Origin of the sequence: Amycolatopsis sp. NPDC088138, from assembly GCF_044741685.1 — a bacterium.
Lineage (GTDB): Bacteria > Actinomycetota > Actinomycetes > Mycobacteriales > Pseudonocardiaceae > Amycolatopsis.
In genome coordinates, this window is the sequence record NZ_JBIUTB010000006.1 from 57037 (window position 1) to 281669 (window position 224633).

The following is a 224633-nucleotide window of genomic DNA, read 5'->3' on the forward strand; positions in this document are numbered from 1 at the left end:
AACCGCATGGTGGAGGGCGTGGGCCTGCGCGCCGACGAGGCCTACGCGACCGAGTCCGGCCAGCGGCTGCACGACGGCGGGTACACGGGCCTGGCCAAGTTCCTCACCGACGAGGGCTGACCCTCCGGCCCTGCGCAACCGCGAGGACGCAGGGGCTCGCCGCGCTGCCGGATGCTCGGTACCGAGGGCCGCCGACGGTGGCGGCCGCAGCCGGGGAGAAGGTGCCGAACTCATGGTCATCGTCATGGCGACCGATGCCGCGGCCGGAGACGTCGATGCCGTCGTCGACCGGGTGACGGCGGCGGGCGGGGAGGCCTTCGTCAGCCGCGGGGTGAGCCGGGTGATCATCGGGCTGGTCGGCGACGTCGACGGGTTCGAGGCGCTCAACCTCAGCGCGCTGCCGGGGGTGCACAGCGTCACCCGCATCTCCGCCAAGTACAAGCTGGTGAGCCTGGAGCACCACAAGGAACGCTCCACGGTGCACGTCCGCGGCGTGCCGATCGGCCCGGACACCATCACCCTGATCGCCGGGCCGTGCGCGGTGGAGACGCCGGAGCAGACCCTGGAGGCCGCGCGGATGGCGCAGGCCGCGGGCGCGACCCTGCTGCGCGGGGGCGCGTTCAAGCCCCGCACCTCGCCCTACGCCTTCCAGGGCCTCGGCGAGCTCGGCCTGCGGATCCTCGCGGATGTGCGGGCCGAAACCGGCCTGCCGGTGGTGACCGAGGTGGTCGCGGCGCACGACGTCGAAATGGTCGCCCAGTACGCGGACATGCTCCAGATCGGCACCCGGAACATGCAGAACTTCGCGCTGCTGCAGGCGGCGGGCGAGGCCGGCAAGCCGGTGCTGCTCAAGCGCGGGATGAACTCGACCATCGAAGAGTGGCTGATGGCCGCCGAGTACATCGCCCAGCGCGGCAACCTCGACATCGTGCTGTGCGAGCGGGGGATCCGCACGTTCGAGACGGCCACCCGCAACACGCTCGACATCTCCGCGGTGCCGGTCGTCCAGCGGCTTTCGCACCTGCCGGTGATGATCGACCCGTCGCACTCCGGCGGACGGCGCGACCTCGTGCTGCCGCTTTCGCGCGCGGCGGTCGCGGTCGGCGCGGACGGCGTGCTCGTCGACGTCCACCCCCATCCCGAACAGGCGCTGTGCGACGGCCCGCAGGCGTTGCTCGCCGACGACCTGCGCGTGCTGCAGCAGTCCATCGAGGAGCTCGCCGAGGTGCTCGGCCGCCGTCCGCCGACGTGGTGGAACCGCCGGCTCCTGGCCGGCTGAATTCCGCACCCGTGCGCCGGATCGCGGGTGCGCACGCTCGAATGTTCCGCCGTGGCAGGGGTTCTGGCTACCGTGCGGTGACGGTTCCCCTCAACTCCGTGGAGATGTCGTGATTCTCAAGCCGAAGCACACGATGTACCAGACGACCGTGCTGGACGCCGATCCGGACGCGGTCTGGTCCGAGGTCCGCGACGTCCTGAAGCTGGTGAAGATCCTCTTCGGGGACACCGTCGGCGGCGTGGAGTGGGTCGAGGGCGGCTCGCCGGAGCGGGTGCCGTCGCGCTACGAGTTCACCATGCTGGCCAACCAGGGGCTGGTGCAGCAGGAGGTCGCCGGGCGCAACGACGTGGCCCGCTCGCTCACCTACCGGACGCTCGCGCCCGTGCTGTGCCTCTACGACTACGTCGCCACCTACCGCGTCTTCCCGGTGACCAACGACCCCGGCCGCAGCTTCCTGGAGTACTCGCGGGAGTTCATGGTCACCGACGACGCCGAGCCGGGCATCGTCGAGGCGCTCATGACCATGATGGACAACCAGATCAGCGTCGTGCGCGACTACTTCGCCCCGCCGGCCCAGTAGCCACAATGGACCGCACGGACGTCGCCTTCCTGGACGTCACCGCGCCCGGGTTCGGTTTCGGGACCCCGGAAGTGGCCGAGGCGCAGGCGAAGAACTGGTACGCGGACAGCCCGGTCGGCCTCCTCGTGCTGCGCTACGCCGAGGCGCGCGCGTTGCTGCGCGACCAGCGGCTCGACCACAACGGCAAGCGCTTCATGGAGATGAACGGCGTCTTCGGCGGGCCGATCCACGACTGGTTCGTCCCGATGATCATGAACCACGACGGCGCGCACCACCGCCGCCTGCGCGGCCTGGTCGGCAAGGCCTTCACCCCGCGGATGATCGACGGGCTGCGGCCGTTCGTCCGGGAGCGGGCGCGGCGGCTGGCCGAACACGTGGCGTCGGCGGCGGAGTGCGACTTCATCGAGGAGTTCGCCAACCCGCTGCCGCTGGCCGTGATGAGCGAGATGCTCGGCGTGCCGCCCGAGGACCACGAGCTCTTCCACACCTGGACGACGGACATCGGCCTGGTGTTCAGCATCGCGCTCGGCGGTGACGTCGTGACCCGCGTCGAGACCGCGCTCGTCGGGCTCAACAAGTACATCGACGAGCTGGTCGAGGCCAAGAAGGCCGCGCCGGGTGACGATCTCGTCTCCGCGCTCGTCGCCGCCCAGCGGGAGGATCCGCTGATCAGCGCGGCGGAGCTGCGCAACCTGATCGTCACCACGGTGTTCGCGGCGCACGACACGACCCGCCACCAGCTCGCCAACGCGATGGTCGCCTTCGCCGGGCACCCGGACCAGTGGCGGCTGCTGGGCCGCCGTCCCGAGCTCGCCGGCCAGGCGGTCGACGAGGTCATGCGCTGGCTGCCGTCCTCCCCGACGATCTACCGGTTCGCCGCGCAGGACTTCGACTTCGAGGGCCTGCACATCGCCGAGGGCACCTTCCTCACCATGGTGGTGACCGCCGCCCAGCGCGACCCCCGCGTCTTCCGCGACGGCGCGGGGTTCGACATCACGACCACCTGCGACGCACCGCTGCTCCAGTTCGGCGCGGGACCGCACCACTGCCTCGGCATCGCCCTGGCCAAGCTGGAGCTGGGCGAGGCGCTGCCGGCGCTGGCGGCCCGGCTGGGGGCGCCGGAGTTCGCGGGTCCGTTCACCTGGCGGCCGCCGATCGGCATCCACGGGCCGAACAGTCTCCCCCTGCGCTTCGGCGATCGCTGACACCGGACGCGTCGTCGCAGGCCCGGGCCGTGGCCACCGTACAATGAGGACCGAGATCCGTACGGTGGACTGGGGGCACGGTGAGCGGTATCAGGGTTCTGGTGGCGGGGGCGAGCATCGCGGGGCCGGCGCTGGCCCACTGGCTGGTCCGGCGGGGGGCCGAGGTGACCGTGGTCGAGCGGGCGCCCGGCCTGCGTCCCGGCGGGCAGGCGGTGGACGCGCGCGGGGTGACCAAGGACGTCATCGTGCGGATGGGGCTGGACGCGCCGGTGCGCGCGGCCCGCACCGAGACCGCCGGCGCGCACACCGTGGACGCGGACGGCGCCGTGCTGGAGACCTTCAGCGCGGAGGACGACGGCGGCGACGGGTACATCTCGGAGATCGAGATCCTGCGCGGCGACCTGTCCCAGGTGCTCCACGACGACACCCGCGACGACGCCGAGTACGTCTTCGGCGACCGGATCGCCGAGCTCACCCAGGACGCCGACGGCGTCGACGTGACCTTCGCGGGCGGCGACCGGCGGCGCTTCGACCTGGTGATCGGGGCGGACGGGCTGCACTCGTCGCTGCGGGGGATGGTCTTCGGGCCGCGCGAGCGGTTCGTCCGCCACCTCGGGCTCGTGCTCGCCTTCTACAGCGTGCCCAACGAGTTCGGCCTGGACCGCTGGCTGCTCGACCACCAGGACAAGGCGTCCGGGCGCTCGGTGAGCCTGCGGCCCATCCGGGACGCCACCCGGGCGATGGCGATGTTCTCGTTCCCCGCGGCCGACTTCGACGTCGACTACCGCGACATCGAGGCCCAGAAAACCCTGCTGCGCGAGCGGACGGCCGGCCTGGGCTGGCTGACCCCGAAAATCCTCGCGCACCTGGACGACACCCCGGACTTCTACCTCGACCAGGTCGCCCAGGTGGTGCTCGACCGCTGGTCGAGCGGCCGGGTGGGGCTGCTCGGGGACGCGGCGTTCTGCGCGTCGCCGATGTCCGGGCAGGGCACCGGCCTCGCCCTGGTCGGCGCCTACCTGCTGGCCGGGGAGCTGGCCGCCGCCGGCTGGGACCCGGCGGCCGGGTTCGCCGCCTACGAGGCGCGGATGCGCTCGTTCGTCGAGGCCAACCAGGAGATCGGCCGGCTGCACGTGGACAGTCTCGCCGCGGCGGAGCCTGGCGCCGAGCCGGCCCCGGAGCCCGACATGGAGGCACTCACCGCGCTGGTGGAGCGCGCGCTCAACGGCGTCGAGCTGCCCGATTACGCCGGGGTGCCGGACTCCCGGGCCGCCACCACGTGACGGCCCGGTAGCCGGTCAGGCCGGGTACGGGCCGACCGTGACGGGCACGCCGTTGAAGACCGCGTTGCCGGACGGGACGTCCACGACCAGCTCGTCGGTCAGCGTGTTCGCGTTGACCCCGGGGTGCTGCGCGGCGACGCGCTGCGAGCTGCCCGCGTGCCCCCAGCCGTGCGGGAGGCTCACCACGCCCGGCATGATCGAGTCGGTCGGCTCGACCTCGACGACCAGCTCGCCGGCCGACGACCGCACGACCGCCCGCTCGCCCAGGCCGTACCGGGTGACGTCGGCCGGGTTGACGTGCAGCGTGCACCGGTTGCTGCCGCCGACGAGCGACGGGACGTTGTGCAGCCAGCTGTTGTTGGACCGCAGCTGACGGCGTCCGATCAGCAGCACCTCCGGCGCCGGCTCGGCCAGCCGGGCGCGCAGCCGCGCGAAGTCGGCGACGATCGGCTCCGGCGTCAGCTCGACCTTGCCCGACGGGTTGCACACCAGCTCCTTCAGCCGCGGCTCGAGCGGGCCGAGGTCGATGCCGTGCGGCTTCTCCTTGAGCTTGGCCAGGGAAAGACCGTACGGGCCGAACTTCAGCAGGGTGTCCAGGATCTGCTCCGGGCCGTCGTCGCCCTCGATCGTGGCGCGCAGCACCTCGACGTCCATGCCCTCCACCGGGGAGCCGGGCATCTGCGTCGCCCCGGTGAGCAGCTGGCCGATGAAGCCCTCGTCGACGGCGCCCGCCGGCACCTGCAGCGGGGCACCGCCCGCGATCAGCGTCAGCCGCGCCAGGATCTCCGCCTCCGACCGCTGGTCGTCGTCGAGCGGCAGGGCCGCGGGGGAGTAGCGGGTGTAGTTGCGCACCATCACGATCTGCATCAGGAAGTCGTAGTGCGCCATCTGCAGGATGCGCGGCGGCGGCAGGATCACGTGCGCGCGCTTGGTGGTCTCGGTGAGGTACGGGTCGACGCAGACCATGAAGTCCAGCTCGTCGAACGCCCGCCCGAACCGCGGCCCGTTGGGGGCCGCGACCACCTGGTTGGCCGCGATGTTGATCAGCGCCCGGACCTGACCCTCGCCGGGTGTCTCGATCTCGTCGGGCAGCGTCGCGGTCGGCAGCTCGCCGAGCACCTCGGGGAAACCCTTCACGCGGCTGCGCCAGCGGTCCCACTCGAACGGCTGGCCGGTGCGGAACACCTCGAGCGCGGCGGTCCGGGTGAACATCGTCCCGCCGGGGTTGTCGAGGTTGCCGGTCAGGATGTTGATCACGTCGACGAGCCACTGCGTGATCGTCCCGAACTCGACGACCGACCCGCCCATGCGCGAGTACACCGCCGCCGACGGCGCCGCGGCCAGCTCGCGGGCGAGCCGCGCGATGTCCTCGGCCGGCACGCCGCAGACCAGCTCGGCCACCGCCGGCGAGAACTCCTCGGTCAGCGCCTTGAGCTCGTCGAGCCCGGCGACGTCGAGGGTGACCGTGGCGAGGTTCTCCTGCAGCAGCGTGTGGACGATGCCCAGCAGCAGCACCGAATCCGTGCCCGGCCGGACGAAGAAGTGCTCGTCGCAGGCCTTCGCGGTGCGGGTGCGGCGGGGGTCGACCACGACCAGCTTGCCGCCGCGCTTGCGCAGCGCCCGCAGCCGCGCCGGCATGTCCGGGGCGCAGAACAGGGAACCGTGCGACTCCATCGGGTTCGCGCCGAGCACGAGCAGGTAGTCGGTCCGGTCGATGTCCGGCACGGCGATGGCGAACGGGTCGCCGTAGAGGTGGGCGCAGGCCACGTGCTTGGGCATGTGGTCGATCGTGCCGGAGGAGTAGACGTTCTTCGTCGCCAGCGACTGGATCAGCGGGATGCGGTACAGGAACCCGGCCATCGTGTGGTAGGTCGGGTTGCCGAAGTAGACGGCGACCGCGTCCCGGCCGTACTTCTCGATGACACCGGTGATCCCGCGCTCGACGGCCGCGAACGCCTCGTCCCACGAGGCCTCCCGCCACTCGTCGCCTTCGCGGATCATGGGGTGGCGCAAGCGGTCCGGGTCCTCGTCGAGGTTGCCGAGGCTCGCGCCCTTCGGGCAGATGTAGCCCTTGGTGAACGGATCCTGCTCGTCACCGCGCACCTTCGTGACGCGGCCGGCGGGGTCGAGGTCGATCTTCAGTCCGCAGACGGCGTCGCAGATGGGACAGGTCCGGTGCGCGGTGGTCATCGGCACTCCAGTGGTCGGATCGCCCCTACGGGCACGGCCACGGGAGTCCCGGCGGGACTCCCGTGGCCGATGTGAACGGTCGGTGCGGTCATGCCGCCTTCGGCAGCTCGGCTGCCTCGCCGCCGAACGCCGGTTCGACGCCTTCGGCGACCGGGAACTCGAACTGCACCCGGCTTTCCTTCGACGGGCCGAACAGCGACTTCCACAGCACCTTGAGCGCGAAGCCCGGGCGCATCAGGGCCTCCGGCTTCTGGACGAGGCCGGCGGTCTTGAAATACTCGGCGGTGATGGCGCCGTCGTGGGTCGCGGCGATCTGCACCCGGCGCAGGAACCAGTTGCCCATCTTCACCTTGAAGGTGCGCTCGCCCTCGACGCCCGGCAGGCTCAGGTCGATCTGGTTGGTCATCTCCCACGCCTGGTCGATGGCGTCGGTGGCCAGGTCCCGGAAGTAGTCCTGCGGCACCGGCGCGGCCCCGCTGTGCAGGTGCTGGCGCAGCACCAGCGCGCAGAGCGCGGCGACGCTCATGCCCTGGGCGTACACCGGGTTGAACGTGGTGACGGCGTCGCCGGTGACGAGCAAGCCCTCGGGGAAGCGGCGCAGCTTCTGGTAGTGGCGGCGCAGCGTCGTCGGGAACTTGAACGGCATCGCCTTGTCGACCGGGTCCGCGTACCGCAGGGTGTTGTAGACGTCCTTGACGGGCAACGCCTTCAGCCACCCCATGAGCGCGTTGTACTCGGTGGGCGGGTGGTCGCCGAGGATGCCGTAGGTGGTCAGCTCGACCTTGCCGTCCTCCACCAGGAAGAAGACGTTGCCGCGGGGCGCGACGTCGTGCGCGATCTGGTTGATCGCGACGTCGTTGACGAACCCGTTGGCGCCCTCGCGCAGGCGGAAGTGCTGGGTCACGTAGCCGAGGTCGATCTTCTTGCGCTCCTCGAACGGCTTTTCGTAACCGAGCTGCTCCAGCCAGACCGGGGTCCGCGAGCCGCGGCCGGTGGCGTCGACCACCAGGTCGGCGTCGATGACCTCGTCGGTGTCGGTGCCGCGCTTCTGCACCCGGGCGCCGGTGACCTGGCTCTTGTCCGCCGACGTGGTGAGGCCGAGGATGTCGTGCTCTTCGATGAACTTCACGTTGGGGATCTGCTGCACGCGCTCGCGGATGAAGTACTCGAACATCGGCCGCACCACCCCGAGGGTGGTCAGGCCCGCGTGCTGCTGCTTGAGGCGGTTGCCCCGGGCGTACCACCGGCAGCTGCCGGACAGGTCGCCGGTCGGCACGCCGTTGTCGATCATCTCCTGCGTGAGCCCCGGGAAGAGCTCTTCCATCACCTGCACGCCGCGGGCGAGCAGGCCGTTGGCCTGGTGGCTCTGCGGGCAGAACCGCCGGACGCCCTTGACGCCGACGAGCTTGTCCCGGTCGACGATCTGGACCTCGTCGTAGGCGTCCGCGAGCACCTTGGCTGCGAACAGGCCGGCAATGCTGCCTCCGAGCACCACCGCGCGGGTCCCAGCTTCCTGGCCCATCGCGGTCACCTCCCTGATTTCGTGATTGACATATCTGAGGGGCCCTCACATCGTGTCGCCGGCGGATTCGGCCGTCCTGCAAGCATCACACCGCCCGCGGTGCCAGGCTTCTCTGCCGTTGCGGGGTCGAGGCCGGGCTTCACCGCGGCCCTGGCCGGGCACCACCCGGAAGCGGGAACCACGCAATGAAGAAGACGCCGTGTGCCTGCCGCCGGTGTGAACTTGTCGCATGTCCGAATTCGCAGGAAAGACGGTTCTCATTACCGGCGGTGGGAGCGGCATCGGTCTTGCCACCGCGAAGCAACTGGTCGAGGCGGGGGCGAACGCAGTGATCGCCGGGCGCCGCATCGAGCGTCTCGAAGTCGCGGCGAAAGAGCTGGATCCCACTGGTGATCGGGTTCTCGCCGTGGCCACGGACGTGGCCCGCACCGACGAGCTCGACGAGCTGGTCAGCCGGATCAAGAATCGTTTCGGCCGGCTGGACGGTGTTTTCGCCAACGCCGGGCTGGCTTACGGCGGCCCGGCCGCGGTGGTCACCGAGGCCGATTTCGACCAGGTCTCCACCGTCAATTTCAAGGGTACTTTCTTCACGATCCAGAAGGCGGTGACGCTGTTCGACGACGGCGGCGCCGTCGTGATCAACGGTACCTTCCTCGCGCACCGCGGCGTGGGTCCCGCCTCGTTGTACGCCGCGACGAAGGCCGCCGCGACCAACCTGGCCCGCTCGCTCGCCTCCGACCTGGCCGGCCGGGGAATCCGGGTCAACGCGGTCAGCCCTGGTTACATCGATACGGAGATGCTCGACGGCCTCGCTCCGAACGAACAGGCGCGCACCGCGTTCCGCACGCAGATCCCGCTCGGCCGGTTCGGCCGGGCCGAGGACATCGCCGAAGCGGTGACCTTCCTGCTGTCGCCGCGGGCGGCTTTCATCACCGGCCAGGACCTCGGGGTGGACGGCGGGCTGGCGAACTCGGTTCCGCTCGAGGCGCCCAGGTGAAAGCGGCCGGGTGACGGTGCGGAACGGATCGCGCACGGAAAGACAGAATGGGCTCGGCCACGCGGCCGGGCCCATTCTCTTTGCGTGATTGACCGGTATCACCCCCGGTGCCGGGTCCGTCACTGCTCGGGTGACGGTGCGGAACGGCTCGTGCACGGAAAGGCAGAATGGCCGCGGCTGTCCGCCCGCGGCCATTCGTTGTGCATTGCGTGTCGGCTTCGTTGGCTTCTACCGCATCCATAGAGATGCCCGCGCCCGGCGGACCGCAGAGGATCGCGGTGGGGAGCGCACTGGAATGCGGTGCCAAGAAGAAACAATGAGCTCCGAGGAGCGGACAATGTTGAACCGAAGAAAACTTCTGGGGTGGATGACGGCGGGTGGCGTCGTGGGGGGCGTGGCCCTGATGCCTTCGGCCATGAGCGCGGGGGCGGCCACGGGCGCACCGGACCACACCGGGCACGAGGCGGCGGCCGGCGGCCCGCCGGCGGCGGCCGGTACCCGCGTGGCCGCACAGTTCTCGCAGTGCATGCCGGTGCCGCAGCAGCTGTCGCCCACGCGCCGCGGCGGCACCGACGTCTACCAGATTCCCATCAAGACGGCGCAGTTCGCGTTCACGCCCGGCAAGCCGACGCCGGTGCGGACCTTCGGCGGCCAGTTCATCGGGCCGACCATCCGCGCCAAGACGGGCACCCCGGTGGAGGTCACGTTCACCAACCAGCTGAACGTGACGTCCAACGTGCACCTGCACGGCGGCCACAACGCCTCGGCCGACGACGGCTACCCGATGGACCTGATCGCGCCGGGTGCGAGCCGCACGTACCACTACCCGAACAAGCAGCAGGGCGCGACGCTCTGGTACCACGACCACTCGCACGGTGCCGAAGCGGAGAACGTCTACAAGGGGCTGCACGGCTTCTACATCATCGACGACCCCGCGGAAGCCGCGCTGAACCTGCCCAGCGGGCAGTACGACGTGCCGATCATGATCCGCGACGCCCAGATCGACGCCAACGGCACCCTGGTCTGGCCGAGCTCCGTGCCGGACCGCACCACGGTGCTCGTCAACGGCGTGGCGGCGCCGTACTTCCAGGTGGCCGCGCGCAAGTACCGGTTCCGCCTGCTCAACACGGGCAACGAGCGCGGGTTCCGGCTCACCCTCGGTGGTCTCCCGATGGTGCAGATCGGCTCCGACGGCGGTCTGCTGCCGGCGCCGGTGACGCGGACGGACATCACGTTCACCTCCGGGGAACGCGTGGACATCGTGGTCGACTTCTCCGGTCAGCCGATCGGGTCCAAGTTCGTGCTCTCCGACGTGTCGGGACCGGTGCTCCGGTTCGACGTGACGCGCACCGCGGCCGACACCAGCCGGGTGCCCGCCACGCTGCGGGCGCTGCCCGCGCTGGGCACCCCGACCGTCGAGCGGAACGTCACGATGCGGTTCGACGACTCGGGCAACGTCGGCCTCGTCAACGACCTGCCCTACGACCCGAACCGGGTGGACTTCCAGGTCAAGCGCGGCGCGACGGAGATCTGGAACGTCACCAACACCGACACGGTGTGGGGTGCCCCGCACACGTTCCACCTGCACCTCGAGCAGTTCCGGGTGCTCTCCCGCGACGGCGCGGCGCCGACACCGGACGACGTGGGCCGCAAGGACACGGTGCTGGTCATGCCCGGTGAGACGGTCCGGGTCCAGGCGACGTTCACCGACTACCTGGGCAAGTACCCGTTCCACTGCCACTTCCTGGACCATTCCTCGATCGGGATGATGGCGCAGATGGAGATCGTGCCGTAGCGAAGGTCCACATCGGACAGGCGGGTCCGCCCGCCTGTCCGATGTCCCCGGAGGCTCGGGGAAGAGGAAGCGATGAGCGGCGGAGTACCGCCGGGTGTGGTCGCCCTCAGGCCGAGCCGCGCTCGGCGAGCAGGTACAGGCCGTAGGCGGCGACCGTCGAGTTGTCCTTGATCTCGCCGTCGCGGATCATGCGCTCGAACTCGCGCCGGGTGACCCAGCGGTGCCGCATGTCCTGTTCGGACGGTTCGCGGTCGGGCGGGCCCGGGGTCAGGTCCGTGGCCACGAAGACGTCGCAGGCCTGCGGGCTCGCGCCGTGCCAGGCGAGCATGTGGCCCAGGTGGCGCAGCGCGCCGGCGCGCAGGCCCGTCTCCTCGGCGAGCTCGGCGCGGGCCAGCTCCTCCTGCGTCCCGACGCCCCAGTCCGGGAAGCACCCCTGCGGGAACTCCCAGTAGCGCCCGCGCACCGGGTAGCGGTACTGGTCGACCAGGTGGAACCCGTCGTTCTCGGTCGCCATGACCAGGGCGAAGTCGGGCCGCTCGATGACGGAGTAGATCCCCTCGGAGCCGTCCTGGCGTTCGATGCGGTCCTCGTGCACCGCGAGCCATTCGTTGCGGTACACCAGGCGCGTCGACAGCCGGCGGATCGGCGGATCGTCGACTTCGCTCACGACGCCCGCCTACGCGGCCTGGTCGAGGGTCCGTGCCGTGACGCACTCGCGCACGGCGTCGACGACGCGGCGCACGTCGTCGTCGCTCAGACCCTGGTGCATGGGCAGCAGCAGGGTGCCGGCCGCGGCCGCCTCGGTGTTCGGCAGCGGGGTCGTCCAGCCGTAGGAGGGCACCTCGTGCAGCGGCGGGTACCGGAACGTCGTGTAGACGCCGCGGGCGTAGAGGTCGCGGGCGACGACGTCGCGCAGTTCCGGGTCGAGCTGCACCCAGTACATGTAGTGGGACGTCCGGTGCCCCGCGGGCAGCGTGGGCGGGCGGCGCAGCCCGGCCAGGCCGGCGAAGCCCTCGTCGTAGCTCGCCGCGACCTCGGCCCGGCGGGCGATGAACTCGGGCAGCCGCTCGAGCTGGACGATGCCGATCGCGCTGAGCACGTCGTTGGTGGTCGAGCGGCGGGAGAACGACGTGACGTCGAAGTCCCACCAGCGGGTGCTGGCGCGCATGGCCTGGTCGAAGCCGCTGCGCTGCTCCATGCCCAGGTAGGCCACCTTGGGCGCGCGCGCCGCCAGCTCGGGGTCGCGGACGTAGAGCATGCCGCCGTCGACGGTCACCACGATCTTGCCGTGGTCGAAGCTCCACATGGCGATGTCGCCGAACGTGCCGCACGCCTGGCCGTCGACCTGCGAGTCGACGGCGATGGCGGCGTCCTCGATGAGCTTGACGCCCCGGTCGCGGCACAGCGCGGCGATCGCGACGACGTCACCGGGGTGGCCGCCGTAGTGCAGGACGATGACCGCCTTGGTGCGCGGGGTCAGCGCGGCCTCGATGTCGGCCACCCGCGGGTTGAGCGTGTGCGCGTCCACGTCGCAGAACACCGGCCGCGCGCCGCGCGAGGCGATCGCGTTGGCGGCGCCGACGAAGCTGATGGAGGGCAGGACGACCTCGTCGCCGGGGCCGACGCCGAGAAGGTCCATCGCGATGAATGTGGCCTCGGTGCACGAGTTGACCGACACGACGTGGTCCCGGCCGACACCGATGTGCTCGGCGAAGCGCGCCTCGAACTCGGCGGTGCGCTTGCCGCGGCCGATCCAGTTGCTCTCGAAGACTTCCCGCACCGCGGCGAGTTCGCGTTCGCCGAGACAGGGTTGCATCACGTTGATGAGGTCGTTCATGGGCTCCCCTACCGACCGGACACTGGTCTTCGACACTCCCACCGCGCCCGCCCGGATGGCCTCTTCTCCAGTGCGGGTGTGGGCGCCCCCCTCCCGGCGTGCTCTGTTCCGCTCGGGGCAAGGGAGAAGTGGTCCGCCGCCGTGGCCGTCGGTGACCCTGGGACACAGGCGGCCGGCGGCGCCGACCGCGACATCGATTGGAGACGCGGATGCGATTCCTGTCCGAGAACGAGCCGATCACGGTGGCCGTGATCGGCTTCGGCTACGTCGGCTCGTGCGTTGCCGCGACGCTCGCGGACCGCGGGTTCGACGTCGTCGCGATCGACAGCGACCCCCAGCTGATCGAGGAACTCTCCTGGGGCTACTTCCGGATCGAGGAAGCGGGCCTGCCCGACATGGTCTTCCGCACCATGGAGGCGGGGAAGCTGCGGGTCACCACCGACTTCGCCGAGACCGCCGCGGCGGACGTGATCCTGATCTGCGTCGGCACGCCGGTCCGCGACGACGGCTCGCTGTCCTCGGAGCAGCTGATCGGCGCCTGCCGTGAGCTGCGCAAGCACCTGCGGCGCGGGCAGCTCGTTGTCCTCAAGAGCACCGTCCCGCCCGGCACGACGCGGGAGGTCGTGCTCCCCGAGCTGGAGAAGAGCGGCCTGCGCGGCGGCGCCGACTTCAGCCTCGCGTTCACCCCGGAGCGGCTGGCCGAGGGCACCGCGCTCGCCGAGCTGCGCGCGTTCCCGATCGTCGCGGGCGGCTACAGCGAGGCCTGCGTGCGCGACGCCGTCGAGTTCTGGCGGCGCGGGCTGGGCGTCGAGGTGATCCGGCGCGACTCGCTGGAGGCGGCGGAGATCATCAAGCTGGCGAGCAACTGGTGGATCGACCTGAACATCGCGCTGGCCAACGAGCTCGCCAAGTTCTGCGCGATCTACGGCGTCGACGTCCTCGACGTCGTGTCCGCGGCCAACACCATCCCCAAGGGCACCGGGAACGTCAACATCCTGCTGCCGAGCGTCGGGGTCGGCGGCTCGTGCCTGACCAAGGACCCGTGGATGGTGTGGAAGTCCGCCCAGGAGCACGGGGTCGACATCCGGACCGCGGCCACCGGCCGTGAGGTCAACGCCGGGATGCCGGAGTACACCGCCCAGCTGGCGATCGACGAGCTGGTCCGCCAGGGCAAGGACCCGGCGCGCTCCGTCGTCGGCGTGCTCGGCCTGGCGTTCAAGAACAACACCGGCGACCTGCGGGCGACCCCGACGGCGGCGACGGTGAAGGCGCTGCGGAAGGCGGGCGCGACCGTGCGCGTGTACGACCCGCTCGTCGAGGCGAAGCAGGTCGAGCCGATCTTCGGGATCGCCCCGTCGGCGACGGTCGAGGAGACCGTCCGCGACGCGGACTGCATCGCGGTGCTCGCCCTGCACCGCGACTTCGAGAGCATCGACTTCGCGGCCCTGCCGGTGGCGAAGCCGTGCGTGCTGCTCGACGGGCGCGCCTACTACTCGAAGGAGCGGATCGCCGAGCTGACCGCCGCCGGCTACGCCTACCGGGGCGTCGGCCGCGGCAGTGCGCTGCGGAAACCCGAAGGTGGCGTCGAGTGGGCGGAGGCGAGCTGATGGCGGGTCGTGTGTCGCGACGGGTCCTGGTCACCGGCGGTGCCGGGTTCATCGGCCACCACCTCGTCGAGCGCCTGCTGGACCGCGGTGACGAGGTCACCGTCTTCGACGCGGTCGCGCCGCGCGAGGCGGCCGGTGACCGGGTCCGGGTCGTCGAAGGCGACCTCCGGGACGTCACCGCGCTCGGCCGGGCCGCGGCCGGCGCCGACGTCGTGTTCCACCTCGCCGCCGTGGTGGGGGTGGACCAGTACCTCTCGCGTCCCCTCGACGTCGTCGACATCAACTTCACCGGCACCCGCAACGTGCTCGAGGTCGCCGACCGCGCCGGCGCCAAGGTCGTGCTCAGCTCGACGAGCGAGGTGTTCGGCAAGAACCCGGCGGTGCCGTGGCCCGAGGACGGCGACCGGGTGCTCGGCTCGACCGCGTCCGACCGGTGGTCCTACTCCTCGAGCAAGGCCCTGGCCGAGCACCTGACGTTCGCCTTCGCGCGCCAGCACGGGCTCGAAGCGACGATCGTGCGCTACTTCAACGTCTACGGCCCCCGCCAGCGCCCGGCCTACGTCGTCAGCCGGTCGGTCCACCGCGCGCTGAACGGGAAGCCGCTCGTGGTCTACGACAAGGGCCTCCAGACCCGCTGCTTCACCTTCATCGACGACGCGGTGGAAGGCACGCTGCGCGCCGCGGAGCACCCGGGCGCGGTCGGCGAGGCGTTCAACATCGGCAGCATGGTCGAGACCACCGTGGGCGAGGTCGTGCGGCTCATCGGCGAGCTGACCGGCGTTCAGTCCATTGTGGACGTCGACACCGCGGAGAAGCTCGGGGCGTCCTACGAGGACCTGCTGCGGCGCGTGCCGGACAACGCCAAGGCGGGCCGGATCCTCGACTGGCGGCCGGAAACGTCGTTGCGGGACGGATTGATCAAGACCATCGAGTGGGCACGGGCGAGCGACTGGTGGCTCAACCTGTCCGACAACGGAGCCGTGTGACGGCCGCCGGGCGGTCGCGACAGGACAGTGAGGGAGTTATGGAAACTACCACTTGCCGGGTGTGCGACGGCGCGGTGAGCGAATTCGTCGACCTGGGCGACCAGCCGACGGCCAACGGCTTCCTGCTGCCCGAGGAGGTGTCCGCGGAGTTCCGGTTCCGGCTCGCGGTCGGCGCCTGCGAGGGCTGCGGCCTGGTGCAGCTGGTCACCGTGGTGCCGCAGGAGTTCCGCTACCACGCGGGCTACCGCTACCACGCGTCCGGCTCGGTGAGCCACCGCGAGCACTTCGCGGCCGACGCGCGGCACTTCCTCGAGGCGGAGCTGACCGGCCCGGACCCGTTCATCGTCGAGATCGGCTGCAACGACGGCGTCATGCTCGGCACCATCGCCGCCGCCGGTGTCCGCCACCTCGGCGTGGAGCCGTCCGGCAACGTCGCGGACATCGCGCGGGAGAAGGGCATCCAGGTGCTGTCCGCCTTCTTCGACGAGGACTGCGCGGCCCGGGTGCACGCCGAGCACGGCCCGGCCGACGTCGTCTTCGGCGCCAACACGATCTGCCACATCGCGCACATCGACTCGGTGTTCCGCGGCCTGGAGACGCTGCTCACCCCGGGCGGGGTGTTCGTGTTCGAGGAGCCCTACCTCGCCACGATCGTCAACGGCATGGCGTTCGACCAGATCTACGACGAGCACGTCTACTACTTCAGCGCCGCCTCGGTGCAGGCGATGGCGAAGACGTTCGGGTTCGAGCTGGTCGACGCGGAGCGCATCGCCATGCACGGCGGCGAAGTGCGCTACACGATCGCCCGCCCGGGTGCGCGGGTGCCGTCCGCGCGGCTGGCGGAGCTGCTGGCCGAGGAGGAGTCGAGCAAGCTCAACGAGCCGGCCACCCTCGCGGAGTTCGGCCGCAACGTCGCGCGCATCCGCGACGACCTGGTCACGCTGCTGCGGCAGCTGCGCGCGGACGGCAAGACGATCGTCGGCTACGGCGCCCCCGGCAAGAGCTCGACGGTCACCACCTACTGCGGGATCGGCACCGACCTGGTGCCGTTTGTCTGCGACTCGACACCCGGCAAGCAGGGCCGCCTGCTGCCCGGCTCGCACCTGCCGGTCCGGCCGCCCGCCGACTTCGCCGGCCCGTACCCGGACTACGCGCTGCTGTTCGCCTGGAACCACGCCGAGGAGATCATGGCGAAGGAGCAGGCGTTCCGCGACGGCGGCGGGAAGTGGATCCGCTACGTGCCCGAGGTCGAGGTGATCTGAGGCACGAAAGCACGCGGGGCCGTCACCGGAGGAATCCGGTGGCGGCCCTTTTTTGCGGCCAGGTCAGGCCGCTGACCAGGCATTTTGTCCCGCTGGGCGGATCTTTCGAGGTTTCCGGGGCGATCACCGATGATTTTTTCCCATCCCGGCCGTCGTACTGGGTAGAGGCTGGCGAACACGCCGGACGACGGAGACGAGGAGACCACGATGACCGAACAGAAGCTCGCCACGCGCCGGGCCCCGGCCGAGACGGCCCAGCGTCCGGGCAAGGTGTGGAACATCGTGCTGTGGGTGCTGCAGATCGCCGTGGCGGCGGAGTTCGTCCTGGCCGGCATCGCCAAGGTCACCGGCAACCCGCAGATGGTCGACATGTTCGCCGAGATCGGCGCCGGCCAGTGGTTCCGGGTGGTGACCGGCCTGCTGGAGCTGGCGGGCGCGGTGGGCCTGCTGATCCCGGCGCTGAGCGGCCTGGCCGGGCTCGGCCTGGCGGCGCTGTCGATCGGCGCGACGATCACGAACGTCTTCGTCCTGCACACCGACACCACGATCACCGTCGTGCTGTTCGTGGTCGCGGCCGTGATCGCCTGGGGCCGCCGCGGGCGCACCGCGGACCTGGTGAACCGGTTCAAGCGCTGAGGGCACCGGGGCGGTCGTCCCGTCGCCGCCGCCGTCGGCGGGACGACCGCCCGGAGGCCGGTTCTCCGAACGTGCTCAGTCGGCGCGGAAACCGCTCCGCACGGGGGATGACGGCCGAATTGCGGTCCCGGGCGCCGTATCGTCGTGCAGGCGCCGCCCAAGTCGTTCACCTGGTTCGAGCACGGAGGATTTCATGAGCACACCGGGAACTCGGCTGGACGAGGAGGACCACACCCTGGTCGCCGCCGCCCTGGCGGGCGACCGTGAGGCCTTCGGCGGGTTCGTCGAACGCTACCGGGCGGCCCTGCAGGTGCACTGCTACCGGATGCTCGGCTCGTTCGACGACGCCGAGGACATGGTGCAGGAGACGTTCCTCCGGGCGTGGAACAAGCGGACCACGTTCGAGCGCCGCTCGGCGTTCCGCTCCTGGCTGTACCGCATCGCGACCAACGCGTGCCTCGACCACCTCGACCGGCGCGCGCGCCAGCCGGTGCCGCACGACCTCGGTCCCGGCGCCGAGGCGGCGACGTCGCCGAGCGAGCTGCCGTGGCTCCAGCCGGTGCCCGACCGGCTGCTGGACGCGGTGAGCTCGAGCGAGGGCGACCCGCAGGCGGCCGTGGTCGACAAGGAGACGATCGAGCTCGCGTTCCTCACCGCCATCCAGTACCTGCCGCCGCGGCAGCGCGCCGTGCTGGTGATGCGCGACGTGCTGGGCTGGCCGGCCAAGGACACGGCCGAGCTGCTGGGGATGTCCGTCCCGTCGGCCAACAGCGGGCTGCAGCGGGCCCGCGCCGCGCTCAAGGAGCACCTGCCGGCGCGGCGCATGGAGTGGGCGCCGGACACCGACCCGACCGAGGCGGAACGCGCGCTGCTGCAGCAGTACATGGCCGCCCACGAAAAGGTCGACCTGGACGCGATCACCGAGCTGCTCTGCGCCGACGCGCGGCTGACGATGCCGCCGCTCCCGGTGCTCTACGACGGCCGGGAGACCATCGTGGCCTTCGCCGGTGAGACGCTCGGCGAAGGCCGGTACGGCGCGTTCCGGCTGGTGCCGACCCGGGCCAACCGGCAGCCCGCGTGCGCGAAGTACGTGTGCCGGCCCGGGGACGACGAGTTCCGCGCGCACTCGCTCGACGTGCTGGGCGTCGCGGACGGGAGGGTCGCGGAGATCACCACGTTCCAGCCGGACGTGTTCCCCGCCTTCGGCCTGCCGCCGTTGTTGTCAGTGGGCGCAAGAGATGCCGGACGATGAGCACGGCCCGCTTCCCCTGCTCGACGGGGCGCTGTCGGCGAGCTTCCACCGCGAGGAGGTCGTCGTCCCGCCGGACCCGCCGCGCGTCCTCGACGGTGCGGAGTGGCCCGGCGGGCTGATCGTGGTCGAGCGCGGGGTCATCGAGGTGACGGCCCCGGACGGCGCCACCGCCCGGTTCGGCCCGGGTTCGGTGCTGGCCTTCGCCCGGACGGGGGCGGCGGCGATCCGCGGCTGCGACGGGGAAGCGGCGGTGCTGGTGGTGGTGACCCGGTGGTGGCCGGTGCAGCGGGTCACCGACGTCCCCTGACCGTCCGAAGTGGACACGCCGGACTGGGCTCACGAGGAGATGCGGCGCGCGGCGCCCGCCGGGGACACTCGTGGGGACCACCGGATCATCCACGATGGGGGCGACGGTTGAGTGCGACGTGTGACCGGTTGCGCGTGCCGGGCGCGAGCCTGTACTTCGAGGTGCGCGGCACCGGCCCGGCGCTGCTGCTGATCCCGACCGGCAACGGTGACGGCGGCCCGTACACCCCGCTGGCGGAGGCCCTGGCCGACCGGCACACCGTGATCACCTACGACAAGCGGGCCTATTCGCGCAGCCCGCTCGACGCCCCCGACGACGGCACGGACCGGGTGGGGGCCGACGTCGAGGACGCGCGTGCGCTCATCGAGCACGCGGCGGGCGGCCGGGCGGACGTGCTGGGCGGCAGCTCGGGCGCGATCGTGGCCCTGGAGCTGCTCGCGCGGCACCCCCGGTGCGTCGCCACGTCGGTCGTGCACGAGCCGCCGCTGGCCTCGGTGCTGCCGGACGCCGAGGAGTGGCTGGCGTTCTACGCGAACCTCTACGCGACCTACCAGGACGCCGGCCCGGTGGTCGCGATGGGGATCTTCCGCGAGCGGATGGGCATGCGGGGCACGACGAAACCCCCGGACGACGCGCAGCTCCCGCCGGACGAGCTGGCCGACATGCTGGCGCGCATCCGTTCGAACCACACGCAGTGGTTCGAACGGGAGGTGCGCGACTACCCGGCGGTCGTCCCGGACGTCGAGGCGCTGCGGGCGGTCGCCGGCCAGCTCGTCCTGGGCGGCGGCGACACCTCCCGCGACGACTTCCCGTACCAGCCGAACCGGGTGCTCTCGGCCCGCATCGGTGTCCCGATCACCCACTTCCCCGGCGGGCACGTCGGGTTCGTGACCCAGCCGGGGGAGTTCGCCGATGCCCTGTCCGCCCTGCTCACCGTCCGCCGTTGAAGTGAACCCGCACTAGCGGAGATGCGTCGCGTCGCGGGCGGGCGCTGAGATGGAGCCTGCCCCCGGCGAGCCGGGCAAACCCGCCACCAGAAGGAGATTCCCATGCGCGTCCTGTTTGCCTGCTACCCGGCGCACGCGCACCTGTTACCGCTCGTCACCACCGCGTGGGGGCTGCAGAGCGCGGGTCACGACGTGCGCGTCGCGTCCTTCCACGGCCTCTCGAGCACGATCTCGGCCGCCGGCCTGATCCCGGTGCCGCTCGGTGACCCGGACGCGATCGAGGCCCGCTTCCTGCCGGACGCCGGGCTGCCGAGCGGCACCGACGAGATCGACCGCTACGCGAAGGCGCTCGCCATCGAGCCGCACGAGCGGGACGCGTGGGACGTGTTCTTCCAGTACATGCTGCTGCCGTGCGGCGACTACCTGCGCGACGACCGGCCGGAGGCCGCCCACCTCGTGGAGTTCGCCCGCACGTGGCAGCCGGACCTGGTGATCTACGACCCGACGTTCCCGATCGCCGCCATCGCGGCGAAGGCGTGCGGCGCGGCGCAGGCCCGGTTCCTGCTCGGCCCGGACATCTACGCGTGGAGCCTCGACCGGCTCGCCGCCTACCGGCAGCAGGTGCTCGACGCCGGCCTCGAGGAGAACCCGCTCGGGGCGATGATCGCGCCGGTGGCCGAGCGCCTGGGCGTCGAGATGGGCGACGACCTGCTGTACGGGCACTTCTCGCTGGACGCGGTGTCACCCGGCCTGCGGATGCCGACGAGCGCCAAGACGGTCCCGGTCCGCTACGTGCCCTTCGCCGGCTCGGCCGAGCTGCCCGCCTGGGCCTACACCGCGCCGGAGCGGCCCCGGGTCGCGGTCTCGCTCGGGGTGTCCACCCGGCAGGCGTTCACCGGCTCGCACGTGCGGGACGAGGCCGATCGGCTCGAGAACGCGCTCACCTTCGACATGAACCCCGAGGTGAGCCGGCTGACCATGCTGATGGAGGCGGTGGCGGACCTGGACATCGAGGTGGTCGCGACGCTGAGCGAAGGCCAGCTGGCCGGCCTCCCGCCGCTGCCCGCCAACGTGCGTGCGGTGCACTACATCGCGTTGCCGCAGCTGCTGGCGACCTGCTCCGCGGTGATCCACCACGGCGGTGTCGGCACCCTCGCCGCGGCGACCGGGGCCGAGGTGCCGCAGCTGATCTTCGACACCGGTGAGGCGGCCCGCGTCGTGGTCACCGTCGGGGAAGACGGCAGTGTCGAGTACGCGATGCCGGACAAGAAGGTCGAGGCCACCTGGGTGTCCTCGTTCGTCATCGACCGGGGCGCGGGAGAGCGGCTGAACCACAAGACCCAGACGGTCGAGGAGATCCGCAAGCTGGTACAGCAGGTCGTGGAGAACCCGTCCTACCGCGAGGGCGCCCGAGCCCTGCACGACGAGTGGCTGGCCACCCCGGGCCCGAACGACATCGTCCCGACGCTGGAGGTCCTCGCGGCCCACCACCGCACCCGCTGACGTCCGAACCCACCGCGGCGCACCGGCTTCGGCCGGGGCGCCGCTGTCGTTGCGCGGCGTTGTCCGTGAAGGCCACCTTGAGGGACTCAGAGTCCCTCAAGGTGGCCTTCACGGAGGTGGGGCACGGAAGCCTGCTCGCCGTGCCGCACCACGAAAACGGGCCCGGCGCTGCAGCGCCGGGCCCGTATCTCCCTGCTCTCACACCATTGTGCGCAGGACCTTCTTGTCCGCCTTGCCGACCGCCGTGTGCGGGAAGGCGTCCAGCACCACCAAGCGCTCCGGTAGCTTGAACGCCGCCAAGCCGCGGGCGGTGAGCGTGGCGCACAGTTCCTCGAGAGTCAGCGTGTGGCCCGCGTGCAGGCGGGCGAACAGGCAGACCCGCTCGCCCAGCGCCGGGTCGGGCATGGCCACCGCGGCGGCCTCCGCCACCGCGGGCAGCTCCTGGGCCAGGGTTTCGACCTCGGCGGCGGAGATCTTCTCGCCGCCGCGGTTGATCAGGTCCTTCACGCGGCCGCACACGACCACGTTGCCCGCCGGCGTGAGGCGCACCAGGTCGCCCGTGCGGAACCAGCCGTCCGGGGTGAACGACTGCCGGTTGACCTCCGGCACGCCGAAGTAGCCGCGCGGGGTGTACGGGCCGCGGGTGAGCAGTTCGCCCACCTCGCCGGGGGCCACCGGCTCGCCGTCCGGGTCGACCAGGAGCAGCTCGTCGAACGGGCTGATCGGCCGGCCCTGCGTGCCGTGCGCCTCCTCGTCGGCGGCGTCCGGGGCGGTGTAGCAGACCAGGCCCTCCGCCATCCCGTACACCTGCTGCACCCGGCAGCCCAGCGCCGGCCCGATGCGGGCGGCGACCTCCGGCGCGAGCACCGACCCGCCGACGTGCACGTGCCGCAGGCTGCCGAGGTCCCGGGTGCTCGCCGCCGCCGCTTCCATCCACTTGAGCACGACCGCCGGGACGGCCGACGTCACGGTGACGCCCTCCGCCTCGATCGCCTCGAACACCGGCTCCGGGCGCGGGGACGGCAGCAGGACGGCCCGGCCGCCGGCGTGCAGCGCGCCCAGGATGCCCGGGTTGGCGAGCGGGAAGTTGTGCCCGGCCGGGAGCACCGTCAGGTACACGGTGTCCGGGTCGAACCCGCACGCGGACGCGCACCGGCGGATGTTGTACTCGTAGTCGTCGTGGGTGCGGCCGATCACCTTGGGCACGCCCGTCGTCCCGCCGGAGAGCAGGAACACCGCGACGTCGGAGGCGGCCGGCGCGTGCTCGTCCAGCCACTGCCGGCGTGCCTCCGGATCGCCGGACTGCTTGATCAGGCCCCGGACGTCGACGTTGCCCGCCCGCACCTCGTCGCCGACCACCAGCACCCGCGCCGGCCCGGGCAGCGTCGCCGCGACCCGCTCCGCGAGGTCCTGGTGGTCGTAGCCCTTCAGGGTGTCCGGCACGATCAGGGCCTTCGCCCGCACGTGCGCGCCGATGGAGGCCAGCTCGTGCTCGCGGTGCGGCGGCAGCATCATCACCGGCGCCACCCCCAGCCGGAAGCAGGCGAGCGTGACGACCACGAACTCCCACTGGTTCGGCAGCTGCACGAGGACCGTGTCGCCGCGGCCCAGCCCGCTTTCCGCGAGCCCGGCGGCCAGGCCGTCGGCCCGCTCGGCCAGTTCGCGGTAGGTGAGCCGGACCGCACCGTCCACAATGGCCACCCGGTCCGGACGGCGCCGCGCCCAGTCCCAAAGGTACGACCCGAGCGGGCGGCCGCGCCAGCAGCCGGCCGCGCGGTAGGCGTACCCCAGGTCCGCGGGCCACGGCACCACCCGCTCGAGGATGTCGTCGCCGGATCCGCTCACGCCGCCTGCTCCAGTTCCGCCGGGGTGAGCCGCTCGGCGAGCAGCTCGACCACCGCCTCGACGGTCGGCCGGTCCCAGAAGAGGGTCGACGGGAGCTGCAGGCCGAACCGCCGCTCGAGGCCGCGCCGGATCCGCACGGTCATCACCGAGTCCAGGCCCATCTCGACCAGCGGACGGCGCGGGTCGACCTCGGCGGCCGGCAGCTGCGTCTCCGCCGAAACCTGGGCGCGGATCTCGCCGGTCAGCACGGCCACCAGCTCCGGACCGGTCAGCCCGGCCCACGGCTCGTCCTGCTCCGGCTCGCCGCCGGAGTCCGGCGTCGTGTCCTCGGGCAGCGCCGAGAGCACGGGCAGCCGGAGGTCACCCGGCCCCAGCGGGACCGTGCGCAGCACGGCCGCGTACCCGAGGTCGTGCTGCTCGACCACCTCCCACGCGGCGAACGCGTCGGCGAGGGCGATGTCCGCGGTGCCGCGGGCGGCCAGCTCGACGTCGATGATCGCCGACGAGGTGGACATGCCGAGGCCACGCCACGACGTCCAGCCGAAGCTGGTCGCCCCGCGGTCACCGGCGGCGCGCCGGTGCGCGGCGAGCGCGTCGAGGAACGCGTTGGCCGCCGCGTAGCTGGCCTGGCCCGGCAGCCCGAGCAGGTAGCCGCTGGAGGAGAACAGCGCGAAGAAGTCCACGCTGCCCGGCGGGAACAGCTTGTGCAGGGTCAGCCCGCCGTCCACCTTGGGACGCAGCACCGTGCGCAGCGACTCCTCGTCGAGGGTGCGCAGCGCGCGGTTGTCCAGCACCCCGGCCGCGTGCACGACACCGCGGAACGGCGGCAGCCCGAGCGCGGCCGGCGAGAGCAGGCGCGCGGCCTCGTCGTGGTCGGCGATGTCCACCGCGACCGCGACGACGGTGACCCCGAGCCGCTCCAGCGAGCGCACGGCCTCGAGCCGCGCCACCGTCTCCGGGTCGGTCTCGGTGTCCCAGGTGTCCCGCGGCGGCAGCCCGTGGCGGCCGGCGAGCACGATGCGCCGCGCTCCCCGGTCGGCCAGCCACTGCGCGACCCGCAGGCCGAGCACGCCGAGCCCGCCGGTGACCAGGTAGGTGCCGTCCGGCTGGCAGCCGCGCAGGCGTCCCGACGGCTCGCCGTCGAGGGCCAGCAGGCGGGGGACCAGCGGCTCGCCGTCGTGGATCGCGACGACGTCCTCGCCGCGGACGGTCCGCAGCACGTCGAGTAGCGCCGGGACGTCCTCGGGCGAGTCGCCGACGTCGACGACGCCGCCCCAGATCTCGGGGTGCTCGCCGCCGATGATCCGCCCGACGCCCCACGCGGAGGCGTGCGCCAGCGCGGCTTCGTCCACGCCGTGCCGCACGCCCTGCGTGACGCACCACAACCGGGACTGGCCCGAGGCCAGCCGCTGGGCGGTGGCGGCGAGCAGCCACGACGTCCCGGTGGCCGCCGCACCCGCCGTCCCCGGCCGGGCCCGGCCGGGCACGACGAGGACGTCGTGCCCGCCGGACAGTTCGTCTTCGGTCAGCTCGTCCGGGTCGGCGACGACCCGGAACGGCACCGCCGCGCCGGCGAGCCGCTCGGTGAGCCGGCCGATCAGCGCGCTGTCCGGCCCGACCAGCACGGCCGCCCGGCGTTCCGCCGGTTCGGTCCGGTCCGCGGGCTGCCAGCCGAGCGGGTGGACCAGCTCGCGCGGGTTGACGCCGGTGCCCGAGTCGGCGGACGGCGCGCCGTCCAGCACGCCGTAGCGCAGCCCGGCCAGCCGGCCGGCCAGGACGCCGTCCGGGCCGGTGATCTCGACGTCGACGGTGAGGTCGCCGGTCTGCCGCACGGTGATCGTGGCCCGCGCGGGCGGGGTGTCGCCGAGCGAGACCCGCTGGATGTGCGCGGGCATGCGCAGGATCGGCGGCCCGGTGAACACGACCGACGCGGTCGAGAGGGCCGCGTCGAGCACCGAGGCCCAGGTGTTGCGCAGGGTCCCGGGTTCGGGCTCGGCCTGGACGGTGGCCACGAGCGTGCCCTCGCCGCGGTGGATCTCTTCGACGACCCACGGGAAGCCCATGGCGGCGACGCCGAGGGAGGCCAGCCGGTCGATGACGAACCCGGCCGGGAGCCGTTCGGCGGCCTCCGCGGGTGCCTCGGCGGCCGAGTCGGTGCGCGGCTCGATCGTGGCCGTGGTGTGGGTGGCCCAGCCGCTGTCGGCACCGCCGGCGCTCTCCTCCGCGGACGCGCCCTTGCGGGTCAGCCTGCTGGACAGCCGGATCGCCCCGTCCTGCAGCACCACCTGCAGGTCACGCGAGCTGGAGACACTCACCGGGACGCGCAGGGACACCTCGGCCAGGTCCGACCACGGGCCGACGGAGGCCGCCGCCGTGGCGAAGGTGTTCAGCAGGACGGCCGCGGGGATGATCTCCACGTTCCGCACCGGGTGGCTGCCGGGGTAGGGCCGCGAATCGCGGTCGAGCCGGGTCGCCCAGACGTGCGCGGGGGTCGTGCCGCGCACGACGGTCCGCCCGCCGAGCAGCGTGTGACCGGCGACGTCGTGGTGCTCGGACACCGACGTCGGCGCCTCGGGCTCCTCGGCCCAGTGCGGCTTGTGCTGCCACGCGTACGTCGGCAGGTCGGCGACGCCGCCGCCGGGCCACAGGGCCCGCCAGTCGACCTCCGCGCCGTTGCCGTAGAGCTGGCCGAGGTTGGTCAGCATCGTTTCGCGTTCCGGCTTGGCCCGCCGCAGGGTGTGGGTGACGAACCCGTCGGTGATGCCGAGCCCGTCGAACGTCTCGTTGATCGAGTGCTCGACCACCGGGTGCGGCGACACCTCGAGGAACAGCCGGTAGCCGTCCTGCAGCGCGGCGGTCAGCGCCTGGACGAACCGCACCTGGTTGCGCAGGTTGGCGGCCCAGTACGCGCCGTCGCGCGTGGTCTCCGCACGCGGGTCGGTCAGCGCGGTGCTGTAGAGCGGGAGCACGGCCGGCCGGGGTTCGAGGTCGCCCGCGGCCGCGGCCAGCTCGTCGAGCAGCGGGTCCATGTGCGCGCTGTGGAAGGCGACGTCCGAGTCGACCAGCCGCCCGCCCGTGCCTTCGGCCCGCAGCTGGTCGGCGAACTCCTGGATCGCCGTGACGTCACCGGAAACCACGGTCGACGTCGTCGCCGCGGCGACCGCGACGGCGAGGTCGGTGCGCCCGGCGAGCCGGGTTTCGGCGTCCTCGGGCGGCAGCGCCACCATGACCATGCCGCCCTGGCCCGCGACCCGGCGCAGCAGCACCGAGCGGCGGCAGGCCAGCCTGGCACCGTCCTCCAGCGAGAACACGCCGGCGGTGACCGCGGCGGCGATCTCGCCGACCGAGTGCCCGATCACCGCGGCCGGGCGCAGGCCCCGCGCGCGCCAGGTCTCGGCCAGGGCCACCTGCATCGCGAAGATCATCGGCTGGATCACGTCGACCGGCTGCCGCGCGTCGGAGCGCACGGTGGCCCGCGGGGACACGCCCAGCTCGTCCACGAAGATCGGTTCCAGCCGGTCGAACACCTCGGTGAAGACGGGATCGGTGTCCAGCAGCTCCCGGCCCATCCCGATCCACTGCGAGCCGTGGCCGGAGAACACCCAGACGACACCGGCGGCCGCGGCCGGGCCGGCGACCGAGTCCGGACCCGAGACGGCGACCTCGCCGAGCCGGTTGACCAGGTCGGTGCGGTCCGCGGCGAACACCGTGGCCCGGTGCGGCAGGTGCGGCCGGCGCACGGCGAGGGTGTGCCCGACGTCGGTCAGGTCGACGTCGCGGTGCCCGGTCAGCCAGCCGACGAGCCGGCCCGCGTTCTTCCGCAGCGCTTCGGGACTGGCGCCGGACAACGGGAACAGGGCGGGCCCGCAGTCCTCTGTGGACGGCAGAGCGTCCTGGGTGCCCGCCTCCTCCAGGATGACGTGCGCGATCGTGCCGCCGTAGCCGTACCCGGACACTCCGGCCCGGCGCGGTCCGGCCGACTCCGGGAACGGGGTCTTGCCGGTCACGACGCGCAGGCGCGCTTCTTCCCAGGGGATGGCCGGGTTGGGCTCGGTGCAGTTCAGGCTGGGCGGGATCTCGGCGTGCTGCAGGGCCAGCACGGCCTTGATGACGCCGGCGACACCGGCCCCCGCCTCGAGGTGGCCGATGTTGGGCTTGACCGAGCCGATCAGGCAGGGCTCGTCGACGGGACGGCCCTTGCCGAACACCGACGCCATCGCCGCGGCCTCGAGCGGGTCGCCCGCGCGGGTCCCGGTGCCGTGCGCCTCGACGTAGCCGACGGTCGCCGGGTCGATCCCCGCGGCCTCGTACGCGCGGCGCATCAGGTGCGCCTGCGCGTCACCGCTCGGGGCCATGATGCCGTTCGTCCGGCCGTCCTGGTGCACGGCGCTGCCGCGCAGCACCGCGAGCACCTGGTCACCGTCGCGCTCGGCGTCGGAAAGCCGCTTGAGCACGACGATGCCGCCGCCCTCGCCGCGGCCGTACCCGTCGGCGGTGGCGTCGAACGACTTGCAGCGCCCGTCGGGGGAGGTGGCCCCGGCCGCGTCCAGGACGAGCGAGAGTCCGGGCGCGGCCATGATCAGCACGCCGCCGGCCAGCGCCACCGGGCACTCCCCGGCGCGCAGGGCCTGGGCCGCCAGGTGGATCGACACCAGCGAAGACGAGCACGCCGTGTCCACCACGGCACTCGGCCCGCGCAGGTCCAGCGCGTAGGAGACCCGGTTGGCCACCGCGCAGAACGAGCTGCCGATGCCGGTCCACGCCTCGATCCGCGGCAGGTCCTCCAGGAGCCGGCGGCCGTAGTCGTCGGCGCCGACGCCCATGAAGACACCGGTGTCGGTGCCGGCGAGCGAGCGCGGCGGGATGCCCGCGTGCTCCAGCGCCTCCCAGGCCAGTTCCAGCACGATGCGCTGCTGCGGGTCCATCAGCGCGGCTTCACGCGGGGTCAGGTCGAAGAAGTCCGCGTCGAAACCCTTGATGTCGTCCAGGAAGGCGCCGGACTTGGTGACGTCGCGCAGAGCGGCCGCGTGCCCGCCGCTCTGCCGCGCGTACCACGCCCAGCGCTCTTCCGGGACCTCGCCGATCGCGTCCCGGCCGTCGCGGAGCAGGCGCCAGAACTTCTCCGGAGAGTCGACGCCGCCGGCGAAGCGGCAGGCCATCCCGACGATGGCGATCGGCTCCGGGGTGTCCCGGGACTGCTCGAGCCGCTCGGTCATCGACCCACCTGGCCTGGCGCGTCCTTGTGGGCGACGACGAGCGCGTGGCTGAAGCCCATGTCCTGGTGCAGGTCGACGCGGGAGAAACCGGCGTCGAGCGCGGCGCGCTCCATGTCACCGGGGGTGTAGGTCATGCCCTCGCCGGAGGCGAGCGTGAGGAAGTAGGGCGAGACCAGCCCGGCGGCCATCGACCCGGTGCCCTCCTCGTTGCTGACCCAGTTGTAGACCAGGCACGTCCCGCCCTCGGGCAGCGCGTCGTAGCACCGGCGCAGCAGCGCGGTGTTGCGCTCCAGGGACCAGATTTCGAAGATGTGGAACACGAAGATCGCGTCCGCGCCCTCGGGGTAGCGGTCGTGGAGGATGTCGCCCGGGTGGAAGTGCACGCGCTTGCGGACGTCCGGGTCCTCGATCCGGTCGGCGGCCAGGCGCGTCACGCTCTCCTGGTCCATCACCGTCACCTCGAGCTCGGGGTAGCGCTTGGCCAGCTCCACGGAGTTGGCGCCGTCGCCGCCGGCGATGTCGATGGCGTGGCGGATGTGGGAGAAGTCGTACTTCTCGAGGATCTGCTCGAACGCCCGCCGCGAGGCGTCACCCATGTTGTCGTAGAACACCTTCTGCAGGTCCGGGGTCGCGGTGAGACGCTCGTAGAGCGTGTCGCCCGGGCCCTCGAGCCGGCGCAGGCCGACGTTCGTGTTCTGCCGCAGGGCTTCCGCGAAGTCGACCATCGTGGCGTTGATGATCTTCGCCTGGATGTCGACGAGCGGGCCGAGGAACCGCTCGCCCTCGCGCAGGAGCTTGCGCTCGACCATCTTGCTGTTGACGTACTTGTCACCGCTCTTCTCGAGCAGCAGCAACGAGGCGAGCCCGAGCAGGAGGATCCGCGCCGGCTGCCGCTCGATGCCGAGTGCCGCCGCCGTCTCGTCCACGTCCAGGCCACCCGCGGTGTCGAGCTTCTCGAACAGCTCGAACTCCAGCGCGGTGCGCAGCAACTCGAACGCGGTGGTGCCGTGGACCAGGATCCGCAAGTAGTCGGCTTCAGAGATCGTGACCTTGCGACTGTCCGCCATGATTCCTCCGCTGGGTTCACCGAAGTCGCATCCGGATGCGACACACCTGCCGTCCATCGTGTACCGCCGGCATGTGCCCGCTCGCCTCCTTTCATGCGATCCACCGACGGGAAAGCGCTTCCGGCAAGGCGGAAAACGAGCCCGGCGACGAGCCGGAAACGACGAGTGGCCCCACCGAACGGTGGGGCCACTCGTCGTTGTGCGGTGGTGCCGGGATCAGACCGCGGGGCTCGACACCTGGTCGCCCTGCTCGCCCGCGGGCACCTCTTCCGGCGGCGCCTCGCCGCCGCCGTGCCCGCCCAGCGGCGCGATCGACCGCAGCGTGGCGTACGTCAGCACGGCCAGTGCGAGGAACGCGACCGCGCAGACCGTCGCCGTCAGCGAGACCGACGAGTTGAACACGTCCCGGGCGCTGGTCAGCAGGGTGTTCGCCACATCGCCGGGAACCTTCGCGGACGCGACGAACGCGCCCGCGATGCTCTCGTGCGCCTGGCCTGCCACATCCGCCGGGACGTTCGCCGGCACGGTGACCTTGGACTGGTACACGGCCGCGGCGAGGCTGCCGAGCGTCGCGATGCCCAGTGCCACACCGAGCTCACCGCCGGTGGAGGCCAGCGAGGCCGCCGAGCCCGCCCGCTCCGGCGGTGACGCCCGCATCACCAGCTGGCTGATCAGCGGGCCGGCCGGGCTCACCCCGAAGAACACGATGCTCAGCCCGATGATCAGGGTGCCGATCCCGCCGACGCTGAGCTGCGTGAGCACCACCATGCCGATGGCGGCGATGATCGTGCCACCCATCAGGATGAAGGCCGGCCGGATCTTCGCCGACAGGTTCGTCACGATCTGGATGCCGACCACCAGCGCGAACGACGGCACCAGCATCCACAACCCGGCCGCCAGCGGGGACAGGCTGTCGACCAGCTGCATGTGCTGGGTGAGCAGGAAGGCCGAGCCGCCCTGGACCGACGAGACCAGCAGGCTCAGGATCAGCGCGCCGCTCACCGCGGGGATCGCGAACAGCCGGATGTCGAGCAGCGGGCTGGCGAGCCCGCGCTGGCGCAGGACGAACACGACGCCGAAGACCACGCCGGCGACCACCGCGACGACCGGCCAGACGCCGAAGCCGGACCGGGCCAGCTCCTTCAGGCCGTAGATGAACGGCAGGATCGCCGCCAGCGACAGCGCGACGCTGAAGAGGTCCACGCGTCCCGCGTGCGGGTTCTTGGATTCCGGCAGCAGCCCCGGACCGGCCACCAGCAACAGGATCATGACCGGCACGCCGATCAGGAACACCGAGCCCCACCAGAAGGAGTTGAGCAGGGCGCCACCGATCACCGGGCCCAGCGCCAGGCCGGCCATCATCGAGGTGGACCACACCCCGATCGCCGCCATCATCTGCTTGGGGTTCGGGAACATGTTCATGATCAGCGCCAGTGTCGATGGCATGATCGTCGCTCCCGCGACGCCCATCAGAGCCCGGGCGATGATGAGCATCTCGGTGTTCTGCGAGTAGGCCGCGACGATGGACAGGATCCCGAACGCCGCGGCACCGATGAGCAGCAACCGGCGCCTGCCGATCCGGTCACCCAGTGTCCCCATGGTGACGAGGAAGCCCGCGATCAGGAAGCCGTAGATGTCCGTGATCCACAGCTGTTCCATACCGCTCGCGTGGAGGTCTTCGCTCAGCTTGGGTACGGCCAGGTACAGCACACCATTGTCGAGCATCGTCAACATGGTGGGCAGCGCGAGCACCGCAAGCCCAATCCATTCCCGCCGTCCAGCCAGCGGCGGAGCCTGTGCGCCAGTCACGTTTCTTGTCCTCTCGTCAACGACCACTGCGTTGGTTCAGTGCTCTGCCGGATGCCCGCTTCGGATGCCGCTTGTGCGACGGAGCGCGTCCATTCTCGTGGAGAGCTCCGGTTCGCGCCATCTTCTGGAATGCGCTGTTCGGCCGATCGGAAGGATCGGGTGCGCGGCTTCGAAGATGTCCGCGGCAGGCGGCGCGCCGGCATTCACGCCGGAATTCGCGTCGTGCGGGCGTCGGTCACCATGTCCTCCTGTCAAGAGGGGGTTTCCTGCACGTCACCCGACCATCCCGCCGCGGCGGGACGGCCGCATCTCCGGCGTTGCGAGAACGCAGCAGCCGCGGAGAGGTGCCGGCACGCGGCCGGACGCTAGGGTCCGACGCGGGACAATGGCTTCGTGCCGGCACCGGACGGGGGAGACACGGATGCGGATACTGTTCACGTCGGTGGCCCTGTGCGGGCATTTCTACCCGCTCGTCCCGCTGGCGTGGACCTTCCGCGGGCTCGGCCACGAGGTGCTGGTGGCGGTCGCGGACGACTTCGTCCCCGAGGTGCTGCGCGCCGGGCTCCCGTCCGTCTCATGTGGACCCGCGGCGGACTTCGCGGGGTTCGCGGCCGAGGGCGCGACGGAGGAACTGGCGGCGCGGCGGTACGGCAACGGACGGGTGTTCGGCCGCAACGCGGCACGCAACCTGCCCGGCCTGCTGTCCATCGTGGAGTCGTGGCGGCCGGACCTGGTGCTCAGCGAGCGGGCGGAGGCGGCCGGTCCGGTGGCCGCCTCGGTGTCCGGGGTGCCTTCGGTCGAGCTGCAGTGGGGGATTCCGCTGCTGGGTGAGTACCGCGCCGCGGCGGAGGACGAGCTCGGGCCGCACCTCGCCCGGCTCGGCATGCCGGCGGTGCCGCGGCCCGCCACGGTGCTCAATCCGTGGCCGCCCAGCATGCGCCAGGCACACGCCGTCACCCAGCGCAGGATGCGCAACGTGCCCTACGACGGCCAGGCCCGGGTGCCCGGCTGGGTGTGGCAGCCGAGGAGCCGGCCGCGGATCTGCCTCACGCTCGGCACCGTGCTGCCCCGGCTCGGCCTCGACGGGATGTCGGAGATCGTCATCCCGATGCTGCACGCGCTCGCCCGGCTCGACGTGGACGTGGTGGTGGCGGTCGAGGACGCGGTCGCCGCCGGCTGGCCCCCGTTGCCTGCCGTGGCCACCCACGTCGGCCGGATGCCCCTTTCGCACGTGCTCCGCGCCTGCGACGTCGCCATCCACCACGGTGGCCAGGGCACCGCGCTGACGGCACTCGGTGCGGGAAAGCCGCAGCTGGTGCTGCCGGTGTTCGACGACCAGCTGGACAACGCCGCGGCGGTGGTGGCGGCGGGTGCCGGCCTGCGCCTGCCACCGGGTGAGGTCGACCCGGGTACGGTGGCGGACCGGTGCGCGGAACTGCTCGGGCAGCAGGCGTTCCGGCAGGCCGCGGCGGGAATCGCCGCCGAGATCGAAACCCAGCCGTCCCTGGCCGACGTGGCCGGCGACCTGACGGCACTGGCCGAGGCCGCCCGCAGGCCGAACGCCGCTTGAGCGGCCGCCGGAATACGGTTGTTTTCCTTCGGAACGGCATCCTCGAAGGTGTGGCGTGCCGGTTTCCCATTACCCTCTGAGCGAACGCGATCAGTGCGGTATTCGATGCGAAAGGACGCGGAGTCTTGGGAGACGTTGTTGTCGATATCACGGTGTCCTTGGACGGTTTCATCGCCACGCCGGATGATGATGTGACGCGCCTTCACCGGTGGGCGCTCGCGGACGAGAGCTCCGAGGACGGGTACACCGACGAGGCACGGGAACTGTTCAAAGCCGACGAGTTCGGCGCGGTCGTCGCCGGCCGGCGCACGTTCGACCTGTCGAAGGGATGGGATGGAAATCCGCCGATCCCGGCTCCTTACGTCATCCTTTCGCACGACGTTCCGGAAAAGGTCGAGACCGGCGAGTGGTCGAGGTTCGTGTTCGTTTCCGAGGGCATCGAAGCCGCGATGGCCAAGGCGCAGGAGATCGCCGACGGCCGCGCGGTGGCGGTGATGGGTGGCGCCGACGTCATCCAGCAGAGTCTCAAGGCGGGTCTGGTCGACGTCGTGTCGTTGCACGTCGTGCCGGTCCTGCTCGGCTCGGGAATCCGGTTGTTCGACCACCTCGACGGCCAGCAGGAGCTCGAGCTCGTCAGCACGTCGAAGGGCCCTGAGACCTTCCGGATGCACTACCGGGTCGCGAAGTAGCCGTAGCCGGCGGGTGGCGGCGCCTCAGGCGTTCTCGGTGACGAGCCGGGCCAGCCGCCGCACGCCTTCCGCGATCTGCTCCGCTTCGAGGTAGCTGCAGGACAGCCGGATCGCGCGGTGGCCGCCATCGGAGTAGAAGAAGCTCATCGGGGTCCACAGGACCCCGAACTGCTCCGCCGAGAGTTCGAGCAGCTTCTCGTCGGCCTGGAACGGCACGTCCACGACCGCGAAGAAACCACCGCTCGGCACGTTCCACCGGATGCCCCGCGCGTCGCGGTCCGGCTGCGGGAAGTGCGTCTCCAGCGCGGAAAGCAGGGTGCGCAGGTTGTTCCGGTAGAACTCGATCTTGTCACGGTTCGCGGTGCGCAGGCTGCAGTCCGACTCGACGAGCACACCGCCGATGACGGCCTGCGAGATCGGCGAGGTGTTCACCGTCAGCATGCTCTTGACCGCCGACATCTCGTCGGCGAGCAGGGTGCGCCGGCCTTCCTCGTCGACCACGGTCTGGTCGGCGACGAGGAAGCCGACGCGGGCGCCGGGGAAGCACGACTTCGCGAACGAGCCGAGGTAGATCACGCGGCCTTCGGTGTCCAGCGACTTCAGCGTCGGGCGCGGCTCGTCGTCCAGGCCGAACAGGCCGTACGGGTCGTCCTCGAGCAGCAGCAGGTCCTGCTCGGCCGCGACCTCGAGCAGCCGGTGACGCGTCGCCAGCGGCAGCGAAACACCCGACGGGTTCGAGAAGTTCGGCACGACGTAGAGCGCGCGCGGCCGCTTGCCCGCCGCCCGGACCCGCCGCGCGACCTCGGCGACGGTCTCCGGGTCGACCCCGCCGGCCGCCTCGGGCACGGGCACCGCCTCCACACCGAGGATCCGGGCCGCGCCGGTCAGCCCCACGTAGCAGGGCTCGACGGTGAGGACGACGTCGTCCGGACCCGGGCACAGCGCGCGCAGGGTGATGACCATGGCCTCCTGGCAGCCCGAGGTGACCATCACCGCGTCCGCCGGCACGGTGATGCCCTCGTCGACCTCGAGCATCCGGGCGATGAGTTCGCCGAGCTGGCCGTTGGTGCGCCCGTACTGCAGCAGCAGCCCGCGTACCTGCTCCTCGCCCAGCCCGCGGCTGCGCAGGTGGTCCACATAGGACTGCTGGTACCGGCCGACGTCGCCGGCCGAGTAGAAGCCGTCGTAGGGCCTGCCCGCGGCCAGCGAGATCGCGCCGGGGTAGCGGCCGGCGACCTCGTTGAGGAAGTTCATCGACGTCGCCACCGGGTCGGAGACCGAGACGTGCAGGTCGGCGCGGGGCAGTTCAAGCATGGTTCTCCGATCCGGTGGCGGCCAGCGTGGTCAGCTCGACGAGGCGGCTGCCGACGTCGAAGACGGGCAGGTCGCAGGCGGCGGTGACGAACGGCAGGACGGTCGTGAAGTGCGTGCAGGCGAGGACGACGGCGTCGAGCCCGAGTCGTTCGGCGAGGCGCAGCGTGGTCGGCAGGTGTGAGGCGGCGAAGGCCGCTTCGGGGTCACCGGCCTCGATCCCGCGCACCAGCGCGGGATCCGACACACCGAGCATCCGGTGACCGGGCGCGGTCCGCCACGCGGTGCGCTCGACCCCGAGGACGGCCTGCGCGTTCCCGGTGACGACCAGCGACGAGCCCAGCTTCGGCAGCAGCTCGCGGTACACGGTGACCGGCGAGATCACCGGCAGGGCCGCGTCGTCGTGGTCGACCACCGCGGACAGCGAGTTGCAGAACAGCATCGCCAGGTCGGTGCCGCCGGCGCGCAGCTCGGCCAGGCACCGGTGGAACGCGGCCGCCAGCCCGGCGGGATCCTGGTACTGCAACGCGTCCTGCTCGTCCGGCGACACCGCCATGGCGTGCGGCCGCGCGGGCAGCCCCGCCCCGCGCAACAGCTCGGCGCCGAGCCCGGAGTCGTACGGCGTCCCGGCGATGACGGCCACCGCGGGACTTCGGCCATCCACCAGCATCGCGTCTCCGTCCGCGTGAGCGTTCTCGCTCCCGATGCTCCCAAGCGCGGCGGGCGGCGCCGTCTCCTCGTGTGCGGTCAGTCCGGCGCGATCACCTTGCCGGGGTTGAGGATCCCGGCCGGGTCGAGCGCGGTCTTGAGCGCCCGGTGCACCCGCAGGCCGACCGGGCCGAGCTCGCGGGCCAGCCAGTCCCGCTTGAGCAGGCCGACGCCGTGCTCGCCGGTGCAGGTGCCGCCGAGGTCCAGGCCCAGCCGCATGATCTCGTCGAACACCAGCCGCCCACGCTCCACACTGGACGGATCGGCGCGGTCCACCACGATGACCGGGTGGAGGTTGCCGTCACCGGCGTGCCCGACCACGCCGACGAGGACGCCGTGGCGGGCGGCGATCTCCTCGACGCCGGTCACGAGGTCGACGATCCGCGACCGCGGCACCGCGACGTCGTCCACGATGAGACTGCCGCGCCCCTCCGGGAACGCCTGCACCGCAAGCTGTTCCATCGCCGGGTGGGCGAGCCGGCGGGCGGCGGTCAGTGCCTCGGCCTCGACCGCGTCGCCCGCGACGTACAGCTCGCTCGCGCCGGCCTCGCGGCAGCACTCGGCGATCCGGTCGAGGTCGGCGCCGGCGCGATCGCCGGTGTCGGTGGCGATCAGCAGCATCGCCGCGGCCCCGGTGTCCAGGCCCATCGGCCGGTACGCCTCGATCGCCCGCAAGTGCGTGCGGTCGAGCAGCTCCAGCATGCTCGGCACGTGGCCGGCGGCCGTCACCGAGGACACGGCCTGCCCGGCGGCCGCCACCGTCGGGTACACCGCCACCAGGGTCCGGGTCTCGTGGGGCGCGGGCCGGAGCCGGACGGTGATCTCGGTGATGATCCCGAGGGTGCCCTCCGCGCCGACGAACAGCCGCGTCAGGTCGTAGCCGGCGACGCCCTTCACGGTCCGCCGGCCGCAGCGCAGGATCTCGCCGTCGGCGAGCACGACCTCCATGCCGAGCACGTACTCGCCGGTGACGCCGTACTTGACGCAGCACATCCCGCCCGCGTCGGTCGAGACGTTGCCGCCGATCGTCGAGGTCTCCCAGGAGCCCGGGTCCGGCGGGTAGGCGAGGCCCTCCTTGGCGGCGGCCCGGCGCAGCTCGGCGTTGACCACGCCCGGCTGCACGACGGCGATCCGCTCCGCCGGGTCGATCTCGAGGATGCGGTTCAACCCGGTCAGCGACACGACCAGGGCACCGTCGACCGCGTTGGCCGCGCCGGCGAGCCCGGTCCGCGCCCCCTGGGGGACGACGGGCACCCCGTGCGCGGCGGCCACCCGGACGGCGGCGGCGACCTCCGCGGTGTCCCGCGGGCGCAGCACGGCGAGCGGCGTGCCGGCGTCGCAGAGGTCGGCCTCGTCACGGCGGTGGGCGGTGAGCAGGTCCGGGTCGGTGAGCACCCGGTCGGCGGGCAGAACCGCCCGCAGGTCGTCGACTGGTGATCCCATGGGTCAACGCTAACGAACGACCTCGGCGCGCCTCCACCTCTCGGCGCAACTCCGCAGGGAACGTGCCGCCGGGAACAGCGACGGCCGGGTGCGCGGAACGCACCCGGCCATGTCGGAGAAGTCCTTGGTGCGCAAGGGGTTGTCGCGCATCTCGTTGCCATCCGCCGTGCTCGCGCGGGGTACTACTTCTTCCTGGCGCAGAGGATCAGGTAGCTCACGTCCTCCGGGCCCAGGTGGAACCCGTTCTGCATGCCCTGCCGGATGTCGGCGGTCAGCTCCGCGCCGAACTCCTCGCTGAGGCGGCCGCTCATCTCGTCGTGGTGCTCGAGGTAACGCCTGCCGCTGTTCACGTAGACGCGGCGGCCGCACTGGACCTGCTCCTCGACCACGAAACCCGCGGTCTCGAACTCCTGCACCCAGGCCTCGGCCGTCATGGGCTCGCGGGCCTGGGGGAACGGCTTCTTCGCCTGGGAGGCCGTCGACGTCTTGATCATCTCGGAGAAGGCGACGCACCCGCCGGGCCGGAGCACGCGGTGGAACTCCAGCAGCGCCTTCCCGAGGTCGAAGGCGTTGAAGAGCGACTCGATCGCGACGATGGCGTCGAAGTGGTTCTCCGGGTGGGACAGGCCGTGGTAGTCGCCGACCTCGAACCGCACCAGGTCGGACACGCCGCTCTCGTCGGCCCGCGCCTGGGCGCGAGCGGCTTCGACCGGGCTGATCGTGATGCCGGTGACCCGGGCGCCGTACTCGCCCGCGATGTGGATCGCCGGTGCGCCGAGGCCGCACCCGGCGTCGAGCAGGTGCTCGCCGCGACGCAGGCCGAGGGTGTCGACGATCTTGCGGGTGAGGCGCTGGGAGGCCTCTTCAAGCGTGGCTTCGTCGCGGTCGTCGTACCAGTAGCCCAGGTGCTGATAGCCGGAGTAGTACTTGTCGGCCATCGGGCTCGAGCCGTCGTAGAACTCGGCGACCTCGGGCGGTGTCCAGCTCAATTCGCTCACGGAATTCTCCCGTCAGGCATTGGGGTCTGCCACAGCATTTCAGCGTGCCGTGGACGCCGCGTCTTCTTCGGTGCTCGCTACTCGGCAATCGGCAAGATGTGCGTGCGTGCGCCGGATGTCAACGTCAGTGGGGAGTGTCGTAGGTCAATGTCGGTGGCAGCGCCTGGAGGTTGGATGATGATAGCGCGAGCGCAGGTATCCGAAAACATGACCGTTGATTATGTCGAGTTCTATGTTGCGGACATCGAGACAAGCGTCAAGTGGCTTGTGGACGGTTACGGCTGCGCGGTGCGTGCGACCTCCGGGGACGCGCCGGGCCAGGTTCGGTCGGTCGTGGTCGGGCAGGGGGACGTCGATCTGGTGCTGACCGAGCCGGTCGAGCAGGATCACCCGGTGGCCGCGTACGTCGAGCGGCACGGTGACGGGGTCGCCAACATCGGCCTGCGGGTGCCGGACGCCGCCGGCGCGTTCGAAAAGGCGGTGCGCGGTGGGGCGCGCCCGGTCGCGGCGCCCGCCGAGCGGAACGGCGTGGTGACCGCGTCGATCATCGGGTTCGGCGACGTGACGCACACGTTCGTGCAGCGGCCTGCCGGCTCGGCCGCGTACGAGTCGCACGACCTGGTCGCGGCACCCGGGCCGGGCGCCGGTGCCGGCACCGGACTGCTCAACGTCGATCACTTCGCGGTCGTCGTCGAGGCCGGCCAGATCGACGACACCGTCCGGTTCTACCAGCAGGCCCTCGACTTCGATCTCACGCTCGCCGAGCGCATCGTGACCGGTGACCAGGCCATGTTCATCAAGGTCGTGCAGAGCAAGTCGCGGGCGGTCACGCTGACCCTGATCGAGGCCGACGCCTCGATGGAGGCCGGTCAGGTGGACGGCTTCCGGAAGGACCACGGCGGCCCGGGCGTGCAGCACATGGCGCTGCGCACCGACGACATCCTCGCCACGGTGGGGCAGCTCGGGGAGCGCGGCATCGAGCTGCTGTCCACTCCGGACGCCTACTACACCCGGCTGGCCGAGCGCGTGCAGCCGGACCGGCACAGCGTCGAGGACCTTCGCGCGCAGAACATCCTGCTCGACGAGGACCACGACGGTCAGCTCTACCAGATCTTCGCGAAGTCGGTGCACCCGCGGAACACGATCTTCCTGGAGATCATCGAGCGGGCGGGCGCGAGCACGTTCGGCAGTTCGAACATCAGGTCGTTGTACGAGGCGGTCGAGACCCAGCGGCACCGTGACGGAAATTGAGCCTGCGCCCGCGAAAGACCGACTTCGCCCGGATGCCGTCCGGGGTGCCGGAAACGCCGGCGGGATAGGGATGGGGACCACGGAAATGGAATCATTCGTCATCTCCGAGCGGTTCGCCGGGCAGGTCGCGCGGACACCGGACGCGATCGCGGTGTCCGCCGGCGCGACCGCGCTGACCTACCGGGAGCTGGACGAGCGGGCCAACCGGCTCGCGCACCGGCTCATCGGGCTCGGCGTCCGCCAGGACGACCGGGTGGCGGTGCTGCTGGAGCGGTCGATCGACCTGGTGGTGGCGATCCTCGCGACCGTCAAGGCCGGCGGCGTCTACGTGCCGGTGCACGAGGACTACCCGGCCGACCGGCGGCAGTGGGTCGTCGACCACGCGGACGTGACGGTGCTGCTGGCCGACACGGCGATGCGCGGGGGTGGCCTGCCGACCGGCGTGCCGGTGCTGGTCGTCGACGACGACCCGGCCACCGCGGAGCAGCCGGCCACCGACCCCTCGGTGCCGATCCACCCGGACCAGCTGGCCTACGTGATCCACACGTCCGGTTCCACCGGCCACCCCAAGGGTGTCGCGGTGACGCAGCGGGACGTGGTCCGGCTCATCTTCAACCCCCAGTGGACGGTGGAGCGGCACGCGCGGGTCCTGATGGTGGCGCCGTACGCGTTCAACGTGTCCACCTACGAGACCTGGATGCCCCTGCTGCACGGCGGCCGGATCGTCATCGCCCCGCCCGGGCGCCTGGAGCCCGCCACGCTGCGCGAGCTGATCACGCGGGAGCGGATCACCGGGATCCACCTGACCGCCGGCCTGTTCCGGGTGCTCGCGGAGGAGTCCCTCGACACGTTCACCGGCCTTGCCGAGATCCTCACCGGCGGCGACGTGATCGCGCCGAACGCGGTGCGCCGGGTGCTGGACGCCTGCCCGGACATCGTGATCCGGGCGATGTACGGCGTCACGGAGTGTTCCCTGTTCTCCGCGCACAACCCGCTGACCGCGTCCTTCCGGCCCGGCAAGCTGGTGCCGCTCGGGAACGCGTTCGACGACGTCACGATCCACCTCCTCGACGACCGTCTTGCGCCGGTGCCCGACGGCGTCGAGGGGGAGATCTACATCGCCGGCCGCGGTGTCTCCCGTGGTTACTTCGGCCGCACGGACCTGACCGCGGAGGTGTTCGTCGCGGACCCGTTCGGCGAGCCGGGCACCCGGATGTACCGCACCGGCGACCTGGCCCGCCGCAACGACGACGGGCTGATCGAGCTGGTCGGCCGGGCGAGCACCCAGGTGAAGATCCTCGGCTTCCGGGTCGAGCTGGCCGAGGTGGAGGCGGCACTGGCCGGCTACCCCGGTCTCGCGCAGGTCGTCGTCGTGGTGCGCGAGCTCGAGTCGGGGGAGAAGCGGCTGGTCGGCTACGTCGTGCCGGAGGCGGGCGACGTCGACCTGGGGGCACTGCGCGCGCACGTCAGGGAGTTGCTGCCCGACTACATGATCCCGGCCGCGTTCGTCCAGCTGGCGTCGCTCCCGTTGACACCCAACGGAAAGCTGGACCGCAAGGCGATGCCGGAGCCCGACTTCGAGGCCGCCTCGGCCTACCGGGCTCCGGAGACGCCGCTGCAGGAAACGCTGTGCGCGATCTTCGGCGCGGTGCTCGAGGTGCCCAAGGTCGGCATCGACGACAGTTTCTTCGACCTCGGCGGCCAGTCGCTGCAGGCGATGCGGCTGCTCAACCGGGTGAAGGCCGACCTCGGCGTCGACCTGCTGATCAACGTGCTGTTCGACAAACCGACCGTGGCCGAGCTGGCCGAACACATCGAGGGCGCCGCTGCCGCGGCGGCCTGACGCGGAGGAGTGGAACGGATGGCGAACCCATTCGAGGACCAGGACGCCACCTACACCGTCCTGCGCAACGACGAGGACCAGCACTCGCTGTGGCCGGCGTTCGCGCCCGTGCCGGCCGGATGGACGGCCGTGCACGGGCCGGACGGCCGCGCGGAGTGCCTGGCCTACATCGGGGAGCACTGGGTCGACCTGCGCCCGCGGCGCGTCGCCGAGTTCGTCGCGACGCACTCCGCCACGAGCTGACGCGGGCGGCGCACCCACGACGTTCCCCGTAATCCCGTTCGCATTTGGAGGGTGTTGTGTCGAACGCTGCCGACCCGGCCGACTCGACAACGATCGACGTCTGGCTCACCGACCATCCCATCCCGGACTTCAACGCCCCGGTCAAGGCCGCCGCGGAGACGTTCAGCCGGGCGCACCCGGGATTCCGGATCCGGATTCGCGAGATCAACTACAGCGACCTGCCGCGAGCGGTCGCCGAGGCGGCGGCGCAGGGGACCACGCCGGACATCGCCGAGTACTACTTTTCGGCGACCCAGGTGGCGCTCGACACGCGCGGGGCCGGCGGCGGCCCGCTGTTCGTGCCGATCCAGCGCCTGCTCGGGGACCGCACCAAGATCCTCGGGGAGCCGGTGGTCGTCGACGACATCCTGCCGGTCGTGCGCGACTACTACAGCAGGGGCGGCGAGCTGGTCTCCATGCCGACGATGGTGTCGACCGCCATCCTGTTCGCCAACCAGGACATCCTGAGGCGGGCCGGGGTCGACCGGCTGCCGGCGACGTGGCGGGAGCTCACGGCCGCGTGCGCCGCGGTCGCCGGCCTGCCCGGCGGACCGGCGCACGGCATCGCCTGGCCCAACCACGGCTGGCTCATCCAGATGGAGCTCGCCGCGCAGGGCCGGTTGCTGAGCGACCGGGACAACGGGCGGAGCGGCCGGTCCACCCGCGTCACCCTCGACTCGCCCGAGATGCTCGCCTACGCGCGGTGGTGGCAGGACCTGCACCGGCGCGGCGACTACCGGTACACCGGCGAGCCGGGTGACTACTTCGGGGCCATGGAGGCGTTCACGAGCCAGGACACCGCGTTCGTGATCACGTCGTCGGCGACCTCCCAGTACCTGACGCACCTGGCCGCCGAGGCCGGGTTCGAGCTCGCGATGGGCGAGGTGCCGCACAACGAGGAGGCGCCGTACGCCGGCCGGAGCCTCGGCGGCCAGTCGATGTTCGTGGCGGCGGGCCTGCCGAAGGAGAAGGAAGACGCGGCGCTCGCCTTCACCCAGCACCTGCTCAACCCGGACCACGCGGTCCGGCGCCTGCACGCCGGTTCGCTCCCGGTGATGCGGCCGGCGTACGAGCAGGTCGTCGCGGACGGCTGGGCGGATCGGGAGCCCGGCTTCCGCGTCGCGGCGGAGCAGGTCCTCTCGTCGGACCGGACGCCGGCGGCGACCGGCGCGCTGCTCGGCGACCTCAACGGGATCAACGACGAGCTGACCTCGGCGATGCACGACGTCCTGGTCTCGGGTGCGGAGCCGGCCGCCCGGTTCCGGGTGGCGACCGAGCAGGCGCAGGCACGGCTCGACCGGTACAACGACGCCTGCCTCGCCTACCCGCCGGTGACGCCGGAGGCGCTCGAGGCGGGCTGATCCCGGACCCGCGCAAAAAAGGATCCCGCCCGGCGAATTCGCCGGGCGGGATCCTTTGTCTTCGGGTCACTGCGTGGCGAGCACGGTCTCGAGGGGCGCGTCGACGTTGGCGAGGGCGATGCGCAGCAGCCGGGCGTACTCGGTGGCCAGGCCCTCCAGCGTTGCCGCGTCGAAGTCGTTGCTGTTGAAGCGGATGCTGCCGATGATCTCGCCGTCGGGGTGGACGTCGAGGGCCCACAGCACGCCGTCGGGGATGTCGGCGGTGTCCGCCTCGGGCAGCAGCCGGCGGCGCATGTCCGAAACCTTGATGTCACCGACGGGGTTGCCGTCGGCGCCGACCGGGAACTGGAAGATCTCGAACGCCTGCACCGCGCAGGTCGGGTCGGCGAACGGGGCGATGACCGACGGCGCCACGCCGACGATCTCGCCGAACGGGATCTCCTGGGAGTACATCCCGAGGCAGGTGTTGCGCGTGCTCGTGAGCAGGTCGCGGAACGTCCGGCAGGCCGAAAGGTCCGTGCGCAGCGGCAGGAAGTTGAAGAACGCGCCGACCGTCTCGTTGAAGGCGGGGTTGTTGCGGCCCGAGGTGATGGTCGGCAGCGTCAGGTCGGTCGCCCCGGTGATCTTGTGCGTCAGCAGGGTGAACACGGCGAAGCAGACCATGAACGGCGAGCTGCGCAGCTGCTTCGCGACCTGGTGCGCCGCCGACGTCACCTCGCGGTCGATCAGGAACCGGTGCACCGAGTACACGCCGGTGGCGTCGGTGCGCGTCCGGTCGGTCGGGAGGGCCGCGAACGAGCTGTCGCCGATGTTGTTCGCCCAGTACTCACGAGCCGACGCGACGGTGTCGCCGGCCAGGTACTCCTCCTGCCACGTCGCGTATTCGCCGTACTGCGCCAATTCCGGCAGCTCCGGCTCGCCGAAGCCGCGGCGCGCCGCGTAGAACTGCAGCAGGTCGCGGATGATGATCTGCATCGACCAGCCGTCGCTCACCGTGTGGTGGGTGTTCACGACCAGCACGGAGTCCTGGTCGTCGAACCGGCCGAGCGCGGCCCGGATCAGGGGCTGCTCGGTGGCGGGGCACCGGCCGGCCTCGATCCGGTTGAGGAAGTCGTGCGCGACGGTGTCGCGGGCGCCCGGGCCGGGGTCGGTGAGCTCGTACTCCTCGAGCACCGGCGTCTCGGGCGGGTGCACCAGCTGGTACGGCGCTTCGGCGTCCCGGCCGATCGTCGTGCGCAGCACCTCGTGCCGGACGACGAGGTCGTGCAGCGCCCCGCGCAGGGCCTCGGTGTCGACGGTGCCCTCGATCCGCCAGCCGCAGGCGACGATGTGCCGGGGACCGAACACGCCCTGGTCCGGCCCCTTGTCGAACATCAGGAGGAACTGCTGGTTGGTCGTCAGTGGGGCGCCGCGGGGGGTTGTCTCCGAGCCACTCATTGTCGCCATTCCTTCCAAGCTCGCCCGTTTGGTGGTCGTTCGTGTTCAGCTGAGGAGATCGCGGCCCATCGCGCCGAGCTGCCCGAACGAAGCGAGGTCGGGCACCTTCCAGCCGTCCAGGTCGTATTCGGCGAGGCAGCGGTCGACGAGTTCCTTGTGGCTGTCGAGCTGCCCGTCGCCCATCTGCCCGAACAGCAGCTCCAGCCGGGTGTTCTCGTGGTTGCCGCCGTAGTTGCGCTCGTAGAGGTCGTGCCGGCCGCCGAACTCGGTGCCGACCGCGTCCCACAGGAGCTTCATGACCTTCACCCGCTCGACGGAGTCGACGCCGTGTGAACCGCGCAGGTACTTGTCGAGGTAGGGCCGGACGTCCGGGTTCTGGAAGTCCTTCGCGCTGGAGTTCAGGTAGATCAGCCCGCTCGCGACGTCCTGCATGACGATCTCGCGCATCCGCGCGTAGCCGAGCTGGGAGAACCAGCGGTAGGCCATGCCGTAGTTCGGGTTGGGCAGCACCGAGCCGTTGCGCCAGGGCACCGGGTTGCGCGCCGCCGCGTCGGACAGGCCCCAGAACAGGTTGCGCCAGGCGAGCACCTCGCCCAGCCGGGACTGCACCCCGCGGAAGTCGCCGACCCCGGTGATGTCCAGCGCCTTGGCCAGCAGGCCGGCGAGGAACTCGAACTTCACCGCGAGCCGGGTGCAGCCGTGGAAGGTGAACCGCTCGACGAACCCGGAGTGCCCGGTGAACATGCCGACCTTGGCCACGTCACCGTAGATGAACACGTTCTCCCACGGGATGAGCACCTTGTCGAGCACGAGGATCGTGTCGTTCTCGTCGAGGCGGGAGGAGAGCGGGTAGTCGAACGGGCTGCCGGTCAGCGCGGACGCGGCCGTGTAGGACTGGCGGCAGATCAGCTTCATCCCGCGCGCGTCCATCGGCACGGTGGCGACCAGGGCGAACTTGCGGTCCTTGATCGGCAGCCCGTAGTGGGCGATGAAGTTGTAGTGCGTCAGCGCGGACCCGGTCGCCACGACCTTGGCACCGGACACGATCAGCCCGTTGTCGGTCTCGCGCTCGACGTGGACGAACACGTCGGAGACCTCGTCCGGCGGCCGGTCGCGGTCCACCGGCGGGTGCACGATCGCGTGGTTCCAGTACAGGACCTTCTCCTGCGACTCCTTGTACCAGCGCCGCGCGTTGGCCGCGAACGGGCTGTAGAAGTCGGCGTTCGCGCCGAGCGTGCCGAGGAACGACGCCTTGTAGTCCGGGCTGCGTCCCATCCAGCCGTAGCTCATCCGCGCCCACGCGGCGATCGCCTGCTGGTCGGCGACGAGGTCCTCCGCGCTGTGCGGGGTGGTGTAGAAGCGGTGGGTGTACCCGCCGGGCCCGCCGGCGTCGGTCGCCGTGGTGAGCACGTCGCGCTGCTCGGGGTCGTGCAGCGCGTCGTAGAGCCGCGCGGTCATCCGCACCGGGTTGCGGAACGCCGGGTGCTCGGTGACGTCCTTGACGCGCTCGCCGTAGAGGTAGATTTCCCGGTCGTCGCGCAGGCTTTCGATGTATTCGGCCCCGGTCAGCGGCCGTGTGGTCTCACCCGTCGGCTCGCTCATGGGTGCGCCACGCCCAAGACGTGGGCGGCCAGCTCGCGGCCGGCGAGCTTGGCCAGGAAGACGCTCACCCCGCCGTGACTGTGCAAAGTGGACATGTCGCGCCAGATCCGCTCGATGCGCTCACCGCTGCGCACCGCGCTCGACCCGGCGGTCGGGAACAGGTGGTCGGCCACGGCGCTCCAGGCCAGCCGGAGGGCCTCGCTGCTGATCAACGACAGCTTCAGGTCGACCTCACGGGTGAAGGCCGCCGAGCCGCGGTCGGCCGTCTCGTGCCACTGCCGCACGGCGTCCGTCAAAGCGGCGCGCGCGGTGGCGATGCGCCCGGCGGCTTCGCCGTAGTGGAGCTGGAAGTCCGGGTCCTCGGCGCGCGGGACGATCGGCGGGTAGATCGTCGTGCGGTCGTGCATCAGCCGGCCGTAGGCCTCGAGCGCGCCGGTGGCCATGCCGACCGCCAGCGCACCGACCTGGAACTGGATCATGCTGAGCACGCCGCCGCCGTAGAGCGTGTTGCCGTGCAGCTCGAACCCGGGCGTGCCCTCGACGACGGACGTCACGCCCATGTGCGTGCCCGGCAGAGCGAGGTGGGCGGGGACGTGCGCCCTGTCGATCTTGACGCTGTGCGAGCCACTGCCCTTCAGGCCGAGTTGCCCACCCCAGTCGTCGAGCCGTTCCCACTGCTCACGCGGCACGGCGAACAGCATCGGCGCGGGCGGTTCGCCTTCCGCGCCGGCCACGAGGGTGTGGCCGATGAAGTGGGTGGCGTACGGCGAGCCGGAGCTGTACCGGTGGACGCCGTCGACGATCCAGCCGCCGTCCTCGGCCGGCTCGGCGAACCCGACCGGCCCGACCGTGGCCGGGCAGATGAAGTCACCCCCGGCGAACAGCTCGTCCTGCGCGGCCTCGCCGAACAGCGTGGCGGCCGTGTGGGCGTGCGAGGCGCCGAAGGTGTACATCCACGCGGTGGACGGACATCCGGCGGCGAGCGCGGTCACGACCCGCAGGTAGGTGTCGAGGCCGAACTCGTAACCGCCGTACCGCCGCGGCACGAGCAGCCGGTAGAGGCCCGCGTTGAGGAGCTCGTTGTGCGTCTCCAGGCCGTAGTACCCGCGCTCTTCGGTTTCCTGTTGCCGGTCGACGAGCCCGGCGGCGATGCGCTCCGCGCGGGCCACGACCTCGTCCGCCGTCAACCCGGGTTCGGGCGGGGACGGGTGGCCGTCTGCTGGCAGACTCCTGGCGGCAGTCATGTCCTGTCATCCCTTCGGCGACGTGGCTCGACCTCGAGGATCACACCGGCGCCCGAGCGCTGACATCCTTGGGAATGCTGAGTGCCGATCGCAAGCCAGGAGACGCGATGTCCGGCCGGCCGGGGCATTCTCGAACCGGAATATCCGTGGACGCCGGCCCAGCCTTGCGCGACTAGGTGTTCGTTTTTCGCCCCTTCTCTTTGGAGGATATCTTGGCCACCACGATCCCGACGCGCGAAGAACTCGTGCGCAAGGCGACGGACCTGATCCCGCTGCTGCGCAAGCACGCGCCGTGGGCCGCGCAGAACCGCAGGCTGCACGACGAGGCGATCGAGGCCCTGACCGACGCCGGCGTGTTCAAGTTGCGGCGCCCCAAGCACTTCGGCGGGTACGAGGCGGACACCCGCACGCTCACCGAGGTCGGCGCGGCGCTGGGCCAGGGCTGTGGCTCCACCTCCTGGGTCGCGTCCGTGTACTGGATCCCGACCTGGATGGCGTGCCAGTTCCCGGACGAGGTGCAGGAAGAGGTCTTCGCCACCCCGGACACGCGGATCTGCGGCACGCTGAGCCCGTCCGCGATGGCCACCCCGGTCGACGGCGGCATCGTCGTGAACGGCAAGTGGGGCTTCATCAGCGGCGCGCTCCACGCGCAGTGGCAGGAGATCATCGCGATCCTGATCCCGCCGGACGGCGAGCCGTACCCGGTGATGGCCCTGGTGCCGTTGTCGGACCTGCTCGTCATCGACGACTGGGACACCACGGGCCTGCGCGGCACCGGCAGCGTCAGCACCGTGGCGAAGGAGCTGTTCATCCCGCAGGAGCGCGTGCTGCCCCTGCCGGTGGTGCTGTCGGGCCAGACCGCGTCCAAGCGCAACGCGAACTCCGCGATCTACCGCGCGCCGCTGCTGCCGGTCGCCGCCGCGTCGTCGACGGGCACCATCGTGGGCATGGCCAAGGGCGCCAAGGACGTCTTCCTGGACCGCCTCCCCGGCCGCAAGATCACCTACACGAACTACGAAAGCCAGCGCGAAGCGCCGATCACCCACTTCCAGGTGGCCGAGGCCGCGATGAAGATCGACGAAGCCGAGTTCCACGCCTGGCGCGCGTCGAACCTGGTGGACCGCAAGTGCGAAGAGGGCACCGAGTGGAAGCTCGAGGAGCGCGCCCAGACCCGCGCCGACGTCGGCTCCGTCATCCGGCTCGCCAAGGACGCGATCGACATCCTCGCCTCCGCCAGCGGCGGCACCTCGATCTACAACGGGATCCCGATCCAGCGCATCAACCGGGACATCCAGGCGGTCAACCAGCACGCGCTGATGCACCCGAACACGAACTTCGAGCTCTACGGCCGTGTCCTGTGCGGCCTCGAGCCCAACACGCTCTACATCTAGTCCCGCAACACGTCGCGCTACGACCAGAAAGCCGTCCGAGACGGCCTGACCCGTGAGCGGAGACGAGGGGGCCGTTGTCCGTGCCACGGGCAGCGGCCCCTTTCCCGTACCTGGAGGATCGATGTTGGTCAGTGTCACCGGTGGCACCGGGTTCGTCGGCGCGCACTCGGTCGCCGCCGTGCTCCGGGCCGGCCACCGCGTCCGGCTGCTCGTCCGCGACGAGTCCACTGTGGAGCGTGCACTCGCGCCGCTGGGTGTCGACACCGGCGCGGTGGACGTCGTCACGGGCAACGTGCTCGACCGGTTCAGCGTCGACCGCCTGGTGCGCGGCGCCGACGCGATCCTGCACGCGGCCTCGGTCTACTCCTTCGACAGCCGCGCCCACCGCGAGATGGCCCGCACGAACGTCGCCGGCACCGCCCGGGTGCTGGACGCCGCACGCCGGACCGGCACCGGGCGGGTCGTGTACGTGTCCAGCTTCGGCGCGTTGCTGCCCGCCCCGGGCCGGGCGCTCGGCCCGGGCTCGCCGGTCGGCCGCCCCCGCGAGACGTACCTCGCGGCGAAGGCCGAAGCCGAGACCCTCGCCCGCTCCCACCAGGCCGCGGGGATGCCCGTGACGATCACCTACCCGCCCGCCCTCCTCGGCCCGCACGACCCCAAGATGGGCGACCAGGTCACGCGCCTGCGCAACACGTTGCGCGGCCTGATGCCGGTGTGGCCCTCGGGCGGTCTCCCGATCGGCGACGTCCGCGACACCGCGGCCCTGCACGCGACCCTGATCGGCGGCGCGGGCCCGGCGGGCAACCGCCACTTCGGCCCCGGCCACCACCTGAGCACCCGCGAGTTCGTGGCGACGCTGCGCGAGGTCACCGGCCGCGCCCTGCCGGCGCTCTACCTGCCCGCGCGGGCGATGCTGCCGCTCGGCGCGGTCATGGGCCTGGTGCAGCGGGCCTGGCCGTGGCACATCCCGGCCGAGTACGGCGCGATCTACACGTGCGCGTGCGAGGCGCGGGTGGACGAGAAGGCGAGCGGGCGCCCGAGCCGTCCGGTGGCGGAGACGTTCGCCGACACGGTTCGCTGGTTGCACGACAAGGGACTCCTCTCGGATCGGGCGGTGGGGACCGCGACGGACGCCGGCCTGCGCGCGGCCTGACCCGACGGTCCATCGTGGAGCGTCGCGTCACCCGGCGGTGTTTCGTCCATTGAGGAACGCCGGTCACGCGGCCTCCGGCTCTTCGGCCTCCGGCGGACCGCCCGGCGACCGGAGCGCGTCGCCGGGCCACCTCCGCGACTGCGCGGCGAGGTGGTGCAGCTTCAGCAGGTGCCGCTGCACCAGTCCGGCCGCGCGAGCCTCGTCCAGGGCGGCGCGCACCGCGCTGTTGCTCCGCCGGCGCCGGTGCCGCGGTGCGGGTTCGTGGTGTTCCATCGTGATGTCCTTCACGGTGCATCGCCGGATCGGGTCGGCGTGTCGGCGGGCGGGCGGCCTCGGACGTCGCTCGACGTGATCGAGCGATCGCAGGCGCGACAAGATAACGAGCTTGTCTCAAGGGGAACTCGGAATCACCGGTTGGGCCGGTCGGCCGCTGCCCCCAGCCGCCGTCCGGACTCTTCGCCGGTTTTCGGGAACGGGCACCCGGAGTCCACAGTGGGCGCGCGGGAGCGGCGACGAGCAGTTGGCCAGGGTGGCGCCGTGCGCAGCCCGCGCACGGCGTCGTCCCTGGTGGCGCCCCCGGCAGGACTCGAACCTGCGACCTAGAGAGTCGCGGGAAACCCTCGGGAACAGTCCGGAACAGTCGCCTGACCAGGCGCGACGGGGACAAACCGTGGGATCTAAACCGGTACGATCCGATACGTTTGTGGTCCATAAGTGGACCATCGTTCCGATCATGGCTCGCCCAACAGCGACTCCAACGCCGCCGCTGTCTTCGGGTTCGTCGCCCGCGGCCGCCGGTAGTGCCGCTGCACCACCTGCGGCGTGTTCCCCAGCTGATCCGCCGCGTCCTCGTTCGTCCCACCCTCATCGACGATGTGCGTCCCGACCGTGTGACGCAGCATCCGCGCCGCCACCCACTCGTACCCGATCTCGTCGCACGCCTCCCGCAACCGCTTCTGCACGTTGCTCGGATCCGTCCACTGCCCGTTCCACGTCGGGAACAACGGACCCTCGCCCGCCGCCAGCTTCAGACGGGCGAACATCGGCGCCGCCCACGACGGATACATCGGGTTGATCCCCGCCTTCCCGCCCTTCCGTCGATGCTTCCGGACCAACCCCTGCCCCTCGATCCGCACCAGGTGGTGATCGAGTAGCACCGTCCGCGCCGGCGGCTCGACTCCGGGACCGATCGCCGCGAGGATCTCCCCCGGCCGTGACCCGGTGGCCAACATCGCCTCGACGATGTCCGGCAGGTCCCGCCACGCCTGGACCCGCACACCGCCCCGCTTGCTCGACTCCGCCTTCGCGGTGCACCACGCCTGCAGCTTCGTCAGGAAGTCACGGCGCTCGTCCGGCTCCAGGGCGCGGACGTCCTGCTTGTCGCCGCCCTGCTCGATCGCCTCGGCAGACTTCGCCGGGTTGACCTTCATCGCTCCGTGGCGGACGGCGTACCCGCAGATCCCCGTCAGTACCGTCTTCGCGCGCTTCGCGGCCGCGTACCCGCCGCCGCGCTTCGAGCGGTTGCTCTTCGCCGCGGCGTCCCGGATCGCCTTCAGCGTCTCGTCGCAGAGCCCCGCGTTCTCCGCCTCGCCGCACGTCAGCTCGCCCATGTGCTTGCGGATCTGCTCGGCGCTGTCCTCGTAGTCGTACAGCGACTTGTGGGCCCGTTCTCCGCGCTCGACCTTGGTCTTGAAGTCGGCGATCCATAGGTCGATGACGTGCCCGAACCGAGTGTCGCCGTTGACCTTCTTCCCGGAGACCTCATCGGCCATCCTCGCCATGGCCTGCTTCAGCGCCCGCGTCGCGGCAGTTACGCTGGACGCGCGGCGCTTGACGGGCTTCAGTCGGCCGTTGCGGAGCCGGAACCGGGCTCGGGCTTCATGGACCCCAGGGCGGACCTCGGTGACGTTGATGTTCCCGTAGGTGCCGATGTCTGTGCGTGGTCTAGCCATGGACACTCCTTCAGGCGGTCAGCGGGGCCGCCCGGGGGTCACTCGGCTTCGCGGTCCCGGATGGCGTCCGCTACTCGGTCAACGGCGCGGAGGCGCCGGTCGGCTTGCAGCACGGCGGAGATCCCCAGGAGCAGCGTCACGCCGAGGTGCAGGTTGAACAGGTGGGTGGGCCAGTGGTGCGTGAACCCGAGCACCGCGTGGATGAGCAGCAGTGCGGTGGCCCCGGTCGCGTATCTCGCCAGCTTGGTTCTGGTGGCGGCGACGGTCGCGGTGTGCGCGGCTTCCTGGATGATCACGGTTATCCCCTCCGATGGCCCCTTTGATGAAGGATGTTAGGCCGTTTGGCAGGGGTATCTTCGTGCATCCGTGGCTGACCGTTATCGAACATCAGGTCGGTCCACGCGGAAGTACTAAGATCAACCTACTGATTAGGTAAATTCTGTGGTCTGACGTGTTGCGTCAAGGTGTCACTCCACTACGATCCCGCGCTGTCGTTCGACGTGTTCGCGTCGGATCCGTAGAGCGTCCTCGGCGTAACTGATCGCAGCCTGCGGGCTGGCCTCCGCGATGTCCACAATCCGCTCCGCCAGTTCACGCTCCGACATCGCGATGATCTTCTGGTGAGCTTCGGAGATCTCCGCCGAGTCGCCGCCGGCGACGGCCCCCGGAAGTGCGGGCTGGCGCCCCTCGATGTAGTCCATGATCGAGTTGTGAGGCCACCCAAGCCCGCCTTCGATCGCCTGGTATACGGCCTCGCCGACTCTGCTGCTGCCAGTCTCGGCGTTCGCGACGCTGGTCTCATGGACGCCGACGTGGTCGGCGAGAGCCTTCTGGCTGCGCATCTTCTTGGTGCGTCGGGTCGCCTTGATGAGCTGGCCAACCTCTTTGCGCCGGTTCTCCACGGAACCAGAATATCCAAGAGATGTGCAGGGAACTAGCCGCCTACCAGGTGGCCCTTGACGCAGCGTCAGCGTGTGCATGCAAGAAGATTACAGATATTGCCAGACTTTGCGATCGGCCAACCAGGTAACAACTGGGAATCTCTGGTTGTAACTCGCCGTAAAGTCTGGCAATGTCTGGCTTATGCCAGCCACGAACCACCAGTTCCTCCGCAGCCGACGAGACGAGCTTGACCTGTCCAACGGGGAGCTCGCGGCGCGCATCGGACGTTCCACCAAGTACCTCTCGAACATCATCAGCGGCGTGGACGAACCGTCCATGCGAGTCATCCACCGCATCGCGGTCGCTCTCGACGTCGACGTCAGCGATGTCCTCGCCAAGCCGAAGGGCGACCCCTCGGAACCGCCGAAGCAGCCGGGCCGACCTTCTGGTCCAGGGAAGCGGCAGACGAAGGAGCCGACCAGAGGCCCGCGCCGGGCAACCGAGGACGCGGCGTGACCGTCCTCGCCGCCATCGAGCGGCTCACCGACCGCATCACCCGCCTGGAGAAGGCCGTCAAGGCGCCGCCGCGGAAGTCGTGGAAGCCCCGCGAGATCGCCGCGATGACCGGCCTCGGCTACGACACCGTCCTCGAACTCATCCACGACGGCACACTGCGCGCCAAGAAGGTTGGCCAGCTGTACGTCGTCGCCGACGAAGAGATCGACCGCTTCCTCGGAACCAAGGAGGCGGCGTGATGAACGACCTCGTTCCCTTCGATTTCCGCGGCACCGCGGTCCGCGTGGTCCCCGTCGACGGCGAACCGTGGTTCGTCGCTGGCGACGTCTGCTACATCCTCGGCTACAGCAACAGCCGCGACGCCACGTCGAAGCACGTCCGCGACCACCAGAAGAGGGTGTCGCGAATCGCGACACCCTCCGGTGAGCAGTCCGCGACGGTGGTCTCCGAGGGCGGCTTGTACCGACTCCTCATGCGGGCTCGGACCGTCTTGGCCGACGAGTTCCAAGACTGGGTCACCGACGAGGTCCTGCCCGCGATCCGGAAGACGGGCCGCTACGAGGTCGACGTACCCAAGTCGTTCGCTGACGCTCTCGAGCTCGCCGCGCGGCAGGCCCGGGAGATCGAGGCGAAGGACGAACTGATCGGCGAGCTAGAGCCTGCCGCGGCGTCGTGGTCTCAGCTCGCTGAAGCCGTAGGGGACTACTCGCTGCGTGAGACCGCGCAGATCTTGGACCGCGACCCTGCCATCTCCACCGGACAGAACCGACTGTCGAAGTACCTGAAGGAGATCGGCTGGACCGACCGGGTCGGGTTGCCGTATCAGCGGCAGGTCGATGCGGGGCGGTTGTCGGTTCGGACGCGGGACTTCTTCAACGAGGGCGTCGGTGAGCAGCAGGTGTCGAAGCAGCTGCGGATCACCGTGAAGGGCCTGCATGAGTTGCATCGCCGGCTGGGCGGCGGGGGTCCACTGCTGTTGTCGGCCTGATTCTTCCGGTGGTCTGGCTGGTTTCCCTCCACCTCACCCCTGCTGGTCAGACCACCGGGACCACACCTGAAATCCACTGAGACTGGAGATTCGCATGGACCGCCGTAGTAGTCGTCAGGAGAACCGGTACTGGGCTGGGGGAGTCGTCGCGGTCGTGTGCTTCTTCGCTCTGCTGTACCTCGCGGCTCAGCTGTACAGGAGCCTCTGATGGTCCCAGACGAACCGACAGTCAAGGACGCAGCAGAGACGCTTCGGCTGTGGCTGCCCACGCTCCACAAGGCCAATGAGTCCGAGTACGACCACGGCTACCGCTCCGCCTACGAGCGGATCGCGGACTGGCTGGAGCACGAGTTCCCGGCCACCTGGGCCGCTGGCAACGCGCCGCAGCAGCAGCGCTTGAACCCGCCCGCCGGTCCCTGATCTTTCCATCCACATGAGAGCGGCCCCCGCTGCACACGGGGGCCGCCTGACCAAGAGGAGAACGCCCTCATGGACGAACAGATCGTACCGAAGAGCCTCGCCGCCCGCGTCCGCGCCGGTGTCGAGTTTCTGGACGAGAAGACGCCTGGCTGGTCGGACTGCGTCCAGGTAATCGACCTGGACATGAGGTCCACGTGCCGGTGCGTGCTCGGCCAGGTCTACGGGAACTTCGACCGAGCCGACTTGTACTTCTTCGGTGCCGACGAGCACTCGGCGATCGCCCTCGGCTTCGATGCCAACTACAACGCCGGACGTGCCGAGTATCCGACCTTGCAGCGTCTGTGGTCGTTCGTGATCCGTCAGCGTCAGGTGGTGTCCCAGTGACCGCCCAGGAAGATCCGCGCGGCGCTGAGCACATTGTGCGCCGCGCCGAACACATCGCCCGCCTCGCCGAGTACGGCAGCAACTACGCGCTCGGCTACCTCAACGCGCTGGTGCAGAGCTACCTCGACGGAGAGACCGACAAGGCGTTCCTGCGTAAGGCGCACGCCGAACTGATGGCCGACATGAAGGCGGCGGAGCAGTGACCGCGCCGGCCCGTCACCGCTTGGCTGAGGTTGAGCCGTACGTGGGGAAGCACCGCGCCCCGGACTGGGACGACACGGACTTCATCCCGTCTCCGGTGCCGCGTCTTCAGGGGTGCGCCCCGGCGTGGCCGGAGGGTGACGTGGACGCGGAGGCGCCGACGGTGGAGTTCCGTCCGGTCTCGCGGTGGTCGCGGTTCAAGGCGCGGATGTCGTGGCAGCGTCAGGTTGCGGGGGGCATGTCCGGTCTGGTGCTGCTGGCCACCCCTGCTCGGGTGGGTGAACCAGTGAGCGAGGAGCTGCAAAACGGAGAACGCGTCAGCGCTCACCGCTTGGACCGCATGGGAACGGTTGTCGTCGGAGAGCTGATGCCCTACGACGACAACCAAGGCGAGCGCGTCCGTGACGACAACGGCGCGGTCTGGTGTGTCGTCGCAGACTCGGTCCGCGTGTGCTCAGGCGGTGTGTCGTGAGTGCCCGCCAGACCTTCACCTTCCCGCCCGTGCACCCCGAGTACGTCCGCCCCGAGATCGAAACATCCGCGTCGATGCGCGCCGAGTACGCCGCAGCGATGCCGCACCTGGACCCATGCCTGGAGTGCAGCCAGGAAGGCCACGTCGTGTCGTGGCGGATACACCCCCGTCCGGGTCCGTTTCCGCCGGCGGGGATTCGTACGGAGTTGGTGTCGTGCTGTACGTGCTGTGCCTGGTCGTGCGGAGACGGGTCGTTTGTGGCTCGTTTGGAGCGGGAGAAGTTCGACGATCACGACGTGCAGATTGAGCAGTTGGTTGGTGGCCGGTGGGTCACGTTCGGGAAGCGATTCGAGGGAGCGGCGTAATGGCTCAGTTGCCGAGTGAACAGTTCCTGATGCAGCAGATCGGTCCGGATGTGGTGCTGTTCGACCGCTACACGGAAGACGAGATCGTCCGCTACCCGGTCGCGGATCAGGATGCCACGGCGAAGGCGCAGCACAAGATCGCGACGTCCTCGCTGGGCGAGGAAGACCGGTGCTTTGCCCACTTCTGGGCTGGCTACTTCTGGGCTCACGGGGGCGTGGCATGAGCAAGTGGAGCAAGGCCAAGGACAAGGTCGACCAGATCATCAAGGAAGAGATCACCGACAAGCGCAAGTCCGGGAAGGACGGCAAGAACTGATGACCGACACCAAGGCGGAGACGGCGGCTGCATTCGGTGCGCCGAGCGTCGGCCAGCAGTTCCACGAGATGTACTCGTTCTGGGTCGTCGTGGTGGCCGTCGAAGATTCGAAGATCACTGTCCTCGAAGGCGGGATGCACCCGACCGACCTGCCGGAGCACGGCAAGCTCCGCACGTTCACCAGCCCTGACCGGTTCCGGGCTGCGTACCAGTACACGACGAACGCGGGCTACTGGGTCAGGTACGGCGGTACGCGCGACGTGAGCGGCTGGGAGATCCCGTGGCCGAAGAAGGAAACGACGGTGCTGTGGTGAAGCGCTTCCAGGGATGGGTTCTGTTTCAGGGTGTTCGGGTGTTCACGGTGGGGTCCGCCCTGTACGGAAGGTACACACGATGAGCGGCTCCGAGAAGCGCAAGAAGGACCAGCTGATCTGCATCCGCTGCACCGTCTGGGAGAAGCAGCTGATCGAGAAGGTCGCCGCGATCTCGCGTGTCAGCGTCGCCGAGTTCGTTCGGGGCGCCGCACTGAAGCGAGCGCAGGACGTTGTCGACGCGGTCGCGGATCGCGCAGCCAACGGCGGTGACGCGGCATGAGTGACCTCTCCGAAGAGCGGCTCCGCGACGACCTCGCCAGCGCCTGCAACGACATCTCCGAAGCCCGCGCCGAGTACTACGGACGTGGCCGTGCGCACCTCGGGTCGGACTACGTCAAGGGCGTCGCGATGGGCTACACCCTCGCCCTCAACATCATCTGGCTGCGGACCCGAAACCAGTTCGGCGAGTCCGCCGCCATCGCTCTCGGAGGCACGTCGTGACCGCCCGCAGCATCGTCCTCTCAGCCGACACCCTCACCATCCCCCGCGTCGGAACTATCCTCGCCGGGTACGGCATCCAACTCGGACCAGTCCTTGAACAGACAGGTGCACTGCGGTGCTTCGCCATCGACGGCGAACCCCGCCTGCCGATCCCCATCGGAGGGCTTTCAGATCGGGACCGCGCGATCCTTCGAGGCTTCGCTGACGGACTCGGCTACCGCGAGGTAGCGGAACTGATCGACCTTGCCGAGAACTCGACAAAGACGTACTGCACACGGCATCTGTTCCGCCGGCTCGGCGCACGCGATCGGGCGTCCGCGGTAGCGATGGCGTACCGCATGGGCGTTCTGGACCAGTGGGAGGTGGCAGCATGAGCGACGACAACCTGCTCCGCCTCGCCACCCTCGCCGTGGTCTCTGGCGCCACCAAAGAGCTGTACGACGACGCCCGCAAGAACACCGCCCTCGAAGCCGGTGCCCGCGTCTCCGTTCGGTCCCCGCTCGACGGGGAGAAGATCGGGACAGTGTCCATGTCGGACCCCGACCCGAAGCCCCGCATCTCCGACGAACGCGCCTTCGCCGACTGGGCAGAGAAAACCTACCCCGACGACGTCGAATGGGACTTCGCGATCCTCGGCTCTCACGAGCAGGTCGCCGCGGTCCTCTACGAGCACGCCCCTGAACTGGTGAAGCGGATCGCGAAGGTCTCCCCGCATTTCCGGGCGCGGGTCCTGGAGGACTCCACGGACGCGGGGATGCCGGTCGGTCCGGGCGGGGAGGCGGATGTGCCGGGGGTGTCGATGTCGTCTGGTGTGCCGTCGCTGCGGGTGGTCCCGGCGAAGGGCGCGCTGCCGGTGGTGATCGAGTTGATGCGGGAGCGGATGCCGCTGGAGCTGCTCGCCGGCGGGGATGATGCCGCGTGAACGACGAGACGCTCGTGAAGCTCCGCGCACCGTTCACCGGGGACCAGGTCGGGCACTTGCCGAAGGTGGTGTGCAAGCCCTGCTCGGACCGGTCCTGTGCCGAGCACAAGCGGAAGACGTGCGGTGTCTGCAAGGCCTACCTCGGCAAGCACATCCACATCGACTACGTGGGCCACGCACACGTCACTGAACGTCTCCTGTTGGTCGACCCGACGTGGAACTGGGAGCCGCTCGCCCTCGATGGGCAAGGCCTGCCTGCGCGGGATGAGAACGGCGGGATGTGGATCCGGCTGGAGATCGGCGGGGTCCAGCGTCTGGGCTACGGCCATGCGGGGGCGAAGCGCGGCGGCGACGCCATCAAGGAAGTCATCGGTGACGCCATCCGCAACGCTGCGATGCGGTTCGGGGTGGCACTGGACCTGTGGAAGAAGGAACCCGCCGGGCCCGCCGCGGAGGCTGCGGACGCGCCGGTGCTGACCCCGGACCAGCGTGCGATCGAGATGCGGAACGTGATCATGGCGGAGGCGAAGCGCCCTCCGCGTCGGTGGGGGATTGCGGCGATCGACGGGGACTTCCACACGTGGTCGCGTGGGGAGAAGGAGTTCCGGACCGCTGACGTGGAGACGCTGGAGCAGTACCGGGCGTACCTCAAGGCCGGAGCGCAGTCGTGAACCCGCATCAGTGGCGGCAGAAGAGCAAGACGGTGGTGGAGTGCGCTACGTGCGAGCGGACCATCACTGAACGGCAGTGCCGCGACACCACGTTCGCCCGCGCTGACGGGGCCTGCGAGGTCCGCGTGGAGGGCTGGTGTCAGGACCGGGCACGGGAGTGGCAGCACCGCCTTCCCTCCGGGCGTGGCGGCCTGTACGTCCCGTCCAACGGGCTCGCGGTGTGCGGGCATGGGAATGCGGACGGGTGTCACGGGTTCATCCACCGGAACCCGAACGTGGCGGTGGAGAACGGCTGGACCATCCCGACCGGACTGGACCCGGCTGAGACTCCGGCGCTGGTGTGGATGTGGGGCAGCTACCAGGCCCGCGCAGTGCTCGACGATGACGGGGCCTTTCACCTCGCGGAGCGGTCGGAGGTGATCCCCGATGACGCAGCCTGAACCCATTCCGCTGCACGTGGTCCGCTGGCGCTGCACCTTCTGCCCCCGGAGCCGGTCCAGCAAGACGGCCACGGTCAAGCACATCGGACGGTGCTGGCTCAACCCAGCTGTGCGTGGCTGCAAGACGTGCGTGCACTACTCGCTGCCGTCCGGCTGCCCCGGCGGCTACGACTGCAACTGCCCGCCGGAGACCGAGGACTGCGCCGCCGGGCTCGACCTCACCGAGGGGCTGCGGACCAGCTGCCCGAAGTGGGAGGCGGCTTGATGGCGATCTCTCACGCCGACTGGGTTCGGTGGGGTGATGTGGCTGAGTCCGTCAAGGACTGGGCCTACACCGCACTCGCGATCATCGGCTTGTTGGTGGTCCTCGCCCCGCTCTGTGTCATCACCCTCCTCCTACTCCTCTCCAAGATCGGAAACCTATGACCACCACATGCACCGCGCAGACCGGATGGGTAGCCATCGCTGGCCAGGTCGTCGGCACGCCTGCGGACTGGAAGATGAGCTACTCCTGGGACGGTGAACTCTGCGGTACCCGCGCGGCCGCAATCGCTCACGGCATGAACTGGGTGGGCAGCGACGACTTCAACGTCGCCCACGTCGAGCACGGCGTTCTCACTTGGTTCGGCTGGATGGACGAGGTTCACCCCCAACAGGACTGGGCTGAGCCCGCCGCGGCCTTCGACTGGGCCGTCCCAGCTTCGTGTGCCCTTGCGGCTGCCCAGGCGGCACAGGCGGAGGTGTCTCAGTGACTTCCCGAACCGAAGAAGACGACCGCGTGGCCGACCTGACACGCCTGTCGGAGGCCATGGCCAGCGCCCTGGAGAAGGCCGCCTCGCGGATTCGCATGGAGGCCAAGAGCTTCGTGAAGGACGGCCTGCGAAGCGGAGCTGTTGGGGTCGCAGCTGACGTCATCCAGGAGTTCGTCAACGCCCCTCGGTCGGCCTCGGTCTACCTCTGGGACCTCGCAACGGAGGCGGCCAAGCTCGACGCTCACCGCCGCGACCTGAAGGCGGAGGTGTCGGCGTGACTTCCCGAAGCGCTGTCGAGAAAGCCATCGACACCCACTACACCCCCGGACTCCACGCCTGGGGCCGCGCCACCCAAGGCCACATCGGCGCCGTCATCCAAAACGCATTGGGTGCCGTCGAATACTGGTGCACCCCCAACAACGGCGACCACGGCGAACTCATCATCCACGCCCCCCAACCCGTCACCGGATGGGCCGACAACCCCATCTTCCACTGCCCCATCGCCGGCGGCTTGTGCTTCGAAGGCCACTCCGCCACCGCCTACACCGAACTCGTGTTCCCGCTGCTGCTGGCCGGCGACGGCAGGGGTGTGCTGCGGCTGCTCCGCGACACCCACGATCACTATTTCCGGGTGGCGTCATGAGGGACGTCATCGTCGACGGGTACGCCTGCGCCGGCGGGGCCGCCCGCGGCTACTGGGACGCCGGCTACGACGTCATCGGAGTCGAGCTCCACCCTCGAGACAACTACCCGTACCCCTGCTACCGCGGCGACGCCCTCGAGACCATCCCCTGGCTCGTCACGAAGCTCACTCGTGGAGGGCGCCGTGTCGCCGCGGTGCACACGTCCCCGCCGTGCCAGGACGCCATCGCGATCACCGCCGGCAACCGCTGCCGGGACGGCTGGGAAGACAACCACGTCGACCTCATTCCCGACACCCGGGAGATGCTCGCTCGAGTCCGCGCCGAACACGGTGTCCCGACAATCATCGAGAACGGCGTGTCGAAGCGGCTTCGCAAGGACCTGATGCTGTGCGGTCTGATGTTCCGACTGCCTACGTTCCGGCACCGCTACTTCGAGCTCGACGGCTTCACCGTCTCTCCGCCTCGAGCGCACGAAGGACTGCACAAGGGGCACCGGACCATCGGGTGGCGTCACGGCCATATCGCCACGCCTGAGCCAAGCGCCTGCCCAGGGTGTGGGGAGTGGCACCGCGGGACCGTCTACGGCGTCTACGGCGACGGCGGAGGCAAGCCCTCCATCCTCGAGTCCCAGCTGGCGTTGGGGCTGCACCACACCGACGACCGGCTCGAACTCAACGAGGCGATCCCACCGGCCTACACGCGCCACATCGGGCTGAGCCTCAGGGATCTCGAGCAGAGGGCCGCAGCGTGACGCCGGCTGCGGCCCGGGACCGCCGAGACCAGTCCCAGGCGTATCCCGTCATCACCTACCCGGAAGGACAGAACAGATGAGCGAAGCAGCAGTGAAGATCTGGCCGGACTCGGCGTTCCCCGAGCAGATCATCGCCGACACGACCGTGCGGGCCGGCCTCCGCACCGTCCAGCTCGGCGAGGAAGGCGAGACCTGGGTGTTCCTAGGTCATGCCTACCGCCGCGACGTGCTCGCCGCGATCGAGACGATCAACCGCGAGGACAAGATCGGCCTCGGGGTGGACGAACTGCCCGTCGCCGACCAGCTGCGGTACACCTACGCGCGAGTGTTCACCGCCTGCCCTGACCACGGAGAAAGCCGTGACGACGAGTGCGGCTACTGCGACCAGTTCCACAGCCTGGAGCCGATCAGCTCTTGGCTCGAATGGTCCGGCGGCGGGACGGACGGCAAGGCGAACCGCGGCAAGCCGGGCTACTTCCCAGTCGTCCTGTGGGATGTCGAGGGCTGATGACCGGCCCCGAGCACTTCGAAGAGGCGGAGCGGCTGCTCCAGTCCTGTCAGGCGCCGGGCCACCGGCAGCCGGGTGAGGCTGAGGAGTACCCCGCGCTGGAAGACGGCGTCAACTCGATCGGCAATGCGCTCGCTGCGGCTCAGGTACACGCCACGTTGGCGGTCGCCCACGCGATCGCGTGGGCGCTGGTGGCCAAGTCCTGATCTTTCCTGTTCCTACTTCTCTACCCCGACAAGGGAGGTGCCCCGATGCCCGACACGCATCGCGAACGGCTCGACAACATCGCCGCCTGCCCCACTCTCCAAGGCGACGCCGGCCGCCGCTCCTATCAGGGCAACCTCGACGCCCTCAGCATCGCCGTCGACGTCCGCGAACTCGACCCCCACGAAGTGTGGGGCCGCATCAACCGCTGGGGCCACAACGACCCCCAACGCCTGCTGGCCGCGCTCATCTCGCTCGCCGCGATGGTCGACCCCGACGAACAGCAACTCCACCAAGGGCCCGCGTGGTGCGAGCCGATCGGCGGTGTTGCCGCGTTGCACCCGGACCACGGGAAGCTCAGTCACAACCAGCAGCGCAGCCTCGAGGCACACAAGCACGACGACGCGATCATCAAACTCGCCGAGTTCGGGAACCTCACTGACCGAGAGATCGCGATGCGGCTGGGGATCTCCACCCACCGGGTGTTCCAGACCCGCATCGCTCACGGCCTACGCCGCAACGTTGTCGACGCCCAGTCCCGGATCGAACGTGACCAGAAGATCGCTGAACTCGAGGCTCAGGGAGCCGACGACGAGGCGATCGCGCGGACGCTGGGGTGCTCGGTCCGGACTGTGGAGCGGTCCCGCCGGCGCGCACAAGAGGGAGCTGCCTGATGGTGATCCGGTTCCAGGTCGACCCTGACTTCTACGACCACCCCAAGACCACGGGGATGTCCGACGCCGCGTTCTCCCTATGGGTGCGGGCTGGTTCGTTCTCCGCGGCGAAGCTGCAAGACGGCTTCATCTCCGAGGACGTACTCGTTCACACCTTGCGGTCGAGCGTTGAGGTGGCGGAAGAACTCGTGGTTCGCGGGCTGTGGAGGCGGAGAAGGGGCGGCTTTCAGTTCCACCAGTACGCCGATCGGAACCTCACAAAGGAACGTGTGGAGTCCGACCGTGCGACGGATCGGGATCGGAAGCGAAAGACCCGCGGATCGGTGAAACCGCAGGAAGAGACACTGTTTGTCCGTCCGGAATCCGAGCGGAATCCAGACGGAAACCAGGCGGAGTCCGAGGGGATTCCGGAGCGTTCTGTGTCTGTGTCTTTGTCTGTGTCGGAGTCTGTGTCGGAGTCGGGACGACCGGTCGACCGATGCACACGCCACACCAACGATCCGTCCCCGCCTCCGTGCCGAGGCTGCGCCTCCGCCCGCGAAGCCCAAGAGAAGTGGGACCACGAGACGAGCACTCGCCGTCAAAACGCGATCCGCGTCTGCCGCCTCTGTGACGCGGATGGCCGACGGTGGGATCCGGCCGGCAAGCACCGCGGCACCGTCGGTCCCTGCAATCACCGGCCTTTGGTGGCGGTGTCATGACTGATTGGGTGCGGAGGCTTCACCTGGAGGACGCGGAGTGGCGGATGGAACGGGACCTCGCTGAGACGGTCCGCTGCCGGGAGCCGCGGTGTGAGGCGGGGGTGGGGGTGACGTGCCGGAACTTGTCTTCCGGTGAAGTTTTGGAGAAGCAGCCGGCGCATGCGCGTCGGATTCGGGATGCGCGAGACGCAGCTGACGCAGGGAGAGAGCAATGACCAACGAACAGACCACGCGCCGAGACGACTCGCTGTACCACGAGATGCGGGCCGCGATCTGCCAGTCGATGGCGCACTACGCGCCCGGCATTCCGGTCGACGAGACCACGGCGATCGACCGCGCCGCCGAGGTGGCCGCTAGCGAGGTCGAGAAGCTGAAGCGGCACCTGCTGCAGCTGCGGGCCTACTCGCTCGGGTTCGTCTTCACGGACGACGAGGCGAAGGCGAAGGCCATGCCGACCAGTCAGCGGTTCGCGGCGATCGGGGGCCTCCTGTCCCGACTTGCCACGACTGGCGTGCTGAACGACGCCGAGCTGCGGGAGGTGTCGGAGTGATCGACGAACAGGCGGGGCAGTCAACACCCGCACCGAACCCGCGCGTGTTCCTCGGATGGACCGTGCCCGAGCACGTGAACTTCGAGCCCGTCGACTCGGGAGTCCAGGAGTTCGCCTGCGGCCGGGACAAGCGATGGATCGAGATCTACGGCGAGTCGGAACGGGCGCGGGAGTCGTTGGGGGTGTGGCTTCAGCGGCACTCGCACGGGGCCTCTTTGTCTCTCTCAGGGGGGAACATCACCCCAGTGGGATCAGAGGGTCAAGACGACAGTTCAACGGCTCAGGGAGCCTCTGAGGGCTGGGAGCTGAGCGACCCGAAGGTCGAGCTGACGAAGGCGATCGCGGAGACCGCGGCGATCCCGCAGTGGCGGGCCGCGCTGGCTGCGACGTTCCTGCTCGACGAGGAGGGCTGGCGGTCGCCGCTGCCCGCGCACGACCCGAAGAAGCCGCTGAACACCGATCCTGGGGCTGTCACCCGATTGACGGTCAACATCGGCCCCCGCACCGCTGAGGCCCTGAACGCGGTCATCGCCGAGCGCAGCGTGACGTTGACGGAGGCGCTGCGAGTGCTCGTCGCAACGGGCTACGCCGCCGCTCAGCGCTCCTCTCCGCTGCCCGACAGCGAGACCGAATGGCGGTGTGTCCGGTGCGGCGCGGACCGGTGGGTCGGCTGGCGCGCGGGACCCGAGCACGAAGGCTTCCCACGCCGCGCGCAGTGCGTCCCGTGCGGACACGTGCAGGACCTGGGGGTGACCTCGTGACCGAGGACAACCGCATCCCCGAAATCCGCGCCGTGCTCGACGAGTTGCCCGGCATCGAGCCGCACGAGCAGGACGCGACGTGGCGGATCGCCGACAGTCGATCGAAGGCTCTCCAGCGCATCCGGGCGATCCTCGACAGTGCCCCGCCCGCTCCCCGGGTGTTCTTCCCGGGCGACACCGTGCCCGCCGGAGTGGAAGGCCGTGCGCGGGACGGCGACATTTACCGCTGGCGTGACGACCGAGTCTTGCCGCCGTACTTCAGTCCACTCGTAGAAGTGCCGCAGATGACGGACCAGGAATGGCAGCACGCCGTTGACAGTTCCGGAAGAACGGAGTCAGCGTGACCGAGATCATCGCACCTGATCGGATGACCGAGCGCGACGTCCTAGATCTGCTCAACCTCCGCTACGGGAAGCTCGCCGGAAACGGTGCCCGCTACGTGGGTGCGGAGCACGTCCGCTCCGCCGCCGGGTTTGACGCGCTCCGCACCGCCGACTACATCGCAATGGACCTCTGGCCTTCCAAAGGGCTGGCGCTTCACGGCCACGAGGTCAAGGTGTCGCGGTCGGACTGGCTGGCTGAGCTGAAGCAGCCGGAGAAATCCGCCGAGTTCACCCCGTACATGACGTTTTGGTGGCTGGTCGTCAGCGACCGATCCGTCGTCCGCGACGGTGAGCTGCCCGATGGTTGGGGACTGTTGGAGCCGGGCTATCCGGACCTCCGGATCGTCAAGCCCGCGCGGAAGAACCCTGCACCGGAGCCGCTGCCGAGGACGATGCTCGCCGCGCTGCTTCGCGCGACCGCGAGAACCGCCCGGGCCTCTGAGGGGCGCGCCATCCCCGAACCCACCGAAGGGCAGAACCCGTGAGCGAGATCCACTTGAGCCCAGCCGAAGAACGCGCAGTGCGCGTGGCCCTGACCGACCTGCCGAAGGTGTGCCGCTTCCACGGAGCCGACCTCGAACGCTCCGGTATGCGCAACGGCCAGCCGCGCTGTGAGTCCTGCAAGGTCCCGTGGCGCGCGAGGCAGGCCTGGGCCGCGTTCACCACCGCCGCCGACCGTCGAGACCGGGCCGACAACTGGCGTCGCGCCGAACTCGACGCGCTGGAGGCCGAGCACGGCAGCGTGGTGCATGCCTGCCCGCCCGGCGACGAGTCAGACACGCCGTGCTGCCGCCGCCTCATACTGGAGCTGCCGCGCTTCCACCGCTTGACCGAGGACGCCTCGCTGGTGACCTGCAAGGGCCGCGAGGTGTCCGATGGCGAGTGAGCCGGCAGAGCCAACCACCCGACAGGCCTTGATCGAGAAGACGGCGAGCGTGCTCTATGACGTGACCGGGCTGCGTGGTGCTGCCTGGGCCACCGTCTCCGATGTGGTCGACGAACACGCGCTGGCCCGTGCACTGGCTGAGGCGGGTTTGCTCGCCGACCCCGAGCAGCACACCGAACTGGAGAGGGCCCGCGCGCAGCGCAACGAAGCGATGGAGACGGCTGGGCAGCTCCGAGACGAGGTCCACCAGCACCAGGTCGCGGCTGCGAACCTCTACGGCCGCGTCTTCGTCGCCTTGGGACTGTCCATCACGACCCCGTGGGCTGGCCTCGCTGATGCTGCCGCGAAGGTCCGTGCCGAGCGGGATGAGGCGGTCGTGGCGTTCCACAACCTCCGCTCCCGAGTCCGAGAGCTGAAGTCCGAGCGGGACGAGGCGGTCGCCTTGTGCGCGAACCTCCAGACCGCGCTCCTGGGCCGACTCGCTGACCTGACCGATGCGGCTGGGAAGGAACGCTCGACGGAGTGGCTGCGCACCTGCGCGACCCTGCCAGTCGAGGAGTGGCCGCCGGCCCCGGCGTACAAGGGCCCGATGGTGCCCGCCACTGAGCGGGATGAGCGGCAGGCCCGCATCGAGGCGGCGCTCGCCGAGTGCAACCGCGAGTACCCGCTCGGGCGTGTCCCGATCGCCGAACTGCCGTCGCCTGCGCAGATCTGCGACCGCATCCGTGCCGCCCTGGCGGGTGACCAGCCGCCCGCCGAGGAGCCGAAGCGATCCGAGGCCACGCAGATGGTCACCGATTTCCATCGCGCGTTCAGTGTCGCGATCGCCGAGCGGCCCTCGGTGCCGCTGAAGCTGCTCCGGGCCGCCCTGATCGGCGAAGAAGCGCAGGAGGCGTCGACGTCCCTTGTGGACGGCAGCAGCCTGGAGGCGATCGCGAAGGAGCTCGCCGACCTGGTCTACGTCGCCCACGGCACCGCCGTGTCGCTCGGGATCGACCTCGACGAAGCACTCCGCCGGGTGCACGCCTCGAACATGTCCAAGCGGAACCCGGATGGCACCGTCTCGACGAGGTCAGACGGGAAGATCCTCAAGCCGGCCACCTATCGCGCACCCGACCTGTCCGGTGTTGCTCTTCGTGATGTCGAGGAAGCCCCCAAGGGCCCGAAGCACTCGCATGGCCGCGACTGCTGCTGGGAATGCTTCCACGGGCCTGACTCGCACCCGAAGGAGCCGAACGACGCCGCTTGCGAGTACGAGAACTGTCCGCCTGCGCAGGCCTTGATCGAGGAAGCCGACGACGCCTCCGAACCCACCTCCGAGGAGGACCAGTGACCACCCCTGAACCAGCCCACATCCATGTCCTTCCCCGGTTGGGTCGTGGCGTCTGCTGGGCCGACATCACCGCAGAGATCGCCGAAGACGAAGCGAAACGCGTGGACATCCCCAACCCCTGGACCCCGACCGACCCGAAGGAGGCAGCGTGAAGCACCGGATCCTCGGCGAGAACCGAGACTGGCGGCCTGGAGATGGTCTCAACTGCGGTCATGCCGCGAAGGCCCCCGCTGAACTGCCCTGCGGGCGCCCGGTTAAGGCAAACGTCCGCGAGCAGTCCAGCCGCCCCGGCGGTCCGAAACGCACGGTGGTGACGCCGCTGTGCCAGAACCACGCCATGGAAGGCATCACCCCCTCTGCCCTGCTGATCAAGGCTCGCCGTGAGGCGTTCGAGGAGCTAGCCGCAGCGCACTGGGACGAGTTCCAGAAGTACCTGAAGGCCGCGATCGAGCGTCTCGCCGAGGAGTCGACATGAGGCGCCATACGCGACGGCAGCGCCTGGGGATGGCCCTCTTCGCCGCCGGGTTCCTCGCCACCCAGGTCTACTTCGTGGTCGTCAGCGGCTGGGTTACGACCGTGCTGTCCCTCGCTGTCGTAACGGCCCTCGTCGGCGGCTACCACCTGATGGGAGGCAAGTCGTGACCATCGACAACGAGCATGAGCGAGGCAGAGCCTCCACCCGCCAACGAACCAGCACCACCCCGGAACGCCGGCGGGCTGCCCTCTACGTCGCCTCCCGAGCCAACGGCGTTGAGGACGCTAGGGAGCTCCTTCTCGCTTTGGGCCTGTTGGAGCCTGGGTTCACGTGGGCTTCCCGGCCTCACGGACCCCGACGAAAGGTGGAGGGATGACGTGCATCGTCGGCGTTCAGACGCCCACTGGAGTGGTCATCGGCGGTGACAGCGGCGGCCTCTCCGGGTACGTGCTGATGCACCGCGCGGACCCGAAGGTCTTCATCAACGGCGACTACCTGATCGGGTTCACGTCGTCGTTCCGGATGGGGCAGCTGCTGCGGTTCGCGGACTTGCCGAAGGTCCTCGACCGGACAGGTGAGGACCTGGACCGGTTCATGACGACGGAGTTCGTCGACGCCGTCCGGAAGGTCCTCAAGGACGGCGGGTTCGCGAAGAAGGAGTCCGAGCAGGAGGCGGGCGGGGTGTTCCTGATCGGCGTGTCGGGGCGCCTGTTCCGGCTGGAGTCGGACTACCAGATCGGTTGGACTACCGACGGGTATGACGCGTGCGGGTCCGGCCAGGAGGTCGCGTTCGGCGTGCTCCACGCGACCCGGCGCCTCAACCCGGCGCGGCGGGTGCGTCGGGCGCTAGAGGCGGCCGAGCACCACAACGCGGGTGTCCACGCCCCGTTCACCATCCTGGAGGCCAAGTGAGCACCTGCACTACCCCTGGGCATGAGGACCGTCACCGACCGGAGCACCAGTTCATCTGCGGCGGATGCGTCAACACCCTGAAATCCGACCTCGACGACGCCACGACCTTGTGGGACGAGCTGACGATCACCCTCACCCGGCAGGACGTCATCGGCGGGGACGGTGGCCGCCGGTCCGCGGAGACGAGTCTCGCGTTCAAGGCGAACGCTTCGGAGGCGATGTGGGTGTTGGCGTCGTCGTTCGGGAACGTCGCGGGGGACCTCGCCGATGTGCTTGGGATGCAGTTCCCGCTTCACCCCGTCCGGTGGCTGGGAGCCAACCTCGACAAGCTCGCGGGGACGGCGGAGGCAGGCCGGCTGGTGGACGAGATCCGGTCGGCGGTGAGGTTGGCGTGGGCGACGATCGACCGTCCTCCGGAGTTGCTGTTCGCTGGGCCGTGTCGTGTTGAGGGGTGTGAGGCGACGATGAAGGCGAAGCCGGGTGATGTGCTTGTGGAGTGCCCGGAGTGTGGTGCTGGGTATGAGGTGGCGGAGCGGCGGCAGTGGATGATTGATGCGGCTGCGGTGCGGCGGGTGACGAAGCGGCAGGCCCTGTCGTGGGTCAGCCTGTTGATGGATCGGTCGATTCCGGATGGGACGTGGCGGCAGTGGAGGTCTCGGGGGAGGCTTCGTGTGCATGCGTTGTCGGCGGAGGGGTCGGAGTTGTTCCGGTTTGGTGATGTGAGGGATTTGGCGATCAACTGGATGTCCCGAAAGAAGGCGGCGTGAGCGCGCCGCGTTGAGTTCCGACTGTTTCGGAAGTCGTTGTGAGACAATGAACTGAGCAATCCGATCAGAACATCTGGAGTGACGATGGCCGCATTCGAGCGGAAGAACCCAGCGGGTGAGGTCGAAGTGATCGTCCGCGAGAACCTGATCAAGTTGCGCAAGGCGGCTGGGTGGACGCTGGCTGAACTCGCTGACCGTTCTGGTCTCCCGGTCGTGTCGGTCAGTCGGATCGAGGCCGGAAATCGCCGGATCACGGTAGACGATCTGGTTGTCATGGCCAGCCTGTTCGAGATCGATCCGGCGAACCTCCTTGTCCCGCTCAAGATCGAGCACAAGATCCATGTCGAAGTGGACAGGACATTCCTGTCCGCGGCGGAGTCGATAGACCGCATGGTCACGAAACTTGACCGGCTGGACTCAAGCGGCAAGGGGGCATGATGGCCACCTTGGCAATGACGCTGTACCTCATGGAATGCGATGGGTGTCAGAAGACACTGGGACTACCGAATGGCTACTCCAGCGCGACGGAAGCCCGCCTCGCCGCCTACACCGATGGTTGGCGGTACCCGCCGCAGCCAACGAAGTCGGGAAGACCGGGGAGAAGGACCTTCGACGTGTGCCCGTCGTGCATCTCAACGTGGAAGCCAGAGGAACGCGAGGGAAACCGCACCCGGGCGATCCTCATGTCCGACGTCGAGTCCTTGCGGAAGGCGGCCCGATGACGCTCCCTGATCGGAAAGCTCTCGAAAAGGCGCGCGCGTATCGCATCACCGCCGCTCTGCTCGAAGGGAAGTATGTCGAGTCTGGGGAGCCTGACTACGCCGCCCAGTTGGCCGAAGTGGGTACAGGGTTCGCCGCGTGCACCACCTCAGGGATAGTTGATGACTGGGATTGGCAGCGGGTCATCGCCCTTCCCAATGTGGATGGAACATGGCTGATCGAGACGTACCAGCCGACAGGCGCTGTGCTGGCAGCGGGCTACTACGGTCCACCCTGCTACTGGGGAGAGTCTCTGGCCACTCGTCATGTCCAGGACAATCCGCCCGCATGGTGGCGGGACTAGCGATGCCTCCTGATCGTGACCCGTTCAACCCTGACCTCTCCCGAGCCCTCCTCGCCTCGGAAACACTCCATGTCCAAGCCCAAGACGGCCTGACCCACTACCTGGACAACCGGGCCGGCCGAACGGTGGCCCGCTGCGGCGCTCTCAACGGGACTCGGTTGTCGTTGAGGTGGGAGTTGGTGTCGTGTGCTGCTTGCCGTACCCCGGAGGTGTTGAAGCCGTCTGGGGGTTTGTATCCGGTGGGGTACAGGTTCAGGTCGGGTGGGAGGACGCACACGGTGACCGGGCATCGTGAGGTGGGGTTTGGGCAGGTGGGGCATGAGGTGGATTGTGAGGGTGTGTCGTGTTGGCAGGCGTTCGAGTACATCCGGGACTGCGGACAGGCCGTGCAGTAGGCGGGTTCTGTCGGTGTTGCGTGAGAGAATGGGAAGACCCCCGCGAACGCTGCGAACGTCCCGGGGGCATGGCCGACCAAACAGGAGATCGACATGGCTGATGGTAACGAACAGACCGACAAGGTGTATGTGGTTCTCGCCGACTACGGGCTGAACGGCAGCGGCGTCCTGGGCGTCTACTACGAGCCGCCGACTACGGATCTGCTTCGGCAGCTTGAGTCCACTCCGCCTTCGGGGCTTCCGTACCACGCCCCGAATCGAGTGACCGGGTTCAACGGTCTGGAGGTTGTCGAACAGCTGGTGTCCCGTGGATGACCTGATCACCTTCCTGCGAGCCCGACTCGACGAGCGGGAAGCGCTGGCTAAGGCCACCACCCCGGTTCCCGTCCCTGGCAGGTGGATCGCCACGCGGGACAAGCATGCCGCGGACGATGCGCCGCTCGCGCTCGTGCAAGGGCGAGACGAGCTAGCGACCGACACCATTTTCGAGGGCGACTACGTCTCGGGCAGTGAGGTCATTGTCTTCAGCGCCGAATGGCAGGACGAGGCCGAGGCGAACTTGCGCTTCATCGCCGACAACGACCCGGCGTTCGTGCTGGCCGACGTCGCCGCCAAGCGGCAGCTCGTCGAAGAGCACTCGGGGCGCGAGGTGGCCAGCCTGGACCGGGATACCTGGGGCCGCCCGTTCGTCGTGTGCCGCCGCTGCACCGAGGGCACGGTCCGTCAGGTGGTCGCGCCCTGCCCAACACTGAAGCTGCTAGCCCTGCCCTATGTGGACCACCCCGAGTACCGCGAGGAGTGGCGGCCATGACCCAAGATCCACCGGGTGAGCCGATCATCGGTCAGTCTCCTCGCCGTAAGGTCGGTGACCACTGGTACGTGACCGTCCCCGGCCCCATCCCGATGATCCGAGCCGCAAGATCAATAAAGCGCACCCGCACGCCCTGCGTCGAAACGCCAGAAAGTGGCCCTGACGTGCGATAATAGACCTCGAATCGGAGGTGTCGCGTGGCTACTTTGGTGACCAAGGAGCAGGCATCGGCTGCGGTCGAGCTGTGCTTCGGCGAGCCACTTCCGGACGGGACCTTCAGGCAGTGGAAGAGCCGCGGTCGGATCCATCCAGCGACCCCGGGTGGCAGCCTGTACTTCCTCTCGGACGTGCTGGCGCTGGCGGCAGTGCGAGCCCGGCACAAGCTGGAGGTGGCCTCGAAGCCCAAGCCGCCACCGAAGCCGCGAGCCAGCCCGTCCAGACCGCCCAAGGGCGCGGATAACGCGCACTGGAAGGGCGACGAGGCCGGCTACCACGCGGTCCACTACAGGCTTCGCCGGATGATCGGTCGTCCGAACGAGTGCAGTTGCTGTGGGACGCGCGATGAGGGCTCACGGTACGACTGGGCCTTGAACTGGGAAGGCAATCCGACCGTCCAGGACGGACCCCACGGGCAGTACTCGACCAACCTCGACGACTACGTCCGGATGTGCAGACCCTGCCACCGGCAGATGGATGCCCGACACGCCCGTGACATCGAGTTTGGTCGATGCGGTTGACTTCCAGTCGACGATGGAACACGATTCCGATCAGACTGACTACTCGTGTCGGAACTGGTCAGTTCCCCTAGGGGCGAAACAGGCGCCTAACGTCCACGCCCCGGACGCCACCTCGGGTCGCGCCACCCTCGCGTACACGCTCCCTATTCATCCCGGCGGTCGGTCATATGCAGGACAGGCCGCCCCTCAGTCGTGACGGCGCGCGGTCGTCACTTGCCCGGCCTGGCCCCTGCCCAATGCGGCTGGGTCAGCGCGGTCGGCCGGGCACCAATCTCCCAGCTCTGGAGTGCACTCCACCTGGAAGCGACCCGATAGCGCCGCTGGAAGCTCGGGCTACGTAATGGCAGCGGAACTCAGTGCAGGACGCGTGGGCCTGCTCTAACGGCGTGCAGGCTGGCTTCGGCTAGCCTGCACGCCGCTCCACCCCTCCGCACGATCGGGGTGCGTCATGGACGGACTGACACCACTCGAAGATCTCGAAGCCGAACTCGCCGCCGACGAACGCCAAGTCAACCGCGACCTCTCCATCCGCCGGCTCCGCGCCCGCATCGACCGCGCCTTGGACGTCGGCAACGAGGCCCAGTTCGTTGAGCTGTGTGGGCTGTTGGAGCACTACGTGGGCTCTAGGGCGCCGGATACGCCCTGAGGCTGCCGACAGAGCCGGTAGAGCCCCGCGGTCACAGCCCGTCCACAGGCACGACGCGGCGGGGCACTAGACGATCATCTGAATCGAACACATGCTGCGCATCTGCGGCACCTAGGGGATGACATGGCCAACGGACTGCGCGACTCGATCCGCAAGGTCGAGACTTACGTGCCCATCTCGTCGGCGTTGCTCGCCATGTACACGACCACACCGGACCCTGCCGACGTCGCCCGAAGGCGCGCCGAGCGTGAAGCCAAAGAAGCCCACGAGGACGCCCGGCACGCTGAGCTGCTCGCCGCTGGCGGCCTCGCGCAGGCAGTAGCTGAGCTTCACTCACCTGACGATCGCCGCGAGTGTGGCGGCTGCGACTTCGACGGCTACGAGGCGGAGCGTCCCGAGTGGCCTTGTCGCACGTGGACGCTGCTCGACGAGCAGGCCGACCGGTGAGCGACTACGCCAGCGACTGGCAGCACCCGGCCTACGACGAGGGTGGCATCCTGCCGCTCGGGTACACCCTGGTCCGGAACACGACCAGCGCCATCGAACCGATCATGCTTGACCCGTGCCAGGTGGACACCGTCCTCGACGACAAGGGCCACATCATCGGCTATCGCTACCACCCTCAGCGTGGCGACGAGTGTCCCGACAGCCCGGCCAGCCCGGACGCGTAGGCGCTCGTTGGCGGGCAGCCCAGAAGCCCGTCTTCGACCAGGAAACCCACTGCTGGCTCTGCGGCGGCTACGTCGACACCCGCCTTCACCCGCGTCACCCGCGGGCCCGCAGCGTCGACCACCTCATCCAGCTCCAGCACGGCGGCGACCCGTACTCCCGAGCGAACACCCGCCTCGCCTGCATCGGCTGCAACTCCGCACGCTCCAACCGCCTGCGGAACCTCCCGAAGGAAGCCTGCGCCTGCTCCATGGGCCGCCCGTGTGAACCCCTCATCCCGTCGCAGCCGAGGGGCTACGTCGAACTCGACCCCAGCGAGGTGTGACCCCGTGACCAAGAAGCCGCTCGCACCGATCCCCGACAAGCCAGAGAGCGCGTGGCCCTGCCACTGCTGCTCCTGCCACATGCCCGTCGAAGAGTTCGACCCCAAGTGCCACGTCCACGGAGAAGGCCACGGCCGCCGAGGCTGCATCAAGCACGGCGTGAAACCCCAACGCTGCACCCAAGCATCCTGCGGTTGCGTCACCGACCAGGACGTCGAGAACGCCCGCCACTCGGAGATGGAAGCCCGCGGCCAACGCCACCTCCGGCAGCGGGAACACGACCAGGCCGTCGTCGAGATCAACACCGAAGACGACCCCGAGGAACTCGCCGCGTTCCACGCAGCCAAGCGACAGCTGGCTCTCGAACTCCAGGAGAGCCAGCAGCGGCAGTTCCGGGACGCTGTCGACGCCGCTGTCCAACGAGCCCTGAAGGCCAACGATGTGTGACTGCAACAAGTCAGGCGAGGTACTCGGCGAGAAGGACGAGACGTCTCCGCCGACCAAGAGCGGACCGGTCGACTGATGGACGCCCTGCTGGTTACCTGCCTGCTCTCAGCCTGCATCGTCGCCCTCGGAGCGGCCATGCTCATCGGCCACCCGCTGACCGCCCGCATCCTCACCATCGCAGCCACCATCACCGCCGGCGCCGTCCTCCTCTTCACCCTGCTGGCCTGACCGTGAGCCACGTCCACCCCAGCGGCCGCGTCTGCTACCTCTACGGCTGCACCGAGGGTGAGACGGTCCCGATCGTCTGCCCGTGCTGCGTGGAGGTCATTGGGCAAGCCCCGAAGGGCGGCATGGCTCAGGCATCCGCCACCGCGGACCGGACCGCTGCCCACCTACCGCACTGTCCTGGGCCGACCTGATGGGTGTCCACGAGGCTGGCTCCGACGGCATGCGACGCGAACCGCCAGCCGACACCAGCTGGGTCGAGATGGAGTCCATCGGCACCTCACCGTGGACAGTCCTCGGGTTCGCTGCTGCCGCGCTGGTTCTGGTGGCTGCCATCGTGGGCCTGGGTGTCGTAGCCGTACTGGTAGCCAGCTAGCCATGCACGTCGTGGTACTGGCTGGCCCACCCTGCTCGGGAAAGACCACCCTCGCCCACCACCTAGCCCAACCCGACGACGTGGTCCTCGACTACGACCACGTGGCACGCAGCATGGGCTCACCTGTCCAGTGGCTACACCCCGAGCCCTACCGCACAGGCGCAGAGCAAGAGCTCCAAGCCCAGCTAGCCAGAGCCCACGCTCACCCCTCAGACGCCACCTGCTGGCTCCTCCGAACAGCACCACACCCCACCACCCGCATGGCTCTAGCCCAGGCATGGCAGGCCCAGGTGTACGTCCTCAGCCCAGGTGAGCGGGAGTGCAGACGCAGAGCCAAGGCGGATGGCCGGCCACCAGGTACAGGCCAACGGATCGGTGAGTGGTACCACCGGTATAGGTGGTGGATGGGTGACCTTGATGCATCGGTGCTGGTCAGAGGCATGATCGACTGAGGTTCAAGATCGATCTGAAAGTGGATCACCTAAGATCCAAATGATCTACGTTGGTTGATCACCAACCAGATGTTGGAGATCAACAACGGAGGGTGAAGATGATCTTTTAAGATCGACTTAGGTGACCCGCTCCCACGGCTCCGCTCTTTTCTACATCGGACGGCGATTTAAGCCCCTGACCTGCGGATACGCCGACACCAAGATCACCGTGTGATCATCATGTCGCGAATAACCGCAGGTAGGTCGCGAAAAACGCCGCACCGAGAAAGGCGCCCGGCACTTAACCAGGGGGTGGCTTGGCGTGAAAAAGGTCTGCGAAACCCCTGGTTGCGGCGAGGTCATCCCACCCCAGCAGGGGTCGGCCCGTCCCCGGAAGTATTGCACCACCTGCCGGCCCCCGCGGGATCGGAAGAACCCGCGGGTCGTCGAGATGCCGAAGCAGGGCGACGAACGGTCAACTGCCCCTCAGGGTCCGGTGCCGGCGCTGGTGGAGTCTTACCGGAAGCAGCTCGAGGAAGCGGAGCGACTGGACACCCCTGAGGGTGCGTTGGTGCTACATCTGGCGACGTTGTTCACCTCCGACGGCCACACGGCCTCCGGTGCGGCGGCGCTCTCGAGGGAACTGCGAGCAGCGATGGAAGTCGCGCTCAAGGGCGCAGCGAAGCAGGGCGACTCGATCGACGAGCTCACCGCGCGCCGGCGCGCCAAGGCCGCGTCAGCGTGATCGACCCGGCGTACCTGTCGATCCCCCCTCGAGTGGGCTCGTATGGGGACGAAGCGATCGACCTTGCGGAGCGCGCCGGCCGGGTGCTGGACGAGGAGCAGCAGCTCGGTGTTGACGCGTTGCTGTCCTACGGGCCAGGGGGCCGGTGGGCAGCGATGGAGTCGGCGATCATCGAGTCCCGCCAGAACGGCAAGACCGCGGGCATCCTGCTGCCAGTGACACTGTTCGACCTGTTCTTGATGCCGCCGGACCGGATCGTGTGGACCGCGCACCTGTTCAAGACCTCGAGGGACGCGTTCGAGGACTTCGAGGCGTGCATCGCGACTTCTCCGGATCTGTCGCGCCGGGTGAAGCAGGTCCACCACGGGCGCGGCGAGGAAGCGATCGAACTCCACAACGGAGCGAAGCTCGAGTTCCTCGCCCGCTCGAAGGGCGGTGGCCGTGGTCTGGGCGGTAAGCGGGTCGTGATGGACGAGGCCCTGTTCCTTGCGTCGTCCGCGATGGGTGCACTGATGCCTACCCTGTCCGCCCGACCCGACCCGCAGATCAACTACGGGTCGTCGGGGGCACTGGACACCTCCGACCATCTCCACCGGTTGAAGGACCGAGGTCGGACGGGCAAGGATCCGTCGCTGATCTGGGTCGAGTGGTGTGCTCCTGGGGGTTGGGAGGATCCGCCGTGTGAGGCGGGGAAGAAGTGTTCCCACATGCCCGGCACGCCAGGGTGTGCGCTGGACGACGAGGCGCAGTGGGCGAAGGCCAACCACACCCTAGGTAAGCGGATCACCGTCTCCTACGTGCGTGCGGAGCGGCTGGCGCTGCCGGCGCTCGAGTTCGGCCGGGAACGACTCGGCTGGCACCAGCCACCGGCAGCTGGTGGCGCGGCGATCGACCTCGGTCAGTGGGCGAAGCTCCTGGATTCGGAGTCGCAGCGTCAGGGTGATGTGGCGATCGCGGTGGACATCTCCCCGACCCGGGACTACGCGGCGATCGCGTTGTGGGGCCGACGTGAGGATGGGTTGGGTCACGGGGTGATCGTGGCGTACAAGCCGGGTACGGACTGGGTGATCCCGGAGCTCGAGCGGTGGCGGGACGCGCTGAACCCCGTGGGGATCGGCGCCGGCCGGCAAGTCGCGGCGTCGCTCGAGGGTGAGACGTTCGACGCCACGGGGATTCGCATCCCTGACCGTGCTGACGAGCCGATGTACGGGGACTTGGTGGTCCTGAACTCAACGGACATGACGGCAGCGACCAGTCAGTTCCTGGACGCCGTGAAGCAAGGCACGTTCAAGCACACCGGGCAACGCGAGCTCGATGCCTCCGTGGCGGGGGCGAAGACGAAAGTCACCGAATTCGCGGAGATCTGGACCCGAAAAAGTCTGGAATCCGACACGTCACCCCTGGTCGCTCTGACCTTCGCGCGATGGGTGTTCGAGTCCCGTGCCCACCTGGTCGGCAAGACCGACCGGGAACTAGTGATGAACGTCTGGTGAGAGGAGGCGGCGGTGGCTAACTGGTTCACCAAGATGTTCAAGAACGAGAAGCGGTCGATCTCCTATCAGGACTTCTGGGGCTCCGGCGGCGATGTGGCGGATATCCACTCGGAATCCATCGGAACTGCTCTCCGACTGGCCCCGGTGTATGCCGCGACCCGTCTCCTGGCGGACACGATCGGCTCGCTGCCGTTGCAGGCCTACCAGCGTGCCGGCGGGGCGAAGCAGAAGATCACGACGCCGGGCGTGTTCGCTGACCCGACGACGTTCGGCACCGAGGTCGAGTGGGTCCAGCGGATCATGACGTCGCTGACGCTCCGCGGAAACGCATGGGGTTACGTCACCGAGTTCGACGACATGGGGTATCCAGCTCGGATTGAGTGGTTGCACCCCGACGACGTGTCGTTGTACGGCCAGAATCGGTCTCTTGAGCGCCCCCGGTGGTACTGGCTGGGGCGGCCGCTCGAGCCGGAGCGTGTCATCCACATTCCCGGCTACGTGCTGCCTGGCGAGATCCTTGGGGTGTCGCCGATCACGGCGTACGCGCTGACGACGGAGACGGGGATCCTGTCGCAGGAGTTCGGGCGGGACTGGTTCCGCAACGGCTCGGTTCCCTCGGCGGTCCTGGAAAGTGACCAGGCAGTCACCCAGGACAGCGCGCAAATCATCAAATCACGGTTCATGGCCGCTGCGAGCGGCCGTGAACCGGTGGTTCTGGGTGCCGGCACGAAGTACAAGCCGATCGCGGTCAACCCCGCAGAGTCGCAGTACCTCGAGACCATCAAGGCAACCGCCAACCAGATCGCAGCCATCTACGGTGTCCCTCCCGAGCGGATCGGCGGCGTCCCGGGTGGGACGCTGACGTACGCGACGCGGGAGCAAAGCGCGATCGATCTGGTCACTTACTCGCTGCGGCCGTACATGGTGAAGCTCGAGGCGACGTTCAACCGCCTCACGCCGCCAGATCAGTACGTCAAGTTCAACGTGGACGCACTCACTCGAGCGGACCTGCAGGCCCGCTACCAAGCTCACCATCTCGCCCTCACCGACGGGTGGATGAGCAAAGACGAGGTTCGCGAGATCGAGGATCTGCCGCCGCTCCCGAACGGCTTGGGTGCCGGCTATGCGCCGCTGCTCGGTGGTGAAACCCCCCAAATCGGGGGCGATCAGCCACCGAAACGGGTCCCGTCGCAGCGTTTACGCGCTGTCGGCGACGAGGACGACTGAAACCAGGGCGCTGGGGACTGTCCCAGTGCAATTCAACATCACGCACAGGGCGTGGAGTACCAGTCCCTGGCATCCAGAAGGAGGACTGCCGTGACCGAGCTGGAGCGGCGTTACACGCGCGTCACCGTCGAGGTTCGCGCGAAGGACGGCGAGCGGCGCAGCATCGGAGGCTACGCGGCCGTTTTCAACAGCCTGTCGAGGAATCTCGGCGGTTTTGTCGAGATCGTCGACCCCGGAGCGTTCAACAAGTCCCGTGGGGACGGCTGGCCGGACGTGATCGCCCGCTACAACCACGACGACAACATGCTCCTCGGCACCACCGCCGCGGGGACGCTGCGATGCCAGATCGACAACTACGGCCTCGCCTACGACGTGGACCCGCCGAACTCTCGGCAGGACATCTACGAACTCGTGGAGCGCGGCGACGTCACCAAGTCGTCGTTCGCGTTCCGGGTCATGCCTGAAGGCGACGAGTGGGGCCTCACCGATCAGGGTTTCCCGCAGCGTCGTCTGCTGCACGTCCAGCTCGCAGACGTGGCGCCCGTGAATCAGCCGGCCTACCCGGATGCGTCCGTGGGCCTCCGGTCCCTCGCGGAGCACGTCCACGCCCCGCTCGAGGAGGTGCGGAAGCTCGCGGAGGAGAACGAGCTGAAGCGGTTCTTCGTCCGCACCGACAAGGGTGGCAAGCCCTCGTCGCCGAAGACGTACGGCCCGGCCGCGCGCATGGCCATCCTCGGCAAGCAGCGCGACCCCTGGGCGTAAGCCCGCAACCTCAACCATCCACGCGGGGCAGAGCGCCACTCACCCCCCTGATCCCTGCGAAAACCCCCGAACCTCGGGGGTTTTCGCATGTGTACGGCCTTTTGCGGGGCAGAGCGCCACTCACCTCGCGCATCCACCGAAGTACTTCCGCTTTCACTGAAAGGACACCTCATGAGTGAGGTCGTGAAGCGGCTGCGCGAGCGCCGGGCGAATGTCTGGGAGCAGGCCAAGGGCCTTGCCGATCGTGCCGCCGAAGAGAACCGTCAGTTCACCGGCGAAGAGGAAGGCCAGTGGACGGCTCTCAACGCCGAACTGGACGCCCTCGACGTGCGCATCAAGAACGTCATCGACGGTGAGCAGCGCGCCAAGGACACCGAAGACGCGTTCGCGAAGCTCGAAGGTAAGCCGCAGGAGCGCAAGAGCGGCCAGCCGGAGGGGCAGGACACCGAGCTGCGAAAGTTCCTGCGCGGCCAGGGGCCTCGCTCCTACGAGGTCCAGCCGACGCCGAACCTCGACTTCCGGTCGCTGACCAAGGGCACCGCCACTGCCGGCGGCAACACGGTCCCGACGTCGTTCTACGACCGGCTGATCGCACACCTCATCGAGACCGCGGCGATCATGCAGGCCGGCGTGACCGTCCTCAACACCGCCTCGGGTGAGACGATCCAGGTCCCGAAGACCACCGCGCACTCGAGCGCGGCGATCGTCACGGAAGGTTCTGCGATCAGTGCGTCGGACCCGACGTTCGGTCAGGTCCCGCTGGGTGCCTACAAGTACGGCACCCTGATCCAGGTCTCGCGTGAACTGCTCAACGACACCGGTGTCGACCTCGAGGGCTACCTCGCGATGCAGGCCGGCCGCGCCCTCGGCAACGCGTTCGGCGCCCACGCCATCACCGGGACCGGCACGAGCCAGCCTCGAGGTGTCGTCACCGACGCCACGGTTGGCGTCACCGGCGGTACGGGTGTTGTCGGTGCGTTCACCGCGGACAACCTGATCGACCTGCACTACTCGGTGATCGCGCCGTACCGCCAGTCGAGTTCCTGCTACTGGCTGATGCGTGACGCCACCGTCGGTGCTGCGCGGAAGCTGAAGGACACCACGGGCCAGTACCTGTGGCAGCCGTCGCTGCAGGCGGGTGCGCCGGACATGTTCCTCGGCAAGCCGGTCCTGACCGACCCGAACGTTGCTGCCACGGCCGTGTCGGCGAAGTCGGTGCTGTTCGGTGACTTCAGCCAGTACTTCGTGCGCCTCGCGGGCGGGGTTCGGTTCGAGCGGTCCGACGACTTCGCGTTCAACACCGACCTGGTGACGTTCCGGGCGCTGCTGCGCGCGGACGCTTCCCTGGTCGACCTCACTGGCGCGGTCAAGTACTTCGCCGGCGCAGCCACCTGATTCACCTTCTGGTGGGGCTGGGGTGACCCCAGCCCCACCAGAGCACGACCTGAAAGGGCTCAGGCATGCCTGGACCGAACCAGATGGACGAGGACACGTTCGCGCAGACCTACAGCGCCGCGATCGCGAACGTGGCAGGCACCGCGGGGGCGTCGTACACCTCTGCGGAGCAGGCGATCATCAACAACCTGGTGACCGCCGTGAACGCCTTGAACGCGGCACTGAAGCAGGCCGGGATCACCCAGCAGGACTGAAGGAGCTCTCTCCCATGCGCGTCACCATGAAGGCCTCCGTGTCCGGCTCCCGAGATGGGCAGTCGTGGCCGGCGATCGGCGAAACCGTGGACCTGCCCGACGAGGAAGCCGTGCACCTGTGCGGGGCGGGGATCGCAGCGCCGGCCGGGGACGAGGACGAGGCCGCTGTCGTCGAGGACGACACCGAGAAGGCCACGACGCAGAAGAAGCCGCAGGGCCGCCCGGCGACCCCGCCGAAGCAGCAAACCAAGGACTGATCTCTACGGTTCGGGGGAATCATGCAGGTCTTGGCGTGTTCGTTCGACGAGTCCGGCGACACCGTTCTCGACATGACCGGGAACGGAAACAACTTCCCGCTCACGTCCGACGCGACGAGGGTTGCGGGGAAGACGAACGGCGGGATCCGGCCGGCCACGACAACGGCTGTTCCGCTCCCTGATGTCGGGCAGTCGGATGACCGCACGGTCTGCATGTGGATCAAAGGCGCTATTCCGGATGGGTGGCCGGTCCAGTGGTTCGACCCGCTCGCTGATTCAGGTGCGGGTGCCGGCGTGTGGGGGATCCTCTTCGTCGGCGGAGATCCGATCATCCGGGCACGGAACACGGTGGACGCGTTCACGGATGCGACGGCTGCGTGGCCGGACACCACCGACTGGCACCACGTGGCTGGGGTGTTCGGCGGGGGTTCGGTGAAGCTGTACCTCGACGGGGTGCTGGCGGATCAGCAGTCCCTGTTGGGGCCGATCCGCCAGTCGGATCCGCCGACGTTGTTCGGTGGGTGGTCGGGGTCGGGGAGCTTCGATGACCTGCGGGTGTACGACTCCGCGTTGGGGTTGTCGTCTGTGGTGGCGGCGATGTCTCCGGTGGCGTCGGCCGACCTGGCGTCGGCGGCTGCTCTGGCGGTGGATGAGGCGTTTCTGGCGCGGGTGACTGCTGCGGTGCAGCAGTACGCCGTGGCGCTGGCGAAGTCCATCCGGTTGAACGTGGATCAGTCCCGTAAGGACGAGTACGTGTTCGCGCAGAAGTGCCTTGCCTCTCCGGAGATGTACGGGGCGCAGTTCGGGTGGGCGCTGGGGTCTGATCTGACGGTGGATCCGACGATCGACGACGACACGATCCGTTCCCTGGTGCAGGCCGCGTGGCCGGTGCTGGCCAAGTCCCTGTAGCCCGATGCCTCATAAGGCAAAGCTCCACGTCCACATCCCCGGCCCGATGATGCACGACGACCACATGTGCCTACACGTGCTGTGCGCGATCTGCCAAACACCCGGCCTGCTGATCAACGGGCTGTGGGCCGACCTCACTTCGATCTTGAACACGCAGAAGGAGTCCTGATGGCCCAGTGGTACCGGCAGGCTGTTTCGAAGGGCCTGAACAAGGAGTGGGACTGGGACTCGGACACCATCGTCCTGAGCCTGCACAACTCGACGTACACCCCGAACCTGGACACGCACGCCTACGTGTCGGACCTGACGAACGAACTCTCCACGGCGTCGGGTTACACCGCGGGTGGGTTGACGCTCACCTCGTGCACCCGCACGTACACGGCGGCGAACTCGTGGGCGACGCAGCGCGCGAACTCCACCGCCTACGTCGTCGGCGACGTGATCCGCCCCGCCTCCGGCAACGGCTTCCTGTACCTGTGCGTCGTCGCAGGGACCTCCGCGGGAACCACAACCACGCTCGGGACCGTGGTGGGCCGGGAAACCACGGACGGGACCGCGGTGTTCGAGAACATCGGCGCCGGCATCACCACCCTGTCCGCCGCGACCGCGACCTGGAGCTCGTTCTCCGCCGGTCCGTTCCGGTACGGCGTGATCTCCGACCGCACCCCCGGCACCGCCGCGACGCAACCGCTCCTGGGATTGATCGACTTCGGGTCGAACCAGACCGGCGGCGGCGCGAGCTACAACGTGGCCTTCACCAACAACGGCCCCTTGCACGTCTTCGCGAAGTAGATGTCCAACCGGTTCGACGCGGCCAACGACCGCGTCACGAGAACCGGTGGCGCACCGGACCCACAGTCGGGGTTCACGGTGTGTGGCTGGTTCTACCTGTCGGTCAACCGGTCCGACTTCTCCACCCTGACGCGCCTCCACGCGTCCTCCGGATCCACGACCCGCCTGACTCTGGCCACTGACACGGGCGGACTCCGACCCTCCGTGTTCACCCCCGGAAACACTGGTGGCGTGGCCGGAGTGGACGCTTTCACGGTCGGGAACTGGCTGTGGGTCGCGGTCACCCAGACGGGCACGACCGCGACGATCTACACCTGCACCTCCGCCGGCGGGACCCTGCACTCCGCTTCGGGGACCTCGTCCGGTGGTTCAGCGCCTGATGGGTACACGATCGGTGGCCGGTCCGCTTCGGACGCGTCGGAGTGGTTCAACGGCCGCGCCGCCTACGTCCGTTACTGGTCGGTCGTCCTGAACTCGACCGAGCTTGGCGCGGAGCGGGACTCGGCGACGCCGGTGAAGACGGCGTCCCTGTACGCGGACTACCCGCTGACGGTGTTCACCGACCTCACCGACCACTCGGGTAACAGCCGGAACCTCACTGCTGGATCCTCCGCGACCACAACGGAGGCAGACCCGCCGCTCGGGACGTTCGTCACGGACGCCCCGGGTGCGGTGAGGCTCGGAAACCCCGCGGACTCGGCGACGATCGGGTACAGCGTCACCGACGTACCGGGAGCAGCCAGACTTAGCGCGCCGACGCAGACGGTCACGGTCGGCGGCGCGTTCATAGATCTGCCGGGCGCTGTGCGTCTCGGTGCGCCGACGGACAACGTCACGTCCGGCGTGGGCGTCTCCGACACCCCCGGAGCTGTCCGGCTGGGATCTCCGCGAGAGACAGTGACGTTCGGGGTATCCGTCGTCGACGGTCCCACGGGCGTACGTCTCGGATCCCCGCAAGACGTGGCCTCCAGCGGCGCGACATTCCAGGATGCTCCCGGGAATGTCCGACTGGGAGCGCCCGCCGAAACCGTCACGGTTGGGCTCACGGTCACCGACTCGCCGGGAGGTGCCCGAGCCGGCGGGCCGGTCGAGACGCCCACGTTCGGGGTTGCCGTCGTGGACGGTCCGGGCGGCGTGCGGACGGGAAGCCCGACGGAGTCGGCGTCGTCGGGGCTCACAGTTTTCGACGTGGTGCACGGTGTGCGCCTCGGCTCCCCACGAGAACTCGTCACTTACTCCACCTCGGTCGCTGACCCTCCCGGGTCGCTCCGGCTGGGGTTCCCGGCGGATCTGGCGAGCATCAGCCTCTCCGTGTCCGACGTCGCGGGCGGACTCCGCCTAGGGCAGCCGCGGGACGTCGGGTCCGCGGGAGTCGGTGTCGCCGACCAGCCCGGGGCGCTCCGTGCCGGCGGCCCCAGGGAGACGGTCACCTACGCGGTGCTCGTACTCGAGCCACCAGCTGCCGTGCGGCTCGGACGACCCGCAGACGTGGGGATGCAGGTGATCCCCACCGTGCGGGGCCACATGACCTCTGTGGACCGACCGACCACCGAGATGACCCCCGCTGACCGGAAGACCGCGTCGATGACGCCTACGGCCCGCGCAACGGCCACGATGACAGGGGGATAGATGGCGTTCGACTTGGGCGACCCAGTTCCCCTCACCGTCACCATCACCGACGCAGACGACCAGCCCACCAACGCCACCTCGGTCACGCTGACGATCACACTGCCCGACGGCACCACAGACACCCCCACCCCGACCAACCCGAGCACGGGCGTGTACGCAGTCGACTACCTGCCCACGCAAGTCGGCCTACACCAGGTGAAGTGGGTATCCGAAGGGCCGGGGTCGGCGTTCTCGGACGTGTTCGATGTCCGGGCCGGCGGGATGACGATCGTGTCGCTCGCGGATGTGAAGCGGCAACTGTCGTTCACTGGGAGCGTCCGGGACGACGAAGCCCGCTGGTACGCGGAAGCCGTCACCGGTGTCATCGAACGCCATCTGGGACAAGCCGTTGTTCGGCGGACCAGGGTCGAGGAGCACTGCGTCCGCAGTGGACTGGTCCTGAACTGGACCCCAGTCGTGTCCTTGACGTCCATGGCTCTTGTGGACGGCACGTACACGTGGGATGTGGGTTCGCTGCACTGCTCCCCCGCGGGGGTGGTGACGTCTCCTCTGGGGGTGGCGCCGTACGGGACCCTGCGGGTCACATACCTGGCGGGAATGGCGTCGATCCCCGCGGAGTACGGGTTGGCGGCGGAGATCATCGTCCAGCACCTGTGGCAGACGAAACGCCCCGAAAAGGGCGCCGGCAACCGCGGCGCGCTCGCTGACTCGATGGGCTACCAGCAGGCAGGGTTCGCGATCCCCAACCGCGCCGTCGAACTGCTTGGCTCCGGCCTTCCTGGGATCGCCTGATGGTCTCCACCGAGTACTACAACGTCGTCGACGCACTCGTCGCGTTGCTGCTCGACGGCAGCGACACGGGCACGGTCACGCTCGCCGAACTCGACGGTGACGGCAATCCGATCGAGTACGCGGTGTACGACGGGGTTCCGGTCAGCGAGAAGTACCCGCTGTACGCGGTGTTCGTCGGATGGGACGCCAGCCCGGACGGCGAGTTTCAGTCCGCCGACATTCAGCAGCAGTGGGCCGGGTCGCTGGGTGCTAAGCGTCGCGACGAGACCATCGACGTCGTCTGCGCTCTCGTCGCCGGGTACGGCAACGGCGACCGGTGGAAGCCCGCTCGGGACCTCGGTTTGGCTATCCAGCGGGACGTCGAGACGAAGCTCCGGCAGAACGTCAGCCTCGGCCTCGAACCCACCCCGACCCGCCAGTACCTGAACGCGGAGTTCAAGCCGGCAGGCGCGTTCCAGGAGCCCTACTCCGAGACGGGGTTCTGGTTCCGGCTTTCCTTCACCGTCTCCGTCCAGACCCGCACCTAAGGAGCAAATCGATGCCCAAGTTTCGACTCGACGGGGTCGAGGCTCCGCGTGACGGAGTCACGATCCTCGGCAAGGTCGGCAGCCCCGACGCGTTCGACGTCGCCCACGACAGCGTCATCGAAGTCGCCGGCGAGGTCGACACGAAGGACGCCCCCGAGGACGCGGTGATCGTCGTCAACGGTGACACCCGGGCGGCATGGCCGACGGCGATCTGGTCGCTGGTCGAGGAAAAGCCAGCCAAGACTCCCGTGGCTGACAAGTCCGTGAAGGAGAACTGACATGCCCTTCGGCACGGGCTTGGACGCCCAGATCATGTTCGGCCAGGAGACGACCTACGGCACCGCGGTCACCCCGACCCGGTCGCTGGAGTTCAACTCCGAGGGCCTGACGCAGGACATCACGTACCTCGACTCCAGTGGCATCCGGAAGGGCAACGCGTTCAAGCGGACCTCCCGGACCATCCAGTCACGGTTCTCCGTGGACGGTGACGTGGAGATGGAGATCGGCACCCTCGGTATGGGGCTTCTGGTCAAGCACATGCTCGGATCCACCGTCACCACCACCACCCAGATCGCCGCGACCACCGCGTACAAGCAGATCCACGTTCCCGGCGGCTCTCAGGGCCTCGCGCTGACCACGCAGGTCGGCAAGCCGGAACCCGGCACCGGAACCGTGGTCCCGTTCACCTACGCGGGATGCAAGGTCTCCAAGTGGGAGATCAGCCTCAAGGACAACGCGATCCCGACGCTGAAGCTCACCCTGACGGGTCGAGCGGAGACCACCGCGACCGCGCTCGCCACCACGGCGTTCCTGACGGGCACGAAGGTCTTCAGCTTCAAGGACGCGACGCTGAAGCTTGGCGGCACCGCGGCGACGGCGTCCGGTGAGACCACCATCACCAGCGGCACCGCGGTCGCGGCGTTGGTGAAGGGCATCACCATCTCCGGCGACAACTCCCTGGCCACGGACCGGTTCGGCATCGGCAACGCGGGCCTGAAGAAGGAGCCGCTGCAGAACAACATGAACACCATCACGGGCTCCCTCGACGCGGAGTTCGCGAAGACCGAGCTGTACGACGTGTACACCGCGGGCACGCCGACGCCCCTGCAGTTCGACATGACCGGGTCGCTGATCGCGAGCGGCAACAACTTCCTGTTCTCGATCATCCTCCCGTCGACGATCTTCAAGAAGGCCGCGCCGAACGTGAACGGCCCGGACATCGTCCAGATGAAGACCGACTTCGAGGCGGAGTGGGACGAGGTCAACCCGCCGATCCAGATCAAGATCGTGTCCACGGAGAGCACCAACATCTGATGCCGGACCTGCTGCGCATCGCGACGAACGTGCAACAGGTCCAGCAGTTCCGCGACCTCTCCAAGCGGCTCAAGGACAAGGGCCGCGGGGATCTACGGAAGCAACTGAACAAGGCGATCAAGGACGCTGGCCAGCCGATCGTTCAGGACGTGCGGAACGCAGTGCAGGGACTGCGTACCACCTCGTCCCACGGTGGTGGCGCGAAGCAGCGTCAGCGGTACTCCGCGGCCCGTGCGCGGAGCGAACGTGCCGCGGCGAATGCGATGCGTCGGTCGGGGAGTCTCCGCCGGCGGGTCGCGGGCGCGACAGCGCTGGAGGCGACCCAGCGGGGTGTGCGGTTCGTGGTCCGGTCCGCGCAACTCCCGGAGGATCAGCGTTCGCTGCCGCGGCACATGAACTCCGAGAAAGGCTGGCGTCACCCGACGTTCGGCAACACGGAGAAATGGGTCTCGCAGAAGGCCACACCCGCCGGGTATTTCAGCAAAACCATCTCGCAGAAATCTCACGACTTCCGCCGGTACATCGGCACGCAGATGGAAAAGGTCAAGAAGGAAATCGAACAGTAGGGGATGACAGTGGCACCGAAACTCAGGTTCAAGTTCGACGGCGAAGAGTACGACTTCATGACCTCGCTGAAGGTCAAGGACGCGATCTTCCTGAAGGAGAAAAGCGGCGCAACCACCGCGACGGTGGTGTCCTACCTGGACCGCCGCGACCCCGAGACCATCATCGCGGTCGCGTTCCTCCACCGAAGGGCCGCCGGCAAAGCGGAGCGGTACGAAGACCTCCTGGAGAAGGACGTCATGTCCTTCGACTGGCTCGCCTCGAACATCGAGACCTGCAGCCACTGCGGCGGCCGCGGCATCACCTTCACCGACACCGGTGACACGACGGAGGAAAAGGCCGGGGACCCTACGCAGCCTGGGAAGACCCGGAAGGGCGGTACCTCCAAAACCGCATGACGCTGACCATGCGGTGGTCCTGGACACCGGACCAGATCCTCGAGCTTTCCCTCGCTGACTTCGACGTCTACGTGACTCTCGCCGAGAAGATCTCCGAAGCGGAAAGGGGGGATTCGTGAGCGACCTCTCGTTCAACGTCATAGCCCTGGACAGGGCATCGAAGACGTTCCTGTCTGCGGCGGAGTCGATAGACCGGATGGTCGCGAAGCTCGACAAGCTCGACGGGAAGACCGCCACCGCCACGGTCAACATCAAGACCGACGAGTCGCAGAAGGCCCTCGACTCGTTCACCAACCGGTTCGCCCTGATGACCGCGGGAATCGCCGCGGCTTCCCCGATCGCGGGCGCGGCGATCGTCGGCGGCATCGGCGCAGGATTCATCGGCCTCACCGTCCTGGCACAGAAGTCGAACGAGCAGGTCCAGCAGACCTACAAGACCCTGTGGTCCAATGTGGTCAGCCAAACCCAGGCGGCCACCAGCCAGCTCGTTCCGCAGCTGGTGGCGTCCGGGAACCAGATCGGGCACACGTTCGAGTCGCTCGAACCGCAGATGCGGAGAGCCTTCTCCGCTGCCGGCCCAGACCTGCAGGCTCTGACGAACGGCGTGACACAGTTCGCGACAAACGCCATGCCCGGCGTGACCTCGGCGATGACGAACAGCCTCCCGATCTTCGAAGGCATCGAGCACGCCGCGTCGGATCTGGGTACGTCGTTCGGGACGTCGGTCGCGAGCATCGGCCAGAACTCGTCTGCCTACGGCGCGACGATTCAGTCCTTCGGGCAGATCACCGGGACCGTCCTCGGTCTCGCGGTGACGTTGGTCAACGACCTTGCGCAGGTGTGGGCCGCCAGTGGGCAAGACATCACGGCAGCGATTTCCGGCGTGGCCCAGGTGGCGGCGGGGCTGGCCGGCGGGGCGTTACCGATCCTCACTGCCGGGCTCACCGCTGCAGCTCAGATCCTCACTGTGGTCGCGAACGTTCTCGACCCGTTGTCGCCGTTGCTCGGCACGGTTGGCGTGGCCGCATTGGCGACGTGGGCTGCGTTCAAGCTCGCTTCCGCGGTTTCTGTTGGGGTGAAGGCGCTCGCTACGTCGGTTCTTGACCTCGGCGTGAAGATGGAGACGGGGACGGCCCGCGCCGCCGCGGCCGGGATCGCGATCCAGGGGGTTGGCGCGCGGGCAGCCACGACCGCGGTGGGGACTGCGGCGATGGCGGAGTCGCTGGCCGGTCCGGTCGGGATCGCGCTCGCTGTCGCCACCGTCGGATTCGGGTTGCTGTCGGGCGTCATGAGCAACTCCTCGACGTCGGCAGAAGACCTCGCCGGGTCAATGGGTGGCGTCACGGCCGCCCTGCAGGCATCCAACGGCGAGATCAACACCTCCGTCGTCAACTCGATCCAGTCCGGCGAAGAGTTCAAGAAGGCCGCGGACGCTGCGAAGCAGTTCGGGATCAGCCAAAGTGCTCTCGTTCCTGCGATCACGGGGCAGGGGAACGCTTACGAGAACCTGGTCAAGCAACTGCAGGGTGTCGTTGACGCGAACCATGAGGTTGAGTCGTCGGAATCCGGCGACACCCGTATCTCTTCCGACAAGCTGAACGCCACCGGCACTCAGGCGCAGATGCTGATCGACCGCCTGAAGACCCTTTCGGGGGACTTCAAGGACAGTGCGGCATCCGCGAACCAGCAGAACGTCGCCCTGCAGAACAACGCCTCCACCCTCACTCGCTCCGCCGCAGGCATGGCCGCGGCCTCGAACTTCGCTCAGTCGTTCGGCACGAACGTCTACGACGGTGTCGAGGCTCTGCGGGCGATGGCCCTCGCGTCGGGGGACTCCGCCGCCACGGTCGATCAGCTGACCCGTGCGATGGGCCGGGCGCAGTTGTCCACGGCGAACGCCGGCGCCGCCATCACGACGGCCTTCTCGCAGGCCGACGCTCAGGTGACGCAAGCTCGCCAGTCCGTAGCCCAGGCTGCGCACGGAGTGGAGCAGGCTTCCCGGTCTGTCGCGGACGCGCAGCACGGCGAGGCCACGGCCGCCCGCGGACTCGCCGAGGCGCAGCGCGGCGTGGTGGACGCCCAGCGAGGTGTGGTGACCGCTCAGCGCGCGGTGACAGACGCTCAACGACAGGAGCGGGACGCGCAGGTTTCGTTGAACGAAGCCCGCCAGCAGGCCGTCCGTGACCTCAAGGCCATGCACCAGCAGCTGGACGACCAGTTCACCTCCGAGGCTTCGGCGCGGGTGCGGCTGTTCGACGCGCAGGCCGCCGGCCTGAACGCCGGAGTGGACTCCTCGAACGCCCGCCAGATCGCTTCCGGTCCGGTGACGGCGGAGAACGAGGACAAGGTCAAGGCAGCGATCGACCTTCTGTCGGCGCAGAACGCCCTCAACTCCGCGACCCAGAACGGTGTCTACCTGAAGCAGGACGTCGCCGCTGCGGATGCCCGCGGGGTGGAGGGTTCGAAGGGTGTTGTGTCGGCGCAGCAGCAAGTGGCGTCGGCGCAGCAGCAGGTGCAGGACGCCTCGTATGGGGTGGAGCAGGCCCAGAGGGCTGTTCAGCGTGCCCAGCAGGGCGTGGCGGACGCGGCGTACGCGCAGCAACGTGCCCACCAGGCTGTCAGGGATGCGCAGTACCAGCAGAAGCAGGCTTCTGACCAGCTCACCACCGCGAACCAGGTTCTTGCTGGCGCGGTGGACGCGACGTCGCGTTCGTTCGACTGGAACACCGACGCTGGCAGGCGGAACATCGGGCTGTTGCAGACGTTGTCGGACGCGATCATCAAGGAGTACGGGCCCACTGCGGCGGGGTACAACAAGCTGATCCAGGAGACCGCGGACAAGTTCGGCATCACCACCGGCGCCGCGCAGGACCTCTTGGGCAAGCTAGGGGAGATCCCGAAGGACTTCAAGTTCGGGATGACCGCTGTGGCTGGCGTCGATACGGCCGCTCTGAGCGCGGTGTTCAAGGGTACCTCGGCGGGTGGGTACTTCAACGACTCGATGAACCAGCGCAAAACCATCGGCGGTACGGGGCTGGCGAGCGGCGGGCAGGTCTTCGGGCCCGGCGGCCCGAAGGACGACTTGGTGAACGCTCGGCTCTCGCCGGGTGAGTTCGTGCACCAGGCGGAGGCTGTCGACTACTACGGCGTCGGGTTCATGAAGGCCCTTAACGAACGGCGCGTGCCGAAGTTCGCCGACGGCGGCCTGATGGACGTGATCCAAGCCAACGCTTTCGGCGCCGGGGCTGGATCGTCCTACGCCACGAACATCAACGCGTTCGAGACGATGGGCTTCAAGCACCCGGCGCAGCTCCCGAAGTACGTCCCGCCGGCATACGGCGAGTACACCGGCGGCGGGATCCCCAACTACAAGCCTGGATCAGGCGTCGCACGGTGGTCCGGCGAGGCTATGGCAGCCATGGGCGAGCTCAGCATCCCAGCAAGCTTCCTGCCGGCGGTGCTTCGGCGCATGGCGCAGGAGTCTGGCGGCAACCCGACCATCGTCAACGACTGGGACTCCAACTGGCAGAAGGGCACCCCCAGCGTCGGCCTGATGCAGGTGATCGGCCCGACGTTCCGCGCCAACGCCGGGCCGCATGTCGGGACCTCTCCGTTCATCTACGGCGTCTCCGTGGATCCGGTGTCGAACATCTACGCCGGCCTGAACTACGCCGGCCGCCGGTACTCCGCAGGACATGGCGGCTACCTCGGTGGCGTCCTGTACGCGATGAACAAGCCAGGCGGGTACGCCGCCGGCGGGTTGGTCATGCCGCGGCCTCGTGCGTACGACAACGGCGGCGCGCTCCCGCCGGGGATGAGCACGGTGTGGAACGGCACCGGGAAACCAGAGAACGTCCGCACCTCCAGTCAAGAGGATGCGATCGTCCAATCCCTGAGGGACCTCCGCGCCGCAGTAGACCGAGCATTCACCCGGCCCATGGAAGGCACCCTCCGCACCGAACGAGGGGCATTGCTGGGCGAGTTCGAGGCCGCGTTCCGTCAGCTTGAGCATGAGGGTGGGATGAGGTGACCGCGGAGATCTCCACGTGGGTTGACCCCGCAGGGACACCCACCGTCCTAGACGTGGACTGGGACGCTTCGGGCCGGTTCATGCCGGAACCGAGGTACGCCTCCACCGGCGTGCCGGGCGAGTCAGGTGAGCGGTTCCGGGAGGTCACCCATGCGCTCCGGGACTTCACTGTCCGGCTGGTGATCACTGCCGCCAACGAAGGGGCGTTGCGGACTGCTCTGCGGAACCTGACGACCGCTATGAACCCGCTCCGCGGCGAGGGGACGTTCCGCGTCCAATCCCCGCTGGGGGATGTCCGGGAGATCCCGTGCCGATACCTGACCGGCTTGGGGTTCGCGGAGAAACCCGGCGAGTCGGGGCCGACGATGCAGATGGCGGACGTGACGTTCCGGGCGTTCGATCCTTATTGGAGGGACGCCAACGACAACTCCGTGTCGTACGGGATCGGGCTCACCCCCACGTTCTTCCCGATCTTCCCCCTGAGGCTGACATCCAGCCAGATCGCAGTGGATGCCACCATCACCAACGATGGGGACGTCGAGGTGTGGCCCGTCATCCAGATCACCGGACCGGGCACGTCGATCACCCTGCGGAACCTGACCACCGGCAAGTACATGCAGTTCACCTTCCTCGCCTTGGGCTCAGGGGAGTCGGTCACGATCGATACCCGTCCCGGCTACAAGACCATCATCAAGTCCGACGGCACGTCGATCTTCTTCGACCTCACAGCCACGTCCTCGATGTGGTCCCTTCCTGTTGGGGGGAACGCGATCCGATTGGAGATGGGCGGCGCTCTCGCGGGGGCCTCTTCGATGCAGGTCTCCTATCGCAGGAAGTTCCTGACGCCGTGACCTTCGAATGGAAGGTCTACGCCCGCGACCCGAACTACCAACGCCAGGGCGAGATCGACGACTACAGCGACCTCGAGTGCACCCCCACCTACAACGGCGTCGGGACCTGGAAACTCACTCTGGACAGCCGTGCCCCCACGGCTCGCTTCATGACCAAACCCGGCTGGGGGATCATTCTCACCCGCAACGACTCGACGATCTTCTCCGGAATCCGGACCGACACCCGCCGAACCCGTGATGCCAGAGGCGACCAGATCGAGATCAGCGGCTTCTCCGACGACATCTGGCTGCAGGACCGGTTGGTGTCTCCGTCGCCGACGGAAAGCTCCCCCCCGTACGCACTGCAGGCTTCAGACGTCCGGGCCGGCCTGGCGTCCACGGTGATCGTCGGGTACGTCAACGCCAACCTCGGACCCGGGGCCGTAGCGACACGCAGGAAAGCGAACTTCACCCTGGCCGCCGATCCCGCCATCGGATACGGGGTGAGAGGTGAGGCGCGCTGGGACGCCGACCTGCTGGCCTTTATCCAGCCTCTTGCTCAGACCGGAGCCGTGGGATTCCGTGTGGTTCAAGTCGGGGCAGGGTTGGAGTTTCAGGTGTACGCCCCAACTGACCGAAGCGCGACAGTGAAGTTCTCCGTCGAGATCGGGAACCTCGCCGGATTCGAGTACGCCAGCTCCCGCCCGAAAGCCAACTACGTGTACGTCGGGGCGTCGGGGACAGGGACATCCCGGATTGTGAAGGAGTTCTCCGACGGGGACGCGATCGCATCGTGGGAACGCATCGAAGGAACCCTGGTGAATCAGTCCGCCACGTCGGACTCAACCCAGATCGCTCAGGCCGGCGCGGACGCTTTGGCACAGAACAGCGAGCAGACTTCGCTGTCGTTCACGCCGATCGAGCGAAACGACTTGATGTTCGGGGTGCACTACAACGTCGGTGACTACGTGACGGTTCAGCTGGAACCCACAGTGCCCACCCCGTACGCGAACCAAGGGCAAGTAGTGGACCTCGTTCGCCAAGCGACAATCAACCTGGTTAAGGACGGCCCCCAGACGGTGGTCCCCACGATGGGCACCCCAGCGCGCGGAACGGTAGCGAAACTCATTCGCGCGTTCCAGGATCACGCGCTGCGCCTCAACATGATCGAGAGGCAGTGACATGGCCACCGCTTTGGACTCCTACATGCCCTACGACGCGGGCCCCGGGTCGAACGTCACCGAAGACGGGTGGAGGCAGTTCGCCAGGCACTTCCGCGGCGACGGCGTGATCCGCGGCGTCGGCTCGGAACTCCGTCCCCTGGGTGACAGCACCGGCATGCAGGTGAAAGTCCCCGCTGGGGAGTGCTGGGTACGCGGCCAGTGGGGGGCGAGTACCGCCACGAAAACCCTTCCGATCGCGGCCGCGCACGCCACGCTGCAGCGCCTGGACCTGGTGATCCTCCGCAACGACTTTCTCACCAACCGCATCGAAATCGACGTCCTCACCAACGCCACCCCCGGATCCGGTTCCTATCCGACGCTGACGCAGAACTCCGTGAAGTGGGAGATCCAGCTCGCGCAGGTCACCGTGCCGGCAGCGGCGGTGACGGTGACCTCGGGGAACGTCCGGGCGATCCCGGACTACACCGACGGCTCCTGCTCGTACACGGTGGACAGTTCGTTCCAGAGTGTCGCCAGCGGTGGTTCTGGGAGCCGTATCGACTTCGACGTGGAACAGTTCCCCAGCAGCGTCGTCGGGCGGCCGTCCATCCGCGAGTGGCAGTTCAACCGGGCGGGGTTTTGGCAGATCGTTTTCAACCTCTACTGGAACAACTCCAGCGTCGCCGGTACCAGAACGGCGTGGATTCAGCGCAGCAACGGGGGCAGCGTCAACCCGTCCAGGCTTGCCTTCGACAACCGTCCTGCCGTGTCGGACGCTGGGACCGGACTGAACCTCGTTGGGGAGGATCGCTTCGCGGCAGGGGAGATCGTGGAGTGCTGGGGGTTCCAGACGTCAGGGTCGAGCTTGACGATCCTCGGCACCAGCTCGTTCAACGAGGGCACCCGGGTGGCCCTGAACTGGCTGGGCCCATGACATCGCGTGGAGCACATCCAATGACGGGAGGGGAATGAGCGTGTACATCCGTCGGGGGAAACATCCACACGAAGTCGTCCTGCTCGCAGCTGCCTTCCTGCTCGGGCTGAGCGGCAGCCTCGCATTCAACGCCACGGCAACCTCCACCGCCCGAACCCTGCCCTTCCCGTTCGGGCATCTCCTGTACGCAGGGATGGCGTTCGGCGCCGCGATCGCACTCGTCGGCGTGTTCTGGCCCGGCATCACCGGAGCCCTCATCGAACGCGCCGGCCTGATTCTCGTATCCACGTGGAGCCTCGTCTACGGAGTCGTGGTGCTGTTCAACTCCGGGGCCCGCGGGATCATGTTCGGCGGGTTCATGGCCGCGTTCGCCGCCGCGTCTCTGTGGCGGGTGTGGCAGATCGCGAAGGAGGCCCGGGAGGTGGCCGCTGCACGCGCTTACCTCAAGAGGGCAGGTGGTGAACCGTGAACCCGATCGCGAACGTCCTCGTCGCCGTGTTCGGTGCCCTAGGTGGCTTGGCTGGTCTCGGTGCGCTGCTCACGGTCCGGGGGCAGCGGCGGAAGTTGCTGTCCGAGTCCCACAACATCGACGCTGACGCCGCGACGAAGCTGTCGGCGGCGTCGCTGACGCTCCTGAGGCCCGCGCAGGAGGAGATCGACCGGTTGAGCCGGAAGCTTTCTGACGCGGTGTCGCAGATCGACGCGCTCCAGGCTGAGGTCAACAGTCTGCGAGGTCAGGTGTCGACCATGACCAAGGACCTCGCAGACTCGCACGACGAGATCCGACGACTCACAGGGGATGACTGATGGCTTCTGGCCTTGGGGTGGACGTCCACCCCTACTACCAGCGCGGCGCCCGGTTCGACGGCGTCGAGTACGCGTGGCTGAAGATGACCGACGGCGCCGCTGTCTACGCGAAGAAGGTCGACGGCGTCTGGTACACCACCGACGAGCACGCCCGGTTGTTGCGCCTGCAGCGCACCCCGTTCGGTGGCTACGTGTACGCGCAGCCCGGCGACGGCGCTGCGGAAGCCCGCGTGCTGTGGGGCGAATGCCAGCGTCTCGGCGGAACCGGCGTCGCACCGGCATGCGACATCGAGAGCAACAAGGACATCCACGTCTGGTCGCCGGGTGAGGCCGCCGACCACGGCCGGGCGTTCTGCTCGTGGTTCCGGGCCCGCGGGATCCGGCCGGCGATCTACATGGGTGCCGCGTTCGCGAACACGGTGCGCCCGGACCTCTGGCCGGAGAACCCCGTGGTCTGGATTGCCCGCTACGGCGCGAAGCCCGAAGCCGCGGGGGCGGGACACTACGGCGGCCGCTACGACGTCCACCAGTACAGCTCGAGCGGCACCCTGCCCGGTTCCGCGGGGGCAGTCGACTGGAACCAGTCCTACAACAACAACCACCTCACCAGCCCTACTGGAGGGTTCATGTCCGGATTCAACGGTGATGACTTCGCGTCCCTGATGTGGGGCAACGTCTTCGACGCCACTGGCAGCCGCAACTTCGCCCAGTTCGTCAAGGACATGGACGCGAAACTCACCGGCCTCGGCACGTCTCTGGGTGCGGTGACGAAGCTCCTCACCGACAGCGCCGCGCACCCCGTCGACGCGCAGCAGCTCGCGGACGCGCTCGAGGGGAAGCTCGTCGCCGACCTCGTCCCCGCGGTCACTCAGGCCGTGGCGCAGGCCGCCGGCGAGGAAGCCGCCGACGAAGTCCGCAAGATGCTCGTCGCCAAGCTGGGAGGCTGACCATGAACTACCTCAAGGACCTCGCCGAGCGAGTCGGCTCCACCTTCATCGCTGGGTTCCTGGCTGCGCTGGTCGCGAACTGGACGGGTGTCATCCCGTCCGACTGGAAGGCGTGGCTGCTCACCGGCGCTGTCGCCGGGGTGGCGTCGGTAGTGAAGGGTCTCGTCGCGAAGGGCGTCGGGAACCCGGACAGCGCGAGCCTCACCAAGCGGTAACTCCCATCTGCTCCAAGTTCCTCCAAGACTTGGAGCAGACCGAAGTCGGCCGTCCAACCTCATCCCCTGGACGGTCAGCGGCCCCACACTCCCCCTGCGGAGTGTGGGGCCGTTTTCGTCGTTCCTGGACTACGGCTGCCGCGGCGGACCAGACCGCAACACCATCACCCCGTCGGTCACGCGGACCTTCGCCTGCGTACCGACCTGCACCCAGACTGGCTCATCTGGACTCGACACCGAGAACGCGAACTGGCAGGCCGTCCCGCTCTGACCCTCGAGAACGAGCTTCGAGCTCGCCAGCGGATGTCCCGGCTCGTCGAACACCCACACAGGGGCGCCGTCGTAGACGTCCGCGTAGTCACCCGCTCCGACGCAGTACCCGCCGGTCGCGTAGCCCGCGTCCAGGTCGTACGTCCCGTTCACCGTCTTGCTGGCCGAGGGGCTCGAGAGCGTCACGATGAGGATGAGGGCCACCGCTAGCGCGGCCGCGGCTCCCGCTATGTAGACGATCGGTTTCCGGGCGACTGTGGCTGCGGACATGGCGCGGCCCTCCTCTGGTCCGCTGCTATGTCGTCTGGATCTAGATGGGCGTTGCCTGTGTGACCGGACTGTGACCTTAGGGTTCGATGCCGTGTGCGCGGGCGACGCGGCGAACGTGCTCTCGTGTGCGGCCGATGTCGGTGGCGATGTCTCCTTGCTTCACGCCGGCGGCGAGCGCGTCGAGGATCGCTTTTGGCTCGGCTTCGGTGAGTTGGTCTCGTTCGCGGGCGATCTTGCGGAGTTGGGTGCGGGCTTCGTCTGGGGTCACTGCCAAAGTATGCCACACAGTGTGGCCAACTGGGGTTGCTATGCCAACTGATGTGGCCTACAGTTGTGGCATACCGCAGGCCGCCACGGAGGACCAGATGACCGACCAGCCCTACGCCCCCCAGATCGCCGACAAAGCCACCCTCGCCATCAGTGCCGTCCGCGCCCACATCACCGTCGCCCTCCGCAACGTCGCCGACCGCGGTACCGCCGTCACTCTCCCCGACAACAACAACGGCCCCATCACCGTCACCGCCTACGGCCGCACCATCCAGATCACCACCCAGGACATCACCGACCAGCAGTAGCCACCGCTGAGCCGAAACGCCCTTCGGGCGTCCCCGGAATTGAGACCGGGCTGACGAGGCTCCTCGCTCAGAAACAGCCGACGGCCGTCGCTGCTGAACCATGCCCATCTACAGGAAGCAGAGCACTGCCGTGACCATTCAGGACGACGCCGAACGCTTGCGCGCCCTCGCCTCCTCCGACACGCTCCCGATCGGGATCATGTCCCAGGCGGAAAACCAGCTGCTGGACCTCAACGCGCAGGTGATGGCCATCCTCAACCCGAACACCCAGCACGCGACGAACATCCTCGGGCTGGCCAACGCTGCCGCCGAATCCATCTCCGCCGCGAGGGCGGCGCTGCAGGCGGTCGAGTCCGCGATCCACGACGCCGCCGACCACTACAGCAGCTGATCCAAGACGGTGGTCCCTCCCAGCTCTCGACTGGGAGGGACCACCAGTCGGAGACGATACGCAGACCGGGGCCCCGAGGTGTCTCGGGGCCCGGTTCCTTGCCGGCCCCGTAAGCGAGTCGGCAGGGTGTGAAGTCCGCCCGCCACGGTCGGGGGTACGTGGCGGGCGGACGTTGGGGCCCGGTCGACGCGGCGCGGTGTTCTGATACGTCGCGGCGACCGGGGGATCAGGGGTTGCGATCCGGCGGGAGCGGCTCGGGTTGAGGTGAGCGACTGGGGTCGAGGGCCAGCAGTTGCTCGTCGGTCAGGTCCGACAGGCGTGTCCCTGCAGGGGTGAAGCGGAACTGGTCCTCGTAGTAGCGCGCTACGGTTCGCTCGGTCATCAGAGGCCCTCGTGGAAGTGCTCGCATACGCTCGCTGCGCCCGCGTTGGCATAGACGGTGCCGCAGTGCTGGCAGGTCCGAATGAGGCGGTCGTGCTCGGGCCAGTTGGACCACACGTCTGGCGCTACGCGGAGCTTCGCACGTCCAGGAGCGGGGGTGGCGTGCGTCTTCAGTGCGGTCATCGTCCGCGCCTCTCGTACCACTCCTGGAGCATCTTGCGGATGGCTGCGAGGAGGTCTCCGCCGACGGCTTCGAGGGGGATGAGGGCGATGGGGCCGTCGTCGATGCGGATGGCTGGTTCGCTGTTGAGCATTCCGACGTAGATGTTGATCGGTTTGCCGTCGGCGTTGGTGGTGGGGATGGCTTTGACCATCCACCAGCCGTCGTCTGTCATATCTCGCCCCGGTTACGTTCTGTCACACGTCAGTACGTCTTGGACGACGGTACGCCTGGGATCACAACTGGTCAAGACAAGCTGACCAGTGCGACAATGGTGACATGGTGGATCGCAGAAACGGCATCCCGGCGTTCCGGCAGGTCGCAGCCGATATCCGGCAGAAGATTGCCGCTGGCGACTACGCCGCGGGAGAGCAGCTTCCGAGTGAACGGGAGCTGGTCGAGACCTACGAGGTGTCCCGGCCGACGGTGCGGGACGCGATCACCATGCTCCGCACCGAGGGTCTGGTGACGTCCGAGCATGGCCGTGGCGTGTTCGTGCGCCCGCCGGCGAGCATCCACCGGATCGCGCGGTCTCGGCTGTCGCGGGAGGCGCGGTCACGGAACCGTGGTGCGTTCCTCGCGGACGCTGCGGCGCGCGGGTTCACGCCGTCGACGAGCGTGAAGATCCGGTTTGAGGAAGCTGATGTGCGAGCTGCCGCTCATCTCGATGTGCCAGTGGGCACGGAGTTGACGGTGAGGGACCGGGTGATGCGGGCCGATGGGCTGGTGGTTCAACTCGCGGTGTCCCGGCTCCCGAGGGAGTTGACTCGGGGCACCGCGATCGAGGAGGTCAACACCGGGCCGGGTGGTGCCTATGCACGGCTGGAGGAGGCGGGGCACACGCTCGGCTCGTACGTGGAGCACGTGGGTGCGCGGATGCCGCGGCCGGATGAGGCGACGCTGCTTCAGTTGGCGGACGGGGTCCCGATCATCACGGTGACGCGGGTGGCGTTCACGACTGACGGGCGCCCGGTGGAGATGAACGACATGGTGTTGGCGGCGGATCGGTACGAGCTGTCCTACGAGTGGCCTGCGGACTGATCATGAGCGCAAGATGCCCCCGGCCTAGTGGCCGGGGGCATCGTCATGTCAGGGGGCAGAGGGGATGCTCTCGAAGAGGCACTGAGAGTCGTAGACGTCGGTGAAGGTGATGTTCACGGCGAGGTCGCGGAGCACTCTGTCGTTGCTTGCACGGGTGTCGTCGATCTCGACGCCGTTGACCCTGCTCGCCCGGATCGGGTTGTGGTTGGTCTCGATGTCGTAGACCTCGACGTCCTCGACGATCAGCGGCAGCAGCCGGGTGCGCACGAGGTGGCGGAGGATCGCATGCCAGTTCGCCGGGTGCGGGAGGCTCTGCTCGTCGAGCCAGTCGAGGTAGGCGTCCGGCTCGTCGCCGTCGCCGAAGCCCCACTTCGATAGCAGCCCGTCAGCGTGCAGGATCACGCCGCTCGCGGGGCAGAGGTCATCCACGGGGCACCTCCAGTTGGGCTTCCTGCCAGGCCAGCTGCTCCTCAGCGGCAGCGTCGTCCTCGTGCTCCCGGATGTGGGCGCGGTAGCAGTCGCGGCACATCACGCGAGGGCTGCACGCCATGCACGAGTCCATGTCGTTGAGCTCGAACCAACCACCGCACTTCACGCAGTCGGCGGGCATCTCCGGCATCAGGCCGCTCAGGTCATCCACGGGACACCTCCTTGTCATCGACGATTGAGACGCCGTCCCAGCCGTCGACAGGCGGGTAACACCCCGGCCCCGGGGAGGGCGATGCCCCATCCAGGATGGCGCACGCGCGACGCATGGCACCCTTGTCCGTCAGTCCAGCGTTGCGCCACTCGCTCGCGATGGCGCGGATCTTCTCCAGTTGATCGGTTAGCACCGTGTTCGCCGCGCACGCCTGCACGTACAAACGGTCGCCCTCGGCCCCCTTGCCGGGGTCCAACCAACCAGCTATCCGCAGGGCCTGCGCCACATCCGCGACCTTGACGCGTGGCTCCCAGCCACATCGGTCTTCGTGCACATCCGGGTCGCATTCCAGTCCGCAGGTGCAGCGCTCTACTCGCTCGGACAGCCACTCGCCGTCGATGACGTATTCTGCGGCGATCGACTCGCGGCCCTGCGTGGTGGGCGCCTGTTGCTGGGTAGGATCACTCACGTCGACTTCTCCTCTGGGTTGTCGGCCATGCCCCGGGGGTGTTCGCGCACTCGCCGGGGTCCTGACTGTCCAGTGTGACACGACCCACCGACAGAAACTGGCGAGCTCAGCTCTCCAAACGACGCGCGCCGATCTTCTCGTTGCAGTCGGGGCAGAGGATGCCACCCGGGCCGGCGGGCTGCTGGTCGCACTTGGAGCACATCTTCTCGTCCATGCCGCTGATCAAACCACCCCGCTCCGTCGATGAGCGAGCGGAGTCGAATGTGGTCCGTAAATGGACCATCGCCCGTCGTGGAGTTCGACGGGCGATGGTCAACATGTGCCTTGAGCAGGCATTAGGCGCCCCCGGCAGGACTCGAACCTGCGACCTAGAGATTAGAAGGCTCTTGCTCTATCCAGCTGAGCTACGAGGGCCCGCGCCGACGGCTGCTGCCGGTCGATGCCGGTCTCCCGGCACCGGCAGCTTAGTCGTCGCCATCCTCTCGATCGTTCGACACCGGCGAATCGTTTCAGGTCTCGTTCGACGGAATTCCGAAGCCAGGTCACGAAGCCGTTGCGCCCAGGTGCGGCGCGGGTGGGTGAACCCGCGCGGGTGAGGTGGTGCAGACCTTTCGGTGCTGTGGGTGGTCACTCGGGCGCTATCCGTGGTGCCTTCGCGGTGGGTGAACGGCTCCGGCTGGGCATGCGCGGGGTCCTTTCGGTGCGGTGATTGGGCGGATCGTTGCTGATCAAGGTCCGTCGACCGGGTGGTTTCGCGGCCCGGCGTGCCTGAGGCGGTGACGTTCCGCGGACGGGTGCTTGATGCCGCTGGCGATGGCATGCCCGTGGCGCGAGGTCCGTGAACGGCGTCAGGCGGGTGCCTGGGCCGCCGAACGACGGGCTTTCCGCGCCACCAGGCCAACGAGGGGCGCCGGCGTGGCTACGGTGCCGTAGCCACTGCCTGCGCCGCTCGTGGTGGCCCCGTGGGCGCGCCACGCCGCAGAGGCGCGCCCACGGGGTGGGGCCGCTTCGGGGGTGAGCGGCCCCGGTCGGGCCCGGCTGCCGCCGTGCGAGCCGGCTCGTTCCTGGGAGCAGGCGGCCGGCCGGGCCCGGATCAGGGGGTCACTCCCAGATCTGGATCGCGCGGACCACGAACGGGCCCTTCGGCACGAAGGTGCCACCACCCGGGTAGGTGATGAAATCTCCCTCGGTCGCGCATTCCTCACTCTGGTAGACCGTGACGTCGCGGCTCATCAGATTCGCGAACGACGATCCGTCGAATCCTTCGGGCAGCGGAATGCACTCCCCGGGATTCGAGTTCCGCAGGTCGAAGTGCTGGGTTTCGCCGCCGTAGTCGTCCGCCGACCACAGGCAGAATTCGCCCTTCTGGCAGGCCGGATCCGCCTGCGCGGGTGCGGCCTGGGCGACTCCGGCGCTGGTCAGCAGGCCGAACACGGCCAGGACGAGCAGGTGCGGCAGACGGGCACGGATACGGCGTGCGGACATGGTGATTTCCCCTCCGGAAGTCGCGGCTTTCGCGGGCCGCGGTGAATGTGTGATTCCAGATTGGCGGGTGGCGAGGGAGTTGTCAGCCCGCAATTTCGATTCTGTGGACAACTGCCGGGGCGGGGAATGGTTGTCCACAGATCCGCGAACGGCCTTGTCCGCGGGGCGTGGTGGTGCTAGGCGCGGGCGGTGCCGGCGCGCACCACCAGCTCCACCGGCACCTCGCCGGGCGAGGCCGGGGAAGGTCGCGAGGCTTCGCGCGCCCGGGTGGCCCGGTTCCTTCGCTCGCCCGCAGCACCTGTTCCGACAGCAGGGCGGCCACCTGGTCGGGCCGGTGGCAGGCGTTCGGCACCGTGGCCCGGGAGACCCCGACGGCCAGGCGCGGTCCGGCCGGAATCCGGTGGGCTTTCCGGAGCGCTTGAGTCAGGCTGGGAGCCATGCGGGATCGGGTCGCGGTGTTCACCGTGTTCGCGCTCAACGGGCTGGCCCTGGGCTCCTGGGCGTCGCGCACGCCCGCGCTGTCCGCCCACGTGCACGCCTCACCAGGGGTTTTCGGGCTCGCGTTGCTCGGCGCCAGCGTCGGCATGCTCGCCGCCGCGTCGGTCGCCGGCCGGCTCATCGAACGGGCCGGTGCCCGGGCTGTCGTCGCCGGGAGCACCACCCTCGCGGCCGTCTCCCTGGTGCTGATCGGGTTCGCGCCGAACGTGCCGTTGCTGGCCGGCGCGCTGTTCGTGATCGGGGTCAGCGTCGGGTTGCTCGACGTCGCGATGAACGTCGCCGCGGTCGCCGTCGAACGCCGCGTGGGCCAGCCGATCATGCCGGTGTTCCACGCCGGGTTCAGTTTCGGCGCGCTCGCCGGTTCGCTGGCCGCGGGCCTCGCCGCGGGTCATGACTGGTCCCCGGCGCGCCACCTGACGGTGGCCGCGGTCGTCGCCGTCCTCGTGCTGCTGGCCGTGGTCCGCGCGGTTCCCGGCAGCCGTCCCGAGCACGTCACCGAAGCGGTACCGGCCCGGGCGCCGATCCGCCGCCCGGTGCTGTGGCTGCTGGCCGCGGTCGCGTTGTGCTCGGCCATCGCCGAGGGCGCGTCGTCCGACTGGTCCGCGTTGCTGATGACGGCCGAACGCGGGGTCGGCCCGGGTGCCGCGGCGCTGGCGTTCGCCGGGTTCCAGCTGGTCATGGCCCTGTCCCGGCTCGCGGGGACGTGGGCGCAACGCCGGTTCGGCCCGACGCGCTGCCTCGTCGCGGGCTCCTCGCTCGCCGCGGCCGGCCTGCTCGCGACGGCCGTCGTCCCGGTCGCCGCCGTCGGTTACCTCGGGTTCGCGCTCGCCGGGGCCGGTCTCGCCGCGTCGTTCCCGCTCGCGCTGAGCCTGGCCGGGGACGCCGGGAAGCGCGATGACGGCACCGGCGGCGAGCGTGAGATCGGCTTCGTCACGGCCATCGCCTACACCGGGTTCCTCGGCGGCCCGCCGGTCATCGGCGGCATCGCGCAGGTGAGCGACTACGGCGTGGCCTTCGTTTTCGTCGCGCTCGTCGCGGCGCTGGTCCTGCCCGCCGCGCTGGCCGCCCGCCGGTCGCGACGGCGGGAGGACGCTGCCGCGATGGTCGGCCGGTAGCCGTCCCCGGCACGAAATCCGTACCGCCGACCGGGTTTCCGCCACGGCCGGGGCGTTGACAGGCTCGTCGCGGGAGGGGAAGCTGGGCCCGTCGTTAAACTGAGATGAATACGGCGACGTTTTCATTTCAGGTCGGCTGATCGGGGTGGGGCCTCGGTCGCGGGGAGGACGTCGTGAGGGTTGTACTGCTCGGCGGCGCGGGGGCGCTCGCCGGCGGAAGCGGGCGGTTCGCGCCCGGCCTTTCGCTGGTCCAGGGCGCCGTGCCGCGGCTCGTGCTGGTCCCGGTCGTGTTCCGGCTGGCGCTGTTCCTGCAGGCGCTGTGGGCCGCGGACACGGTCGCCACGCCGGTGCTGTGGTTCGGCCTGGTGGTCTACGTGCTGCCGAACCTCCTCGAGCTCGCCTGGGTCTTCCGCCGCACCACCGGCATCCGGCGGGTGCTGGCCGCCGACACCACGTACACGCTCGTCACGAGCCTGGCCGCGGCGCTGTTCGCGGCGCACCCGGCCTTCGCCGACCTGCTGGCGCTGACCTGGCCGAACATCATGGGCACGGTCATGATCTGGACGCTGCTGCGCGGCGCGCTCGCCGGTGGGGCGGCGGTCGCCGGGGCGGTGCTCCTGCGGTACGTGATGGCCGCGGTGTCGGGCACGTCGGCGCCCGCGACCTGGATCCTGCTCGCGCTGGTCGCCGCCGCGGGGACGTCGCTGGCCATCGTGGTGCTGGTCGCCGGGTCGATGCGGTTCGCGCTCGGGCTGGGCGAGCAGCGCGGCCGGGCCGCCGAACGCGAACGGCACCGCCGCGACGTCCACGACACCGTGCTGCAGGTGATGGAGGCGCTCGCCCTGCCCTCGCCCGGCGACCTGCGCGATCCGGGCGCCAGCCTCGACCAGGTCCGCCGCGCCGCCCGCGCGCACGCCCTGCGCCTGCGGCTGAGCCTCGAAGGTGACGCGCCGGCCGAGCCGGGCGGCCTGGAACACCGGCTCGGCGCGCTGACGGTCGAGATGATGGCGGAGGGGCTGCGGGTCGACCTCGTGGTGCTCACGAAGGTCACCGAAGTCCCCGAAGGCGTCGTCAACGCACTTCACGACGCCGCACGCGAAGCTCTGCGAAACACCTTGAAGCACGCGAAGACGCCTCGCGCGGTTCTGTGCCTCGAAGAGACCGAAGGCGTCCTCACGGTGTCGGTGCGCGACCACGGGACCGGCTTCGACCTCGGCGCCCGCCGCGCCGGGTTCGGCATCGAGAACTCGATCCACGCCCGGCTGGCGGAGATCGGCGGTGGCGCCCGCATCGATTCGGCGCCCGGCCAGGGCACCCGTGTGGTGCTGAGCGCCCCGCTAGAGCTGCGTTTCCCCGTCGGGTGAGTCCCGCCACTGGTGGAACGGCCGGTCCAGCGTCCACTTGCCGTCGTGCTCCTCGAGCACGCGGTATTCGCAGGTCCCCGGATTGGACAGCGATTCGAAGAGTTCGACGCTCCAGCCGAACAGCCGGCGGCACAGCAGCCGCAGCGTGAGCCCGTGGGAGACGATCAGCACCGTCTCCGGGTGATGTTCGTCGCGCCGTTTCAGGTCCGAGAGGAAACCGGCGACGCGGTCGTCGACGTCGGCACCGGACTCGCCGAAGGGCAGCCGGTAGAAGAAGTGCCCGAACTCGTTGCGCCGCGCCTTCTGGATCTCCTGGTCGGCCGGGTCCTGGAGGTTGCCCCAGTCCTGCTCGCGCAGCCGCGGCTCCTGCAGCAGCCGTTCGCACGAGGCCCGGATGTCCAGCAGCCGCAACGTCTCCCGGGTGCGCAGGTACGGACTGACGTACACGGCGGGACGCGCGCCGTCGAGCAGCCGGACGATCTCCGGCGCGACCGCGACGGCCTGCTTCCGGCCCGCGTCGGTCAGCGGCAGGGCGTGGTCGGGGATCCGTGTGTAGGCGAGCTCGTCGACGTTGCCGAGGGACTCGGCGTGCCGCAGCAGGATCATCTTCACGCCTCCATCCTGCCCGTCACGCGGGTGTTACCGCGGCTGGGCATACCCTCTGGGACGTGTCCAGCGAGCCCGTGACGAAATCCGGCGCGCCCGCGCGGCGCCGGGCCAGTGTGCTGCCCCTGCTCGCCGTCGGCGTGCTGCTGGCGGCGGTCGTCGCCGTCGGGCTGATCGCGCTGACCGGCGGCGCCGGCTACGTCATCGCGGGCCTGCCGGACCCCGGCCTGGTCACCAAGTACGGCATCACCGTCATGCGCGTGCTGTCCGAGGCCGCGTCCGTGATCTGCGTCGGCTCGCTGCTGCTGGCCGCGTTCCTGGTGCCGCCGCAGAAGTCCGGCACGCTCGGCCCCGAGGGCTACGGCGCGCTGCGTGCCGCCGGGATCGCCGCCTGGGTGTGGTTCGCCGCGGCGCTGCTCTCGGTCGCCTTCACCGCGGCGGACACCGCGGGCAAGCCGTTCGGCGACGTCCTGGACCCGCAGACGCTGCTCGACCTCGTCGGTGCCATCGAGCAGCCCAAGGCCTGGCTGTGGACGGCGCTGATCGCCGTACTGGTCGCGCTCGGCTGCCGGCTCGCGCTGTCCTGGGGCTGGACGGCGGTGCTGTTCTTCCTGGCCGTCGGCGGGCTGGTCCCGGTCGCCGTCACCGGCCACTCCGCCAGCGGCGGCTCGCACGACGTCGCCACCAACAGCCTGCTGTTCCACCTGGTCGCCGCGTCGCTGTGGGTCGGCGGCCTGATCGCGCTGCTGGCGCTGGGGTACCGGCGCGGGGCGCACCTGAGCCTGGCCGCGCAGCGGTTCTCGCGGCTGGCGCTGGTCTGCTGGATCGTGATGGCGATCTCCGGCGTGATCAACGCGCTGGTCCGGATCAGCCTGAACGACCTGTTCACCACCGACTACGGCCTCCTGGTCGTCGCCAAGACGGTCGCCCTGCTGCTGCTCGGCGTCTTCGGCCACCAGCAGCGCCGCAAGGGCGTCGCGGACCTCGTCGACGGCCGGGGCGGCGGGCAGCTGATGCGCCTGGCCGCGGTCGAGATCCTGATCATGTTCGTCACGATCGGCATCGCCAGCGGGCTCGCCAGGACACCGCCGCCGGCCGACGCGATCACCCAGCCGTCCACGACCGAGCTCCTGATCGGCTACAACCTCGACGGCGAGCCGACGGTGTGGCGGCTGCTCTTCGACACCCGCTTCGACCTGGTCTACGGCACCGTGGCGCTCGTCTTCGGTGTGCTGTACCTGGCCGGTGTCCGGCGGTTGCTGCGCCGCGGCGACACCTGGCCGGTCGGCCGCACCGTCGCCTGGATCGCCGGCTGCGTCGTGCTGCTGATCGCGACGTCCTCGGGCATCGGCCGCTATTCGCCGGCCATGTTCAGCGTCCACATGGGCAGCCACATGCTGCTGTCGATGGTGACGCCGGTGCTGTTCGTGCTCGGGGGCCCGGTCACGCTCGCGCTGCGCGCGCTGCCCGCCGCGGGCAAGGACGACCCGCCCGGGCCGCGCGAGTGGATCCTCGCGTTCGTGCACTCCCCGGTGTCGCGGTTCCTGACCCACCCGGTCGTCGCGCTGCTGCTGTTCGTCGGCTCGTTCTACGCGCTGTACTTCTCCGGGCTGTTCGACAACGCGCTGAACTACCACTGGGCGCACCTGGTGATGAACGCGCACTTCCTGCTCGCCGGCTACGTCTTCTACTGGCCGGTGATCGGCGTCGACCCGGCGCCGCGGCGGATCCCGTACCTCGCCCGGCTCGGGATGATGTTCGCCGCCATGCCGTTCCACGCGTTCTTCGGCGTGATCCTGATGAGCAGGCAGACCGTGATCGGGCAGGCGTTCTACAGCCAGCTGCACCTGCCGTGGGTCACCGACCTGCTGACCGACCAGCGGCTCGGCGGCGGCATCGCGTGGGCGGCCGGCGAGATCCCGGTGCTGCTGGTGCTGATCGCGCTGCTGGTGCAGTGGGCGCGCCAGGACGAGCGGGAGGCGAAGCGGCGTGACCGGCGCGAAGACCGCACCGGTGACGAGGAGCTGAACGCGTACAACGCGATGCTGAAGAACATGGCCGACGGGAAGCGCGCCGAATAGTCTCGACTTCGGGTTGAGCTTGAGACTGGGTCCGACCTCCGGCAAAACGGCCGTTCCGGTGATCCGCGGCTGACTTTCGGTAGCCCGACGGTGACCGGCGTCAGGTCGCGATCACGTGCGCTCTACGATCGTGCGTATGGCCGAGTTCATCTACACCATGAAGAAGGTGCGCAAGACCGTCGGGGACAAGGTCATCCTCGACGACGTCAGCACCGCGTTCTACCCCGGCGCCAAGATCGGCGTGGTGGGTCCGAACGGTGCCGGTAAGTCCACCGTTCTCAAGATCATGGCGGGGATCGAGACGGCCAGCAACGGCGAGGCGTTCATCCAGCCGGGGGCGACCGTCGGCATCCTGATGCAGGAGCCGGAGCTCAACGAGGAGAAGACGGTCCGGGGGAACGTCGAAGAGGGCCTCGGCGAAATCAAGGTCAAGCTCGACCGCTACAACGAGATCGCCGAGCTGATGGCGACCGACTACAGCGACGAGCTGATGGAGGAGATGGGCTCGCTCCAGGAGGAGCTGGACCACGCCGACGCCTGGGAGCTCGACTCGACCGTCGAGCAGGCCATGGACGCGCTGCGCTGCCCGCCGCCCGAGGAGGGCGTCACGCACCTCTCCGGTGGTGAGCGCCGCCGCGTCGCGCTGTGCAAGCTGCTGCTGTCGGCGCCGGACCTGCTGCTGCTCGACGAGCCCACCAACCACCTGGACGCCGAGAGTGTCCTGTGGCTGGAGCAGTTCCTGTCGCGCTACGCCGGTGCCGTCCTCGCCGTCACCCACGACCGGTACTTCCTGGACAACGTGGCCCAGTGGATCATGGAGCTCGACCGCGGCCGCGTCGTCGGCTACGAGGGCAACTACTCCACGTACCTGGAGAAAAAGGGCGAGCGCCTCGCGATCCAGGGCAAGAAGGACGCGAAGCTCGCGAAGCGCCTGAAGACCGAGCTCGAGTGGGTGCGGTCCAACGCCAAGGCGCGCCAGACCAAGTCCCGGTCGCGGCTCGACCGCTACGAGGAGATGGCGGCGGAGGCGGACAAGCACCGCAAGCTCGACTTCGAAGAGATCCAGATCCCGCCGGGCCCGCGCCTGGGCAGTGTCGTGGTCGAGGTCGACAAGCTCAAGAAGGGCTTCGACGACCGCGTCCTCATCGACGGCCTGTCGTTCGACCTGCCGCGCAACGGCATCGTCGGCGTGATCGGCCCGAACGGCGTCGGCAAGACCACGCTGTTCAAGACGATCGTCGGGCTCGAGGAGCCGGACGACGGCATCGTCAAGATCGGCGAGACGGTCAAACTGTCCTATGTGGACCAGAACCGCGGCGGGATCGACCCGAAGAAGACCGTCTGGCAGGTCGTCTCCGACGAGCTGGACTACATCCACGTCGGCCAGACCGAAATGCCGTCGCGGGCCTACGTCTCGGCGTTCGGCTTCAAGGGCCCGGACCAGCAGAAGCCGGCGGGCGTGCTCTCCGGTGGTGAGCGCAACCGGCTCAACCTGGCGCTGACGCTCAAGCTGGGCGGGAACCTGATCCTGCTCGACGAGCCGACGAACGACCTGGACGTCGAGACCCTCGGCTCGCTGGAGAACGCGCTGGAGCAGTTCCCGGGCTGCGCCGTCGTGATCTCCCACGACCGGTGGTTCCTCGACCGGGTCGCGACGCACATCCTGGCCTGGGAAGGCACCGAAGAGAACCCCTCGCAGTGGTTCTGGTTCGAGGGCAACTTCGAAGGGTACGAGAAGAACAAGGTGGAGCGGATGGGCGCCGAGGCGGCCCGCCCGCACCGTGTCACCCACCGCAAGCTGACCCGCGACTGAGGGGGCGGGTTTCCCCGTGGAAGCCAGCAAGCAGCACCGGACGGGCCCACCCTCGGGCACCGAGGGCGGGCGCTCCGCCAATGCCGGGGGAACCCTCTCCGCCGTCGGGCGGCTCATCGAGCGGGCGGACGCGCTGTACCTGCGCGCGCCCGAACTCGCCCTGGTTCTCGGCGAGCGCGCGGCCGCGCTGTCCGAGGCCGCCGGCGCCGACGAGCAGTGGATCCGGGCCGAGAGCCTGGTCGTGTCCGCGCGGGTCCGGCTCGGCGACCGGCCGGCCACCGTCGGCCGCGCGGTCGCGGCCCTGCGCGCGGCCGAGCACGCCGGCTACGGCGACATCGCCGCCCGGCTGCGCATCGACCTCGCCGTCTGCGCCCGCAGCCTGGGCGTGCCGCTGACCGGGCTCGCCGCGCTGCGCCCGGTGCTCACCGACCCCGTCGTCTCACCGGTGCACCGCGCTTCGGCGCTGACGCACCTGGTCGGCTGCCTCGCGCAGATCGGGCGCAAGTCCGAGCTGGACCGGGTGCTCGTCGAGGCCGACAAGCTCGTGCTGGGCGACGACTCGCTGGGCGCCGACACCCAGCTGCTGGTGCGGGCGCTGCTGCGGGTCGGCACGGCCGCGCACCGGCGCCGCCACGGCGACCTGACCGCGGCGGCCGACGCCGCCCGCACCGGGCTGGGCTTCCTGGAGAAGCTCGACAACCCGGCCGACGACGGCGGCCTCGTCCGGATCCGCCTGGTCCTGCTGCTGGTGAGCACGCTGCTGGACCGTGGCGACAGTGACATGGCCTACGAGATCGCCGAGCCGATGCTGGCCGAACCGGTCCGCGCGGCGGGCGTCGCGCCCGCGAGCTGGCTGCGGCTGGCCGTCGCGACCCGGATCCACCTCCCGTCGGGCTCCGGCGAAGCGGCCATCGAGATGGTCCGCGAAGCCGTGGCGAGCACCGACCGGCACGGCCTGTCCGCGGTCACCGCGCGGCTGTGGCTGGAGCTGGCGCAGCTGCACGAACGCTTCGGCCAGGCCGAGGAAGCCATCGCCTGCCTGTACCGCTCGCGCGCGGCCGAGCAGCTGCACGCGCGGGCCCGGCGGCAGGCGTGCAACGTGCTGGCCGGCGAGTTCGGCACCGGCGAGCCGGCCTCGATCGACCTCGACGAGGTGCTCAAGGCGGTGCCGTCACGGCCGGTCCCGGTCGTCGCGGCCGAGCCCGCCGCGCCCGTCGCCCCGCAGCCCGAACCTCCCCGTGCCGCCGCGCCGGCGTGGTCGTTCGGGAACCGTGAAGAGCAGGCGCCGGCGCCCGCGTGGTCGTTCGAGCAGCCCCGCGTGACCGCCGACGCCGCCGAGACCTCGCTGATGCCGGCGGTGCGCGACGAACCCGCGCCGCCCCCGGCCCGGCGGCCGGATCCCCGGGTGCGCCCGGAGCCGGTGGCCGTCGAACGGCGCCCCGAGCCGGCCCCGGCCCGCCCGGAGCCGATCGAGGTGCGGTCCGACCGGCCTGCGGAGTCCGGGTACCGTCCGGAACCCGTCGAAGTGCGGGCCGCGGATCCCGGGTATCGCTCCGAGCCCGTCGAGGCGCGGTCCGAACGGCCCGCCGAGTCCGGATACCGTTCCGAGCCCGCCGTGGGTCGTTCTGAGCGGCCCGCGGAGCGCGGCTACCGCTCGGAGCCGGTTGAGGTGCGGTCCGAGCGGCCTGCGGAGCCTGCCTACCGCCCCGAGTCCATCGAAGCGATGTCCGAGCGGCTCCCGGCGCCCGGACATCGCCAGGTGCCCGCGGAGCCTGCCGCGGCGCGGTCCGAGCAACCCGGCCACCGTTCCGAGCCCGTCGAAGTGCGGCCGCAGCCGCCGGCCGAGGCCCGTCCCGGACGGCGGGCCGCGCCGGAGCCGCGTCTGGACCCCATCGAGGTCCGGTCGACGCCGGAACGGCGGCCCGACCCTGCCGATCCGCCGTGGCGGCGGACCGGTCTCGAACCCCGGCCCGAGCCGATCGAGATCCGCGCCGAACGCCGTTCCGAGCCCGACTTCCGGCCGGAGCCGGACGAGGTCCCGGCCGAGCGGCGTGCCGAGCCCGACGGAAACGGGAAGGCCAAGTTCTCCTGGGCCGCCGTCGCGGAGGCCCGGCTGCGGGAGACCGCCGCCGAGCGCGAGTCGGCGCCCACCCGCATCACCCCGGCGCTGCCGCTCGCCCCCGAGCCGGCGGCCGAGCGGGAACCCGTGCGCCGCGAACCCCAGCCGTCGACGCGGCACGACTCCGAACACGGTTCCCAGTCGGTGCTGGACCGGCTCGGGATCTCCGCGTCGGGCGGTGGTGGCGGTGGTCGTGGCCGTCGCCGGGCCGAGGACGCCGACAGCCCGCGCGAGGAACCGCCCCCCGCACGGCCCCAGGAGGAGCTCGCGCCGGCGCCGCGTCCCGAGGACTACAGCGACGACGCCGAGCCGTGGCTGCCACGGCTGCGGATGCCACCGTCGCTGGAGCCGATGGAGGACTTCGGGAACTGGACGCCCGCGACGGCGCCGTTCCCGGAGAGCTACGCGCGCGCCATCTCCGAGGACGAGCCGCCGCCGGACGCCGGTCTCGCCGACCTGCTGGCCCGCGCACTCGCCGAGCACCAGGCGGGGACGGCCAGCGCCGCCGCGCTCGTCAAGCAGCTGGGGTCGCAGGACAACGGCAGCCGCCGCAACGGGCACGGCCGCAACGGCCACGGCGCCGAGGTCGCGGACTCCCGCCGCCACGGCTCACCGGACTGACCCACCGTTCCGGCTGTCGCGAAATCGATGCACCGCCGGCGCCGAAGAGCCGAGGCGCCGGCACGCGGCGAGCCGGGCGGATCCGGCAAATCGGTTACGCGGTACGCCGTTCAGTCGGTGAGACGCCCGGTTTTGTCGCCCATCTGCCACGCCGCCCGGGAAGTGGGATGCGTCGCACTTCGCTGTCGGTGACCGGCCGTCACCGCTCGCCGAACGGCTCGGTGCCCGCCCCCGACCGGGTCAGCTGAACCGATCATGTAGCCGCTGCCTCGGGTGACGGCCACCGCGTTGGGCTGGTCAGCGCCACACGCGGGCGCGGAACACAACCCGCCGGTAGCTTTACCGATCACGCGAATCCGCAGGCCCATAAGGGTTTTCCCGCGCTCGGGAAGCTCCGGGTCTTCGTGTGCGCTCCCGTCCCGGCGGATTAGTGTGGGGTGGCCGGAGTTCAACGCCGAACCGGCGCGGTGTCACCCCACGCATCTTGGAGAGTTGCCTCGAATGAGCTCGACCGGAGTCTCGTCCCCACCCGGAACCGGAGCCGCCACCGAACCCGAGTTCGGTACCCCGCGCTCCACCGCCAGCCCGGAACAGATCAGGGACGACCTGATCGACACCGCTGCCGGGCTGGCCCCGGAGATCGGCGAGCTCATCCGGCTCTTCTACCGGCACATCCCGGCCGAGGAGATCGTCGGCGACGAGCCGGTCAACCTGGTCGGCGCGGTCCGCTCGCAGCTGCAGCTGGCCAAGTCCCGGATGCCCGGCCGCCCCGCCGTGCGGCTGCTCAACCCCACCGTCGCCGAAGACGGCTGGGCCCGTGAGGCCACCGTCGTGCAGGTCGTCACCGACGACATGCCCTACCTGGTCGACTCGATCGCCGCGGAGTTCGCCCGCGACGGCGTGCAGGTGCAGCGGATCGTCCACCCGATCGTCGTGGTCACCCGCGACCTGACCGGTGAGCTGCAGGAGGTGCACCCGGACGCCGACCCGGGCGAGCCGCCCGCGAACTCGGCCGCCGAGTCGTGGATGTACATCGAGATCGACTTCGTCACCGACCCGAACCGCGCCCGCGAGCTCGACAACCGGCTCGCCAGCGTGCTGGGCGACGTCCGCGAGGTCGTCGAGGACGCCGACAAGATGGCCCAGACCGCCTGCCAGCTCGCGAGCGAGCTGGAGACGGACCCGCCGCGGCTGCCGGCCCACGAGATCGCCGAGGGTGCGCGGCTGCTGCGCTGGCTGGCCGACGGGCACTTCACCTTCCTCGGCTACCGCCGCTACGAGCTGATCGAGAACCCGCACCCGGACTCGGACGAACCCGCCCTGCGCGCGGTGCTGGCGTCCGGCCTCGGCGTGCTGCGCCAGGACAGCCTGGCCGCGCGCGGCCTCACCGCGGGCCCGGACACCGCGACGTCCGCGCTCGCGCCGTCGCTGCTCGTGCTGACCCAGGCGAGCGCGCCCTCGACCGTGCACCGGCCGGTCTACCCGTACTACGTCGGTGTGAAGACCTTCGACGCCGAGGGCACCGTCACCGGTGAACACCGGTTCCTCGGCATGTTCACCACCACCGCGCTGCACGAGAACGTGCTCGACATCCCGGTGGTCTGCGACCGCGTCCGCGAGGTCATCCACCGCGCCGGGTTCCCCATGGAGTCCTTCTCCGGCCAGCGGATGCTCGAGGTGCTGCAGAACTGGCCGCGCGCGGACCTGTTCTCCGCCGACACCGACTCGCTCTACTCGACGACGACCGGCGCGATCACGCTGTCCGACCGCCGCCGGCTCCGGCTGTTCCTGCGCCGCGACCCGTACGGCCGCTTCTACTCCTGCCTCGTCTACCTCCCGCAGGACCGCTACACGACGCGCTCGCGGCTGGCGATGCAGGAGGTCCTGCTCGAGGAGCTCGAAGGCACCCAGCTCGAATACAGCGCGCGCATCGGGGAAACCGTGCTGGCGCAGGTGCACTTCATGGTGCACACCGACCCCGCGCGCCGCCTGGAGCCGGACACCCCGCGGATCCAGGACCGGCTCAACGACGCCGTCCGCAGCTGGGACGACCGGATGGTCGAGGCCGTGCTCGACGAACGCCGTGAGCGCTCCGACGGCGGCGTCGCGGTCGGTGTCCTCGGCGAGGAGTCGGCGACCGAGCAGGGCCAGCGCTACGCGAGCATCTTCCCCGAGGGCTACAAGGAGGACTTCTCCGCCGGCGAGGCGCTGGCCGACCTCCGCGCGCTCGACTCGCTCAACGACGAGGGCGACCTCGCGCTGTCGTTCTACCTGCCGGCCGACGCCGAGCCCGGCGAGCGGCGGTTCAAGCTCTACCTGCGCGGCGAAGGCGTGACGCTGTCGAAGGTGCTGCCGGTGCTGCAGGCGATGGGCGTCGAGGTCGTCGACGAGCGGCCCTACGAGCTGCACCGCGAGGACGGCGGCCCGTGCTGGATCTACGACTTCGGCCTCCGCATCAGCCAGAAGATGCTCGGCAAGCAGGCCGACGACGCCGCCGTGACCGAGCTGCGCGACCGGTTCCAGGACGCCTTCCAGGCCGCCTGGCGCGGTGACGCCGAGGTCGACGGCCTCAACGGCCTCGTCCTGCGCGCCGGGCTCACCTGGCGCCAGGCCGCCGTGCTGCGCGCGTACTCGCGGTACCTGCGCCAGGCCGGCAGCGCGTTCTCCCAGGACTACATCCAGAACACGCTGCTGAACCACACCGACGTCGCCACGAAGCTGCTGCGGCTGTTCGAAGCCCGGTTCGACCTGCACCTGTCCGACGTCGACCGCGACGCCGCGACCGAGGGCCTGGCGGCCGAGCTGAACGAGATGATCGACGAGGTCACCAGCCTCGACGAGGACCGGATCCTGCGCCGCCTGACCGCCGTCATCCGCGCCACCCTGCGGACGAACTACCACGTCACCGACGCCGACGGCGCGCCACGGCCGTACCTGGCGATCAAGCTGGACCCGAGCGGCGTGCCCGACCTGCCCGAGCCGCGCCCGCGGTTCGAGATCTTCGTGTACTCGCCGCGCGTCGAAGGCGTGCACCTGCGCTTCGGCGAGGTCGCGCGCGGCGGCCTGCGCTGGTCGGACCGGCGGGAGGACTTCCGCACCGAGATCCTCGGCCTGGTCAAGGCCCAGGCGGTCAAGAACGCCGTCATCGTGCCGGTCGGCGCGAAGGGCGGCTTCGTCGTGAAGCGCCCGCCGGTCCCGAGCGGCGACTCGAGCTACGACCGCGACGCCCAGCTGACCGAGGGCATCGCCTGCTACCGCATGTTCATCGCCGGCCTGCTCGACCTGACCGACAACCGCGTCGAGGGCAAGACCGTGCCCGCGCCGGGTGTCGTCCGGCACGACGCCGACGACTCCTACCTGGTCGTCGCGGCCGACAAGGGCACCGCGAAGTTCTCCGACATCGCCAACGAGATGTCGGCGCAGTACGGCTTCTGGCTCGGTGACGCCTTCGCCTCCGGCGGTTCGGTCGGCTACGACCACAAGGCCATGGGCATCACCGCGAAGGGGGCCTGGGAGAGCGTCAAGCGGCACTTCCGCGAGCTGGGCAAGGACACCCAGGCCGAGGACTTCACCGTCGTCGGCATCGGCGACATGATGGGTGACGTCTTCGGCAACGGCATGCTGCTGTCCGAGCACATCCGGCTGGTCGCGGCGTTCAACCACATGCACGTCTTCCTCGACCCGAACCCGGACGCGGCCTCGACGTTCGCCGAGCGCCGCCGGCTGTTCGACCTGCCGCGCAGCTCCTGGGACGACTACGACCGCTCGCTGATCAGCGAGGGCGGTGGCATCTACCCCCGCTCGGCCAAGTCGATCCCGGTCAGCCCGCAGGTGCGCGAGGCCCTCGGCCTCGGCGCGGACGTCACCGCACTGGCGCCGATGGACCTGATCCAGTCGATCCTGCTGGCGCCGGTGGAACTGCTCTGGAACGGCGGCATCGGCACCTACGTCAAGGCGGAGAACGAGACCCACGCCCACGCCGGCGACAAGGCCAACGACGCCATCCGCGTCGACGGCAAGCAGCTGCGCGTCAAGGTCTTCGGCGAGGGCGGCAACCTGGGCCTGACCCAGCTCGGCCGGATCGAGTTCGCCCGCGAGGGCGGCCCGGAGCACGACGGCGGCAAGATCAACACCGACGCACTGGACAACTCCGCCGGCGTCGACTGCTCCGACCACGAGGTCAACATCAAGATCCTGCTCGACCACCTGGTGCAGACCGGGAAGCTCGAGCAGGCCCAGCGCAACGAGCTGCTGGAGGAGATGACCGACGAGGTCGGCGCGCTGGTGCTGGCCGACAACTACCGGCAGAACGCGGTGCTCGGCGTCAGCCGGGCGCACGCCGGGCCGATGGTCTCGGTGCACGCGCGGCAGGTGCAGGCGCTGGTCGCCGCGGGCGCCTTCGACCGCAAGCTCGAGGCGCTGCCGAGCAACTCGGAGTTCCGCGAGCTGGAGAAGGCGGACAAGGGCCTCACCTCGCCGGAGCTGGCGACGCTGCTGGCGCACGTCAAGCTGGAACTGAAGGACGAGCTGCTGGCCAGCGACCTGCCCGACTCGCAGGTCTTCGCGGGCCGGCTGCCGGAGTACTTCCCGCAGCCGCTGCGCGAACGGTTCGCGCCGGCGATCGGCGAGCACCCGCTGCGCCGCCAGATCATCACCACGCTGATCGCCAACGAGGTCGTCGACGGCGGCGGCATCTCGTTCGTCTACCGGCTGATGGAGGAGATGAACGCGACGGCGACCGACGCGGTGCGCGCGTACGCCGTCGTCACGCGCGTGTTCGACCTCCCGGCGCTGCGCGACGAGATCGACGCGCTGGACAACGTCGTGCACACCGACCTCGCCGACGAGATGGTGCTGGAGACACGGCGGCTGCTCGACCGGGCCGCGCGCTGGTTCCTCACCAACCGGCCGCAGCCGCTCGCGCCGCTGGCGGAGATCAACCGCTTCGGGCGGGTCCTCAACGACCTCGTGCCGAAGATCGGCGACCTGCTGCGCGGCCGGGAAGCGGAGTCCGTGCAGGCGAAGGCCGACGAGCTGATCGCCGGCAACGTCCCGGCCGGGCTCGCCCGCCGGATCGCCCTGCTGCTGCACACGTTCGGCCTGCTCGACGTCACCGAGGTGGCGGAGCTGGCCGAGCAGCAGATCGGCGTGGACGCGACGCACAGCCCGGCCGAGACGGCGGAGTTGTACTACGCCCTTTCGGCGCACCTGGACGTAGACAAGATGCTCACCGAGATCAGCGCGCTCGAACGCGGCAACCGCTGGCACGCCCTCGCCCGGCTTTCGCTGCGCGACGACGTCTACGGCTCGCTGCGGGCGATCACGCTGGACGCGTTGCGCCACAGCGATCCCGGGTCGTCCGCCGACGACAAGATCGCGCAGTGGGAGAAGACCAACTCGTCCCGGCTGCAGCGGGCGCGCGTCGCGCTCGACGAGATCACCAAGTCCGGCCGGCTCGACCTGGCGACCCTTTCGGTGGCGGCCCGCCAGATCCGGAGCACGGTGCGGTGACCTACGTTTCGCTGGTCCGCCCGCGCTGGACGGACATGGACGTCTACGGGCACGTCAACCACGCCAAGATGGTGACGCTGCTCGAAGAGGCCCGCATCCCGCTGCTGTTCGAAGGGGCCGTCAGGGCCGGGGTGGAGCAGCTGCCCAAGGGCATCGTCGTGGTCAAGCTCGCGGTGGCCTACCGCAGGCCGATCGTCGTGTCCGGGCAGGACCTCCGCGTCGACATCGACCTGACCGAGCTGAAGGCGGCGAGCTTCACGCTGTCCTACCGCGTGCACGGCGGGCCGGCGGAGTCCGACCCGGTCGCGGTCACCGCGGAGACGGTGCTGGCGCCGTACGACACCGTCGCGTTGCGGCCGCGTAGGCTCACTCCGCCCGAGTCGGAGTTTCTGAAGCAGGGGTTCGCGGATGCCTGAGTTGTTGGTGCCGGACGCGGCGGACCGGGAGACCCTCGGTGCGTTCGTCGCCCGCGCGGTCCGGCTGGACGGCCAGACGGCCGTCCGGCTGCGCCAGCGCGGTGACGGCGTGGTCGAGGCCTGGACGGTGACGCCGTTCGAGTGCCTGGCGACCCGCGCGGTGGCCGGCGACGTCACCCCCGGCGACGTCACGGTGTCCGGCAACGAGCTGCTCGCCGCCCTGACGATCGCGGGCGGCCCGCGGATGGACCCGGGCCCGGCCCGTGACCTGCTGTGGCACGGCGAGCTGCCGCCGACCGGCCGCTGGCAGCTGGTCGACGAGCTCCCGGCGCATGTCGTGGCGGAGCTGGCCGACCGCGGTGTCACGCTGGCCCGCGACAACGCGGGCCCGCACGGCAACCCGCCGGCGTCGCTGATGGACCAGGCGGTGCTCACCGTCAGCGGCGGCTCGCTGGAGGTCAAGGTCCAGATGCGCTGCCTGTTCGCGTTGTCCGGCATGGGTTTCGTGGACTCGGGCGTCGAGGGCGACGTCGTCCGCGTGACGGCGACGGACTCGTGGCTGCGCCTGGACGCCCGGTACGGCGCGATCCTGCGCCGCCGCCACGCCCTGCTGCCACTGCTGTTCTGACAGAGTTCTTACGGCTCCCGCCGGTCCGCGCGATCGGTGGCAGTCTGGAGGCATGACCCCGGACGAAGGCGACCCGACGGCGGACTTCCTCGACGAAGTCCGCACGGACGAGACGCCGTGGCGGCGTGACCGCCGGCCGGGGGAGCAGGCGCCGGAGCGCGCCGAGCGACCTGAGAGGTGGGGCCGCACGCGTGCGGCGGGCCGGGCGGCCGCCCAGGCGGCGCCCTACCTCCAGGCCGCTGCGCTGGTGGCCTGGCTGGCGAGCGGCGCTTTTGACGACGGCTCGGGTTCGGGAGACCAGTCCGCCTAGCGTGCTGCTGCTGGCGGGGGTATTTGCCGATGGTTCGGGTCAGGGTGACCAGTCCGCCTAGCGCGGCGCTCACCTGGCGCGGCTTGGCTGGCGGGTGGGTCTTTCCCGATGATTCGGATTCAGGCGACCGGTCCGGCTAGCGCGGCGTGGCTGCTGGGTGGGTCCTTGCCGGTGGTTCGCGTTCGAATGACCGGTCCGGCTAGCGCGCCGCTGCTGGTGGGTGGTGTTGGCGACCGTTCGGGTCCGGGTGACTAGTCCGCCCAGCGCGCGGCTGCTGGTGGGTCTTTGCTGATGGCTTGGCTCCTGGTGACCAGTCCGCCCAGCGCGCGGCTGCTGGTAGGTCTTTGCTGATGGCTTGGCTCCCGGTGACTAGTCCGCCCGATGCGCGGTTGCTGGTGGGTCATTTGCCGATGGCTCGGCTCCGGGTGACCAGTCCGCCTGGCGCGCTGTTGCTGGCGAGTGGTGTTGGCGACAGCTCGGTTCCGGGCGCCCAGCCCGCCCAACGCGAGGCCGGCGGCGGCCACCAAATGACGTCTTCGGTCCGGGCCGCCCAGCCCGGTCATCGCGGCGCCGCCCACACGGCGCCCGCCCTCCCCAAGGGGGCCGGTCCCAGCTCCAGCGTATCGGCCCCCACCGACGGAACCCCGGGACAAGGCGATTCCTCGCGGAGTTGTCCACAACCACGACCACCTGTGGAAACGTCAAAGGCGAGCCGTCCAGAGCGGCAGAACCCGGCCGCGGAGCAAGTCGCAAAGCCGAGCGTCAGACCAGCCAAGCCGCCGAATCGGCGGGCAGCTTCCCGTCCACCAGCGGGCTGCTCGACAGCAGCACCTCTCCCGGCGGCAGCGCGATCGGGCTCGCCGACGTGTTCAGCGCGCACACCAGTCCGCCGCCCCGGCGCCGGAACGCGAAACAGCCCGCGGGCGCGCCGTACCACTCCAGTTCCTCGCCGCTGAACGCCGAGTGCGTCTTCCGCAGCTCGATCGCCGCTCGGTAGAGCGAGAGCGTCGAATCGGCGTCTTCTATCTGCTTCTCGACCGTCAGCTCGGCCCACTCGCCCGGCATCGGCAGCCAGGTGCGCGGGTTGCGGGAGAACCCGAACGGCGGCAGGTCGCCCTCCCACGGCAGCGGCACCCGGGAGACGTCGCGGCCGAACTCCGCGCCGCTCGTCTTCGCGCGCGGGTCGGCCATCTCGTCCAAGGACAGGTCGACGTTGGCCAGGCCCAGCTCTTCACCGTTGTACAGGTAGACCGCGCCGGGCAGCGCCAGCTCCACCAGCGCCATCGCCCGGGCGCGGCGCACGCCCTGGGCGCCGCCGCCGTAGCGGCTGACCTGGCGCCAGACGTCGTGGTTGCTTAGCGTCCAGGTCGCCGGGGCGCCGACCTTCGCCGGGACCGTCAAGGACCGCTGGATCGCCGTGCGCATCGCGTCGGCGTCGAAGTGGGTGAGCACCAGGCGGAAGTTGAACGCCAGGTGCAGCTCGTCGGGCCGCAGGTAGCGCGAGAGGCGCTCCTCGTCGGTCACCCAGATCTCGCCGACCGCCATGGTCTCCGGGAACTCGTCGAGCACCTTGCGGATCATCTGGTGGATCTCGTGGACGCCGTCGTAGTCCCAGCGCGGGTCGTAGTAGAGCGTCGGGGTGAACCCGCCGGCCCGCGGGTCCATGTCCGGCAGGCCCGGCGGCTTGGCCATGCCGTGCGCGACGTCGATGCGGAAGCCGTCGACACCGCGTTCGAGCCAGAAGCGCAGGGTGCGCTCCAGGTCGGCGGCGACCTCGGGGTTGGCCCAGTTCAGGTCCGGCTGCTGCGGCGCGAACAGGTGCAGGTACCACTGGCCGTCCGGCACCCGGGTCCAGGCCGGGCCGCCGAACGCGCTGACCCAGTTGTTCGGCGGGTCCTCGCCGCGCGGGCCGACGCCGTCGCGGAAGACGTAGCGCTCGCGCTCCGGGCTGCCCGGCGCCGCCGCCATCGCCGACTTGAACCACGCGTGCTGGTTGCTGGTGTGGTTGGGCACGATGTCGACGGTGACCTTGATCTTGCGCTTGTGCGCCTCGGTCAGCAGGACGTCGAAGTCGCCGAGGGTGCCGAACATCGGGTCGACGTCACGCGGGTCGGCGATGTCGTACCCGTGGTCGGCCATGGGGGAGCGGTAGAAGGGCGTCAGCCACAGCGCGTCGACGCCCAGCAGCTCCAGGTAACCGAGCCGGGACCGGATGCCCTCCAGGTCGCCGACGCCGTCGCCGTCCGAATCGGCGAACGAGCGCACGTAGACCTGGTAGAAGACGGCGTCCTGCCACCAGGCGGCGTCCGCCGGCTCGGGTCTCATCAGACGAAGCTGTTCATCATGCTGTGCGCGGCCATCTCCAGGTAGGCCCACAGCTGCTGCCGGTAGGGCTCGTCGAGGTTCTCCTCGTCCACCGCGATCCGGATGCAGCGCAGCCACGCGTCCCGCTCGATCGGCCCGATCTTGAACGGCGCGTGCCGCATCCGCAGCCGCGGGTGCCCGCGCTGGTCGGAGTAGGTGTGCGGGCCGCCCCAGTACTGCATCAGGAACAGCCGGAAGCGTTCCTCGGCCGGGCCGAGGTCCTCCTCCGGGTAGAGGGGGCGCAGGATCTCGTCCCGCGCGACTTCCTCGTAGAACCGCCCGACGATCCGGCGGAACGTGGGTTCGCCGCCCACCGCTTCGTACAGGTTCGCCGGTTCGCTCACTGGTGACACGCCTCCCATTTTGCCCTTACGCCAAAGGTTCCCGACGCCCGGTACCGCTCGTTCCGAACCGTCGCAAAACCGTTTCCCAGCGTAACGGCGGCGGCCGGGAAGGCCGGGCCGCCGCCGTCCGCGGCTACTTCTCGATGACCGGGGACGCCGCCGGGAACAGCCGGCCGAGCGGAGGCTCGAAGCCGGCCTCCTCCAGGGCCGCGAGCAGCTGACCGCGCAGGGCGCGCTGCACCAGCCACTGCTTGCCCGGGCGGACCTTCACGGTCAGGCGAATCTGGATGCCTTCCGGGGTGACGCTCTCGACGCCCAGCATCTCCGGCGGCTCGAGGACGTTCGCCTGCAGCGCTTCGCTCTCCGTCGCCGTCGAAGCGGCCTGCATGAGCACGGCGGACGCGCGTTCGACGTCGGCCGAGTACCCCAGCGGGACGTCGACCACCGCGACCGCGAAGCCCTGGCTGGAGTTGCCGACGCGCAGGACCTCGCCGTTGCGGACGTACCAGACCGTGCCCTTGAGGTCGCGCAGCGTGGTGATCCGCAGGCCGACGGCCTCGACGGTGCCGGTCGCCTCGCCGATGTCGACGACGTCGCCGACGCCGTACTGGTCCTCGATCATCATGAAGATGCCGGACAGGAAGTCCCGCACGAGGTTCTGGGCGCCGAACCCGATGGCGACGCCGATGATGCCGGCCGACGCGATGATCGGCCCCAGGTTGATGCCCAGTTCACCCAGCACGAGGATGAACGCGAGGCCGTAGATCAGGAACGTGGCCATCGACTTCAGCACCGAGCCGATGGTCGTCGCGCGCTGGCGGCGCCGTTCGATGACGGCGGAGCCGAGCACCTCCGGGGCGCGTTCGCGCAGGGGGCGCAGCAGCGACGGGAGCTTGCCGCCCGTCTTGGGCAGCGTCGTGACGCGGTTGATGAGCCGCTTGAGCAGCAGGCGCACCAGGAACGCGATCACGATGATCATCAGGATCTTCAGCGGCTTGGTGAGCAGCCAGTTCGTCGAGCCGGCCAGCCACACGTTGTTAGTCGCCTTGTACACCTGGTAACAGAAGGTGGAGGCGTCGGTGATGCACGGTGTCTGGTCGACGGTGAGCGAGGGGGACACGGGAGTTCGATCATCCTTCCGATCAGGTCGGTTTCCCCAACTTCGAGTGGATGTTGGGTCGCGCGGATGTGACACGTCTTGTAACACACGTGCGCTGGGGGCCTGTTCTGTGGTCGACTATGCCTACGCCCCTGGAGGTGGTCGAGTGCCAGACCGACAACCCAGCCCCCGCGGTGTCTCCGGCCAAGCCATGGCCGATGAGACGCCAGAGGTGGTCCTGCGCGCCTATCCGGGGGGTTCCGCATCCGGCGGATCCGTCCCGGCCGGGCCGGGGAACCGCCCAGGGGGAGTTACCCGCCCGCCCGGACAGCGTAGTAGAGGCCGGGATCCGGCGGCTCCGGCCTGGGGCCGGCGCCGGGTGCTCCTGCTCAACGCCACCTTCGAGCCGCTGACCGCGCTGCCCCTGCGCCGCGCGGTCGTGCTGGTCATGTGCGGCAAGGCCGAAGTGGTGCACGGCGACCCCGGTGGCATCGAGCTGCACGCCGCGACGGTGTCGCTGCCGCTGCCCTCGGTGATCCGGCTCAGCACGTACGTGCGGGTGCCCTACCGGGCCCAGGTACCGCTGACCCGGGCCGGGCTGATGCACCGCGACCGGTACCGCTGCGCCTACTGCGGAGGGCGGGCCGAGACGATCGACCACGTCATCCCGCGCAGCCGTGGCGGACCCCACGCCTGGACCAACTGCGTCGCCTGTTGCGCCAAGTGCAACCACCGCAAAGCGGACCGGCTGCTCTCGGAGATCAACTGGCGGCTGCGCGTCGTCCCGCGGGCCCCGCACGGCCCGCACTGGCGGCTGCTCGCCCACTCCAAGGAGGCCGACCCGCTCTGGCGGCCTTATCTCGGGTCCGCGGCCTAGCTCCCCGTACGCACCGGGCCCGAACATGCCGGCGCCCCGGCTGCCTTGCGGCGGCCGGGGCGAGCCGGGTGCTTGCGCATGTCCTCAGGTGGTGCGAGCGGCCCTGGTGAACAGGTGAGGCTCAGGCGGCCAGCGCGTACTCGCTCTGGCAGGTGACGCGGGTCCCCATGGTGACGCGCGTGCCCCGGGTGACCCTGGTGCCGCGCGTGACGCGGGTGCCACAGGTGACGCGCGTGCCGGCCGTCACCCGCGTGCCCATCGTCACGCGGGTGCCCCGGGTGACCCGCGTCCCGCGCGTGACCCTCGTGCCCGCCGTCACCCGCGTGCCCATGGTGACGCGGGTTCCCGCCGTGACGCGAGTACCGCGCGTGACGCGTGTACCCCGGGTAACCCTTGTGCCCGCCGTCACACGGGTTCCGGGCACGAATTCGATCTCGCTGGGTGACGACGTGGTCTCGGTGATCGCCTGTGCGGGGGTGTGGACGCTGTTCATGGCAAGGCCTCCTGGGACCGGTGCGTTACCTGCTGGGGCTGGGGAGCGGGGCGCAAGGCCCGTACAGGTGAAAAAGCTACGAGGATTTCAAGGCAACGACAAGACGACAGCGGCGGGTGCGGCCGCCTGTACGTTGAGTTGCAACCTTTCGGCCCGACGGTCTTCGCCCCAACGTTCCAGTGCCCGCGCGCCAAGCGGCGGACGGCGGTTGGCTTACGACGAACGGTCGAGCGCGGCGGGCGCGGTGCTCGCGGAGGTCATCCGATACGCTCAGCGCCGTGAACATCGTCGAGACGATCCTGGTCTTCGCCGTGATCCCGCTGGCCATCTACGGCTTCGCCGGCCTCCTGACGCTGCGGCGCAGGTCCGGTGGCGCCCCGCGGTACCGGAACGGCCAGGCCTGGGAGTATCCGGCCATGTGGTGGAGCGCCAACCCCGAAGGGGTCGGCGAGGGGCACCGGCACGCCGGTGCCGGAGGCAGCACGGTGTCCACGGGCACCTCGACCGCGGCGGGAGGCGCTCGTGGCAACTGGTGAGCTGACGAAGCGCGTCGACGAGTCCGAGCTGGGCTACGGCGAAGCGCTGACGTCCAGCGGCCGCGTGTCGGCCGCGAAGATGTACGAGCCCGCCGCTCCGGCCGGGCCGTTCACCACCCGCCAGCTGGCCCGCCTGGACGAGGCGCTGACGTTCGCGAGCCGGGAGACCGGCCTCGACTTCAGCCTGTACCTCGGCGAGCTGGGCGGCCAGGACAGCCGCGCGGCGGCGGAGAAGCTGCACGCGACGACGCCGGACCCGGCCAACGCGGTCCTGATCGCGGTCTCGCCCGGCGAGCGGCTGATCGAGATCGTCACGGGCAAGACGGCCTACAGCCGCCTGCCCGACCGCGGCTGCAAGCTGGCGATCGCGAGCATGGTGGCGTCGTTCAAGGAGGGTGACCTGGTCCGCGGCCTGGTCAACGGCCTCGCGAACGCGCTGCGCATGCTGTCCGACCAGGCGGGCCCCGCGCCTCGCTGACCCCAGACAGACGAAAAGGGCCCCGCACCTCGGTGCGGGGCCCTTTTGCGTACGGTGGCGTTCGGGTCAGGCCTGGGCGTCGAAGTCGCGGGCCGCCAGGGCCCGGACGATGCCCGCCCGGCCTTCGGAGACCAGCCGGCGCAGGGCCTGGGCGTGGTCACCCTTCAGCCACTCGTCGGACGCCGCCACCGTCGCGGGCTCCACGGCCCACGACGGGTACAGCCCGATCGCCATCGGCTGCGCGCGCTCGCTGGAACGCCGCTGCCACACCTCGTCGATCACCTCGAAGTACTTCGCGACGTACGAACCCAGCAGCGCCTTCTGGCCCGGGTGCGAGAAGCCGGAGATGAGCGAGTCGCTGACCGCGTTCGGCAGCTCGTCGTCGTGGACCGCGCGCTGCCACGCGTCGGCCTTGGCCTCCGCCGTCGGGCGCAGGGCACGGGCGCGTTCGGCCTGGCGGCGGCCGGTGGCCGTGTTGTCGCGGGCCAGCTCGGCCTCGATCTCCGCCGAGTCCGCCTTGCCGTGCGAGACCAGCGCGTGCAGCAGCCGCCAGCGCAGGTCGGTGTCGACGGACAGGCCCTCCAGCGGGGCCGAGCCGTCGAGCCAGCCGGCGACCACCGCGAGCGTGCCGTCGTCCAGCACCGAGCCGGTCAGCGAGTTCACGAACGCCAGCTGGTGGTCCGAGCCCGCCTCGGCGCCGCGGACCAGCTCCAGCAGCCGCCCGGTGAACGCCGGCCAGCCGGTCGAGGCCGCCCAGCCCTGCTCGGCGTAGGAGTTCAGCGCGGTCTGCGCCTGCAGCAGCAGCCGCTGGACGACGCCGACCTCGGTCTCGGTGTGGATGCCGCGCTGCACCAGGGTGACGAAGTCGCGGGCCTTCAGCTCGGCCTCGCGGGTCATCTCCCACGCCGCCGACCAGCACAGCGTCCGCGGCAGCGACTCGGTGATGTCGGCCACGCGGTCGATCAGCGTGGTCAGCGACGCCGGGTCCAGCCGCATCGTGCAGTAGGTCAGGTCGTCGTCGTTGACCAGCACGAGCTTGCCCGCGGCCCGGCCGATCAGGTCCGGCACCTCGGTGCGCTCGCCGTCGACGTCCAGCTCGACGCGGTGGGTCCGGACGATCTTGCCGGTGCCGTCCTCGTCGTAGATGCCCACGGCGACGCGGTGCGTGCGCAGCTCGCCGGCGCCGGGCTTGGCGCCGGACTGCACGACGGCGAACGAGCTGAACTTGCCGTCCGAGCCGACTTCATAGCGCGGGCTCAGCGAGTTCAGGCCGGTCGTCTCCAGCCACTGCGCGCTCCACCACGACAGGTCGCGCCCGGACGCCTCTTCCAGCGCGCCCAGCAGGTCGGCCAGTGTCGCGTTGCCCCAGGCGTGCTTGCCGAAGTAGACCTTCAGCCCGTCCAGGAAGTGCTCGAGGCCGACGTAGGCGACGAGCTGCTTGAGCACGCTCGCGCCCTTGGCGTAGGTGATGCCGTCGAAGTTCACCTCGACCGCGTGCAGGTCGACGATGTCCGCGGCGATCGGGTGCGTCGAGGGCAGCTGGTCCTGGCGGTAGGCCCACGACTTCTCGATGTTCGCGAAGCTGGTCCACGCGTTCTTGTACTCGGTGGCCTCGGCCTGGGCGAGCACGCTGGCGAAGGTCGCGAACGACTCGTTCAGCCACAGGTCGTCCCACCAGCGCATGGTGACCAGGTCGCCGAACCACATGTGCGCCATCTCGTGCAGCAGCGTCTCGGCGCGCCGCTCGTAGGCGTAGCGGGTGACGCGGCTGCGGAAGACGTAGTCCTCGAGGAACGTGACCGCGCCGGCGTTCTCCATCGCGCCCGCGTTGAACTCCGGCACGAACAGCTGGTCGTACTTGGAGAACGGGTACGGGGTGCCGAACTTCTCGTGGTAGAAGCCGAAACCCTGCTTGGTCTCGGTGAACAGCCGGTCGGCGTCCATGTGGTCGGACAGCGACGCGCGGCAGTAGATGCCCAGCGGGATCGTCTTGTGCTCGTCGGTGTACTCGTCGTGCCACTCGGCGTACGGCCCGGCGATCAGCGCGACCAGGTAGGTCGAGAGCCGCTCGGACTCCTTGAAGACCGTCCGGACGGCGCCCTCGGGCGTCTCCTCGGCGGATTCGGCGAGGGTGTTCGAGACGACCTTCCAGTCCTTCGGCGCGATCACCGTGAGCCGGTAGACCGACTTGAGGTCGGGCTGGTCGAAGCAGGCGAACATGCGCTTGGCGTCGGCCGTCTCGAACTGGGTGTACAGGTAGACACCGTCGTCGACCGGGTCGACGAACCGGTGCAGGCCCTCACCGGTGTTCATGTAGCGGCAGTCGGCGGTGACCGTGAGCTCGTTCGTCTCGGCCAGGTCCGCCAGCGCGATGCCCTTGTCCTCGACGTAGGCGCTCACGTCGACGTCCGCACCGTTGAGCGTGGCGGCGTGCACGCGGTCGGCGACGAGGTCGACCCAGGTCCGTTCGCCTGCCTTGGCGCTGGCGAACCGGACGGTCGTCTTCGACGCGAAGGTCTTCTCCCCGGGACCGCCGTGGCCGTCGGTCAGATCGAGCTCGATGTCGTAGCCGGTGACTTCGAGCAGATCCGCGCGCAGCTTGGCAAGGTCGCGGGTCAGGTTGGGGGCGGGCACAGGCACCTCTGGTCGTGGGATCGGTTTCAGGCTCCCCGCATCCAATCATGGGTACGGGGTGGCGGGCGATAAGGGAACAAGCGTGCGCTCCCTGGTGTTGGCCCGCAGTGTGGGCTCTGCCCGCACGCCGACGTCGACTTATGCGCACAGGAGTACTCGATGACCGCTGCCGAGCAGCCTACGAAGGTCGATTTCTACTTCGACCCGATCTGCCCGTTCGCCTGGATCACCTCGCGCTGGATCCTCGAGGTCGAGAAGCACCGCGACCTGGACCTGAACTTCCGGGTGATGAGCCTCTCGTACCTGAACTCGGGCCGCGACGAGCTGCCGGAGAAGTACAAGGAGCTGCTGGCGCAGGGCTGGGGCCCGGTGCGCGTCGCGGTGGCGTTGTCGCAGCTCAAGGGCGAAGAGGTGCTGCGGGACTACTACACCGAGTTCGGCACCCGCTTCCACAACCAGGGCAACAAGGACCGCGACGCGGTCATCAAGGAGGCCCTGGCCGCGATCGGCGCGCCGGCCGAGCTGTTCGACGCCGCGAACTCCGAGGAGTACGACGAGGCGCTGAAGAAGAGCCACCACGAGGGCATGGACCCGGTCGGCATGGACGTCGGCACCCCGACGATCCACATCGACGGCGTGGCGTTCTTCGGCCCGGTCCTCAGCTCGATCCCGCGCGGCGAAGACGCTCTGAAGGTGTTCGACGGCGCGGTCGCGCTGTCGAGCTACCCGGACTTCTTCGAGCTCAAGCGCACCCGAACGGGCGAGCTGAACTTCGACTGACCCCTGCTTCCGGGGGCGGCGCGGTCGCCGCCCCCGGAAGTGTCAGGCGCAGTGCCAGATGGCGCCTTGGCCGCCGAACGGCCCCGTGGTGGTACCGCCGACCGTGCCGTCCCCGGCCACGGCGTTCAGCTGGACCTGACCGCCGCTCACGAAGACCCGTTCGACGACCCCGTTCCGCAGGACCCCGCCCACGCCGTGGGTGCCCTGGTCGAGGACCGTGACGAGCCCGTTCGGGCCGCTCGCGGTCGGCCACCACGTGCTGGTCCCGGCGAGGTCGGTGCGGACTCCGCCGGCGGTCAGAGTGAACATCGTCGCGGTGTCGTACGAGCCGGTCTCGTCCTTGCCGACCGCGACTCCGCCGGCGATGTCCGCGAGCCGCTGGGCGCGGTAGGGGCTCGTGCTCGAGCCCACCCGTGACACCAGCGCGCCGGACGGGCTCCAGAGCACGCCGTCGGTGGAGTAGTCGGCGTTGCGCAGGCCGCCGACGACGTTGCCGGCCTCGTCGATGCCCGCCGCCACCGTCTCGTTGCCCGCCGGCGTTTCGAGGAACCGGACCGCGTCGCGCGCGCCGGATGGCCACACGACGGCTCGACCACCCTGGTGGTCGGGCTTCCAGACGGTCCCCGCGATGTCTCCGTGCTCGTTGATCGCACGGGCGCCGGCCTGGCTGAAGCCGGCCGGCACGGGCAGCACGTGCCAGGCGCCGTTCTCGTGGACCGACGCCTGTCCCTGCACCGAGCCGTAGTCGCTGGTGTTGGCCACCACCACGCCGTCGCTGGTGACGTCGAGGCCGAACTGGGTGACGGGGGCGTAACCCCCGCTGGCCGGCGGCGTGCCGAGGTCGGTTTCGCGGCCGGCCCGCCAGACGCTGACACGGTCCTGGAGCCCCGGTTCGACGCCCACGTAGCCGTTCGTGCTGTCGGCGCCGACGACGACGCTGTTCGCGAGACCGACCGACTCCGGTTGCCAGGTGCAGCCCGACGCGGCGACGGCCGGGCCGGCGGCGGTCAGCATTGCTGTCGCGGTCGACGCGGCCAGGAAAAGGGCAGCACGACGCACATGTTCAGATGACAAGGATCCCCCTCGGATTCCGGTGCGGCGCGCCTGGGCGCGCCGTCACCCTCGAACCTAGGGCCGGCCGGTGAAGCTGATCAACGGCCGTTCGCAGGAATCCCCGGCTTCAGAGCGTCTTGAGGGCGGCCGAGGTGACGTCGGCGGGGTAGCGGGAAGCTGCGACCGCCGCCGCCTCGGTCGACTCGCCGCGCCCGACCGCCGCCTTGAGCGCGATCAGCTCGTGCAGGCCGTGGCGGTGGTAGCGGACGAAGTCGGCGTCGACCGGGTCGCCGTGGCCGGGGACGACCACGCGCGGCTCCAGCGCCAGCAGCGTGTCGAGGGTGTCCGGCCAGGCGGTCAGGTCCGAGTCGGGGCTGAACGAGAACGCGCTGAAGCCGTGTTCGGCGTTCTCGACGATGTCGCCGGCGAAGACGACGTCGGCGTCCGGCACGTGCACGATGACGTCGTGGTCGGTGTGGGCGCGGCCGGGGTGCAGCAGCACCGCCGTCCGGCCGCCGAGGTCGAGCTCGGTCCGGTCGCTGAACAGGTGGTCGGGGACCACGAACGTGGTGCGCGCGATGGCGTTGGCGATCGCCGGCTTGCCTTCCTCGCGGTAGTACGCCATCCACTTCTCCCGCGCGCCCTCGGCGTATTCGGTCAGCTCGGCGCGGCAGCCCTCGTGCGCCCAGACCGCGCACGGCAGGAACCGCTCGGTGCCCCAGGTGTGGTCGAAGTGCGCGTGCGTGAACGCGACGGCCCACGGCAAGGACGTCAGCTCGCGCACCGCCGCCGCCAGCTCGGCGCCCTGGTCCAGGTCGCCGCGCGTGTCGATGACCAGGCAGCGGTCGGCCCCGACGACCAGCCCGACGGTCAGGTCCAGCTCCTCGTACCGCCGCGCGTGCACGCCGTCGGCGACCTCGACCCAGTGACCGGTCATCGCAGGACTCCTTCGTGCAGGACGGGAGCGGTTCCACTCACGTCGATCTGTGCGGCCAGCGCGACGTCGCCGCCGTGCCCCGCCTCGGTCAGCTCGCGCCCGGACACGCAGTCCGCGATCGACGCGACGTCCACCGCGCGCGCCGCCAGCGCGGCTTCGGGCGACAGTGTGCACCCCAGCCGGGCCAGCGCGGCGGCGATCGCGCCCGCGCCGACCTGGTCTTCGACACACGGGCGCAGCGGCCCGAACGTGTCACCGTCGCCGGACATGTTCACACCCCAGCGTTCCCCGGCCGCGATGACCCCGATCGGGCCGCCCAGCTCGTGCGCCCTGGCGGCCACGGCGGACGCGTTGCGCAGGCAGCCGGCCAGCACGTGGGCGCCGGTCGCCGCGGCGGCGTCGCACAGGGTGGCGCCGTTCGGGGAGGGGAGCGCGAGGAGCGTGCCGGGCGGGATGTCCGTCACGGACGACGGCCGCAGGGTGAACGTGCCCTCACCGGCGATGACGGCACCGGCGGCCCGCGCTTGGGCGACACCGCGTTCGTCGCGCCACCGCACCGGCAGCACCCGCCCGCCGCGGCCGACCACGAGATCCGTGGTGGTGCTGAAGGAAAGGACGTCGACGACGATCAGCACGGCACATTCGCGGCCGAGCGCGGTCACGCCTTCACCGCCCCAGTCGAGCCGGACGTCGTGCCCCGTCTGCTCCCAGATCCCCACCCCCGGAGCATGCCGGAAACCGGCCGTGATGGCAGACTTCCAGCCGTGCGTGTCTACTTGGGATCCGACCATGCCGGCTTCGAGCTGAAGAACCACCTGGTGGCTCACCTGGAGAAGCAGGGCCACGAGGTCACCGACATCGGCCCGCGGGTCTACGACGCGGCCGACGACTACCCGGCCTACTGCGTCGAGACGGCGCTGCGCGTCGTGGCCGACGAGGGCAGCCGCGGCATCGTCGTCGGCGGCTCCGGCAACGGCGAGCAGATCGCCGCGAACAAGGTGCCCGGCGCGCGGGCCGGCCTGGCCTGGAGCGTCGAGACCGCCCAGCTGTGCCGGGAGCACAACCACGCGCAGCTGATCGGCGTCGGCGCCCGGATGCACACCGCCGAGCAGGCCACCGAGATCGTCGAAGCGTTCCTCGCGACGGAGGTTTCGCCGGAGGAGCGGCACGCCCGCCGCGTGCAGCAGCTGCTCGACTACGAGCGCACCGGGACCCCGCCGGCCCTGCCGGAGGCCTGATGCCCGAGGGGCACACGCTCCACCGGCTGGCGCGGCTGCACAAGCGCCGTTACGCCGGTGCCCCGGTCGCGGTGAGCAGCCCGCAGGGCCGCTTCGCCGCCGAGGCGTCCCGTTTGGACGGTCAGGTGCTCGTCGGTGCCGAGGCGCACGGCAAGCACCTGTTCCACGACTACGGCCCGCACGGGATCGTGCACATCCACCTCGGCCTGATCGGCATCTTCGGCGAGGGCAAGCTGCCCGTGCCGCCGCCGGTCGGCCAGGTCCGGATGCGGCTGGTCGGCCGGACGCAGTGGACGGACCTGCGCGGCCCCAACACGTGCGAGCTGCTGGACCCGGCCCAGGCCGACGCGATCAAGGCGCGCCTCGGCCCCGACCCGCTGCGCCGGGACGCGAAGCCGGAGAAGGCGTGGGCGCGGATCTCGAAGTCCAAGGTCTCGGTCGCCGCACTGCTGATGGACCAGGCCGTGCTGGCCGGCGTCGGCAACGTCTACCGCGCCGAAGTCCTGTTCCGCCACGGCGTCGCGCCGATGACGCCGGGGCGCGCGCTGGACCGCGCGCTGTGGGACGACATGTGGGCCGACCTGGTGACGCTGATGCGTGACGGCGTCCGCGTCGGCCGCATCGACACGGTCCGCCCGGAGCACCTGCCGGAGGCGATGGGCCGCGCGGCACGCGTCGACCGCCACGGCGGCGAGGTGTACGTCTACCGCCGCGCCGGCGAGCCCTGCCTGGTCTGCGGGACGCCGGTGGAGACGTCGTCGCTGGTGGGGCGGAACCTCTACTGGTGCCCGACCTGCCAGCCCGCCTGACTCAAAGCCGGGTCGCAAACGCTTTCGCGAACGTGTGCACGTCGCCCGGCCAGCGGGCCGACACGTAGTTGCCGTCCTCGACGACGAACGCCGGCCGCTCGTCGTCGAGCCGGTCGCGGGCCCGGCCGCTCGCCTGGACGCGGTCGGTCGTGTCGCGGAAGTCCTCCGGACGCGCCAGCGCGCGGGTGACCTCCTGCTGCACCGACATGTACCCCTCGGGCTGGCCCGGTTCCTCGAGGTAGGTGCGGTAGTAGCCCGGGTCCCAGAACCGCGTCCGCCGCGCGAGCCGCCACGCCGTGCGCTCCAGCCGCCAGGTCAGCGCCGTCGTCGTGCGGCCGTGCAGCACCGAGCGCCCGGTGTCCGGGTCGACGCTGCGCGCGGCGAGCAGCACGCCGTGGCAGATCGCGCCGACCGGCAGGTCGCGGCGGAAGGCGCCGACGACGATGTCCCGCAGCAGCGGGCTTTCGAGGTACTCGCGCATGCCGCGGGCCCGGTGCCCACCGGGCAGCAGCACGCCGTCGTAGTCGTCGAGCTTGATGGCGTCCCAGCGGATCGGGGTACGCCACGCGGGATCCGCGAGCAGCGCGCGGTGGGCTTCACGCGCGGCTGCGTCGGCCCGCAGCACCCGGCCGAGTGCGGTGAGTTTCTTCAAGCCCGGCACTCGGCCCCAGAGGTCGAGGCCTTCGCCGGTGACCATCAGCTCGTCACAGGCGGCCTGCTCGCCGCCGGGGGTCGCGAAGACGACCGTATGGTCCCGGCTCAGCACCGCCCAGCTGACGGCCACTTCGGACGGGTCCGAGTCCCGGGCCGGGACGGGGATCAGGACTGTCGCCACGGCATCCTCCCGAACGTCGTCCAGGAGGATGCCAGCCGGTGCTCAGAAGTCGAAACCGCCCCCGTCGAAGCCACCGCCGTCAAAGCCACCGCCGTCAAAGCCGCCGCCGTCGAAACCGCCGCCGCCCCAGTCGCCGCCGCCGTCACCACCGCCGAAGTCGCCGCCGCCGTCACCGCCACCATCACCGCCGTCACCGCCACCCGCGTCACCGGAGTCGAGCGCGTCCTGCTGGCCGGCGTCGTAGCCCGACTCCCAGGCCCCGGCGCTGGCGATGCCGCCCATGCCGGAGAACATCGCGCTGAACAGGAACATCGACCCGAGACCCCAGGCACCGGCGATCAGCGCCGGCTTCCACCACGGCTCGCTGTACCAGCCCTGCGGCACCGGACGCCCGGCGACGCGGCCGCCGGGGTAGTAGTACGGCGTGTCCTGGCCGGCGTCGGGGGACGCGGCGTAGTGCTGGCCCTCGACGTCCACGTCGCGGCGCTCGGTCACCTTGCCGGCGCGCTCGCGCTCGGCCTCCTCCGGCAGCTGCGGGCCCGGGTCCATGCCCATCGCGACCCGCGCGGCGCGGACGTAGTAGAGGCCTTCGACGGCGGTGTCCTTGACCAGCCGGGCCTGCTCGATGGTCTGGGCCTGCTCCATCTGCGACCCGGCCGCGTTGTAGCGCTCGCTCGCGTCGGCCATCGCCTGCTGTGACGCGGTGTCGGTGCCGTTGATGTTGAGGACCTGGCCGCCGAGCCGTTCGACGAGCCGGCGCGCGTCGGCCTTGGCGTCGTCGAGCTCCCGCTGCCGGGCCGCGGCGCGCTGCCGCGAGAAATAGAGGCCGCCACCGACGATCACGACGACGAGCACGATCAGGAAGATCGCGGTGCCCATGGACCACTCCCAGAAGCTCGGTGCCCGGTGACCGGAAGTCACCTTTGATCCGGACAACGCGGACGTTACGCGGAGGGTTCCCCGGGAGTGATCCGGCACACCCTCAGGCCTGGCCGAAGAAACTAGAACACGTTATAGTTCCGTGCTATGAAGTTCACCCTGTCGATCGCGATGAACCCGCTTGATCAGCTGGGCGAGCTCGCCCGGGCCGCGGAAGAGGCCGGCTTCGCCTCCATCGCCCTGCCGGACTCGCTCTTCTACGCGGAGACGGTTTCCACAGACTATCCCTACACCCCCGACGGCAGCCGGTTCTGGACCGCCGACACACCCTGGGTCGACCCGCTGGTCGCGACCGCCGCCATGGGCGCGGTCACCAGCCGCATCGAGTTCTACACGTCGGTGCTGAAGCTCGGGTCGCGCAACCCGGTGCTGCTCGCGCGCCAGGTCGGCTCGGCGTCGGTGCTCACCGGCGGCCGGTTCGGGCTCGGCCTCGGCGTCGGCTGGCTGCCGCAGGAGTTCGAGTACTGCGGCGTCCCGTTCGAGCGGCGCGGCAAGCGGGTCGACGAGGCCATCGACGTGCTCCGCCTGATTCTCGACGGCGGCATGGTCGAGTACCACGGCGAGTTCTACGACTTCGACAAGCTGCAGATGAGCCCGGCGCCGCCCAAGCGTGTGCCGTTCTACATCGGCGGCCACACCGACGTCGCGCTGCGGCGCGCGGCCCGCGTCGCCGACGGCTGGTCGTCGGCGATGATGAAGCTCGAGGAGCTGCGCGAGACGATCGCCCGGCTGAAGGAGCTGCTGGCCGAGCGCGGCCGCGCCGACGACCCGTTCGAGTACCAGGCCGTCTGCATCGACAAGTTCGGCCTCGACGGTTACCACGAGCAGGCCGAGGCCGGCGTCACCGACATCATCACCATGCCGTGGGTGTTCGACGGCGTCGGGTTCGACGCCCCGGTCGAACCGAAGCTGGAGTCGATCCACAAGTTCGGGGCCGAGATCATCGACAAGTTCGGGGAGTGACGGCGATGGGCGTGCAGGTCAGCTGGGACACGGAGAAGGAGCAGCCGCCGGCGCGGCGCGCGGCGCTGGCCTCGATGACGGCGGTGACGGCGGGGGACAAGGACGCGTGGCTCGCGCTGTTCGCGGCCGACGGCGTCGTCGAGGACCCGGTCGGCCCGTCGATGTTCGACGAGGCGGGCAAGGGTCACCACGGTCACGACGGCATCAGTGCCTTCTGGGACAAGACGATCGGCAACGTCGAGCGCTTCGAGTTCGTCATCCGCGACTCCCATGCGGCGGGTGACGAGGTGGCGAACGTCGGCACGATCACGACGTACCTGCCGGGCGGCTACCGCGTCGACACGGACGGCGTGTTCGTCTACCGGGTGGGCGAGGACGGCCTGATCACGTCGATGCGCGCGTTCTGGGAGACCGAACGCGCGATGGCGACGGCCCGGAAGGTCACGGAGTAGTTTTCCGGGACTCGCGCCGGCTCGGTGTGGGTCCCGGACCTCCCGCACCTCAGTGGCGGGACCGGTTGTCGTAGGCCTCCCGGGCCGCTTCGACCCGGTCGAGGTTGCCGGACCACTCGGAAAGGCTCGCGAACAGCGGCCCGAGGCTGCGGCCCAGCTCGCTGATCTCGTACTCCACGCGCGGCGGCACCTCGGCGTGGTAGGTCCGCACGACGAGACCGTCCCGCTCCAGCTGGCGCAGCCGCTGGGTGAGCACCTTCGGCGTGATCGTGCCGATGCGACGTTCCAGCTCCACGAACCGCTGCCGCCCGTATTCCTTGAGCGACCACAGGATCGGCGTCGTCCAGCGACTGAAGACGATGTCGACGACGGGTGCGATCGGGCAGGCCAGCTCGGGTGTGGTCTCAGTCACTTTCGGCGCCTCCAGCCATTACTTTCCTCTAGGTACCTACTATACGTCGGAATGTAGCGTCGCTCGCATGATCACAGTCATGGGAGCAACAGGAAACGTCGGAAGGCCACTGGTCCAGGCCCTGGCCGAGGCCGGCGAACAGGTAACGGCGATATCCCGCCAGAAGACGGCGGACGTGCCCGCCGGCGTCCGCGTGGCACGCGACGCAGAGTCCGCTTTGGACGGTGCCAAAGCGCTGTTCCTGATGGTCCCCGGCGGTTTCGCGCCACTGGACGACCTGCTCGCCGCAGCCCGATCGTCCGGCGTCGGCCGAGTAGTACTGCTGTCGTCGCAAGGAGTGGCAACGGGCCGTCACCCTGCGGTACTGGAGGACTCCGTACGAGCGTCAGGTCTGAAGTGGACGATCCTGCGCCCGGGCGCCTTCGCGTCAAACGCCTTCCAGTGGACAGAAAGCGTCCGAACGGCCAGAAGGGTGGTAGCCCCCTTCGGCGACGTGGCCCTGCCGGTGATCGACCCGGAGGACATCGTCGCAGTGGCAGCATCAGCGTTGCTATCGGACCGCTCCGGCGACGTCCACGAGCTGACCGGCCCAGCCGCAATAACACCCCGCCACCAGGCAGCGGCAATCAGCGAAGCACTAGGAGAGCAGGTGACCTTCGTCCCCCAGACGCGCGAGGAAGCCCAAGCAGCGATGATGGCCTTCATGCCCCCGGAGGTAGCCAACGTGACCCTGAACATCCTGGGCGCGCCAACCCCGCGAGAGCAGCAGGTGAGCCCGGACGTCGCACAGATTCTGGGCCGCCCACCGCGCCCCTTCACCGCCTGGGCCACCCGCAACGCAGGAGCGTTCAAGTGACGACACTGTCCTATCAGGACACCGGAACCGGAGCGCCCGTGGTGTTCCTGCACGGCAACCCGACATCGTCACACTTGTGGCGCAACGTAATACCGCCCCTGCCAGGCCGCCGCCTGGCCCCGGACCTGATCGGCATGGGCGCCTCACCGCGCCCGGACATCGCCTACACGTTCGACGACCACGCCCACTACCTGGACAGCTGGTTCGACGACCTGGCCCTGGACGAGGTAGTCCTGATAGGCCACGACTGGGGCGGCACCCTGGCCGCGGACTGGGCAGCAAGGCACCCGGAGCGTGTCCGCGGCCTGGCGTTCACCGAGGCAATCCTGAAACCGATGACAACAGAGGAGTTCCCGCCGGCAGGCGCAGAGGTCTTCCGCAAGATCAAGACCTCAACGGACCTCTCACCCTTCTTCAGCGGCCTCCCACCGGAGTACCGCACGCAGCACAAGGCCCCACTACTGACCTGGGCCCGCTCACTACCCCTGGACGGCGAACCAGCACCGGTAGTCGCACGCATCAAGCAGTTCACCCCCTGGCTGGCAACGAGCCCAGAGGTCCCGAAGCTCCTGATGACGTTCGACCCGGCCCCCGACACCATGCTGACCCCACCGATGATCACCTGGTTCCAGGAGAACTTCGCAGCCTTGGAGGTGGTCCACCACCCAGTGACAGCAGGCCACCACACCCCAGAAGACCAGCCAGAGCAAATAGCAAAAACCCTGACAACATGGCTGACCCACCTAGAGAGGTGACTTGCCGGAAGGCAGCCACGCTGTCAGGCCGCACCAGAGGCACCGTGGGGGGTCCGGGGGGCTCGGCCCCCGGGGCAGCACGACGAGGATCCCGCCAAGGTCCGCGCCCCCCGCGGACACGCGGAACCACGGAATCGAGTCGGGATGACAGGATTTGAACCTGCGACCCTTCGCTCCCAAAGCGAATGCGCTACCAAGCTGCGCCACATCCCGGTCCCACCCCCAGGGGGGTGTGTGGTCAGCCTAGCGGGTCACGCTAAGCTGACCTTGCACCCGGGTACCTCGGGGGCACGCGGGTGTAGCTCAATGGTAGAGCCCTAGTCTTCCAAACTAGCTACGCGGGTTCGATTCCCGTCACCCGCTCCACCATCGAAAGGGTCGGGGACCTCGAAACCGTCCCTGGCGGAGGCCGCGTCGGCTTCCAGCTTGGCGGCTATCACGTCCAGCAGTTTGTCCGTGTCCACCGGCTTGGTGATGTAGTCGTCCGCGCCGCTGGCCAGGGTCCTGGCCCGGTCTTCCGCTGTCGCTTTGGCGGTCACGGCGATCACCGGGAGGTCCGCGTTGGCCGCCTCCGCGCGGATGGCCGCGATCGTGGCGTTGCCGTCTAGTTCCGGCATCATGACGTCCATCAGGACCAGTGCCGTGTCCTCGTTGCGCTCCAGGGCGCGGATGCCGTCGACGCCCGTCTCGGCGTAGACGACCTCCAGGCCGGCCTGCTCGAGGACCGCGGCCAGGGCGAACACGTTCCGCAGGTCGTCGTCGACGATCAGGACCTTTTCGCCCTGGAAGCGCTTCGGGGCGATGTCCGGGGCGGCCACCAGGACCGTGCTCGGGACCGGCGGCAGCCGTGGGGACGACAGGGCCGTCACCGCCGGGTCCACCAGGTTGGACGCCGCGACCGGCAGATACAGCGTGAACGTCGAGCCCTTGCCCGGCTCGCTGACCACGCGCAGCTCGCCGCCCAGGAGCTCGGTGAGCTGCTGGCTGATGTTCAGGCCCAGGCCGGTGCCGCCGTACTTGCGGCTCGTGGTGCCGTCGGCCTGGCGGAACGCCTCGAAGATGACCGCCAGCTTCTCCTCGGGGATGCCGATGCCGGTGTCCTCGACGGCGAACGCGATGATGCCCGGCGCGTTCCGGAGGGCCTCCTGCTCGACCTCGGCCGGGTCGGCCGCGCGGATGTGCAGGCGGACGCCGCCCTCGTCGGTGAACTTCGCCGCGTTCGAGAGCAGGTTGCGCAGGATCTGCTGGAGGCGGTGCTCGTCGGTGTGGACACTGCCCGGCACCGGCGGGTCGATGTGGACCGCGAACTCCAGGCCCTTGTCGGCCGTGAGCGGCCGGCACAGCGACTCGACGTAGTCCACCAGCTCCGGCAGCGTGATGTCGGACATCTGCATGTCGAGCCGGCCGGCTTCGACCTTCGCCAGGTCCAGTATGTCGTTGATCAGCTGCTGCAGGTCGGAGCCCGCCGCGTAGATCGTGCGGGCGAACTGGATCTGCTTCTCGGTGAGGTTGCCCTCGGGGTTCTCCGACAGCAGCTTCGCCAGGATCAACGCGCTGTTCAGCGGCGTCCGCAGCTCGTGCGACATGTTCGCCATGAACTCGGTCTTGTACTGCGACGCGACCGTCAGCTGCCCGGCCCGCTCCTCCAGCTCCTGGCGGGCCTGCTCGATCTCGCTGTTCTTGACCTCGATGTCGCGGTTCTGCTGGGCGAGCAGCGCGGCCTTCTCGGCCAGCTCGGTGTTGGACCGCCGCAGCTCGCCCTGCTGGGCCTGCAGCTGCTCGGACCGCGCGCGCAGCTCCTGCGCCAGCCGCTGCGACTCGGTCAGCAGCGCCTCGGTGCGGGAGTTCGACAGGATCGTGTTGACGTTGACGCCGATCGTGTGGCGCAGCTGTTCGAGCAGGTCCTGGTGGACGGTGCTGAACTCGTTGACCGAGGCCAGCTCCAGCACCCCGAGCACCTCGCCCTGGAACAGCACCGGCAGCACGATCAGGTTGACCGGTGACGCCGAGCCGAGCCCGGACGACACCATCGCGTACTCCGGCGGCGCGTTGTGGACCAGGATCGTGCGGTGGTCGACGGCGGCCTGGCCGATCAGCGACTCGCCGATCGCGAACCGCAGGCCGGCGCGGGACTGGGCGAGGCCGTAGGCGGCGATGCACTCCAGCACCGTGCCGTCGCGGTCGTCGTCGCGGGCCAGGAAGAACGCGCCCTGCTGGGCGCGCACCAGCGGCGCCAGCTCGGACAGGATCAGCGCGCCGACCGACGCGAGGTCGCGGTGCCCCTGCATCCGGCCGGACAGCTGGGCGAGGTTCGTCTTCAGCCAGTCCTGCTCGGTGTTGGTCCTCGTCGTCTCCTTGAGGTTCGCGATCATCTGGTTGATGTTGTCCTTGAGGTCCGAGACCTCACCGGACGCGTCGACCGTGATGTGCCGGGTCAGGTCGCCCGCGGTGACCGCGGTGGCGACCTGCGCGATCGCGCGGACCTGCGTGGTCAGGTTCCCGGCCAGCTGGTTCACGCTCTCGGTGAGCCGCTGCCAGGTGCCGGACACGCCGTCGACCTCGGCCTGGCCGCCGAGCTTGCCCTCGGTGCCGACCTCGCGCGCCACGCGTGTGACCTCGGAGGCGAACGCCGAGAGCTGGTCGACCATCGTGTTCATGGTCGTCTTGAGCTCGAGGATCTCGCCGCGGGCGTCGACGTCGATCTTCTTCGTCAGGTCGCCCCGCGCGACGGCCGTGGTGACCTGGGAGATGTTCCGGACCTGGCTGGTCAGGTTGTGGGCCATGAAGTTGACGTTCTCGGTCAGGTCCTTCCAGGTCCCGGCCACGCCGGGGACGCGCGCCTGGCCGCCGAGGATGCCTTCGGTGCCGACCTCGCGCGAGACGCGCGTGACCTCGTCGGCGAACGCGCGCAGCGTCTCGACCATGCCGTCGAGCGTCTCGGCGAGCGCCGCGACCTCGCCCTGGGCGACGATCGAGATCTTCTTCGACAGGTCGCCGTTGGCCACGCCGGTCGCCACCGTGGCGATGCTGCGCACCTGGTCGGTCAGGTTGGTGGCCATGACGTTGACGTTGTCGGTGAGGTCCTTCCACGTGCCCGCGACACCGCGGACGGTGGCCTGGCCGCCGAGCTTGCCTTCGGTGCCGACTTCGCGGGCGACACGCGTGACCTCGTCGGCGAACGCGGAGAGCTGGTCGACCATCGTGTTGAGCGTGGTCTTGAGTTCCAGGATCTCGCCGCGCGCGTCGACCGAGATCTTCTGGGTCAGGTCGCCCTTCGCGACCGCCGACGTCACCGTCGCGATGTTCCGGACCTGGTCGGTCAGGTTGTTCGCCATGAAGTTGACGTTGTCGGTCAGGTCCTTCCAGGTCCCGGCGACACCGGGCACGGTGGCCTGGCCGCCGAGCTTGCCTTCGGTGCCGACTTCGCGGGCGACGCGGGTGACCTCGTCGGCGAACGCGGAGAGCTGGTCGACCATCGTGTTGAGCGTGGTCTTGAGCTCGAGGATCTCGCCCCGGGCGTCCACCGCGATCTTCTGCGTCAGGTCACCGCGCGCGACGGCCGTCGCGACCTGGGCGATGTTGCGGACCTGGGTGGTCAGGTTGTTCGCCATGAAGTTCACCGAGCCGGTGAGGTCGCGCCAGGTGCCGGCGACGCCGGGGACCTGCGCCTGCCCGCCCAGCTGACCCTCGGTGCCCACCTCGCGGGCCACTCGGGTGACTTCGTCGGCGAACGCCGAGAGCTGGTCCACCATGGTGTTCATGGTCGTCTTGAGCTCGAGGATCTCGCCGCGGGCGTCGACGGTGATCTTCTGCGTCAGGTCGCCCCGCGCCACGGCCGTGGTCACGTGGGAGATGTTGCGGACCTGGTCGGTCAGGTTGTCGGCCATCCCGTTGACCGAGTCGGTGAGGCTGCGCCACGTCCCGGCCGCGCCGGCCACCTCGGCCTGCCCGCCGAGCTTGCCCTCGCTGCCGACCTCGCGCGCGACGCGGGTGACCTCGCCGGCGAACGCCGAGAGCTGGTCGACCATCGTGTTGAGCGTGTTCTTCAGCTGCAGGATCTCGCCGCGGGCGTCGACGTCGATCTTCTTCGTCAGGTCGCCGGTGGCCACCGCGGTCGCCACCTGCGAGATCCCGCGGACCTGGTCGGTCAGGTTGTCGGCCATCAGGTTGACCGAGTCGGTCAGGTCGCGCCACGTGCCGGCGACGCCCGGCACCTGGGCCTGGCCGCCGAGCTTGCCGTCGGAGCCGACCTCGCGGGAGACGCGGGTGACCTCGTCGGCGAACGACGAAAGCTGGTCCACCATGGTGTTGATGGTGTTCTTGAGCTCGAGGATCTCGCCGCGGGCGTCGACGTTGATCTTCTGGGTCAGGTCGCCGCGCGCGACGGCCGTGGTGACCTGCGCGATGTTGCGGACCTGCTCGGTGAGGTTGTCGGCCATGAAGTTGACGGAGTCGGTCAGGTCGCGCCAGGTCCCGGACACGCCCGGGACGACGGCCTGGCCGCCGAGACGTCCCTCACCCGCGATCTCGCGGGAGAGCCGCGTCACTTCGGCGGCGAAGCGCGAGAGCTGCGCGATGAGGCCGTTGACCGTCTTCGCCAGCGTGGCGTACGCGCCCTGCAGCGGGCGGCCGTCGAGGGTGAGGGTCATCGGCTGGGACAGGTCGCCGTCGGCGACCCCGCCGAGCACGCGCTCCAGCTCGATGGCCGGGCGGGTGAGGTCGTCGACGAGGCCGTTGACGGCGTCGACGGCGGTGGCCCAGCCGCCGGGGCCGACCTCGGTCTCCAGCCGTTCGAGCAGTCGGCCTTCCTGGCCGACCGCCGTGCGCGCCCGCAGCAGTTCGCTCACGAGCCGCTGGTTGCGCTCGGCGATGTCGTTGAACGCGACGGCGAGCTGCGCCGAAACGCCGTCGCCGTGCGGCACGAGCCGCCGCCGGAAGTTGCCGTCCCCGAGATCCCGCACCGCCACGAGCAGCCGCTCCAGCGCCGCCGCCTCGCCCTGGGATTCCGTTGTCATGTGTGCCGACCCTCTCCACCACGCATGCGCCAGCCATGGTCGTCGACCCAGCGTGCCATGATTCGCCCTACACTTCGAGCCAGTCCGCCCGCTCACGCGGTAGCCGTGCGATAGCAGTCCGGAGGCAGGAGGTCCGTGCATGGTGTCACGTCCGGCTCCGGCGTCGGCAGCCCTGCCGCCGATGGCCGCCGGTGACGCGCCGCCGGGCTTCGACGCCTTCGGACGGGCGGTGCTGGAGGACGTCCGGGACGCGGTGTTCCTGCAGGACGCCGAGGGTGTGCTGCGCTGGGCGAACCCCGCCGGGCGGACGCTGACCGGCGACACCGAGCCGAAGCTGCACCCCGTCGCCGAGACGTCCGGCCACGTCGAAGTGACCGGCCACCGCCACCCCGCCCGCGTCCGGGCCCTGCCCGGTGGCTGGCATTCCTGGACGGTCCCCAGCCTCGCCGAGAGCAGTACCGCCCGGCCGCACGTGGGCGACTTCCTGGCCGAGGCCGGGCCCCGGCTGGCCTCGGCGCGCGGCCGCCACGGCACCGCCCGGGTGATCGCCGAGCTGGCCGCGTCCGCGCTCGCCGAGACCGTGTTCGTGCTGCTGCCCACCACCCGCGGCCGGTGGGAGTGGTGGAGCTGCGAGCGCCCGTCCTCCCACGGCCACGGCCGGATCCGGCGGGTGCCCGCCCAGGTCGCGCCGGTGCTGGCGGCGACGTTCGGCGTCACCGGGACGCCGCGGCCGTCGCCGGTGCCCGCGGCCGAGGTCGCCACGCTGCCCTCGATCGTCGCCGACCGGTTCGCCGGGCACGCCGACGTCACGGTCGTCTCGCTGGGCCCGAGCGCGAGCGCCGGGGTCACCGGAGCGCTGCTGCTGGGCCGCCGCACGGACCCGGAGTTCGGTGCCGAGCAGGCCCGCGCGGTGGTCGAGTTCGCGAAGGCGTCGGGCACGGCGCTGGCCAACGCGCAGCGCTACGCCCGGCAGGAGGAGGCGACGCGCGGCCTCGAGACCACGCTGCGCCCGGTCGACCCGCCCGAGCTGGACGGCGCCCGGTTCGAGACCTGGTACGAGCCGGCCGCCGGGGTGCTCACGGTCGGCGGCGACTTCTACGACGTCCTGCCGCACGACGACGGCAGCGCGTTCCTGGTGCTCGGCGACATCTGCGGCAAGGGCGCCGAGGCCGCGGCCCTGACCGGCCGGGTCCGGCACGCGCTCACCGCGCTCGCGATGGTCGAACGCGACGGCCGGACGCTGTTGCGGCTGCTCAACGAGCTGCTCATCGCCGGCGGCAGCAGCCGGTTCGCCACCCTGGTGCTCGGCACGGCCACGCCGACGGAGGAGGGCGTCGACCTCACGCTGGCCTCCGGCGGGCACCCGGCGCCGCTGATCGTGCGCCACGCTGGCGGTGTCGAAGAGGTCACCGTGCCGGGCACGCTGGTCGGCATCTCGCCTCAGGCCCGGTTCGCCGAGGCGAAGGTGCGGCTGGGGCCCGGCGACCTGTGCCTGCTCTACACCGACGGCATCACCGAGGCCCGCAACCGGCACGACCCGTCGGAGCTGTTCGGCGACGACCGGCTGCGCGCGGTGCTGACGGCCGCGGCCGGGCAGCCGGCCCGCGAGGTCGTCCGCCGGCTGCGCCAGGCCGTGCGCGACTGGCTCGGCAACTCCGCCCACGACGACATCGCCGTGCTGGCCGTGGAGTGCGCCGACTGATCGACCTTGCGTTTGCCGGCCGTCCGAGCGGGTAATTCGGATTCCATGGCGAATGCACTGGAAGGCCGCCGGGTCGCGATCCTGGCCGCGGACGGCGTCGAGCAGGTCGAGCTGGAGCAGCCGCGGCAGGCCGTGCTGGACGAGGGCGCGACCGTCGAGCTCGTGTCGCTGGACACCGGTGAGATCCAGGCGATGAACGGCGACATCGACAAGGGCGACACGTTCGCCGTCGACCGCAAGGTTTCCGACGTGGCGATCGGCGATTTCGACGCGCTGCTGCTGCCCGGCGGGACGATGAACCCGGACAATCTGCGGGTGAACCCCGAGGCGGTGCAGTTCGTGGGCGACTTCGTGCGGGCCGGCAAGCCGGTCGGCGTGATCTGCCACGGTCCGTGGACGCTCGTCGAGGCGGATGTCGTGCGTGGCCGCACGCTGACGTCGTACCCGAGCATCCGGACCGATCTGCGTAACGCCGGGGCCACGGTCGTCGACGAAGAAGTAGTCGTGGACGACGGCCTGGTCTCCAGCCGCAACCCGGACGACCTGCCGGCGTTCTGCGCCGCGGTCGTGCGGGAGTTCGCGGGCTGAAGCCGTCCTCTGTGGACATTCACCCGGCTGTGTCCTTAAGTCCCGCTTAAATATGTTGGCTTTCGGTGTTCCGGCGGAGGACGCTGAGGGTGTGACCAGGATCGCCCGGGAGGAGGTGGACGCAATGACAGTGAACGCCAGGCGCTACGGCCGTTGGTGCCGTGAACACTTCGACGTGGTCGCCGCCGAGGACGTTCCGGCACCCCGGGGCGCCGACCCCGCCGAGACCCGGCCGCAGCCGGCTCCGGCGCCGATCGAGACCGTCGCCGAACAGCCGCAGCAGAGCTGATAGCCCAGACACCGAAAGGGCCCCCGGATCACGATCCGGGGGCCCTTTCCGCGTCGTCGGCCGGTCAGCGGTAGCTGCGACGGCGGTACCAGACCCGCCTCGGGCCGGGCGCGCCGATGCGCGTGATGACGTCGGTCAGCACGGCGCCGATGACGAGCCAGATGACCGCGGCCAGGCCGTCGTTGCAGAAGACCCGGAACTTCTCGGAGTCCGGCGTGAAGAGGTCGCGCAGGCCGAGCGAGACGCCACCCGACCACTCGGAGATGAGGTGCGCGAACCCGTTCGCCGCGTTCGCCTCGCCGAAGACCAGCACGATGTGCACGGCGAGGACGAGGGCGAACACCGCGCACACGAGGTGGATGAGCGCGTTGACCGTGCGCACGATCCGGATGCGCGGATGGGTCCGCTCCACGACTTCTTCGGTCGCGGCGGGCTCGTACCGCGGATCGTAGGGCTGCTCGGGGGGAGGGGGATACGGCATCGTCGGCGCCGTCCTTTCGACAGTCCTCTGTGGACGGATCTGGGGCGTGCGGTGCCAGGGGGAAGTACCCGGTGCCGGGGGCGGCAAACCAGGTATTCCGTAAACTTCCGCATCATGCGGTGTGATAGGGTAGTTTGAGGAACAGGGAGGGTCATGGCGCAGGAGGTCTACTCTGTCGAACAGGTCGCGACGCAGCTCGGCCTGCACGTGCGGACGGTCCGGAACTACGTGCGGGACGGGCGGCTGAAGGCGGTCCGGATCGGCAAGCAGTACCGGATCACCGCGGCCGACCTGGCCGCTTTCACCGGGCTCCCGGCCACCGCGGCACCGGCCAAGCGGGCGGACCTGTCGAGTGTGGTCGAGATCGACGACGTCGACCGCGCGACGGCCGACCGGATCGCCACCACGATCCACGCGTCGCTGCTCGGACCGCGGGACGGCGGTGAGTCCCTGCGCGCCGAGACGATCTACGACCGGGAGCGCGCCGTCATGAAGATCATCGTCCTGGGCGACCTCGCCGCGGGCGCCGACCTGCTGCGGATGGTCGCGGGGTTCGTCGAAGGCTTGAGCTGAAAGGGAAAAGATCATGATCGACGTCCGCCACGAGGTCACCGTGTGGCTCGTCCCCGGCGACGGGCCCGAGCTGGTCACCGAGCAGGACGCCGTCGACCTGATCGGGGCGACGTTCGGGTCCGGCGCGAGTGTGCTCGTCGTGCCGGTGGAGCGGTTCCCCGAGCGGTTCTTCGACATGCACACCAAGCTGATCGGGCACTTCTTCTCGAAGGTCGTCCAGTACGGCTTCCGGCTGGTCCTGCTCGGCGACGTCAGCGCGCACGTCGCGGCGAGCACCGCGTTCCGCGACGTCGTGCGGGAGTCGAACCGCGGCAAGGACGTCTGGTTCGTGGCCGATCTCGGCGAGCTGGACACTCGCCTGGCCGCGCGGGGCTGAGCCGGGCGGCTGAACCCCGGCCGGGGCGGGCAACCCGGGCGTCCACGGCACGTCCAGGTGATCATGAGCATCCTCCGGCGTGCGGCACTGACGCTGTCCGTCCTCACCGCCCTGGCCGTCCCCGCCTCGCCCGCCTCCGCGGGAACCTCGGAAACCGTTGTCCCGAAAGGCTTCCAGCCGGCCTCGACGAGCTGGACCGGCCCGGACACCGGGTACGTCCTCGGCTACTCGCCCTGCGCGGAGTCGTGGTGCCCGGCGCTGCTGGCCACCACGGACGGCGGGCACCACTGGCGGCGGCTGGGCGCGCCGTCGCTGGCCCTGCCGGACAACCACAACCACGTCGCCTTGACGTTCGTCACCGAGCGCGTCGCGTACGTCAGCGACGGCGTGCACGTGCGGACGACGCGCGACGGCGGCGCGACCTGGCACCCGGTCGGGCTGGCCGGCGCGCAGGAGCCGTTCTACGTCTCGAAGATCACCGAAACCGCCGGCCGGGTGTTCGCCGTGCTCAGCACGTACGGCGAAGGCCGTGGCTCGACGCGGCTGTACTCGGCGGCCGCGGGTTCGCCGGTGCTGGTCCCGGTGCCGGGCTTCGCGGTCACCGGCGACATCACCTACGGCGACCTCGCGGTCGGCGGCGGCCTGCAGGTCGCGCTCGGCGCGAACTACGGCGACGAGAAGTACTGGACCTCGCGCGACGGCATCGCCTTCACCCCGGCCGCGCCGCCGTGCCCGACGGGGACGGTCGCGTCGCTCGCCGGAGTCCGGGACCGGCAGGTCGTGGCGTTGTGCAGCAGCAGTCCCGGCTCGCCGCAGCCGGGTTCGACCGAGCGGAGCGTGCGGCACGCGCCGCGGCTCGGTGGCACGTTCAGCGGCACCGACGCGGCGCCGGTCGTCGGCATCACGCAGGGCTTCGGGGCGGCCTCACCGGCGTCCGCGACGATCGCGGCCGAGGGCGGCGGCGTGGGGTTCCTGCACAGCACGGCCGACGGCGGCCGCACCTGGACGACGACCGTCCTCTCGGAACGCGGCCTCAGCCTGACCGATCTGGACTTCCCGGGCCGCGGCACCGGCGTGGTCGTCGACGGCCAGCCCGACGCGGCCGGCGGCTCCGCTCTGTACCGGTCCACGGATGGTGGAAAGAGCTGGCACGAACTCCTGTTCGGCTGATTACCGCTGGCAGGCAAGGCCCTTGTGCGCGGTTCTCTTGATGAACGCCATGTCGTAGTCTGAGCACTGTCCGTTGCCGGACACGGTGGGCGGGGCCCGGGGCAGGGGCTCGTCCGCCGCTCGACGAGGGAGAGTCGATGACGCCTGGGGACCTGCGGTCCGGGGCCGAGGGAGGCGCAGCTTCCCTCGATTTCAGCAAGGCGAGTTTGGCCCGGCTGTCCGACGCGCTGCTCGGCGGGCACGATCACTACGAAGTCGACCGCGAAGCGATGCGGCGGCTGCTGGCGATCGCGCCCGGCGCGCGCACGATGGCGAAGGAACACCGCGACTGGCTGGTCCGCGCGGTGCGGTTCCTCGCCGGAAAGCGTGGCATCAGCCAGTTCCTGGACCTGGGCTCGGGCATGCCGACCGCGGAGAACACCCATCAGGTGGCGCAGAGATACAACCCCGACGCCCAGGTGGTGTACGTCGACAACGACCCGGTCGTGCAGGTGCACGGGCGGGCGCTGCTGGAGGAGAACTACCTCACCCACGTCACCGGCGCGGACCTCACGAAACCGGCGGAGACCCTCGCCGACCCGGTCGTGCGCGAACACCTGGACTTCGCGGAGCCGGTGGGGCTGATCCTGACCTCGATCGTCCACCACATCGACGACTACGACCGGGCGAAGAAGATCGTCTCGGAGTACGCCGCCGCGCTCGCTCCCGGGTCGTACCTGCTGCTCACGCACAACTTCGACCCCGAAGAGGACTCGCCGCGCCAGGAGCTGGCGCGGTTGCTCGAGACCAGTTTCCAGGGCACCGGGCTGGGCAGCGTCCACCGGTCGCGGGAACAGATCACGTCGTTCTTCGAGGGCCTCGAACTGCTCCGGCCGGGGCTGGTCTACCTGCACGAATGGTGGCCGGACGGACCGCGGATCCACCCGTTGAGCGAGCTGAACTTCCTGACGCTGGGCGGGGTCGCCCGCAAGGTGTGACCGAGCCCCGGCACTTTCACGTGAAAGTGCCGGGGCTCGGCGCCCAAAAGATCAGGCGGCGTTGAACGTGTCCGGGTCCGGACCGGTGCGCTCGCCGCGGTTCAGCGGCGTCAGCGACTCCAGTTCCTCCTCCGTGAGGGTGAACCCGAACAGGTCGAAGTTCTCCTGGATCCGCGACGGCGTCACGGACTTCGGGATCACCACGTTGCCCAGCTGCAGGTGCCAGCGCAGCACGATCTGCGCGGGCGTGCGGGCGTGCTTCACCGCGAGCTCCGCCACGATCGGGTCGCCCAGCAGCGAGCCGCCCTTGGCCAGCGGGCTCCACGCCTCGGTCGCGATGCCGTTCTTCGCGCCGAACTCGCGGACCTCGTGCTGCTGCAGGTACGGGTGCAGCTCGACCTGGTTGAGCGCCGGGGGCACCTCGGCCGCGTCGAGCAGGCGCTCGAGGTGCGCGGGCTGGAAGTTGGACACGCCGATCGCGCGGACCCGGCCGTCCGCGTAGAGCTTCTCGAACGCCTTCCAGGTGTCGAGGTACTTGTCGCGCTCGGGCGTGGGCCAGTGGATCAGGTACAGGTCCAGCTGCTCCAGGCCCAGCTTCGCCAGGCTCTCGTCGAACGCCTTCAGCGTCGCGTCGTAACCCTGGGCGGAGTTCCACAGCTTGGTGGTGATGAACAGTTCGTCGCGGGCGACGCCGGACTCGGCGAGCGCCTGGCCGACGCCGGCCTCGTTGCCGTAGACGGCGGCGGTGTCGATGCTGCGGTAGCCGGCTTCGAGAGCGGCCTTCACCGCGGCCTTGGTCTCGGCGTCCGGGACCTGGAAGACGCCGAAGCCGAGCTGCGGCATCCGCACGCCGTTGTTGAGTTCGATCTCGGGCACGCTGGTCACAAAGGGTCCTTTCGGTGGGTGGTTCATCGGGCGAGTACCCGATCCCCGGCGGCCAAACTCGCCGGGGACCTGCGGTCGAGCAGACCGGAGACGAGCGCCACGGCCAGGCCGGCCGCGGCGAGCACGGCGCCGATCCAGTTGGGGGCGGTGTAACCGAGGCCGGCGCCGATCGCCTGGCCGCCGAGCCACGCGCCGCCCGCGTTGCCGAGGTTGAACGCGGCGATGTTCGCCGCCGAGGCCAGCGCCGGGGCGCCCTCGGCCTTGGCCATCACCCGGGCTTGCAGCGGCGGGACGGTCGCGAAGCCGGCCGCGCCGAACAGCACGATGGTGATCGCGGCCGGCACCTTCGCGTGCGCGGTGAAGACGAACACGACGAGCACCAGCGCGAGCGCCGCGAGGATGACGTACAGGCTGGGCATCAGCCTGCGGTCCGCGGCCCGGCCGCCGAGCAGGTTGCCGGCGAACAGCCCGGCGCCGAAGAGCACGAGCAGCCACGTGACGGCGCCGCTGGAGAAGCCGGCGACCTCGGTCATCATCGGCGCGATGTAGGTGAAGGACGCGAAGACCCCGGCGAACCCGAGCGCTGTCATCGCGAGCGCGAGCCACACCTGCGGGCGGCGGAACACGGCCAGCTCGCCGCGCAGGCCCGCGCCCGGGTCGGGCTTCTGGTGCGGTACGAGGGCGAGGATGCCGATCGCGCCGGCCACGCCCAGGGCGCTGACCACCCAGAACGTCGAGCGCCAGCCGAAGGCCTGGCCGAGCGCGGTGCCGGCCGGCACGCCGAGGACGTTCGCCACGGTCAGCCCGGTGAACATCATCGCGATGGCAGTGGCCTGCTTCGCCGGCGCGACGAGCGACGCCGCCACGACCGAGCCGACGCCGAAGAACGCGCCGTGCGAGAGGGCGGCGACCACCCGGCCGGTCATCAGCAGGCCGTAGCTCGGGGCCAGCGCCGAGAGCACGTTGCCCGCGATGAACAGGCCCATCAGCGAGACGAGCACGGTCTTGCGCGGCACGCGCGAGGCGAGCGCGGTGAGCACGGGCGCGCCGACGACGACGCCGAGCGCGTAACCCGAGATGAGCAGGCCTGCGGACGGGATCGAGACACCGAAGTCGCCCGCGACCTCGGGCAGCAGGCCCATGATCACGAACTCGGTGGTGCCGATCCCGAAAGCGCTGATCGCCAGTGCGAGCAGAGCGGCGGGCATGGACTTCCTTCTTCCGGAGTAGACTTGGGGGCGTGAGCAACTACCGGCGTCCGAGATAGTTGCACACGCCGTATATTGCACAGGCTTGATAGTGCAGCGTGCAACGGTGTGCGTGCAAGCCGAGGAGGGGTGAACCGTGTCACTGGACGACGACGCCGTCGAAACGCGAGCGCAGGGCTGGCGCACGCTGGCCGCGCTGCACGCGCGGATCGAGGACAAGCTGCAGCGCGCGCTCGAACGCGACCACGAGCTTTCGGTCAGCGAGTACAGCGTGCTCGACGCGCTGGCCCGCCAGGACGGCTTCCACCTCCGGATGAACCAGCTCGCCAACGCCGTGGTGCTCAGCCAGTCGGCGACAACGCGCCTGGTCACGCGGCTGGAGGGCCGCGGCCTGCTGGCCCGCTACCTCTGCGCGGACGACCGTCGCGGCATCTACACGGAGGTGACGCCGGCGGGCCAGGCCCTCCTGACGTCAGCCCGCCCGACCCACGACACCGCCCTCGCCGAAGCCCTGGCCGACGCCGAGTCCCTCCCCGAACTCGCCCCCTTGGTCGGCGCCCTGGGCACCCTCACCTTCCCCGGAGCCCGCACCTCCTGACGCCGTTGTCCGTGAAGGCCACCTTGAGGGACTCAGAGTCCCTCAAGGTGGCCTTCACGGACTTGCGGAAAGTTTCGTTGGGCCGACCGACAATTGCGTGACGTGCGGGCGAAAGCGCTTGCGTCGCCGTGGGTTCCGGCTTGGGCGTCCCACTCAGCGGGGCATCGCGCAGGGCTCTCGTTCGGCGGGGGGATTACGGCGGCCGCGCACCTTAACCCCTGCTCCATCCGTGGGACCCTTTTGCTGCCCGAGTCCGATAGTTTCGCTGGTCAGCTCGGTGTTTGCCGGTTTCGTCCCGCGTCGGCGCTTGGTTACCTCGTTGACCAGTTCGTTCCGCCGGACCTAATTTGTTGTCCCACCAGACGAACTGGGCGGTGTCGGCGTGGACTCCTCCTTTTCCCTCAAACCGGTGCGCCCGGCCGACCAGGCCGCGGTCCGCCGGACGAACCTCGCGTTGGTGCTGCGGCACCTGCGTGACGGGGGACCCCGGTCGCGGGCGGGCATCGCCGCGGACACCGGCCTGAACAAGGCGACCGTGTCGAGCCTGATCTCCGAACTGGTCGACCGCGGGCTGGCCCGCGAGGGCGAACGCGAGCGGGCCGGCTCAGTCGGCCGTCCCGGCACGATCGTCGAGCTCGACGGCCGCGGGGTCGGCGGGATCGGCGTCGAGATCAACGTCGACTACCTCAACGCCATGGCGCTCGACCTCACCGGCACCGTGCTGTTCGAGCAACGCGTCGCGCTCGACGTGCAAGCGCTTCCCGTCGAGAAGGTGCTGGACGCCGGGGCCGAGCTGACCGCGCGGGCGTTGCGGGAGTGCCGCCGCCTCGGGGTCGTGCCGGCCGGGGTCACGGTCGGGATCCCGGCCCTCGTCGACGTCACGAGCGGGACCGTCGCCTTCGCGCCGAACCTGCACTGGACCGACGTCCCGGTCGTCCGCGGCATCACCGAACGGCTCACGCGACGGCTCGGCCCGCCGGCGTTCCCGATCCGCACGGCCAACGACGCGAACCTGGGCGCGCTCGGCGAATACGCGATGGGCAGCGTCGCCGGGACCGCGGACCTCGTCTACCTGACCGGCGAGATCGGCGTCGGCGGCGGCGTGATCTCCGGGGGCAGGCTGCTCGGTGGCGCCGAAGGGTTTTCCGGCGAGATCGGGCACATCCAGCTCGACCCGGCCGGCCGGATCTGCGGCTGCGGGCGCCGCGGCTGCTGGGAGACGCTCGTCGGGCTGGCCGGGATGCTCCGGCTGGCCGCGTCGCCGAGCGACCCGGTGCACGACCCGTCGCTCGACCTCGAGCAGCGCCTCGACATGATCCGCCGCCGCGCCCAGCTCAAGGACAAGCGCACGCTCGACGCGCTCGCGCAGGTCGGCATCGGCCTGGGCGTCGGCGCGGCCGTGCTGATCAACGTCTTCAACCCGCGGGTCGTGCTGCTGGGCGGCTACTTCGCCCAGCTGGGCCCGTACCTGCTGGGCCCGATGATGACCGAGCTCGAAACCCGGGTGATCGCGCCGCGCATCGGCGGCTGCCGCGTCGAGCTGTCCTGGCTCGGCTTCTCCGCGGCTTCGCGCGGTGGCGCACACGTCGCGCTGCAGGCGGTGTTCGACGACCCGGCCCTGGTGTCGGCCGGAGCGGAAAGGGACAGCGGATGAGACCGAGAGGACACGAACCAGCGTCGGGCTGAGCCAGCGAACAGGGAGGGAAAACCATGGGGAAGATCGGTGTCTGGCTGATCGGGGCCCGCGGATCGGTGGCCACCACGGCCGTCGCCGGGGCCGCCGCGATGCGTGCGGGGCTGACCGCGCGCACGGGGTGCGTGACCGAGCTGCCGGACTTCGCCGGGGCCGAGCTGCCCGGCCTGGGAGATCTGGTCTTCGGGGGCCACGACGTCGTCGACACGCCGCTGGTCAAGCGGGCCGAGCACCTGGTGGCGGCAGGCGTGCTGCCCCCGACGCTGCCCGGCCCGGTCGCGGCCGACCTGGAGGCGGCCGAGGCCCGGCTGCGCCCGGCGCCGTCCGGGAACGGACGTGCGGCCGCCGACCGGATCATCGCCGACCTGACGGAGTTCCGGGAGGGTCTGGACCACGTCGTCGTGCTCAACGTCTCCTCCACCGAACCGCCCTGCGCGCCGCACCCGGCGCACGCATCCCTGGCTGCCTTGGAAGACGCGCTGGAGGTGCTGCCGCCCAGCGCGCTGTACGCCTACGCCGCGTTCCGCGCGGGTTGTGGCTTTGTCGACTTCACGCCGTCCACCGGTGCCCGGCTGCCGGCGCTGGACGAACTGGCGCGCACGGCCGGCCTGCCGTACGCGGGCCGCGACGGCAAGACCGGCGAGACGCTGCTGCGGTCCGTGCTCGCGCCGATGTTCGCCCAGCGCGCGCTGAACGTGCTGTCGTGGTCGGGCACCAACCTGCTCGGCGGCGGGGACGGCGCCACGCTCGCCGACCCGGGGGCGGCGTCGAGCAAGAACGCGTCCAAGCAGCAGGTGCTCTCGCAGAACCTCGGCCGTGACGTCGACGGCGAGGTGCACATCGACTACGTCCCGGCGCTCGGCGACTGGAAGACCGCCTGGGACCACGTGCTGTTCGAAGGGTTCCTCGGCGCCCGCATGACGCTGCAGCTCACCTGGCAGGGCTGCGACTCCGCGCTCGCCGCGCCGCTGGTGCTCGACCTCGCCCGGCTCACCGCCAAGGCGTGCCGCGACGGGGTCGCCGGGCCGGTGGCCGAGTTCGGGTTCTTCTTCAAGGATCCCGCCGGTGACGGCCCGCACGACCTCGCGTCGCAGTACGCGGCCCTGCGTGAGTGGGCGCACCGGTGAAGGCGTTCGTCGAGCTCGTCCGCGCGCCCGCGGCGCTGACCGTGCCCGGGGACGCCGTCGCCGGGGCCGCCGCCTCGGGCTGGCCGTTCGGCCGCCGGACCCTGGCGCTGACCGGCGCGTCCGTCTGCATCTACTGGGCGGGCATGGCGCTCAACGACTACGCCGACCGCGACCTCGACGCGGTGGAGCGGCCCGAACGGCCGATCCCGTCGGGCCGCATCTCGCCGGGCACGGCCCTGGGGGTCGCCACCGGGCTGACCGCGGGCGGGCTCGGCATCGCCGCGGTGGCCGGGGGCAAGCGCGCGTTGCGGGTTGCGTTGCCGCTGGCCGTGACCGTGTGGGCGTACGACTTCGTGCTCAAGTCGACCCCGCTCGGGCCGGTCGCGATGGCCGCGGCGCGCACCCTGGACGTCCTGCTCGGCGCCGGTGGGGCTCGGGCGGCGTTGCCCGCCGCGCTGACGGTCGGGGCCCACACGATGGCGGTGACAACGCTGTCGCGGTCCGAAGTGGACGGTGCCACGCCCGCGCTGCCGGCCGCGACCCTGGCCGCGACGGCCGGGGTGCGCCTCGCCGCCGGCCGGGTCGGCCCGCTGGCCTCGGCGCTGCTCGGGACCTACGCGGTGACGACCGGGCGGGCGCAGTACGACGCCGTCCGCGACCCGAAGGCGCCGACGATCCGGCGCGCGGTCGGTGCCGGGATCCACGGGATGATCCCGCTGCAGGCCGGGCTGATCGCGCGGACCGGTGCGTGGCGGTCCGCGCTGGCCGTGGCCGCCGCGTTCCCGATCGCGCGGGCCCTGAGCCGGAAGGTGTCGCCGACATGAGGTTCGGGTACGGCACCAACGGGTTCGCCAACCACCGCCTCGGTGACGCGCTGCGTGTCCTGGCCGACCTCGGGTACGACGGTGTCGCGCTGACGCTCGACCACCAGCACCTCGACCCGTTCGGCCCGGATCTCGCCCACCGCGTCGCCTCGCTGGCCGCCGAGCTGGACCGGCTCGGGCTGGCCGTCGTCATCGAGACGGGTGCGCGGTTCCTGCTGGACCCGTGGCGCAAGCACTCGCCGACGTTCCTCGACCCGGACCGGGCCGGGCGGATCGACTTCCTGACCCGCGCCGTCGAGATCGCCGCGGACCTCGGGGCGGAGGCCGTCTCGTTCTGGAGCGGGAACAAGCCCGCTGAACTGTCCACAGGGGACGCTTGGGAGCACCTGGTCGAGGGCTGCGCGGACGTCCTGAAGGCCGCCGACGACCACGACGTCAAGCTGGGCTTCGAACCGGAGCCGGGGATGCTCGTCGAGGACCTCGACGGGTACTTCGAGCTGGCCCGGCGGCTCGGTGACCCGGAACGGTTCGGGCTGACGCTGGACATCGGGCACTGCCGGTGCAACGAGTCCGCGTCCGTGCCCGACTGCGTGCGGCGCGCCCTGCCGCGGCTGGTGAACGTCCAGATCGACGACATGCGCCGGGGCACGCACGAGCACCTCGAGTTCGGCCGGGGGGAGATCGACTTCCCGCCTGTGCTGGACGCGCTGTCGCCGTACCCCGGGCTGGTCGCCGTCGAACTGCCGCGCGACAGCCACGCGGCCCCCCGGATCGCCCGCGAGTCCCTGGAGTTCCTGCGGAAGGCGGTGGCGGCGTGAACGCCTGGCTCGACGAAGCTCTCAGCAAGGTCGCCACCGATGCGTCGGCGTTGCGCACGCTGTTCCCCGGTGTCGGCCGCCGGGTCGGGCGGGGCCCCTCGGACGTCCCGGGGTGGACGGTCGACGACGTGGCTCGGGTCCGGCTGCTCGAAGCCGCACCCGGCGCCGCCGCCGAGATGCCGGACCTCTACCGCTACGGCGACGCCGCCGAGAAGCGGGCGGTCCTGCGTGGACTGTCCGTAGTGGACATCGGGGACGCCGGCCTGGCGCTGGTCGCGGACGCGCTGCGCACCAACGACACCCGGCTCGTCACCGCCGCGATGGGGGAGTACGGCGCCGCGCACCTGGACGACTCCGCCTACCGCCACGGCGTGCTCAAGTGCGTCTTCATGGGGATCCCGCTGGCCGGCATCGCCGGACTGGACCGGCGGACCGACGAGGAGCTGCTGCGCATGATGCGGTCGTTCGCCGCCGAGCGCACCGCCGCGGGCCGCGACGTGCCCGCCGACCTCGTCCCGCTGCTGACCGAACAGGAGGCCTGATGCGCATCTTCGACCCGCACATCCACATGAGCTCCCGGACCACCGGCGACTACGCGGCGATGCACGAGGCCGGCGTCCGCGCGCTCGTCGAGCCGGCGTTCTGGCTGGGCCAGCCCCGCACGAACGTCGGCAGCTTCACCGACTACTTCGACGCGCTGGTCGGCTGGGAGCCGTTCCGCGCGAGCCAGTACGGCATCGCCCACCACTGCACGATCGCGCTGAACCCCAAGGAGGCCAACGATCCCCGCTGCGCGCCCGTGCTCGACCTGCTGCCGCGGTACCTGGAGAAGGACGGTGTGGTCGCGGTCGGCGAGATCGGCTACGACTCGATGACCGCCGAGGAGGACAAGGCGTTCGCCGCGCAGCTGGCCCTGGCGATCGACCACGACCTGCCCGCGCTGGTGCACACCCCGCACCGGGACAAGGCGGCCGGGACCGGGCGCAGCATCGCCGTCGTCCGCGAGTCGGGCATTGCGCCGGGGCGGGTCGTGCTCGACCACCTCAACGAGATGACCGTCGCGATGGTCAAGGACTCCGGCTGCTGGCTCGGGTTTTCGATCTACCCGGACACCAAGATGGACGAAGAGCGGATGGTCGCGATCCTCCAGGAGTACGGCACGGAACGCGTGCTGGTGAACTCCGCGGCCGACTGGGGCAAGAGCGACCCGCTCAAGACCCGCAAGACCGGTGACGCGATGCTGGCCGCCGGGTTCACCGAGGACGACGTCGACCTCGTGCTGTGGCGCAACCCGGTCGAGTTCTACGGCCAGAGCGGGCGGCTCGACCTGGAAAGCGAGACCCCGGAAGCCGAGTTCGCGGGCAACTCGATCCTGCGAGGGGCGCGCAAGTGAGGTTCCGGCACCCCGACGGCACGCTCGTCCACCTCGCCTACTGCACCAACGTGCACCAGGCCGAGGACCTCGACGGTGTGCTCGCCCAGCTGGCCCGCTTCGGCGAGCCGGTGCGGGAACGCCTGGGCGTGGACCGGCTGGGGCTCGGCCTGTGGCTGGCCCGGCCGGTGGCGACCGAGCTGACCGGGAACCCGGCGGCGGTCGCCCGGTTGCGCACTGAGCTGGCCGCGCGCGGCCTGGAGGTCGTGACCCTCAACGGGTTCCCGTACCAGGGCTTCCACGACCCGGTCGTCAAGCACAAGGTCTACCGGCCCGACTGGTCGACGCCCGAGCGGACGCAGTACACGCTCGACCTCGCGCGGCTACTGGCCGAGCTGCTCCCCGAGGACGCCGTGCGCGGCAGCGTCTCGACGTTGCCGCTCGGCTGGCGCACCGAATGGCGGGACGACGGCGGGCAGCTCGAACTGCTGGCCAAGGGGCTCGCGAAGCAGGACCGCCCGGTGCGCGTGGCGTTCGAGCCGGAGCCCGGCTGCGTCATCGAGACCACCGCGCAGGCGGCGTCGCTGCTGTCCGAAGTGGACAAGGAGTGGCTGGGAGTCTGCCTCGACACGTGCCACCTCGCGGTCGGGTTCGAGGACCCGGCGGCCGCGCTCGGCCGCCTCGCCGCAGCCGGGCTGGACGTCGTCAAGCTCCAGGCGTCGGCCGCGCTGGAGGCCGCGAACCCGGCCGATCCGGCGACCCGGAAGGCGCTGGAGTCCTTTGTGGAACCACGGTTCCTGCACCAGAGCAACGAAGGCGCCCCACCCGGTGCCGACGACCTCGATCTCGCTTTGGCCGGGGAGCTTCCGGGCGAGGCGCCGTGGCGGGTGCACTTCCACGTGCCGCTGCACGCCGACCCGGCGCCGCCGCTGACGTCCACCCGGCCGGTGCTGGCGGCGACCCTGGCCGAGCTGTTCGGCGGCCCGGCCGCGCGCACCGACCACGTCGAGGTCGAGACCTACACCTGGCAGGTGCTCCCGGACGCACCGGCCGACGACGCCGGGCTCGTCGCGGGCATCAGCGCCGAGCTGGACTGGACCCGGCAAGAACTGATCACCCTAGGCTTGGAAGAGGTCTCTCGATGAGCTTGCTGGTTCTCGACGTCGTGGGGCTGACGCCGCGGCTGCTCCCGCACATGCCGAACCTGCGCAAGATGGCCGAACCCGGCTTCACCGCGCAGCTCGACACCGTGTTCCCGGCGGTGACCTGCTCGGTGCAGTCCACGTTCCTCACCGGCCTGCAGCCGGCCGGGCACGGCATCGTCGGCAACGGCTGGTACTTCCGCGACCTCGGCGAGATCTTCCTCTGGCGCCAGCACAACAAGCTCGTGCAGGGTGACAAGTTCTGGGACGCCGCCCGCCGCGCGCAGGCCGGGCACCAGGTCGCCAACGTGTGCTGGTGGTACGCGATGGGCATGGACGTCGACCTGACGGTCACGCCCCGGCCGATCTACCACGCCGACGGCAAGAAGTCCCCGGACGCCTACACCCACCCGCCGCAGCTGCACGACCGTCTGGTCGGCGCGCTCGGCGAGTTCCCGCTGTTCACCTACTGGGGCCCGACGGCGGCGATCACGTCGTCGAAGTGGATCATCGCGGCCGCGCAGAAGATCATGGCCGAGGACCAGCCCGACACCACGCTGGTCTACGTCCCGCACCTGGACTACGACCTCCAGCGCTTCGGCCCCGACGCGCCCCAAGCCGCGGCCGCCGCCCGCGAGATCGACACGGCACTGAAGCCCCTGCTGGACTTCGCGGCCGCGGGCGGGCACACCGTCGTCGCGTTGTCGGAGTACGGCATCACGAACGCGAACCGGCCCGTCGACATCAACCGCGCGCTACGCCGTGAAGGCCTGCTCAACGTGTACGTCCAGGCGGGCATGGAGTACCTCGACCCGTGGACGTCGCGGGCGTTCGCGGTGGCCGACCACCAGGCCGCGCACGTCTACGTCGCCGACCCGGCGGACCTCCCGCGGGTGCGCGACATCGTCGCCGGACTGTCCGGAGTGGACGTCGTCCTCGACCGTGCGGAGCAGGCGAGCATCGGGATCGACCACGAGCGGGCGGGTGAGCTGGTCGCGATCGCCGAGCCGGACGCCTGGTTCACGTACTACTACTGGCTCAGTGACGACCGCGCGCCGGACTTCGCGAAGACCGTCGAGATCCACCGCAAGCCCGGTTACGACCCGGCCGAGCTGTTCTTCGACCCGGACGACCCGAGGGTGAAGCTCAAAGCCGCGTCCGCGCTGGCCCGCAAGAAGCTCGGCCTGCGGTACTCGATGCAGGTCGTCCCGCTCGACCCCGCGCCGGTTCGCGGGAGCCACGGCCGGCTGCCCGACTCGCCCGAGGACGGGCCGGTGCTGCTGTGCTCGGACCCCGTGCTGGCGCGCGAAAAGGTCCACGCCACCGAAGTCAAGGAGCTGCTGCTCGCGGCGGCTGTCCGTACCGCATAACAGAACTCAGGAGGCCAGGACATGGCACGACCGTTGACCCTGTTCACCGGGCAGTGGGCCGATCTTCCGTTCGAGGAGGTGTGCGAGCTGGCGAGCGGCTGGGGCTACGAAGGGCTCGAGATCGCCTGCTGGGGCGACCACTTCGAGGTGGACCGGGCCGTCGCCGAGGAAGGCTACGTCCAGTCCAAACTGGACACGCTGGCCAAGTACGACCTCAAGGTGTGGGCGATCTCGAACCACCTGCTCGGCCAGGCCGTCTGCGACCACCCGATCGACGAGCGGCACGAGGCCATCCTGCCGGCCCGGATCTGGGGTGACGGCGAGGCCGAGGGCGTCCGGCAGCGGGCGGCGGAGGAGATGAAGACCACCGCCCGCGCCGCGGCGAAGCTCGGGGTGTCCACTGTGGTCGGTTTCACCGGCTCCTCGATCTGGCACACGGTGGCGATGTTCCCGCCGGTGCCGCCGTCGATGATCGAGCGCGGGTACGCCGACTTCGCCGACCGCTGGAACCCGATCCTGGACGTCTTCGACGAGGTCGGCGTGCGGTTCGCCCACGAAGTGCACCCGAGCGAGATCGCCTACGACTACTGGAGCACCGTCCGGACCTTGGAGGCGATCGGTCACCGCGAAGCCTTCGGGCTGAACTTCGACCCGTCCCACTTCGTCTGGCAGGACCTCGACCCGGCCGGGTTCCTGTGGGACTTCAAGGACCGCATCTACCACGTCGACTGCAAGGAGGCCCGCAAGCAGCTCAACGGCCGCAACGGCCGGCTCGGCTCCCACCTCCCGTGGGCCGACCCCCGCCGCGGCTGGGACTTCGTCTCCACCGGCCACGGCGACGTCCCGTGGGAGGACGTCTTCCGCATGCTCAACGCCATCGGCTACGACGGCCCCATCTCGATCGAGTGGGAGGACGCCGGCATGGACCGCCTGACCGGCGCGCCCGAGGCCCTGGAGTTCGTCCGCAAGCTCAACTTCACCCCGCCCACGGCGGCGTTCGACGCCGCGTTCTCCTCGAAGAAGTAACCCGCAGCTTCTGCGTTAACGGGTGGCCGCCAGCCCCGTCGGAAGGTGATCGAAAGCGGCTTCGCGCCGACCCGGGGCGAAGCACGCTCAAATTCAGGAAGGATCCGCATGTCTCCGTCCCCACCGAAGTGGGCGAGGCTGTTCGGCACCGCGCTCCTGGGCGCCGGCCTCCTGCTCACCATCGACGCTCCCGCCAGAGCCGACATCCCGGCCGCCGACTACCAGCAGGTCGCCCTCGCCACCGGCGCGGCCGAGCTCGGCGAGGCGATGTCGCTCGCGGTGCTCCCGGACCGCTCGGTCGTGCACACCTCCCGTGACGGCACCGTCCGCGTCACCACCGCGGTCGGCGCGACCTCCGTCGCGGCCAAGCTGAACGTCTACACCCACGACGAGGAAGGCCTCCAGGGTGTCGCCGCCGACCCCGGCTTCGCCACGAACCGCTACGTCTGGCTGTACTACTCGCCGAGACTGTCCACACCGGACGGTGACGCGCCGACCGACGGCACCGCCGCCGACTTCGCGCCGTTCAAGGGCGAGCTGCACCTGTCGAGGTTCGTCCTCAAGACGGACAACACCCTCGACCTGGCCAGCGAAAAGGTCGTCATGGCCGTGCAGAACGACCGCGGCCAGTGCTGTCACGTCGGGGGTGACATCGACTTCGACGCCGCCGGCAACCTCTACCTGACCACCGGCGACGACACGAACCCGTTCTCCTCCGACAGCTACTCGCCGATCGACGAGCGGACCACGCGCAACCCGCAGTTCGACGCGCAGCGCTCGTCCGGCAACACGAACGACCTGCGCGGCAAGCTGCTGCGGATCCACCCGCAGGCCGACGGGACGTACACGATCCCGTCGGGCAACCTGTTCGCGCCGGGCACCGCGAGCACCCGCCCGGAGATCTACGCGATGGGCTTCCGCAACCCGTTCCGGATGAGTGTCGACAAGGCGACCGGTGTCGTCTACCTCGGCGACTACGGCCCGGACGCCGGTGTCACCGACGCCAACCGCGGGCCGCAGGGCCAGGTCGAGTTCGACCGGATCACGAGCGCGGGCAACTTCGGCTGGCCGTACTGCACCGGCTCGAACACGACGACCGAGTCGTACAACCACTTCACCTTCCCGAGCGGCCCGTCCGGGGCGAAGTACGACTGCGCCGGCGGCCCGACGAACTCGTCGTTCCGCAACACCGGGCTCGCCAAGCTGCCGGTGCCGAAGGCCGCGTGGATCAAGTACGCGGGTGACGAGGGCTCGCCGCCGGAGTTCGGCAGCGGTTCGGAGTCGCCGATGGGCGGGCCGGTCTACCGCTACGACGCCGCTTCGACGTCCACGGTCAAGTTCCCGCAGTCCCTCGACGGCAAGTTCTTCGCGGGGGAGTACGGGCGCAAGTGGATCAAAGCCGTCACCGTCAACGCCGACGGCAGCCGCGGCACGATCGACAACTTCCCGTGGACCGGCACGCAGGTCATGGACATGGCGTTCGGCCCCGACGGCGCGCTCTACGTCCTCGACTACGGCACCGGCAGCGACAACCAGGCACTCTACCGGGTCGAGTACCTGGCGGGCACGAACCGCAACCCGGTCGCGAAGGCCGCGGCCGACAAGACGTCCGGGTCGAACCCGCTGACCGTGAACTTCTCGTCCGCGGGCAGCAGCGACCCCGAAGGCGGGGCCCTGACCTACCGCTGGACCTTCGGCGACGGCCAGACGTCGACCGCCGCCAACCCGGCGCACACCTACACGACCAACGGGACGTACTCACCGAGTCTCACGGTGACCGATCCGGCCGGCCTGACCGGCACCGCGAGCCTGGTCGTCACGGTCGGGAACACCGCGCCGACGGTGAACCTGACCACGCCGGCCGACGGCCAGCTGTTCTCCTTCGGCGACACCGTGCCGTTCCAGGTGACCGGCAGCGACCCGGAGGACGGGGCGCTGGACTGCTCGAAGGTCAAGGTCACGTACCTCCTCGGCCACGACAGCCACCAGCACCAGATCACGCAGGCGACCGGGTGCAGTGGCTCGATCGCCGTCCCGGTGGACGGTGAGCACGACGCCGCGGCGAACATCTTCGGCGTCTTCGACGCGCAGTACACCGACAACGGCGGCCTGGTCTCGCACAGCGTGCGCAAGCTGCAGCCGCGGCACCGCCAGGGTGAGCACTTCTCGGCGCAGTCCGGGATCCAGCTCGCCGACCACGGTTCGGCGGAGGGCGGTCGCACGGTCGGGTACACCGACAACGGCGACTGGATCTCGTTCACGCCGTACGCGCTGGGCAACGCCGCGTCGATCAGCGCACGGGTGTCCTCGGGTGGTCCCGGTGGCACGCTGGAGGTGCGCGCGGGCTCGCCGACCGGCACCCTGCTCGGCACGGCGACCGTGGCGAACACGGGTGGCTGGGAAACGTTCCAGGACGTGACGGCGAACCTCACGAACCGGCCTTCGGGGTCGACGACGCTGTACCTGGTGTTCAAGGGCGTCACCGGGCAGGGCAACCTGTTCGACCTCGACGCGTTCACCTTCACCACCGCGGCCCAGTCGGGTGCGGTCGAAGGCGAGTCGTTCACGTCCGGGTCCGGTGTCCAGATCGCCCCGCACGCGGCGGCGAGCGGTGGCAACACCCTGGGCTACATCGAGAACGGCGACTGGGCCGGGTACGCCTCGGTGAGCACGTCGGGCGCGCGGACGTTCACCGCGCGGGTGTCCTCGGCCGGTGCCGGCGGCACGATCGAGGTGCGCGCGGGCTCGGCGACGGGGACGCTGCTGGGCACGGTTTCGGTGCCGTCGACCGGCGACTGGGAGGTCTTCCAGAACGTCACGACGTCGGTGTCAAGTGGCTCCGGGCCGTTGTTCCTGGTGTTCCACGGTGGTTCCGGTTCCCTGTTCGACGTGGATTCGTTTAGCCTGGGCAGCATGCCGACCCAGGTGGATCCCGCGTACAACGTGCTGGTGTTCTCCAAGACGGCCGGGTTCCGGCACGACTCGATCCCGGCGGGGATCCAGGCGATCAAGGAACTGGGCACGGCCAACGGATTCGGCGTCACGGCGACCGAAGACGCGTCGGTGTTCACGGCTTCGTCGCTGGCCGCGTACAAGGCGGTCGTGTTCCTGTCGACCACCGGTGACGTCCTGGACGCTACGCAGCAGGCGGCGTTCGAGTCCTATGTGAACGGTGGCGGCGGGTACCTCGGCATCCACGCCGCGGCCGACACCGAGTACGACTGGCCGTGGTACGGGCAGCTCGTCGGCGCGTGGTTCAAGAGCCACCCGGCGATCCAGGCGGCTCGGTTCGTTACGGAGGACAACACTCATCCGGCGACGGCGCACCTGCCGGCCGCCTGGACCCGCACGGACGAGCTGTACAACTACCGCACGAACCCGCGCGGTCAGGTGCACGTCCTGCAGACGCTGGACGAGTCCAGCTACACCGGCGGCGAGATGGGCGCCGACCACCCGATCACGTGGTGCCACCCGCAGGGCAGCGGCCGGGCGTTCTACACCGGTCTCGGCCACACGATCGAGTCCTATTCGGACAACGCCTTCCGCACGGAGCTGGTCGGCGGGATCCGGTACGCCGCGGGGGTCGTCACCGCGGACTGCGGCGTTTCGGCAGGATCCACAGTGGAGGGTGAGTCGTTCACGTCGGGTTCGGGCGTGCAGGCCGCGGCCCACGCTCCGGCGAGCGGCGGCCAGACGCTGGGCTACATCGAGAACGGCGACTGGGCCGGGTACGCGTCGGTGAGCACGGCGGGGATCTCGCGGTTCAGCGCGGTCGTCTCGTCCGCGGGAGCGGGCGGCACGATCGAGATCCGCGCGGGCTCGGCGACCGGCACCCTGCTGGGTACGGTCACGGTACCGAACACGGGCAGCTGGGAGACGTTCCAGACGGTCTCCACGACTGTCTCGTCCGGCACCGGCCCGCTCCACCTGGTCTTCCGGGGCGGCGCGGGTTCCCTGTTCGACATCGACACCCTGACCGTGTCGTAGAAGTCCGTGAAGGCCACATTGGGGGACTCAGAGTCCCTCAATGTGGCCTTCACGGCATTTCACGGGAGCCAGCCGCCGGTGAAGCCGAAGAACTGGCCCGTCACCCGGGTGGACTTGCCGGAGGCGAGGAACGCGATCAAGGCACCCATCTCCTCCTGCTGGCCCAGGCGCTGGAGCGGGACCTCCTTGGCGACGGTCGCGCGCAGGTCGGCGTCGGATTCCCAGAGCCCGGGCGGGAAGTAGGTCGGGTTCTCGAACCAGTTGGGGCCGATGGCGTTGAGCTGGATGTTGTGCTCGCCCAATGCTTTGGCCGCTGCGGTCGTCATCGTGGTGGCCGCGGCGCGCGCCGCGCTGTAGAGGACGGCGGCGGCGAGTGGCCGGACGGCGGCCGCCGACGTCACCAGGATGATCCGGCCGGTCCGGGCCTCCTTCATCGCCGGGGTCGCGGCCTGGATCAGCTCGAACGGCCGGTAGACCAGCTCACGCATCAGGAACTCGAGGTCGCTCAGCGGTGCGCCGTCGAAGGGCTTCTGGACGGCGGCGGGCGGCACGAAGTCGTTGCTCAGCACGACGTCGACCCGGCCGTGCTCCCGCGCGGCGGCGAGCATCGCCTCGGGCTCCTGCTCGGCGATCGGCGTCAGGTCCGGGTTGTCGGCGGCGAACTTGCCGCGCACGTCGGCGTCGGTGAACGTCCGGTCGTGGCAGGCCACGGTGAACCCGTCGGCGGCGAGCGCCGTCGCGTCGGCGGGACCCGCGTACTGCGTCACGTTGGTGACCAAGGCGACTGTCATGCGGAAACCCTAGTGAGCCCACCGGCCTCCCGGGCCCGCCGAACGGACGCGCGTGAGGGGCACCCTCAGGGACTCCAGGTCCCTGAGGGTGCCCCTCACGGCTTTCAGCGGACGCCGAGGAGGTGCTCCAGGGCCAGCTGGTTGAGGTGCGTGAAGTGGTAACCACGCGCCGCGGCCGCGTCCAGGTCGAAGTCGTCCTTCTGCAGGTCGTCCAGCGTCTCGCCCGGGGACAGCGTCGGCGTGGACAGCTCCGGGACGCGGGACGCCGCCAGGGCCTCCACGACCTCCGGGTCGGCGCGGAACTTGCGGGACTTCTCCTTGAGGATCAGGTACGTCCGCATGTTCGCGGCCGCCGAGACCCAGACGTCCGCGGGGTCCTCGGTGCGCAGCGGCTTGTAGTCGAAGTGGCGCGGGCCCTCGTAGCCGCCGTTCTCCAGCAGGTCGACCAGGAAGAACGCGCTCTTCACGTCGCCGTGGCCGAAGATCAGGTCCTGGTCGAACTTCGGGCCGTGCTGGCCGTTGAGGTCGATGTGGAACAGCTTGCCCTGCCACAGCGCCTGCGAGATGCCGTGCACGAAGTTCAGCCCGGCCATCTGCTCGTGGCCGACCTCCGGGTTGAGCCCGAACAGCTCCGGCCGCGCGAGCTGCGAGATGAAGCCCAGGGCGTGCCCGATCGTCGGCAGCAGGATGTCGCCGCGCGGCTCGTTCGGCTTCGGCTCGAGCGCGAACCGCAGCGAGTAGCCCTTCTCGACGACGTACTCCGCGAGCGCGTCGAGGCCCTCCTTGTACCGGTCCAGCGCCGCGCGGACGTCCTTCGCGCCGTCGGACTCGGCGCCCTCGCGGCCACCCCAGACGACGTAGGTCTCCGCGCCCAGCTCGGCCGCCAGGTCGATGTTGCGCCGCACCTTGCGCAGGGCGTACCGGCGGACGTCACGGTCGTTGCTGGTCAGGCCGCCGTCCTTGAACACCGGGTGGGTGAACAGGTTCGTCGTCGCCATCGGCACCTTGAGCCCGGTCTCGGCGAGCGCCTTGCGGAACCGCTCGATCGCCTTGTCGCGGTCGGGTTCGGTGGCCAGCAGGTCGTCGTCGTGGAACGTCACCCCGTAGGCACCCAGCTCCGCCAGCCGGTGCACGCTCTCCACCGGGTCCAGCGCCGGCCGCGTCGCGACCCCGAACGGGTCGTTCGCCGGCCAGCCCACGGTCCAGAGGCCGAAGGTGAACTTGTCGGCCGCCTGGGGGGCGTAGTCGTCCATGACTGTCCCTTCATTTAGTTCACGTTGTAGACTAAATAGTGCGCCGCGGGGTCCCGGGCGTCAAGAGCCCGGATAGAGTGCTCGGCAGGAGGGACACGATGACCCAGGCCGTGCGGCACGACTCGATGCGGGCCCGCAACCTCGAGGTCGTGCTGGGCGAGGTCAGCCGCAACGGCCCGCTGACCAGGGCGGCGCTGGCCGAGCTGACCGGGCTGACCAAGTCCACTGTCTCCAAGCTCGTCGGCGATCTCGTGGACGCCGGGCTATTGGCCGAGACCGGGCCAGCCCGTGCGGGTGAGCGGGGACGGCCGGGCGTGGACGTCGTGCTCAGCGGCGCCCGGATCGCCTCCCTCGGTCTCGAGATCAACGTCGACTACCTCGCCGTCCGGGTGCTCGATCTCACCGGCGCGGTCCGGTTCGCCGCCCGCCGCGACCGCGACAACCGCGGCTCCCGGCCGAAGAAGGTCCTGGCCGAGCTGCAGGCCCTCGCCGAGGAGGCGATCACCGAAGGGCGCCGCCTGGGGCTGGACCTCGCGGGCGCGGTGCTCGCGGTGTCCGGCCCGGTCGGCGACGGCGTCCTGTTCAGCGCCCCCAACCTGGGCTGGCAAGACGTCCGCGCGGCCGACCTGCTGCGCCTGCCCGTCCCGGTCGAGCTGGACAACGAAGCGAACCTCGCCGCGCTCGGCGAGCTCTGGTACGGCGGTGGCGAGCGTGACTTCCTGTACGTCTCCGGCGAAGTCGGCATCGGCGCGGGCCTGGTCGTCAACGGCGAGCTGTTCGCCGGGCCCCGGGGGCTGGCCGGCGAGCTGGGCCACGTCGTCGTGGCGCCGGACGGCCCCGCGTGCCGCTGCGGCGGGAGCGGCTGCCTGGAGACCTACGCCGGCCAGGAAGCGTTGCTGGCGGCCGGAAGGACGTCGACGGTGGCCGAGCTGCTGGCCGGCCTCGAGCGTGGTGACCAGGTGGCGCTGGACGCCTGCGCCGCGGCCGGCCGCGCCCTCGGCGTCGCCCTGACGTCGGCGGTGAACCTGCTCGACCTCGACCGCATCGTGCTCGGCGGCGTGTTCACCCCGCTGTACCCGTGGCTGGCCGAGCCGGTGGCCGGCGTCCTGACCGCCCGCCTCGGCGGCCTCCGGGCCGCGCCGCCGGTGCTCACGGCGTCACGCCTGGGCGGTGACGCCGCGACGCTCGGCGCGGCGGGCCGGGTGGTGCACCGCGTGCTGGCCGATCCGGCGCCGTTCCTGGTGCGGGTTCAGGAGGCGTAGGCCTCCACTTCGGCCGGCTGGTGCTTGCCGGGCTGTTCCCGGTCGGCGGCGGTTCCGGCTGTCGCCGTGGCGGGCTGGTCGTGCACCGCGTGCTGGCCGATCCGGCGCCGTTCCTGGTGCGGGTTCAGGAGGCGTAGGCCTCCACTTCGGACACCTGCCCCGCGGGCCAGCCCGTGTTGCCGGTGAAGGTGAGCTTCAGGTACCGCTGGGACGTCGGCGGAACCGTGATCGTCACCGAGTCCCCGCCCGCCGGATCGAAGACGTACCCGGCGGAGGCGCCGCCGTTCACCGAGATCGTCTGGGTCCGGGTACCCCACGACGGCGGCAGTTTGAGCACCACCCGGCCCACGGTCACGGCCGAACCCAGATCCACGGTCAGCGTCTGCGGGAACGCGTTGTTCGTGCTTTCCCAGTAACTGCCCGCGTTTCCGTCCACCGCGTTGCCCGGTGGGAACCCGCCCTGCGAGCCGCTCGCGGAGACGGCCTTGCCGAAAGCGAGGTTGACCGAAGCCGGTGGGGGACCGCCGAGCTGCGAGGCCCAGTAGCGCGTCCGGTCCAGGTAGGCGGTTTCCGACGCCGTACCGGAAGTCCCGTAGGCACCGGCGAAAGTCTCGTACGCCGACGACGGCGGGGACGAGCGGGCCGGCTCGATGATCGAGCCCTCGTGCCACTCGTTGAACGACGTCACCGAAACCCAGTCGGCGTTCGAGGAAAGCGCGTTCTGCCATTCGCGGTCGTAGGTGGCGCCGTTGTCGCGGCCGAGGGTCGGGGTCGTGTTGCCCGGCACCGCGCGGTCGTCGTTGTACCCGGGACCGACCGACGGGGCCCACACCAGGCCGTTCGCGTCGCAGTAGGCGCTCGCGTCGCGCCAGCCCGGTGCGGTCGCGCCGGCGATCGCGTCGTAGGTGTACATCCCGCCGAAGTGCGCGACCTTGCTCGTGTCCGTCGTCTGCGCCAGCACGATCGCCGACGAGCGCACCTGGTCCAGTGCCGTCCAGTCGGTGATGCGCAGGCTTTCGAAGACGTAGAACGCGCCGCGGCCGCCCTCGCGGTAGAAGGCGGGGCTTGAACCGTAACGGCTGGTCAGGTAGCCGATGTCGGCCACTGTGGACGAAGCCGTCCGCCCGCTGTAGGGCTCGAGGTGCCAGGCGACCTTGATCCCGTGCCGTGCCGCGGCTTCGAGCACGCCGGCGGCCAGACCGTCCTCATAGGACCCCTGACCCCACCAGCTGTAGACGATCACCCCGGCGCCGGACTGCTCGATCCACCGCATGTGCTGCTCGACCGCACCCGAGAAGTCGCCCGAGTCGTACGGGCCGAGCGACGGGTAGAAGTTCGCGCCGATGTCGGCGGGCGGTGTGTGGCCGCCCTGGTCCCAGTGGCGGTACGCGCCGCCACTGTTGCCGTACCAGGGGTAGTAGAACAGGTGGGTCCGGGTCGAGAGCGCCGCGGCGTGCGCGACTCCCGGCAAAGTGGCCGCCAGCAGGAGGAGCGCGGCGAAGAACGTCGAAATCCGTCGCATGGGGACCCTCTCGGGGGATTCGGGGTGTTCCAGACCATACGGACGCCACGCGAAATCCCGCAACACTTCCACCGACATACGCAAACTTGCGTCGGAAACCCACCCGGAACCACCAGGAAAGCCGCCCGGAACGCGAAAACCGCCCCGGGCGAACCCGGGGCGGTTTCCGTTCAGCGGGACGGAACTAGCTCACGGCGTTGATCTGCACCAGCGAGCTGCCGACCGTGACACCGGTGTCGGTCTGCACGGTCAGCTGACCGCGCAGGACACGCCCGGCCGCCGGGGGCGCGGTGACGGTGACCGTCGCCGGCACCGTCCACGAGCTGCCCGAGGCGTGTGCCGCGACCGGGTCGGTCAGGGCGACCGAACCGAACGCCGGGTTGGTGAACACGTCGACGTAGTCGTACTGCGTGGTGCCCGACGGCACCGCGTACCCGTCGACCAGTGCGACCCAGACACCGGCCGCCGGGTTGGCGACCGTCACCGACTCCTCCGAGTCACCGTCGGCACTCACGGCCGCCTGCACGCAGGTGCCCGTGGTGCAGTTGTAGAGCACCAGGTCGAGGTCGGCGCCGACGTCGGACGTCTTGCCGATCGTGGCCGTCAGGGACGTCGAGCCCGGCGTCACCGAGATCTGGTACTGCTGCTGCGCGCCTTCGGCGATCGTCGGCCGCGCGACCTTCGCGCTGCCCAGCGTGGTGCCGAGCAGGTGCCCGGTGAACGCGCCGAGGGTGTTCGTCACGGTGTAGGACCGCGCGATCGGCGTGTTCAGCGTGGCGGACGCGATCGTGTCCGGGTTCGGCGTGATCGTCGTGCCGAGCACCGAGGCGCTCAGCTTGTACGCCGCACTGTCCACATCGGACGTCCGGCGCGCCTCGACGACGATCTCCCAGACACCCGGCTGCGGGTTGGCGAACGTCCGGCTGGTCGGCGTGCCGCCGGGGCAGCCCGCACCCGCGTCGGGCAGGTAGCAGTACGTCGTGGACGTGCTCGCCTCGGCCGGCACGCCGGTCGGGTCGTAGCGCAGGAACCGGACCTGGCCCTTGCCCTTGGCGCCGCCGCCGGCGTCCAGGTCCACCTTCAGCGCGCTGGCGCCCTGCGGCACCTTCACGAAGTAGCTGGTCGCCTGGTTGCGGGCGATCTTGCCGGACACGTCGACCTGGTAACCCTTGGCGGCGGTGAACTCCTGCGGCGCGAAGACCGTGTTGAGGGTCTGCACGTCGATGCCGATGGTCAGCGGGTTGTCCAGGTACAGCAGCGCCGAGTGCGCGCCGGCGTTCTTCGGGTTCACCTTGACCTGGAAGGTCACCGGCTTGTTCAGCGGCACCGCGACGGTGCCCGCCGAGGAGAACGTGCCGTCGTTGCCGACCCACCGCGCGAAGTAGAGCGCCGGGTTCGCCGAGCCCGACGTCCGCGTGATCGTGTACGTCCGGGTGTAGGCCTTGCCCGTGGTCACGCCCTCGCGGTCGTGGATGCCGACGCCGGTGTTCGGCGTCGCCAGCAGGTTCGACTGCACCGTGTGGACCTCGACCGACGTCGAGACGGCGTCCGGCTTCGGGTTGAGCGACAGCGCGACGAACGCGGCGGGGACGTTGAACAGGCCCGCGCCCTGGGCGTAGGCGTCGATGCCCGGCACGAACCGCGCGGTCGACTTGATCGCCGAGCGCAGCTGCGCGACCGGCGGCCGCTGGCCGTTGTGCGTCGCCTTGTACGCGCTCACCAGCAGCGCGGCCGCACCGGTCGCCTGGGGCGAGGCCATCGACGTGCCCTGCAGCATCGCGTAGCCGGCCGGCAGGCTGTACGTGCCGGCGACCGGGCCCGGCGCCTCCCAGCGCGGGGTGGTCGAGATCGCCGCGCCGGGCGCGATGATGTCCGGCTTGAAGCCACCGTCTTCACGCGGGCCGCGCGAGGAGAACGGGTGCATCGACTCGGGCGCCTGGGTCTTGGAGCCGTAGTCCGCGAGCCAGGTCTCCTTGGTGATGTAGGAGCCCACCGAGATCGCGTCCGTGGCCACCGACGGGTCGCCGACGGTGTTCGCCCCGGCGCCGCTGTTGCCGGCCGAGATGAAGATCTGGACGTTGTACTCGGCGATCGTGCGGTTGTAGAGCTCCGCGCGGGCGTTGTTGCCGTCGTTGAGCGAAGGCAGGCCGCCGATCGAGATGTTGATGACGTCCGCGCCGTGGCTGGCCGCGTAGACGACGCCGTCGAGCAGGCCGCTCGAGGTGCAGGCCGCGCCGGTGAGGCAGACCTTGACGGCCAGGACCTTCGCGCCCGGGGCCGCGCCGTCCATCTTGCCGCCGAACAGGTCGTTGCCGGTGGCGATGCCCGCGACGTGCGAGCCGTGCTCGGCGCCGGCGATGCCGATGCCGACGAAGCCCGGCTTGTCGGTCTGGACGACGAAGGCCATCCGCTCGGCGATGTCGGTCGCCGGGTTGTCGGTGCCGAAGAAGCCGACGTCGTAGTTGGTCTTGTAGTCGGTCATCGGCTTCTCGTCGGTGAAGTCACCGTTGCCGTTGAGGTCGACGCGGACCTGCTTGGTCGCCGGGTCGAGCAGCACGCCCCAGGAGTCGGCGCGGTCGCCGTCGCGGTTGATGTCACCGCCGGTCTCGCTGTCGGCGGCACCGAGGTCGCCCGCGGTCTCGCTGAACGAGCCGAACGTGTACGGGCCGCCGGTGGCCGGCGCCGTCCAGGTCTTGCCGTTCGCGGTGAACGTGCCGGTGTAGGTCTGGGTCGACTGCGCGACCCAGGTGCCGTCACCGGAGTTGGTGGCGTTGGCGTTGTACCAGTCGACGATCTTGCGCTCGCCGTGGCTGGTCTTCGCCAGCGCGGGGGTGTCGAGGTCGACCCCGGAGTCCAGCACCGCGACCGTGGTGTCCTTGCCGTCCCAGTTGGGCAGGACCTGGCCGAACTGGGCCGCGTAGGTGTCGCCGGTCGGCAGGTAGGGGTTCACGCGCGGGGTGTTCTTGCCCGGCGCGGGCTGCGGGGCCGGGTCCTGCGCGCCGTCGGGCTTCGGGTCGTCGCGCACGATGAGACCGTCGACGTCGACGGCGTTCACCGACTTGAGCTTGGCGGCCTTGCCGGCGTTGCCGGTCGGGATGCTCACCTTGACGTAGTCGAGCTTGGTGTCGGTCGACTGGACGACCCCGCCGAGCGCCTTGAGCTCGTTCACGGCGGCGCCGGTCTGGCCCTTCTCGGCCGCGACCAGCAGGGTCACGTCGGGCTTGCCGGCCTTCTCGGCCTCGGCGACGAGCGTGCGGTCGTGCGCGTCGAGGGCCTTGCTGTCGTCGGCGGTCCCGGCGGTGAGCGGGGCCTGCTGGGCGGACGCCACCGGAACGGCGATGCCGAGGACGGAGGCGCCGAGAGCGGTGGCGAGGACGGTGATCCCGGCCCGCCGTCTCCAGCTGGATCTGAGCTGTGTCACTGCGTGAGCCCTTCGTGAAGTGATGCTTGCGAGCAGTACACATCGCGGGATGATCCGCAGCAATAAGACACTTAGCCCATCACCCGCAATTGGTTGCGGGCCGAATGGCCTAACGCGATCACCGGTTAGGCGGCAACGGGATGTTCCGCTCAGGGGTCATTCGTCCACCCTTGCTATATGCGCGTATAGCGCGCTACATTCACGTATAGGAGTTCGAAGGAGGGGAAGCCGTTGAGCAGGGGGATCTCGTCCGGCTGACGGAGTTGCCCGGCGTCGACGACGGCGCCGGCGGCGTCCGGCCCCGGCCGCGCCACGCCGTCGACGGGGCGTACGACGGCCGGGCGGCGAGCCGCGTGCGTACATAACGATCTGCCCGCTCGACCCCTGCGCATCCGGGAGTTGCCCATGACCGACCGTCCGCCGCCCGAAGACCTCACCGCGCGGGCCCGGATCCGCGACGCCGCCATCGGCCTGTTCACCGAACGCGGCGTGGAGAAGACGTCGATCCTGGACATCGCGCAGGCCGCCGGCGTCTCCGGCGGCCTGATCCGGCACCACTTCGGCTCCAAGGACGGCCTGCGCAAGGCGTGCGACGCCCACGTCTTCGACGAGCTGATGCGCTTCAAGGAGGAGATGCTGGAGAAGGGGCACGCGAACCCCGGGTTCATCCCGACCTTCGACGCCCGCCAGCTGCTGTTCCGGCGGTACATGGGCCGCGGCATGATCGACGGCTCGGACGCCGCCGCCGAGCAGTTCCGCGAGATCGTCGACGGCACCGAGCAGTACTTCCGCGAGCACGGGCTCGACCTGCCCGACCCGCGGGCCGCCGCCGCCGCGCTCGCCGGCATGACCGGCGGGCTGATGATCCTGCAGGACCACATCGCGCGGGCGCTCGGCGAGGAGCCGGGCACCCACGAGGCGATGCTCCGCATGATGGCCGCCGCCGGGCACATCTTCACCAGCCCGCTCGCCACCCCCGAAGTTCTCGAAAAGGCCCGCGCAGCGCTGGCCCAGTACCCCAGGAAGGAATGACTGAGCATGGCCGAAGCGATCACCGCCGACGGCCTCACCAAGGCGTTCGGCCGGACACGGGCCCTCGACGGGCTCGACCTGACCGTCCACACCGGCGAGGTGCACGGGTTCCTCGGACCCAACGGCGCCGGCAAGACCACCACGATCCGCGTCCTGCTGGGGCTGATGCGGGCCGACGGCGGCCGCGCCACCCTGCTCGGCGGGAACCCCTGGACCGACGCGACCGAGCTGCACAAGCGCCTCGCGTACGTGCCCGGCGACGTCACGCTCTGGCCCAACCTCACCGGCGGCGAGGTGATCGACCTGCTCGGCCGGCTGCGCGGCGGGCTCGACGCCGGGCGCCGGGACGCGCTGATCGAGCGGTTCGACCTCGACCCGCGCAAGAAGGGCCGGACGTACTCCAAGGGCAACCGGCAGAAGGTCGCGCTGGTCGCCGCGCTGGCGTCCGATGTGGAGCTGCTGGTGCTCGACGAGCCGACGTCCGGGCTCGACCCGCTGATGGAAGAGGTCTTCCGCCAGGTGATCGAGGAGGAACGCGAACGCGGCGACCGGACCGTGCTGCTGTCCTCGCACATCCTGTCCGAGGTCGAGGCGCTGTGCGACCGCGTCACGATCATCCGCGCCGGCCGGACCGTCGAGTCCGGCACGCTCGACGAGCTGCGGCACCTGGGCCGCGTCACCATCGACGCCTCACTCGAGCGGGTGCCGGCGGATCTGGCGTCCCTGCCCGGGATCCACGACCTGAGCACGTACGGCTCGCACGTCCACCTCTCGGTCGACCAGTCCGCTTTGGACGGTGTGATGCGGCACCTGGCCGACGCGGGGCTGCGCAACCTGGTGAGCCGCCCGCCGACGCTCGAGGAGCTGTTCCTGCGTCACTACCAGCACGACGAGCCGGTCGGAGCGGCGCGATGACCGGCACCTGGTCGCTGCTGCGGCTGGTGCTGCGCCGCGACCGGCTGCTCATGCCGCTGTGGATCGTCTGCCTGGCGGTCGCGCCGATGGGCTACCTGTCGTCGATCAAGGCGGCTTACCCGGATGCCGCGGCGCGGCAGCACTTCTACGACCTCAACGCCACCAGCGCGACGTTCGTGGTCCGCAACGGCCCGCTGTACGGCTCGTCCGCCGGTGAGCTGCTGACCTGGCAGTGCGGGTTCGTCCCGGTCGTCGTCGGGCTGATCGCGCTGCTCACGGTCGTCCGGCACACCCGGACCGAGGAGGAGGCGGGCCGCCGGGAGCTGACCGGCGCGACCGTCGTCGGACGGCACGCCGGGCTCCTCGCCGCGGTGCTCGCCGCGTGCGCCGCGTGCCTGGTCTACGGCCTGCTGGTCGCCCTCGGCGTGGCGGCACAAGGGGTTCCGGTGGCCGGGGCGCTGGCGCTGGGCATCGGGTTCACCCTGACGGGCTGGGTCTTCGCCGGGGTCGGCGCGGTCGCCGCGCAGCTCACCTGGGGCGCGAGCGGCGCGCGGGGCATCGGGATCGGCGTGCTGGTGCTGGCGTTCCTGTTGCGCGCGGCCGGCGACAGCAGCACGACGACCGGCGGCTCGGCGGGCTGGCTCGCGTGGCTGTCGCCGATCGGCTGGGCGCACCGGCTGCGCCCGTTCGCGGGGGAGCGGTGGTGGGTGCTGGCCCTCGGCGTCGTCGGCACGGGCCTGCTCGTCGTGGGCGCGGTGTTCCTGTCGGCCCGGCGTGACCTCGGTGCGGCCCTGCTGCCCGCGCGTCTCGGCCGTCCGGCGGCGAAGGCGTCCCTGCGCTCGCCGCTGGCGCTGGCCTGGCGGCTGCAGCGGGGGACGCTGCTGGTCTGGACCGTGTGCCTGGCGCTGGTCGGGCTGCTGATGGGCGGGGTCGCGCAGAACGTCGCGGACATGGTGCGGGACAACAAGGCCGTCGCCGACGTCTTCGCACGGCTCGGCGGCGGTGGCGCGGTGATGGACGCGTACCTGGCCGGGACGATGACGTTGTTCGGCCTCGCCGCGGCGGGTTACGCGGTGCAGGCGACGCTGAAGCTGCGCGCCGAAGAGGCGGCCGGACGGGCGGAACCGGTGCTGGCCACGGCGGTCGGCCGGATCGGCTGGGCGGCGGCGCACCTGGTGTTCGCGCTGCTGGGCTCGGCGTTCGTCCTGGCGGTGACGGGCCTGGCGACCGGCGTGGCCTACGGCGACGGCGCGCGCCTGATCCCCGCGGCACTGGCCCAGCTGCCCGCGGTCTGGGTCCTGGCGGGCCTGGCCGCGGCGCTGATCGGCTTCCTGCCCCGCTTCGCGGCGGCGGCCTGGGGCCTGCTGGGCGCGTTCCTGCTGCTGTCCCTGGTCGGCACCGCCCTGCAGTGGAACGACGTGGTGCTCGGCATCTCGCCGTTCCAGCACCTGCCCCGCCTGCCGGGCGGCACCTTCTCGGCGATCCCGCTGCTCTGGCTGATCCTCATCGCCGCCGCGGCAGCCGTGGGCGGCCTGGCCGCCCTACGCCGCCGCGACATGCCAGTGGGCTAAAGCCGTGAATGGCCCATTGAGGGACTCTAAGTCTCTCAATGGGCCATTCACGGACTTCGGCGGCAACCGAGGGAGTCGAACCCTGCGCGGCTTGTGAAGGCGGCGCCCATGGACCGGCCCTGACCCTTCGGCGGGCGACGGCTGCCAGTGCTTCCAACGGTAGGTGATACCCAGATATTTCCCATCTCACGCTGTGCTTCACCCGACCGTGACCCGCCTGGCAAAGTAGGGCCATGGACGATCTTCTGCTGCGCCGCGTGCGGCCGGGCCTGGGCGGCGAGCTCGCGGACGTGCGCGTCACGGACGGCCGTGTCACCTCGATCACGGCTCCCGGGTCGGACGGGTTCGCGGCGCGGATCGTCGACGGCCACGGCGGCACGCTGCTGCCCGGCCTGGTCGACGCGCACGTCCACCTCGTGCAGTGGGCGACGTTCCGGCGCCGGATCCCGCTGGACGCCGCGCGGTCGGCGGGAGAAGCCGTCGAGCTGCTGCTGGCGCACCTGCTGGCGACGCCGTCGCAGCCGGAGGAACTAGTCGTGGGCGCGGGTTTCCGTGACGCGCTCTGGCCGGACAAGCCGCACAAGGACCTGCTGCAGCGCGCGCTGCCCGGGCGCGCGGTGGCGTTGTTCAGCGCGGACCTGCACACGCTGTGGCTGAGCCCGGCGGCGCTGAAACTGATCGGGCGGGAGCACCCGACGGGCGTGCTGCTGGAGAACGACTGCATGAGCGCGACGGCCCAGCTGCCGAGCGCCGCCGTCGACGTCCAGGACCAGTGGGTCGCCGAAGCCGTGCGCGCGGCGGCGGTGCGCGGGGTGACCCGGATCGTCGACTACGAGTACGCCGACACGGTCACGGACTGGACGCGACGGCTTTCGCACGGGACGCCGTCGGCCCGGATCTCGTGCGTCATCGCGCGGTACCTGCTGGACCAGGCCGTCGAACGCGGCCACCGCACCGGCGACGTCCTCCCGGATTCCGGCGGGCTGCTGACGGTCGGCCCGTTCAAGCTCTTCGTCGACGGCTCCCTGAACACGCGCACGGCGTACTGCCACGACCCGTACCCGGAGGGGGATTCCCTGGGGCTGCTGGAACTCCCGCCGGGCGAGCTGGTCTCGTTGCTGCGCCGGGCGTCGTCGCACGGGCTGGTCCCGGCCGTCCACGCGATCGGCGACCAGGCCAACACGATCGCCCTGGACGCGTTCGAGGAGGCCGGCTGCGCGGGCCGCATCGAGCACGCCCAGCTGCTCTCGCCCGCGGACGTCGCGCGGTTCGCCGCCCTCGGTGTCGTCGCCGCGGTCCAGCCCGCCCACCAGCCGGACGACCGCGACGTCGCGGACCGCCACTGGCCCGGCCGGACGTCGCGCGCGTTCCCGTACCGGTCGCTGCTGGATTCGGGTGCCCGCCTGGAACTGGGCTCGGACGCCCCGGTCGCGCCGCTGGACCCGTGGGACGGCATCGCCTCGGCGGTCTCCCGCACCGACGACGACCGCCCGCCGTGGCACCCGGAGCAGTCGATCCCGTTCGCCGACGCCCTGGCCGCGGCCTCGGGCGGCCGCCGCGGCGTCGCGGTGGGGGACGTCGCGGACCTGATGGTGACGGCGGCGGACCCGGCATCCCTGTCCCCGTCCGACCTCCGGCGGCTCCCGGTGACGGCGACGATCCTGGACGGCCACGTGACCCACCAGGTCTGACGTGCAACCGATGGGTTGCGTCCCGAGTGGTTGATGTGCAACTATCGAGTTGCACGTCAACCCCTTCGAAAGGTGCCTGGCCATGGACACGACCGCGCTGCGCAGTGCCTACGACAAGTTGTTCGAAGCGGCGGCGACGCCGGGCCTCGGTGCCGCCACCGACGGCGGGTGGAACGCCGACCAGGTCCTCGCGCACGTCCTCAGCGTCGACGCCGCCGTCTCCGCGGTCGCGCTGGGCGTGGTCTCGGGATCGCGTCCGGCGTTCGACAACCGCGTCGCGCTCGACCCGGCGAACCTCGGCCGGATCATCGCCGGGCACGCCGGCCGGGCCGACCTCGCCGAGCACGTACGGAGGCAGGCCGCCATCCTCTGCGACATCGCCGATTCCCTCGACGAGCAGGCGGTTTCGGTGCAGGTGCCGGCGTTCCTGATGTCCGGCGACGCGCTCGTGCTGGACCAGCCGGTCCCGCTGGCGGCGCTCATCGACGGCCTCGCCGAGGACCACGTCCCGGTCCACACCCGGCAGATCCTCGCCCTGAAGGGGTGAGCCGGCAAATCCTCGTTCGTGGGTCTTGACCTGTCCGGTGGACAACGTCAAGGATTCACCCACAGTCTGACAACGTTGTCACAGGAGGAACCGGATGAGAGCGCGCAAGCGCGTCCTGGCCGTCACGCTCGCCGGGGTGACCGCCGTCGCCCTCGCGGCACCCGCGCAGGCGGCGCACCAGCCCAGCTTCGCCGACGACCCGACCACGCTCGTCGACACCTCGATCGGCAACAACGGGGACGGCACCACCTTCCCGGGCGCCACCACGCCGTTCGGCATGGTGCAGCTCAGCCCGGACACCCAGCTCAAGAAGTACGCGTCCTACGACTACGCGCAGGACACCACCCTCGGCTTCAGCCACACCCACCTCTCCGGGGTCGGCTGCCAGACCATGGGCAACTTCCGGTTCATGCCGACCACCGGCGCCGTCACCAGCAGCGACCCCGCGCAGTACGGCGCGAAGTTCAGTCACGCCAACGAAACCCGCCAACCCGGCTACTACGGCGTGAAGCTCGACAACGGCATCAACGCCGAGCTGTCCGCGACCCAGCGCACCGGCCAGCACCGTTACACCTACCCGGCCGGCGCCACCAGCGAAAACGTCCTCATCGAGGTCGGCGAGAGCAACGGCTACACCTACGCCGGTGACGTCCACGTCGTCGGCGACGACACCGTCGAGGGCTGGCTTCAGGGCGGCAACTTCTGCGGGGAGACGCAGAAGGAGCGCTACAAGGTCTTCTTCAGCGCCAAGTTCGACCGCGAGTTCACGAGTTTCGGTACGTGGACGGACAACAAGCTCACGCCCAACCAGCGTGACGCGAGCCTCGGCAGCCAGCGTGCTGGCGCGTGGCTGAGCTTCGGCGCCGACAAAAACCAGGTCGGCGCGTCCGTCGGCCTGTCCTACACCTCGGTCGACGGCGCCCGGCTCAACCGGAGGACCGAGCAGCCGAAGTCGTTCGACAAAGCGCGCAAGACCGCGCACGACACCTGGGAAGACGAGCTGAACCGGCTGCGTGTCGCCGGCGGGACCACCGCCGACCAGCGCACCTACTACAGCGCGCTCTACCGGTCGCTGCTGCACCCGTCCGTCGGGTCCGATGTGGACGGTTCCTACCGCGGGTTCGACGACGCCGTGCACCGCAGCCGCGACACCTACTACCAGATGTTCTCGCTGTGGGACACCTACCGCTCGCAGAACCAGCTCGTCGCGCTGCTGCACCCGGACAAGGCCGCGGACATGACCAAGTCCGTCCTCAAGATCTACCAGGACGGCGGCTGGGTGCCGCGCTGGGCGCTCGCCGGCGGCGAGACGAACGTGATGAGCGGCGACCCCGTGACGCCGTGGGTGGTCGACAACTACCGCCGCGGCCTGCTCGACGACCGCACCGCGAGGCAGCTGTTCGACGCGTTGTGGCGCAACGCCACCGAAGTCCCGGCGGACCAGTCGATCTTCCGCGGCCGCGACGGCAACCCGACCTACGTCAAGAACGGCTGGATCGGCTACCAGGACGTTCCCGGGTACACCTTCGGTGACACCCGCCAGGCCGGTTCGGCGACGCTCGAATACGCCCTCGCCGACTGCGCACTGTCCACAATGGCCTCCGGGCTGGGTTACCGCGACAAGGCCAAGACGCTCCAGGCTCGCTGCGGCAACTTCTCGAAGCTGTGGGACACCAGCGTCGAATCCCACGGCTTCACCGGCTTCCCTCGCACGAAGGCGGCGGACGGCACCGGCGTCGGCGATCCCGACCCGGCCCAGTCGACCGGGTTCCACGAGGGCACGCCGTGGCAGTACCAGTGGCTCGCCCAGCAGGACCCGGTGAAGCTGTTCGGCCTGATGGGCGGCGCGGACCAGGCGCAGCAGCGGCTCGACACGTTCTTCGACATGCCGCTGCTGCTCACCGACCCGGCGAAGGCCGCCAAGGACTCCTGGGTCCACGGCGCGTACGACTACCACAACAACTTCGCCTTCAACCCGAACAACGAGCCCGACCTGCACGCGCCCTGGATGTACAGCTGGACGGGCGCGCCCTGGAAGACGTCGGCCGTCCTGCGCGCGGCACGGACGCTCTTCACCGACACGCCCTACGGTATGCCGGGAAATGACGACCTCGGCACCATCTCGTCGTGGCTCGTCTTCGGCATGGCGGGGATCTTCGAGGCCCAGCCCGGTTCCGGGACGTACCTGCTCAGCACGCCGATGTTCGAGAAGGTCGAGATCCACCCGGACCACGGCCGGAAGATCGAGATCGAGGCGCCCGGCGCGAGCGCGTCGAAGCTGCAGTACACGAAGGACGTCCGGATCGGACAGCGCGGGTACGACCGCAGCTGGATTTCGCACGAGGACCTGTTGCGTGCGGGCAAGATCCGCTTCTCCCTGAGCGACACCCCGACGGCGTGGGGCACGAAGTCGGCTCCGCCGGCACTGTGATCGGCCCCTGGCGGCGGATACGCTCGGCGCATGCCGACGCCCGCCGCCAGGGACCGCATTCTCGACACCGCCAGCCGGCTGTTCGACCGGTACGGCGTGCGCGCGGTCGGGATGCAGCAGATCATCGACGACTGCGGGTGCGGCAAGAACACGCTCTACAGCCACTTCGCGAGCAAGGACGACCTGGTCGTGGCCTACCTGAGGCGCTGCGGTGACGACTGGCAGCTTCTCTTCGACGAGGCGACGGCGACCGCTTCGGACCCGCTGGTCGAGCTGGTCCGCGCGGTGGGCGCTCGGGCCGTCGCACCCGGGTCGCGAGGGTGTCCACTGCGGACGACCCTCGCCGAGTTCGCGGACTCCGCACATCCCGTCCACCGCGTTGCCGAAGCCCATTTCGTCCGGGTTCGTGCGCAGTTGCGTGAATTGGCGGCGGCGACCGGGGCGGCGGACCCGGCCGAGCTGGCCGACCGTCTCATGCTGATCCTCGACGGCCTGTACGCGAACGGCCCGGCCTTCGGTGAAGCAGGCGCCCGGACGGCGGTCGCGTTCGCCGAGGACGTTCTCCGGGCCGCGCGGCCCCTGCACGTGCGCTGACCCGCCGTTCGTGCTGAGGTGGGGGTATGCCCGACACCAAGCCGACGGCGACCGAGCGGTTCTTCCGGATCGCGATCGCGATCAAGGGGCTCGACGGCGCCCTGCAGGTCGTCGGGGCGCTGATCCTCGCGTTCATCCCGGCCTCGACCGTCAGCGGGTTCACCCACGCGGTGATCACCCGCGACCTGCTCGGCGACCCGTCGGGCACGCTCGCGCGGCACCTCGAATCGGCGACCGAGAACTTCCTGCACGGTGACACGAAGACGTTCGCCGTCGCCTACCTGCTGGCCCACGGCCTGATCAAGCTCGGGCTGGTGTGGGCGCTGGCGCGCAAGATCGTCCCCGCGTACCCGATCGCCGCCGTGATCCTCGCCGCGTTCGTCGTCTACGAGGTCTGGCGCGCGATCCACACCCACTCGATCGCGCTGCCGTTCTTCGCCGCGCTTGACGTGATCATCATCATCCTCGTGCTGCGTGAATACCGGCAGCTGAAGCGTGAACGCGCCTCATGACCCGCACTTCGGCGACGTGTCCAGCGGGCGGCCCAGCGACCACACCAGGTCGATCGGGGCGGTCGACCCGTCGGCCCGGATCCGCAGGATCGGCAGCACCTTGTTGATCTGGTTGCCGTCGCTCTGGCGGAAGGCGATGAAGCCCGTCGCGCCGGGCACGGCGGAGTTGCAGTCGAAGTTCACGACGAAGTTCGCCACCGACTGGGGCGTGTCGGCCGGGTCGTCCTCGGCCGCCCGCACCGCGGTGGTCACCGCGTCGTGCTCGATCATGGCCGCGCCGTCGGACAGGTCCTCGCGCGCGAACCCGTGCGTCGTCACGAAGGCGTTGAAGAAGTCCGTGTAGTTCTGCTGGTAGGTCAGCGCGGCCTGGTCGCCGGTGAACATCTTCCACTGGTCCGGGTAGGCGAGCGCGGTGTACAGCGGCTGGACGTCGATGTCGCCGTCCAGGGGGAGCTTCGAGCCGACGAGGGTCGCGCTGTCGTCACCCGAGATCACCGTGACCGAGGGGAGCTGCTCGCACGCGCCGTCGTTGGACAGCGCGGTGATGAACGAGCGCAGGTCGACCCCGCGCCCGGCGAAGTAGATGACGTCCGGCTGGGCCGTGCAGATGTCGGAGTGCATGCCGCGGAACAGCTTCTGGAGGTACTGGTCGCGGCTGGCCCCGGTGAGCTGGCCCTCCAGCGAGTCGTACTTCTTCGAGAACTGCACCTGCTGCTGTTCCTGGAACCCCTTGGCCAGCGTGGCGGCGTAGGTGTCGGCCTCGTTGACGTCGGCGACCAGCATCGTGCGCCGGGCCCCGAGCTTGGCGATGTAGTTGACGGCGGCGTGGGCTTCGTCGCTGTTGGTCGGGCCGACCCGGAAGAAGTTCTTGATCCGCTGGTGGTCGGCGTCGACGTTCATGTCGTCGGCGGTGACTGTCGCGCCGATGGTGACGATGCCGTGGCGCGACAGCTCGGCCACCGCGTTCCGGGTCGTCTCGAGGCTGACGCCGACCCCGGTCACCGCGGCGATGTGCTCGGCCGGTGCGGACGCGACGATCTGCGCCACCACCTCGGGCCAGTGCTCGGCGTTCCCGCCGAAGCTCGCCAGCAGCAGCTTGACGCCGGTGGACTCGGGGCGGGGCCAGGCCGCGGTGATGGCGCCCTGGACCTCGTGCCGGATGAACTCGATCGGCGTGCTGTCGGTGTCCGGGTCCGGCGTCAGGTTCTCCAGCACCACCACGGTCTTGAAGGTGCTCCCGGCCTGGCTGTTGCGCTCGGCGATGCGGGCCTCGAGGTCGGCGAGCGGGTCGTCGTCCCGGAACGGCCCGGACGCCAGGTTCAGCCCGACGCAGACCTTGCCCGCGGCCTTCAGGCCGTCGCCGCACTGCTCCCACGGCCGCTGCCACGCGAGCAGGCCGGCGAGCAGCAGGACGGCCACGAGCGAGAGGACGAGCCAGTGCCGGTGGGCCCAGCCACGCGGGCGGACCGGCGGGCCGGCCGGACGGGCTCCCGGGGAAAGCCTGGTGAGCAGTGCGGTGCGAGGCATCGGGTTCCGTTCCGCTGTCAGGGCCAGAGGCCGCGGTGGGCGAGTTCGGCGGCGTCGTCCAGGGCGCTGGTGTCGGATCGCCGGGACGCCGCCGACAGCGCGTTCAGGGCCTTCGCGATGTCACGGTTCTGGTGCGTGCCGCGCACCGCGAACGGGTTCGTGGCGAGCCAGCTCGTGGCGAGCAGCCGGGCGAGGTTGTTGCGGATCTCGGTGCGGTCGCCGGGCCGGTGCTCGACGTCGGCGTCCACGAGCCGGGCGTAGAGGTCTTCGTAGCCCTCGTCGAGCGGCTGGTCGTCCGGGGCGCGCGCGACGACGGCGAGCCGGTCGAGCCACTTGCGGTGCGGCTGGTGCGGGAAGTCCCGCTCGAACAGGTCGACGACGGCGGGGAAGTCGCCGAGCGCCAGCAGGCAGTAGGCGAGCCGGACGTCGTCGCCGCCCGCGGCGGCCCGCAACGCCGTGAACTGCGCGGTGTAGCTGGGCCCGCCCCCGTTGCGCCGGGCCAGCGCCGAGACCAGGTTGCCCTCGAGCCACGGGTGCAGGGTGACGTCGGGGGTGCCGCCGTCGCGGGCCGCGTTCACCCAGAGCGACGCGCGCAGCTCGGTGAGGATCGGGCCGACGTGCGGCTGGTCCACGAGGCCGTCCGCGGGCAGCGGCACCAGCCACGGCGCGGTGGCGAACGGCGCCGCGGTCACCAGTTCGTCGATGTCCACTGTGGACAATCTCAGTTCGGAAAGCCAGGTGCGCCAGGGATCCGGGCCTTCGGTGCCCAGGACGTCGCGGGCGCCCGGCCGCAGGCCGCTGCGGCGCAGGGTGCGCGCGAGGTGCTGCGCGGCGCCGGGCAGCCCGCCGGTCGCCTGGTGCGCGAACGTCACCTGCGCGGCGGGGACGTCCCGGCCCAGGATCGCGGCGATCTCGCCGATCGCCAGCGGCTCGAGCAGCACCGGGTAGTACGCCGTGGACCGCGTGTTCGGCGGCTGGTCGGCCCAGTGGGTGTAGGAGGCGTCACGGCAGTCCGGCACGATCCGGGCGGCCGGACCGGCCGGCTGCCACGGCGGCCGCCACGTCCGGCCGAGCTCGCTGGCCCACTCGCCCTGCCACTTCCCGCTGGTCGCGACGACCAGGAGCGGGTCGCCGGTGCCGCGCTCGCCGTGACGGCTGTGGTAGTTCTCCCGCGCGGTCGTCAGAGCCTGGAGGAAGGCCAGGCCGCCGGGGTGGTCGACGTCGTCGAGCAGCACGACCCAGTTGTGCAGGTGGGTCTGCTTCCCGGGGTTGTCGCAGTCGCACGGGCTGCGGCGTTCCGGCCCCGACATGCGCCGGTGGTTCTCCCGGACGTCGGCGAGGAAGGCCTCGGTCAGCCAGGTCGTGACGCCCCGCGGGTCCGGCGTCCGGCCGTGGGCCATCCAGTTGAGGTCGACCAGGGCGTCGAGGCCGTCACCGCCCTGGAACAGCTCGACGTCGGCGATCGAGCGCAGGGCCTGGCCCAGCCGCGGCAGGATCGTCTGGATGAGCTTGGGGAACTCGGCGGCGAAGGCCTCGCCGAGCGGCGCGGGCACGAGCCGGGTGGCGGTGGCCGTCTTGACGACCACGTTCACCAGCGGATCGAGCCGGCCCGGCCAGCGGCCGCGCTTGAACTCGTCGAGCAGCCGGAGCAGCTGCTGCCGGTCGGCCTGGCGGTCGGTGGTGGTGAGCTTGGCGCCGATGGCGATCAGCGCGACGGTGAACCGCAGGAACCGGGCCTGCTTCCGGTGGCGCCACTTGCGAGAGAAGTCGTACGCGAGCCGGACCAGGACGTCGATCGGGGACGGGTCGTCGTCGGCGAAGTCGAACCGGGCGTGCACGACACCCCAGTCGAGGTCCTCGGAGATCCGGCTCAGCGAGTGGGACTTCCCGGCTCCGACGGGCCCCAGCAGGACCAGCACCGGAAGCCGCCTGGGTGGTTCGCCGACCGCGCCGTTCCAGAGCATCCGCCGCGTGAGCAGGACAGGACCGGACCGATCCGCTTCGACCATCGGTGTGCTCCCCCAGTGGACCTCGTGCACCACGAGTCACCAGAATAAACGCACGGTGATCTGTTTGCCAGCGGATTTCCCCGAATGGCCGAGAATTGTCATTCAACTCCGGGTTCACGCGGCGACGGGAAATCGCACCGTCTTGCTGTCCACCTCCACGGCTTCGGCGTAAAGGGCGGTCGCGTTGTCCGATCCGCCGCGGGCGATCGCGGCTTCGACCAGGTCAGCGGGCCCTTGACCGGGATTGGTGAGTATCGCGCGGATCGTGTTCGCGGTCAGCGGCTTGTGCACGCCGTCACTGGTCAGCAGAAGTCCGCCCGGCGGCATTTCGGCCGTCCCGATCTCGTGCGGTTTCGTGGTGCGGACGCTGGTGGTGACGACGTGTTCCATCCGCGGCGTCACCGGCTGGTGGTGGGCGCGGAAGTACTCGGCGAGCGTGTGGTCGGTGGTCAGGCGGCGCAGCGTGGCGCCGTCCCAGGCGTACGCGCGGGCGTCGCCGACCCAGGCGATGCGGTAGCCGCCGTCGAACGGCATGGCGACCACGAGCACGGCGTCACCGTAGCTGCGCTCGCGGACGGCCTGCTGCGCGGCGAGCACGGCCTCGACGGGTCCTTTGTGGACAGGCGTGCGGGCGGCGGCCGCGGCGGCGACCCGGGCGGCCTGCGCGGCGGCGGAATCGTCACCGACGCCGTCGGCGAGGGCGAAGACGACGCCCGGCCCGCCGGCCGCGGCGTAGGCGCCGACGGCGTCGGCGTTGTGCGAACGGGGGCCCTGCGCACTCGCGGTGTGCCAGCGCGGGTAGCCCGGACGGGTGGTGATCATCGCGGCCTCCTCATCCCTCTGACCTCCATGATCCGCGCCGTTCCTGTGGCCCGTCTGAGACTTTCCTGTGCCGGTGGTGTCAGTCCCGGTACCGTGGGAAGGGGGTGGGGGAATGGAGTTCCGGATCCTGGGGCCGCTGGCGGTGTGCCGCGCCGACGGCCGCCCGGCCGTGCTCGGCGGCCGCAAGCCGCGGACGCTGCTGGCGGCGTTGCTGCTGGCCCGCGGCCGGGTGGTGCCCGACGAGCGGCTGATTTCGCTGCTGTGGGACGGTGTCCGGCCGTCGACGGTCGACGCGCAGCTGTGCACGTACGCGTCCCGCCTGCGGCGGGCGTTACCGGCCCGGCTCGTCCGCGCGGGCGGCGGTTACCTGCTGGAGCCGGGCGGCACGGTCGACGCCGAGGAGTTCGAACGGCTCACGTCGGCCGGTGACGCCGCTTTCCGGGCAGGCTCGGCCTTCCGTGCGGCCGGGCTGTTCCGCGCCGCGCTGGACCTGTGGCGCGGTCCGGTGCTCGCCGACGTCGCCGAATCGCTCCGCGCGGGTGAAGCGGCGCGCTTCGAGGAGCTCCGGCTGGCGGCGCTGGAAGGCCGGATCGAGGCGGACGTCGCGCTGGGCGACCACCTGCGGGCGGTGCCGGACGCGGTGGGACTGGTCCACGAGCACCCGCTGCGCGAGCGTGCGCGGGCGCTGCTGATGGCCGCGCTGTGCGCGAGCGGGCGCCCGGCGGACGCGGTCGCGGTGTACCACCGGGGCCGGCGGATCCTCGACGAGAAGCTGGGGATCGCGCCGGGCCCGGTGCTGCGGACGGCCTACGAAAAGGTGCTTCAGCCCAACCCGGAAGGATAAGGAGACGACTGGAAGTCGTGGTCGAGCTGCGCGGGCTCACGCGGCAGCCAGTACCGGGCGAAGGCGCGGACCTGCCCGGCGGGCAGCCCGGGGTTGACGTGCCGGTGGTCCGGCTTCGCGACGGACTGCAGCGCCCAGGCGAAGCCGAGCAGGGGATCGATCCGCGTCCACCGGTGCCGGTCGATGCCGAGCAGCATCTGCGCGCGCTGGACCGCGTGCCAGAAGTGGTAGCTGCTGGGCGGGTTCCCGTCCATGGTGTGCACTTCGGACTCGACGGGTGCACGTCGCGGATCGAACAGAACCCCCTGCCCGAAGTAGGCGAAGGCCTTGGTGAGGCCGGCTTCGTCCCCCCGGTAGAAGCGGTCGAAGTTGCCGAGCTGGAGTTTCGACAGCGTCCGCAGCGGTGCCTCGACGGGCTTGACGAACTCGAGGTAGTTGTTCGGGTAAGTGGGTTCTTTGCTGAAGGCGAGCCACCTGCTGGCGATGCTTTCCTGGCCGAGGTAGCCGAACAGCGCGGTGTAGGCGTCCCGCGTTTCCTGCGACGGGTTGTACAGCGCGATTTCGTCGAGCTGGTACCAGACTTCGTTGGCCCGCCGGTCCCCGAGCATCCCCGGCACGGGCGGCAGGCTGTACGTTTCGGCGTCCGCCGTCCCACTGAGCAGTACGGACCCAGCCGTGGCGACGGCGGCCCCGGCGGTGATTTTGAGCAGGCTCCTGCGATCCATGATTACCCCCTGTGGGCGACCCCCGCCGCCCTCGCTGTCACCGTACGGAGGCTTTCTATACTTTTTCTGTACGATCATCGGGTGGACGACTGGCGTGCGATCGAGAACTTGATCTATACGTACGCTTCGCTGGTGGACGCGGGAGACTTCGCCGCTGTCGGCTCGCTGTTCGCCTCGGGCTCGTTCGCCGGCAGCGGCGGCGTAGTACGCGGGTCTACCGGCGTCACGCGAATGCTGCAGTCGACAGTGATCCTGTACGACGACGGGACACCACGCACGAAGCACGTGACAACGAACGTGTCGATCTCGGTGACCGGGAACACGGCGGTGTCGCAGGCTTACTTCACGGTGCTACAGGCGGTCCCCGGCTTCCCCCTGCAAACAATCGCTGCGGGCTGCTACCGGGACACCTTCACCCGCTCCTCGGGTGGCTGGCAGTTCACGGAACGCGCCGTGACGGTCGACCTGGTCGGCGACATCAGCCACCACCTGCGGCCGCGACCCTGAGGCCCAAGTTCCGTCCGGAACTGTTCGTGTTCGTCATTGCTCCGTTCGGACGTTTTTCTTGTCCCGGCCCCTCATTTCGAAGATCTATTCGTAACTGTATGTCGCTGGTCGTGAGTTTCGGAGAAAGATCCCGCCGAAGTGTATTGTTGTCGCCCTCAGTGTCGACCGAGTGGGCGAGAGGTGGCGGCGCATGGTGCTGGCTGACGGAAGTCTCGACGGCCCAGGCATCGGCACGTTTTCCGGTATGGCGGTCATTCTGCTGGCTGGCGTTGTCGGTGGGGTGGTGGTTTGGGGAGCGACAAAAATGAGCAGGCGCCTCAGGTTGCTCCCGAGCCACAGGTTCTGGAAGACGATGGGCAATCGCGTGCCGTTCATCGTCTTGGGTGCCCCCGATTGGGCGCCGGCCGTCAGTTGGGAGAAGTCGGGAATGGTGGGGATGGGGGACATCCAGGCGCTCGTCGAGATCGAGTCGCAGCTCCGCCGGCTCGGGTTCTCGGGAACCATCGTCGAGTCGAAGGAGTTGACCCCGCAGGAGTTGAAGCGGGACCTCGTCCTGATCGGTGGCCCTGACGGAAATTCTGTGACCGCCACGATGATGGGCAGGATGAATGGGGCATCGTCCTACGCTTTCGCCATGGATTTGGGGCCTGACGCCGGCGCCGTGTACGACAAAAGGTCAAGCAGGGAGATTACGCCGAAGTACGACGACCTCGGTAATCCGATGAACGACTTCGGACTGATCATCCGCGCGGCGAATCCGCTGGCACCGGACACGGCGGAGATCGTCATCCTGGCCGGATGCTGGGGGTTCGGGACCGCGGCTGCGGCCGAGAAGCTCGGGGATCAGAAGTTTCTCCGCCAGTTGAAGAAGTCCCGGCACTTCGAGGTGCTCGTGGAAACCACCGTCGAGCACGGTGCCCACTACAACACGAAGGTCCGGGACACGCGGACGATCACACCTGTCCCGGCGGAATGACGCCCGGGCCTCCGAAGAAGCCCAGGCGTCACCCGACTCACTTCTGCAGGTCGTAAACCGTGGATCCGTCCACCGTCGTGGCCGTGAAGTTCGCCGTCACCCAGTCGGTGATCTCGCTCGATCCGCCGCCGGGGCCGCCGCCGCGCCCACCGTCGATGAAGTACTTCACCTCGCCCGCTGCCACGTACGCCTTGAACTCGTCCAGCGTCGGGGCCGGGTCCGAGCCGCTCCAGCCGCCGATGCCGATCACCGCCTTGCCGCTCGCCAGCTCCAGCGACGCCGCGCTCTGCGAACCAGTCGTCGCGGCCGCCCACTCCGTGGTGGTCGAAGCCAGCAGCTGACCGACGGCGCTGGAAGCGGACTCATCGCCGCCGCCGAAGCCGCCCATCGCGCTCGACGTCGGGCCCGATGTCGGGATCGAACCGCTGTGGGCCACCGATGCCGTCTCGACGCCGTAAGCGGCCGAAGAAACGCCGAGCGTCAGCACCACCGCGGCGGCGAGCACCGCCATCACGCGGCGGACCGGCGGTACGCCCATCACCAGCACCGTGCCGGTCAGGACGCCGAGCACCGCGATGATCCAGCGCAGCGCCGGGAACCAGTCCGGCGTGCGGTCGAGCAGGATGAACGACCACACCGCGGTCGCCACGACCATCCCGGCCAGCACCGCCCGTGGCGCCAGGTTCGCGCGGCCCTGCCACAGCGCGCGGCCCGAGATCGCGACCATCGCGGCGATCGCCGGGGCGAGCGCGACCGAGTAGTACGGGTGGACGATGCCGCTCATGTAGCTGAACACCAGCGCCGTCACGACCATCCAGCCGCCCCACAGCACCAGCGCCAGGCGCGTCCGGTCGGTGCGCGGCGCGCGCCGCGTGAACCACAGGCCGGCCACCAAACCGATCAACGCCGCCGGCAGCAGCCACGAGATCTCCACGCCGAAGCTGGAGCCGAACATCCGGAACAGTCCGGAAGCGCCGCCGAAGCCGGTGTTGCCACCCATGCCGCCGCCACCGCCCGGCCCGCCGCCTTCGCCGCCGCCGAAGATGCGCGACAAACCGTTGTAGCCCAACGCGAGTTCGAGCAGACTGTCCCCTTCGGACCCGCCGATGTACGGCCGGGACGCCGTCGGCCACAGGTCGACCAGCGCGATGAACCAGCCCGCCGAGACGACCAGCGCCACCACCGCGCCGCCGAGGTGCAGCAGCCGCTTGCCCAGCGACGTCGGCGCCGCGATCAGGTACACGAGGCCGAACGCGGGCAGCACCAGGAACGCCTGCATCATCTTCGTCAGGAAGCCGAACCCGATCGCCACACCCGCCAGTGCCAGCCAGCCGGGGCTGGCCTTTTCCGTGGCCCGCACGACGAAGTAGGCGCCGGCGACCATCAGCAGCACGAGCAGCGCGTCCGGGTTGTTGAACTTGAACATCAGCGCCGCCACCGGCGTCACGGCGAGCAGCGCGCCCGCCATGAGCCCGGCGACCGGGCCGGACGTGCGTTTCACCGCCAGGTAAAGGATGCCGACGGACGCGACGCCCATCAGTGCCTGCGGCGCCAGCACCGTGAAGCTGGAGAAGCCGAAGATCCGCGCGAACGCCGTCCCGACCCACAGGGCGGCGGGCGGCTTGTCGACGGTCAGGACGTTGCCGGAGTCGAGCGACCCGAACAGCCACGCCTTCCAGCTCTGCGTCCCGGACTGCACGGCGGCGGCGTAGAACGAGTTGCCGAAGCCGGACGCGGTCAGGTTCCAGAAGTACAGCACCGCGGTCGCGGCCAGCAGCCCGAACACCGACGGGCGGACCCAGCGCGGGGGTGCGTGCGCCGCGGAATCCTTGCGGTGGCGCGGTTCCTGCGTCACGGGGTCGGACAGGACGGCGGTCATCAGTACTCCTTCTGAGTGGCGGCCTGGCGGCGCGGGTTGAACACCCAGCCGCGCAGGAGCAGGAACCGGAGGACCGTGGCGGCGAGGTTCGCCAGCACGAGCACGGTGATCTCCAGGACCAGGCCGGGGGTGGTGGATCCGTTGAGCAGGGCGAGCGCGCCGCTGGTCAGCGCCAGGCCGAGCCCGAACACGATCAGCCCTTCGAACTGGTGACGCCCGGCTCCGGAGCGACCCCGGATGCCGAACGTGAGACGGCGGTTGAGCGCGGTGTTCGCGATCGCCGTCACCAGCAGCGCGGCGAAGTTCGCGGGCTGCGCGCCGACGGCCGTGCGCAGCAGCAGGAACAACACGAGATACGCGAGCGTGCTGCTGACGCCGATCGCGGCGAACCGCACGAGCTGCGTGACCAGCCGCGGCGGCACTCCGGGCGCTTCGACGCCGATCGGCTGCCGGCCGAGCTGCTCGCGCAGCCGGCTGATCGGGATCTCGCCGGTGAACGTCGCCTTGGTGACCCGGGCGATACCTTTGAGGTCCGCGGTCGCCGTCTTCACGATGTTGACGGACGAGTCGGGATCGTCGACCCAGTCGACGGGCACCTCGTGGATCCGCAGCCCGGCGCGTTGCGCGAGGACGAGCAGCTCGGTGTCGAAGAACCAGCCGGTGTCCTCGACGTGGGGGAGCAGCTCGCGGGCGACGTCCGCGCGGATGGCCTTGAAGCCGCACTGGGCGTCGCTGAACTTCGCCGCGAGCGTGGACTTGAGGATCAGGTTGTAACAGCGGGAAATGAACTCGCGCTTCGGCCCCCGCACCACTCGCGCTCCCCGGGCGAGCCTGCTGCCGATGGCGAGGTCGGAATGCCCGGACAGCAGCGGCGCGACGAGCGGCGCCAGCGCGGCCAGGTCGGTGGAGAGATCAACGTCCATGTAGGCGAGGACGGCGGCGTCGGAGGCCAGCCAGACGGCGTTGAGCGCGCGGCCGCGGCCCTTCTCGTCGAGGTGGTGGACTGCGACCTCGGGGAACTCCCGGGCCAGCCGCTCCGCGACCTGCAGGGTCGTGTCGGTGCTCGCGTTGTCGGCGACGGTGATCCGGTACGGGTAGGAGACGTGTTCGGCCAGGTGCGCGTGCAGCCGGCGGATGCACGGTTCGAGGTCGGTCTCTTCGTTGTAGACCGGGATGACGACGTCGAGAACCGGCCGCGGGCCGGCCAGATCGACCGGGACGGTCCCGGGCCGCGAAGCGGAGGCGGTGGCTGTCATGCCACCTACGGTCGCGGGTTCCGCTTTGGTGACCGTGTGATCGCCCTGTGCGGTTGCTGTGCGCGTGCCCGGCTCCCACCAGGTGGGCGCCGGGCACGGAGGGGGTCAGCTGTGGACCCGCAGGGGCACCACGTTGCTCGGCAGCGCCGCGCGTCCCGGTTCGCGGTAAGCCGCCAGCGGGCTGATCGTCAGCGTCACCAGGCTCGCGAACCTCGGGTGCCGGTCCACGTAGACCTCCGGTACCGAGCACGCGGCCGCGAGGACCGAGCGGTGGCGGTGGAGGTGCTCGAAGGCCTCACGGCCGTACAGCGAGACCACGATGTCGCCGCCGCGGGGGCGCGTCCAGAGGATCGCCGGGTGGCGGCCGCCGGGCAGGCGCAGCGACGGGAACGCCGCACGCAGGCGGTGCTGCACCAGTACCGCCTGGAGGCGGGTCCGCACCTGGCGGCGTCGCAGCACGGCCAGGAGCAGGACGGCGGCCAGGGTCGCCGACGACCACGCCGGGCCTGCCCAGACCGCGAACATCACCAGGCCGAAGGGGAGCAGCGTCACGGCGAGCAGCTCCCACCGCCAGTGGTACACCCGCATCGGGAACGGCGAGGGTACCTGCCGAGTCGTCATTTCCTTGCTCCTTCCGGAAAAGCGGCGGCGCAGGAGGCCGCCGAGGTGGCGTGAGAGTCGTCCGGCCGCGATGCCCAGCACGAGGGCCGAGACGATCGCGAACGCGGAGGTCATGTCGGAATCCGGGTTTTCGGGGCCGGCTGCCGGTCCTTGTCCCGGCCGAGCCGCCAGGTCCAGCGCCAGCCCACCCAGATCGCGGCGACGGAGCCCAGCAGGACCAGCACCAGGGCCTGCCCCACCAGGCCGTCGAGGGGCGCGAGCCGCAACAGCACCAGCAGCGCCCACAGCTGGGACGCGGTGAAGGGGATGACGAGACCGGCCGCGTAGACGCCCCGGCGCCAGCGGCTGCTGCGTGGAGCGGTGATGTACGGGTCCATGAAAGCCCTCCTCTGCCGTGGATCCAGGAAACCTCCGGCTCGCTCTTCCTTGTGTGTCAGCTGACACACAAGGAAGAATTCAGCTCGCCAGTCGTCGAAGTTCGCCCAGGCGGTGGATCGTCACCTGGCGCCTGCCCGTGCTGATCACGCCCTGCCGCCGCAGATCCCGCGTCGCGCGTGCCCACGATTCGCGGGAGATCGCCGCGGTCATCGCCAGCTCCGCCTGCGTGGCCGGAACGGTGATTTCGATGTCCTCGCCGCGCCGCACCCCGTGCTGGACGGCCAGCTGCATCAGCTGCGCCGCGACCCGCCGGGACGCGGCCCCGCTGCCGAGGTCCAGCCACTGCCTGCCGACCGAACGCAGGCGCGAGCTGAGGACGAGCAGCAGCGCCCAGGAGATCCGGGACTGCGTCCGGCACAGTGAGACGAACCGGTCGCCGGGGATCTCCAGCACTTCCAGGTCTTCCAACGCCTCGATGGTCGCCGAGCGGGGCAGGGCGTCGAGCGCCGCGAGCTCCCCGACGACGTCACCCGGGCCGCGGATCCCGACGACCACGTCGCGGCCGTCGGGCGTGCCGTTGACGATCCGGACGTGCCCGGCCAGCACCAGCAGCACCCCGGTGGAGAGGTCGCCTTCGCGGCAGACCGTGTCCCCGCGCCGGAAGCTCCGCCGGCGCGCGGACTTGGCGAGCACCTCTTGGTCGGCGGTATCCAGCTCGTCCCAGAAGCCACTTGTTCCCATGTCCCCACCTCCTCTGGTCGTCCGGCGTCTAAGCGGTGAGACCCTCCTCGGGCCGGCCGGCTTCGGGTGTGTAGAGCCAGCCTCTGAGCTTTTCTTCGCCCAACTTGATCTGGACGGCCTGGGTGAAGGCGCCGCCGTCGATCCCGGGGTAGCCGTGCCGCACGACCGCGCGGTGGATCTCCTGCGACACGGCAAGCGCGAGTGGTTCGGCGGTGTCGCGCAGCCGCCGCTTCAGTTCGGGCGCGTCGACGAGCCGGCACGCGATGTCGACGTCTTCGCCGTACGGCCCGCGCTTGTCCCGGTGCACTTCGCCCGAGTGCACCGCGACGCGGAGCCGGAAGGCGAGGTCGGGCAGGTTCCGGGCGTGCTTCTCGAGCAGATCGGCCAGCGCGGGGACGACCGTCGCGAGCAGCAGGGTCTTGGGCACCTGGTCGAAGGGCCGGACGAGGCACAGTGCGCCGTCGCCTCGGTCGACGAACGGCTCCCGGTGCTTCCGGCCGACCCCGCCGGTGGTGAAGGCCTCGTCGAGCAGCTGGAAGAGGACGTTCCGGAGCAGGGCACGCACCGAGTTCGTCCGGCTGGTCGACCCCTCGATGTCGACCGCCACGATGGCCCGGTGCCGGGGTATGTCCGTGGGTGTTCTCATGGCGCCTGCTCCTGCCTTCAGGTGTCAACTGAAGTTCAGTCAAGTTGACTGTAGGCCCTGGAGTACCCTGGAACAACTGAGATGAATCGCCGTTATCTGTTTGGTGTGAGGAAGTTCCGCGTCGCGTAACGTTTCAGTCCTCGCTTCGGCGGGTCGACGACCGAGCCTCCAGGGCTCGGGAGTACGATCTACCCACTCGCTCGCAGTACTGAAATTTACTGAAGGGTGGCGGGAGTCGTGTCCCCTGTTGCGCCGCGACCTGCCCTCGCCCGCCGCCTGCGGGCGTTGCGGGAGACGCACTGGCCCGATGCGGGCATCACCCAGCTTCAGCTCGCCGAAGCTCTCGGGGGGACCAAGCCGCTGAGCATCTCCCTGATCTCGTCGTGGGAGAACACCGAACGGCCGGTCCGGCCACCGGTCCGGCGCCTTGAGGCGTACGCGACGCTGTTCGCGACGCGCCGGTCCGAGAACGGCGGAACGCTGCGGGTCCTCCCACTCGAAGAACTGACGGACGAAGAACGGGCCGCTCGCGACGAGCTGCTGGACGAGCTGCTGTGGCTGCGCGACGGGCGCGAGCGGGCCGCGACCGAGCCCGCGGACGACGCCTGGCGGTTCCCGGAGAACGAGGACATCACCATCGTCTGCGCGCTGCTTCCGCTCGAACTGCGCCAGCATCTGTCCTATGCGGACCCCGAAAGCGCGGACTTCACGTCTCTGTACACTTACGCCGATCCGGACGCCTTGATCGAATTGTTCGGCTACATCAGATCCGTAAACCCGCGGAACCAGGTCGCCTTCCACACCACGGAAGAGCTGACCCCCGACGACTACACGACCCACCTCGTCCTGCTCGGGGGCGTCGACTGGAACACCGTCACCCGCGATGTCATCGAACGGGTCGAGCTGCCGGTGCACCAGGTCGCACGCAACGCCGAGGCGCCGACCAGCGAACCTGGCGGCTTCCGCGTGGAGCGGGAGGGCGGGTCGGAGCTCATTCCCCCGCAGCTGGACAGCAAAGGTCACCTCTTGGAAGACGTGGCGCACTTTTACAGAGGGGTCAGTCCGTTCAACCGAAAGCGCACGGTGACCGTGTGCAATGGTATGTACGGACGTGGCACCCTCGGCGCGGTTCGCGCCCTCACTGACATCCGGTTCCGTGATCGGAACCGGATGCACCTGCAGCAGCGCTTCGGCGACGCGGAGTCGTTCAGCATCATCAGCCGGGTGCCCGTGGTGGCAGGGAAGGGCCTGACACCGGACTGGACGCTGCCGGAGAACCGCCTGCACGAGTGGCCGGAAACGGCATGACCGGCCGGCAACACCCGTCGCACCAGAAGCTGCTGACCCATGTCGCGGCCGCTGACGCGCCACAGGCGAAGCTGGACGCGATCGTCGTGCCCAGCGGGCGTCCCGCGGCCTACTTGAAGCATGCAGTCAAGGCGGCGAAACATCTGGACGTGCCGCTGCTGCTGCTGTGCAGCCTGCGGGCCGTGGCCTCGAATGCGGCTTTGGCGGCCAAGAGGGCGGGTGTGCAGGTGACGGCGATCGACCTGGACATGCTGCCCGTCGATCTCGTGCCTGGGTTCGCCACCGACGAGCTGCTCCGCTCGACTCAGTTCCACCGAAACGTCGACACCAGCTTCAAACGGAATCTCGGCCTGCTCGTTGCCGTCGTTGCCGGGTGGAAGCGGATTCTCTTCCTCGACGACGATATCGTTCTGCCTGACCCTGCGGACCTCGGCGCTGCGGCCGGATTGCTCTGCGGCGATCGCGCGGTCGTCGGGCTCCGGAACGCGGGTATGCCGGACAACTCCGTCTTGTGTCATGCGCTGCGTGACATCGGTGTCGAGCAAGACACGTTCATCGGCGGTGGCGCGCTTGCGGTCGGCGAAGACGCGTTCAGCTCTTTCTTTCCCAACATCTACAACGAGGACTGGTTCTTCCTGCTGGACGACGTGCGGCTCCGGCCGGCGGCGGTCACCGGCACGGCGGTTCAGCGCCCGTACGACCCGTACCGCGACGCCCGGCGCGCTCGTGGCGAGGAACTCGGAGACACGCTTGCCGAGGGCGTGTTCGGCTTGCTGGACAACGGCGGCAGCCTTGCGGACGCCGATGAGAGGTACTGGCGCGCATTTTTGCCGGACCGACGGGAGATCATCCGCACCACCATTTCGCAGGTGCAGGAGTCAACGATCGAGCTAGCCCAGAAGGCCAGGATGGTCACATCGCTTAAAGCCTCTATCGGGCGCAGTCACTTGATCACGCCCGAGTTGTGCGTGGGATACCTAGCTGCTTGGCAGGCGGACACTGTCAGCTGGCGTCAGTATGTCGTCAAACTGGGTGAGCGTCGCCGGAGCGGCAGCGGTATCGGATATGCCCTTGCCGCGTTGGGAATCGTTCAGCGCTGATTCCGGTGCCGGCGACCCCTTAGCGGGGGTGAGCTGTTTGACCATCACGAGGCACTTCTCCTCCTCGTCGACGACCTTGCCGGATGGGAGCATTGTCTTCGCAACGCAGACGACTTCGCCGAACTCCCAGTGCTCGTAGTTGAGTCGTTCGTATAGCCGGGTGGCGTCGGGGTTGTCGGTGCGGACCGCAAGCGCTACCTGGTCGCTGCCCAGCTTGACCAGATGCTTCTCCACCTTTGCGATGAGCTTCGTGCCAATGCCGCGGTTGCGCAGATCCGGATGAACCATCAGATGGTTGAGCAGTGCGACACCCGCAAGATGCTTTTTGATCAGATCTTCCTCGGCCTTTTCGAGCCAGAGGTACACCGCGCCGGCGGGGCGGCGCCACAGCCGCCACGCTACGAACAGGACACCGCGACCGTTCAGTTGCCGTTCGAGCCGATCAGTGAAGAACTCTCGGTCCCCGAGTGTCTCGACGAGCTTTTCGAGGTGTTTCTCACGCGCTCGTGCCACGAGGAGGGGGAACACCATCGAGAGGACTCCTGTTCGCCTGGGTTCAGTCGTGTACCGGAACGAATCCTGGCGAAATCGTGAGTCCGGCGTAACTGTACGTAGTCATACGTGAAGAGAGAGTTATTTTTGCATACGCATCGTGACCTCCCCCACTTGGACCATTGTGACACCTGTCACTCGGATCTGGGACTCGGGCGAGTGGGGTCGCGGACGAGCCTTCTCCATGCGGCGGCAGCCACCAGCGTCTGCTTCAGCCGTTAGTCAATCGACGTCAAGTCATACACCGTTACGCCGTCCACCGTTGACGCCGAGTAGGTCGAGGCCACCCAGTCCGCGATCTGCTGGGCCGCGTCCGAGCCGCTGCTGCCTCGCATCGTCATTCCTTCGCCCAGGAAGTAGTGGATGCGGCCGCTCGCGACGTACTGCTGGAACTGCTCCAGCGTCGGGTACGGGTCCGTTCCGTTGAAGCCGCCCACCGCCATCACCGGGGCGTCGCTCGCCAGCTGGTAGCCCGCCGCCGCGTTCGATAGCACTGTGGCTGCCGTCCAGGTGTACTTCGACGCGTCCTGCTTCAGCAACGCTGTGAGCTGGGCGCCCGGCAAAGTGGTCGTCAGCAGGGAACCCGGGCCGCCGCCACGACCACCGCCGCCGAAGCCGCCGGGGCCGCCGGGGCCGAAGCCGCGACCGCCGAAGCCCGAGGACGGGCCGGCCGACGGGATCGCGCCGCTGTGGGTTGTTGCCGCGGTGGCCAGCGTGTACGCGCCGGAGCCCGCCAGCAGCACCACCAACGCGAACGCCGCGACCGACGATGCCGCCCAGCGGGTCAGGTGGGCGGCGAAGAACAGGGCCACCGCTGCCAGCAGGCCGCCGATGAGCACACAAGGGGCCAGCCACGGCTGCCACGACGAGCCCGACAGCAGCAGATAGGCCGTGACGGCCGTCAGCGCGACGCCGCCGCTGAGCAGGCCGGATGCCGACGGGCGCGACCGCAGGCGCCACAGCTGGACCGCCGCCGTGCCGACCAGTGCGGCGATCGCCGGGGCCAGGGCCACGGTGTAGTACGGGTGGATGATGCCGCCCATGTAGCTGAACACCAGGGCCGTCACCAGGAACCAGCCGCCCCAGACGATCAGGGCCGCGCGGGAGCGGTCGGTGCGCGGGGCGCGGCGGGTGAACCACAGGCCCGCGCCCAGCGCGAGCAGCGCCGCCGGGATCAGCCACGCGATGCCGCCGGCCATCTCGCTGCCGAACAGCCGGGTCAGGCCGGTCGAGCCCCAGCTGCCGCCGCCACCCCCGCCGCCGCCGACACTGCCCACCTCGTCGCCGGTGATGCGGCCGAAACCGTTGTAGCCGAAGACCAGCTCCCACAGGGAGTTCGTCTGCGAGCCGCCGATGAACGGCCGGTCGGCGGCCGGCCACAGCGCGACGACGACCAGGTACCAGCCGGCGGCCACGACCGTCGCGCCCAGGGCGCCGAGCAGGTGCAGCAACCGCTTGCCGACCGAGACCGGCGCGGCCACCAGGTAGGCGATCGCGAACGCGGGCAGCACCAGGAACGCCTGCAGCATCTTCGCCAGGAACCCGAAACCGACCGCGACGCCGGCCAGCGCCAGCCAGCCCGGGCCCGCCTTCTCGAGCGCGCGGACGACGCAGTAGGCGGCCGCGACCAGAAGCAGCACCAGCAGCGCGTCCGGGTTGTTGAAGCGGAACATCAGCGCCGCCGCCGGGGTCAGCGCCAGCACGAGCCCGGCGACCAGGCCCGCGGCCGGGCCGGACGTCCGGCGAACCGTCGCGTACAGCAGCCAGACCGAGCCGACGCCCATCAGCGCCTGCGGCACCAGGACGCTCCACGTGTTGACGCCGAACACCCGCGTCGAAAGCCCCAGCACCCACAGCGCCGCCGGGGTCTTGTCGACGGTGATCGCGTTCGCCGCGTCGCTCGACCCGAAGAACAGCGCCTTCCAGCTCTGCGAACCCGCCTGCGCCGCCGCGGAGTAGAAGGCGTTGGCCCAGCCGGACGCGCCGAGACCCCAGAAGTAGAGCACCGCGGTCCCCACGAGCAGCGCGGTGAGCGCGGGACGGTGCCAGGTCCGGCGAGCGGGTGGCGACGGAGTCGGGGCCTCGGTGGTTACTGGTGACGCGAGTGCGGTCATGTGATCAGCTTCCGGTGCCCAGCTGGGGCCGGGTTGTGCCGACGCTGTGCACGCGCTGTGCGGGGACGGCCACGGGCAGGCGCACCGCGAACTCCGTCCGGCCGGGGCGGCTGTGCACCTCGATCGAGCCGTGGTGGGCGACGACGACGGCGGAGGCGATCGCCAGCCCGAGCCCGGTGCTGCCCGCGGTGCGCGAGCGTGACGTGTCGCCGCGGGCGAACCGTTCGAAGACGTCCGGCAGGAGATCCGGGTTGATGCCGGGGCCGTCGTCGGTGACCGTCAGCACGGCGCTGCCGTCTGCCGAGCGGGCGAGCGCGGCCGTCACCGTGGTGCCGGGCGGGGTGTGCGTGCGCGCGTTGGCCAGCAGGTTGGCCAGCACCTGGTGCAGGCGCTGGACGTCACCGAGCACGAGCACCGGGTCGGGCGGCAACGCGAGCTGCCAGCGGTGGTCGCGCCCGGCGACCCGCGCGTCGCCGACGGCGTCCGCCAGCAGCCGGGTGAGGTCGACCTCGCGCACGTCCAGCGGCCGGCCCGCGTCGAGCCGGGCGAGCAGCAGCAGGTCCTCGACGAGGGTGGACATCCGGACGGCCTCGGACTGGATCCGGGTCATCGAGTGGGCGACGTCCGGCGGCACCAGGGAGCTGCCGCGGGCGGCCAGCTCGGCGTACCCGCGGATCGCGGCCAGCGGCGTGCGCAGCTCGTGGCTGGCGTCCGCGACGAACTGCCGGACGCGCAGCTCGCTGTCGTGCCGCGCTTCGAGGGCCTGGGCGACGTGCCCGAGCATCAGGTTCAGCGCCGAGCCGACCTGGCCGACCTCGGTCCGCGGGTCCGTGTCGGACTCCGGGACGCGGATGGACAGCGCCACCTGGCCGCGGTCGAGCGGCAGCTCGGTGACGCGCCCGGCGGTGGCGGCGACGCGCTCGAGCGGCCGCAAGGTGCGGCGCACCGCGAACGCGCCGAGGAACGCCGCGCCCAGGACACCCGCCGCGGCGACGCCGAAGAGGATCAGCCCGACGGTGACCAGCGTGTCGGTGACCGGCTTCGTCGGCAGGCCGGTGACGACGACCTGGGACGACCCGGGGACCGGCAGCGCCATCAGCCGGTACTCGCCGAGGTCGGCGAAGGACACGGTGTGCGGCTTGCCGTCCGCGGGCACCGACAGCATCACGGCCTGCTGGGCCGCGGACAGGTGCAGCCGGTCGCCGTGCTCGGAGATGCTGTCGTCGTGCACCAGCTGCGTCCCGGCGAAGGTGCCGCTGACCGTGCCGACGTTCTGCCCGAGCGGGTGCTCGCCCGTACCTTGGGGCGGCTGCTGCCCCGGCGGGCCGTTCTGCCGTCCGGCGTTGCCCGCGAAGACCTGCGAGCGGGTGGCCGCGGCCGACAGCTGCTGGTCGACCTGGCGGGTGAGGAAGACGTCGAGGGCGAACTCGCTGACGACCCCGACGATCAGGCACACCACGGTGAGCAGCACGACCATCGAGCCGGTCAGCTTCGCGCGCAGCGAAAGGCGCCCCGGCCGGGTGGACCGGTGGGGGCGGGGCGTGAGGGTGCGCGCGGCCATGGCTTCAGCGTCCGCCGGTGCCGTGTGCGCGAGTTGTGTGCTGCCTGTGAGGCGGCTGTGCGGTGATCGACGGGGCGCGTTGTGTCCGGTTCCTCCGGTCACAGGAACGGCTGACGGCCAGCACAGTCCGCACACAGCGACGGGCCGGAACGTGGACCACGCCCAGCACATCCCGTGAAGGAGTAACACAATGACCACACCTCAGGCCCCGCAGCAGACACCGTCCACTTCGGACCCGGCGTGGGGTGCCGCGCCGGAGCAGGGCTGGGGCGGCACGCCCGCGCCGGCCCCCGGGAAGCCGGGCTGGTCGACCGGCAAGAAGGTCGCCGCCGGTGCCGCCGCGGCGGTGATCGTGGCCGGCGGGGGAGCGGCGATCTGGGCCACCTCGTCGTCGTCCGCGACGACGGACACCGCGGCGGGCCCGGGCGGCACCGCGGGCGGGATGCGGGGCGGTCCCGGCGGCGCCGGGGCGCTCGGTTCGGCGCTGCACGGCGAGTACGTCTCCTCCGACGGAAACGGCGGCTACGTCACGAAGATCATGCAGACCGGCAAGGTGACGGCGCTGAGCGCGACGTCCCTGACCGCGCAGAGCGACGACGGCTTTTCGAAGACCTACACGATCACCTCGGCCCAGGCGACGGGCGTGGCGTCCGGCGACACGGTCACCGTGGTGGCCACGGAGTCGGGTGAGGCGGCTACGGCGACGTCGGTGACCGAAGGCACGACCGGCGCCGGACCGGGCCAGGGCCAGCAAGGGCAGCCGCCCGCCGGCGCCCCCGCCCAGACCGGCTGACCCGGGTCAGCGGTCGTAGTCGACCGCGACCTCCGGGGTCGTCGCGCGGGCGCGGCAGGTCAGGATCCGCCCCGCGGCGGCGTCGTCTTCGGTGAGGGCGTAGCGGACGTCCATCTCGACCTGGCCGTGCAGGAGCGTCGCCCGGCAGGTGCCGCACGCGCCGCCCGTGCACGAGTACGGCACCTCGAACCCGGCCCGCAACGCCGCGTCCAGCACCGTTTCGCCGGCCTTGGCGGGCACGTCGGTCGTCGTCCCGCCCACCGTCACCGCCACGTTCGCCGGGAACCCGGCCGGGTCGCGCAGGGGTGCCGCGCCGCGGAACAGTTCGAAGTGGACGTTCTCCTCCGGGACGTCCGCGTCGGCGAGCGTCCGCCGCGCGAGGTCGGTCAGGCCGCGCGGTCCGCAGAGGAACCACTCGTCGACCTTCGCCGGGTGCAGGCGGTTCTGCAGCAGCGCCCGCAGCCGCGTGCCGTCGAGGCGGCCGCGCTGGTACCGCTCGTGCGAGATGGCCAGCGCTTCGCCGACCGTGTCGAAGGTCCGGGCCGGGCGGTGCGTGTGCAGGTCCGGGTCGCGCTCGTCGGTGCGGTAGTGCACGACGTGCAGCCGCCCGCCGAACCCCTGCGCGAGCGCCGTCAGCTCCGCCGCGAAGAGCGTCGTCGCGCCGGAAGTGTTGACGTACAACAGGGTCGCGCGGCTGTGCGGCTCCGCGCGCAGTGCACTGACCAGGATGGACAGCACCGGTGTGATGCCACTGCCCGCGGCGAGGGCGACGTAGTGCGCCGTCCGCGCCGGGTCGGGGACGAGCGTGAAGCCGCCCGAGGGCGGGAGCACGTCGAGGTAGTCGCCCGCCGCCAGCTTCGTGGCCGCGAAGCCGGAGAACGCGCCGCCCGCGCGTCTCTTGACCGCGATCCGCAGCTCACCCGAGTCCGCCGGCGCGCAGATCGAGTACGTCCGCCGCACCGGCCGCCCGTCGAGCACCGCGCGGACCGCGACGTGCTGGCCCGGCGTGAAGCGGAACTCGTGCGTCAGCTGCGGCGGCACCGCCAGGGTCACCGCGACGGCGTCCGCGGTCAGCGGCCGCACACCCGAGACGCGCAGCCGGTGGAACCGGCTCGGCCCGAGCGGCGACGGCGGCTCGGGCTCGGGTTCGGGCGCGGCGTCGTCCGGGACGTCGTCGAGGCCCGCCATCGCCCGGTACCCGGCCACGGTCAGCTCCTGTCCCCACACGGTGCTGATCGGGACGTCGCGGGCCAGGTAGGCCTCGCGGTTGTCGAGCCAGACCCGGCGGTAACGGTGGAACGGGACGGCCGGGTGCAGGTGGTGCACCAGGTGCAGGTTCTGGGCCAGCAGCACCGGGGTCACCAGCCGGTCGAGGCCGACGCGGACGCGGGTGGTGCCGAACCGCCCGAGCGGCCCGGCGGCGGGCAGCCCGTGGTGCGGCAGCCAGCCGAACGCCCAGGCGAGCAGCCCCACGCCGAACCGTTGCGGCAGCAGGTACACCAGCAGCAGTTCGGCGCCGTGGCCGGACACGGCCAGCGCCACGCCGGCGGACACGGCCACCGACAGCACCACCAGCGTCTCGGCCAGCTCGTGCGGCGGGCGGGCCCGCAGCCGCGAGAAGTAGCAGCGCGCGTAGGAGAAGTCGAGGGTCAGCCAGCGCAGCGGCAGCTGCCAGCGCGGGCCGCGCTGGACCCAGGCGTCCGGGTCGGCGCGGACCGGCCCGTTCGTGTGGCGGTGGTGTTCACCGTGGACGTACCGCAGCGACGGGAACGACGCGTACGCCGCGACGAACAGGACGGCCAGCCGGCCGAGCGTTTCGTTGACCCAGGTGAGCTTCCCGGCCGAGTGGTGCGCGGATTCGTGCACCACGGTGTACATCGCGAAGGTGGCGGCGGTGTTCAGCACCACGGTCACGGCCGCCGGCACGAGCCCGGCGAGCAGCAGCCAGGTCGACCCGGCCCAGACCACGAGGGCGCCGGCGAACAAAAGCACGGTCGGCAGCGAGACCGCGGGCAGCGGCAGCCGCGGCGCGGGGACCGCGCGGGGGAACGGGAGTCCGGGCGCGGACTCCGAAGACTCCACAGACTCCAGAGTGCCGCGCGCCGGGGTGTCGACGACGGGCATCGAGCGGTCTCCTCGGTCGAGAAGCTCCTGGCCAAGCGGGAGTCACCGTAGACAACCCGACGTCGTTTGTAAACGTTGTGGCACGCTTCGAAAAAAGGTGCCGGCCTGCAGAACACCGTCCAAGGCTAAGATCGGCCTGTGAACGCCGTCACCCACTCCGGTCCGGCCGGCACCCGGGAGCGGCTGCTGGCCGCGGCGGCCGAGCTGACCCGGGTGGACGGCTGGGCGGGCGTCACCATGGGCAAGCTGGCCGCGGAGGCCGGCGTCAGCAGGCAGACCGTCTACAACGAACTGGGCTCCAAGGCCGAGCTCGCCGAGCTGCTGATCCTGCGCGAGACCGACCGGTTCGTGGCGCACGTGGGCGAGGTCGTCGCCGCGCACCCCGGCCGGGCCGTCGACGGCGTCACCGCCGCCTTCCGGGAGACGCTCGAAACCGCCCGCGGCAACCCGCTGGCCGCCATCGCGCTCGGCGGCGCGCAGGGCGGCCGCGACGACTTCCTCCCGCTGCTCACCTCCCGGCCCGAGCTGGTGCTCGGCCGGGCCGTCGAGACCGTCGCGGCGCTGTTCTCGCGCGCCTACCCCGAGGTCCCGCTGACCGCGTCGGAGTGGACCGTCGCGGTCGAGGCCTTCGTGCGGCTGCTGCTGTCCCACCTGGTGCAGCCCAGCGGCTCGGCCGAGCACGCGAGCGGCCAGACGCGCTGGGTGATCGGCCGGATGCTCGGCGCCTGACGCCGCAGGTGGCCCCCGCCCGGGCGGCGCGGGCCACTGGCCTAGACTCGGACGTCCCGGTCTGCACGTGACCGGGGCCATTTCCGCAGGATTGTCCAACCACAATCGTTACCGCTCGAGGAGAAGACCTTGAAGAGCACCGTCGAGCAGCTGAGCCCGACGCGAGTCAAGATCAATGTCGAGGTGCCGTTCGCGGAGCTCAAGCCGAACTTCGACCGCGCCTACCGCAAGATCGCCCAGCAGGTGCGCATCCCGGGCTTCCGGCCCGGCAAGGCGCCCGCTCGCGTCCTGGAAAGCCGGATCGGGCGTGGCCCGGTGCTCGACGAGGTCGTCAACGAGGCCATCCCGGCCAAGTACATGGAGGCGGTCCGCGAGAACGAGGTCCGCACGCTCGGGAACCCGGAGTTCGACGTCACGAAGCTCGAGGACCGCGACGTCCTGGAGTTCACCGCCGAGGTGGACGTGCGCCCGGAGATCGAGCTGCCCGACCTCGAGGGCTTCACCGTCACCGTGGACGACGTCGAGCTGACCGACGCGGAGGTCGACGAGCAGCTCGACGAGCTGCGCGCCCGCTTCGGCACGCTGACCGGCGTGGAGCGCCCGGCCGAGACCGGCGACTTCGTCTCGATCGATCTGGCCGCGACCGTCGACGGCGAGGCCGTCGAGGAGGCCGCCACCTCGGGGCTGTCCTACGAGATCGGCTCCGGCCAGCTCGTGGACGGCATCGACGAGGCGATCGTCGGCGCGAACGCCGGCGAGACCAAGACGTTCACCACCCAGCTCGTCGCCGGCGACCACGCCGGCAAGGACGCCGAGGTGACCGTGACCGTCCAGTCGGTCAAGCAGCGCGAGCTGCCGGAGGCCGACGACGAGTTCGCCCAGATGGCCAGCGAGTTCGACACGATCGACGAGCTGAAGAGCGACCTTCGCGAGCGGCTCGCCCGCGTCAAGAAGATGCAGCAGGGCGTCCAGGCGCGCGACAAGGTGCTCGAAGAGCTCCTCGAGCGCACCGAGGTGCCGATCCCGGAGAAGGTCCTCGACGCCGAGATCGAGAACCGCAAGCACGACGCGATCCACCCGTTCGACCACGACGAGGCCCAGTTCGCCCAGGCCCTCGAGGCCGAAGGCCGCACGCTGGAGGAGTTCGACGCGGAGACCCGCACCGAGTCGGAGAAGGCCGTCCGCACTCAGCTGCTGCTGGACACCATCGCCGACAAGGAGCAGGTCTCGGTCAACGACGGCGAGCTCACCGAGCGGATCATCTACCAGGCCCAGCGCTTCGGGATCAGCCCGGACGAGTACGTCCAGCGGGCCCAGCAGTCCGGCCAGCTGACCGCGATCTACGCCGACGTCCGCCGCGGCAAGGCGCTCGCCTCCGTGGTCCGCAAGGCCGCCGTCACCGACGGTTCGGGTGCCGAGGTCGACCTTTCCGAGCTGTTCGGCGCCGAGGAACCGGCCGCCGACGCCGCATCCGAGGAGACGACGGCCACCGAAGAGGCGGCGAAGACTCCCGCGGAGTGAAGCTGTGAGCGAACTTGGGCGGTGTCAGGCATTCTGCGCCGCCCAAGTTCGTTAGGGTCGATTGCAAGATCTCAAGCACTTGAAACGACAGCGGCGGTCGCCGGTACGGGACCGCCGTCGGCGAAAAGGCAGGCAGACGTGACGCAGCACACGCCCGAGGCGCGGACCGGAACCGCAGGGCTCACCCTCACCGACTCGGTGTTCGAGCGGTTGCTCCAGGAGCGCATCGTCGTCCTCGGTTCCGAGGTGAACGACGAGATCGCCAACCGGATCACCGCGCAGCTGTTGCTGCTCGACGCGGACGACGCCGAGTCCGACATCCGCTTCTACATCAACTCGCCGGGTGGCTCGGTCACGGCCGGGTTCGCCATCTACGACACCATGCAGCTCATCCGCCCGGACGTCGCGACCTACGCGATGGGCATGGCGGCCTCGATGGGGCAGTTCCTGCTCTCCTCGGGCACGCCCGGCAAGCGCTACTCGCTGCCGCACGCGCGGATCCTGATGCACCAGCCGTCGGCGGGTGTCGGCGGTACCGCGTCGGACATCGCGATCCAGGCGGACCTGTTCAACAAGTGGAAGCGCGAGCTGGCCCAGATCACCGCGGACCAGACCGGGCAGACGGTCGAGCAGATCATCGCGGACGGCGACCGCGACCGCTGGTTCACCGCGCAGGAGGCGAAGGACTACGGGTTCGTCGACCACGTCCTCACCCGCGACATCGCCCGTCCGGCCTCGAACTGAGCGCGAAGTACACACAGGAGAGTCGATCATGAGCAACTTCAGGCTCCCGGGTGACTTCCGGGCACCGTCCGTTCCCCAGTCGCGGTACATCCTCCCGTCGTACGTCGAGCGCACCAGCTACGGCGTCAAGGAGTCGAACCCGTACAACAAGCTGTACGAGGAGCGCGTCATCTTCCTCGGCGTGCAGGTGGACGACGCGTCGGCCAACGACGTGATGGCCCAGCTGCTGCACCTCGAGCACGAGGACCCGGACCGCGACATCCTGATCTACATCAACTCGCCGGGTGGCTCGTTCACCTCGCTGATGGCGATCTACGACACCATGCAGTTCGTCCGCCCGGACATCCAGACGTACTGCCTCGGCCAGGCCGCCTCCGCGGCCGCCGTGCTGCTGGCGGCCGGCACCCCGGGCAAGCGCTACGCGCTGCCCAACTCGCGGGTGCTGATCCACCAGCCGGCCACCGAGGGCACCTACGGCCAGGTCTCCGACCTGGAGATCCAGGCGAACGAGATCCAGCGGGTGCGGCGCCAGATGGAGGTCATCCTGGCCAAGCACACCGGCAAGGACGCCGACCAGATCCGCAAGGACATCGAGCGGGACAAGATCCTGACGGCCGACGAGGCCAAGTCGTACGGCATCATCGACGAGGTGCTGCCGTACCGTAAGGCGTCGGCTCTCTAGATCCGCCAGGCCGGTGTGTGTCGAGAAGACGACATACACCGGCACTCTGGTTTAGGGTCGTCCTTCTGACGTGCTCCCGGTGCCCGTGGGTGTTCCCGCCCACGGCATCGGACGGGTACCGTCAGTGGCAATGCGTGAGGCTCCGCCCGGTCGTCCGTGATCGGGGCCGCACCGTCGCAACACACGTCAGGCGCGGACAACCGCGCCGGAGGGGACGAGGTCACAGGCCATGGCACGGATCGGTGACGGCGGAGACCTGCTGAAGTGTTCTTTCTGCGGGAAGAGCCAGAAGCAGGTGAAGAAGCTCATTGCCGGCCCCGGGGTCTACATCTGCGATGAGTGCATCGACCTCTGCAATGAGATCATCGAGGAGGAGCTGGCCGAGGCCGGCGACGTCAAGCTCGACGAGCTGCCCAAGCCCGCCGACATCCACGAGTTCCTCGAGCAGTACATCATCGGCCAGAACGACGCCAAGCGGACTCTCGCGGTAGCGGTCTACAACCACTACAAGCGGATCCAGGCGGACGACAAGGCCGGGCCGAAGGACTCCAAGGAGGAGTCGGTCGAACTCGCCAAGTCGAACATCCTGATGCTCGGCCCCACCGGGTGCGGCAAGACCTACCTCGCGCAGACCCTGGCGAAGCTGCTGAACGTGCCGTTCGCGATCGCGGACGCCACGGCGCTCACCGAAGCCGGGTACGTCGGCGAGGACGTCGAGAACATCCTGCTCAAGCTCATCCAGGCGGCGGACTACGACGTCAAGCGGGCCGAGACCGGGATCATCTACATCGACGAGGTCGACAAGATCGCCCGCAAGTCGGAGAACCCGTCGATCACGCGCGACGTCTCCGGCGAGGGCGTGCAGCAGGCCCTGCTGAAGATCCTCGAGGGCACCACCGCCTCGGTCCCGCCGCAGGGCGGCCGCAAGCACCCGCACCAGGAGTTCATCCAGATCGACACGACGAACGTGCTGTTCATCGTGGCCGGCGCGTTCGCCGGGCTGGAGAAGATCATCAACGAGCGGGTCGGCAAGCGCGGCCTCGGCTTCGGTGCGGAGATCCGCACCAAGTCCGAGATCGAGGAGAGCGACGTCTTCTCCGACACCATGCCCGAGGACCTGATCAAGTTCGGGCTGATCCCCGAGTTCATCGGCCGGCTCCCGGTCGTGGCGACGGTCAGTCACCTGGACAAGGAATCGCTGGTCAGCATCCTCACCCAGCCGCGCAACGCCCTGGTGAAGCAGTACAAGAAGCTCTTCGAGATGGACAACGTCGAGCTCGAGTTCACCAAGACCGCGCTCGAGGCCATCGCCGACCAGGCGGTGCTGCGCGGGACCGGTGCCCGCGGGCTGCGCGCCATCATGGAAGAAGTGCTCCAGCCGGTGATGTACGACATCCCGAGCCGCGACGACGTGGCGAAGGTCGTCATCACCGAGCAGACCGTCCGGGAGAACGTGAACCCGACGATCGTCGCCCGGCAGCCGACGCGGCGTGCGCGCAGCGAGCGCGGCGAGAAGTCGGCCTGACCCCGGGCGTCTCCGGGCCGCCCGGCCCGGAGCCCGACAGGAAAGCTGAATGACTGCTGACTCTTTCCCGGGTACCGGGGCCACGGCCACCGGCGGCGGCGTGCAGGCACCGCCTCCGCCGGAGCCGTCCCCGGTGCCCGCCGGGGACGCCCCGGCCGGGACGCTGCTCGGGTTCCGCGAACTGAGCGAGCGCGTGATCGCGTCCGCCTTCGAGCGGTACCGGTGGCTGAACCGCGTCCTGATGGGCGTGCTGGCCGTGTGCACCGGCACCTGCGTGGTGGCGGTGGTGTCGCGGCTGTCGCCGTTGCCGCTCATCCCGGTGCCGCTGTTCCTTGTCGCGGGTTACGGCCTCTGGCAGGCCCGTGGCGTCGAAGAGCGCCGGCAGCTGTTCAACTGGGTGCTCCTGTTCGCCCTCGCCACGCTGGTGGGGTTCTGGCTGATCTCCGTCGTCGGCCGCTGGGTGGAGTGACCGGCTTCCGCCGTCCGGTCCGTTTGAAGTCCACGGGTGCTGGGTAGGACCCACCCGTGGTAGATGCCCTCAGACCCTTTCGGCATCCGGCACTGTTCTACCGCGGTGACACTGAGTACCTGGACGGCGTCGTTCCGTTCCTGCTCGAAGGGCTCGACCGAGGCGAACCGGTCGCCGTCGCCGTCCCCGGCCGCAACCTCCTGCTCGTGGAGAAGGCCCTCGGCCCCCGCTCGGGCGAGGTCCGGCTGATCGACCTGCACCAGGCGGGCCGCAACCCCGGAGCAATCCTGCCGACGGTCCTGCTGGCCTTCGCGGGCGAGCACGAGGGCCCGGTGCGGATCGCCGTCGAGCCGGTCTGGCCCGGCCGCTCCGCCGCCGAATACCCCGCGTGCGTGCTGCACGAAGCGCTCATCAACACGGCCTTCGCGGGCCGGCCGGTCGCGGTGCTCTGCCCGTACGACACGGCGGCCCTGTCGCCCGAGATCCTGGCCGACGCCGGGCGCACCCACCCGGAGCTGTGGGAGCCCGCGGGCCGCTCGGCCAGCGCGCACTACGACCCCGACCGGGTCCGCGCCGACCTCACCCGGCCCCTCGAGCCCCCAGCGGGGGCGGTCGAGCGCACGTTCGACGTCGCCCAGCTGGCCACGCTGCGTGGCTTCACGGAGATCTGGGCCGCCCGCCACGGCCTGCGCCGCCCGCGTCGTGACGACTTCGCGCTGGCCGTCGCCGAGCTGACCACGAACAGCGTGCTCTACGGCGGCGGCACGGGCGTGCTGCGGCTGTGGGCGGAGGACGAGCACGTCGTCGCCGAGGTGACCGACGACGGCACGATCACCGAGCCGCTGGCCGGGCGCGTCCCGCCGCCGGCGGCGAGCCTGGGCGGCCGCGGACTCCTGCTGGTCAACCGCCTGGCCGACCTGGTGCGCACGTACTGGGTCCCGGGCCGCACGACGACCCGGGTCCACTTCCGCCGCTGAAGGCTCCCGACCCTCTGGTTAGGTGGCTCAGACGCTGGTGCGGGGGACGTGCTTGCCGAGGAAGCTGACCAGGCTGGGCACCACGGTCTTGTTGAACGTGTCCCCGTGCTTGCCGTGGGCCGTGTGCGCCACCGCCGGGTGAGCCGCGTCGATGTAGCGGCGGACGCCCGTGATGAACGAGTCCTCCGTGCCGCACCAGATGGCGTTCGGGACGCTCGCGGTCTCGTCGATGTGACGCAGCGGGTCGAGGGACACCCAGTCCTCCATGCCCGTGAAGATGTGGCGCTTGGCCATCTCCGGCCAGTTCGTGATCAGGGCCGGCGCCAGCGTGGCGACCGCCGCGGGCGGCTGGCGGCGCTCCACCCGGCGCCGGGTGTACAGCAGCGCGCCGAAGCCGCCCATCGAGACGCCCGTGCAGGCGAACGGCTGGCCGGTGTCACCTGCGAAGCCGCGGGCCCGGAGCCACTGGGGGACCTCCTCCAGCAGCATCGCCATCGGGTCGTCGTTCGGGTGGACCTGGTGCCAGTAGTTGTCGCCGCCGTCGACGGCCACGAAGCCGTACGCCGGGACGGCCTTGCGGGCGACGTCGCTGGAGAGCTGCTTGAGCGTGCCGGTCGGGGCCGCGCTGCGGGCGTTGCCGTGCAGGCCGTGCAGCATCAGCGACATCGGGAGCCCGCGCGGCGGGGTCTTCGACGGCAGCAGGAACACCAGGTCGACCATCCGGCCGCGGGCCGCGGAGTAGACGCGCTCGACGCGCGTGCTGCCCAGCTGGGTCGTCGGGTTCGAGGACGCGACGCCCACGGCCCGCTGCAGGGCCTGGCTGAAGGGCAGCTTGCCGGTGGCGGTGCCCACGGCGAGGCCGGTCACGGCCACCCCGGACGCGCCAGCGATCAGCACCGAGCGGCGGCTCAGCCACCGCCGGGCGTCGCGGACCGCCGCGGCGCCGGCCGTCTCCGGGGCCTCGTCCCGGGACCCGGCCTCACCCAGGGTCGCCGGAGGGTGGACCCGGTCCTCGGACCGCTCCACCTCGCCCGCCGCAGCCGGGGTCTCGCCCCGGTCGCCGTCTTTCTCGTTCACCTGTCTCCGTCCCCCGCCTGCCACACCTGGGACGCCGCGCACCCGCTCCGCGTTCCCCCGCGTCCTGCCTCCGCCGGGTTAGTCGTTCCCACCTTGCCCGGCGTTTCCGTTCCGCGCGCGCCAAGCCGAGATAGCTGCCCCGGCTGAGCGACCGGCCCGGTCCACAGTGTCCCCGAGACCCACCGCCAAGGTCACGCCCAGGGGTATCAAAATGTGGTCGATGCCCTGCTCACCGGGCCCGAAGTGGCCGGACGCCTCCAGGGTGACGAAGCCGTGCAGCGCGCTCCACAGCTGCGCCGCCGCCTGGTACTTGTCGGCCGGCCGGAACCGCCCGGCCTCGATGGCCCGCTCGGTCGCCCGGACGATGTGCTCGAACGCCACCAGCCCCTCCTGGGCGGCTTCGCGGCCTTCCTCGGTGGTGAGGTCGGAGAGCGTCGCCCGTTTGCCGCCGGGCGCGGACTGCCCGAACGTCACCGCGAACAGCTGCGGCTGCTCGGCGACGGCCTGCCGGTAGGTGCGGGCCAGGCTGAAGACGTCCGCCACCGGGTCGTCGGTCTCCTCGACCTCGGCCAGCCACGCGGACAAGCGCAGGAACCCGGCGCGCGCCACCTCGTCGACCAGCGCCGCCATGCCCCCGAAGTGCGTGTAGACGGCCATCGTCGAGACGCCGACCTCCGCCGCCAGCTTGCGAGCCTGCAGCGCTTCGGGGCCGTCGTCGTCGAGCAGGCGGATGGCGGCTTCGACGAGCCGCGCCTTGACGTCGGTCGCGCGGGGTTTCGGGCTCATGCTTGCCAGTATCTCATAACCCTGTTATAAATGGATCTATAACCGAGTTATGGCACGTACGGATACTTTTGCAACTCTGAGGGGTCAGCCATGGGCAACAAGTTCCTCGAGGGCAACTTCGCCCCGGTCAGCCGCGAGCACACGATCACCGAACTGGCCGTCACGGGGCGGATCCCGGACTTCCTCGACGGCCGCTACCTGCGCAACGGCCCCAACCCGCTGTCCGAAGTGGACCCGGCGGCCTACCACTGGTTCATGGGCGACGGCATGGTCCACGGCGTCCGCCTGCGCGACGGGAAGGCCGAGTGGTACCGCAACCGCTGGGTCCGCAACCCGGCCGTCGCGGCGGTGCTGGAGGGGGAGGACGCGAGCCGGTTCTGCGGGCTGGACGCGCTCGGCGCCAACACCAACGTCATCGGCCACGCGGGCAAGACGCTCGCCCTGGTCGAGGCGGGCGCGCCGATCTACGAGCTGACCGACGAGCTCGACACCACCGGCGTCTGCGACTTCGACGGAACGCTCCGGGGCGGCTACACCGCCCACCCGAAGCGCGACCCGCGCACCGGCGAGCTGCACGCCGTCTCGTACTTCTTCGGCATGGGCAACAAGGTCCAGTACTCGGTGATCGACACCCAGGGCCGCGCCCGCCGCACGGTCGACATCGAGGTCACCGGTTCGCCGATGATGCACGACTTCTCGCTGACCGAGCGGCACGTGATCTTCTACGACCTGCCGGTGACGTTCAACGCCGAGATGGCGGTCGCGGCCGGCGTGCCCAGCGCGCTGCGCACGCCCGCGAAGCTGGTGCTCTCGGCGATGGTCGGCAAGGTGCGCGTGCCGGACCCGATGACCGCGATGATGGCACGCAAGATCGGCGCGAACGGCGGCCTGCCCTACCGCTGGGACCCGAAGTACCCGGCGCGGATCGGCGTGATGCCGCGGGAGGGCGGCAACGGCGACGTCCGCTGGTTCGACGTCGAGCCCTGCTACGTCTTCCACCCGCTCAACGCCTACGACGACGGCGACAGCGTCGTGCTCGACGTCGTCCGCCACCAGCGGATGTTCGACCGCGAGCTGCACGGCCCGGGCGAGGACAACCCGACGCTGGACCGCTGGACCGTCGACCTGCTCGCCGGGAAGGTCCTGGAGGAGCGGCTCGACGACCGCGGCCAGGAGTTCCCGCGCGTCGACGAGCGGCTCGTCGGCCGCCGCCACCGCTTCGGGTACACGATGTCCGCCGACGGCGGCGCGAACCCGGGCGGCTCGCTGTTCAAGCACGACTTCCACACCGGGTCGCGCCAGGAGCGCGCGTTCGGCGCGGGCCGCCAGCCCGGCGAGTTCGTGTTCGTGCCGTGCCACGACGACGCGGCCGAGGACGACGGCGTCCTGGTCGGCTTCGTCTTCGACCCGGCGACGCAGCGCAGCGACCTGACGCTGCTCGACGCGGGCACGATGGAGACGGTCGCCGCGATCCACCTGCCGGACCGGGTCCCCAACGGCTTCCACGGCAACTGGGTGCCGACTACGCCTTGAGGATGACGCCGCGGCGCACATGCGTCCCGCGGCCGACGCGGCCCGCCGTCGCGCGCCCCTAACGTCGGTGCCTCACCAGCACCGAGCAAGGGGGACGACATGCGATTCACGGCGGTTCTGGCCGTGCTGACGGGACTTCTGGCCCTGCCCGCACCGGCGTCGGCGAGCGGGACGCCGTACCTGCCGCGGCCGACCGGGAGCCACCCGGTCGGCCTGACCACCCTCGACCTGACCGACACCTCGCGCCCGGATCCGTGGGTCCCGAGCGTGCGAGCACGCGAGCTGATGGTGTCCGTGTGGTACCCGGCGGCCGCGCCGGGACGGCACCGGGCCCGGTACATGACCCCCGAAGAGTCCCGGCTCCTGCTGGCCGACGGCGGGATCACCACGCTGCCGGCGGACATCCTGAGCACGACCCGTACCAACGCCTTCACCGACGCCCGGCCGGAAGGTCGCGCGCACAGCCTGCCGCTCGTCGTGCTCTCGCCCGGGTTCAAGCACGGGCGCGGCACGCTGACCGGGCTGGCCGAGGACCTGGCGAGCCACGGGTACGTGGTGGCCGCGGTCGACCACACCTACGAGAGTGTCGGCACGAGCTTCCCCGGCGGCCGGGTCACCACCTGCGCCGCCTGCGACGTCCCGGTGCACGACGAGCCCTTCTGGCAGAAGGTGGACGCCGTGCGCGCGAAGGACGTCTCCTTCGTGCTCGACGAACTGACCGGGCCCCGGCCGAAGTGGGCGGGCGCGGGCCTGATCGACCGGTCGCGGATCGCGCTGGCCGGGCACTCGGCGGGCGGCGCGGCCGCCGTCCCCGCGATGCTGGCGGACTCCCGGATCAAGGCCGGGATCGACTTCGACGGCACCACGAACCCGCCGCAGGGTGCGCTGTCCCGACCGTTCCTGCTCCTGGGCCGGGCGGGGCAGTACACCCCGGGAACCGGGCAGCCAGCCGTCTCCTGGGCCCGGACCTGGGCGCAGCTGACCGGCTGGAAACGCTGGGTCCTGGTCGACGGCGCGGTGCACCAGTCGTTCAGCGACCTCGCCCTGCTGACCGACGAGTTCGCTCTGCCCAACGGCGCCACCACGTCCGGCGCGCGAAGCCTGCAGATCACGCGCGACTACACCCGGGCGTTCCTCGACCTGCACCTGCGGCACCGGCCGCAGTCCGTGCTGGACGGGCCGTCGGCCGCCTATCCCGAAGTCTCGTTCTGCGACCCGGGCGGCTGTTCCTAGGTGAGCACCCGGTGGTCGCCGGTGTAGAGGTTCATCGACTCGCCGCGCAGGAAGCCGATGAGCGTCATGCCGTTCTCCTCGGCCAGCTCGACGGCCAGTGACGACGGCGCGGACACCGCGGCCAGCAGCCCGATCCCGGCCATGGCGGCCTTCTGGACCAGCTCGAACGAGGCGCGCCCGGACACCAGCAGGCCGTGTCCGGGCGCGGGGATCCGGTCGGCCATGACGGCCCAGCCGAGCACCTTGTCCACGGCGTTGTGCCGCCCGACGTCCTCACGGACGACGTCGATCCCGCCGTCCGGGGTGAACAGCGCCGCCGCGTGCAGGCCACCGGTGCTGGCGAAGACCTTCTGCTTCGCGCGCAACGCCTCCGGCAGCGCGGCGAGCGTCTCGCTCTTCACCGCGAACGGCGCGCCGGCGGGGGAGAAGCGGGTCTTGAGCTTGACCGCGTCGAGCGCGGCCTTGCCGCAGACCCCGCACGAGGACGTCGTGTAGAAGTTGCGCTCGACCCCGACGTCCGGCGGCGGCACACCGGGCGCGAGCGCGATGTCGAGGACGTTGTAGGTGTTGCGGCCCTGGTCGTCGACACCGTCGCAGTACCGGGCGACGGCGATGTCCTCGCGGCCGCCGATCACGCCTTCGGACAGCAGGAAACCGTGGGCCAGTTCGACGTCGTGGCCCGGCGTGCGCATGGTCACCGCCAGGGCGCGGCCGCCGACCCGCAGCTCCAGCGGCTCTTCGGCGGCCAGCGCGTCCGGGCGGCGCCGGTCCCCGGTCGCGGAGATCCGCCGCACCGGACGGCGCACGGTCACCCTGCCCATCGCCCACACCCTTCTCCGCCGGAAAGTTTGACACTCGCATGGTGCAACACCGGGTATTTAGTAATACATTCCCTCCATCATCCCCACTCTACGGAGGGATCCGATGGCTCTCGGCTTCCTGGACCGTTCCCGGATCGTCGCACCCCCAGGCTGGACACGCTGGCTGGTGCCCCCGGCGGCCCTCTCGGTGCACCTGTCGATCGGGCAGGCCTACGCGTGGAGCGTCTTCAAGACCCCGCTCGAAAAGACGATGCACCTCACCGGCACGCAGAGTTCGCTGCCGTTCCAGCTCGGCATCGTGATGCTCGGGCTGTCCGCGGCGTTCGGTGGCACGCTCGTCGAGAAGAACGGCCCGCGCTGGGCGATGTTCGTCTCGATGTGCTGCTTCGCCACCGGATTCCTCGTCTCGGCACTGGGTGTCGCGACCGGGCAGTTCTGGCTCGTCGTCGTCGGATACGGCGCGATCGGCGGTGTCGGCCTCGGAATCGGCTACATTTCCCCGGTTTCGACGCTGATCAAGTGGTTCCCGGACCGCCCGGGCATGGCCACCGGCATCGCGATCATGGGCTTCGGCGGCGGCGCGCTGATCGCGTCGCCGTGGTCTTCGTCGATGATCGGCACCACGCCGACGACCGGCAGCATCGCGACGGCGTTCCTGATCCACGGTGTCGTCTACGCGGTGTTCATGTCGCTCGGCTGGCTGATCGTGCGGGTCCCGGCCGAAGGCTGGAAGCCGGCGGGCTGGGAGCCGAAGACCGACCACGGCCGGGCCATGATCTCCGTCGCGAACGTCTCGGCGGCCAACGCCATCAAGACGCCGCAGTTCTGGCTGCTGTGGGTCGTCCTGTGCTTCAACGTCACCGCGGGCATCGGGATCCTGGAGAAGGCGTCCCCGATGATCGTGGACTTCTTCAAGAACACCTCGACCCCGGTCGGCGCGGCCGCGGCGGCCGGGTTCGTCGCGCTGCTGTCGCTGTGCAACATGCTCGGCCGGTTCGTCTGGTCGTCCACATCGGACCTCATCGGGCGCAAGAACATCTACCGCACCTACCTCGGTGTCGGTGCGGTGCTGTACCTGGTGATCGCACTGACGTCGAATTCGTCGAAGCTCGTGTTCATCCTGTGCGCCATGGTGATCCTGTCGTTCTACGGCGGCGGGTTCGCGACGATCCCGGCGTACCTCAAGGACCTCTTCGGCACCTACCAGGTCGGCGCGATCCACGGCCGGCTGCTCACGGCGTGGTCGGTGGCCGGCGTGCTCGGCCCGCTGATCGTCAACGCCATCGCGGACAGCGAGAAGTCGGCGGGCAAGTCCGGCCCGGACCTCTACGCGACGTCGTTCTACATCATGATCGGCCTGCTCGTGGTCGGCTTCGTGGCCAACGAGCTGGTGCGCCCGGTCAAGGAGAAGTTCCACGAGCCCGCCGTGGCGGCCGAGACCGCGAGGAGCGAAGCGTGACGAACGAACCGGAAGCGAGGCCCAACCGGGTCCCGCTGATCGTGCTGGCCTGGGCGTGGGTCGTGCTGCCCTTCGCCTACGGCATCTACGAGCTGTTCCTGAAACTGGTGCAGCTCTTCGGCTGACCGGGCGCGCCCGGGGCGGTCACGACCGTCCCGGGCCCGCGTCGGTCACACTGGGCGTATGGACTACGTCGGGCGGGTGCCCGCTCCGCCGCTCGACCGGTACGTCGACGACGTCTACTGCCTGACCGGGGTGCCGGACCACCGCCGGGTGACCGTCCCGCCGATGCCCTCGGCCCACCTGTTCGTCAACCTCGGCGCGCCCGTCCGGCTGTGGGACTCCGACCTCTCGGTGCCGTCGGCGGTGTTCACCGGCGGGTGGTTCATGGGCGTGTGGACCCGGCGGTTCCACTTCGAGTACCCCGCCCGGGTGCGGCTGGTGGGGGTGCACTTCAAGCCGTGGGGCATCTCGCCGTTCGTCGACCTCCCGGCGACCGGGCTGCGGGACCGCTGGGTGCCGGTCGACGCGGCCTGGCAGCGGTCCCTGGACCGGATCTGCGACGAGGCCGGCGACCTCGAGTCGCCCGGCGAGACGCTGCGGGTGCTCGAGGAAGAGCTGCAGTCTCGGCTGGCCCGGGCGCCTTCGCGCGGCCTCGACCTGGTCCAGCACGCCGGCGGGCAGCTGGCGACCTCCCACGGCGCGGTCCCGGTCGGGGCGCTGACCGACGCGGCCGGGGTGAGCGGCAACCACCTGGCCGCGCAGTTCAAGTCCCACGTCGGGGTGACCCCTAAACGAGTGGCGCGAATCTACCGCTTCGCGCGCCTGATCCTGGCCGTGGACGCCCCGGGCCCGGTCGACTGGGCCGAGCTCGCGCACACCGCCGGCTACTTCGACCAGGCGCATCTCAGCAAGGAGTTCAAGGACTTCACCGGCCTCACCCCGACGGAGTACCTTGCCCTGCGGCGCCGGTTCCCCGCCGACCAGGCGTTCCCGCCGATGCCCGCCGAGTGATTTCTTACAAGCACGGTCGCGCCCGGGACGGCAGGATCGTGGTGAACGCGCGAGAATCTCGAGGAGAACCTGTGGGCTCAGTCATCATGCACAGTGCGATGTCGGTGGACGGCTTCATCGCCGACGAGAAGGACGATGTCGGGCCGCTCCACGACTGGTACTCCACCGGGGACACCCCGATCGACGGGGCCAGCGGCTTCAGCGTCTCCCGGGCCTCGGCGGAGTACATCAACGAAATGTGGGCTTCGATCGGCGCGCTCGTGATCGGCCGCCGGCTCTTCGACCTGATGAACGGCTGGGACGGGCACCCGCCCGTCGGCGAGCACGTGGTCGTGGTGTCCCACCGGCCGAAGCCCGAAGGCTGGCACCCCGAGGCGTCGTACCACTTCGTCGACGGCGTGACGGCGGCGATCGAGAAGGCCCAGGAGTTCGCCGGGGACCGCGTCATCTCGCTGAACGCCGGCGAGGTGGCCGGCGAGGTCCTCGCGGCCGGTCTCGTGGACGAGGTGGCGATGGACCTGGTGCCCGTGGTCTTCGGCTCGGGCCGGCGCTACTTCGGCAAGGTCGACGGCCAGCACCTGCTGGAGGATCCCCACGTGGTCATCCAGGGTGAAGGGGTGCTGCACCTCGGGTTCAAGGTGCGCCGCTGAGACAGGGATGTCGCAATGTTGACATTGCGACATCGGGCCTCCAAGGTGGAACCACCCGACCCCTTGGAGGCCCGTTGTGACCCGTCCCGCCTTCCACCTGGCCATCCCCGTCGACGACCTGGGCCGCGCCCGCGCGTTCTACGGTGACGTGCTCGGCCTGAGCGAGGGCCGCTCCGCCGAGCAGTGGGTCGACTGGGACTTCCGCGGTCACCAGGTCGTCACCCACGTCGTCGCCGGGGCGCGCGCCGAGGCCGGCCGCAACCCCGTCGACGGCCACGACGTCCCGGTGCCGCACTTCGGGCTCGTGCTGACCGTCGAGGACTTCCACACCCTGGCCGGGCGGCTGCGCGACGCGGGCATCGAGTTCGTCATCGAGCCCTACCAGCGGTTCGCCGGCGAGCCCGGTGAGCAGTGGACGATGTTCCTGCACGACCCGGCCGGGAACGCGCTGGAGTTCAAGGCGTTCCGCGACGAGTCGCAGTTGTTCGCGCGATGACGGGCGTCCTCGTCACCGGCGCGTCCCGCGGGATCGGGCGTGCGGTGGCAAGCGCTTTCGCGGCGAACGGGTACCGGGTCGCCGTCCACTACGGAACCCGGGTGGCCGACGCCGAGGCGACGCTCGCCGCGCTGCCCGGTGACGGGCACCTGCTCGTCACCGGCGACCTCGCCGACCCGGAAGCCGTCCAGCGCATCGCCGACACGGCCGAAGCGGGCCTCGGCGGCGTCGACGTCCTGGTGAACAACGCGGGCGTCGCGCCGGCCCCGGAGACCCACCACCCGGTCGACGGGGTGTCCTACGCGGACTGGCAGCGGATCTGGCGGGACACGATCGACGTCAACCTGCTGGGCGCGGCCAACCTCAGCTACTGCGTCGCCCGGCACCTGATCGCGCGCGGCACCCCGGGCAAGATCGTCAACGTCGGCTCGCGCGGTGCGTTCCGCGGTGAGCCGGACAACCCGGCCTACGGCGCGAGCAAGGCGGCGCTGCACGCGCTCGGCCAGTCCCTCGCGGTTTCCCTGGCGCCGCACGGGATCGCGGTGACGTCCGTGGCGCCCGGCTTCACCGCCACCGAGCGCCAGCTGGACCGGATCGACGACGCGTTGCGCGCGCAGAGCCCGTTCGGCCGGGTCGGCACGCCGGAGGAGGTCGCGGCGGCCGTGCTGTACCTGGCTTCCGACGGCGCGACCTGGGCGTCCGGCGCGATCCTCGACCTCAACGGAGCGTCCCACCTGCGCATGTGACCTGGCTCACCCGTGCAGCAGATCCGGCGGTGGCGGCGTCAGGAGGGCGTGCATCCACTGGGGAAGGTCGTCGTCGCCGGGGTCGCCCTGGTCGTCTTCTGCGGCACGGCCTACGGCTACGCGAACCTGCGCTCGCTCGACGAGGTCACCCGCGACGACGTGATCGGCGTCGCGGCGAAACCGGGCGAACAGCCGGCTGACGGCTCACTGGACATCCTGCTGGTCGGCCGCGACTCGCGGACCGACCTGCAGGGCAACCCGCTGCCGGCGGACGTGCTGCGCGAGCTGCGCGTGGGCCCGAACGGCGACGACCTGACCGACACCCTCATCGTGCTGCGGATCCCGAACGGCACCCAGGAGGTCAAGGCGTTCTCGATCCCGCGGGACAGCTACGTCTCGATGCCGGGCGGCAAGGGGAAGATCAACGCCGCGTTCGGGCGCGCCAAGGTCGCGGAGGCGAAGACCCGCCGCGCCGCGGGGGAGACGGACAAGGCGAAGATCGACCAGGAGGCGCTGACCGCGGCCCGCCGCGCGACGCGGCAGGCGGTCGAGGACCTCACCGGCGTCACGATCGACCACTTCGCCGAGGTCAACCTGCTGAGCTTCTCCGAGATCAGCAAGGCGGTCGGCGGCGTCGACGTCTGCCTGAAGGCGGACACGAAGGACAAGAACTCCGGCGCCGACTTCAAAGCGGGTCCCCAGCGGATCTCGGGCGCGGACGCGCTGGCCTTCGTGCGCCAGCGCGACTACGTCAAGGGCGGCGACCTGGGCCGCGCCCGGCGGCAGCAGGTCTTCCTGGCGGGGCTGGCGAAGCAGGTGCTGTCGTCGGGGACGCTGAGCGACCCGGGCAAGCTGTCGGACCTCATCGACGCGGTGAAGCGCTCGGTCGTCCTCGACGGCTCGTGGAACCTGCTGGACTTCGTCGGGCAGATGCGCGGCATTTCGGGCGGTGGCATCGAGTTCACGACGATCCCGACGGTCAACGTGGACTACCGCTACGACCCCGACAATCCGAAGGCCACCGCGGTACAGGTGGATCCGGCTCAGGTGAAGGCGTTCGTGGCGAGCCTGATCGGCGCGCCCGTGCCCGCCGCCCCCGCACCGGTGGTCGACGTGTCCAACGCGAGCGCGCACGCGGGCCTGGCCGCCCGGGTCGCGGACGTCCTGCGGGACAAGGGATTCGCCCCGGGAACGACGGGCAACACCGGCTCCCGCCGGACGTCCCTGGTCCGTTTCGGCCCGGACCTGGCGGACCGCGGCGCGGAGGTGGCCAAGCTCCTGGGCGGCTTGACGACCCAGCAGACGTCCTCGGTCCCGGCCGGGCACATAGAGGTCTTGCTGGGCTCGGTCTATTCCGGCCCCGGAATAGCGGGCGGCGGCGGTGCGCCCGGCGGCGACGAACCGATCACCTCGGGCGGGGTCGTCTGCGTGGACTGAGTCCGCGCGGTGAAACGCCGACGGCCGCGGTCGCGACTCCCGGACCATGGGCAAAGAGAACCGGCAGGCCGATGTCCGGCGAGCCGTCCGGTATCGGGCCGCGCAGCCGACCAAAACGCGGAGCCGCGCCGATCATTTTCCGGGAATAGCGCGAAGACGTTTTCTCCTGTCGGGGACCGGACCACGGTGGACCACTTTCCAGAGTGGTCCTTGACCTTGCCGCACTGGTGAGGCAGTGTTCTCCAAACCGTGAAACCCCGGGTGCCGAACGATTTCGTGCGCCGCTCCACCAGTGGATGATCACCGAACCGGTGGTCATCGGGAAAACCGATTTCCGTCGCTTTCGTCCCAGGAAAACCGAATGCGCAGAAGCTCCGCCCGCCAATGGGGGTGGGCACTTCCGTTACTCGCTTCCGCCGTTCTGTGCGCCGGCTGCCAGTCGTCGTCCACGTCGGTGCACTACCCCGACCCCGTGGACGCCTGCAAGCTGCCCGGCCCGAACGCTCCCGCCCAGCTCGCGCCCGGGACCGTCGAGATCCCGTCGAACTCGATCAAGACCGCCGACGCGAAGGTCGTGCCCGAAGACCGATCCGAGGTCGACAACGAGCTGACCAGCTGCAAGCGGCTCTTCGCCCGCGACCTCGGCGGCG

General features: G+C 70.1%; 230 protein-coding genes, 4 tRNA genes and 1 pseudogene (2 of these 235 only partly in view). 168 read left to right on the top strand and 67 right to left on the bottom strand.

The features are described 5' to 3' along the window. The 5 genes from ACIOD2_RS31895 to ACIOD2_RS31915 all read left to right on the top strand — a co-directional run. Positions 1-120: the 3' end of a carboxymuconolactone decarboxylase family protein gene (locus tag ACIOD2_RS31895; protein WP_400546355.1), read on the top strand. Its footprint begins 432 nt before the window's first position; only the last 120 of its 552 coding nucleotides appear in the window; the start codon falls outside the window, past its left edge; it ends in the stop codon at positions 118-120. 112 nt (positions 121-232) lie between these two features. After that, the gene (aroF, locus tag ACIOD2_RS31900; RefSeq protein ID WP_400546358.1) at positions 233-1279 is read left to right on the top strand and encodes a 3-deoxy-7-phosphoheptulonate synthase; all 1047 of its coding nucleotides are present in this window, start codon (positions 233-235) and stop codon (positions 1277-1279) included. 109 nt (positions 1280-1388) lie between these two features. Further along, a complete protein-coding gene (locus tag ACIOD2_RS31905) occupies positions 1389-1859 on the top strand; it encodes an SRPBCC family protein (RefSeq protein ID WP_400546361.1) in 471 nt (156 codons plus the stop codon). Between the two features lie 5 nt (positions 1860-1864). Beyond that, a complete protein-coding gene (locus ACIOD2_RS31910) occupies positions 1865-3064 on the top strand; it encodes a cytochrome P450 (RefSeq protein WP_400546364.1) in 1200 nt (399 codons plus the stop codon). Between the two features lie 98 nt (positions 3065-3162). Then, a complete protein-coding gene (locus ACIOD2_RS31915) occupies positions 3163-4347 on the top strand; it encodes an FAD-dependent monooxygenase (RefSeq protein ID WP_400548848.1) in 1185 nt (394 codons plus the stop codon). A gap of 15 nt (positions 4348-4362) precedes the next feature. Here the strand turns inward: ACIOD2_RS31915 and ACIOD2_RS31920 are convergent, their stop codons facing one another. Both ACIOD2_RS31920 and ACIOD2_RS31925 read right to left on the bottom strand, forming a co-directional pair. Further along, the gene (locus ACIOD2_RS31920) at positions 4363-6537 is read right to left on the bottom strand and encodes a molybdopterin oxidoreductase family protein (protein ID WP_400546367.1); all 2175 of its coding nucleotides are present in this window, start codon (positions 6535-6537) and stop codon (positions 4363-4365) included. Positions 6538-6625: 88 nt separating this feature from the next. Then, positions 6626-8059, bottom strand: coding sequence for an FAD-dependent oxidoreductase (locus ACIOD2_RS31925; RefSeq protein WP_400546370.1), 1434 nt, complete (start codon positions 8057-8059; stop codon positions 6626-6628). A 229-nt stretch (positions 8060-8288) separates the two neighbouring features. Here ACIOD2_RS31925 and ACIOD2_RS31930 point away from each other — a divergent pair, with 229 nt between their 5' ends. Both ACIOD2_RS31930 and ACIOD2_RS31935 read left to right on the top strand, forming a co-directional pair. Beyond that, on the top strand, positions 8289-9056 hold the full coding sequence (locus ACIOD2_RS31930) for an SDR family NAD(P)-dependent oxidoreductase (protein ID WP_400546373.1): 768 nt from the start codon (positions 8289-8291) through the stop codon (positions 9054-9056). Positions 9057-9441: 385 nt separating this feature from the next. Continuing rightward, positions 9442-10851, top strand: coding sequence for a multicopper oxidase family protein (locus ACIOD2_RS31935; RefSeq protein ID WP_400546376.1), 1410 nt, complete (start codon positions 9442-9444; stop codon positions 10849-10851). Positions 10852-10957: 106 nt separating this feature from the next. Here ACIOD2_RS31935 and ACIOD2_RS31940 read toward each other — a convergent pair whose 3' ends face one another. Both ACIOD2_RS31940 and ACIOD2_RS31945 read right to left on the bottom strand, forming a co-directional pair. Continuing rightward, the gene (locus ACIOD2_RS31940; RefSeq protein WP_400546379.1) at positions 10958-11518 is read right to left on the bottom strand and encodes an NUDIX domain-containing protein; all 561 of its coding nucleotides are present in this window, start codon (positions 11516-11518) and stop codon (positions 10958-10960) included. A 9-nt stretch (positions 11519-11527) separates the two neighbouring features. After that, positions 11528-12688, bottom strand: coding sequence for a DegT/DnrJ/EryC1/StrS family aminotransferase (locus ACIOD2_RS31945; RefSeq protein ID WP_400546382.1), 1161 nt, complete (start codon positions 12686-12688; stop codon positions 11528-11530). A gap of 209 nt (positions 12689-12897) precedes the next feature. Between ACIOD2_RS31945 and ACIOD2_RS31950 the strand changes: the two genes are divergently transcribed. The 8 genes from ACIOD2_RS31950 (at position 12898) to ACIOD2_RS31985 (ending at position 21188) form a co-directional block, all read left to right on the top strand. Further along, complete coding sequence (locus ACIOD2_RS31950) at positions 12898-14295, top strand: nucleotide sugar dehydrogenase (protein ID WP_400546385.1); 1398 nt, start codon at positions 12898-12900, stop codon at positions 14293-14295. Next, entirely contained in the window at positions 14295-15281 is a 987-nt protein-coding gene (locus tag ACIOD2_RS31955) for an NAD-dependent epimerase/dehydratase family protein (RefSeq protein ID WP_400546388.1), read from the top strand. Before ACIOD2_RS31950 ends, ACIOD2_RS31955 begins: the two co-directional genes overlap by 1 nt. Before the next feature lie 38 nt (positions 15282-15319). Then, entirely contained in the window at positions 15320-16543 is a 1224-nt protein-coding gene (locus ACIOD2_RS31960; protein ID WP_400546391.1) for a methyltransferase domain-containing protein, read from the top strand. Positions 16544-16750: 207 nt separating this feature from the next. Continuing rightward, entirely contained in the window at positions 16751-17179 is a 429-nt protein-coding gene (locus ACIOD2_RS31965; RefSeq protein WP_400546394.1) for a DoxX family protein, read from the top strand. A 193-nt stretch (positions 17180-17372) separates the two neighbouring features. Continuing rightward, entirely contained in the window at positions 17373-18431 is a 1059-nt protein-coding gene (locus tag ACIOD2_RS31970) for an RNA polymerase subunit sigma-70 (RefSeq protein WP_400546396.1), read from the top strand. After that, on the top strand, positions 18418-18738 hold the full coding sequence (locus tag ACIOD2_RS31975; RefSeq protein WP_400546399.1) for a hypothetical protein: 321 nt from the start codon (positions 18418-18420) through the stop codon (positions 18736-18738). The genes ACIOD2_RS31970 and ACIOD2_RS31975 overlap by 14 nt, the downstream gene beginning before the upstream one ends. Before the next feature lie 107 nt (positions 18739-18845). Next, complete coding sequence (locus ACIOD2_RS31980; RefSeq protein ID WP_400546402.1) at positions 18846-19685, top strand: alpha/beta fold hydrolase; 840 nt, start codon at positions 18846-18848, stop codon at positions 19683-19685. Between the two features lie 102 nt (positions 19686-19787). Then, entirely contained in the window at positions 19788-21188 is a 1401-nt protein-coding gene (locus ACIOD2_RS31985) for a nucleotide disphospho-sugar-binding domain-containing protein (protein WP_400546405.1), read from the top strand. A gap of 198 nt (positions 21189-21386) precedes the next feature. Here ACIOD2_RS31985 and ACIOD2_RS31990 read toward each other — a convergent pair whose 3' ends face one another. From ACIOD2_RS31990 to ACIOD2_RS32005, 4 genes are all read right to left on the bottom strand, one after another. Beyond that, on the bottom strand, positions 21387-23033 hold the full coding sequence (locus ACIOD2_RS31990) for a (2,3-dihydroxybenzoyl)adenylate synthase (protein WP_400546408.1): 1647 nt from the start codon (positions 23031-23033) through the stop codon (positions 21387-21389). Further along, the gene (locus ACIOD2_RS31995) at positions 23030-28249 is read right to left on the bottom strand and encodes a type I polyketide synthase (RefSeq protein WP_400546411.1); all 5220 of its coding nucleotides are present in this window, start codon (positions 28247-28249) and stop codon (positions 23030-23032) included. The genes ACIOD2_RS31990 and ACIOD2_RS31995 overlap by 4 nt, the downstream gene beginning before the upstream one ends. Beyond that, entirely contained in the window at positions 28246-29316 is a 1071-nt protein-coding gene (locus ACIOD2_RS32000) for a methyltransferase (protein WP_400546414.1), read from the bottom strand. Before ACIOD2_RS32000 ends, ACIOD2_RS31995 begins: the two co-directional genes overlap by 4 nt. 216 nt (positions 29317-29532) lie before the next feature. Then, entirely contained in the window at positions 29533-31041 is a 1509-nt protein-coding gene (locus ACIOD2_RS32005) for an MFS transporter (protein ID WP_400546417.1), read from the bottom strand. 505 nt (positions 31042-31546) lie between these two features. On the opposite strand from ACIOD2_RS32005, the gene ACIOD2_RS32010 reads away from it, so the two are divergent. Together ACIOD2_RS32010 and ACIOD2_RS32015 are read left to right on the top strand one after the other, a co-directional pair. Then, positions 31547-32695, top strand: coding sequence for a nucleotide disphospho-sugar-binding domain-containing protein (locus ACIOD2_RS32010; protein WP_400546420.1), 1149 nt, complete (start codon positions 31547-31549; stop codon positions 32693-32695). A gap of 125 nt (positions 32696-32820) precedes the next feature. Continuing rightward, a complete protein-coding gene (locus tag ACIOD2_RS32015; protein WP_400546423.1) occupies positions 32821-33384 on the top strand; it encodes a dihydrofolate reductase family protein in 564 nt (187 codons plus the stop codon). 24 nt (positions 33385-33408) lie between these two features. On the opposite strand, the gene ACIOD2_RS32020 is transcribed toward ACIOD2_RS32015, so the two are convergent. From ACIOD2_RS32020 to ACIOD2_RS32035, 4 genes are all read right to left on the bottom strand, one after another. After that, on the bottom strand, positions 33409-34698 hold the full coding sequence (locus ACIOD2_RS32020) for a PLP-dependent aminotransferase family protein (protein ID WP_400546426.1): 1290 nt from the start codon (positions 34696-34698) through the stop codon (positions 33409-33411). Continuing rightward, positions 34691-35365 (bottom strand): glutamate racemase, encoded by a 675-nt coding sequence (locus ACIOD2_RS32025; protein WP_400546429.1) that lies wholly within the window; start codon positions 35363-35365, stop codon positions 34691-34693. The genes ACIOD2_RS32020 and ACIOD2_RS32025 overlap by 8 nt, the downstream gene beginning before the upstream one ends. Before the next feature lie 77 nt (positions 35366-35442). Beyond that, on the bottom strand, positions 35443-36846 hold the full coding sequence (locus ACIOD2_RS32030) for an FAD-binding oxidoreductase (RefSeq protein WP_400546432.1): 1404 nt from the start codon (positions 36844-36846) through the stop codon (positions 35443-35445). A gap of 182 nt (positions 36847-37028) precedes the next feature. Continuing rightward, complete coding sequence (locus ACIOD2_RS32035; protein ID WP_400546435.1) at positions 37029-37844, bottom strand: SAM-dependent methyltransferase; 816 nt, start codon at positions 37842-37844, stop codon at positions 37029-37031. A 207-nt stretch (positions 37845-38051) separates the two neighbouring features. Between ACIOD2_RS32035 and hppD the strand changes: the two genes are divergently transcribed. The 4 genes from hppD to ACIOD2_RS32055 all read left to right on the top strand — a co-directional run bounded on the left by hppD (position 38052) and on the right by ACIOD2_RS32055 (position 42581). Next, on the top strand, positions 38052-39095 hold the full coding sequence (hppD, locus tag ACIOD2_RS32040; RefSeq protein ID WP_400546438.1) for a 4-hydroxyphenylpyruvate dioxygenase: 1044 nt from the start codon (positions 38052-38054) through the stop codon (positions 39093-39095). An 85-nt stretch (positions 39096-39180) separates the two neighbouring features. Then, positions 39181-40938 carry an amino acid adenylation domain-containing protein gene (locus ACIOD2_RS32045; RefSeq protein WP_400546441.1) on the top strand — a complete coding sequence of 586 codons (1758 nt, stop codon included), beginning with the start codon at positions 39181-39183 and terminating at the stop codon, positions 40936-40938. 18 nt (positions 40939-40956) lie between these two features. Then, positions 40957-41181: an MbtH family protein gene (locus ACIOD2_RS32050; protein WP_400546444.1), complete on the top strand. Its 225-nt coding sequence runs from the start codon at positions 40957-40959 to the stop codon at positions 41179-41181. Between the two features lie 56 nt (positions 41182-41237). Further along, positions 41238-42581, top strand: coding sequence for an ABC transporter substrate-binding protein (locus tag ACIOD2_RS32055; protein WP_400546447.1), 1344 nt, complete (start codon positions 41238-41240; stop codon positions 42579-42581). Between the two features lie 66 nt (positions 42582-42647). Here ACIOD2_RS32055 and ACIOD2_RS32060 read toward each other — a convergent pair whose 3' ends face one another. The 3 genes from ACIOD2_RS32060 to ACIOD2_RS32070 are packed head-to-tail and all read right to left on the bottom strand — an operon-like array spanning position 42648 to position 46864. Continuing rightward, positions 42648-44018, bottom strand: coding sequence for a condensation domain-containing protein (locus ACIOD2_RS32060; RefSeq protein WP_400546449.1), 1371 nt, complete (start codon positions 44016-44018; stop codon positions 42648-42650). 45 nt (positions 44019-44063) lie between these two features. Continuing rightward, positions 44064-45620 (bottom strand): 4-hydroxyphenylacetate 3-hydroxylase family protein, encoded by a 1557-nt coding sequence (locus tag ACIOD2_RS32065; RefSeq protein ID WP_400546452.1) that lies wholly within the window; start codon positions 45618-45620, stop codon positions 44064-44066. Then, entirely contained in the window at positions 45617-46864 is a 1248-nt protein-coding gene (locus ACIOD2_RS32070; protein ID WP_400546455.1) for an acyl-CoA dehydrogenase family protein, read from the bottom strand. The genes ACIOD2_RS32065 and ACIOD2_RS32070 overlap by 4 nt, the downstream gene beginning before the upstream one ends. 212 nt (positions 46865-47076) lie before the next feature. On the opposite strand from ACIOD2_RS32070, the gene ACIOD2_RS32075 reads away from it, so the two are divergent. Further along, positions 47077-48255 carry an acyl-CoA dehydrogenase gene (locus ACIOD2_RS32075; RefSeq protein ID WP_400546458.1) on the top strand — a complete coding sequence of 393 codons (1179 nt, stop codon included), beginning with the start codon at positions 47077-47079 and terminating at the stop codon, positions 48253-48255. A gap of 121 nt (positions 48256-48376) precedes the next feature. After that, entirely contained in the window at positions 48377-49408 is a 1032-nt protein-coding gene (locus ACIOD2_RS32080) for an NAD-dependent epimerase/dehydratase family protein (protein ID WP_400546461.1), read from the top strand. A gap of 63 nt (positions 49409-49471) precedes the next feature. Here ACIOD2_RS32080 and ACIOD2_RS32085 read toward each other — a convergent pair whose 3' ends face one another. The 5 genes from ACIOD2_RS32085 to ACIOD2_RS32105 form a co-directional block, all read right to left on the bottom strand. Further along, complete coding sequence (locus tag ACIOD2_RS32085; protein ID WP_400546464.1) at positions 49472-49681, bottom strand: hypothetical protein; 210 nt, start codon at positions 49679-49681, stop codon at positions 49472-49474. Positions 49682-49976: 295 nt separating this feature from the next. Beyond that, positions 49977-50073 (bottom strand) — tRNA-Arg (locus ACIOD2_RS32090). Positions 50074-50139: 66 nt separating this feature from the next. After that, entirely contained in the window at positions 50140-51360 is a 1221-nt protein-coding gene (gene xerC, locus ACIOD2_RS32095; RefSeq protein ID WP_400546467.1) for a tyrosine recombinase XerC, read from the bottom strand. Positions 51361-51398: 38 nt separating this feature from the next. Continuing rightward, positions 51399-51656: a hypothetical protein gene (locus ACIOD2_RS32100; RefSeq protein WP_400546470.1), complete on the bottom strand. Its 258-nt coding sequence runs from the start codon at positions 51654-51656 to the stop codon at positions 51399-51401. 171 nt (positions 51657-51827) lie between these two features. After that, complete coding sequence (locus ACIOD2_RS32105; protein ID WP_400546473.1) at positions 51828-52262, bottom strand: helix-turn-helix domain-containing protein; 435 nt, start codon at positions 52260-52262, stop codon at positions 51828-51830. A 181-nt stretch (positions 52263-52443) separates the two neighbouring features. On the opposite strand from ACIOD2_RS32105, the gene ACIOD2_RS32110 reads away from it, so the two are divergent. From ACIOD2_RS32110 to ACIOD2_RS32465, 72 genes are all read left to right on the top strand, one after another. After that, a complete protein-coding gene (locus ACIOD2_RS32110; protein ID WP_400546476.1) occupies positions 52444-52758 on the top strand; it encodes a helix-turn-helix domain-containing protein in 315 nt (104 codons plus the stop codon). Continuing rightward, positions 52755-52997: an excisionase family DNA-binding protein gene (locus tag ACIOD2_RS32115; RefSeq protein ID WP_400546479.1), complete on the top strand. Its 243-nt coding sequence runs from the start codon at positions 52755-52757 to the stop codon at positions 52995-52997. Before ACIOD2_RS32110 ends, ACIOD2_RS32115 begins: the two co-directional genes overlap by 4 nt. Beyond that, entirely contained in the window at positions 52997-53746 is a 750-nt protein-coding gene (locus ACIOD2_RS32120) for a BRO family protein (RefSeq protein WP_400548851.1), read from the top strand. Before ACIOD2_RS32115 ends, ACIOD2_RS32120 begins: the two co-directional genes overlap by 1 nt. A gap of 207 nt (positions 53747-53953) precedes the next feature. Next, positions 53954-54166 (top strand): hypothetical protein, encoded by a 213-nt coding sequence (locus ACIOD2_RS32125; RefSeq protein WP_400546482.1) that lies wholly within the window; start codon positions 53954-53956, stop codon positions 54164-54166. A 69-nt stretch (positions 54167-54235) separates the two neighbouring features. Beyond that, positions 54236-54550, top strand: coding sequence for a hypothetical protein (locus tag ACIOD2_RS32130; RefSeq protein WP_400546485.1), 315 nt, complete (start codon positions 54236-54238; stop codon positions 54548-54550). Then, positions 54547-54753, top strand: a complete 207-nt coding sequence (locus ACIOD2_RS32135; RefSeq protein ID WP_400546488.1) for a hypothetical protein — start codon at positions 54547-54549, stop codon at positions 54751-54753. The genes ACIOD2_RS32130 and ACIOD2_RS32135 overlap by 4 nt, the downstream gene beginning before the upstream one ends. Before the next feature lie 140 nt (positions 54754-54893). After that, entirely contained in the window at positions 54894-55223 is a 330-nt protein-coding gene (locus ACIOD2_RS32140; protein ID WP_400546491.1) for a hypothetical protein, read from the top strand. Positions 55224-55587: 364 nt separating this feature from the next. Continuing rightward, a complete protein-coding gene (locus ACIOD2_RS32145; RefSeq protein ID WP_400546494.1) occupies positions 55588-55812 on the top strand; it encodes a hypothetical protein in 225 nt (74 codons plus the stop codon). 91 nt (positions 55813-55903) lie between these two features. Further along, the gene (locus ACIOD2_RS32150; RefSeq protein WP_400546497.1) at positions 55904-56218 is read left to right on the top strand and encodes a hypothetical protein; all 315 of its coding nucleotides are present in this window, start codon (positions 55904-55906) and stop codon (positions 56216-56218) included. A 79-nt stretch (positions 56219-56297) separates the two neighbouring features. Next, positions 56298-56498 (top strand): plasmid mobilization protein, encoded by a 201-nt coding sequence (locus ACIOD2_RS32155; protein ID WP_400546500.1) that lies wholly within the window; start codon positions 56298-56300, stop codon positions 56496-56498. Then, positions 56495-56719, top strand: coding sequence for a hypothetical protein (locus tag ACIOD2_RS32160; protein ID WP_400546503.1), 225 nt, complete (start codon positions 56495-56497; stop codon positions 56717-56719). The genes ACIOD2_RS32155 and ACIOD2_RS32160 overlap by 4 nt, the downstream gene beginning before the upstream one ends. Next, entirely contained in the window at positions 56716-57093 is a 378-nt protein-coding gene (locus ACIOD2_RS32165) for a response regulator transcription factor (RefSeq protein ID WP_400546506.1), read from the top strand. The genes ACIOD2_RS32160 and ACIOD2_RS32165 overlap by 4 nt, the downstream gene beginning before the upstream one ends. Continuing rightward, complete coding sequence (locus ACIOD2_RS32170; protein WP_400546509.1) at positions 57090-57641, top strand: hypothetical protein; 552 nt, start codon at positions 57090-57092, stop codon at positions 57639-57641. The genes ACIOD2_RS32165 and ACIOD2_RS32170 overlap by 4 nt, the downstream gene beginning before the upstream one ends. Then, the gene (locus tag ACIOD2_RS32175) at positions 57638-58312 is read left to right on the top strand and encodes a hypothetical protein (RefSeq protein WP_400546512.1); all 675 of its coding nucleotides are present in this window, start codon (positions 57638-57640) and stop codon (positions 58310-58312) included. Before ACIOD2_RS32170 ends, ACIOD2_RS32175 begins: the two co-directional genes overlap by 4 nt. Further along, positions 58309-58752: a hypothetical protein gene (locus ACIOD2_RS32180; protein ID WP_400546515.1), complete on the top strand. Its 444-nt coding sequence runs from the start codon at positions 58309-58311 to the stop codon at positions 58750-58752. Before ACIOD2_RS32175 ends, ACIOD2_RS32180 begins: the two co-directional genes overlap by 4 nt. Beyond that, entirely contained in the window at positions 58739-59017 is a 279-nt protein-coding gene (locus tag ACIOD2_RS32185) for a hypothetical protein (RefSeq protein WP_400546518.1), read from the top strand. The genes ACIOD2_RS32180 and ACIOD2_RS32185 overlap by 14 nt, the downstream gene beginning before the upstream one ends. A 157-nt stretch (positions 59018-59174) precedes the next feature. Next, positions 59175-59504: a hypothetical protein gene (locus ACIOD2_RS32190; protein WP_400546521.1), complete on the top strand. Its 330-nt coding sequence runs from the start codon at positions 59175-59177 to the stop codon at positions 59502-59504. Further along, positions 59501-59782: a hypothetical protein gene (locus tag ACIOD2_RS32195; RefSeq protein ID WP_400546524.1), complete on the top strand. Its 282-nt coding sequence runs from the start codon at positions 59501-59503 to the stop codon at positions 59780-59782. The genes ACIOD2_RS32190 and ACIOD2_RS32195 overlap by 4 nt, the downstream gene beginning before the upstream one ends. Then, positions 59779-60147, top strand: coding sequence for a hypothetical protein (locus ACIOD2_RS32200; RefSeq protein WP_400546527.1), 369 nt, complete (start codon positions 59779-59781; stop codon positions 60145-60147). The genes ACIOD2_RS32195 and ACIOD2_RS32200 overlap by 4 nt, the downstream gene beginning before the upstream one ends. After that, positions 60144-60899, top strand: coding sequence for a DNA methylase (locus tag ACIOD2_RS32205; protein WP_400546530.1), 756 nt, complete (start codon positions 60144-60146; stop codon positions 60897-60899). The genes ACIOD2_RS32200 and ACIOD2_RS32205 overlap by 4 nt, the downstream gene beginning before the upstream one ends. A 76-nt stretch (positions 60900-60975) precedes the next feature. Further along, entirely contained in the window at positions 60976-61407 is a 432-nt protein-coding gene (locus ACIOD2_RS32210; protein ID WP_400546533.1) for a hypothetical protein, read from the top strand. Further along, complete coding sequence (locus tag ACIOD2_RS32215) at positions 61407-61613, top strand: hypothetical protein (RefSeq protein WP_400546536.1); 207 nt, start codon at positions 61407-61409, stop codon at positions 61611-61613. The genes ACIOD2_RS32210 and ACIOD2_RS32215 overlap by 1 nt, the downstream gene beginning before the upstream one ends. Positions 61614-61658: 45 nt before the next feature. Then, entirely contained in the window at positions 61659-62285 is a 627-nt protein-coding gene (locus tag ACIOD2_RS32220) for a helix-turn-helix domain-containing protein (RefSeq protein ID WP_400546539.1), read from the top strand. Beyond that, positions 62285-62986, top strand: coding sequence for a hypothetical protein (locus ACIOD2_RS32225; RefSeq protein WP_400546542.1), 702 nt, complete (start codon positions 62285-62287; stop codon positions 62984-62986). Before ACIOD2_RS32220 ends, ACIOD2_RS32225 begins: the two co-directional genes overlap by 1 nt. Before the next feature lie 211 nt (positions 62987-63197). Continuing rightward, complete coding sequence (locus ACIOD2_RS32230) at positions 63198-63536, top strand: hypothetical protein (protein WP_400546545.1); 339 nt, start codon at positions 63198-63200, stop codon at positions 63534-63536. Further along, positions 63533-64297, top strand: coding sequence for a hypothetical protein (locus ACIOD2_RS32235; protein WP_400546548.1), 765 nt, complete (start codon positions 63533-63535; stop codon positions 64295-64297). The genes ACIOD2_RS32230 and ACIOD2_RS32235 overlap by 4 nt, the downstream gene beginning before the upstream one ends. Next, positions 64294-64641 carry a hypothetical protein gene (locus ACIOD2_RS32240; protein ID WP_400546551.1) on the top strand — a complete coding sequence of 116 codons (348 nt, stop codon included), beginning with the start codon at positions 64294-64296 and terminating at the stop codon, positions 64639-64641. The genes ACIOD2_RS32235 and ACIOD2_RS32240 overlap by 4 nt, the downstream gene beginning before the upstream one ends. Further along, positions 64638-65165 carry a hypothetical protein gene (locus ACIOD2_RS32245; RefSeq protein WP_400546554.1) on the top strand — a complete coding sequence of 176 codons (528 nt, stop codon included), beginning with the start codon at positions 64638-64640 and terminating at the stop codon, positions 65163-65165. The genes ACIOD2_RS32240 and ACIOD2_RS32245 overlap by 4 nt, the downstream gene beginning before the upstream one ends. Then, positions 65162-65566 (top strand): hypothetical protein, encoded by a 405-nt coding sequence (locus ACIOD2_RS32250; RefSeq protein WP_400546557.1) that lies wholly within the window; start codon positions 65162-65164, stop codon positions 65564-65566. The genes ACIOD2_RS32245 and ACIOD2_RS32250 overlap by 4 nt, the downstream gene beginning before the upstream one ends. Positions 65567-65594: 28 nt before the next feature. Beyond that, a complete protein-coding gene (locus ACIOD2_RS32255) occupies positions 65595-66899 on the top strand; it encodes a hypothetical protein (protein ID WP_400546560.1) in 1305 nt (434 codons plus the stop codon). Further along, on the top strand, positions 66896-67051 hold the full coding sequence (locus ACIOD2_RS32260) for a DUF6222 family protein (RefSeq protein WP_400546563.1): 156 nt from the start codon (positions 66896-66898) through the stop codon (positions 67049-67051). The genes ACIOD2_RS32255 and ACIOD2_RS32260 overlap by 4 nt, the downstream gene beginning before the upstream one ends. Further along, on the top strand, positions 67048-67374 hold the full coding sequence (locus tag ACIOD2_RS32265; protein ID WP_400546566.1) for a hypothetical protein: 327 nt from the start codon (positions 67048-67050) through the stop codon (positions 67372-67374). Before ACIOD2_RS32260 ends, ACIOD2_RS32265 begins: the two co-directional genes overlap by 4 nt. Then, entirely contained in the window at positions 67371-67541 is a 171-nt protein-coding gene (locus ACIOD2_RS32270) for a hypothetical protein (RefSeq protein WP_400546569.1), read from the top strand. Before ACIOD2_RS32265 ends, ACIOD2_RS32270 begins: the two co-directional genes overlap by 4 nt. Positions 67542-67746: 205 nt before the next feature. Beyond that, positions 67747-68286, top strand: a complete 540-nt coding sequence (locus tag ACIOD2_RS32275) for a hypothetical protein (RefSeq protein ID WP_400546572.1) — start codon at positions 67747-67749, stop codon at positions 68284-68286. Then, complete coding sequence (locus tag ACIOD2_RS32280) at positions 68283-69053, top strand: hypothetical protein (protein WP_400546575.1); 771 nt, start codon at positions 68283-68285, stop codon at positions 69051-69053. Before ACIOD2_RS32275 ends, ACIOD2_RS32280 begins: the two co-directional genes overlap by 4 nt. 84 nt (positions 69054-69137) lie before the next feature. Then, positions 69138-69491 carry a helix-turn-helix domain-containing protein gene (locus ACIOD2_RS32285; RefSeq protein WP_400546578.1) on the top strand — a complete coding sequence of 118 codons (354 nt, stop codon included), beginning with the start codon at positions 69138-69140 and terminating at the stop codon, positions 69489-69491. A gap of 280 nt (positions 69492-69771) precedes the next feature. After that, entirely contained in the window at positions 69772-70116 is a 345-nt protein-coding gene (locus ACIOD2_RS32290) for a hypothetical protein (RefSeq protein WP_400546581.1), read from the top strand. A 488-nt stretch (positions 70117-70604) separates the two neighbouring features. After that, complete coding sequence (locus ACIOD2_RS32295; RefSeq protein WP_400546584.1) at positions 70605-70826, top strand: hypothetical protein; 222 nt, start codon at positions 70605-70607, stop codon at positions 70824-70826. Continuing rightward, entirely contained in the window at positions 70819-71322 is a 504-nt protein-coding gene (locus tag ACIOD2_RS32300; protein ID WP_400546587.1) for a DUF6221 family protein, read from the top strand. Before ACIOD2_RS32295 ends, ACIOD2_RS32300 begins: the two co-directional genes overlap by 8 nt. Positions 71323-71531: 209 nt before the next feature. Beyond that, positions 71532-72059 (top strand): hypothetical protein, encoded by a 528-nt coding sequence (locus tag ACIOD2_RS32305; protein WP_400546590.1) that lies wholly within the window; start codon positions 71532-71534, stop codon positions 72057-72059. Positions 72060-72507: 448 nt separating this feature from the next. Beyond that, on the top strand, positions 72508-72705 hold the full coding sequence (locus tag ACIOD2_RS32310) for an IDEAL domain-containing protein (RefSeq protein WP_400546593.1): 198 nt from the start codon (positions 72508-72510) through the stop codon (positions 72703-72705). Positions 72706-72828: 123 nt separating this feature from the next. Next, positions 72829-73152: a hypothetical protein gene (locus ACIOD2_RS32315; protein ID WP_400546596.1), complete on the top strand. Its 324-nt coding sequence runs from the start codon at positions 72829-72831 to the stop codon at positions 73150-73152. Then, entirely contained in the window at positions 73149-73376 is a 228-nt protein-coding gene (locus tag ACIOD2_RS32320; protein ID WP_400546599.1) for a hypothetical protein, read from the top strand. Before ACIOD2_RS32315 ends, ACIOD2_RS32320 begins: the two co-directional genes overlap by 4 nt. 327 nt (positions 73377-73703) lie before the next feature. Then, positions 73704-74144 (top strand): hypothetical protein, encoded by a 441-nt coding sequence (locus ACIOD2_RS32325; RefSeq protein ID WP_400546602.1) that lies wholly within the window; start codon positions 73704-73706, stop codon positions 74142-74144. A gap of 75 nt (positions 74145-74219) precedes the next feature. Further along, a complete protein-coding gene (locus ACIOD2_RS32330; RefSeq protein ID WP_400546605.1) occupies positions 74220-74372 on the top strand; it encodes a hypothetical protein in 153 nt (50 codons plus the stop codon). Between the two features lie 375 nt (positions 74373-74747). Beyond that, complete coding sequence (locus tag ACIOD2_RS32335; protein WP_400546608.1) at positions 74748-75197, top strand: AAA family ATPase; 450 nt, start codon at positions 74748-74750, stop codon at positions 75195-75197. A 430-nt stretch (positions 75198-75627) separates the two neighbouring features. Continuing rightward, complete coding sequence (locus tag ACIOD2_RS32340; protein WP_400546611.1) at positions 75628-75921, top strand: hypothetical protein; 294 nt, start codon at positions 75628-75630, stop codon at positions 75919-75921. After that, a complete protein-coding gene (locus ACIOD2_RS32345) occupies positions 75918-77414 on the top strand; it encodes a hypothetical protein (RefSeq protein ID WP_400546614.1) in 1497 nt (498 codons plus the stop codon). The genes ACIOD2_RS32340 and ACIOD2_RS32345 overlap by 4 nt, the downstream gene beginning before the upstream one ends. A 12-nt stretch (positions 77415-77426) precedes the next feature. Beyond that, a complete protein-coding gene (locus ACIOD2_RS32350) occupies positions 77427-78641 on the top strand; it encodes a phage portal protein (RefSeq protein WP_400546617.1) in 1215 nt (404 codons plus the stop codon). Between the two features lie 90 nt (positions 78642-78731). Beyond that, a complete protein-coding gene (locus tag ACIOD2_RS32355; RefSeq protein WP_400546620.1) occupies positions 78732-79403 on the top strand; it encodes an HK97 family phage prohead protease in 672 nt (223 codons plus the stop codon). A gap of 171 nt (positions 79404-79574) precedes the next feature. Next, on the top strand, positions 79575-80798 hold the full coding sequence (locus ACIOD2_RS32360; RefSeq protein ID WP_400546623.1) for a phage major capsid protein: 1224 nt from the start codon (positions 79575-79577) through the stop codon (positions 80796-80798). A gap of 65 nt (positions 80799-80863) precedes the next feature. Further along, the gene (locus ACIOD2_RS32365) at positions 80864-81052 is read left to right on the top strand and encodes a hypothetical protein (protein ID WP_400546626.1); all 189 of its coding nucleotides are present in this window, start codon (positions 80864-80866) and stop codon (positions 81050-81052) included. 14 nt (positions 81053-81066) lie between these two features. Next, positions 81067-81309, top strand: a complete 243-nt coding sequence (locus tag ACIOD2_RS32370; RefSeq protein WP_400546629.1) for a hypothetical protein — start codon at positions 81067-81069, stop codon at positions 81307-81309. A 21-nt stretch (positions 81310-81330) separates the two neighbouring features. Next, positions 81331-82218 (top strand): LamG domain-containing protein, encoded by an 888-nt coding sequence (locus ACIOD2_RS32375; protein WP_400546632.1) that lies wholly within the window; start codon positions 81331-81333, stop codon positions 82216-82218. 4 nt (positions 82219-82222) lie between these two features. Further along, a complete protein-coding gene (locus ACIOD2_RS32380; RefSeq protein WP_400546635.1) occupies positions 82223-82387 on the top strand; it encodes a hypothetical protein in 165 nt (54 codons plus the stop codon). Continuing rightward, positions 82387-83010, top strand: a complete 624-nt coding sequence (locus ACIOD2_RS32385) for a hypothetical protein (protein WP_400546638.1) — start codon at positions 82387-82389, stop codon at positions 83008-83010. The genes ACIOD2_RS32380 and ACIOD2_RS32385 overlap by 1 nt, the downstream gene beginning before the upstream one ends. Continuing rightward, positions 83011-84639, top strand: a complete 1629-nt coding sequence (locus tag ACIOD2_RS32390) for a hypothetical protein (protein WP_400546641.1) — start codon at positions 83011-83013, stop codon at positions 84637-84639. It abuts the gene before it with no gap. Continuing rightward, complete coding sequence (locus tag ACIOD2_RS32395) at positions 84640-85431, top strand: hypothetical protein (RefSeq protein WP_400546644.1); 792 nt, start codon at positions 84640-84642, stop codon at positions 85429-85431. Beyond that, the gene (locus ACIOD2_RS32400) at positions 85431-85958 is read left to right on the top strand and encodes a hypothetical protein (RefSeq protein WP_400546647.1); all 528 of its coding nucleotides are present in this window, start codon (positions 85431-85433) and stop codon (positions 85956-85958) included. The genes ACIOD2_RS32395 and ACIOD2_RS32400 overlap by 1 nt, the downstream gene beginning before the upstream one ends. 11 nt (positions 85959-85969) lie before the next feature. Next, positions 85970-86236 (top strand): hypothetical protein, encoded by a 267-nt coding sequence (locus ACIOD2_RS32405; RefSeq protein WP_400546650.1) that lies wholly within the window; start codon positions 85970-85972, stop codon positions 86234-86236. Between the two features lies 1 nt (position 86237). Beyond that, complete coding sequence (locus ACIOD2_RS32410; RefSeq protein WP_400546653.1) at positions 86238-87272, top strand: phage tail tube protein; 1035 nt, start codon at positions 86238-86240, stop codon at positions 87270-87272. Beyond that, a complete protein-coding gene (locus ACIOD2_RS32415) occupies positions 87272-87838 on the top strand; it encodes a hypothetical protein (protein ID WP_400546656.1) in 567 nt (188 codons plus the stop codon). The genes ACIOD2_RS32410 and ACIOD2_RS32415 overlap by 1 nt, the downstream gene beginning before the upstream one ends. 3 nt (positions 87839-87841) lie before the next feature. Next, positions 87842-88234 carry a hypothetical protein gene (locus ACIOD2_RS32420; RefSeq protein WP_400546659.1) on the top strand — a complete coding sequence of 131 codons (393 nt, stop codon included), beginning with the start codon at positions 87842-87844 and terminating at the stop codon, positions 88232-88234. Further along, on the top strand, positions 88231-88353 hold the full coding sequence (locus tag ACIOD2_RS32425) for a hypothetical protein (protein ID WP_400546662.1): 123 nt from the start codon (positions 88231-88233) through the stop codon (positions 88351-88353). Before ACIOD2_RS32420 ends, ACIOD2_RS32425 begins: the two co-directional genes overlap by 4 nt. Next, complete coding sequence (locus ACIOD2_RS32430) at positions 88350-92264, top strand: transglycosylase SLT domain-containing protein (protein ID WP_400546665.1); 3915 nt, start codon at positions 88350-88352, stop codon at positions 92262-92264. The genes ACIOD2_RS32425 and ACIOD2_RS32430 overlap by 4 nt, the downstream gene beginning before the upstream one ends. Further along, positions 92261-93115 (top strand): phage distal tail protein, encoded by an 855-nt coding sequence (locus ACIOD2_RS32435; protein ID WP_400546668.1) that lies wholly within the window; start codon positions 92261-92263, stop codon positions 93113-93115. The genes ACIOD2_RS32430 and ACIOD2_RS32435 overlap by 4 nt, the downstream gene beginning before the upstream one ends. Next, positions 93112-94275 carry a hypothetical protein gene (locus ACIOD2_RS32440; RefSeq protein ID WP_400546671.1) on the top strand — a complete coding sequence of 388 codons (1164 nt, stop codon included), beginning with the start codon at positions 93112-93114 and terminating at the stop codon, positions 94273-94275. Before ACIOD2_RS32435 ends, ACIOD2_RS32440 begins: the two co-directional genes overlap by 4 nt. 1 nt (position 94276) lies before the next feature. Next, positions 94277-95191, top strand: coding sequence for a hypothetical protein (locus tag ACIOD2_RS32445; RefSeq protein ID WP_400546674.1), 915 nt, complete (start codon positions 94277-94279; stop codon positions 95189-95191). A gap of 34 nt (positions 95192-95225) precedes the next feature. Then, entirely contained in the window at positions 95226-95660 is a 435-nt protein-coding gene (locus tag ACIOD2_RS32450) for a hypothetical protein (RefSeq protein WP_400546677.1), read from the top strand. Next, positions 95657-95998: a hypothetical protein gene (locus ACIOD2_RS32455; RefSeq protein WP_400546680.1), complete on the top strand. Its 342-nt coding sequence runs from the start codon at positions 95657-95659 to the stop codon at positions 95996-95998. The genes ACIOD2_RS32450 and ACIOD2_RS32455 overlap by 4 nt, the downstream gene beginning before the upstream one ends. Next, complete coding sequence (locus ACIOD2_RS32460; RefSeq protein ID WP_400546683.1) at positions 95998-96945, top strand: GH25 family lysozyme; 948 nt, start codon at positions 95998-96000, stop codon at positions 96943-96945. The genes ACIOD2_RS32455 and ACIOD2_RS32460 overlap by 1 nt, the downstream gene beginning before the upstream one ends. Positions 96946-96947: 2 nt before the next feature. After that, positions 96948-97160, top strand: coding sequence for a holin (locus ACIOD2_RS32465; protein ID WP_400546686.1), 213 nt, complete (start codon positions 96948-96950; stop codon positions 97158-97160). A gap of 129 nt (positions 97161-97289) precedes the next feature. Here the strand turns inward: ACIOD2_RS32465 and ACIOD2_RS32470 are convergent, their stop codons facing one another. Together ACIOD2_RS32470 and ACIOD2_RS32475 are read right to left on the bottom strand one after the other, a co-directional pair. Beyond that, positions 97290-97700 (bottom strand): hypothetical protein, encoded by a 411-nt coding sequence (locus tag ACIOD2_RS32470; RefSeq protein WP_400546689.1) that lies wholly within the window; start codon positions 97698-97700, stop codon positions 97290-97292. A 76-nt stretch (positions 97701-97776) separates the two neighbouring features. Continuing rightward, positions 97777-97968 carry a hypothetical protein gene (locus ACIOD2_RS32475; RefSeq protein WP_400546692.1) on the bottom strand — a complete coding sequence of 64 codons (192 nt, stop codon included), beginning with the start codon at positions 97966-97968 and terminating at the stop codon, positions 97777-97779. 97 nt (positions 97969-98065) lie between these two features. Between ACIOD2_RS32475 and ACIOD2_RS32480 the strand changes: the two genes are divergently transcribed. Both ACIOD2_RS32480 and ACIOD2_RS32485 read left to right on the top strand, forming a co-directional pair. Beyond that, on the top strand, positions 98066-98275 hold the full coding sequence (locus ACIOD2_RS32480) for a hypothetical protein (RefSeq protein WP_400546695.1): 210 nt from the start codon (positions 98066-98068) through the stop codon (positions 98273-98275). A gap of 130 nt (positions 98276-98405) precedes the next feature. Next, positions 98406-98666: a hypothetical protein gene (locus ACIOD2_RS32485; RefSeq protein WP_400546698.1), complete on the top strand. Its 261-nt coding sequence runs from the start codon at positions 98406-98408 to the stop codon at positions 98664-98666. Between the two features lie 226 nt (positions 98667-98892). Here the strand turns inward: ACIOD2_RS32485 and ACIOD2_RS32490 are convergent, their stop codons facing one another. Together ACIOD2_RS32490 and ACIOD2_RS32495 are read right to left on the bottom strand one after the other, a co-directional pair. Next, positions 98893-99048: a hypothetical protein gene (locus ACIOD2_RS32490; RefSeq protein ID WP_400546701.1), complete on the bottom strand. Its 156-nt coding sequence runs from the start codon at positions 99046-99048 to the stop codon at positions 98893-98895. A 178-nt stretch (positions 99049-99226) separates the two neighbouring features. Next, the gene (locus ACIOD2_RS32495) at positions 99227-99442 is read right to left on the bottom strand and encodes a hypothetical protein (RefSeq protein WP_400546704.1); all 216 of its coding nucleotides are present in this window, start codon (positions 99440-99442) and stop codon (positions 99227-99229) included. A 104-nt stretch (positions 99443-99546) separates the two neighbouring features. Between ACIOD2_RS32495 and ACIOD2_RS32500 the strand changes: the two genes are divergently transcribed. Then, positions 99547-100308 (top strand): GntR family transcriptional regulator, encoded by a 762-nt coding sequence (locus tag ACIOD2_RS32500; RefSeq protein ID WP_400546707.1) that lies wholly within the window; start codon positions 99547-99549, stop codon positions 100306-100308. Between the two features lie 48 nt (positions 100309-100356). On the opposite strand, the gene ACIOD2_RS32505 is transcribed toward ACIOD2_RS32500, so the two are convergent. The 5 genes from ACIOD2_RS32505 to ACIOD2_RS32525 form a co-directional block, all read right to left on the bottom strand. Beyond that, entirely contained in the window at positions 100357-100737 is a 381-nt protein-coding gene (locus tag ACIOD2_RS32505) for a hypothetical protein (protein WP_400546710.1), read from the bottom strand. Then, positions 100730-100948 carry a hypothetical protein gene (locus ACIOD2_RS32510; protein WP_400546713.1) on the bottom strand — a complete coding sequence of 73 codons (219 nt, stop codon included), beginning with the start codon at positions 100946-100948 and terminating at the stop codon, positions 100730-100732. The genes ACIOD2_RS32505 and ACIOD2_RS32510 overlap by 8 nt, the downstream gene beginning before the upstream one ends. Beyond that, on the bottom strand, positions 100941-101417 hold the full coding sequence (locus ACIOD2_RS32515; RefSeq protein WP_400546716.1) for a hypothetical protein: 477 nt from the start codon (positions 101415-101417) through the stop codon (positions 100941-100943). The genes ACIOD2_RS32510 and ACIOD2_RS32515 overlap by 8 nt, the downstream gene beginning before the upstream one ends. A gap of 340 nt (positions 101418-101757) precedes the next feature. Then, a tRNA-Arg gene (locus ACIOD2_RS32520) sits at positions 101758-101831 on the bottom strand. 687 nt (positions 101832-102518) lie between these two features. After that, on the bottom strand, positions 102519-102902 hold the full coding sequence (locus ACIOD2_RS32525) for a peptidase inhibitor family I36 protein (protein WP_400546719.1): 384 nt from the start codon (positions 102900-102902) through the stop codon (positions 102519-102521). Between the two features lie 437 nt (positions 102903-103339). Here ACIOD2_RS32525 and ACIOD2_RS32530 point away from each other — a divergent pair, with 437 nt between their 5' ends. Next, positions 103340-104515 (top strand): MFS transporter, encoded by a 1176-nt coding sequence (locus tag ACIOD2_RS32530; RefSeq protein ID WP_400546722.1) that lies wholly within the window; start codon positions 103340-103342, stop codon positions 104513-104515. 173 nt (positions 104516-104688) lie between these two features. Further along, entirely contained in the window at positions 104689-105879 is a 1191-nt protein-coding gene (locus ACIOD2_RS32535) for a sensor histidine kinase (protein ID WP_400546725.1), read from the top strand. Here the strand turns inward: ACIOD2_RS32535 and ACIOD2_RS32540 are convergent. Beyond that, positions 105853-106491, bottom strand: coding sequence for a histidine phosphatase family protein (locus tag ACIOD2_RS32540; RefSeq protein WP_323336483.1), 639 nt, complete (start codon positions 106489-106491; stop codon positions 105853-105855). The two genes, ACIOD2_RS32535 and ACIOD2_RS32540, sit on opposite strands and share 27 nt — an antisense overlap. Before the next feature lie 56 nt (positions 106492-106547). On the opposite strand from ACIOD2_RS32540, the gene ACIOD2_RS32545 reads away from it, so the two are divergent. The 7 genes from ACIOD2_RS32545 (at position 106548) to ACIOD2_RS32575 (ending at position 119984) form a co-directional block, all read left to right on the top strand. Further along, the gene (locus ACIOD2_RS32545) at positions 106548-108566 is read left to right on the top strand and encodes a cytochrome c oxidase assembly protein (RefSeq protein WP_400546729.1); all 2019 of its coding nucleotides are present in this window, start codon (positions 106548-106550) and stop codon (positions 108564-108566) included. A 136-nt stretch (positions 108567-108702) separates the two neighbouring features. Further along, positions 108703-110379 (top strand): energy-dependent translational throttle protein EttA, encoded by a 1677-nt coding sequence (ettA, locus tag ACIOD2_RS32550; protein WP_400546732.1) that lies wholly within the window; start codon positions 108703-108705, stop codon positions 110377-110379. A gap of 16 nt (positions 110380-110395) precedes the next feature. Beyond that, entirely contained in the window at positions 110396-113119 is a 2724-nt protein-coding gene (locus ACIOD2_RS32555; protein ID WP_400546735.1) for a hypothetical protein, read from the top strand. A gap of 501 nt (positions 113120-113620) precedes the next feature. Then, on the top strand, positions 113621-118630 hold the full coding sequence (locus ACIOD2_RS32560; protein ID WP_400546738.1) for an NAD-glutamate dehydrogenase: 5010 nt from the start codon (positions 113621-113623) through the stop codon (positions 118628-118630). After that, positions 118627-119046, top strand: coding sequence for an acyl-CoA thioesterase (locus tag ACIOD2_RS32565; protein WP_400546740.1), 420 nt, complete (start codon positions 118627-118629; stop codon positions 119044-119046). Before ACIOD2_RS32560 ends, ACIOD2_RS32565 begins: the two co-directional genes overlap by 4 nt. Further along, positions 119039-119674 (top strand): hypothetical protein, encoded by a 636-nt coding sequence (locus ACIOD2_RS32570; RefSeq protein ID WP_400546743.1) that lies wholly within the window; start codon positions 119039-119041, stop codon positions 119672-119674. Before ACIOD2_RS32565 ends, ACIOD2_RS32570 begins: the two co-directional genes overlap by 8 nt. Before the next feature lie 52 nt (positions 119675-119726). Next, positions 119727-119984: a hypothetical protein gene (locus ACIOD2_RS32575; protein WP_400546746.1), complete on the top strand. Its 258-nt coding sequence runs from the start codon at positions 119727-119729 to the stop codon at positions 119982-119984. Positions 119985-120746: 762 nt separating this feature from the next. On the opposite strand, the gene ACIOD2_RS32580 is transcribed toward ACIOD2_RS32575, so the two are convergent. From ACIOD2_RS32580 to ACIOD2_RS32590, 3 genes are all read right to left on the bottom strand, one after another. Continuing rightward, the gene (locus ACIOD2_RS32580) at positions 120747-122309 is read right to left on the bottom strand and encodes a glycoside hydrolase family 13 protein (RefSeq protein WP_400546748.1); all 1563 of its coding nucleotides are present in this window, start codon (positions 122307-122309) and stop codon (positions 120747-120749) included. After that, entirely contained in the window at positions 122309-122692 is a 384-nt protein-coding gene (locus tag ACIOD2_RS32585) for a globin (protein WP_326960134.1), read from the bottom strand. Before ACIOD2_RS32585 ends, ACIOD2_RS32580 begins: the two co-directional genes overlap by 1 nt. Positions 122693-122825: 133 nt before the next feature. Further along, positions 122826-123812 (bottom strand): mechanosensitive ion channel family protein, encoded by a 987-nt coding sequence (locus ACIOD2_RS32590; protein ID WP_400546750.1) that lies wholly within the window; start codon positions 123810-123812, stop codon positions 122826-122828. Positions 123813-124170: 358 nt separating this feature from the next. On the opposite strand from ACIOD2_RS32590, the gene ACIOD2_RS32595 reads away from it, so the two are divergent. Then, the gene (locus ACIOD2_RS32595; protein WP_400546752.1) at positions 124171-124668 is read left to right on the top strand and encodes an HNH endonuclease; all 498 of its coding nucleotides are present in this window, start codon (positions 124171-124173) and stop codon (positions 124666-124668) included. Positions 124669-124789: 121 nt separating this feature from the next. Here ACIOD2_RS32595 and ACIOD2_RS32600 read toward each other — a convergent pair whose 3' ends face one another. Continuing rightward, positions 124790-125161: a hypothetical protein gene (locus ACIOD2_RS32600; protein WP_400546755.1), complete on the bottom strand. Its 372-nt coding sequence runs from the start codon at positions 125159-125161 to the stop codon at positions 124790-124792. 278 nt (positions 125162-125439) lie between these two features. Between ACIOD2_RS32600 and ACIOD2_RS32605 the strand changes: the two genes are divergently transcribed. Together ACIOD2_RS32605 and ACIOD2_RS32610 are read left to right on the top strand one after the other, a co-directional pair. Next, complete coding sequence (locus ACIOD2_RS32605; protein WP_400546758.1) at positions 125440-125697, top strand: hypothetical protein; 258 nt, start codon at positions 125440-125442, stop codon at positions 125695-125697. Then, positions 125684-126175, top strand: coding sequence for a DUF5130 family protein (locus ACIOD2_RS32610; protein WP_400546761.1), 492 nt, complete (start codon positions 125684-125686; stop codon positions 126173-126175). Before ACIOD2_RS32605 ends, ACIOD2_RS32610 begins: the two co-directional genes overlap by 14 nt. A 66-nt stretch (positions 126176-126241) precedes the next feature. On the opposite strand, the gene pepN is transcribed toward ACIOD2_RS32610, so the two are convergent. After that, positions 126242-128809, bottom strand: a complete 2568-nt coding sequence (gene pepN, locus ACIOD2_RS32615; protein ID WP_400546764.1) for an aminopeptidase N — start codon at positions 128807-128809, stop codon at positions 126242-126244. Positions 128810-128968: 159 nt separating this feature from the next. Here pepN and ACIOD2_RS32620 point away from each other — a divergent pair, with 159 nt between their 5' ends. Beyond that, entirely contained in the window at positions 128969-129589 is a 621-nt protein-coding gene (locus ACIOD2_RS32620; RefSeq protein ID WP_400546767.1) for a DsbA family protein, read from the top strand. A 42-nt stretch (positions 129590-129631) separates the two neighbouring features. Here ACIOD2_RS32620 and ACIOD2_RS32625 read toward each other — a convergent pair whose 3' ends face one another. The 3 genes from ACIOD2_RS32625 to ACIOD2_RS32635 form a co-directional block, all read right to left on the bottom strand. Beyond that, a complete protein-coding gene (locus ACIOD2_RS32625) occupies positions 129632-130603 on the bottom strand; it encodes a hypothetical protein (protein WP_400546770.1) in 972 nt (323 codons plus the stop codon). 166 nt (positions 130604-130769) lie between these two features. After that, positions 130770-131579, bottom strand: a complete 810-nt coding sequence (locus tag ACIOD2_RS32630) for an MBL fold metallo-hydrolase (protein WP_400546772.1) — start codon at positions 131577-131579, stop codon at positions 130770-130772. Then, on the bottom strand, positions 131576-132298 hold the full coding sequence (locus ACIOD2_RS32635; RefSeq protein ID WP_400546775.1) for a 2-phosphosulfolactate phosphatase: 723 nt from the start codon (positions 132296-132298) through the stop codon (positions 131576-131578). Before ACIOD2_RS32635 ends, ACIOD2_RS32630 begins: the two co-directional genes overlap by 4 nt. A 45-nt stretch (positions 132299-132343) precedes the next feature. Between ACIOD2_RS32635 and ACIOD2_RS32640 the strand changes: the two genes are divergently transcribed. Both ACIOD2_RS32640 and ACIOD2_RS32645 read left to right on the top strand, forming a co-directional pair. Then, entirely contained in the window at positions 132344-132817 is a 474-nt protein-coding gene (locus ACIOD2_RS32640; protein WP_400546778.1) for a ribose-5-phosphate isomerase, read from the top strand. Beyond that, positions 132817-133626, top strand: coding sequence for an Fpg/Nei family DNA glycosylase (locus tag ACIOD2_RS32645; protein WP_400546781.1), 810 nt, complete (start codon positions 132817-132819; stop codon positions 133624-133626). Before ACIOD2_RS32640 ends, ACIOD2_RS32645 begins: the two co-directional genes overlap by 1 nt. 1 nt (position 133627) lies before the next feature. Here ACIOD2_RS32645 and ACIOD2_RS32650 read toward each other — a convergent pair whose 3' ends face one another. Both ACIOD2_RS32650 and ACIOD2_RS32655 read right to left on the bottom strand, forming a co-directional pair. Then, entirely contained in the window at positions 133628-134461 is an 834-nt protein-coding gene (locus ACIOD2_RS32650; protein ID WP_400546784.1) for a type 1 glutamine amidotransferase domain-containing protein, read from the bottom strand. 42 nt (positions 134462-134503) lie between these two features. Then, on the bottom strand, positions 134504-135340 hold the full coding sequence (locus ACIOD2_RS32655; RefSeq protein WP_400546787.1) for a hypothetical protein: 837 nt from the start codon (positions 135338-135340) through the stop codon (positions 134504-134506). A gap of 147 nt (positions 135341-135487) precedes the next feature. Here ACIOD2_RS32655 and ACIOD2_RS32660 point away from each other — a divergent pair, with 147 nt between their 5' ends. Both ACIOD2_RS32660 and ACIOD2_RS32665 read left to right on the top strand, forming a co-directional pair. Then, positions 135488-136363 carry an LLM class F420-dependent oxidoreductase gene (locus tag ACIOD2_RS32660; protein WP_400546790.1) on the top strand — a complete coding sequence of 292 codons (876 nt, stop codon included), beginning with the start codon at positions 135488-135490 and terminating at the stop codon, positions 136361-136363. Between the two features lie 5 nt (positions 136364-136368). Beyond that, entirely contained in the window at positions 136369-136815 is a 447-nt protein-coding gene (locus tag ACIOD2_RS32665; protein WP_400546793.1) for a nuclear transport factor 2 family protein, read from the top strand. Between the two features lie 49 nt (positions 136816-136864). Here ACIOD2_RS32665 and ACIOD2_RS32670 read toward each other — a convergent pair whose 3' ends face one another. Then, positions 136865-137227, bottom strand: a complete 363-nt coding sequence (locus ACIOD2_RS32670; protein WP_400546796.1) for a winged helix-turn-helix transcriptional regulator — start codon at positions 137225-137227, stop codon at positions 136865-136867. A 67-nt stretch (positions 137228-137294) separates the two neighbouring features. Between ACIOD2_RS32670 and ACIOD2_RS32675 the strand changes: the two genes are divergently transcribed. Both ACIOD2_RS32675 and ACIOD2_RS32680 read left to right on the top strand, forming a co-directional pair. Beyond that, positions 137295-138083 (top strand): NAD(P)H-binding protein, encoded by a 789-nt coding sequence (locus tag ACIOD2_RS32675; RefSeq protein ID WP_400546799.1) that lies wholly within the window; start codon positions 137295-137297, stop codon positions 138081-138083. Next, positions 138080-138838: an alpha/beta fold hydrolase gene (locus ACIOD2_RS32680; protein ID WP_400546801.1), complete on the top strand. Its 759-nt coding sequence runs from the start codon at positions 138080-138082 to the stop codon at positions 138836-138838. The genes ACIOD2_RS32675 and ACIOD2_RS32680 overlap by 4 nt, the downstream gene beginning before the upstream one ends. A gap of 139 nt (positions 138839-138977) precedes the next feature. Here the strand turns inward: ACIOD2_RS32680 and ACIOD2_RS32685 are convergent. After that, positions 138978-139051 (bottom strand) — tRNA-Pro (locus ACIOD2_RS32685). Positions 139052-139130: 79 nt separating this feature from the next. Between ACIOD2_RS32685 and ACIOD2_RS32690 the strand changes: the two genes are divergently transcribed. Beyond that, positions 139131-139204, top strand: a tRNA-Gly gene (locus ACIOD2_RS32690). Here ACIOD2_RS32690 and ACIOD2_RS32695 read toward each other — a convergent pair. Beyond that, the gene (locus tag ACIOD2_RS32695) at positions 139156-143853 is read right to left on the bottom strand and encodes a HAMP domain-containing protein (protein WP_400548855.1); all 4698 of its coding nucleotides are present in this window, start codon (positions 143851-143853) and stop codon (positions 139156-139158) included. The two genes, ACIOD2_RS32690 and ACIOD2_RS32695, sit on opposite strands and share 49 nt — an antisense overlap. A gap of 139 nt (positions 143854-143992) precedes the next feature. Here ACIOD2_RS32695 and ACIOD2_RS32700 point away from each other — a divergent pair, with 139 nt between their 5' ends. The 3 genes from ACIOD2_RS32700 (at position 143993) to ACIOD2_RS32710 (ending at position 146432) form a co-directional block, all read left to right on the top strand. Then, entirely contained in the window at positions 143993-145555 is a 1563-nt protein-coding gene (locus ACIOD2_RS32700) for a SpoIIE family protein phosphatase (RefSeq protein ID WP_400546804.1), read from the top strand. A gap of 45 nt (positions 145556-145600) precedes the next feature. Further along, a complete protein-coding gene (locus tag ACIOD2_RS32705; protein ID WP_400546807.1) occupies positions 145601-146143 on the top strand; it encodes a type 1 glutamine amidotransferase domain-containing protein in 543 nt (180 codons plus the stop codon). 124 nt (positions 146144-146267) lie between these two features. Beyond that, positions 146268-146432 (top strand): hypothetical protein, encoded by a 165-nt coding sequence (locus tag ACIOD2_RS32710; RefSeq protein ID WP_400546810.1) that lies wholly within the window; start codon positions 146268-146270, stop codon positions 146430-146432. Between the two features lie 64 nt (positions 146433-146496). On the opposite strand, the gene ACIOD2_RS32715 is transcribed toward ACIOD2_RS32710, so the two are convergent. After that, the gene (locus ACIOD2_RS32715; protein ID WP_400546813.1) at positions 146497-146913 is read right to left on the bottom strand and encodes a hypothetical protein; all 417 of its coding nucleotides are present in this window, start codon (positions 146911-146913) and stop codon (positions 146497-146499) included. 153 nt (positions 146914-147066) lie between these two features. On the opposite strand from ACIOD2_RS32715, the gene ACIOD2_RS32720 reads away from it, so the two are divergent. The 4 genes from ACIOD2_RS32720 to ACIOD2_RS32735 all read left to right on the top strand — a co-directional run bounded on the left by ACIOD2_RS32720 (position 147067) and on the right by ACIOD2_RS32735 (position 150009). Beyond that, positions 147067-147486 (top strand): helix-turn-helix domain-containing protein, encoded by a 420-nt coding sequence (locus ACIOD2_RS32720; protein ID WP_400546816.1) that lies wholly within the window; start codon positions 147067-147069, stop codon positions 147484-147486. Positions 147487-147499: 13 nt separating this feature from the next. Further along, positions 147500-147862: a DUF4180 domain-containing protein gene (locus ACIOD2_RS32725; RefSeq protein WP_400546818.1), complete on the top strand. Its 363-nt coding sequence runs from the start codon at positions 147500-147502 to the stop codon at positions 147860-147862. Positions 147863-147919: 57 nt separating this feature from the next. Next, the gene (locus ACIOD2_RS32730) at positions 147920-149032 is read left to right on the top strand and encodes a hypothetical protein (RefSeq protein ID WP_400546820.1); all 1113 of its coding nucleotides are present in this window, start codon (positions 147920-147922) and stop codon (positions 149030-149032) included. A gap of 137 nt (positions 149033-149169) precedes the next feature. Continuing rightward, entirely contained in the window at positions 149170-150009 is an 840-nt protein-coding gene (locus ACIOD2_RS32735) for an SAM-dependent methyltransferase (protein WP_400546823.1), read from the top strand. 51 nt (positions 150010-150060) lie between these two features. Here ACIOD2_RS32735 and ACIOD2_RS32740 read toward each other — a convergent pair whose 3' ends face one another. Continuing rightward, a complete protein-coding gene (locus ACIOD2_RS32740) occupies positions 150061-150894 on the bottom strand; it encodes an aldo/keto reductase (protein WP_400546826.1) in 834 nt (277 codons plus the stop codon). 23 nt (positions 150895-150917) lie between these two features. Next, positions 150918-152102, bottom strand: coding sequence for an MFS transporter (locus ACIOD2_RS32745; protein ID WP_400546829.1), 1185 nt, complete (start codon positions 152100-152102; stop codon positions 150918-150920). A 136-nt stretch (positions 152103-152238) separates the two neighbouring features. Here ACIOD2_RS32745 and ACIOD2_RS32750 point away from each other — a divergent pair, with 136 nt between their 5' ends. From ACIOD2_RS32750 to ACIOD2_RS32800, 11 genes are all read left to right on the top strand, one after another. Next, positions 152239-152700: a MarR family winged helix-turn-helix transcriptional regulator gene (locus ACIOD2_RS32750; RefSeq protein ID WP_400546832.1), complete on the top strand. Its 462-nt coding sequence runs from the start codon at positions 152239-152241 to the stop codon at positions 152698-152700. A 382-nt stretch (positions 152701-153082) separates the two neighbouring features. Beyond that, positions 153083-154354 carry an ROK family protein gene (locus ACIOD2_RS32755; RefSeq protein WP_400546835.1) on the top strand — a complete coding sequence of 424 codons (1272 nt, stop codon included), beginning with the start codon at positions 153083-153085 and terminating at the stop codon, positions 154352-154354. A gap of 56 nt (positions 154355-154410) precedes the next feature. Then, positions 154411-155520 carry an inositol-3-phosphate synthase gene (locus ACIOD2_RS32760; RefSeq protein WP_400546838.1) on the top strand — a complete coding sequence of 370 codons (1110 nt, stop codon included), beginning with the start codon at positions 154411-154413 and terminating at the stop codon, positions 155518-155520. After that, positions 155517-156344 (top strand): SCO3242 family prenyltransferase, encoded by an 828-nt coding sequence (locus tag ACIOD2_RS32765; RefSeq protein ID WP_400548858.1) that lies wholly within the window; start codon positions 155517-155519, stop codon positions 156342-156344. The genes ACIOD2_RS32760 and ACIOD2_RS32765 overlap by 4 nt, the downstream gene beginning before the upstream one ends. Beyond that, positions 156341-157162 carry a sugar phosphate isomerase/epimerase family protein gene (locus ACIOD2_RS32770; protein ID WP_400546841.1) on the top strand — a complete coding sequence of 274 codons (822 nt, stop codon included), beginning with the start codon at positions 156341-156343 and terminating at the stop codon, positions 157160-157162. The genes ACIOD2_RS32765 and ACIOD2_RS32770 overlap by 4 nt, the downstream gene beginning before the upstream one ends. Continuing rightward, positions 157159-157704: an EboA domain-containing protein gene (locus ACIOD2_RS32775; protein WP_400546844.1), complete on the top strand. Its 546-nt coding sequence runs from the start codon at positions 157159-157161 to the stop codon at positions 157702-157704. The genes ACIOD2_RS32770 and ACIOD2_RS32775 overlap by 4 nt, the downstream gene beginning before the upstream one ends. Next, positions 157704-158555 (top strand): TatD family hydrolase, encoded by an 852-nt coding sequence (locus tag ACIOD2_RS32780; protein WP_400546847.1) that lies wholly within the window; start codon positions 157704-157706, stop codon positions 158553-158555. The genes ACIOD2_RS32775 and ACIOD2_RS32780 overlap by 1 nt, the downstream gene beginning before the upstream one ends. Then, complete coding sequence (eboE, locus tag ACIOD2_RS32785) at positions 158552-159679, top strand: metabolite traffic protein EboE (protein WP_400546850.1); 1128 nt, start codon at positions 158552-158554, stop codon at positions 159677-159679. The genes ACIOD2_RS32780 and eboE overlap by 4 nt, the downstream gene beginning before the upstream one ends. Continuing rightward, positions 159676-161046: a nucleotide pyrophosphatase/phosphodiesterase family protein gene (locus ACIOD2_RS32790; RefSeq protein WP_400546853.1), complete on the top strand. Its 1371-nt coding sequence runs from the start codon at positions 159676-159678 to the stop codon at positions 161044-161046. The genes eboE and ACIOD2_RS32790 overlap by 4 nt, the downstream gene beginning before the upstream one ends. Before the next feature lie 21 nt (positions 161047-161067). Further along, on the top strand, positions 161068-162072 hold the full coding sequence (locus ACIOD2_RS32795; RefSeq protein ID WP_400546856.1) for a sugar phosphate isomerase/epimerase family protein: 1005 nt from the start codon (positions 161068-161070) through the stop codon (positions 162070-162072). A gap of 108 nt (positions 162073-162180) precedes the next feature. Further along, positions 162181-166059, top strand: coding sequence for a carbohydrate-binding protein (locus tag ACIOD2_RS32800; protein ID WP_400546859.1), 3879 nt, complete (start codon positions 162181-162183; stop codon positions 166057-166059). Between the two features lie 59 nt (positions 166060-166118). Here the strand turns inward: ACIOD2_RS32800 and ACIOD2_RS32805 are convergent, their stop codons facing one another. Both ACIOD2_RS32805 and xylA read right to left on the bottom strand, forming a co-directional pair. Beyond that, positions 166119-166850, bottom strand: coding sequence for an SDR family oxidoreductase (locus tag ACIOD2_RS32805; RefSeq protein ID WP_400546862.1), 732 nt, complete (start codon positions 166848-166850; stop codon positions 166119-166121). 104 nt (positions 166851-166954) lie between these two features. Continuing rightward, the gene (gene xylA / locus ACIOD2_RS32810; RefSeq protein ID WP_400546865.1) at positions 166955-168103 is read right to left on the bottom strand and encodes a xylose isomerase; all 1149 of its coding nucleotides are present in this window, start codon (positions 168101-168103) and stop codon (positions 166955-166957) included. Between the two features lie 98 nt (positions 168104-168201). Between xylA and ACIOD2_RS32815 the strand changes: the two genes are divergently transcribed. Continuing rightward, on the top strand, positions 168202-169365 hold the full coding sequence (locus tag ACIOD2_RS32815; protein ID WP_400546868.1) for an ROK family protein: 1164 nt from the start codon (positions 168202-168204) through the stop codon (positions 169363-169365). Between the two features lie 124 nt (positions 169366-169489). On the opposite strand, the gene ACIOD2_RS32820 is transcribed toward ACIOD2_RS32815, so the two are convergent. Both ACIOD2_RS32820 and ACIOD2_RS32825 read right to left on the bottom strand, forming a co-directional pair. Beyond that, positions 169490-170887: a discoidin domain-containing protein gene (locus ACIOD2_RS32820; RefSeq protein ID WP_400546871.1), complete on the bottom strand. Its 1398-nt coding sequence runs from the start codon at positions 170885-170887 to the stop codon at positions 169490-169492. Between the two features lie 184 nt (positions 170888-171071). Further along, complete coding sequence (locus ACIOD2_RS32825; RefSeq protein ID WP_400546874.1) at positions 171072-174308, bottom strand: S8 family serine peptidase; 3237 nt, start codon at positions 174306-174308, stop codon at positions 171072-171074. Between the two features lie 405 nt (positions 174309-174713). On the opposite strand from ACIOD2_RS32825, the gene ACIOD2_RS32830 reads away from it, so the two are divergent. From ACIOD2_RS32830 to ACIOD2_RS32865, 8 genes are all read left to right on the top strand, one after another. Next, positions 174714-175340 (top strand): TetR family transcriptional regulator, encoded by a 627-nt coding sequence (locus tag ACIOD2_RS32830; protein ID WP_400546877.1) that lies wholly within the window; start codon positions 174714-174716, stop codon positions 175338-175340. A 6-nt stretch (positions 175341-175346) separates the two neighbouring features. After that, the gene (locus ACIOD2_RS32835) at positions 175347-176255 is read left to right on the top strand and encodes an ATP-binding cassette domain-containing protein (RefSeq protein ID WP_400546880.1); all 909 of its coding nucleotides are present in this window, start codon (positions 175347-175349) and stop codon (positions 176253-176255) included. Then, positions 176252-177826: an ABC transporter permease gene (locus tag ACIOD2_RS32840; RefSeq protein ID WP_400546883.1), complete on the top strand. Its 1575-nt coding sequence runs from the start codon at positions 176252-176254 to the stop codon at positions 177824-177826. Before ACIOD2_RS32835 ends, ACIOD2_RS32840 begins: the two co-directional genes overlap by 4 nt. A gap of 233 nt (positions 177827-178059) precedes the next feature. Beyond that, positions 178060-179517, top strand: a complete 1458-nt coding sequence (locus ACIOD2_RS32845; RefSeq protein WP_400546886.1) for an amidohydrolase — start codon at positions 178060-178062, stop codon at positions 179515-179517. 82 nt (positions 179518-179599) lie between these two features. Then, positions 179600-180064 (top strand): hypothetical protein, encoded by a 465-nt coding sequence (locus ACIOD2_RS32850; protein WP_400546889.1) that lies wholly within the window; start codon positions 179600-179602, stop codon positions 180062-180064. A 94-nt stretch (positions 180065-180158) separates the two neighbouring features. After that, positions 180159-182495 carry a GH92 family glycosyl hydrolase gene (locus ACIOD2_RS32855; protein WP_400546892.1) on the top strand — a complete coding sequence of 779 codons (2337 nt, stop codon included), beginning with the start codon at positions 180159-180161 and terminating at the stop codon, positions 182493-182495. Positions 182496-182525: 30 nt separating this feature from the next. Beyond that, entirely contained in the window at positions 182526-183089 is a 564-nt protein-coding gene (locus ACIOD2_RS32860) for a TetR/AcrR family transcriptional regulator (RefSeq protein WP_400546895.1), read from the top strand. A 26-nt stretch (positions 183090-183115) separates the two neighbouring features. Beyond that, complete coding sequence (locus tag ACIOD2_RS32865) at positions 183116-183601, top strand: DUF2127 domain-containing protein (protein WP_400546898.1); 486 nt, start codon at positions 183116-183118, stop codon at positions 183599-183601. On the opposite strand, the gene ACIOD2_RS32870 is transcribed toward ACIOD2_RS32865, so the two are convergent. From ACIOD2_RS32870 to ACIOD2_RS32880, 3 genes are all read right to left on the bottom strand, one after another. Further along, a complete protein-coding gene (locus ACIOD2_RS32870) occupies positions 183596-185128 on the bottom strand; it encodes an ABC transporter substrate-binding protein (RefSeq protein WP_400546901.1) in 1533 nt (510 codons plus the stop codon). The two genes, ACIOD2_RS32865 and ACIOD2_RS32870, sit on opposite strands and share 6 nt — an antisense overlap. Positions 185129-185145: 17 nt before the next feature. Next, positions 185146-187137 (bottom strand): hypothetical protein, encoded by a 1992-nt coding sequence (locus ACIOD2_RS32875; protein ID WP_400546904.1) that lies wholly within the window; start codon positions 187135-187137, stop codon positions 185146-185148. Positions 187138-187251: 114 nt separating this feature from the next. Then, a complete protein-coding gene (locus ACIOD2_RS32880; RefSeq protein ID WP_400546907.1) occupies positions 187252-187959 on the bottom strand; it encodes a PP2C family protein-serine/threonine phosphatase in 708 nt (235 codons plus the stop codon). A 112-nt stretch (positions 187960-188071) separates the two neighbouring features. On the opposite strand from ACIOD2_RS32880, the gene ACIOD2_RS32885 reads away from it, so the two are divergent. Then, positions 188072-188803 (top strand): BTAD domain-containing putative transcriptional regulator, encoded by a 732-nt coding sequence (locus ACIOD2_RS32885; protein ID WP_400546910.1) that lies wholly within the window; start codon positions 188072-188074, stop codon positions 188801-188803. Here the strand turns inward: ACIOD2_RS32885 and ACIOD2_RS32890 are convergent. Further along, entirely contained in the window at positions 188782-189528 is a 747-nt protein-coding gene (locus ACIOD2_RS32890; RefSeq protein WP_400546913.1) for a hypothetical protein, read from the bottom strand. The two genes, ACIOD2_RS32885 and ACIOD2_RS32890, sit on opposite strands and share 22 nt — an antisense overlap. 81 nt (positions 189529-189609) lie before the next feature. Between ACIOD2_RS32890 and ACIOD2_RS32895 the strand changes: the two genes are divergently transcribed. Continuing rightward, positions 189610-190035 (top strand): nuclear transport factor 2 family protein, encoded by a 426-nt coding sequence (locus ACIOD2_RS32895; protein WP_400546916.1) that lies wholly within the window; start codon positions 189610-189612, stop codon positions 190033-190035. 190 nt (positions 190036-190225) lie between these two features. Next, the gene (locus ACIOD2_RS32900; RefSeq protein ID WP_400546919.1) at positions 190226-191011 is read left to right on the top strand and encodes a hypothetical protein; all 786 of its coding nucleotides are present in this window, start codon (positions 190226-190228) and stop codon (positions 191009-191011) included. 37 nt (positions 191012-191048) lie between these two features. Here ACIOD2_RS32900 and ACIOD2_RS32905 read toward each other — a convergent pair whose 3' ends face one another. The 6 genes from ACIOD2_RS32905 to ACIOD2_RS32930 all read right to left on the bottom strand — a co-directional run bounded on the left by ACIOD2_RS32905 (position 191049) and on the right by ACIOD2_RS32930 (position 196532). Continuing rightward, positions 191049-192890 carry an ArnT family glycosyltransferase gene (locus ACIOD2_RS32905; protein WP_400546922.1) on the bottom strand — a complete coding sequence of 614 codons (1842 nt, stop codon included), beginning with the start codon at positions 192888-192890 and terminating at the stop codon, positions 191049-191051. Next, entirely contained in the window at positions 192890-194146 is a 1257-nt protein-coding gene (locus tag ACIOD2_RS32910) for a glycosyltransferase (protein WP_400546925.1), read from the bottom strand. Before ACIOD2_RS32910 ends, ACIOD2_RS32905 begins: the two co-directional genes overlap by 1 nt. Before the next feature lie 105 nt (positions 194147-194251). Continuing rightward, on the bottom strand, positions 194252-194881 hold the full coding sequence (locus tag ACIOD2_RS32915) for a hypothetical protein (protein WP_400546928.1): 630 nt from the start codon (positions 194879-194881) through the stop codon (positions 194252-194254). Beyond that, positions 194878-195144, bottom strand: coding sequence for a hypothetical protein (locus ACIOD2_RS32920; protein WP_400546931.1), 267 nt, complete (start codon positions 195142-195144; stop codon positions 194878-194880). Before ACIOD2_RS32920 ends, ACIOD2_RS32915 begins: the two co-directional genes overlap by 4 nt. Before the next feature lie 79 nt (positions 195145-195223). Then, positions 195224-195886: a Crp/Fnr family transcriptional regulator gene (locus ACIOD2_RS32925; protein WP_400546934.1), complete on the bottom strand. Its 663-nt coding sequence runs from the start codon at positions 195884-195886 to the stop codon at positions 195224-195226. Positions 195887-195914: 28 nt separating this feature from the next. Then, a complete protein-coding gene (locus tag ACIOD2_RS32930) occupies positions 195915-196532 on the bottom strand; it encodes a hypothetical protein (protein WP_400546937.1) in 618 nt (205 codons plus the stop codon). A 237-nt stretch (positions 196533-196769) separates the two neighbouring features. Between ACIOD2_RS32930 and ACIOD2_RS32935 the strand changes: the two genes are divergently transcribed. Beyond that, positions 196770-197840 (top strand): helix-turn-helix domain-containing protein, encoded by a 1071-nt coding sequence (locus ACIOD2_RS32935; protein ID WP_400546940.1) that lies wholly within the window; start codon positions 196770-196772, stop codon positions 197838-197840. Further along, entirely contained in the window at positions 197837-198940 is a 1104-nt protein-coding gene (locus ACIOD2_RS32940) for a hypothetical protein (RefSeq protein ID WP_400546943.1), read from the top strand. Before ACIOD2_RS32935 ends, ACIOD2_RS32940 begins: the two co-directional genes overlap by 4 nt. A gap of 141 nt (positions 198941-199081) precedes the next feature. Here the strand turns inward: ACIOD2_RS32940 and ACIOD2_RS32945 are convergent. The 3 genes and pseudogenes from ACIOD2_RS32945 to ACIOD2_RS32955 all read right to left on the bottom strand — a co-directional run. Beyond that, positions 199082-199471: pseudogene (locus tag ACIOD2_RS32945) on the bottom strand (GNAT family N-acetyltransferase); the annotation flags it as partial. A gap of 239 nt (positions 199472-199710) precedes the next feature. After that, entirely contained in the window at positions 199711-201606 is a 1896-nt protein-coding gene (locus ACIOD2_RS32950; protein WP_400546946.1) for an ArnT family glycosyltransferase, read from the bottom strand. A gap of 4 nt (positions 201607-201610) precedes the next feature. Next, the gene (locus ACIOD2_RS32955) at positions 201611-203167 is read right to left on the bottom strand and encodes a sensor histidine kinase (protein ID WP_400546949.1); all 1557 of its coding nucleotides are present in this window, start codon (positions 203165-203167) and stop codon (positions 201611-201613) included. Positions 203168-203357: 190 nt separating this feature from the next. On the opposite strand from ACIOD2_RS32955, the gene ACIOD2_RS32960 reads away from it, so the two are divergent. Continuing rightward, a complete protein-coding gene (locus ACIOD2_RS32960) occupies positions 203358-203960 on the top strand; it encodes a hypothetical protein (protein ID WP_400546952.1) in 603 nt (200 codons plus the stop codon). A gap of 6 nt (positions 203961-203966) precedes the next feature. Here the strand turns inward: ACIOD2_RS32960 and ACIOD2_RS32965 are convergent, their stop codons facing one another. Then, entirely contained in the window at positions 203967-206084 is a 2118-nt protein-coding gene (locus ACIOD2_RS32965; RefSeq protein ID WP_400546955.1) for a fatty acid desaturase, read from the bottom strand. A gap of 138 nt (positions 206085-206222) precedes the next feature. Between ACIOD2_RS32965 and ACIOD2_RS32970 the strand changes: the two genes are divergently transcribed. From ACIOD2_RS32970 to ACIOD2_RS33000, 7 genes are all read left to right on the top strand, one after another. Then, positions 206223-206813: a TetR family transcriptional regulator gene (locus ACIOD2_RS32970; protein WP_400546958.1), complete on the top strand. Its 591-nt coding sequence runs from the start codon at positions 206223-206225 to the stop codon at positions 206811-206813. Positions 206814-206942: 129 nt separating this feature from the next. Further along, entirely contained in the window at positions 206943-208334 is a 1392-nt protein-coding gene (gene tig / locus ACIOD2_RS32975) for a trigger factor (RefSeq protein WP_400546961.1), read from the top strand. A gap of 138 nt (positions 208335-208472) precedes the next feature. Next, positions 208473-209078: an ATP-dependent Clp protease proteolytic subunit gene (locus tag ACIOD2_RS32980; protein ID WP_326943371.1), complete on the top strand. Its 606-nt coding sequence runs from the start codon at positions 208473-208475 to the stop codon at positions 209076-209078. A 28-nt stretch (positions 209079-209106) separates the two neighbouring features. Further along, entirely contained in the window at positions 209107-209760 is a 654-nt protein-coding gene (locus tag ACIOD2_RS32985) for an ATP-dependent Clp protease proteolytic subunit (protein ID WP_400546965.1), read from the top strand. A 229-nt stretch (positions 209761-209989) separates the two neighbouring features. Further along, positions 209990-211285 (top strand): ATP-dependent Clp protease ATP-binding subunit ClpX, encoded by a 1296-nt coding sequence (gene clpX / locus ACIOD2_RS32990; RefSeq protein ID WP_323336074.1) that lies wholly within the window; start codon positions 209990-209992, stop codon positions 211283-211285. Positions 211286-211334: 49 nt separating this feature from the next. After that, a complete protein-coding gene (locus ACIOD2_RS32995) occupies positions 211335-211754 on the top strand; it encodes a hypothetical protein (protein WP_400546968.1) in 420 nt (139 codons plus the stop codon). 56 nt (positions 211755-211810) lie between these two features. Then, positions 211811-212731 (top strand): anti-sigma factor RsbA family regulatory protein, encoded by a 921-nt coding sequence (locus tag ACIOD2_RS33000; protein WP_400546971.1) that lies wholly within the window; start codon positions 211811-211813, stop codon positions 212729-212731. A gap of 27 nt (positions 212732-212758) precedes the next feature. Here ACIOD2_RS33000 and ACIOD2_RS33005 read toward each other — a convergent pair whose 3' ends face one another. After that, on the bottom strand, positions 212759-213718 hold the full coding sequence (locus tag ACIOD2_RS33005) for an alpha/beta hydrolase (protein WP_400548861.1): 960 nt from the start codon (positions 213716-213718) through the stop codon (positions 212759-212761). Between the two features lie 168 nt (positions 213719-213886). Continuing rightward, positions 213887-214594, bottom strand: coding sequence for a TetR/AcrR family transcriptional regulator (locus ACIOD2_RS33010; protein ID WP_400546973.1), 708 nt, complete (start codon positions 214592-214594; stop codon positions 213887-213889). 90 nt (positions 214595-214684) lie between these two features. Here ACIOD2_RS33010 and ACIOD2_RS33015 point away from each other — a divergent pair, with 90 nt between their 5' ends. Then, entirely contained in the window at positions 214685-216127 is a 1443-nt protein-coding gene (locus ACIOD2_RS33015; RefSeq protein ID WP_400546975.1) for a carotenoid oxygenase family protein, read from the top strand. A 99-nt stretch (positions 216128-216226) separates the two neighbouring features. After that, the gene (locus ACIOD2_RS33020) at positions 216227-217360 is read left to right on the top strand and encodes an alpha/beta hydrolase family protein (protein ID WP_400546978.1); all 1134 of its coding nucleotides are present in this window, start codon (positions 216227-216229) and stop codon (positions 217358-217360) included. Here the strand turns inward: ACIOD2_RS33020 and fdhD are convergent. Continuing rightward, the gene (fdhD, locus tag ACIOD2_RS33025; protein ID WP_400546981.1) at positions 217357-218181 is read right to left on the bottom strand and encodes a formate dehydrogenase accessory sulfurtransferase FdhD; all 825 of its coding nucleotides are present in this window, start codon (positions 218179-218181) and stop codon (positions 217357-217359) included. The genes ACIOD2_RS33020 and fdhD overlap by 4 nt on opposite strands. A 103-nt stretch (positions 218182-218284) precedes the next feature. Between fdhD and ACIOD2_RS33030 the strand changes: the two genes are divergently transcribed. The 8 genes from ACIOD2_RS33030 to ACIOD2_RS33065 form a co-directional block, all read left to right on the top strand. Next, positions 218285-219640 carry an OFA family MFS transporter gene (locus ACIOD2_RS33030; RefSeq protein WP_400546983.1) on the top strand — a complete coding sequence of 452 codons (1356 nt, stop codon included), beginning with the start codon at positions 218285-218287 and terminating at the stop codon, positions 219638-219640. Next, complete coding sequence (locus tag ACIOD2_RS33035) at positions 219637-219765, top strand: hypothetical protein (RefSeq protein ID WP_400546986.1); 129 nt, start codon at positions 219637-219639, stop codon at positions 219763-219765. The genes ACIOD2_RS33030 and ACIOD2_RS33035 overlap by 4 nt, the downstream gene beginning before the upstream one ends. A gap of 58 nt (positions 219766-219823) precedes the next feature. Continuing rightward, positions 219824-220654, top strand: a complete 831-nt coding sequence (locus tag ACIOD2_RS33040) for a helix-turn-helix domain-containing protein (protein WP_400546989.1) — start codon at positions 219824-219826, stop codon at positions 220652-220654. 71 nt (positions 220655-220725) lie between these two features. Then, positions 220726-221304: a dihydrofolate reductase family protein gene (locus ACIOD2_RS33045; RefSeq protein WP_400546992.1), complete on the top strand. Its 579-nt coding sequence runs from the start codon at positions 220726-220728 to the stop codon at positions 221302-221304. Between the two features lie 76 nt (positions 221305-221380). Continuing rightward, positions 221381-221800 carry a VOC family protein gene (locus tag ACIOD2_RS33050; protein ID WP_400546995.1) on the top strand — a complete coding sequence of 140 codons (420 nt, stop codon included), beginning with the start codon at positions 221381-221383 and terminating at the stop codon, positions 221798-221800. Continuing rightward, the gene (locus ACIOD2_RS33055) at positions 221797-222546 is read left to right on the top strand and encodes an SDR family NAD(P)-dependent oxidoreductase (RefSeq protein ID WP_400546998.1); all 750 of its coding nucleotides are present in this window, start codon (positions 221797-221799) and stop codon (positions 222544-222546) included. The genes ACIOD2_RS33050 and ACIOD2_RS33055 overlap by 4 nt, the downstream gene beginning before the upstream one ends. A gap of 48 nt (positions 222547-222594) precedes the next feature. Next, a complete protein-coding gene (locus ACIOD2_RS33060; RefSeq protein WP_400547000.1) occupies positions 222595-223983 on the top strand; it encodes an LCP family protein in 1389 nt (462 codons plus the stop codon). A 472-nt stretch (positions 223984-224455) separates the two neighbouring features. Continuing rightward, positions 224456-224633: the start of a hypothetical protein gene (locus ACIOD2_RS33065; protein WP_400547003.1), read on the top strand. Its footprint extends 329 nt past the window's final position; only the first 178 of its 507 coding nucleotides appear in the window; its start codon is at positions 224456-224458; its stop codon lies beyond the right edge, outside the window.

Bases quoted from the DNA above. Each gene is read 5' to 3' on its own strand.
- aroF (WP_400546358.1), top strand. From the start codon at position 233: ATGGTCATCGTCATGGCGACCGATGCCGCGGCCGGAGACGTCGATGCC.
- ACIOD2_RS31910 (WP_400546364.1), top strand. From the start codon at position 1,865: ATGGACCGCACGGACGTCGCCTTCCTGGACGTCACCGCGCCCGGGTTC.
- ACIOD2_RS31920 (WP_400546367.1), bottom strand. From the start codon at position 6,537: ATGACCACCGCGCACCGGACCTGTCCCATCTGCGACGCCGTCTGCGGA.
- ACIOD2_RS31925 (WP_400546370.1), bottom strand. From the start codon at position 8,059: ATGGGCCAGGAAGCTGGGACCCGCGCGGTGGTGCTCGGAGGCAGCATT.
- ACIOD2_RS31930 (WP_400546373.1), top strand. From the start codon at position 8,289: ATGTCCGAATTCGCAGGAAAGACGGTTCTCATTACCGGCGGTGGGAGC.
- ACIOD2_RS31945 (WP_400546382.1), bottom strand. From the start codon at position 12,688: ATGAACGACCTCATCAACGTGATGCAACCCTGTCTCGGCGAACGCGAA.
- ACIOD2_RS31950 (WP_400546385.1), top strand. From the start codon at position 12,898: ATGCGATTCCTGTCCGAGAACGAGCCGATCACGGTGGCCGTGATCGGC.
- ACIOD2_RS31955 (WP_400546388.1), top strand. From the start codon at position 14,295: ATGGCGGGTCGTGTGTCGCGACGGGTCCTGGTCACCGGCGGTGCCGGG.
- ACIOD2_RS31960 (WP_400546391.1), top strand. From the start codon at position 15,320: ATGGAAACTACCACTTGCCGGGTGTGCGACGGCGCGGTGAGCGAATTC.
- ACIOD2_RS31965 (WP_400546394.1), top strand. From the start codon at position 16,751: ATGACCGAACAGAAGCTCGCCACGCGCCGGGCCCCGGCCGAGACGGCC.
- ACIOD2_RS31970 (WP_400546396.1), top strand. From the start codon at position 17,373: ATGAGCACACCGGGAACTCGGCTGGACGAGGAGGACCACACCCTGGTC.
- ACIOD2_RS31975 (WP_400546399.1), top strand. From the start codon at position 18,418: ATGCCGGACGATGAGCACGGCCCGCTTCCCCTGCTCGACGGGGCGCTG.
- ACIOD2_RS31985 (WP_400546405.1), top strand. From the start codon at position 19,788: ATGCGCGTCCTGTTTGCCTGCTACCCGGCGCACGCGCACCTGTTACCG.
- ACIOD2_RS31995 (WP_400546411.1), bottom strand. From the start codon at position 28,249: ATGACCGAGCGGCTCGAGCAGTCCCGGGACACCCCGGAGCCGATCGCC.
- ACIOD2_RS32000 (WP_400546414.1), bottom strand. From the start codon at position 29,316: ATGGCGGACAGTCGCAAGGTCACGATCTCTGAAGCCGACTACTTGCGG.
- ACIOD2_RS32005 (WP_400546417.1), bottom strand. From the start codon at position 31,041: ATGCTCGACAATGGTGTGCTGTACCTGGCCGTACCCAAGCTGAGCGAA.
- ACIOD2_RS32010 (WP_400546420.1), top strand. From the start codon at position 31,547: ATGCGGATACTGTTCACGTCGGTGGCCCTGTGCGGGCATTTCTACCCG.
- ACIOD2_RS32020 (WP_400546426.1), bottom strand. From the start codon at position 34,698: ATGCTTGAACTGCCCCGCGCCGACCTGCACGTCTCGGTCTCCGACCCG.
- ACIOD2_RS32025 (WP_400546429.1), bottom strand. From the start codon at position 35,365: ATGCTGGTGGATGGCCGAAGTCCCGCGGTGGCCGTCATCGCCGGGACG.
- ACIOD2_RS32030 (WP_400546432.1), bottom strand. From the start codon at position 36,846: ATGGGATCACCAGTCGACGACCTGCGGGCGGTTCTGCCCGCCGACCGG.
- hppD (WP_400546438.1), top strand. From the start codon at position 38,052: ATGACCGTTGATTATGTCGAGTTCTATGTTGCGGACATCGAGACAAGC.
- ACIOD2_RS32045 (WP_400546441.1), top strand. From the start codon at position 39,181: ATGGAATCATTCGTCATCTCCGAGCGGTTCGCCGGGCAGGTCGCGCGG.
- ACIOD2_RS32050 (WP_400546444.1), top strand. From the start codon at position 40,957: ATGGCGAACCCATTCGAGGACCAGGACGCCACCTACACCGTCCTGCGC.
- ACIOD2_RS32060 (WP_400546449.1), bottom strand. From the start codon at position 44,018: ATGAGTGGCTCGGAGACAACCCCCCGCGGCGCCCCACTGACGACCAAC.
- ACIOD2_RS32065 (WP_400546452.1), bottom strand. From the start codon at position 45,620: ATGAGCGAGCCGACGGGTGAGACCACACGGCCGCTGACCGGGGCCGAA.
- ACIOD2_RS32070 (WP_400546455.1), bottom strand. From the start codon at position 46,864: ATGACTGCCGCCAGGAGTCTGCCAGCAGACGGCCACCCGTCCCCGCCC.
- ACIOD2_RS32080 (WP_400546461.1), top strand. From the start codon at position 48,377: ATGTTGGTCAGTGTCACCGGTGGCACCGGGTTCGTCGGCGCGCACTCG.
- ACIOD2_RS32085 (WP_400546464.1), bottom strand. From the start codon at position 49,681: ATGGAACACCACGAACCCGCACCGCGGCACCGGCGCCGGCGGAGCAAC.
- xerC (WP_400546467.1), bottom strand. From the start codon at position 51,360: ATGGCTAGACCACGCACAGACATCGGCACCTACGGGAACATCAACGTC.
- ACIOD2_RS32110 (WP_400546476.1), top strand. From the start codon at position 52,444: ATGCCAGCCACGAACCACCAGTTCCTCCGCAGCCGACGAGACGAGCTT.
- ACIOD2_RS32120 (WP_400548851.1), top strand. From the start codon at position 52,997: ATGAACGACCTCGTTCCCTTCGATTTCCGCGGCACCGCGGTCCGCGTG.
- ACIOD2_RS32125 (WP_400546482.1), top strand. From the start codon at position 53,954: ATGGTCCCAGACGAACCGACAGTCAAGGACGCAGCAGAGACGCTTCGG.
- ACIOD2_RS32130 (WP_400546485.1), top strand. From the start codon at position 54,236: ATGGACGAACAGATCGTACCGAAGAGCCTCGCCGCCCGCGTCCGCGCC.
- ACIOD2_RS32145 (WP_400546494.1), top strand. From the start codon at position 55,588: ATGGCTCAGTTGCCGAGTGAACAGTTCCTGATGCAGCAGATCGGTCCG.
- ACIOD2_RS32150 (WP_400546497.1), top strand. From the start codon at position 55,904: ATGACCGACACCAAGGCGGAGACGGCGGCTGCATTCGGTGCGCCGAGC.
- ACIOD2_RS32155 (WP_400546500.1), top strand. From the start codon at position 56,298: ATGAGCGGCTCCGAGAAGCGCAAGAAGGACCAGCTGATCTGCATCCGC.
- ACIOD2_RS32160 (WP_400546503.1), top strand. From the start codon at position 56,495: ATGAGTGACCTCTCCGAAGAGCGGCTCCGCGACGACCTCGCCAGCGCC.
- ACIOD2_RS32170 (WP_400546509.1), top strand. From the start codon at position 57,090: ATGAGCGACGACAACCTGCTCCGCCTCGCCACCCTCGCCGTGGTCTCT.
- ACIOD2_RS32185 (WP_400546518.1), top strand. From the start codon at position 58,739: ATGACGCAGCCTGAACCCATTCCGCTGCACGTGGTCCGCTGGCGCTGC.
- ACIOD2_RS32190 (WP_400546521.1), top strand. From the start codon at position 59,175: ATGACCACCACATGCACCGCGCAGACCGGATGGGTAGCCATCGCTGGC.
- ACIOD2_RS32205 (WP_400546530.1), top strand. From the start codon at position 60,144: ATGAGGGACGTCATCGTCGACGGGTACGCCTGCGCCGGCGGGGCCGCC.
- ACIOD2_RS32210 (WP_400546533.1), top strand. From the start codon at position 60,976: ATGAGCGAAGCAGCAGTGAAGATCTGGCCGGACTCGGCGTTCCCCGAG.
- ACIOD2_RS32215 (WP_400546536.1), top strand. From the start codon at position 61,407: ATGACCGGCCCCGAGCACTTCGAAGAGGCGGAGCGGCTGCTCCAGTCC.
- ACIOD2_RS32220 (WP_400546539.1), top strand. From the start codon at position 61,659: ATGCCCGACACGCATCGCGAACGGCTCGACAACATCGCCGCCTGCCCC.
- ACIOD2_RS32225 (WP_400546542.1), top strand. From the start codon at position 62,285: ATGGTGATCCGGTTCCAGGTCGACCCTGACTTCTACGACCACCCCAAG.
- ACIOD2_RS32230 (WP_400546545.1), top strand. From the start codon at position 63,198: ATGACCAACGAACAGACCACGCGCCGAGACGACTCGCTGTACCACGAG.
- ACIOD2_RS32270 (WP_400546569.1), top strand. From the start codon at position 67,371: ATGAGGCGCCATACGCGACGGCAGCGCCTGGGGATGGCCCTCTTCGCC.
- ACIOD2_RS32275 (WP_400546572.1), top strand. From the start codon at position 67,747: ATGACGTGCATCGTCGGCGTTCAGACGCCCACTGGAGTGGTCATCGGC.
- ACIOD2_RS32285 (WP_400546578.1), top strand. From the start codon at position 69,138: ATGGCCGCATTCGAGCGGAAGAACCCAGCGGGTGAGGTCGAAGTGATC.
- ACIOD2_RS32290 (WP_400546581.1), top strand. From the start codon at position 69,772: ATGACGCTCCCTGATCGGAAAGCTCTCGAAAAGGCGCGCGCGTATCGC.
- ACIOD2_RS32295 (WP_400546584.1), top strand. From the start codon at position 70,605: ATGGCTGATGGTAACGAACAGACCGACAAGGTGTATGTGGTTCTCGCC.
- ACIOD2_RS32310 (WP_400546593.1), top strand. From the start codon at position 72,508: ATGGACGGACTGACACCACTCGAAGATCTCGAAGCCGAACTCGCCGCC.
- ACIOD2_RS32315 (WP_400546596.1), top strand. From the start codon at position 72,829: ATGGCCAACGGACTGCGCGACTCGATCCGCAAGGTCGAGACTTACGTG.
- ACIOD2_RS32330 (WP_400546605.1), top strand. From the start codon at position 74,220: ATGGACGCCCTGCTGGTTACCTGCCTGCTCTCAGCCTGCATCGTCGCC.
- ACIOD2_RS32335 (WP_400546608.1), top strand. From the start codon at position 74,748: ATGCACGTCGTGGTACTGGCTGGCCCACCCTGCTCGGGAAAGACCACC.
- ACIOD2_RS32340 (WP_400546611.1), top strand. From the start codon at position 75,628: ATGCCGAAGCAGGGCGACGAACGGTCAACTGCCCCTCAGGGTCCGGTG.
- ACIOD2_RS32360 (WP_400546623.1), top strand. From the start codon at position 79,575: ATGAGTGAGGTCGTGAAGCGGCTGCGCGAGCGCCGGGCGAATGTCTGG.
- ACIOD2_RS32365 (WP_400546626.1), top strand. From the start codon at position 80,864: ATGCCTGGACCGAACCAGATGGACGAGGACACGTTCGCGCAGACCTAC.
- ACIOD2_RS32370 (WP_400546629.1), top strand. From the start codon at position 81,067: ATGCGCGTCACCATGAAGGCCTCCGTGTCCGGCTCCCGAGATGGGCAG.
- ACIOD2_RS32375 (WP_400546632.1), top strand. From the start codon at position 81,331: ATGCAGGTCTTGGCGTGTTCGTTCGACGAGTCCGGCGACACCGTTCTC.
- ACIOD2_RS32380 (WP_400546635.1), top strand. From the start codon at position 82,223: ATGCCTCATAAGGCAAAGCTCCACGTCCACATCCCCGGCCCGATGATG.
- ACIOD2_RS32385 (WP_400546638.1), top strand. From the start codon at position 82,387: ATGGCCCAGTGGTACCGGCAGGCTGTTTCGAAGGGCCTGAACAAGGAG.
- ACIOD2_RS32390 (WP_400546641.1), top strand. From the start codon at position 83,011: ATGTCCAACCGGTTCGACGCGGCCAACGACCGCGTCACGAGAACCGGT.
- ACIOD2_RS32395 (WP_400546644.1), top strand. From the start codon at position 84,640: ATGGCGTTCGACTTGGGCGACCCAGTTCCCCTCACCGTCACCATCACC.
- ACIOD2_RS32400 (WP_400546647.1), top strand. From the start codon at position 85,431: ATGGTCTCCACCGAGTACTACAACGTCGTCGACGCACTCGTCGCGTTG.
- ACIOD2_RS32405 (WP_400546650.1), top strand. From the start codon at position 85,970: ATGCCCAAGTTTCGACTCGACGGGGTCGAGGCTCCGCGTGACGGAGTC.
- ACIOD2_RS32410 (WP_400546653.1), top strand. From the start codon at position 86,238: ATGCCCTTCGGCACGGGCTTGGACGCCCAGATCATGTTCGGCCAGGAG.
- ACIOD2_RS32415 (WP_400546656.1), top strand. From the start codon at position 87,272: ATGCCGGACCTGCTGCGCATCGCGACGAACGTGCAACAGGTCCAGCAG.
- ACIOD2_RS32420 (WP_400546659.1), top strand. From the start codon at position 87,842: ATGACAGTGGCACCGAAACTCAGGTTCAAGTTCGACGGCGAAGAGTAC.
- ACIOD2_RS32425 (WP_400546662.1), top strand. From the start codon at position 88,231: ATGACGCTGACCATGCGGTGGTCCTGGACACCGGACCAGATCCTCGAG.
- ACIOD2_RS32445 (WP_400546674.1), top strand. From the start codon at position 94,277: ATGGCCACCGCTTTGGACTCCTACATGCCCTACGACGCGGGCCCCGGG.
- ACIOD2_RS32450 (WP_400546677.1), top strand. From the start codon at position 95,226: ATGAGCGTGTACATCCGTCGGGGGAAACATCCACACGAAGTCGTCCTG.
- ACIOD2_RS32460 (WP_400546683.1), top strand. From the start codon at position 95,998: ATGGCTTCTGGCCTTGGGGTGGACGTCCACCCCTACTACCAGCGCGGC.
- ACIOD2_RS32465 (WP_400546686.1), top strand. From the start codon at position 96,948: ATGAACTACCTCAAGGACCTCGCCGAGCGAGTCGGCTCCACCTTCATC.
- ACIOD2_RS32470 (WP_400546689.1), bottom strand. From the start codon at position 97,700: ATGTCCGCAGCCACAGTCGCCCGGAAACCGATCGTCTACATAGCGGGA.
- ACIOD2_RS32480 (WP_400546695.1), top strand. From the start codon at position 98,066: ATGACCGACCAGCCCTACGCCCCCCAGATCGCCGACAAAGCCACCCTC.
- ACIOD2_RS32490 (WP_400546701.1), bottom strand. From the start codon at position 99,048: ATGACCGAGCGAACCGTAGCGCGCTACTACGAGGACCAGTTCCGCTTC.
- ACIOD2_RS32495 (WP_400546704.1), bottom strand. From the start codon at position 99,442: ATGACAGACGACGGCTGGTGGATGGTCAAAGCCATCCCCACCACCAAC.
- ACIOD2_RS32500 (WP_400546707.1), top strand. From the start codon at position 99,547: ATGGTGGATCGCAGAAACGGCATCCCGGCGTTCCGGCAGGTCGCAGCC.
- ACIOD2_RS32525 (WP_400546719.1), bottom strand. From the start codon at position 102,902: ATGTCCGCACGCCGTATCCGTGCCCGTCTGCCGCACCTGCTCGTCCTG.
- ACIOD2_RS32530 (WP_400546722.1), top strand. From the start codon at position 103,340: ATGCGGGATCGGGTCGCGGTGTTCACCGTGTTCGCGCTCAACGGGCTG.
- ettA (WP_400546732.1), top strand. From the start codon at position 108,703: ATGGCCGAGTTCATCTACACCATGAAGAAGGTGCGCAAGACCGTCGGG.
- ACIOD2_RS32560 (WP_400546738.1), top strand. From the start codon at position 113,621: ATGAGCTCGACCGGAGTCTCGTCCCCACCCGGAACCGGAGCCGCCACC.
- ACIOD2_RS32570 (WP_400546743.1), top strand. From the start codon at position 119,039: ATGCCTGAGTTGTTGGTGCCGGACGCGGCGGACCGGGAGACCCTCGGT.
- ACIOD2_RS32575 (WP_400546746.1), top strand. From the start codon at position 119,727: ATGACCCCGGACGAAGGCGACCCGACGGCGGACTTCCTCGACGAAGTC.
- ACIOD2_RS32580 (WP_400546748.1), bottom strand. From the start codon at position 122,309: ATGAGACCCGAGCCGGCGGACGCCGCCTGGTGGCAGGACGCCGTCTTC.
- ACIOD2_RS32600 (WP_400546755.1), bottom strand. From the start codon at position 125,161: ATGAACAGCGTCCACACCCCCGCACAGGCGATCACCGAGACCACGTCG.
- ACIOD2_RS32620 (WP_400546767.1), top strand. From the start codon at position 128,969: ATGACCGCTGCCGAGCAGCCTACGAAGGTCGATTTCTACTTCGACCCG.
- ACIOD2_RS32625 (WP_400546770.1), bottom strand. From the start codon at position 130,603: ATGCTGACCGCCGCCGGCCCGGCCGTCGCCGCGTCGGGCTGCACCTGG.
- ACIOD2_RS32630 (WP_400546772.1), bottom strand. From the start codon at position 131,579: ATGACCGGTCACTGGGTCGAGGTCGCCGACGGCGTGCACGCGCGGCGG.
- ACIOD2_RS32645 (WP_400546781.1), top strand. From the start codon at position 132,817: ATGCCCGAGGGGCACACGCTCCACCGGCTGGCGCGGCTGCACAAGCGC.
- ACIOD2_RS32655 (WP_400546787.1), bottom strand. From the start codon at position 135,340: ATGGGCACCGCGATCTTCCTGATCGTGCTCGTCGTCGTGATCGTCGGT.
- ACIOD2_RS32660 (WP_400546790.1), top strand. From the start codon at position 135,488: ATGAAGTTCACCCTGTCGATCGCGATGAACCCGCTTGATCAGCTGGGC.
- ACIOD2_RS32665 (WP_400546793.1), top strand. From the start codon at position 136,369: ATGGGCGTGCAGGTCAGCTGGGACACGGAGAAGGAGCAGCCGCCGGCG.
- ACIOD2_RS32675 (WP_400546799.1), top strand. From the start codon at position 137,295: ATGATCACAGTCATGGGAGCAACAGGAAACGTCGGAAGGCCACTGGTC.
- ACIOD2_RS32695 (WP_400548855.1), bottom strand. From the start codon at position 143,853: ATGACAACGGAATCCCAGGGCGAGGCGGCGGCGCTGGAGCGGCTGCTC.
- ACIOD2_RS32700 (WP_400546804.1), top strand. From the start codon at position 143,993: ATGGTGTCACGTCCGGCTCCGGCGTCGGCAGCCCTGCCGCCGATGGCC.
- ACIOD2_RS32705 (WP_400546807.1), top strand. From the start codon at position 145,601: ATGGCGAATGCACTGGAAGGCCGCCGGGTCGCGATCCTGGCCGCGGAC.
- ACIOD2_RS32710 (WP_400546810.1), top strand. From the start codon at position 146,268: ATGACAGTGAACGCCAGGCGCTACGGCCGTTGGTGCCGTGAACACTTC.
- ACIOD2_RS32715 (WP_400546813.1), bottom strand. From the start codon at position 146,913: ATGCCGTATCCCCCTCCCCCCGAGCAGCCCTACGATCCGCGGTACGAG.
- ACIOD2_RS32720 (WP_400546816.1), top strand. From the start codon at position 147,067: ATGGCGCAGGAGGTCTACTCTGTCGAACAGGTCGCGACGCAGCTCGGC.
- ACIOD2_RS32725 (WP_400546818.1), top strand. From the start codon at position 147,500: ATGATCGACGTCCGCCACGAGGTCACCGTGTGGCTCGTCCCCGGCGAC.
- ACIOD2_RS32735 (WP_400546823.1), top strand. From the start codon at position 149,170: ATGACGCCTGGGGACCTGCGGTCCGGGGCCGAGGGAGGCGCAGCTTCC.
- ACIOD2_RS32745 (WP_400546829.1), bottom strand. From the start codon at position 152,102: ATGCCCGCCGCTCTGCTCGCACTGGCGATCAGCGCTTTCGGGATCGGC.
- ACIOD2_RS32760 (WP_400546838.1), top strand. From the start codon at position 154,411: ATGGGGAAGATCGGTGTCTGGCTGATCGGGGCCCGCGGATCGGTGGCC.
- ACIOD2_RS32770 (WP_400546841.1), top strand. From the start codon at position 156,341: ATGAGGTTCGGGTACGGCACCAACGGGTTCGCCAACCACCGCCTCGGT.
- ACIOD2_RS32780 (WP_400546847.1), top strand. From the start codon at position 157,704: ATGCGCATCTTCGACCCGCACATCCACATGAGCTCCCGGACCACCGGC.
- ACIOD2_RS32790 (WP_400546853.1), top strand. From the start codon at position 159,676: ATGAGCTTGCTGGTTCTCGACGTCGTGGGGCTGACGCCGCGGCTGCTC.
- ACIOD2_RS32795 (WP_400546856.1), top strand. From the start codon at position 161,068: ATGGCACGACCGTTGACCCTGTTCACCGGGCAGTGGGCCGATCTTCCG.
- ACIOD2_RS32800 (WP_400546859.1), top strand. From the start codon at position 162,181: ATGTCTCCGTCCCCACCGAAGTGGGCGAGGCTGTTCGGCACCGCGCTC.
- ACIOD2_RS32805 (WP_400546862.1), bottom strand. From the start codon at position 166,850: ATGACAGTCGCCTTGGTCACCAACGTGACGCAGTACGCGGGTCCCGCC.
- xylA (WP_400546865.1), bottom strand. From the start codon at position 168,103: ATGGACGACTACGCCCCCCAGGCGGCCGACAAGTTCACCTTCGGCCTC.
- ACIOD2_RS32815 (WP_400546868.1), top strand. From the start codon at position 168,202: ATGACCCAGGCCGTGCGGCACGACTCGATGCGGGCCCGCAACCTCGAG.
- ACIOD2_RS32820 (WP_400546871.1), bottom strand. From the start codon at position 170,887: ATGCGACGGATTTCGACGTTCTTCGCCGCGCTCCTCCTGCTGGCGGCC.
- ACIOD2_RS32830 (WP_400546877.1), top strand. From the start codon at position 174,714: ATGACCGACCGTCCGCCGCCCGAAGACCTCACCGCGCGGGCCCGGATC.
- ACIOD2_RS32835 (WP_400546880.1), top strand. From the start codon at position 175,347: ATGGCCGAAGCGATCACCGCCGACGGCCTCACCAAGGCGTTCGGCCGG.
- ACIOD2_RS32840 (WP_400546883.1), top strand. From the start codon at position 176,252: ATGACCGGCACCTGGTCGCTGCTGCGGCTGGTGCTGCGCCGCGACCGG.
- ACIOD2_RS32845 (WP_400546886.1), top strand. From the start codon at position 178,060: ATGGACGATCTTCTGCTGCGCCGCGTGCGGCCGGGCCTGGGCGGCGAG.
- ACIOD2_RS32850 (WP_400546889.1), top strand. From the start codon at position 179,600: ATGGACACGACCGCGCTGCGCAGTGCCTACGACAAGTTGTTCGAAGCG.
- ACIOD2_RS32855 (WP_400546892.1), top strand. From the start codon at position 180,159: ATGAGAGCGCGCAAGCGCGTCCTGGCCGTCACGCTCGCCGGGGTGACC.
- ACIOD2_RS32860 (WP_400546895.1), top strand. From the start codon at position 182,526: ATGCCGACGCCCGCCGCCAGGGACCGCATTCTCGACACCGCCAGCCGG.
- ACIOD2_RS32865 (WP_400546898.1), top strand. From the start codon at position 183,116: ATGCCCGACACCAAGCCGACGGCGACCGAGCGGTTCTTCCGGATCGCG.
- ACIOD2_RS32870 (WP_400546901.1), bottom strand. From the start codon at position 185,128: ATGCCTCGCACCGCACTGCTCACCAGGCTTTCCCCGGGAGCCCGTCCG.
- ACIOD2_RS32875 (WP_400546904.1), bottom strand. From the start codon at position 187,137: ATGGTCGAAGCGGATCGGTCCGGTCCTGTCCTGCTCACGCGGCGGATG.
- ACIOD2_RS32880 (WP_400546907.1), bottom strand. From the start codon at position 187,959: ATGATCACCACCCGTCCGGGCTACCCGCGCTGGCACACCGCGAGTGCG.
- ACIOD2_RS32885 (WP_400546910.1), top strand. From the start codon at position 188,072: ATGGAGTTCCGGATCCTGGGGCCGCTGGCGGTGTGCCGCGCCGACGGC.
- ACIOD2_RS32890 (WP_400546913.1), bottom strand. From the start codon at position 189,528: ATGGATCGCAGGAGCCTGCTCAAAATCACCGCCGGGGCCGCCGTCGCC.
- ACIOD2_RS32900 (WP_400546919.1), top strand. From the start codon at position 190,226: ATGGTGCTGGCTGACGGAAGTCTCGACGGCCCAGGCATCGGCACGTTT.
- ACIOD2_RS32905 (WP_400546922.1), bottom strand. From the start codon at position 192,890: ATGACCGCCGTCCTGTCCGACCCCGTGACGCAGGAACCGCGCCACCGC.
- ACIOD2_RS32910 (WP_400546925.1), bottom strand. From the start codon at position 194,146: ATGACAGCCACCGCCTCCGCTTCGCGGCCCGGGACCGTCCCGGTCGAT.
- ACIOD2_RS32915 (WP_400546928.1), bottom strand. From the start codon at position 194,881: ATGACCTCCGCGTTCGCGATCGTCTCGGCCCTCGTGCTGGGCATCGCG.
- ACIOD2_RS32920 (WP_400546931.1), bottom strand. From the start codon at position 195,144: ATGGACCCGTACATCACCGCTCCACGCAGCAGCCGCTGGCGCCGGGGC.
- ACIOD2_RS32925 (WP_400546934.1), bottom strand. From the start codon at position 195,886: ATGGGAACAAGTGGCTTCTGGGACGAGCTGGATACCGCCGACCAAGAG.
- ACIOD2_RS32930 (WP_400546937.1), bottom strand. From the start codon at position 196,532: ATGAGAACACCCACGGACATACCCCGGCACCGGGCCATCGTGGCGGTC.
- ACIOD2_RS32940 (WP_400546943.1), top strand. From the start codon at position 197,837: ATGACCGGCCGGCAACACCCGTCGCACCAGAAGCTGCTGACCCATGTC.
- ACIOD2_RS32950 (WP_400546946.1), bottom strand. From the start codon at position 201,606: ATGACCGCACTCGCGTCACCAGTAACCACCGAGGCCCCGACTCCGTCG.
- ACIOD2_RS32955 (WP_400546949.1), bottom strand. From the start codon at position 203,167: ATGGCCGCGCGCACCCTCACGCCCCGCCCCCACCGGTCCACCCGGCCG.
- ACIOD2_RS32960 (WP_400546952.1), top strand. From the start codon at position 203,358: ATGACCACACCTCAGGCCCCGCAGCAGACACCGTCCACTTCGGACCCG.
- ACIOD2_RS32965 (WP_400546955.1), bottom strand. From the start codon at position 206,084: ATGCCCGTCGTCGACACCCCGGCGCGCGGCACTCTGGAGTCTGTGGAG.
- ACIOD2_RS32985 (WP_400546965.1), top strand. From the start codon at position 209,107: ATGAGCAACTTCAGGCTCCCGGGTGACTTCCGGGCACCGTCCGTTCCC.
- clpX (WP_323336074.1), top strand. From the start codon at position 209,990: ATGGCACGGATCGGTGACGGCGGAGACCTGCTGAAGTGTTCTTTCTGC.
- ACIOD2_RS32995 (WP_400546968.1), top strand. From the start codon at position 211,335: ATGACTGCTGACTCTTTCCCGGGTACCGGGGCCACGGCCACCGGCGGC.
- ACIOD2_RS33010 (WP_400546973.1), bottom strand. From the start codon at position 214,594: ATGAGCCCGAAACCCCGCGCGACCGACGTCAAGGCGCGGCTCGTCGAA.
- ACIOD2_RS33015 (WP_400546975.1), top strand. From the start codon at position 214,685: ATGGGCAACAAGTTCCTCGAGGGCAACTTCGCCCCGGTCAGCCGCGAG.
- ACIOD2_RS33020 (WP_400546978.1), top strand. From the start codon at position 216,227: ATGCGATTCACGGCGGTTCTGGCCGTGCTGACGGGACTTCTGGCCCTG.
- fdhD (WP_400546981.1), bottom strand. From the start codon at position 218,181: ATGGGCAGGGTGACCGTGCGCCGTCCGGTGCGGCGGATCTCCGCGACC.
- ACIOD2_RS33030 (WP_400546983.1), top strand. From the start codon at position 218,285: ATGGCTCTCGGCTTCCTGGACCGTTCCCGGATCGTCGCACCCCCAGGC.
- ACIOD2_RS33040 (WP_400546989.1), top strand. From the start codon at position 219,824: ATGGACTACGTCGGGCGGGTGCCCGCTCCGCCGCTCGACCGGTACGTC.
- ACIOD2_RS33055 (WP_400546998.1), top strand. From the start codon at position 221,797: ATGACGGGCGTCCTCGTCACCGGCGCGTCCCGCGGGATCGGGCGTGCG.